General features: G+C 28.7%; 198 protein-coding genes, 21 tRNA genes, 3 pseudogenes and 3 riboswitches (2 of these 225 only partly in view). Of the genes and pseudogenes, 39 read left to right on the top strand and 183 right to left on the bottom strand.

Translation table 11 applies throughout. The features are described 5' to 3' along the window. The 8 genes from CLSA_RS02180 to CLSA_RS02145 all read right to left on the bottom strand — a co-directional run. Positions 1-307: the 5' portion of a tyrosine-protein kinase family protein gene (locus CLSA_RS02180; RefSeq protein WP_022743768.1), read on the bottom strand. Its footprint begins 1,859 nt before the window's first position; only the first 307 of its 2,166 coding nucleotides appear in the window; it begins with the start codon at positions 305-307; the stop codon falls past the left edge of the window. Then, entirely contained in the window at positions 308-853 is a 546-nt protein-coding gene (locus tag CLSA_RS02175; RefSeq protein ID WP_022743767.1) for a hypothetical protein, read from the bottom strand. Between the two features lie 185 nt (positions 854-1,038). Then, positions 1,039-1,599: a restriction endonuclease subunit S gene (locus CLSA_RS02170; RefSeq protein ID WP_022743766.1), complete on the bottom strand. Its 561-nt coding sequence runs from the start codon at positions 1,597-1,599 to the stop codon at positions 1,039-1,041. A 48-nt stretch (positions 1,600-1,647) separates the two neighbouring features. Further along, on the bottom strand, positions 1,648-2,628 hold the full coding sequence (xerA, locus tag CLSA_RS02165) for a site-specific tyrosine recombinase/integron integrase (protein ID WP_022743765.1): 981 nt from the start codon (positions 2,626-2,628) through the stop codon (positions 1,648-1,650). A 75-nt stretch (positions 2,629-2,703) separates the two neighbouring features. After that, a complete protein-coding gene (locus tag CLSA_RS02160; RefSeq protein WP_022743764.1) occupies positions 2,704-3,906 on the bottom strand; it encodes a restriction endonuclease subunit S in 1,203 nt (400 codons plus the stop codon). A 1-nt stretch (position 3,907) separates the two neighbouring features. Continuing rightward, a complete protein-coding gene (locus CLSA_RS02155; RefSeq protein ID WP_022743763.1) occupies positions 3,908-5,464 on the bottom strand; it encodes a type I restriction-modification system subunit M in 1,557 nt (518 codons plus the stop codon). Between the two features lie 20 nt (positions 5,465-5,484). After that, positions 5,485-8,793 (bottom strand): type I restriction endonuclease subunit R, encoded by a 3,309-nt coding sequence (locus tag CLSA_RS02150; protein ID WP_022743762.1) that lies wholly within the window; start codon positions 8,791-8,793, stop codon positions 5,485-5,487. A 264-nt stretch (positions 8,794-9,057) separates the two neighbouring features. Continuing rightward, entirely contained in the window at positions 9,058-9,954 is an 897-nt protein-coding gene (locus CLSA_RS02145; protein WP_022743761.1) for an N-acetylmuramoyl-L-alanine amidase, read from the bottom strand. Positions 9,955-10,116: 162 nt separating this feature from the next. Here CLSA_RS02145 and CLSA_RS02140 point away from each other — a divergent pair, with 162 nt between their 5' ends. After that, positions 10,117-10,704 carry a sigma-70 family RNA polymerase sigma factor gene (locus CLSA_RS02140; RefSeq protein WP_022743760.1) on the top strand — a complete coding sequence of 196 codons (588 nt, stop codon included), beginning with the start codon at positions 10,117-10,119 and terminating at the stop codon, positions 10,702-10,704. A 92-nt stretch (positions 10,705-10,796) separates the two neighbouring features. On the opposite strand, the gene CLSA_RS02135 is transcribed toward CLSA_RS02140, so the two are convergent. Continuing rightward, positions 10,797-11,039, bottom strand: a complete 243-nt coding sequence (locus tag CLSA_RS02135; protein WP_022743759.1) for a hypothetical protein — start codon at positions 11,037-11,039, stop codon at positions 10,797-10,799. 340 nt (positions 11,040-11,379) lie between these two features. On the opposite strand from CLSA_RS02135, the gene CLSA_RS02130 reads away from it, so the two are divergent. From CLSA_RS02130 to CLSA_RS23695, 4 genes are all read left to right on the top strand, one after another. Then, positions 11,380-11,871 carry a hypothetical protein gene (locus tag CLSA_RS02130; protein WP_022743758.1) on the top strand — a complete coding sequence of 164 codons (492 nt, stop codon included), beginning with the start codon at positions 11,380-11,382 and terminating at the stop codon, positions 11,869-11,871. A 92-nt stretch (positions 11,872-11,963) separates the two neighbouring features. After that, positions 11,964-12,164 (top strand): YvrJ family protein, encoded by a 201-nt coding sequence (locus tag CLSA_RS02125; RefSeq protein ID WP_022743757.1) that lies wholly within the window; start codon positions 11,964-11,966, stop codon positions 12,162-12,164. A 136-nt stretch (positions 12,165-12,300) separates the two neighbouring features. Next, the gene (locus CLSA_RS02120) at positions 12,301-13,026 is read left to right on the top strand and encodes a transposase (protein ID WP_022743756.1); all 726 of its coding nucleotides are present in this window, start codon (positions 12,301-12,303) and stop codon (positions 13,024-13,026) included. A gap of 6 nt (positions 13,027-13,032) precedes the next feature. After that, positions 13,033-13,239 carry a transposase gene (locus tag CLSA_RS23695; RefSeq protein WP_257788120.1) on the top strand — a complete coding sequence of 69 codons (207 nt, stop codon included), beginning with the start codon at positions 13,033-13,035 and terminating at the stop codon, positions 13,237-13,239. A gap of 111 nt (positions 13,240-13,350) precedes the next feature. On the opposite strand, the gene CLSA_RS02115 is transcribed toward CLSA_RS23695, so the two are convergent. The 3 genes from CLSA_RS02115 to CLSA_RS23335 all read right to left on the bottom strand — a co-directional run bounded on the left by CLSA_RS02115 (position 13,351) and on the right by CLSA_RS23335 (position 16,247). Continuing rightward, positions 13,351-13,965: a hypothetical protein gene (locus CLSA_RS02115; RefSeq protein ID WP_022743754.1), complete on the bottom strand. Its 615-nt coding sequence runs from the start codon at positions 13,963-13,965 to the stop codon at positions 13,351-13,353. A gap of 1,605 nt (positions 13,966-15,570) precedes the next feature. Further along, positions 15,571-15,960 carry a hypothetical protein gene (locus CLSA_RS02110; RefSeq protein WP_041716430.1) on the bottom strand — a complete coding sequence of 130 codons (390 nt, stop codon included), beginning with the start codon at positions 15,958-15,960 and terminating at the stop codon, positions 15,571-15,573. 122 nt (positions 15,961-16,082) lie between these two features. Then, positions 16,083-16,247 carry a hypothetical protein gene (locus tag CLSA_RS23335; protein WP_022743752.1) on the bottom strand — a complete coding sequence of 55 codons (165 nt, stop codon included), beginning with the start codon at positions 16,245-16,247 and terminating at the stop codon, positions 16,083-16,085. A gap of 161 nt (positions 16,248-16,408) precedes the next feature. On the opposite strand from CLSA_RS23335, the gene CLSA_RS02105 reads away from it, so the two are divergent. Then, positions 16,409-16,591, top strand: coding sequence for a hypothetical protein (locus CLSA_RS02105; protein ID WP_022743751.1), 183 nt, complete (start codon positions 16,409-16,411; stop codon positions 16,589-16,591). Continuing rightward, positions 16,582-16,821, top strand: a complete 240-nt coding sequence (locus CLSA_RS02100) for a hypothetical protein (RefSeq protein WP_041716020.1) — start codon at positions 16,582-16,584, stop codon at positions 16,819-16,821. Before CLSA_RS02105 ends, CLSA_RS02100 begins: the two co-directional genes overlap by 10 nt. A 602-nt stretch (positions 16,822-17,423) precedes the next feature. On the opposite strand, the gene CLSA_RS21905 is transcribed toward CLSA_RS02100, so the two are convergent. Then, on the bottom strand, positions 17,424-18,332 hold the full coding sequence (locus CLSA_RS21905) for a hypothetical protein (RefSeq protein ID WP_022743749.1): 909 nt from the start codon (positions 18,330-18,332) through the stop codon (positions 17,424-17,426). A 1,019-nt stretch (positions 18,333-19,351) separates the two neighbouring features. After that, on the bottom strand, positions 19,352-20,206 hold the full coding sequence (locus tag CLSA_RS02090) for a zinc metalloprotease HtpX (RefSeq protein WP_022743748.1): 855 nt from the start codon (positions 20,204-20,206) through the stop codon (positions 19,352-19,354). Positions 20,207-20,875: 669 nt separating this feature from the next. On the opposite strand from CLSA_RS02090, the gene CLSA_RS02085 reads away from it, so the two are divergent. Further along, positions 20,876-21,700: a TerC/Alx family metal homeostasis membrane protein gene (locus tag CLSA_RS02085; RefSeq protein WP_022743747.1), complete on the top strand. Its 825-nt coding sequence runs from the start codon at positions 20,876-20,878 to the stop codon at positions 21,698-21,700. Positions 21,701-21,901: 201 nt separating this feature from the next. Here CLSA_RS02085 and CLSA_RS02080 read toward each other — a convergent pair whose 3' ends face one another. The 4 genes from CLSA_RS02080 to CLSA_RS02065 form a co-directional block, all read right to left on the bottom strand. Further along, a complete protein-coding gene (locus CLSA_RS02080; RefSeq protein ID WP_022743746.1) occupies positions 21,902-22,843 on the bottom strand; it encodes a glycoside hydrolase family 25 protein in 942 nt (313 codons plus the stop codon). Between the two features lie 462 nt (positions 22,844-23,305). Continuing rightward, complete coding sequence (locus CLSA_RS22330; RefSeq protein ID WP_257788119.1) at positions 23,306-23,626, bottom strand: DedA family protein; 321 nt, start codon at positions 23,624-23,626, stop codon at positions 23,306-23,308. Positions 23,627-23,908: 282 nt separating this feature from the next. Further along, entirely contained in the window at positions 23,909-25,042 is a 1,134-nt protein-coding gene (locus CLSA_RS02070) for a bifunctional lysylphosphatidylglycerol flippase/synthetase MprF (protein WP_022743743.1), read from the bottom strand. A 284-nt stretch (positions 25,043-25,326) separates the two neighbouring features. After that, complete coding sequence (locus CLSA_RS02065) at positions 25,327-26,400, bottom strand: galactose ABC transporter substrate-binding protein (protein ID WP_022743742.1); 1,074 nt, start codon at positions 26,398-26,400, stop codon at positions 25,327-25,329. Positions 26,401-26,626: 226 nt separating this feature from the next. Continuing rightward, a riboswitch (Fluoride riboswitch) is annotated at positions 26,627-26,691 on the bottom strand. Between the two features lie 394 nt (positions 26,692-27,085). On the opposite strand from CLSA_RS02065, the gene CLSA_RS02060 reads away from it, so the two are divergent. Both CLSA_RS02060 and CLSA_RS02055 read left to right on the top strand, forming a co-directional pair. Continuing rightward, positions 27,086-27,310: a DUF1659 domain-containing protein gene (locus CLSA_RS02060; RefSeq protein WP_022743741.1), complete on the top strand. Its 225-nt coding sequence runs from the start codon at positions 27,086-27,088 to the stop codon at positions 27,308-27,310. Positions 27,311-27,351: 41 nt separating this feature from the next. Then, entirely contained in the window at positions 27,352-27,570 is a 219-nt protein-coding gene (locus CLSA_RS02055) for a DUF2922 domain-containing protein (protein ID WP_022743740.1), read from the top strand. A gap of 79 nt (positions 27,571-27,649) precedes the next feature. Here CLSA_RS02055 and CLSA_RS02050 read toward each other — a convergent pair whose 3' ends face one another. The 6 genes from CLSA_RS02050 to CLSA_RS02025 all read right to left on the bottom strand — a co-directional run bounded on the left by CLSA_RS02050 (position 27,650) and on the right by CLSA_RS02025 (position 31,096). Continuing rightward, on the bottom strand, positions 27,650-28,405 hold the full coding sequence (locus CLSA_RS02050) for a phage antirepressor (RefSeq protein ID WP_022743739.1): 756 nt from the start codon (positions 28,403-28,405) through the stop codon (positions 27,650-27,652). A 33-nt stretch (positions 28,406-28,438) separates the two neighbouring features. Continuing rightward, positions 28,439-28,681 (bottom strand): AbrB/MazE/SpoVT family DNA-binding domain-containing protein, encoded by a 243-nt coding sequence (locus CLSA_RS02045; RefSeq protein WP_022743738.1) that lies wholly within the window; start codon positions 28,679-28,681, stop codon positions 28,439-28,441. 125 nt (positions 28,682-28,806) lie between these two features. Continuing rightward, on the bottom strand, positions 28,807-29,454 hold the full coding sequence (locus tag CLSA_RS23690) for an ATP-binding protein (protein ID WP_041716428.1): 648 nt from the start codon (positions 29,452-29,454) through the stop codon (positions 28,807-28,809). A gap of 28 nt (positions 29,455-29,482) precedes the next feature. Continuing rightward, positions 29,483-30,643, bottom strand: a complete 1,161-nt coding sequence (locus tag CLSA_RS02035) for a phage replisome organizer N-terminal domain-containing protein (protein ID WP_022743736.1) — start codon at positions 30,641-30,643, stop codon at positions 29,483-29,485. Positions 30,644-30,692: 49 nt separating this feature from the next. After that, positions 30,693-30,887, bottom strand: coding sequence for a helix-turn-helix domain-containing protein (locus tag CLSA_RS02030; RefSeq protein ID WP_041716018.1), 195 nt, complete (start codon positions 30,885-30,887; stop codon positions 30,693-30,695). Positions 30,888-30,904: 17 nt separating this feature from the next. After that, positions 30,905-31,096 (bottom strand): helix-turn-helix transcriptional regulator, encoded by a 192-nt coding sequence (locus CLSA_RS02025; RefSeq protein ID WP_022743734.1) that lies wholly within the window; start codon positions 31,094-31,096, stop codon positions 30,905-30,907. A gap of 220 nt (positions 31,097-31,316) precedes the next feature. On the opposite strand from CLSA_RS02025, the gene CLSA_RS02020 reads away from it, so the two are divergent. From CLSA_RS02020 to CLSA_RS02010, 3 genes are all read left to right on the top strand, one after another. Continuing rightward, positions 31,317-31,670, top strand: coding sequence for a helix-turn-helix domain-containing protein (locus CLSA_RS02020; RefSeq protein ID WP_022743733.1), 354 nt, complete (start codon positions 31,317-31,319; stop codon positions 31,668-31,670). A 95-nt stretch (positions 31,671-31,765) separates the two neighbouring features. Next, the gene (locus CLSA_RS02015) at positions 31,766-32,254 is read left to right on the top strand and encodes a hypothetical protein (protein ID WP_022743732.1); all 489 of its coding nucleotides are present in this window, start codon (positions 31,766-31,768) and stop codon (positions 32,252-32,254) included. Positions 32,255-32,525: 271 nt separating this feature from the next. Further along, a complete protein-coding gene (locus CLSA_RS02010; protein WP_022743731.1) occupies positions 32,526-33,725 on the top strand; it encodes a tyrosine-type recombinase/integrase in 1,200 nt (399 codons plus the stop codon). Positions 33,726-33,828: 103 nt separating this feature from the next. Here CLSA_RS02010 and CLSA_RS02005 read toward each other — a convergent pair. The 21 genes from CLSA_RS02005 to CLSA_RS01905 form a co-directional block, all read right to left on the bottom strand. Beyond that, positions 33,829-33,905: transfer RNA gene (locus tag CLSA_RS02005), tRNA-Arg, on the bottom strand. A gap of 49 nt (positions 33,906-33,954) precedes the next feature. Then, positions 33,955-34,028: transfer RNA gene (locus tag CLSA_RS02000), tRNA-Gly, on the bottom strand. Positions 34,029-34,056: 28 nt separating this feature from the next. Continuing rightward, a tRNA-Gly gene (locus CLSA_RS01995) sits at positions 34,057-34,131 on the bottom strand. Positions 34,132-34,134: 3 nt separating this feature from the next. After that, a tRNA-Leu gene (locus CLSA_RS01990) sits at positions 34,135-34,219 on the bottom strand. 11 nt (positions 34,220-34,230) lie between these two features. Beyond that, positions 34,231-34,306: transfer RNA gene (locus tag CLSA_RS01985), tRNA-Lys, on the bottom strand. A gap of 7 nt (positions 34,307-34,313) precedes the next feature. Next, a tRNA-Gln gene (locus CLSA_RS01980) sits at positions 34,314-34,388 on the bottom strand. A gap of 70 nt (positions 34,389-34,458) precedes the next feature. Further along, positions 34,459-34,534 (bottom strand) — tRNA-Lys (locus tag CLSA_RS01975). A gap of 27 nt (positions 34,535-34,561) precedes the next feature. After that, positions 34,562-34,635 (bottom strand) — tRNA-Gly (locus CLSA_RS01970). Positions 34,636-34,665: 30 nt separating this feature from the next. Then, a tRNA-Gly gene (locus CLSA_RS01965) sits at positions 34,666-34,740 on the bottom strand. 5 nt (positions 34,741-34,745) lie between these two features. Further along, positions 34,746-34,830, bottom strand: a tRNA-Leu gene (locus CLSA_RS01960). An 11-nt stretch (positions 34,831-34,841) separates the two neighbouring features. After that, positions 34,842-34,917, bottom strand: a tRNA-Lys gene (locus tag CLSA_RS01955). 3 nt (positions 34,918-34,920) lie between these two features. Continuing rightward, positions 34,921-34,995: transfer RNA gene (locus CLSA_RS01950), tRNA-Gln, on the bottom strand. A gap of 3 nt (positions 34,996-34,998) precedes the next feature. Further along, positions 34,999-35,074 (bottom strand) — tRNA-His (locus CLSA_RS01945). A gap of 6 nt (positions 35,075-35,080) precedes the next feature. Then, positions 35,081-35,157: transfer RNA gene (locus CLSA_RS01940), tRNA-Arg, on the bottom strand. Between the two features lie 34 nt (positions 35,158-35,191). After that, a tRNA-Gly gene (locus CLSA_RS01935) sits at positions 35,192-35,265 on the bottom strand. Positions 35,266-35,286: 21 nt separating this feature from the next. Beyond that, positions 35,287-35,362, bottom strand: a tRNA-Pro gene (locus CLSA_RS01930). Positions 35,363-35,369: 7 nt separating this feature from the next. Beyond that, positions 35,370-35,446 (bottom strand) — tRNA-Arg (locus CLSA_RS01925). A 177-nt stretch (positions 35,447-35,623) separates the two neighbouring features. Continuing rightward, positions 35,624-35,697, bottom strand: a tRNA-Gly gene (locus tag CLSA_RS01920). 28 nt (positions 35,698-35,725) lie between these two features. Then, a tRNA-Pro gene (locus CLSA_RS01915) sits at positions 35,726-35,801 on the bottom strand. Positions 35,802-36,615: 814 nt separating this feature from the next. After that, positions 36,616-37,095: a metallophosphoesterase gene (locus CLSA_RS01910; protein WP_022743730.1), complete on the bottom strand. Its 480-nt coding sequence runs from the start codon at positions 37,093-37,095 to the stop codon at positions 36,616-36,618. Between the two features lie 52 nt (positions 37,096-37,147). Next, on the bottom strand, positions 37,148-37,759 hold the full coding sequence (locus CLSA_RS01905) for an XTP/dITP diphosphatase (protein WP_022743729.1): 612 nt from the start codon (positions 37,757-37,759) through the stop codon (positions 37,148-37,150). A 369-nt stretch (positions 37,760-38,128) separates the two neighbouring features. Here CLSA_RS01905 and CLSA_RS01900 point away from each other — a divergent pair, with 369 nt between their 5' ends. Next, entirely contained in the window at positions 38,129-39,904 is a 1,776-nt protein-coding gene (locus tag CLSA_RS01900; protein ID WP_022743728.1) for a hypothetical protein, read from the top strand. A 202-nt stretch (positions 39,905-40,106) separates the two neighbouring features. On the opposite strand, the gene CLSA_RS01895 is transcribed toward CLSA_RS01900, so the two are convergent. Then, on the bottom strand, positions 40,107-41,603 hold the full coding sequence (locus CLSA_RS01895) for an ABC transporter substrate-binding protein (RefSeq protein ID WP_022743727.1): 1,497 nt from the start codon (positions 41,601-41,603) through the stop codon (positions 40,107-40,109). 830 nt (positions 41,604-42,433) lie between these two features. On the opposite strand from CLSA_RS01895, the gene CLSA_RS01890 reads away from it, so the two are divergent. Further along, on the top strand, positions 42,434-42,751 hold the full coding sequence (locus tag CLSA_RS01890; protein WP_022743726.1) for a hypothetical protein: 318 nt from the start codon (positions 42,434-42,436) through the stop codon (positions 42,749-42,751). 294 nt (positions 42,752-43,045) lie between these two features. Here the strand turns inward: CLSA_RS01890 and gatB are convergent, their stop codons facing one another. The 23 genes from gatB to CLSA_RS01775 form a co-directional block, all read right to left on the bottom strand. Next, positions 43,046-44,476 carry an Asp-tRNA(Asn)/Glu-tRNA(Gln) amidotransferase subunit GatB gene (gene gatB / locus CLSA_RS01885; RefSeq protein ID WP_022743725.1) on the bottom strand — a complete coding sequence of 477 codons (1,431 nt, stop codon included), beginning with the start codon at positions 44,474-44,476 and terminating at the stop codon, positions 43,046-43,048. A gap of 19 nt (positions 44,477-44,495) precedes the next feature. After that, entirely contained in the window at positions 44,496-45,953 is a 1,458-nt protein-coding gene (gene gatA, locus CLSA_RS01880) for an Asp-tRNA(Asn)/Glu-tRNA(Gln) amidotransferase subunit GatA (protein WP_022743724.1), read from the bottom strand. A gap of 21 nt (positions 45,954-45,974) precedes the next feature. Then, complete coding sequence (gatC, locus tag CLSA_RS01875; protein ID WP_022743723.1) at positions 45,975-46,265, bottom strand: Asp-tRNA(Asn)/Glu-tRNA(Gln) amidotransferase subunit GatC; 291 nt, start codon at positions 46,263-46,265, stop codon at positions 45,975-45,977. A gap of 269 nt (positions 46,266-46,534) precedes the next feature. Continuing rightward, positions 46,535-46,807: a hypothetical protein gene (locus CLSA_RS01870; RefSeq protein ID WP_022743722.1), complete on the bottom strand. Its 273-nt coding sequence runs from the start codon at positions 46,805-46,807 to the stop codon at positions 46,535-46,537. A gap of 4 nt (positions 46,808-46,811) precedes the next feature. Beyond that, positions 46,812-48,803, bottom strand: a complete 1,992-nt coding sequence (gene ligA / locus CLSA_RS01865) for an NAD-dependent DNA ligase LigA (protein WP_022743721.1) — start codon at positions 48,801-48,803, stop codon at positions 46,812-46,814. Between the two features lie 22 nt (positions 48,804-48,825). Beyond that, positions 48,826-51,117, bottom strand: coding sequence for a DNA helicase PcrA (gene pcrA, locus CLSA_RS01860; protein WP_022743720.1), 2,292 nt, complete (start codon positions 51,115-51,117; stop codon positions 48,826-48,828). Between the two features lie 643 nt (positions 51,118-51,760). After that, positions 51,761-52,477 (bottom strand): pseudouridine synthase, encoded by a 717-nt coding sequence (locus tag CLSA_RS01855; RefSeq protein WP_022743719.1) that lies wholly within the window; start codon positions 52,475-52,477, stop codon positions 51,761-51,763. Between the two features lie 587 nt (positions 52,478-53,064). Next, a complete protein-coding gene (locus tag CLSA_RS01850; RefSeq protein ID WP_022743718.1) occupies positions 53,065-53,904 on the bottom strand; it encodes a lytic transglycosylase domain-containing protein in 840 nt (279 codons plus the stop codon). A gap of 54 nt (positions 53,905-53,958) precedes the next feature. Beyond that, on the bottom strand, positions 53,959-56,418 hold the full coding sequence (locus CLSA_RS01845; RefSeq protein WP_022743717.1) for a triple tyrosine motif-containing protein: 2,460 nt from the start codon (positions 56,416-56,418) through the stop codon (positions 53,959-53,961). A gap of 474 nt (positions 56,419-56,892) precedes the next feature. After that, a complete protein-coding gene (gene uhpT / locus CLSA_RS01840) occupies positions 56,893-58,314 on the bottom strand; it encodes a hexose-6-phosphate:phosphate antiporter (RefSeq protein WP_022743716.1) in 1,422 nt (473 codons plus the stop codon). A 277-nt stretch (positions 58,315-58,591) separates the two neighbouring features. Further along, positions 58,592-59,638, bottom strand: coding sequence for an ABC transporter substrate-binding protein (locus CLSA_RS01835; RefSeq protein WP_022743715.1), 1,047 nt, complete (start codon positions 59,636-59,638; stop codon positions 58,592-58,594). A 22-nt stretch (positions 59,639-59,660) separates the two neighbouring features. Continuing rightward, the gene (locus CLSA_RS01830; protein WP_022743714.1) at positions 59,661-60,497 is read right to left on the bottom strand and encodes a DUF3919 family protein; all 837 of its coding nucleotides are present in this window, start codon (positions 60,495-60,497) and stop codon (positions 59,661-59,663) included. Between the two features lie 91 nt (positions 60,498-60,588). After that, a complete protein-coding gene (locus tag CLSA_RS01825; protein WP_022743713.1) occupies positions 60,589-62,016 on the bottom strand; it encodes a sensor histidine kinase in 1,428 nt (475 codons plus the stop codon). 93 nt (positions 62,017-62,109) lie between these two features. After that, positions 62,110-62,790, bottom strand: coding sequence for a response regulator transcription factor (locus tag CLSA_RS01820; protein WP_022743712.1), 681 nt, complete (start codon positions 62,788-62,790; stop codon positions 62,110-62,112). A 234-nt stretch (positions 62,791-63,024) separates the two neighbouring features. Then, on the bottom strand, positions 63,025-63,465 hold the full coding sequence (locus tag CLSA_RS01815; RefSeq protein WP_022743711.1) for a YaiI/YqxD family protein: 441 nt from the start codon (positions 63,463-63,465) through the stop codon (positions 63,025-63,027). Positions 63,466-63,470: 5 nt separating this feature from the next. Continuing rightward, entirely contained in the window at positions 63,471-64,820 is a 1,350-nt protein-coding gene (locus tag CLSA_RS01810) for a glucose-6-phosphate isomerase (protein ID WP_022743710.1), read from the bottom strand. A 345-nt stretch (positions 64,821-65,165) separates the two neighbouring features. Further along, positions 65,166-65,663, bottom strand: coding sequence for a hypothetical protein (locus CLSA_RS21890; RefSeq protein WP_052334780.1), 498 nt, complete (start codon positions 65,661-65,663; stop codon positions 65,166-65,168). 279 nt (positions 65,664-65,942) lie between these two features. Beyond that, positions 65,943-67,484, bottom strand: a complete 1,542-nt coding sequence (gene guaA / locus CLSA_RS01800; RefSeq protein ID WP_022743708.1) for a glutamine-hydrolyzing GMP synthase — start codon at positions 67,482-67,484, stop codon at positions 65,943-65,945. A gap of 193 nt (positions 67,485-67,677) precedes the next feature. Continuing rightward, on the bottom strand, positions 67,678-69,135 hold the full coding sequence (guaB, locus tag CLSA_RS01795; protein WP_022743707.1) for an IMP dehydrogenase: 1,458 nt from the start codon (positions 69,133-69,135) through the stop codon (positions 67,678-67,680). 145 nt (positions 69,136-69,280) lie between these two features. Further along, positions 69,281-69,378, bottom strand: a riboswitch (purine riboswitch). 106 nt (positions 69,379-69,484) lie between these two features. Beyond that, entirely contained in the window at positions 69,485-69,898 is a 414-nt protein-coding gene (locus tag CLSA_RS01790) for a prepilin-type N-terminal cleavage/methylation domain-containing protein (RefSeq protein WP_022743706.1), read from the bottom strand. A gap of 257 nt (positions 69,899-70,155) precedes the next feature. Then, the gene (groL, locus tag CLSA_RS01785; RefSeq protein WP_022743705.1) at positions 70,156-71,784 is read right to left on the bottom strand and encodes a chaperonin GroEL; all 1,629 of its coding nucleotides are present in this window, start codon (positions 71,782-71,784) and stop codon (positions 70,156-70,158) included. A 48-nt stretch (positions 71,785-71,832) separates the two neighbouring features. Beyond that, the gene (groES, locus tag CLSA_RS01780; RefSeq protein ID WP_022743704.1) at positions 71,833-72,117 is read right to left on the bottom strand and encodes a co-chaperone GroES; all 285 of its coding nucleotides are present in this window, start codon (positions 72,115-72,117) and stop codon (positions 71,833-71,835) included. Positions 72,118-72,530: 413 nt separating this feature from the next. Continuing rightward, complete coding sequence (locus tag CLSA_RS01775; RefSeq protein WP_022743703.1) at positions 72,531-74,018, bottom strand: 4Fe-4S dicluster domain-containing protein; 1,488 nt, start codon at positions 74,016-74,018, stop codon at positions 72,531-72,533. A 169-nt stretch (positions 74,019-74,187) separates the two neighbouring features. Between CLSA_RS01775 and CLSA_RS01770 the strand changes: the two genes are divergently transcribed. Further along, the gene (locus tag CLSA_RS01770) at positions 74,188-74,484 is read left to right on the top strand and encodes an HNH endonuclease (RefSeq protein WP_022743702.1); all 297 of its coding nucleotides are present in this window, start codon (positions 74,188-74,190) and stop codon (positions 74,482-74,484) included. Between the two features lie 73 nt (positions 74,485-74,557). On the opposite strand, the gene CLSA_RS01765 is transcribed toward CLSA_RS01770, so the two are convergent. The 17 genes from CLSA_RS01765 to CLSA_RS01685 all read right to left on the bottom strand — a co-directional run bounded on the left by CLSA_RS01765 (position 74,558) and on the right by CLSA_RS01685 (position 93,791). Then, positions 74,558-75,493 carry a DNA-3-methyladenine glycosylase family protein gene (locus CLSA_RS01765; protein ID WP_022743701.1) on the bottom strand — a complete coding sequence of 312 codons (936 nt, stop codon included), beginning with the start codon at positions 75,491-75,493 and terminating at the stop codon, positions 74,558-74,560. A 311-nt stretch (positions 75,494-75,804) separates the two neighbouring features. Beyond that, positions 75,805-76,971, bottom strand: coding sequence for an NADPH-dependent butanol dehydrogenase (locus tag CLSA_RS01760; protein WP_022743700.1), 1,167 nt, complete (start codon positions 76,969-76,971; stop codon positions 75,805-75,807). Positions 76,972-77,336: 365 nt separating this feature from the next. Further along, on the bottom strand, positions 77,337-78,185 hold the full coding sequence (locus CLSA_RS01755; protein ID WP_022743699.1) for a 3-hydroxybutyryl-CoA dehydrogenase: 849 nt from the start codon (positions 78,183-78,185) through the stop codon (positions 77,337-77,339). A 182-nt stretch (positions 78,186-78,367) separates the two neighbouring features. Then, positions 78,368-79,375, bottom strand: coding sequence for an electron transfer flavoprotein subunit alpha/FixB family protein (locus CLSA_RS01750; RefSeq protein WP_022743698.1), 1,008 nt, complete (start codon positions 79,373-79,375; stop codon positions 78,368-78,370). 22 nt (positions 79,376-79,397) lie between these two features. After that, on the bottom strand, positions 79,398-80,177 hold the full coding sequence (locus tag CLSA_RS01745) for an electron transfer flavoprotein subunit beta/FixA family protein (RefSeq protein ID WP_022743697.1): 780 nt from the start codon (positions 80,175-80,177) through the stop codon (positions 79,398-79,400). Between the two features lie 13 nt (positions 80,178-80,190). Continuing rightward, positions 80,191-81,330, bottom strand: coding sequence for an acyl-CoA dehydrogenase (locus CLSA_RS01740; protein ID WP_022743696.1), 1,140 nt, complete (start codon positions 81,328-81,330; stop codon positions 80,191-80,193). A gap of 81 nt (positions 81,331-81,411) precedes the next feature. Next, entirely contained in the window at positions 81,412-82,197 is a 786-nt protein-coding gene (locus CLSA_RS01735; protein WP_022743695.1) for a short-chain-enoyl-CoA hydratase, read from the bottom strand. Between the two features lie 522 nt (positions 82,198-82,719). Next, entirely contained in the window at positions 82,720-83,355 is a 636-nt protein-coding gene (locus CLSA_RS01730; RefSeq protein WP_022743694.1) for a redox-sensing transcriptional repressor Rex, read from the bottom strand. Positions 83,356-83,642: 287 nt separating this feature from the next. Next, positions 83,643-84,215 (bottom strand): manganese efflux pump MntP, encoded by a 573-nt coding sequence (locus CLSA_RS01725; RefSeq protein WP_022743693.1) that lies wholly within the window; start codon positions 84,213-84,215, stop codon positions 83,643-83,645. A gap of 400 nt (positions 84,216-84,615) precedes the next feature. Continuing rightward, entirely contained in the window at positions 84,616-85,197 is a 582-nt protein-coding gene (locus CLSA_RS01720; RefSeq protein WP_022743692.1) for a zinc dependent phospholipase C family protein, read from the bottom strand. Positions 85,198-85,548: 351 nt separating this feature from the next. Next, the gene (locus tag CLSA_RS01715) at positions 85,549-86,619 is read right to left on the bottom strand and encodes a mannose-1-phosphate guanylyltransferase (protein ID WP_022743691.1); all 1,071 of its coding nucleotides are present in this window, start codon (positions 86,617-86,619) and stop codon (positions 85,549-85,551) included. A gap of 187 nt (positions 86,620-86,806) precedes the next feature. Then, positions 86,807-88,081 (bottom strand): YecA family protein, encoded by a 1,275-nt coding sequence (locus tag CLSA_RS01710; protein ID WP_022743690.1) that lies wholly within the window; start codon positions 88,079-88,081, stop codon positions 86,807-86,809. A gap of 170 nt (positions 88,082-88,251) precedes the next feature. Beyond that, a complete protein-coding gene (locus tag CLSA_RS01705) occupies positions 88,252-89,655 on the bottom strand; it encodes an FAD-binding oxidoreductase (protein WP_022743689.1) in 1,404 nt (467 codons plus the stop codon). Between the two features lie 3 nt (positions 89,656-89,658). After that, positions 89,659-90,849 (bottom strand): electron transfer flavoprotein subunit alpha, encoded by a 1,191-nt coding sequence (locus CLSA_RS01700; RefSeq protein ID WP_022743688.1) that lies wholly within the window; start codon positions 90,847-90,849, stop codon positions 89,659-89,661. A 55-nt stretch (positions 90,850-90,904) separates the two neighbouring features. Then, positions 90,905-91,693 (bottom strand): electron transfer flavoprotein subunit beta/FixA family protein, encoded by a 789-nt coding sequence (locus tag CLSA_RS01695; RefSeq protein ID WP_022743687.1) that lies wholly within the window; start codon positions 91,691-91,693, stop codon positions 90,905-90,907. A gap of 471 nt (positions 91,694-92,164) precedes the next feature. After that, positions 92,165-92,857, bottom strand: coding sequence for a FadR/GntR family transcriptional regulator (locus CLSA_RS01690; protein ID WP_022743686.1), 693 nt, complete (start codon positions 92,855-92,857; stop codon positions 92,165-92,167). Positions 92,858-92,948: 91 nt separating this feature from the next. After that, positions 92,949-93,791 carry a patatin-like phospholipase family protein gene (locus CLSA_RS01685; RefSeq protein ID WP_022743685.1) on the bottom strand — a complete coding sequence of 281 codons (843 nt, stop codon included), beginning with the start codon at positions 93,789-93,791 and terminating at the stop codon, positions 92,949-92,951. A gap of 338 nt (positions 93,792-94,129) precedes the next feature. Here CLSA_RS01685 and CLSA_RS01680 point away from each other — a divergent pair, with 338 nt between their 5' ends. Continuing rightward, positions 94,130-96,793: a cation-translocating P-type ATPase gene (locus tag CLSA_RS01680; protein WP_022743684.1), complete on the top strand. Its 2,664-nt coding sequence runs from the start codon at positions 94,130-94,132 to the stop codon at positions 96,791-96,793. A gap of 369 nt (positions 96,794-97,162) precedes the next feature. On the opposite strand, the gene CLSA_RS01675 is transcribed toward CLSA_RS01680, so the two are convergent. The 10 genes from CLSA_RS01675 to CLSA_RS01630 all read right to left on the bottom strand — a co-directional run bounded on the left by CLSA_RS01675 (position 97,163) and on the right by CLSA_RS01630 (position 108,889). After that, positions 97,163-97,495: a hypothetical protein gene (locus CLSA_RS01675; protein ID WP_022743682.1), complete on the bottom strand. Its 333-nt coding sequence runs from the start codon at positions 97,493-97,495 to the stop codon at positions 97,163-97,165. A gap of 21 nt (positions 97,496-97,516) precedes the next feature. Then, positions 97,517-98,542: a hypothetical protein gene (locus CLSA_RS01670; RefSeq protein WP_041716014.1), complete on the bottom strand. Its 1,026-nt coding sequence runs from the start codon at positions 98,540-98,542 to the stop codon at positions 97,517-97,519. 189 nt (positions 98,543-98,731) lie between these two features. Further along, a complete protein-coding gene (locus tag CLSA_RS01665) occupies positions 98,732-99,403 on the bottom strand; it encodes a YiiX/YebB-like N1pC/P60 family cysteine hydrolase (RefSeq protein ID WP_022743680.1) in 672 nt (223 codons plus the stop codon). Between the two features lie 296 nt (positions 99,404-99,699). Beyond that, complete coding sequence (locus CLSA_RS01660) at positions 99,700-100,374, bottom strand: ABC transporter ATP-binding protein (RefSeq protein ID WP_022743679.1); 675 nt, start codon at positions 100,372-100,374, stop codon at positions 99,700-99,702. Continuing rightward, positions 100,371-101,600, bottom strand: a complete 1,230-nt coding sequence (locus CLSA_RS01655; RefSeq protein ID WP_022743678.1) for an FtsX-like permease family protein — start codon at positions 101,598-101,600, stop codon at positions 100,371-100,373. The genes CLSA_RS01660 and CLSA_RS01655 overlap by 4 nt, the downstream gene beginning before the upstream one ends. 5 nt (positions 101,601-101,605) lie before the next feature. Further along, entirely contained in the window at positions 101,606-102,694 is a 1,089-nt protein-coding gene (locus CLSA_RS01650) for an ABC transporter permease (protein WP_022743677.1), read from the bottom strand. Between the two features lie 66 nt (positions 102,695-102,760). Continuing rightward, positions 102,761-103,156: a hypothetical protein gene (locus tag CLSA_RS01645; RefSeq protein ID WP_022743676.1), complete on the bottom strand. Its 396-nt coding sequence runs from the start codon at positions 103,154-103,156 to the stop codon at positions 102,761-102,763. Positions 103,157-103,718: 562 nt separating this feature from the next. After that, the gene (locus CLSA_RS01640) at positions 103,719-104,477 is read right to left on the bottom strand and encodes a LytR/AlgR family response regulator transcription factor (protein ID WP_022743675.1); all 759 of its coding nucleotides are present in this window, start codon (positions 104,475-104,477) and stop codon (positions 103,719-103,721) included. 511 nt (positions 104,478-104,988) lie between these two features. Continuing rightward, complete coding sequence (gene adhE / locus CLSA_RS01635; RefSeq protein WP_022743674.1) at positions 104,989-107,604, bottom strand: bifunctional acetaldehyde-CoA/alcohol dehydrogenase; 2,616 nt, start codon at positions 107,602-107,604, stop codon at positions 104,989-104,991. A 172-nt stretch (positions 107,605-107,776) separates the two neighbouring features. Next, positions 107,777-108,889: an RNA-guided endonuclease InsQ/TnpB family protein gene (locus tag CLSA_RS01630; protein WP_022743673.1), complete on the bottom strand. Its 1,113-nt coding sequence runs from the start codon at positions 108,887-108,889 to the stop codon at positions 107,777-107,779. A 611-nt stretch (positions 108,890-109,500) separates the two neighbouring features. Here CLSA_RS01630 and hydE point away from each other — a divergent pair. Beyond that, positions 109,501-110,556, top strand: coding sequence for a [FeFe] hydrogenase H-cluster radical SAM maturase HydE (gene hydE, locus CLSA_RS01625; RefSeq protein WP_041716012.1), 1,056 nt, complete (start codon positions 109,501-109,503; stop codon positions 110,554-110,556). Between the two features lie 290 nt (positions 110,557-110,846). Here the strand turns inward: hydE and CLSA_RS01620 are convergent, their stop codons facing one another. Next, complete coding sequence (locus tag CLSA_RS01620) at positions 110,847-111,572, bottom strand: DUF3298 and DUF4163 domain-containing protein (RefSeq protein WP_022743671.1); 726 nt, start codon at positions 111,570-111,572, stop codon at positions 110,847-110,849. A gap of 325 nt (positions 111,573-111,897) precedes the next feature. On the opposite strand from CLSA_RS01620, the gene CLSA_RS01615 reads away from it, so the two are divergent. Next, positions 111,898-112,791, top strand: coding sequence for a polysaccharide deacetylase family protein (locus tag CLSA_RS01615; RefSeq protein ID WP_022743670.1), 894 nt, complete (start codon positions 111,898-111,900; stop codon positions 112,789-112,791). A 146-nt stretch (positions 112,792-112,937) separates the two neighbouring features. On the opposite strand, the gene CLSA_RS01610 is transcribed toward CLSA_RS01615, so the two are convergent. Next, a complete protein-coding gene (locus CLSA_RS01610; RefSeq protein WP_022743669.1) occupies positions 112,938-113,978 on the bottom strand; it encodes an anti-sigma-I factor RsgI family protein in 1,041 nt (346 codons plus the stop codon). Between the two features lie 562 nt (positions 113,979-114,540). On the opposite strand from CLSA_RS01610, the gene ispF reads away from it, so the two are divergent. Beyond that, the gene (gene ispF / locus CLSA_RS01605) at positions 114,541-115,020 is read left to right on the top strand and encodes a 2-C-methyl-D-erythritol 2,4-cyclodiphosphate synthase (RefSeq protein ID WP_022743668.1); all 480 of its coding nucleotides are present in this window, start codon (positions 114,541-114,543) and stop codon (positions 115,018-115,020) included. Between the two features lie 512 nt (positions 115,021-115,532). Here ispF and CLSA_RS01600 read toward each other — a convergent pair. After that, complete coding sequence (locus CLSA_RS01600) at positions 115,533-116,129, bottom strand: hypothetical protein (RefSeq protein ID WP_171770639.1); 597 nt, start codon at positions 116,127-116,129, stop codon at positions 115,533-115,535. Between the two features lie 449 nt (positions 116,130-116,578). On the opposite strand from CLSA_RS01600, the gene CLSA_RS01595 reads away from it, so the two are divergent. Then, a complete protein-coding gene (locus tag CLSA_RS01595) occupies positions 116,579-116,983 on the top strand; it encodes an HNH endonuclease (protein WP_041716010.1) in 405 nt (134 codons plus the stop codon). A gap of 138 nt (positions 116,984-117,121) precedes the next feature. Here CLSA_RS01595 and CLSA_RS01590 read toward each other — a convergent pair. Further along, positions 117,122-117,196: transfer RNA gene (locus CLSA_RS01590), tRNA-Gly, on the bottom strand. A gap of 7 nt (positions 117,197-117,203) precedes the next feature. Continuing rightward, a tRNA-Leu gene (locus CLSA_RS01585) sits at positions 117,204-117,288 on the bottom strand. Positions 117,289-118,120: 832 nt separating this feature from the next. Between CLSA_RS01585 and thrS the strand changes: the two genes are divergently transcribed. After that, a complete protein-coding gene (thrS, locus tag CLSA_RS01580; RefSeq protein WP_022743665.1) occupies positions 118,121-120,052 on the top strand; it encodes a threonine--tRNA ligase in 1,932 nt (643 codons plus the stop codon). 153 nt (positions 120,053-120,205) lie between these two features. Here thrS and CLSA_RS01575 read toward each other — a convergent pair whose 3' ends face one another. The 5 genes from CLSA_RS01575 to CLSA_RS01555 all read right to left on the bottom strand — a co-directional run bounded on the left by CLSA_RS01575 (position 120,206) and on the right by CLSA_RS01555 (position 126,424). Continuing rightward, complete coding sequence (locus CLSA_RS01575; protein ID WP_022743664.1) at positions 120,206-121,471, bottom strand: O-acetylhomoserine aminocarboxypropyltransferase/cysteine synthase family protein; 1,266 nt, start codon at positions 121,469-121,471, stop codon at positions 120,206-120,208. 149 nt (positions 121,472-121,620) lie between these two features. Beyond that, positions 121,621-124,248 (bottom strand): coiled-coil domain-containing protein, encoded by a 2,628-nt coding sequence (locus tag CLSA_RS01570; RefSeq protein WP_022743663.1) that lies wholly within the window; start codon positions 124,246-124,248, stop codon positions 121,621-121,623. A gap of 52 nt (positions 124,249-124,300) precedes the next feature. Next, positions 124,301-124,882 carry a 5-formyltetrahydrofolate cyclo-ligase gene (locus tag CLSA_RS01565; RefSeq protein ID WP_022743662.1) on the bottom strand — a complete coding sequence of 194 codons (582 nt, stop codon included), beginning with the start codon at positions 124,880-124,882 and terminating at the stop codon, positions 124,301-124,303. 12 nt (positions 124,883-124,894) lie between these two features. Then, on the bottom strand, positions 124,895-125,317 hold the full coding sequence (locus CLSA_RS01560; RefSeq protein ID WP_022743661.1) for a hypothetical protein: 423 nt from the start codon (positions 125,315-125,317) through the stop codon (positions 124,895-124,897). 339 nt (positions 125,318-125,656) lie between these two features. Further along, positions 125,657-126,424 carry a formate/nitrite transporter family protein gene (locus tag CLSA_RS01555; protein ID WP_022743660.1) on the bottom strand — a complete coding sequence of 256 codons (768 nt, stop codon included), beginning with the start codon at positions 126,422-126,424 and terminating at the stop codon, positions 125,657-125,659. Between the two features lie 311 nt (positions 126,425-126,735). Between CLSA_RS01555 and CLSA_RS01550 the strand changes: the two genes are divergently transcribed. Further along, positions 126,736-127,386, top strand: a complete 651-nt coding sequence (locus CLSA_RS01550) for a HutD family protein (protein WP_022743659.1) — start codon at positions 126,736-126,738, stop codon at positions 127,384-127,386. A 476-nt stretch (positions 127,387-127,862) separates the two neighbouring features. Here CLSA_RS01550 and CLSA_RS01545 read toward each other — a convergent pair whose 3' ends face one another. The 3 genes from CLSA_RS01545 to CLSA_RS01535 all read right to left on the bottom strand — a co-directional run bounded on the left by CLSA_RS01545 (position 127,863) and on the right by CLSA_RS01535 (position 134,235). Further along, positions 127,863-129,863, bottom strand: coding sequence for a methyl-accepting chemotaxis protein (locus CLSA_RS01545; RefSeq protein ID WP_022743658.1), 2,001 nt, complete (start codon positions 129,861-129,863; stop codon positions 127,863-127,865). A 380-nt stretch (positions 129,864-130,243) separates the two neighbouring features. Beyond that, entirely contained in the window at positions 130,244-132,250 is a 2,007-nt protein-coding gene (locus CLSA_RS01540; protein WP_022743657.1) for a methyl-accepting chemotaxis protein, read from the bottom strand. 269 nt (positions 132,251-132,519) lie between these two features. Then, positions 132,520-134,235, bottom strand: a complete 1,716-nt coding sequence (locus CLSA_RS01535; RefSeq protein WP_022743656.1) for a methyl-accepting chemotaxis protein — start codon at positions 134,233-134,235, stop codon at positions 132,520-132,522. A gap of 710 nt (positions 134,236-134,945) precedes the next feature. Between CLSA_RS01535 and CLSA_RS24515 the strand changes: the two are divergent. Then, positions 134,946-135,885 (top strand): annotated as a pseudogene (locus CLSA_RS24515) (transposase); the annotation flags it as partial. Between the two features lie 70 nt (positions 135,886-135,955). Then, positions 135,956-136,126, top strand: a complete 171-nt coding sequence (locus tag CLSA_RS22325) for a transposase domain-containing protein (protein WP_077393827.1) — start codon at positions 135,956-135,958, stop codon at positions 136,124-136,126. 172 nt (positions 136,127-136,298) lie between these two features. On the opposite strand, the gene CLSA_RS23025 is transcribed toward CLSA_RS22325, so the two are convergent. From CLSA_RS23025 to CLSA_RS23020, 15 genes are all read right to left on the bottom strand, one after another. Further along, positions 136,299-136,472 (bottom strand): glycine zipper domain-containing protein, encoded by a 174-nt coding sequence (locus tag CLSA_RS23025; protein WP_022743652.1) that lies wholly within the window; start codon positions 136,470-136,472, stop codon positions 136,299-136,301. Positions 136,473-136,581: 109 nt separating this feature from the next. Continuing rightward, positions 136,582-138,537 (bottom strand): AMP-binding protein, encoded by a 1,956-nt coding sequence (locus CLSA_RS01525; RefSeq protein WP_022743651.1) that lies wholly within the window; start codon positions 138,535-138,537, stop codon positions 136,582-136,584. Positions 138,538-138,572: 35 nt separating this feature from the next. After that, the gene (locus CLSA_RS01520; protein ID WP_022743650.1) at positions 138,573-139,808 is read right to left on the bottom strand and encodes a glycosyltransferase; all 1,236 of its coding nucleotides are present in this window, start codon (positions 139,806-139,808) and stop codon (positions 138,573-138,575) included. Then, complete coding sequence (locus tag CLSA_RS01515) at positions 139,805-140,218, bottom strand: hypothetical protein (protein WP_022743649.1); 414 nt, start codon at positions 140,216-140,218, stop codon at positions 139,805-139,807. Before CLSA_RS01515 ends, CLSA_RS01520 begins: the two co-directional genes overlap by 4 nt. 11 nt (positions 140,219-140,229) lie before the next feature. Then, positions 140,230-141,534 carry a B12-binding domain-containing radical SAM protein gene (locus CLSA_RS21885; protein ID WP_022743648.1) on the bottom strand — a complete coding sequence of 435 codons (1,305 nt, stop codon included), beginning with the start codon at positions 141,532-141,534 and terminating at the stop codon, positions 140,230-140,232. Between the two features lie 26 nt (positions 141,535-141,560). Further along, on the bottom strand, positions 141,561-142,322 hold the full coding sequence (locus tag CLSA_RS01505) for an SDR family NAD(P)-dependent oxidoreductase (RefSeq protein ID WP_022743647.1): 762 nt from the start codon (positions 142,320-142,322) through the stop codon (positions 141,561-141,563). Positions 142,323-142,331: 9 nt separating this feature from the next. Then, positions 142,332-143,573 carry an ABC transporter permease gene (locus tag CLSA_RS01500; protein WP_022743646.1) on the bottom strand — a complete coding sequence of 414 codons (1,242 nt, stop codon included), beginning with the start codon at positions 143,571-143,573 and terminating at the stop codon, positions 142,332-142,334. 19 nt (positions 143,574-143,592) lie between these two features. Then, complete coding sequence (locus CLSA_RS01495) at positions 143,593-144,474, bottom strand: ABC transporter ATP-binding protein (RefSeq protein ID WP_022743645.1); 882 nt, start codon at positions 144,472-144,474, stop codon at positions 143,593-143,595. A gap of 20 nt (positions 144,475-144,494) precedes the next feature. Then, positions 144,495-145,685, bottom strand: coding sequence for a site-2 protease family protein (locus CLSA_RS01490; protein ID WP_022743644.1), 1,191 nt, complete (start codon positions 145,683-145,685; stop codon positions 144,495-144,497). Between the two features lie 33 nt (positions 145,686-145,718). Continuing rightward, the gene (locus tag CLSA_RS01485) at positions 145,719-146,987 is read right to left on the bottom strand and encodes a class-III pyridoxal-phosphate-dependent aminotransferase (protein ID WP_041716007.1); all 1,269 of its coding nucleotides are present in this window, start codon (positions 146,985-146,987) and stop codon (positions 145,719-145,721) included. Positions 146,988-147,003: 16 nt separating this feature from the next. Then, a complete protein-coding gene (locus tag CLSA_RS01480; protein ID WP_022743642.1) occupies positions 147,004-149,214 on the bottom strand; it encodes a hypothetical protein in 2,211 nt (736 codons plus the stop codon). A gap of 43 nt (positions 149,215-149,257) precedes the next feature. Then, complete coding sequence (locus CLSA_RS01475; protein WP_022743641.1) at positions 149,258-150,058, bottom strand: methyltransferase domain-containing protein; 801 nt, start codon at positions 150,056-150,058, stop codon at positions 149,258-149,260. A 97-nt stretch (positions 150,059-150,155) separates the two neighbouring features. Further along, the gene (locus tag CLSA_RS24170) at positions 150,156-150,290 is read right to left on the bottom strand and encodes a hypothetical protein (RefSeq protein WP_022743640.1); all 135 of its coding nucleotides are present in this window, start codon (positions 150,288-150,290) and stop codon (positions 150,156-150,158) included. Positions 150,291-150,336: 46 nt separating this feature from the next. Next, positions 150,337-150,465: a hypothetical protein gene (locus CLSA_RS24165; protein WP_022743639.1), complete on the bottom strand. Its 129-nt coding sequence runs from the start codon at positions 150,463-150,465 to the stop codon at positions 150,337-150,339. Positions 150,466-150,535: 70 nt separating this feature from the next. Next, complete coding sequence (locus tag CLSA_RS23020) at positions 150,536-150,682, bottom strand: hypothetical protein (protein ID WP_022743638.1); 147 nt, start codon at positions 150,680-150,682, stop codon at positions 150,536-150,538. Between the two features lie 1,722 nt (positions 150,683-152,404). Between CLSA_RS23020 and CLSA_RS23680 the strand changes: the two genes are divergently transcribed. The 4 genes and pseudogenes from CLSA_RS23680 to CLSA_RS01460 all read left to right on the top strand — a co-directional run bounded on the left by CLSA_RS23680 (position 152,405) and on the right by CLSA_RS01460 (position 154,679). Beyond that, entirely contained in the window at positions 152,405-152,842 is a 438-nt protein-coding gene (locus CLSA_RS23680) for an IS66 family transposase (protein ID WP_236903341.1), read from the top strand. A 188-nt stretch (positions 152,843-153,030) separates the two neighbouring features. Beyond that, positions 153,031-153,216 (top strand): hypothetical protein, encoded by a 186-nt coding sequence (locus CLSA_RS22740; protein WP_022743635.1) that lies wholly within the window; start codon positions 153,031-153,033, stop codon positions 153,214-153,216. Between the two features lie 748 nt (positions 153,217-153,964). Then, a pseudogene (locus CLSA_RS22320) lies at positions 153,965-154,380 on the top strand (hypothetical protein); the annotation flags it as partial. 119 nt (positions 154,381-154,499) lie between these two features. After that, positions 154,500-154,679, top strand: coding sequence for a hypothetical protein (locus CLSA_RS01460; protein ID WP_022743633.1), 180 nt, complete (start codon positions 154,500-154,502; stop codon positions 154,677-154,679). A 119-nt stretch (positions 154,680-154,798) separates the two neighbouring features. Here CLSA_RS01460 and CLSA_RS01455 read toward each other — a convergent pair. Continuing rightward, positions 154,799-156,120 (bottom strand): IS3 family transposase gene (locus CLSA_RS01455; protein ID WP_418235954.1). Its coding sequence is split into 2 segments (ribosomal slippage): positions 154,799-155,739 and positions 155,739-156,120, totalling 1,323 coding nucleotides; the frame shifts between segments, so codons are not numbered across the junction. 463 nt (positions 156,121-156,583) lie between these two features. Here CLSA_RS01455 and CLSA_RS01445 point away from each other — a divergent pair. Continuing rightward, positions 156,584-156,967, top strand: a complete 384-nt coding sequence (locus CLSA_RS01445; protein WP_041716005.1) for a hypothetical protein — start codon at positions 156,584-156,586, stop codon at positions 156,965-156,967. Positions 156,968-157,305: 338 nt separating this feature from the next. Here CLSA_RS01445 and CLSA_RS01440 read toward each other — a convergent pair. The 3 genes and pseudogenes from CLSA_RS01440 to CLSA_RS01430 all read right to left on the bottom strand — a co-directional run bounded on the left by CLSA_RS01440 (position 157,306) and on the right by CLSA_RS01430 (position 162,855). Further along, positions 157,306-158,631 (bottom strand): annotated as a pseudogene (locus tag CLSA_RS01440) (IS3 family transposase). A gap of 237 nt (positions 158,632-158,868) precedes the next feature. Next, positions 158,869-160,695 carry a glutamine--fructose-6-phosphate transaminase (isomerizing) gene (gene glmS / locus CLSA_RS01435; RefSeq protein ID WP_022743628.1) on the bottom strand — a complete coding sequence of 609 codons (1,827 nt, stop codon included), beginning with the start codon at positions 160,693-160,695 and terminating at the stop codon, positions 158,869-158,871. Between the two features lie 813 nt (positions 160,696-161,508). Next, on the bottom strand, positions 161,509-162,855 hold the full coding sequence (locus CLSA_RS01430; RefSeq protein WP_022743627.1) for a TolC family protein: 1,347 nt from the start codon (positions 162,853-162,855) through the stop codon (positions 161,509-161,511). A 734-nt stretch (positions 162,856-163,589) separates the two neighbouring features. Here CLSA_RS01430 and CLSA_RS01425 point away from each other — a divergent pair. Next, positions 163,590-164,075, top strand: a complete 486-nt coding sequence (locus tag CLSA_RS01425) for a MarR family winged helix-turn-helix transcriptional regulator (protein WP_022743626.1) — start codon at positions 163,590-163,592, stop codon at positions 164,073-164,075. A gap of 356 nt (positions 164,076-164,431) precedes the next feature. Here CLSA_RS01425 and CLSA_RS01420 read toward each other — a convergent pair whose 3' ends face one another. From CLSA_RS01420 to CLSA_RS01400, 5 genes are all read right to left on the bottom strand, one after another. Beyond that, positions 164,432-165,568, bottom strand: coding sequence for a trans-sulfuration enzyme family protein (locus CLSA_RS01420; protein ID WP_022743625.1), 1,137 nt, complete (start codon positions 165,566-165,568; stop codon positions 164,432-164,434). Positions 165,569-165,694: 126 nt separating this feature from the next. Continuing rightward, positions 165,695-166,843 carry a trans-sulfuration enzyme family protein gene (locus tag CLSA_RS01415; protein ID WP_022743624.1) on the bottom strand — a complete coding sequence of 383 codons (1,149 nt, stop codon included), beginning with the start codon at positions 166,841-166,843 and terminating at the stop codon, positions 165,695-165,697. A 239-nt stretch (positions 166,844-167,082) separates the two neighbouring features. Next, positions 167,083-167,199, bottom strand: a riboswitch (SAM riboswitch). A gap of 322 nt (positions 167,200-167,521) precedes the next feature. Next, on the bottom strand, positions 167,522-168,793 hold the full coding sequence (locus CLSA_RS01410) for an ABC transporter permease (protein WP_022743623.1): 1,272 nt from the start codon (positions 168,791-168,793) through the stop codon (positions 167,522-167,524). Next, positions 168,784-169,521, bottom strand: a complete 738-nt coding sequence (locus CLSA_RS01405) for an ABC transporter ATP-binding protein (RefSeq protein WP_022743622.1) — start codon at positions 169,519-169,521, stop codon at positions 168,784-168,786. The genes CLSA_RS01410 and CLSA_RS01405 overlap by 10 nt, the downstream gene beginning before the upstream one ends. A 5-nt stretch (positions 169,522-169,526) precedes the next feature. Continuing rightward, complete coding sequence (locus tag CLSA_RS01400; RefSeq protein WP_022743621.1) at positions 169,527-170,966, bottom strand: HlyD family secretion protein; 1,440 nt, start codon at positions 170,964-170,966, stop codon at positions 169,527-169,529. Positions 170,967-171,831: 865 nt separating this feature from the next. Here CLSA_RS01400 and CLSA_RS01395 point away from each other — a divergent pair. The 3 genes from CLSA_RS01395 (at position 171,832) to CLSA_RS22315 (ending at position 174,999) form a co-directional block, all read left to right on the top strand. Continuing rightward, positions 171,832-174,042, top strand: coding sequence for a peptidase domain-containing ABC transporter (locus CLSA_RS01395; protein WP_041716002.1), 2,211 nt, complete (start codon positions 171,832-171,834; stop codon positions 174,040-174,042). Between the two features lie 26 nt (positions 174,043-174,068). Further along, positions 174,069-174,803, top strand: a complete 735-nt coding sequence (locus CLSA_RS01390; protein ID WP_022743619.1) for a beta-barrel domain-containing protein — start codon at positions 174,069-174,071, stop codon at positions 174,801-174,803. Positions 174,804-174,882: 79 nt separating this feature from the next. Continuing rightward, positions 174,883-174,999: a bacteriocin gene (locus tag CLSA_RS22315; RefSeq protein WP_022743618.1), complete on the top strand. Its 117-nt coding sequence runs from the start codon at positions 174,883-174,885 to the stop codon at positions 174,997-174,999. Positions 175,000-175,526: 527 nt separating this feature from the next. Here CLSA_RS22315 and CLSA_RS01385 read toward each other — a convergent pair. The 24 genes from CLSA_RS01385 to cdaA form a co-directional block, all read right to left on the bottom strand. Continuing rightward, positions 175,527-176,699, bottom strand: coding sequence for a CapA family protein (locus CLSA_RS01385; protein ID WP_022743617.1), 1,173 nt, complete (start codon positions 176,697-176,699; stop codon positions 175,527-175,529). Between the two features lie 188 nt (positions 176,700-176,887). After that, complete coding sequence (locus CLSA_RS01380; protein WP_022743616.1) at positions 176,888-177,139, bottom strand: GIY-YIG nuclease family protein; 252 nt, start codon at positions 177,137-177,139, stop codon at positions 176,888-176,890. 340 nt (positions 177,140-177,479) lie between these two features. Next, the gene (gene ilvC, locus CLSA_RS01375; RefSeq protein ID WP_022743615.1) at positions 177,480-178,484 is read right to left on the bottom strand and encodes a ketol-acid reductoisomerase; all 1,005 of its coding nucleotides are present in this window, start codon (positions 178,482-178,484) and stop codon (positions 177,480-177,482) included. 12 nt (positions 178,485-178,496) lie between these two features. After that, positions 178,497-180,170, bottom strand: a complete 1,674-nt coding sequence (gene ilvB, locus CLSA_RS01370; protein WP_022743614.1) for a biosynthetic-type acetolactate synthase large subunit — start codon at positions 180,168-180,170, stop codon at positions 178,497-178,499. Between the two features lie 33 nt (positions 180,171-180,203). After that, the gene (ilvD, locus tag CLSA_RS01365; protein ID WP_022743613.1) at positions 180,204-181,862 is read right to left on the bottom strand and encodes a dihydroxy-acid dehydratase; all 1,659 of its coding nucleotides are present in this window, start codon (positions 181,860-181,862) and stop codon (positions 180,204-180,206) included. 5 nt (positions 181,863-181,867) lie between these two features. Then, entirely contained in the window at positions 181,868-182,950 is a 1,083-nt protein-coding gene (gene leuB / locus CLSA_RS01360; protein ID WP_022743612.1) for a 3-isopropylmalate dehydrogenase, read from the bottom strand. A 177-nt stretch (positions 182,951-183,127) separates the two neighbouring features. Continuing rightward, positions 183,128-183,616, bottom strand: coding sequence for a 3-isopropylmalate dehydratase small subunit (gene leuD, locus CLSA_RS01355; protein ID WP_022743611.1), 489 nt, complete (start codon positions 183,614-183,616; stop codon positions 183,128-183,130). A gap of 12 nt (positions 183,617-183,628) precedes the next feature. After that, positions 183,629-184,894, bottom strand: a complete 1,266-nt coding sequence (leuC, locus tag CLSA_RS01350; RefSeq protein ID WP_472298008.1) for a 3-isopropylmalate dehydratase large subunit — start codon at positions 184,892-184,894, stop codon at positions 183,629-183,631. Between the two features lie 9 nt (positions 184,895-184,903). Beyond that, positions 184,904-186,499 carry a citramalate synthase gene (cimA, locus tag CLSA_RS01345; protein WP_022743609.1) on the bottom strand — a complete coding sequence of 532 codons (1,596 nt, stop codon included), beginning with the start codon at positions 186,497-186,499 and terminating at the stop codon, positions 184,904-184,906. 101 nt (positions 186,500-186,600) lie between these two features. Further along, on the bottom strand, positions 186,601-187,110 hold the full coding sequence (gene ilvN / locus CLSA_RS01340) for an acetolactate synthase small subunit (protein WP_022743608.1): 510 nt from the start codon (positions 187,108-187,110) through the stop codon (positions 186,601-186,603). A gap of 539 nt (positions 187,111-187,649) precedes the next feature. Beyond that, the gene (locus CLSA_RS01335) at positions 187,650-188,069 is read right to left on the bottom strand and encodes a hypothetical protein (protein WP_022743607.1); all 420 of its coding nucleotides are present in this window, start codon (positions 188,067-188,069) and stop codon (positions 187,650-187,652) included. A gap of 168 nt (positions 188,070-188,237) precedes the next feature. Next, positions 188,238-188,681: an Hsp20/alpha crystallin family protein gene (locus CLSA_RS01330; RefSeq protein WP_022743606.1), complete on the bottom strand. Its 444-nt coding sequence runs from the start codon at positions 188,679-188,681 to the stop codon at positions 188,238-188,240. 891 nt (positions 188,682-189,572) lie between these two features. Then, positions 189,573-190,919 carry a phosphoglucosamine mutase gene (gene glmM, locus CLSA_RS01320; protein WP_022743605.1) on the bottom strand — a complete coding sequence of 449 codons (1,347 nt, stop codon included), beginning with the start codon at positions 190,917-190,919 and terminating at the stop codon, positions 189,573-189,575. A 343-nt stretch (positions 190,920-191,262) separates the two neighbouring features. Continuing rightward, a complete protein-coding gene (locus CLSA_RS01315) occupies positions 191,263-191,574 on the bottom strand; it encodes a YerC/YecD family TrpR-related protein (RefSeq protein WP_022743604.1) in 312 nt (103 codons plus the stop codon). Positions 191,575-191,854: 280 nt separating this feature from the next. Next, entirely contained in the window at positions 191,855-192,688 is an 834-nt protein-coding gene (locus CLSA_RS01310) for an AIM24 family protein (RefSeq protein WP_022743603.1), read from the bottom strand. A gap of 437 nt (positions 192,689-193,125) precedes the next feature. Beyond that, on the bottom strand, positions 193,126-193,941 hold the full coding sequence (folK, locus tag CLSA_RS01305; RefSeq protein ID WP_022743602.1) for a 2-amino-4-hydroxy-6-hydroxymethyldihydropteridine diphosphokinase: 816 nt from the start codon (positions 193,939-193,941) through the stop codon (positions 193,126-193,128). A gap of 11 nt (positions 193,942-193,952) precedes the next feature. Beyond that, positions 193,953-194,762: a dihydropteroate synthase gene (folP, locus tag CLSA_RS01300; RefSeq protein WP_022743601.1), complete on the bottom strand. Its 810-nt coding sequence runs from the start codon at positions 194,760-194,762 to the stop codon at positions 193,953-193,955. A gap of 15 nt (positions 194,763-194,777) precedes the next feature. After that, positions 194,778-195,251, bottom strand: a complete 474-nt coding sequence (locus CLSA_RS01295; RefSeq protein ID WP_022743600.1) for an HD domain-containing protein — start codon at positions 195,249-195,251, stop codon at positions 194,778-194,780. Between the two features lie 694 nt (positions 195,252-195,945). After that, positions 195,946-197,013 carry a butyrate kinase gene (buk, locus tag CLSA_RS01290; RefSeq protein ID WP_022743599.1) on the bottom strand — a complete coding sequence of 356 codons (1,068 nt, stop codon included), beginning with the start codon at positions 197,011-197,013 and terminating at the stop codon, positions 195,946-195,948. Positions 197,014-197,040: 27 nt separating this feature from the next. Next, positions 197,041-197,949, bottom strand: coding sequence for a phosphate butyryltransferase (ptb, locus tag CLSA_RS01285; protein WP_022743598.1), 909 nt, complete (start codon positions 197,947-197,949; stop codon positions 197,041-197,043). Positions 197,950-198,344: 395 nt separating this feature from the next. Then, positions 198,345-199,949 (bottom strand): NAD(P)/FAD-dependent oxidoreductase, encoded by a 1,605-nt coding sequence (locus CLSA_RS01280; RefSeq protein ID WP_022743597.1) that lies wholly within the window; start codon positions 199,947-199,949, stop codon positions 198,345-198,347. Positions 199,950-200,395: 446 nt separating this feature from the next. Then, complete coding sequence (locus tag CLSA_RS01275) at positions 200,396-200,590, bottom strand: hypothetical protein (protein ID WP_022743596.1); 195 nt, start codon at positions 200,588-200,590, stop codon at positions 200,396-200,398. A 250-nt stretch (positions 200,591-200,840) separates the two neighbouring features. Continuing rightward, complete coding sequence (locus CLSA_RS01270; protein ID WP_022743595.1) at positions 200,841-202,076, bottom strand: CdaR family protein; 1,236 nt, start codon at positions 202,074-202,076, stop codon at positions 200,841-200,843. Continuing rightward, positions 202,049-202,900 (bottom strand): diadenylate cyclase CdaA, encoded by an 852-nt coding sequence (gene cdaA, locus CLSA_RS01265; protein WP_022743594.1) that lies wholly within the window; start codon positions 202,898-202,900, stop codon positions 202,049-202,051. Before cdaA ends, CLSA_RS01270 begins: the two co-directional genes overlap by 28 nt. On the opposite strand from cdaA, the gene CLSA_RS24505 reads away from it, so the two are divergent. From CLSA_RS24505 to CLSA_RS01255, 3 genes are all read left to right on the top strand, one after another. After that, on the top strand, positions 202,857-202,949 hold the full coding sequence (locus CLSA_RS24505) for a hypothetical protein (RefSeq protein ID WP_418235961.1): 93 nt from the start codon (positions 202,857-202,859) through the stop codon (positions 202,947-202,949). The genes cdaA and CLSA_RS24505 overlap by 44 nt on opposite strands. A 144-nt stretch (positions 202,950-203,093) precedes the next feature. After that, positions 203,094-204,062: a hypothetical protein gene (locus tag CLSA_RS01260; protein ID WP_022743593.1), complete on the top strand. Its 969-nt coding sequence runs from the start codon at positions 203,094-203,096 to the stop codon at positions 204,060-204,062. Between the two features lie 63 nt (positions 204,063-204,125). After that, positions 204,126-204,734 (top strand): cell wall hydrolase, encoded by a 609-nt coding sequence (locus CLSA_RS01255; RefSeq protein WP_022743592.1) that lies wholly within the window; start codon positions 204,126-204,128, stop codon positions 204,732-204,734. A gap of 231 nt (positions 204,735-204,965) precedes the next feature. On the opposite strand, the gene iadA is transcribed toward CLSA_RS01255, so the two are convergent. From iadA to CLSA_RS01215, 8 genes are all read right to left on the bottom strand, one after another. Then, the gene (gene iadA, locus CLSA_RS01250; protein WP_022743591.1) at positions 204,966-206,141 is read right to left on the bottom strand and encodes a beta-aspartyl-peptidase; all 1,176 of its coding nucleotides are present in this window, start codon (positions 206,139-206,141) and stop codon (positions 204,966-204,968) included. Between the two features lie 160 nt (positions 206,142-206,301). Continuing rightward, positions 206,302-207,549, bottom strand: a complete 1,248-nt coding sequence (locus CLSA_RS01245; RefSeq protein WP_022743590.1) for a tetratricopeptide repeat protein — start codon at positions 207,547-207,549, stop codon at positions 206,302-206,304. Positions 207,550-208,021: 472 nt separating this feature from the next. After that, positions 208,022-209,641: a phosphoenolpyruvate--protein phosphotransferase gene (gene ptsP, locus CLSA_RS01240; RefSeq protein ID WP_022743589.1), complete on the bottom strand. Its 1,620-nt coding sequence runs from the start codon at positions 209,639-209,641 to the stop codon at positions 208,022-208,024. A gap of 268 nt (positions 209,642-209,909) precedes the next feature. Continuing rightward, on the bottom strand, positions 209,910-210,944 hold the full coding sequence (locus tag CLSA_RS01235; RefSeq protein WP_022743588.1) for a ribonucleotide-diphosphate reductase subunit beta: 1,035 nt from the start codon (positions 210,942-210,944) through the stop codon (positions 209,910-209,912). A 203-nt stretch (positions 210,945-211,147) separates the two neighbouring features. Continuing rightward, a complete protein-coding gene (locus CLSA_RS01230) occupies positions 211,148-213,379 on the bottom strand; it encodes a ribonucleoside-diphosphate reductase subunit alpha (RefSeq protein ID WP_022743587.1) in 2,232 nt (743 codons plus the stop codon). 201 nt (positions 213,380-213,580) lie between these two features. Further along, on the bottom strand, positions 213,581-214,930 hold the full coding sequence (locus CLSA_RS01225) for a sensor histidine kinase (RefSeq protein WP_022743586.1): 1,350 nt from the start codon (positions 214,928-214,930) through the stop codon (positions 213,581-213,583). After that, positions 214,902-215,594: a response regulator transcription factor gene (locus CLSA_RS01220; protein WP_041715995.1), complete on the bottom strand. Its 693-nt coding sequence runs from the start codon at positions 215,592-215,594 to the stop codon at positions 214,902-214,904. Before CLSA_RS01220 ends, CLSA_RS01225 begins: the two co-directional genes overlap by 29 nt. A 79-nt stretch (positions 215,595-215,673) precedes the next feature. Continuing rightward, entirely contained in the window at positions 215,674-216,408 is a 735-nt protein-coding gene (locus CLSA_RS01215; RefSeq protein WP_022743584.1) for a tetratricopeptide repeat protein, read from the bottom strand. A 418-nt stretch (positions 216,409-216,826) separates the two neighbouring features. On the opposite strand from CLSA_RS01215, the gene CLSA_RS01210 reads away from it, so the two are divergent. Next, on the top strand, positions 216,827-217,690 hold the full coding sequence (locus tag CLSA_RS01210) for a YitT family protein (protein ID WP_022743583.1): 864 nt from the start codon (positions 216,827-216,829) through the stop codon (positions 217,688-217,690). Positions 217,691-218,212: 522 nt separating this feature from the next. On the opposite strand, the gene CLSA_RS01205 is transcribed toward CLSA_RS01210, so the two are convergent. Together CLSA_RS01205 and CLSA_RS01200 are read right to left on the bottom strand one after the other, a co-directional pair. Next, positions 218,213-218,770, bottom strand: coding sequence for a Fe-S-containing hydro-lyase (locus CLSA_RS01205; protein ID WP_022743582.1), 558 nt, complete (start codon positions 218,768-218,770; stop codon positions 218,213-218,215). A 295-nt stretch (positions 218,771-219,065) separates the two neighbouring features. Beyond that, entirely contained in the window at positions 219,066-219,908 is an 843-nt protein-coding gene (locus CLSA_RS01200) for a fumarate hydratase (protein ID WP_022743581.1), read from the bottom strand. 166 nt (positions 219,909-220,074) lie between these two features. Here CLSA_RS01200 and CLSA_RS01195 point away from each other — a divergent pair, with 166 nt between their 5' ends. After that, the gene (locus CLSA_RS01195) at positions 220,075-220,272 is read left to right on the top strand and encodes a hypothetical protein (RefSeq protein WP_041715993.1); all 198 of its coding nucleotides are present in this window, start codon (positions 220,075-220,077) and stop codon (positions 220,270-220,272) included. Positions 220,273-220,498: 226 nt separating this feature from the next. On the opposite strand, the gene cwlD is transcribed toward CLSA_RS01195, so the two are convergent. From cwlD to map, 16 genes are all read right to left on the bottom strand, one after another. After that, a complete protein-coding gene (gene cwlD, locus CLSA_RS01190; RefSeq protein WP_041715991.1) occupies positions 220,499-221,164 on the bottom strand; it encodes an N-acetylmuramoyl-L-alanine amidase CwlD in 666 nt (221 codons plus the stop codon). A 399-nt stretch (positions 221,165-221,563) separates the two neighbouring features. Further along, on the bottom strand, positions 221,564-221,956 hold the full coding sequence (gene rpsI, locus CLSA_RS01185) for a 30S ribosomal protein S9 (protein ID WP_022743579.1): 393 nt from the start codon (positions 221,954-221,956) through the stop codon (positions 221,564-221,566). Between the two features lie 26 nt (positions 221,957-221,982). Then, positions 221,983-222,417 (bottom strand): 50S ribosomal protein L13, encoded by a 435-nt coding sequence (gene rplM, locus CLSA_RS01180; RefSeq protein ID WP_022743578.1) that lies wholly within the window; start codon positions 222,415-222,417, stop codon positions 221,983-221,985. 159 nt (positions 222,418-222,576) lie between these two features. Next, a complete protein-coding gene (gene truA / locus CLSA_RS01175; RefSeq protein WP_022743577.1) occupies positions 222,577-223,311 on the bottom strand; it encodes a tRNA pseudouridine(38-40) synthase TruA in 735 nt (244 codons plus the stop codon). Positions 223,312-223,479: 168 nt separating this feature from the next. Then, on the bottom strand, positions 223,480-224,283 hold the full coding sequence (locus CLSA_RS01170; RefSeq protein WP_022743576.1) for an energy-coupling factor transporter transmembrane component T family protein: 804 nt from the start codon (positions 224,281-224,283) through the stop codon (positions 223,480-223,482). Positions 224,284-224,289: 6 nt separating this feature from the next. Further along, positions 224,290-225,159 (bottom strand): energy-coupling factor transporter ATPase, encoded by an 870-nt coding sequence (locus CLSA_RS01165; protein WP_022743575.1) that lies wholly within the window; start codon positions 225,157-225,159, stop codon positions 224,290-224,292. Next, positions 225,144-225,995 carry an energy-coupling factor transporter ATPase gene (locus tag CLSA_RS01160; protein ID WP_022743574.1) on the bottom strand — a complete coding sequence of 284 codons (852 nt, stop codon included), beginning with the start codon at positions 225,993-225,995 and terminating at the stop codon, positions 225,144-225,146. The genes CLSA_RS01165 and CLSA_RS01160 overlap by 16 nt, the downstream gene beginning before the upstream one ends. A gap of 374 nt (positions 225,996-226,369) precedes the next feature. Beyond that, entirely contained in the window at positions 226,370-226,711 is a 342-nt protein-coding gene (rplQ, locus tag CLSA_RS01155; protein ID WP_022743573.1) for a 50S ribosomal protein L17, read from the bottom strand. Positions 226,712-226,723: 12 nt separating this feature from the next. Beyond that, complete coding sequence (locus CLSA_RS01150; RefSeq protein ID WP_022743572.1) at positions 226,724-227,671, bottom strand: DNA-directed RNA polymerase subunit alpha; 948 nt, start codon at positions 227,669-227,671, stop codon at positions 226,724-226,726. A gap of 102 nt (positions 227,672-227,773) precedes the next feature. Beyond that, complete coding sequence (gene rpsD, locus CLSA_RS01145) at positions 227,774-228,394, bottom strand: 30S ribosomal protein S4 (protein WP_022743571.1); 621 nt, start codon at positions 228,392-228,394, stop codon at positions 227,774-227,776. 27 nt (positions 228,395-228,421) lie between these two features. Beyond that, on the bottom strand, positions 228,422-228,817 hold the full coding sequence (rpsK, locus tag CLSA_RS01140; protein WP_002582632.1) for a 30S ribosomal protein S11: 396 nt from the start codon (positions 228,815-228,817) through the stop codon (positions 228,422-228,424). A 15-nt stretch (positions 228,818-228,832) separates the two neighbouring features. Further along, positions 228,833-229,201, bottom strand: coding sequence for a 30S ribosomal protein S13 (gene rpsM / locus CLSA_RS01135; protein ID WP_022743570.1), 369 nt, complete (start codon positions 229,199-229,201; stop codon positions 228,833-228,835). Between the two features lie 209 nt (positions 229,202-229,410). Continuing rightward, a complete protein-coding gene (gene rpmJ / locus CLSA_RS01130; protein ID WP_003156543.1) occupies positions 229,411-229,524 on the bottom strand; it encodes a 50S ribosomal protein L36 in 114 nt (37 codons plus the stop codon). 55 nt (positions 229,525-229,579) lie between these two features. Next, on the bottom strand, positions 229,580-229,798 hold the full coding sequence (infA, locus tag CLSA_RS01125) for a translation initiation factor IF-1 (RefSeq protein ID WP_002582630.1): 219 nt from the start codon (positions 229,796-229,798) through the stop codon (positions 229,580-229,582). A gap of 7 nt (positions 229,799-229,805) precedes the next feature. Continuing rightward, positions 229,806-230,087 (bottom strand): RNA-binding protein, encoded by a 282-nt coding sequence (locus CLSA_RS01120; RefSeq protein ID WP_041716420.1) that lies wholly within the window; start codon positions 230,085-230,087, stop codon positions 229,806-229,808. A gap of 87 nt (positions 230,088-230,174) precedes the next feature. Further along, a protein-coding gene (gene map / locus CLSA_RS01115) for a type I methionyl aminopeptidase (RefSeq protein WP_022743568.1) crosses the window boundary here: on the bottom strand, positions 230,175-230,686 show its 3' portion. 238 nt of this gene lie beyond the right edge of the window; the window shows 512 of its 750 coding nt (coding positions 239-750); the start codon falls outside the window, past its right edge; its stop codon occupies positions 230,175-230,177.

Genomic DNA, 230,686 nt, shown 5'->3' with positions numbered 1-230,686 from the left:
TTGCTATGGTTGTTTTTCTTTTCTTAGGTTTTTCTATCCCGATAAATTCAGCCTCTTCTACAGTATAAACATTCAAAAAACCTAAATGTATTTTTTCATAATTCTCTAGATTTATATTGAATTCTTCTATCAAACTCTCAATCCGTTTTTGTATTTCATTTATGCTTTCATCTTTTTCTGAAACAATTGTAATGTCCACTCTATTTATATTAATTTTCTCTACGCTTATCCATTCTTTTTCTTTATCTTGTACAAACTGTTTTTCCAATATATTTTGAAGTTCTTGTCTTACGTCTATTTTACGCATCTAACTCACCTCTATATTCCTAGTATTAGCCATAAGCCATTTTAATAAACGCTTAAAGCTTTCATTCCATTTATCAAATAATTCATCTAAATTAGTAATTTGATTTGGTGATACATATCTTAAATCTATAAAACCATTCTTGCTTTCTATGCCTAATGGATATGTAACACTGTTTATTGCCTTCTTGATTTTATTATCATCTGTTAGTAAATTATTCAATATATCAATTTGTTTTATACCAGCTCCAATGTTATGCTGAGGATTGTCAGCACACTTATATGTAGGATACTCTCCTTTTGATAAATTTCCTTGACTCATTATATAGTTAAATTTTTCTAATGTATACCAAAACTTAGCACGTTCTTTTTCAGCACCTTTATTTCTTACTAATAAAAATTTTACATATGTTTCAATTACTACTCCGCCCCAATGCATTATTAGTATTTTAGGAATAGGATTTAAACTCTCTATCTGGCGATATTCTTTAAATCTAGCATTATATGCTGAATAAAAATCTTCTATATCTTCAAAACCTTTGTTATCCATTACGTACTCCTAATTTCTTCTCCATATAAATTATATTTCTATTATATCATATAAATGTAATTTTCTTCCTATAATGAATTTATTTTTATATTTTCCCAATTTGCTTACTATACTTTTAATTACTACTTGAATAATTTCCCTTTAAATACTATCTGAATTAATGAATTAAAGTTAATTTCCATTTCTTACAAACTGTTTTGCATCTCAAATTTCAATTTGTCGACTTGTTTAACGAAGTCTGCAAATTGATTTTGAAGTTCTATTGGAGGTATATAAACATCTATCTTTTTAAATTCTTCAGCATTTATATTAGCCATACCAACAATATTTTTAGCCATATTTAGTAACCTTGATTTAATATACTTCGAGTTCATATATGTAGAAATAAATTCTCCATTCGCCCTTTCATTTGGAATAGCTTTAACCAAATATCCTGCATAAGCCATAGGCTCCTCTTCTTTATAAACTGCTGTCTTTCCAACCAACTCTTTACTATTAGTTCTATTAAATAGAACTTCACCTTTATAAACTAAATATTTTTCTTGCTCTTTTTCATCTAGGTCAACATATTTCATACTACTAAAATCCCATTGACCATTATAAGTAATATTGTTCATACGTAAAACTTTAAACTCACCATTTTTCTCATCAGCTTTACTACCTGTTCCATATTGAGTTTTTATAACAATATCTGCTATCTTTCCTTTTTCCCATCCTTTTGGATTTAAAGCGGGATCGCCAAACATCTCGATAAATCTCGATTTGACTCTCCAATCTAAAGTTTATCCACCACACTATCCAATATACTTTCTATGTGAAATCTTAACATTATTCTGATTTACCATTGCATATTGCAATGTTGTATCTATTTTTTGATGTCCTAAAAGCCTTTGTACCTGCTCTATAGGCATCCCCTTATCAATAGCTCTTGTTGCTAATGTTCTTCTAAACTTATGTGGATGTACCTTATTAATCTTAAGTTTTCTTCCAAGTTTCCTCATCCTAATTTCAACGCCACTAATCTGCAATCTATTATATGGTTTTATCAAAGAAACAAATAATGCTTTATTATTATCTTTTCTACTATTCAGATAGTTTTGTAAATGAATTTTGGTTCTTGCATCAAAATAAACCTTGCGTTCCTTGTCACCTTTACCAAAAACAACACATTCTCTTTCATTAAAATCTATATCATGAATATTAAGTTTTACAAGCTCACCAACACGCATTCCTGTAGAATTTAATAAATCTATAATTGCTAAATCACGAAGTTCTTTACAGTTATCACGTAATATTTCTAAATTTTCATCACTATATGTTTCTTTTACTGCTTTACCAGTTTTAATTTTATGAATACGCCTTACTGGATTTTTCAATATATAGTTCTCATCTTCAAGCCATGAAAAAAAACTTGAAAGAATCCGTCTAATATTATCAAGATTTACTTTACTACATAAACTTTTCTTCTGATAATCAGCTAAATATTCTCGTAAATCCTCAGTTGTAATATATTTTATATTCTTCTCTATTATCTTTAACATATTTTCTATAGTTGATTTATAATATTTTATAGACTTCTCTGAACAACCTTCAACTTGCTTTGCACAAATAAATATGCTTAAATAATCCATTTCTTTTTCTGAATATAGTTTTTCTTTATTACTTTCTAATCTACCTAAACTATTTACTAGCACCTTATGTAGCTCTTCCATCTGAATATTGTTAAGTATATTCGATATTTCTTGTTCAATTTCATTAATTAGCTTTCCTACCATAATTCTCAACTCCTAATCTTTAATTTATTATGGTATATTGCCAATTACTTACCTTGTTATTCCATATCTGTTTATTTAATTGAACAATTCTCCTTTAAAAGCTCTTTGCATTAATGAATTGAAGTTATTCTCCATTTCCTCTAAACTCTTTTGCATTTCAAATTTCAATTTGTCGACTTGATTAATGAAGTCAGCAAATTGATTTTGGCGCTTCAAGTCTGGCATCAATATTTCTAAACCTTTAATCATTGATAGATTTAAATTTTTCTGCCTCACACCTCGTTGCTGGCTTTTATAAAAATCTTTTCCTATCTGAATACAATAATATACATAAATCGTATTTACTAACTTCTCATCTAATTTGGAATAAGCAATTGCTTGATTACAGCTGCATTCTATCATGTTAATTGTAGACTTTAGTGCTGCTGTATCATACATTCCTAATAGCAAACTTCCTTTTTCTATAATTTTTGCTGAAGACTCTTTTATTGCTAATTCTGTTATCATTTCAACGCTCTTAAAACAATACATATTATTTAATTCACCTGATGATAACCATGGAATATTTCCATTATAATACTCATTATTAGAACGTGAAGGTGTCCCTCCCGTCTTCCACTCTCCAACCTTTCCTAATTCAGCTTTAAGCAAATTCATTGGATTTCTAATCGGATCGCCAAACATCTCGATAAATCTCGATTTGACTAATTCATCTAATAGCTTAATAGATTCCATTCTCTTTTCTAAAGCCTTTTCAGACTTTTCTAAAACATTAATTATTTTCTTTTGAATCTCTAATGGTGGAATTATTATTTTAAGATTCTTTAAGTCATTTATTGAAAAGCTTGCTTGATTAACAGATTTTTTCGTTATCCTAGGTAATTGAATTTTAAACCTTTTAGTATTTAAAAAATAGTATGCATACTTTGATAAAATAATCTCATTATTAAATCTAATACATAATAAATTCATACCATGTATAATTTCTATATTACAATTTTCATAAATAGCTACCTTACCTAAATGTTTCTCACTATTTATATGAGACATTAGTATATCTCCTTGTTGCAATAGGTAATCTTTATATTTTCCTAGTTCTTCTATACCAGCATATCCAAATTTATTTATATCTATAAATGAATTAGATATTGTCTCTATTCTAGTAATTGGATATCCTCCATCTTCTCCTTGTTTTATATTTGCTCCATTTCTAATTATAGATGTTGCATTATCAAGTGTATCCATTTTCCAATCTTTTGGTAACTCAATATTCTTCATATTACTTCACCATTCCCCTTAACTCAGCTATATCCTCTAAAATTGACTTTTCTAACTCTTCAATCTTCCCCAATATAACCTCTGGCTTTTCATAAACAACTTCTTCATACTCAATTACCTTATACTTATTTATAGAAAGATCATAATCATTACCCACTATTTCTTCTTTATCAACCCAGAACCACTTATCTTCTTTACCTGGTTCTAAAGTATTATCCTTTTTTATAGCTCTCCATTTTTCAATTATATCTGAAATATCTCCATCATTATCAAGTTTGTTTCTCTTATCATCTAGTGAATATCCATCACTTTGCATATCATAGAACCATACTTTATTTGTTTCTCCACCCTTAGTAAACATAAGAATAGCTGTCGATACTCCTGCATATGGCTTAAATACTCCTGAAGGCATTGATATTATACCTTCTAATGCATTTTCTTCTACTAAAGTCTTTCTTATTTCCTTATGTGCTTTTGTTGAGCCAAATAAAACTCCATCTGGTACTATAACTGCACATCTTCCACCTAAATCTAATATTCTATTTATAAGTTTCATATATAGTAATTCTGTTTTTGTAGTTTTGGCTCCTTTAGATAATGTAGGATTTATGTCACCTTCATCTATGCTTCCTTTAAATGGAGGATTTGCCAATACTAAAGTGTATTTATTTTCTTCTTCATACATTTTTGACATAGTATCCATTTGTCTAACATTAGGATTATCTATACTATGTAACATTAAGTTCATTGAAGCTATTCTTACCATTGATGGATCAAAATCAAATCCATAGAACATACTTGTTCTAAAATGCTCCCATTCTTCATTACTCATCATGTCTCCAATCCTATTATGAAGATTTCCTTCTTCATCTGTAAATACACTTTCTGGTCTTGTGTATTTTTCCAAAACATATTCTAAGCAGTTAATTGGAAATCCTGCTGTACCACAAGCTGGATCACATATTATATCATCACTTGATGGATCCATTAATTCAACCATCATTCTTATTATGTGTCTAGGTGTTCTAAACTGACCATTTACCCCTGATGTTGCAAGTTTAGATAATAGGTATTCATATAAATCTCCTTTAGTATCTGAATCATCCATATTTATTCCATCAATAAGTCTAACAGATTCTTGAAGTAAAGATGGCTTTGGCACCATAAATACTGCATCCTTCATTTCAGCTGTAAAGCTAGATGCTTCTCCTCCCATTGCTTTTATAAATGGAAATACCTTTTGAGATACTACATCAAACATTTTTTCAACATCTAAATGCTTAAACTGACTCCACTTTAATAATTCTAAGTTAAAACTAGATTCCTCTGAATCCTTATTTTCAGCTTTCTGCTTTTCACTTAACTCTAAGAAAAGGGATTTATATGGTTTTCCCATTCTATTTGCTCTTTTTTCCTTAGCATTATCTATATCATCTAATCTCTTTATAAATAAAAGATATGATATTTGTTCTATTACAGTTAAAGGATTAGAAATCCCCCCTGACCAAAAGTTATTCCATAGTTTATCAATTTTACTTTTTATATCTGTACTTAACATTTCTTTAGTTCCCTTCTTAATTAAGATGTATATGTTGCTTTAAATGGTGCTATCAAATCAAAAACTTCATCCGCCATTCTTCCAAATATTCCATCTACCCCATTTGGATTAAATGAAGTATATGGTGCTGCAAATAAAGCTGCAAATGATATTCCTTTATTCTTTGCAATATCGTTCTTTATTATTTCTAAAGTCTTAATTTGAGTAGCATTCATCTTATTATGATGGTTTTGAATAAATACTTCAAACCTTTTATTTAATTCCTCTTCATCTACTCCAACAAATTTTCTAATAATACCAACTATATCCTCTTTATCGATATCAGTTTTGCTTGATAATTCATCTACGCTATAAACAAAATCTTCTCCAAATATTGAATAGATATTTTCAATTTCAGCTTCAGTAAGTTTTTCACCTTTTCTAATTTTATAAATTACTATCTGATTGTTTAATCTATCTTCAATGGCTCCTTTTACTCTTTTATCATAAGGCTCCATATTTGCTCCATAAAGAACTGAACCTGCACTTATTTCTTTTATTACTCCACCAGTATCCTTAATATCGAATACTACAAAATGGCTAGCTATTGTCCCTTTATGTTTCATTAGGTTTCTTAAATCTAATCTAATTTGCTCTAATCTTTCAAAGCTTAATTCTTCCCATCCTGAAGGCTGTAACAATGATTTAACTAATTCTCTTTTTTCATCAAACCAATTTAAATTTAATTTAAGCTTGGACAGCTTCTCCATTACACCATTAATCTCTCTAACTAATGCGTCCTTATCATCTATAACATTATAATAAAGAATTCTATAAATTGAATTATCAAAAGTTAAAGCATCTGAATTATCCTTTGCTTCAATCCACTGAATTAATGGAGCTATTTCTAGTTTTATTTTTTTAATAAAATCTTCACTTAAGTGATTCCAATATTCCTCTTTTTTAACTTGCTCAATTTTCTTTCTGTTCTTCTTAATTTCAATACTTTTCTCTGGCAGTTCATTTATATCTGCTTTAAGCTTTTCTGCAAAGTCTTTATATATAACTTCTTCCTTTGCTTTCTTATATTCTTCTAACAGCTTGCACATCAATTCAAATCTAACCTGCAAAGATGTTTTTTGTGGTTTTGGCACAAATCCTTTTGGATTCATATCAAAAAACTCAAAGTTTTTATAACAATCAAATATAACAAATTCATTTTTATCTTTTGCGTCACCAAATAAATTATCACATCTTCTTGTTCCTCTTCCTATCATCTGCCAGAACTTAACTTTAGAATAAATAGGCTTAGCAAATACTAAGTTAACTATCTCAGGCACGTCTATTCCTGTATCTAATAAATCAACTGAAATAGCTATTCTAGGAAAATCTTCATCCTTAAATTTTTGAATAAGGATTGCTTTTTCTGTAATATCAGAATAAATTACATCTGAAAGTTTTCCTTTATATTGTGGATACATATTATTAAATAAAGAGTTTAAAAAATCTGCATGCTTTTTATTTTTAGCAAATATAATTGTTTTTCCTATATGGTCACCTACTTTTATACCATTATCCATTAAACTTTTTAATATAAATCTATTTGTATCTTTATTGGTTATCTTTTGCTCCAAATCATTTTTATTATAGTCTATATCTTCACCATCATATCCTTCTTCATCAACTTTCTGCCTTTGATCTTCTGTCATTTCATTATACTTTATACCTTTTCTTAAAAAGTTAGTGCTGGCATCAAAGACTCTTGGTTCAATAAGATATGGTGGTACATGCTCCCATGCTTTATCAATTGGGAAATTAAAAGTAGGATCTTCATCATCACAATTAAATAAATCAAAGGTATTTCTTTCAATAAAATCAATTGGTGTCGCAGTAAGCCCTATAATATGTGCATCAAAATATTCTAAAATATCTCTATAAACCTTATATACACTTCTATGAGATTCATCACAAATTATTAAATCAAAAAATCCCACACTGAATTTACTATAATAATTAATCATAGTTTGATATGTTGCAAAATATAAAGTAGCTTGCCTATTATCAGAATTTTTGCCTGTAAATCTACAAGCTAATTGCTCAGGCATAAAAGTTTTAAAACTATTCTTGTCCTCTTTAGCTTGCTTAACCAATTCATCTCTATCAGCTAAAAATAAAACCCTCTTAGCAAAATTTGCTTCCATTAATCCTTTAGTTAAAGCAATAACAGTTCTCGTTTTACCTGTACCAGTAGCCATTACAAGAAGAGCTTTTCTGTATCCATTAGAATATTTCTCATATACTCTTTTAATGCCTTCAATTTGATATGGTCTACCTGCTATGTTTTTATCTATCTCAATCTTATTTAAATCCTTCATATATTTATGTTTAAAAAACAATTCATCTAAATCTTCTAATGTATAGAATCCCCATATTTGCCTTGGTTCACTATACTTATCATCCCACATATATATTTCATATCCATTTGTATAGAATACAATAGGACGCACCTTATAATCTCTTTCAATTGTATTTGCATACTCAACAGCCTGCTGACGACCTATAATAGGATCAACAGATGTTTTCTTTGCTTCTACTACTGCAATAGGATTTCCCTTTTTATCAAATAACACATAATCAGCATAACCTTTTTTCCCTGATTCCTTGTGATTTTCTAAAGGAAATTCAAGCTTTACCAATTCCTTATTATTAATATCCCAACCTGCATCATTAAGCATTATATCTATAAGCTTCTTTCTAGTTTCTGCTTCATTAAGATCTAATGTTTCTTCTACTTCTTTTTGCACAACCTTGTCCGCTTCAGTTTCAATAGCTACTTTTCTTTCTTCCTTAACTGAACTTACTTCTTTAGTATGTGCTTCCTTAATATCTTCTTTTTCCTTAGAATAATCTTCAATATTATACACAGGTGCTTTAACTGTAGATACTTTAGGAATCTTGTACGTTAAAGGCTTAATTGATGTATCCTTAGTTACTTTTATATAAAACCATGCAGATATCCTATACATAGCTATTAAACATTCTTTAGCTGATTCCTTATTTTCATAAATACCATGATTTGCCTTATTTCCATAACGTCTTACTATATCAAACAAATCAGGAATAGCTTGATTTATATTTATATTCCTTAAAAGCTTTATTTTGTCATCTTGAGTTGCAAATCTATCAGCTTCAACTTTATATGCTGCTAATACATAATCAATTATTTGCTCTCCAAACATACGCATCTTAAGCATTGACGCATTATTATCTGTATGATAATAATTTTCTGCTTGTTTACCTAGCTTAGCTAATTTCATCCATTTTTTATTTAAGAAATCAAAGTTAGACATTATTTTCCCCCCTACATTCTAATAATTTATCTACATTTTATACCTCATTCAAAACTATATATATTTGTTCTTATTTTCACATTAATTTCTAAATAATATCTATACTTAAAATAATATCATAAATATTGTTCATTTCTACAATATAATGTAATTTTATATATAATTAAAGGTAGCAGCACTCACTTCCTTATGCTCACTACCCTCATAATTCATTTATATTGTTCTTATACAATTATAATTTTACCATTAATGATATAAATCAAATCACTTAACCAAAGCCCCACTTTCATCAACCTTCCACCCATCAGGAGTAACACAATCACAATACATCTTTCCATTCTCATCAAAAGCATAACACCCACTATCAATACATTTCCGCAAAGGCTTGTCCTTGCTCCCTCTAACCATCTTGCATTCATCATCTAAGTAATACCAAGCCTTATCATTTTCATCATAATACCAGGAATCTTGCAAAGCATATCCATTATCATCGAAGATATACCAATCCCCATCAATTTCCTTCCATCCGTTAGCTGATGTATAATAATATTTGTTTATAGGATCAGTTGTATACCACCATCCAACATCATTATGATTCCACCCAATTTTCCATTCCCCATCACTAGAACCATCAGCTCCAACTAACCCACTAACAATAGCTTTTGCAATTACTTCTGGATTATAAACTTCTGCATCATAACTATCAGCAAATAAACATTCAACTAGTATTGCAGGCATTACAGTTTTACTGAGAACAATGAAATTTCTTGTTTTCACACCCCTGTTAGGTAAATTCAAAGCACTTGATAATTCATTACATACTTTCACAGCATATTGATTAGCTACTTCTGATTTTCCAAATACTAATACTTCTGGACCAGTTCCTTCTCCTGCATTAATATGAATCTCCACATAAAGTTTTATATCTTTTGTTTCTGCTATCTCATTTGCTTGATTCGACCTAATAAAACAATCCTCACAGTTATAGCTGTTGCTCTTATCAATTCTAAGTAAATTAACTCCATATCCTTTCTCCTGCAAATACTCTGCTACTAAATCTCCAATCTGCCTAGTGCATTCACTTTCATCCAACCTATCAATAACTCCACATCCAATATTACCACTCGCAGTATGACCTACAGCTATTATAAAATTACTCATTTTACACCTCTCCTCTACAATCTTTAATTTTTTTATATTTACATCTAAGTTATATGTTTTTTAACCATATATACTATATGTAAAGGTTAATTTAACTTCAACCACAATATATGTAAATTTATTAGTGTAATTCACAACTCTTCATTGAAGAAGGAGGTTTATATGGATTTTAATTATATTGAAGATTTAGTTACCAAATGTAAAAATAATGATGAATCAGCAAAAGAAAAATTAGCAGCAGAATTTAGGCCTCTAATCTACAATATTTCTAAAAGAACTTTCATTGATGGATATAAACAACATGACATTATCCAGGAATGTTACCATTCACTTTTTAAATCTGTTCATATGTACAATTTAGAGAAGCATAGATTTGTTGCTTATGCCACCAATGCAATTAAAAATAATATGAGTGATTTAATCAAAAGAATTAAAACCAGAAGATCTACTGAAGGTAATGATGCTCTAAGTCTACATGATAATTTTGAAAAAGACATTCCTTCACATGAAATTTCACCTGAAGTTTCATTATGTGAAATGTGTGATTATGAAGATTTAAGACTGGCTCTAAAAAATTTAAATGAAGAAGAAAAAGAGCTTATAGATTTTGTATTCTTTAGGAATAATACAGTTCTACATTATGCTCATTTAAAAAACATGTGCTATTCTACTGCCATTGTAAAAAAGAAAAATATTCTCAAAAAACTCCTTAATAATATTTCTATTTACTATAAAACATCAAACGCTTAACAGCTCCAAGGTTACCTTGGAGCTGTTATTTTTATTATAAAAACTTGAATAAATGACTTGTATTTTAACTAGATCTATATATAAGTATTACATTATTCAAAGCTAAAATTATTGATAACCTCTGTAGTCTTATCAACATAACTATCAACAACTTCATCAATTCCATCACAAATATATTTCAAGCTACATCCTACACATTTATCTAATATCCCATCGTCAAGTAAAGAACACCTAAGCTCATCATTAAAAGTAGAATTTCTAATAGCAAGAGCTATCTGCTTTTTATCAAAGATTTCTCCTTCTTCTGATTTAATTTTAATTTCATCCTTAACCATATTACAACACACTCCATAATTTATTTGTAGCTTCAAAAAATCTATCTGCTACTATTATGGATATATGTTTTATTATCTAAAATAACATTAGAATAAACACTATTTTTTATACTAGCATCCTTTCATCCCTCATTCTTCAAGCATATTCTTAAGAATATATATTCTTCTATGGTAATATTCTAAAAAATAAATATGTTAAAGAATATTACCATATTAGAATATTCTCCATTTTTACATATATCATAAGTGAGAGTCCAACTCTTGTATTTAGTTAATCGAACTTACTAAACTAACAAATGTGAGTCGAGTTTCCTATAAAATTTAGTAAAGGAGAATACTTATGGTTAAGAGAAAACAAAATGAACCACCACAAAATGATTTTGCTCCTAGTGAAAATGAAGAAATACTTGGCTTTACATCTGAATCAACTATACCTGGTCAATGTATTTCATCTTTTTCATTTGATGATGATACAACAGCAGAAAATATTAATGTAACTAATACTAAAAATAATTCATCTTTAGAATCCAATAATGCTACTTCCAGCATTTCATCTAATAATAAAACAGACTCTACAAATGACAATAATGTATCTAATGCTAAAATCCTTACAGATAACAGAAAAACTTCTATAGTAAATGGCATGATTCCACCTATTGATGGCGAATCACTAGATACTAAAAGGACATATATGCTTAGAGCTTCTACTGTTAGAAAAATCAATGAACTTAAGAGTATACATCCTGAGTTAAATACTTATGTTAGCACTATTGTAGATTTAGCTATAGCTCACTATTATAATTACATAGTCAATGAAGGTGGAAAACAATAATCATTCTGCAGTTATTATTTATAATAATTTTTATTACCCACAATAAAATTGTTTATGTATATTCATATATCCATTAAGAGGAGGTGGATGTAATGGAAGTGACTGATTTAATTAATCTTGTAGCTAACAATGGTTTCGCTATAGCTGTTGCTGCATATTTGCTAATACGCTTAGAAAAACAAATTGCTAACTTATCTTTATCGATTAATAAATTAAATACCATAATATCAGCTAAACTTGGAGTAGCTATTGATACTGATAGCTCTAATGATGATTCTCATAAGATAGCTTGAGAAAAAGGCGATAAACATTTTATTTTAAATTAGGTTGTTGAATAAACAAAATTTGTAAAAAACAAATAAGTCATTCCTTTGTGATATAATAATTTCGCGAAAAACCTAAAAATATCACATAAGGAATGACTCAAATATGATTATATCATTAAATATTAAAAGTGAAAATGACCACTATAAAATTTTTAAAGCTGTTAAAATTGCATTTGCTAAATTAAATTCAAATAGTCAAAGTACTAAAGGCCGACCACGCAAGTATTCAGATGAACAAATAGTTGCATGTATATTATATGGCGTTAAAAGTAGTATTTTCAGTTTAAGAGAACTTGAATACCGTATAAAGCAAGACTTTGTGTTTCAATCTATAATTCAACTTAATCAAGTGCCAGATTATTCTACATTATCATTAAGAACTAAAATTTTAGAGAAGCATATATATTATGGTATTTATGCTATGTTTGTTGAACTTATCAATCCTGAAACTAGACTGTGTGCAATAGATGGCACTGCTTTAAGAAGTTCAAAATACGATAGCGAAGCTAAATCCGGTAAGGGTACACGTCTTGGATACTATAAAGGTTATAAATTACACTGCATTGCAGCTGTTAGTGATATTATAATTCCTTTGGTTTTTGATTTAACAACAGCTAATGTTTATGACAATCAAGTCTCAGATTTACTATATGAGGCTAAAATTTATAATCCATTTTTAATACTTGCAGATGCAGCATATGATTCAGTTGAGTGGTTTGAAATTGCTTCTAGCTTAGAATTTAATTTGTTAACTGATATAAATATGCGTAAGGCTAAAAGTACTGAGTCATTTGCTGATAAACGATATGAAAATGCTTTATTTCTTTAATCTCCTATTGGATTAAAATTATATAAAAACAGATTGAAAATAGAGCAATTATTCTCTGTATTAAAGGGATTATATAACTTAGAAAACCCAAGGCTTTATGGGCAAGCCCGATACGAACGTCATATAAAATGGGTCTTATTAGCGTACTTAATAGATGAATTTAATAAAAAACAGCAAGGAATAAAAACTAGAAAATATCCTTGGAATCTATAATTTCTAAGAATATTTTGTTGAATAACTATTTGTAAAAAATAGTTATTCAACAACCTATTAAATGTTTATCGCCTTTAAAATTAAGAACATGATGTAGTGATTTTATTTATTTTAGCCTACCTGTTGTAACTTATTCATCCACCAATCTTTATCAAAATATATTGGTCTAACTGGAATCATAACGATATATTCACTGTTCGCTTCTATAATTTGAGATGTTCCTGTATATACTAAATCTATATATAAATTAAATGGTTTAACTTTCCTTTGAACTTTATTTTCAAATTCACCAATATATTGATAGATTTTTTCATCGCCGAATCCTTCAAAATATGAAAGAGCATTTCTGCCTCCGCCAATCATTTCCCACCATTCTATAAAAGGTTTCCATGCATTTTTACAACATTCTCTCAATTCATAATATTGGAAGTCAGAGAAATTAGGTAGATTAAACATATTATACTTATAATCAAATTTTTGTTTTAAAATAACTTTTTCTCCTCTATCTTTAACAATAGTATTAAACCATTCACTCCATTGATTTTTTAACAACGGTAATTGTTTAGTCAATTTATCATTAAAATGTTTTGAAGGCCATAGTCTATTTCTTCCTTTTATATTATCAACATCTATTAATCCATATAAACAACCAGTAAAAAGAATAAAATTTAATGATATATCACTAGACACTACTATTCTCCAAGATTCAATTCCTTCTTTATGCATACTATAATTCTCCTTGACTATATTAATTCGTGATAATTTACTATTCAGCATTATTTTGCAAATACATTATAACATTTTTTACAAATATTCCATATGCAATTTCATCATTGATATCCAACAATGATATGTTAAAAATGAAGCTATTAATACTCTTCAAGCCAAACTATATCTACGATTTAAAGGCTTTCTAAAATGTAAATCTCAATTCTTCGCAGATTATATCTTCTGCTTGAAGTAATTAATATCCTTTGATTAACACTCGCTTCACTCGAACTTTAATGTTTTCTGCTACCACTTAACTCTAAATTTACTTCTAAACTCAATGACCAGAAAGAAACAATATGCAACATCTTAAGGCTTTGCTTAAGCTATTGCATTGCTACTTTCTTCTGTTGTTATTTTAAAGTGCAGCTAGTGACTTAAAGGCTTTGCCTTAAAGTCAAAGGAAGTAATAGACAAGCTTATGATTTTATTTAAAATCTTTAGATATAAGTATGTTGATATTCTATACACTAAACTTAAAGTATCTACAATAAAGCTTTTCTATTACCCTAATTAGATGGCCTGCGGCAGCAAGGAATAAATATATAAGGAACACCACGTGCTCCTTGTGGCTCAGCCACTCCATTAGTTTTTATTATTTAATTTCATATAGTATATCTAGATATTTATATATTTTAATAACTATGTTTTTATATTAGAGAATATATAGTAGTTATTATATCTATTCCTATATACGCATTTTCTAAAGGACAAGTTCTTCTATCAAATAATTATTTGGGCACATAATCCACCACCCAAAAATGAACAGGTCATTAGCTAGAGCTTCTAAGTGCCTAAAAGTCTCCTCCACACTCGGAGCCTTTTATTCACTAAGAATCTCTATGCATTAGACTAATCCATTGTTTGGGTACCCGGTGGTGTGCAATCATTGTGATATTATAATTTATCTGTATACTTTTTACTATCTTCTATACGTTGGTTCTTTCTTCAATAATCTAAAACAAAAGTATGTTGCCCAGACAAGCTGGAATGGATGGGGGGCTTGTACTCGCCACCACCAATACATATTTAAAGTTAAGAAAGGTGGTGGCGGTTCCATTTTGTACAGGCTTTATTCTTTCTATAATTAAAGTATCATCTATCATTACAGCTTTAATGTTCAATAACTAAAAATAATAAATAATATTACAGTGAAATTATTTTTAGTTACTCAGCATTAAAGCTTATAGATACTGACATCAATATTATACTAATAGAAAAGCCAGTACAAAAACGCCCCCACTATGCAGCACCTTTATAAATACTTTTAACTAGTTTTTTCATACATTATGGTATATTTATTTAAAAATATAGTAAAGACACGCTTTGCTTTTGATCTTGACTATATTTTTAAATAAATATGTATGGCCACTATGAAAACTCCATGTCTTAGTGTGCTGCCTAGTAGGACATGCTATGTTAAAGTTTATCTGAGTATGTTGGTATGTGGCTTGTCCTTTTTATATTCCTGGCGCTAGAGCTTGTCTATTGTTTAAAGCTACTGCAAGTCTTGTCTATATTGTACTATTTATTTGTGGAGGAAATTTCTTTCCCCCTATGTACTCAAAATGGCAACTCATCACCTGATATTTTTTCTAGTATATTTTGATGCTGCATACTTATCATATTATTATATTGCTCTTGCCATGTTTCTTCATATTGATCATTACGTTCCTGCTCCCAATCAACAAAATAACTATTATCAATATCACTTCTAAGTAGTTTCCAAAACTTATAATCCTTATCATCAATACTATAAAGCCCTTTTCTTCCTATACTTTCTTTGAAACTTAATTTTAATCCATAAAGACTTAAACTGGCACCATCAAACTCAATAATTATTGAACCGTCCTTTAATCTATAAGCCTTTTCAGAAAACCTAAACTCTTCAAGCTCACTCAAATATTTGTACTCTGCAATTAATGTTTTTGACTCATATTTTCTCTTATCCACTTTTAAAACCACACTTTCTTTTTACTATTTCCTCCCCTATTCATAGTCTGCCCATTTATAGAAATTTAATACATTTTTCTGTACAAAAAAGTACCTTTATTAGGTACCTTAAATTAAACATTTTATTCTCCTATACACATTTTCATAAATGCCCTTATTGTTTTGCTTACATCTTTTCCGTTTCTATAACAATACTCTTCAAACTTATTGTATAATACCATATCACATTCTAAATGAACTTGCTTAGTTGCTGGTTTTTTAATTTTTATTTTCTTCTTTTCCTCCATAAATTTTCCACTCCTTCCTAGTAAAATATTCTATCCATCAATTAATTTTCTTATACACTTTTTGTACAAAATTTTTTTCAAATTTGTACAAGCGATATAGAATATTTGTTCGCATAATTGGCAATAATTATAATATCAAAGTAAGAAAGGATTTTACATATATGAGACACTTTTCATTTACTAAATATATTACAGTTAAGGAAGGATTTAATTCATTAACTCACTATAAGAAATGGCTAGAAATTATATCAGAAAAATCTAAAGAAAATGCACAAAAAACTGATTTATTTTACCACGAAAAATATGAACATTGGCAAAAATACCTACAAACTGAATGGGATTAGAGGACTTTTCCTCTGTCTCAATAATGAAAACATATATGAAAGGATTAGTTACAATGACATTTACAACCTGGCTAAAAAAAGAAGAAGGATTTACATCAAAAGCACAATATGATTACCTTTTAAATACATTGCCATATGAAGCAAGAAGAAAAGTAATCCTTTATTATAAAGAGAAATACAAATATTTTCTTGCCAGCAAACCAAAACAACTTGAACTTAAACTGAAATAATCCAGAAGAGATCCACCTCTTCTGGATTACTTTAAATACTTAATTACATTAATAAGAGAAAAATTAATAACACTAAACTCTTATATTAGTCTAAACCAAAGCCAAAACTTAAAGCATTGAAAACCTACAAATTCAACTAATAAAATCATAAGACAAGCCAATGTTGTTTTTGGGGCAAATACTTAAGCTCCATAGAAAATAAATATTGTAAAGGGGTGAACGTGTGACCCCCTTTACAATATTTATTTTCTATTGGTATAATTGCTCTCCCCAAAAACATTCTTTTAGATAAGCTCTATATATTAAATACAACATTAGGTATCTACTTATTTCACTAATACTATATCTTGTAATTATTTATTAATAGAGCTTGTGTAAAATTTCATTATTGGTATTACCCCTACCTTAAATATAGTATTTTCTAAAAATAAAAAAGAATGATCTACTAGGGTGTAGTAAATCATTCTAAATACGGGTTAATAATTATTTAAGGGGATAAATAATATTTCAACTACTTTATAAATATATATTATCCCTTTATTATGTCAGTAATATGACAAATTATAATTTACTTTATATACACTTAATAGTAGAATTGAGAATTAAATTAATTTTAATTCATCTAATATTTTTCTCTTATAATCTTCATTGGTAAATTCATTATAATAAATATATATTACTTTATAACCCTTGTTTTCTGCCCATCTTTTTTTATAATCATCTTTTCTTTTTTGATATTCAAAATTTTCTATTGTTCCATGAAAATATTCAGTAAATTGTAAGTGTTGCTCACCTTGAATTTCAATTAAAATCCTCGCACCTATAATTTCTATATCATAAGGTAGTTGTCTTTTAGTTATAGGATTAAAACATTTTAGAGTGTTAAATTGAGTGAGTAATTTAATATTTTGTTCCTTTAAGAAAGTTTCTACTAAAACTTCTCCACTAGATTTACTTGATATGCACCCATGCCCTTTATGCAAATTTCTAAACTTACATATTTGTTCTTCGCCACATGCTTTACAAATATAATGCACTGTAGGATTTGATTTATCGCCACTTAAAGTTAGCAACTCTCTTGTTGGATATTTAATCATCGCATGTAATATATATGGTGGTATATCACACTCCCACTTTTTATACTCTTTTCCTTTGTACTCATTACTTCTATAATGCTCTTTCAGCGTTAATAATTTGGCTATAGATATCTTTAAATCTTTCGATTGTTTATTGCATTTCGCACATAATTGAGTTCTGCAATTATGTGGTTTTTCACATAAAGTACAAACTTTCTTTTTGACACTATCTGGCTTGTAACTATTCTTACAAAAGGGGCATATAAAACTCTTTAAGGATTTAACACCCAAAGTTTGAGGTTTCCCACACTTGCATATTATTTTTAATTGGTCGCTCTCACTAAACTTTTGTTTATAATCAATTCTTGTGTTTAAATTCCATTTTCGCTCTTTTATGATATCTTCTATTTCATTTCTTAGCATATATTTAGGCATAATTTTCTCCCATCTACTTATATACACTATATAATCTACAGATTGTGCATTTTATAATTAATTTTGTTTAACAGGGCACCGTCAATGTACAAGCTTTTCTGCCTGTCCTTTTTAGTGATGCGTGTTATTGAAGTGAAAGAAATCGCATCATTAAAAATAATTTCCTTGTAATATAAATTTTATTATTTTTAATGATTGGATTTCTTGAACGGAAATAACGCCATCACTCAAAAGGACTAGCAGATAAGCTTGTATATTGTGGACCTGCCCTCACCTTCCAATAAAACTTATTCTACACTTGTGAGAGCAAGTCCAAGGTGTCCTTCTACTTATGCGTATGCATCAATACGCACACCTTGCAGACTATTAGTATTATCTCTATTTCAGCCATAATACTTCCTATACTTCATGTATCTCTATTCTATAAGCAGTACTTGCTACAACTACATCCATACATTCTATTATCTTGCTACCAAAACTCTCTCTAACCCAAAGAAGGCATGTATCATTTCGGGAAATAACGTTTTCCGAAGTGTGCAAGCTCCTTGTGGGCTTGTATCATTTACGGAATAACGCCTTATTTCCAGAAGTGTACTTGCCTTCCTCTTGAGGTAGTTTATGAAATAAACACCTCAAGTTATAAACTTGTTTTACTTTATGAAATAAAGTTAGACATGTTAAGCGCTCCAGCGGGTACCCAAATAAAGAACTAGTCTAATGCATAATGACTCTTAATATATAAGAGGTTGAAGCTTGTCTGAAAACTCCTATATGCTTAGAGCTATATGCTGATGACCTGTCTCTTTTTTGGTTGATGAATTAAGCGCCATGAAAAATAGTACGCCATTTAAAATTACTGTATATACACATAAAAATAGTAATTATAAGTATCTATTATAGTTACTTAATTAAAAAATATATTCTAATTACATATATAAAAGAATACTATAATAATCGTTGATATACCCACTTTCATCCTATTTTTATTTTTTTGAATGTGCCTCAAAATTAAAATAAAACTACAAATTTGAAGCCTGAAGTCTACGAACTCTATCCTCTATAGATGGATGAGTACTAAATAAGTTCATTAATTTCTTAGCATTTAAAGGATTCACTATAAAAAGATGACTTGCTGCAGGATTTACGTCCATTGGAATCACTCTTGAAGCCTGATCTAACTTCAGTAAAGCATTTGCCAGACCTCTGCTATGTCCTGCAATTCTTGCTCCTGTACTATCTGCAAGATATTCTCTAGATCGTGATACTGCCATCTGTACCAACATGGCTGCAATAGGTCCTAAAATGATTAATGGCAAAGAAGTTAAGAAGCCTGGACCTTCTTCTTCATCGTTGTTACCAAAGCCAAACATTAATGCCCATTGTGCCCAATCAGCCATCATTGTAATTACTCCAGCCATTACAGCTGCAATAGTGCTTATAAGTACATCTCTATTCTTAATATGTGCCAGTTCATGAGCAATAACACCTTCTAGTTCTTCACAATTCAGTATATTCAGTAAGCCCTGTGTAACAGCAACTGCTGAATGCTCAGGATCACGTCCTGTTGCAAAAGCATTAGGCTGCGTAGAAGGCGTCATATAAAGTCTCGGCATTGGCATTCCAGCATTGGCTGTCAGTTTTTCCACCATAGCATAAATTTCAATATTATCGTGTTTTGATAATGGCTGTGCTCCTGCCATAGAAAGAGCAATTTTATCACTAAACCAATAACTCCCTCCATTCATAACCAATGCTAATATTAAAGCCATCATCATTCCTGATTGACCTCCAATACCTCTGCCTATTAATACTACTAATATCGTCAAGACACTCATCAAAAGCAAAGTTTTAATTTGATTTCCTAGACCACGCATTTTGTTTTCCTCCTTTTACTTAATTACTAAAATATTTTGATAATTTTTCTCAAATTAGAAATTTATGTAACAAAAAGACTCTATAGTTAGAACACTTTCTAACTATAGAGTCTCACTAAGCATTTTTTGCTTTCAAAGCCGGGATTTCTCCGTAATGACGACTTTGAATCCTGTTGTAATTAACAGGCAGTTACTCCCCCTATAAATGAGATTATCACTGTCTTTTTAATATTGTTATTAATAATATTACTATTAAATAAAAAACTTGTCAACATTATAAATATTTCATTGTGATAAACTCTGATTGATTTATTCTTACAGACTTGTTATATTATTTCAAACAAATATTTTTTAACTAATTTTTATTTTTGCTTACATAGTTCTTTTTATTATATATGTTGCAAAATGATTTATTCATGGATTTAGTGAGATAGTGCTTAATTTTTAATGTATATTTCAATTTTCAATATATATATATTAAATATCTTTTATAATTTTCTGTAACTTTATTATACAAATAAAGTTAACTAAATTTTTTAATTGCTTTTTAAAGTTATTATAATTCATATACAAAAAATCAAAATTTATATTGTTTTTGTATGAAACTTCGAATATATTCAAACAATATATACAGCTTAAATACAAATTTATCTGGAGGGAGTTATAGAAATGTCTACTAGAAAACATTTATTCAAGTTTTTATTAATTACATTTATAGCTACTATATTTAATTTGGCTATATGGTATTACATGGGTTCTGAAAGAGCTTTAGAATTTCTCGGAGGATATATTATTGAACTAAGTCTTAGTGTCGATAATCTTTTTCTCTTTTTATTAATTTTCTCTAGCTTTGGAATTACTGCTAAACATCAAAAAAGAGTTTTAACTTATGGAATTTTTGGTGCTATTATTCTAAGATTTATATTTGTTATATTAGGAATTGCAATTATAAATGCATTTAAATGGATTCTATATATATTTGGTATACTTCTTATTATAAGCGGTGTGAAAATGATGATTAACAAAGAAGATGATGTATCATTTGAAAACAGTAAATTAATTAGACTTCTAAAAAAAATGATACCTGTAACTAAAGAACTTCATGACGAAAAGTTTTTTATAAGAATAAACAATGTTCTTCATGCAACACCATTATTTGCCTTATTATTTTTAATTGAAGGGTCAGATTTACTTTTTGCAATAGATTCAATACCTGCTATATTTGCGATAACAACTAATGCTTTCATTGTATACACATCAAATATTTTTGCAATATTAGGCCTTAGAAATTTATATTTTCTTTTAGAAAAACTCCACAATACTTTTGAATATGTTAAATATGGAGTAGGTGTAATACTTATTTTTACTGGTATCAAGCTTGGAATTTCTTTTAAATATCATATATCCATAGGACTTTCCATTTCTATTATTATACTAATCCTTGTAATAAGTGTAATAACCTCTATAATAATTAGTAGAAAAATCAAAAAGTAAATTATTCAATAATAGTATACTTTTATGTTTTCTTCTAATACTATTAGTGATGAATTCCTACACTTTTATATATAAAAAGATAACAAATTAATTATATAAGTTATATATTTATTAATTTGCTATCCTTTTTCTTTATTTGAAAATTAATGCACAAGTCAAGCATATTATTGTTAAAGTTGAAAATATGATATAAATTTCACTTTACACATTTACTTTTGAACGTATTTTTGATGTTTCTCCATCATAATCAAAAGCCTCAATTGAAACTACTACAGGTAAGTTTTTATAAACTTTTATTTTGCTAGAAGGTATTGTATATGTTGTGGCTTTTTCATCCACTGTACCAACCCATTCCCCATTCGCAAATAGATTATAACCTAATAAATCTATATCACTATTTCTATTCCATGAAACTTTTATGTTTCTACCTTCAAATCTTGCTTGTAACCCCTTAACAACATCTGGTTGAGTTAATAAATCAATATTATCTGGTCCCCAGTTAGCATCAAGAGGATTTCCAACGCCTTGTACAACTTGATCTTCTGCATACTGCCATACTCTCCACCTAGTCCATCCTCCTGCATTAGGTGGAAAATCTGGATTAACAGGTATTTTTGTATACATTGCAATCCATAATGGCATATTTTTCAAAGGATATCCACGTCCAGGTATAAAGAAATTATTATACAGTTCTATGAAATTTACTCCTGTATAAAGCATGAGCCTACGTCTAGTTTTTGATTCAAATCTTTTTCTAAATCTATCAATCCAATTGATTAATGTATTTGTAGAAATAGATCGATCTGTAGGTGCTTCAATATCTAGCACTGGAAATAAATCACCATAGTCTTTATTACCAAACCCCTGTTGAAGTATGCTTATAAAGTCATCACATTGTCTATCCGCATCTGTCAAATCATATGATGGTAATCCAAAATGATATGCACCTACTGGTATTCCAAAACTTCTACTAGTCCTTGCATACTCCAAAAACCTTCTATCAACTCTAAACCTACCGGTTGCAGATCCTGAAGATCTTAAATATAAAAAATCTATTGTTGTTGCTAATACATTAAATTGGACATTTTGACTATACTCATTTATGTCTATTCCAAAAAGACTTTTGGGATTCTTGTCTTGCATATTTCCTCCAAAATAAAAATACTTCTCTAATATAAATATTAATTTATATAAAAAAATGTGCCTATAGTATAATTATTTTTGATAAATCTAAATCAAACTTGTAACATATGTTAAACTAATACTTTCATGTTATTTCAAAATATAAAAGTGTAAAAAGAACTATATTTTAAACAAGCTTGAATCAATGCTTGAACAAAATTAAAAAGAAGAACCACATTTTTGCTTTGTGGTTCCTCTTTTTGTGTAAAGTTGTAATGTGGTTCAGGCGTAATACATTTAAAAACTAGTATGAGCATAGAATAAATTCACACACACTTGCTTAATATGGATATTGCTAAGTTTACTAAAACTGTTTTAAATACTATCATTTTAAAAAGTAAACTTAAAGATTCGATTCAATTTAATCTATTTACAAATAATTTATTTCACTTTACAGTAATACCATGTTCGCTGGTGTCTCTACTATTTAGTCTTTTTTTTCATATGTGGTATTAAAACTGGTAAAATAGAAAGTAAAACTACACCTATTAACACTAAACTAAAATTATCTTTAACTATTGGAATATTACCAAAAAAATATCCACCACCAACATATACTAGTATCCATGGTACAGATCCAATTATATCTAGTACTATAAATTTAGAGTATTCCATTCTTGCCATTCCTGCAACCAACGGAACAAATGTCCGAACTAAAGGTATAAGTCTAGAAAGTATAACTGCTTTATTTCCATTTTTATTGTAAAATCCTTGAGATTTTATTATATACTTTTTACTTAAAATACACTCTTTTTCACAATTTAAAATTCTATTTCCAACTTTAAGTCCGAATTAGATAGCTTACGGAATCACCTATAATCGAGGCAAAGACAATAGCAAACGTTACAGTAAAAATGTTAGTTATTCCGGCTGAAGATAAACTTCCTAATACAAATAGTAAAGATTCTTCAGGAAGAATCAAGGCCATAAAAAATCCTGTTTCTAAAAAAATCATTATAAATAAAAATATATAGAACCATACTCCAAGCATGTTTACAATTTCAAATATATTCTTGTCCAAATTCGTTATAATATTAATAAATTCAAATAAATAGTCCATATTAAATTTTCTCTCTTAAAATTATACTCAATGGTACTAATTTTTTCCCATAGTCCTTCTAATACACTCTTTAGTATGTTGTTTGCATTTTTGGCCTTTATAATAACATAACCTATTTTTATTAGGGAGATGCTTTTGTCATAAGCTATATATCTTACAGCCCAGTTAGTAGGAGAAAATTTTTTCTTATAATCATATAATTTTTTAAATTCATAATCACATTTTACATTGTTATATATGTAATCCATACATTTTTCAAGCGAAGTAGCTTTTTCATGTTTTGAATCTATTCCAACAAGAGGAGCAATTCCAAGGCTTACAGCTTCTACTCCTTCTTCTTTCATTTTCATAGCAGATGTAATAATTGCATGTTCCATAGCACCAGGAACAGAGTCAAGCCTTCTTCTCATTACATCCAAAAAATAGCCTTTCCCCTCATTATAAGGTGAAAACATAAGAATAGCTTGAATATCACCACATTCATCTAAAGAAATAAAGTATCTTCTATCTATTGGGTTCTTAAGGTGCATTTCTCCAACAGAGAAGGACAATTGTCCTTTTTTAGACTTAAACCACTGAGCTGATACTTCATCAATTTTACTTTCTAAAACCATATCTCTACTATTTCTAGGTGTATATTCTATTAACTTTAATCCTGCATTTTCTGCTCGTTTAACTTTTTGACGTAATTTTAAGGTTTTTTTACCTATCATTTCATAAGAATTTAATTCTATTACTGCTTCTTCACCATATTTAGAAACAATAAAATTTAAGTTTTCAAGAATGTCTCTTGTTTCTTTTGTTATTGAAGAAAAACAAGGTTTAATTTTCATGTTTTTGCAATGTTTCATAAATTCAAGAATAAATTCTCTTTTTTTATTACTAAGACATATAGGGTCGCCTATACAAAGAGCTACCTTTTTTACTACTACATATGCAATAAAGCCTTCTATTTTATCAGATATGAAAATTTTTCTATCCTTTTCAAATGATAGATAGTTTAATGAATCTTTTCCGTACATCTTAATTAAATATTCTAGATAACTGTTATCATTATCAAAACCTTTTAATTCAACTCTCTTATTGTATAAATATTCCATATGTTAAATCACCTCGTAAGAATCTTATGTCTTACTTATATATCGAAGGGAATTTTTCTATCTTAATAAATAGATCTGATGTTAATATTGGAAATGAGGCTGATTCTATGGAAAAAGTGATACATAATTCCTAATATATGTAGGTTTAATTTCAAAATATATTAATATAAGACTCTATTTTAAGTGAATTAAATTAGTACCAGGTTCCTGATACTAATTGCCATCCTGTCTTCATGCCTCCATCTGCTTATAAATAATAGTTCTTTCCAATAATATATATATTTTTATTTATCAATAGTTTCATCAGTAAACATATTTCTGTAAAAATAATGAGTTTGAGGAAGACGAATAGAAACTCGTGTATCGTCCAGTGTATATTTTGTACCTTCAACAGGATTTTTTCCTTCAATCATATTCATCCCAGTCGTATACAAAGCTTCTGCATAAGCCCTTGGTTCTTGATAAACTGATCCTAACATATATCCTTTTTCTATGAATTCTTTAACCATTGGAAGTACATCTACCCCAACAATTGGAATTGTTTTTGAAATGTCCCCATTATTATATCCATGTTCTTGCAATGCCTTAACAGCACCAATAGCCATTGTATCATCATTTGCTATTATAATTTCAATTTGATCTTTGTATTTTTCAAATAATTCTTTCATAGCATTATAAGCTAAGTCCTCACGCCAATCAGCAATTTTTAATGCTACTTCTTGTGTTTTAATTCCAGCTTTTTCAATTGTTGAGATAGAATATTTCGTTCTTTCTATTGCTTCTGTATTGTCACCTTCACCTTGTAACATAACATATTGCATTATGTTATCCTCATTTTTATCAATATCTTCTTTACTGGTATTCCATGCATCAATAAGCATTTTCCCTTGAAGCGCACCTGCTTGTGTTCCATCTTTTCCTATATAGAGAGCTTTACCATAAGATGCAATAGGCACTGGTGTAACTGGTTCCCTATTAAATAAAATTACTGGAACATTATGTTCTTTAATCCTATTGATAACTATCCTCGCATCTCCTCTATTAACTATATTCAATAATACGAGATCTACACCTTCATCTAATGCTTTTTCAATTTGTCCATTTTGTGTAGCTTCATCCGACTTAGCATCATAAAAAGTGTATTCGACTCTATCTGGATTTTCTTTTTGAATATCCTTTAAGTTTTCCCCAATTGCTGAAATAAGATCATCAGTAAAATCTAATAAAAATACAGCTACTTTTGCTGGTTTTGTTTCTGCCAAAATATTATTAGCAGTTACTATGCCACTTGTCATTAATATACAACTAATAAAAAATGTAATTATACTAAAAAATAGTATTCGTTTTAATGTTTTCATTTTATCCTCCATATTTACTACTAAACAACTTGTATTATACTTTATATATGAATTATTATGCGTTAATTCATACAAACTTATGTAAGAGAAAGTCAACGACTATGACTATAAAATATATGCTATATTGTTAAACCTCAAGTAATTTATTCTTACATTTAATACGTGACTTTAATCACTGATTAACATACATTATAAAAAAACAAAATGATTTCTACTATAATTTTTATTTATAGTAGAAATCATTAATCTTCTAAGAGATGTTTAAAGGCAAACTTCATCACCTATGAAAATTACTTTTTATGTCATCACCAACATATTTGCCACTTAATGTAAGCAAGACTTATATTTTAATATTTTTCAAGCTTTAACTACTGTTCTTAATTAGTATTTACTATGAATCTGCATATATAAGTGAATCTAAGCAAAAATTTTAACTTATTAATACTAATGTACTTCTATTTACATAAACATGGATATTTCATAATTAAAAATTCTAAAGCTCTAATACAATATATAGAGTTCTGTACAAATGATTTTATACTATATATTGATTTAATATAACAAATCAATTAATTATGAAATTCCCTAAAATATTAATTAGTACAATTTTTTTATTAATATCAATGTTACTCTTAATAAAAAGACATATATCCTCTATGAAAACAAATTAAAGGAGGGAAAACACATGGCTGTTACTAAATCAATTGAAACTGCTTCATTAAGTATTGAAGTTCAAAGTGGTACTGATAAAGCTGGTCTTCCAGTTTACACTAAAAAAACTTTTTCTAGTGTAAAAACAGATGCTGCTGCTCAAAATGTCTATGATGTTGCTGAAGCAATCAAAGGTGTTATGGAAGCTAAAACTAGAGATTATTTTATTAATGAATCTTCTAGTTTAGTAAATGCTTAGTTAAGATCATAATCAAATTTTTAGGATTGGAGGTAATTTAAATGGAATATACTTTAGCTATGACTTTTTTAACTGATGCTGGTTTAAAGACTACTTTAAGTATTAGTGGTGTTAAATCTGCTCTTACAAAAGATGAAGTAAATGCACTTATGGACACTGTTATATCTAAAAATATTTTTGAAACTAATTCCGGTGACTTAGTTAAGAAATCCGGTGCTCAATTAACTCAAAGACAAGTTACTAAATTTGATGTAGCTTAGCTTTAAGTAAAAAATGGAGGTTTGTCCTTATCAAAAGGATAAATCTCCATTTTTTATATCTATTATAATAGTAGTTAATTTACTGCTCTCTAATCTTTCTCAATATAAAATCTATACCCTTTTGAAATACCATTGTTTTTATATTAATTTTGGTTTGACCATTGGATACAGTATATTTTTGCTCCAACACTCTAAAAAAACCACTGTCTACAAATTGCTGATATGGAATATTGTTTTTGTCTAAGACTTTTTTAGCTCTTAATAATGAAAATAATCTATTTCTTCCCATTCCCTTAATACCAAGAACCTTTGCAACATGACCCATTTCAATAGAGTCTTTAGATCCTGCAACATCATCGTAAAATTGTACTTTTGATTCTAGTAACTTTATTTTCTTTTCAATTTTTAATTTCGCTTCTCTTTCTTCTTTTAACTTTGTAACTGTAGCAATAAGTAAATCAGGATTATTTAACAATTCATCTGTTGCGTACATTCCTGTTTTTCTTATGCTAGGTAATACCTCATCAAAAATCCATGATTCAAATTTTTCTGCTCCTGGTAATTCTGATTTTGACACCAAGCGATATATATCACTTTCTGGAATTACACTCATTTCTACATTTTGAATAGCATCCGTTCCATCTTTTCTCTTTCCAGTAACTACCCCTACTCCGTGTTTCACGGACCCTCTGCAATGCCTTGAAATTGCATCATTTGGCTTTTTATATCCTAATGCTTTAGCAATATCAATTCCCACTGCATAATCTTTATTATTAACTTTTACCCATCTTATTTCGCCAAAACGCTCATCTTTAAAAATTCTCAAATCACCCATTTGACCAATCTCCTTTTCAGATTTTATTTTAAATTAATCTTCTTTCAAAGCTTGTTTGCATTTTCTACAAACAAGTACTTTATTAAATTCAACAATCTCTTTATCACTTCCACAAAAAATACAGCCCTTACTATATTTCCTCATAACTATATCATTGTTAACTTTAACTATTTCAATTGGATCTCCTTCATTGATGCCCATTACTTTTCTCATTTCCTTTGGTATTACAACTCTTCCTAATGGATCAACATTTCTTATAATTCCTGATGTTTTCATTTTAACAACTTCCTCTCATATATTAATTTATTTAATAGATAAGAAATTCTTATATTGATTAAAGTTGCCGTGTTTTACGCCATCCTTAAAATATGTTGAATTTCAAATGCTCAAATATTTTATCTTCATTTAAGTCTATAATTATTTCTAGCATCCTTCTCAATTTCCACAACATAATCTTTAGCCATTTCATACACTCGTGATCCTACTCCTTCATCAAATGATAGTAATCTATCTATAGAAAATTCACTACTGACTATAATAGGCAGAAAATTTAAGTATCTATAGTTAATGATTTCAAACAGAATATTTATATCACTGTCATTTATCTTTCCCTTGAAAAGATCATCAATTAGTAGGACCTCACATGTTTGATACTTTGCAATTACTTTGCTATAGTATTCTTGATCAATCATATTTTGTTTTATCTTTGTGATAACATCTCTATAAGGCATGTACACCACTTTAATTCTTTGTTTTAAGAAATTTAATGCAATTGCAATGCTGCAGTGAGTTTTTCCACTACCCACTTGTCCGCAAAGCAAAATACTATTACGTCTATCATTTCTAATCTCATCAAAATTAGTACAATAAGCTGCAGCAGTATCCTTTATCCTACATGACGCTTGATTCCAAACTTCAAAATTAGAAAAAGTATGTTTGCTTTGCTCCACATTGATTCCAGAATACGTCCACTCATCTTTAAGCTTTTCAATTTCTCTACACTCACAGCTTAAAGCTAATGGCTGCCTATTCTCTTGAGGAACAAGTATCCATCCTGTATCACGGCATTTATCACACTTATATGAGGTTTGCCTCTGCCCTCTTTCGTTCAGCTTCTGTAAGTTTTCGTGGTTCCTTTGGCTTGAATCCTGCAAATTTCTTTTTATCTGCTGAGTTATTCTTTCCAAAGCTTCTAATCCCATTTTTATTTACCTCCATATCATCTCTTGGATACCCTTCTCTTCTCCAATTTTTCAGTATGCCATCAATGTAAATCATATTAGGTTTATTAGCCTTTAACGCAATATCTATAGCCATCTTTACATATTGCTTACCATGCATTGAAATAGCTAGCTTAAGTGCACCTAAATTAAGTACATTAGGTATTCCAGTCATTGCTTCAGAGTATTTAACCAATTCAATACATTTAGTGTTGATATCCTCTAAATTTTTATTATATTCAGTATTTGAATCTTTAGATTGAGAAACAGAGGATTTTACTATTTCTGATTCTTCCAGATTTAAATCACTTTTTTCATGATAAAAATCTATATTCTCTCTCTCTTTCTTATTCTCATTCTTAATCTCTTTCTTATTCTTAGTCTCTTTCTTATTCTGTTCCGTTACAGTAACGTTACATAAATCTTCTGTAACATCACAAGAATTTTGCATTACATTACATAAATTTTGTGTAGCATTGCAGTTATTTTCACCTAACTTTTCACTTAAATTATTTTCATCATTTTTAAAAACATTTGAGCCTTTCACAGAATTATCTGAAGTAATTTGTTCATCACTTTGAATTTGGTTTGTATTTTCTCCATATTCTTCAGCTGCAACTTTAAGTTGTCTTTTCTTTTCCCTATACTTCTCAACTCTTTTTCTATTTTGTTCCTTAACTTTCTCCATACCCTCTATATTTTGATGCTTTTCCCAATTTGTAATTTTGATAAGATTACTCTCATCAATTTCTATCATTCCAAAATCTTTTAGTATTTTTAAAGCAAGCCTAATAGATAATAAAGGCCTGCAAAATATTGTAGATAGCATTTCATCTGTATATGGGATATTTTCACTTAGAAATATAAAACCATTACTATTTGTTTTTCCTGCTTGTACAAGTAATCTTATCCACACATAATGGATTGTATCTCGCTCTGGCATTGCATCTATTAATCGAATTTTTTCATCTTCAAATATACTTATAGTTAACTTTATCCATTTAAGATCTCCCATCATTTTCACGCTCCTACAAATAAAATTTTCTAAATCTATAATTAAAGTTTTATTATCTTTTATGTTCACATTGTTTATCTATCCAGATTTGCAACTTTTCTTTGTTTATAAAAATTCTTTTTCCAATCTTAAAGCAAGGAAAATCTCTTCTTCTTAATAAATTGTCATACATCATACTCCTACTGCATCCAAGAATTTGAATACATTCTACTGGTGTTATTACCATTTTGGTTACATGTTCCTCCATACGCCTCATCACCTCATTTAATTAATTTTAAATACATACTCGACTTTTTCATCCAAAGCATTTGCAATAGCCCTCATCTTTTCTAGACTTGGATTACTTCTTTTTCCTTTTGCTAAAAGATATACATACTGTGCCGATATACTTGCAGATTTTGCTATATCATTGTAACTTAGAGCTTTTCTTTTTCTTAGTTTATCAATTTTATTCATATGACATCTCCTTCCAAAAATTAACTTGTTGTTTATATTATATTGAACTTAAAGTTAATTAGAAAGTTGTGTATGAACTTAAAGTTTAATGTATTATGATAAAATTTACATTTTTTCTTCTATTTCCTAATATTATCTCATTTTTTGGAAGTTTATTGTTGCCAAATATTAACTGTAAGTTTATAATAAATATAAACAATTAGTTCAAGAGGTGTTTAATGTGTTATCTGATAATATTAAGAGATTAATGACTGTTAAGAATATTACATCTAAAAAATTAGCTGAAATGGTTGGTGTAAGCCCTACTCATATTAGCTATATATTAAATAATAAAAGAGAACCAAGCATGGAATTATTAAATAAAATAGCAACTGCTCTTGGAGTATCAATTGATGAAGTATTTCAAACTAAATCTTTAAATGAGCCAAGCTCTTCATCAAAAAATACTTCACATGATGAAAAGAAAAAACAAATTAGTACTGTTGCTGCACATTTAGAAGAAAAAAATTTAACTCCACAAAAACTAAAATTACTCAATGACTATATTGATATTTTGTTTAATGATGAATTCTAATTCTTAAAATCTTAATTTATACTCAAATAATTCAAAAACTACTTTACTTACTTGAATTAAATATGATTATTTTTTACTAATTTAGGGGTGACAAAATGACTTATGAGAATTTACTAATTGAAGCAGAAGAAAAAGGCATCAAGGTTAAAGAAAAAAATATGTATGTGAATTTAAAAGGAGCTTACAAAGATAATAAAATTTTAATAAATCTTAAAGTATCTACTAATGTAGAAAAGAAGTGCATTCTTAGCGAAGAAATTGGGCATCATGAAACTTCCTATGGAAATATTATTGATGATAATAAAATTGTTAATAAAAAACAAGAAGTTAGAGCTCGTAGATGGGGATATGAGCGTACTGTTAAAATACCTGATTTAATTAAAGCTTATGAATATGGGGCAGTTAGTAGATTTGAAATTGCACAATATTTAGAAGTTACAGAAGAACATCTAATAAATGCCATAACTAATTATAAAAAACGTTATGGCTATTTTGTCGAGACTGAAAACCATTACTTATATTTCGAACCATATTTTAAAGTTGAAAAGAAAGATAATTTATTCAATAATTTGATTAGTATGTAGTTAATCAAATTATTGAATTTACAATGTTATTATTAATAGCATAGATTTAAGCAATTATAGCAAAAATCTATCCTTGCAAATTTATATCAAGATAATAATCTTATATTTTCCACAAAGTTAAGTATCTATTAATTTTGTAATAAACTACAATTAATTGCACATACTAACTCCGCATGTTTGAGCATGACAAATAACCACGCTACTGTAATATTGAAATTTAAATATTATTCTCAAATATGTTTATATATAAACTATAAAAGGAGTAAAAATAATGGCAAAGACAATATACAAAAAGAAAGTTAAAAATGGAAAAGAATACTACTTCTATAGGTTACGACATAAAAATTTAACCACACCAAGAGATTTATATGCATTAAGTGTTAAAGAACTTGATGAAAAAATAAAAGCTATTCTAACTGATCTTGATTTTAATATTACTAATACAAAAGAATCTTTTGAAGCCTTTTTCAGAGATTGGCTTTTTGATGTACGTTTTCTAACTCTAAAGCCATCTACAAAAGAACGATATGAAGGTGTTTATCGAAATTATATAAAAAATAGCCCTCTATCAAATATTAAAATTAAAGATATAACATTATCAGATATACAAACTTACTATAATAAATTAGTCAAAAGTGGTCACTCTGTAAATTGCTTAAAAATGATTAACAAATTAATAGCTCCATGTATTAGATATGCTTATAATAATAGCATGATAATTAAAGATTTCACAGGAGCCATTGTTCTTCCTAAAGAAACTGAAGAAACTAAATTAAATAAAGCTAGCAAAGTTCAACCATTTAGCTTAGATGAACAAAGAAGATTTGTAAAAGCAATTAAAAATCATGAATTAGAAATGTTATTTATTACTGCTCTAAATAGTGGTTTAAGACAAGGTGAATTACTTGCACTTACCTGGAGTGACATTGATTTTGATAGACATTATATTGATGTTAATAAAACCGCTAAATATGTGGCTAATGTCTCTTCTAATGGACGTGAACATTCAAAGATTATAATACAAACACCAAAAACAATTAAAGGTAACAGGAAAGTTTCTATACCTCCTACACTAACACAACAACTTAAAATATATAGATTTAAACAATTAGAACAAAAATCTCTCCTATTAAATCTATATCAAGATAATAATCTTGTATTTTGCACAAAGTTTGGTAAATATTTAGATAGCGGAAATATTAGAAAAAGATTTAATAAAATAATTGACTCTATTAATGATAATGAAAAAGATGAATATAAAAAAATCTCTCCAAGAAAATTTCATGATCTAAGACATACATATGCTACAAGACTTTTTGAACTTGGTGAAAAACCTAAGACAGTACAAGAATTATTAGGCCATAGTGATATATCAGTTACTCTTGGAACCTATACTCATGTATTAGAAAGTATGAAAATAATAGCAGCTTCAAAACTAAATGATTTATATATATCAATGCAGACTGATTAATGCCTGTATTTTTTATAACGATTTTATAAGGGGCAAAAAAGGGGGCAAAAGCAAAATACCAACACTTTAGTAAAATTTTAAAGTGTTGGTATTACTAGTTTTATGGTGCACTTAGTGAGATTCGAACTCACGACTTCTGGATTCGAAGTCCAACGCTCTATCCAACTGAACTATAAGTGCATATCTACTTTTGTATAAATAAAAAAACAACTGAATTCAGTTGTTTTAGTGGAGCGGGTGATGAGAATCGAACTCACGTAACTAGCTTGGAAGGCTAGGGCTCTACCATTGAGCTACACCCGCATATAATTGTCTAAATATTAATTAAAATTGGAGCGGAAAACGGGATTCGAACCCGCAGCCTCCACCTTGGCAAGGTGGCACTCTACCGTTGAGTCATTTCCGCAATTGGTGCAGATGAAGGGAGTCGAACCCCCACACCGTAAGGCGCTAGATCCTAAGTCTAGTGCGTCTGCCAATTCCGCCACATCTGCATTTATTAAATTGGTGGCTTACCCGGGAATCGAACCCGGGACACCATGATTAAAAGTCATGTGCTCTACCGACTGAGCTAGTAAACCAGGTAAATGGCTGGGATGGCAGGATTCGAACCTACGCATAATGGAGTCAAAGTCCATTGCCTTACCGCTTGGCGACATCCCATTGTATGGAATTAACCAGGCAGTCCATTCCATATACCTCTAGTATTTATACTAGAAACATATTTACCATTTGGTGCGTCATCAGGGATTCGAACCCTGGACACCCTGATTAAGAGTCAGGTGCTCTACCAACTGAGCTAATCACGCATATTGTTTAAGTAAATATTGTTTTAATGGAGCGGGTGATGAGAATCGAACTCACGTAACTAGCTTGGAAGGCTAGGGCTCTACCATTGAGCTACACCCGCATATAGTTTGTCTAATATATTGATTAAAATTGGAGCGGAAAACGGGATTCGAACCCGCAGCCTCCACCTTGGCAAGGTGGCACTCTACCGTTGAGTCATTTCCGCATCATTGGTGCAGATGAAGGGAGTCGAACCCCCACACCGTAAGGCGCTAGATCCTAAGTCTAGTGCGTCTGCCAATTCCGCCACATCTGCATTTATTAAATTGGTGGCTTACCCGGGAATCGAACCCGGGACACCATGATTAAAAGTCATGTGCTCTACCGACTGAGCTAGTAAACCGAATGGCTGGGATGGCAGGATTCGAACCTACGCATAATGGAGTCAAAGTCCATTGCCTTACCGCTTGGCGACATCCCAAGATGGGGTGAACGATGGGACTCGAACCCACGACAACCAGTGCCACAAACTGGCGCTCTACCAACTGAACTACGTTCACCATCAATGGTGCGTTTTAAGGGATTCGAACCCCCGGCCCACGCCTTAGAAGGGCGTTGCTCTATCCAGCTGAGCTAAAAACGCATATTATTTATTATGTTACAAACTTATCGTTTGTTGGAGCGGGTGATGAGAATCGAACTCACGTAACTAGCTTGGAAGGCTAGGGCTCTACCATTGAGCTACACCCGCATATATTAATTTTATTTTGAATGGTCGGGGTGACAGGGATTGAACCTGCGACCTCATCGTCCCAAACGACGCGCGCTCCCAGCTGCGCCACACCCCGATTCAAATGGTGCGTTTTAAGGGATTCGAACCCCTGGCCCACGCCTTAGAAGGGCGTTGCTCTATCCAGCTGAGCTAAAAACGCATATTTTACTTTTTGAAGACCTTTATTATTATAAAGTATCTTTGGTGTTTTGTCAACATTTTTTGTTAACTTCTTGTTCAACAGAACGTATTTTATTTTAACTCGTTCAAGTTGTTTTGTCAAGACTTTTTTTGATTTTTTTAAACTCTTTTGTTTAATTATCAAAAAAATCTTTGATGGAGCGGGTGATGAGAATCGAACTCACGTAACTAGCTTGGAAGGCTAGGGCTCTACCATTGAGCTACACCCGCATGTTAAGAATATAATCTAAAAGATTATTGGTCGGGGTGACAGGGATTGAACCTGCGACCTCATCGTCCCAAACGACGCGCGCTCCCAGCTGCGCCACACCCCGAAGATGTTTCTTAACTTGCCGCTTATCTCTCAGCGACAATGATTATTCTACAATATCAAATCTATTTCGTCAATACTTTTTTCTAATTTTTTTTATATTTATTTAAAAACCTAGCAATAATCAGCATTTATGCACTTTATAATACCAACTAATTTGAAAGAAATTTTCTTAAAATATAGGCTTTGTTATATTTGATATAGATAAACCAATAACAAAATAAGCTTACACTTTGAAATGTATTGTAGAATTAAAAACAAATGGTACTCTATTATAGACTGTTACAAAAAAAATAAAAGAATACCTTTTAATTCTGTTAATTATCGCATAAGTTTAAGAATTGATTTTAATATCTATATAGCGTTCCTCTTTCAGAATTTAATATATCAAAAACAGAGAAATTGAATACATGTTTGTGTAATACGCCTTTGAAAATAAGATGTTTAGGTTCTTAATGTGAGCTTGTTTTATTCACTCTGCTTGTCACAAAAGTGAGAAGCGAAATTTTATATTTCGTTATTCGAACTTTCTCTGTGAGCTTTTATATTGGAACATACCGAAATGGGGCAAACTCACATTTAGAACTTTTCAGCAAAATTTTCATAGTCCTACTGAACAAATATGTATCTAATTTCAGCTAGGATTCACATAAGCTCTATTCTCATTGCATAACCCTATATATAATTCCTCGTTGAAATTCAAACCTATGAACTAAGAAATCACTGATATTTCTGAATTTGTAGCAATTTATATGTCTTCCTATCAATGTGGAATCCCATATTAGTTTTCTGCTCTTAAGCTATATCATCTGAAACTATTACTCTTTAATTTCTCTTAAATATGTATCGATATCACCATTATCATCAATATCTATAATACCAATATACCTGCCTTTTAATCTTGGTAAAGATACGCTACCAGGGTTCATTAATATAACTCCTTCTCCTTTTTCAATCAACTGTTGATGAGTATGTCCAAATAAAACAACATCTGCCCCTAGCTCTCTTCCCTTGTAATATATATTATTTATTGAACTTTTTACTCCATATAAATCTCCATGAGTATAGAATATTTTTTTACCGCAGACTTCTATAATGCCCTCCTTAGGGTACTTTGATGAATAATCGCAGTTACCTGCAACTGCGTATACTTTTCCATTAAAATTTCTTTCTAAAATCTCTACATCCTCAATATTATCACCTAAATGTATTAATATATCCGCATCCTTTATTGCTTCTTTAGCTAAATTAATGAATTTATTCATTCTATGAGTATCACTTACAACTGCAATTAACATAATATCCTCTCTTTCTCTGACAAAATTAATTTTATGTATTTTTTAAAATGTTCTATATTAAATTAGATATTATTTTTTTTAATTCTTTCAAAGCCACCCCTCTATGACTAACTTCATTTTTTTCTTGTGCTGTTAATTCTCCAAAAGTTTTATTCAAAGGTTCATAGAAAAATAATGGATCATATCCAAATCCACCTTCACCATGTAATTCTTCTATAATATAACCTTTTACTTCACCTTTAACTGCATAATACTTCCCTTGATCTGTAAACATTGCTAACTGGCAAGTGAATTTAGCGCCTCTTTTCTCTTTTGGTATTCCTGATAATTCTACCAAAAGCTTTTTATTATTTCTTGCATCATCTCCATGCTGTCCAGCATATCTAGCAGAATATACACCTGGAGCTCCATCTAAATAATCTACTGAAAGTCCAGAATCATCTGATAAAACTATAAAATTTTCATCTCCTCTTTTTAATAAAAACTCATAAATTTCTCTTGATTTCTTTTTTGCATTTTCTTCAAAAGTCTCTCCATCTTCCACCACTTCTATATCAATATCTTCATCTGCTAAAGATTTAACCTCTATTGGCATTTCTTTTAAAATCTCTTTCATCTCTGAAATTTTTTTCTTATTATTGCTAGCTAAAATTAATTTTTTCATTATTTATTTCTCCTAACTTAGTTTAAAATTTATTTATGCACATAAAAATAAATAACCAATCCAATTTACTATAGATATTTTTTATTAGGCAAGTATATAAATTTTTCTTATAGTGAACTTCTTATTTTTTAAATGCACTTAAGGTACAATCATCAAAATTAACAATTACGAAATATTCTATCATATCATTCATAACTCGATTTTTCTTAGTTTTATTTGTTTATTTTTTATATCATGTTCATTAAATTATTAAATTTAATTTACCCTTTTCACTATAAAAAATCTCCTCATTATTTATATTTTATGCACTTTTCATCTGACCTCTTCATATTAATGAATAAGACGAGAATTTTATGAGAGGTGTATACATTGAGATATATAGGACCATTTTTTAGGATGAATAGTCTTTCTCACAAAGAGATTAGTGGTCAACTTTTTTACTTATCAAAAGAATCAATAAAAACGATAGTATTAAACTCTAAATGTGGTCTTTTGGCACAAGTTAGAGCTTCAAAAAAGCCTTCTATAAATGATATTAGCATACTAAATAATTTTTCTCCACTTTTATGCTTATACAAAAAAGCTTCACCGATGTTCATTCATAGTAAAACTAGTCACGGATTCGATGAATCAAGTTTTAAGAAAGAAATTAACCCTTCTACTAACGCTTTCATGACACTTTGCTTACTTGAATTAAGTGAATACTATTCACATTACGATGAGGGAGAAAGAAATGTAGTATCTCTTGAAAAACCATTTAAATATCTTGCCAAAGAGCAACTTCAATTTTATTCAGAAAATTTAAGAAATGATGAAGGACTATTTGTTGATAAAAAAAATATATCTGACGGAAATTCAAAAGGCTTTTCTTTAATTGATAAAGATAGTAAATTTAAATTTTCAGATCAAGCATTTATGATGGATGTTTATTTCTTATATGCGCACTATAATAAATTTGATCAGAACAGTGATGAATATATTAAATTCTCCTATGAAATTTTAGATATGTTTAAGAATTATAAATCTGCATTATATGATTTATCTTTTAGCGAAAGCACACAAATCTTTTTTGCATTGAATCTATTTTATAGATATTCTCATAACAAAGATGCCAAAAATCTCATCTTAGATTTAGGTGACTTTTTAATTTCTAAATTTCAAGAAAAAGATCATTATTTAGATTCAATAGATGATTGTGCATTATTCTGCATTTGCTTAATGGAAGCTTATAAACATACTGATATAATTTCTTTTAAGGATTCTTCTAAGGAGATTGCTGAAAAATTAATTAGTTTATATGATTCTGACAAAAATATATTTATAAAACCTTCTGATAAAAAAGAAATTAAATATTCCTGTGTAGAAATAAATAACTATTTGCTTTGCTTAATAATGTACTCTTTACAGGAAGATAAGACAACTGAATTAAGACCTATTATTTCTGGGTTATATAGAAAACTTTTCGTAAATAATGGACTTCTAACAAGCTGGCCAGAAGCTCCTACTTTAGATGAAGTAGAACGATATAAAAAATTAAGTCTTCGTTCTGATGATATGCTTGATGAAACATATTTTAGAATGCCTGTATTGCCTACTCCTAAAAGTACTGGATTAGCACCAATATTTATAAAGAATTTGGTTTATTCTAAAAAAAAGGATTCATTAAGCCCAAGCAAAAATTCTTTTGATAGCAACAAAAATATGTTTAATTTTCTTTTAATTATTCATCTTTTTAAAGACAGTGTTGAAGAAGTTATGAATTTTACATGTTCTAACTTATCAAAAGAGCATAATGATACAGAAATTATTGAAGATACTAAAATTGAAGATAATTTATCTCCTGAGCCAAATGAACTTCCTAATTTAGATAACTCAGCAAACATCGTATCCAATTCATCATTATCCAGTACATCAATAAATACTATATCCCCCCAAAAAAATTTATGTGATAAACCTAAAATTTCTGTCTCTAATTTAGAATCTAAATCAGATTCTAGTTGTGATTTAGAAAAAAATACAAAATCAAATTCAAATAATTTAAAAGAATCATGCAAAACTGTTTCTAATAATAAAACAACTAACATTCCTAAGAAAAAATTCAAAAAAAATAAAGCTCAGCACCCATCTAAAAAGAAGAAAAAATAAAGTCGTATGGTAAATTACCAAAAGTAAGGGTACTCTTTTGCTCGATTACTACGCAAAAGAGTACCCTTACTTTCTACTACTAAATATATTTAAAATAACCCCAAATAAGGTTATAGTGAATTTAAAAAGCTACAACCTTATATCTAACATTTTATATTTTAAAGATATCATTACACTCTAAAGTTATATTCAAATACAAATTTTATTTAATCGTCGTAAAATCTATATTGCCATTTCCATCTAGATTAAGCTGAGATACTTTGCTTGAAATAGCTATATTTTCGTTATAAAAAACCAATGGCAGTATATCATAATCATTAAATAAACTTTCTTCTAATTCTCCATAACTATCGTTTTTTTTGTCATCTCCTGCCTTTTTTAATAGCTTAACTTGATCACCTGTTAAATAACTTTGAAATGATGAATAAAATGTTGCTTTGTTTAATATATCGGCATCATTATTTATCAATACCATATCATATCTATTTCTTAGCTCATCATCCTTAAATTCTGATTCTTTTACAAGACTATACTTAATAGTTATATTAGTATTATTTTTAAACCAATCCTGAATAATTCTACACATACTTCTGTTTTTATCATTGTCTTCACCTAGTATTGTTAATATATCAGGCTTTTTCCAAGTTCCAATTTTATTACTACTAACTTTTCTAGCCTGCACCTTGGTTAGGTTTTCCTTATCCTCTCTAAAATAACTTCCTTCTGCCAATTCAAAAGTTTTATTATTAGTATTCTTATATGATGCAACAGCCTTACATACATCATTATATATCTCTCTTCTTGCTTGAACAGGAAGATTTTCTTTATTACTAATATATAGATATGTTGCATCAATTTTAGGTTCTGTTATTAATTTACCTTCCTCATCCAATTTACTAAGCTCAGTTTCAGGAGGATCTATAACAATGTCTCTTTGGTTAACTTCATAACATGCCATTGATAATTCTACATTTTCATCTTTAAGTATATTTATATTCGATATAATATCATCTGAACTATTTTGATTTTTCTTTAACACCATACTGTCATCATTAATAGAATCAATACTAAAGTCTCCTGAATAAATCAATTTTTTATAATTATTTTTCATGTTTCCCCACATTATCAAGTACTTTCTAACTCTATATTGTGGTTTAGTTAATTCACTTAAAAAATTATTATTTTTTGTATTTAATCTAATTATCACAGCATCATTTGTAGCACTTATAGCAACACCTTTTTCAAATGTTGTTTTCCCTGCTTTAAAATCTTTCGCTCCATATACATCAAGTAATGCTTTAATATTTTCTTCATCTTCTTCTTTTAATAATTCTTTAAAAAATTCAACTATATCATTAGGAGTTATTTTGCTCCCATCACTCCAAAATACATCATCTCTAATTTTAAATTCATATTGTATTCCTTCAGAATCCTCTTTAATATCACTAGCCAAAGAAGGCACTATTTTATTCTGTGCATTTTTACTAACTAATCCTTTACTTAATGCACATATAATATCTTCTTGTCGCTTAGATAAATTTGTTACACTTCTCAAATCAGTTGAAATATCATCAACACCATAAATTAGTGATTGCTCAGAGTTAATATCAGATGCCTTACTAGTATCTTTGCCTATAAAACTAAAACAAAATATGACTGTAAGAAGCAACATAACTATAAGAAAAATATATCTTTTCATAATTACACCTTTCGCTATAATTTCTGTTATAATTATTAACAAAAATTACTATTTATAAACATTAGTAACATAAAAATAAACAATAAGTCCAAAATACCATAACTTTTTTGCATCAGCCACTGAAGCAAAGTATCATCATAGCAATCTATCATGGTCTTTTACCGATGATCAGATAAACGAAATAAATCTATGATTTGGTTTCTTGAACTTATTTAACTCATTTATGAGCTAGCCCTTATATAAAAATAATTCAGTGTGAATCGCCTACTTAATTAGCACATTTGAGTGGAGCTTCCCCCTATGGGAAATAACCCGATATGTAGATTTATTATTTTGTGATTGTGCCTCAGTATTTAATTTTTAATTAATAAAATTTAAAATTCTTGAGCATAATTTGTTAATGAAAGTAATTAATATTTAGGTAAGCTATGAATAATACTAATAGCTCAATTGCTATCAAATCAATTAAGGCACATGAAAGAAAATAACAAGTCCAAAATGCCATGATTATTTTGCATCAGGCAAGGAAGTGGATTTGTCTCATAGCGGGCTATTAGAGAAATCCGCTGATGAGCAGATAAGCGAAAGTCCAAATCTATGATTTGGTTTCTTCAACTTAGTTAACTCATTTATGATTTAACCTCATATAAAAATGATTTGGTGTAAATCGCTTACTCAGTGAGCGCATGCGAATCGAGCTTCCTCTCACGCAAAATAGGCTTGACAGATGGACTTGTTATTTTTTTGAATGTGCCTAATATTTAAACAAACTACAATCATATATTTTTTCTTATGCTATAATGTAGTTATCTTTTAAGGAGGTTTTATAGATGAATTTTTTAATTGGTGCATTTCTAATAGTCGGAATATTATTTATGTGCACATTTATGTTTATAGGAATATGGAGCTTTATAGTACATATTAAAAACTATCGTCAAATACGTTACCAAAATTATATATTAGAAAAAATGCATCAGAAGCTTTCATCAATTTCTGATAATATTTCTAACTGCGATGATACAAATAATGATTATGCTTATTTAACTGGTGAAGAAGATATCTTGGATATTAATGATCATGAAAACAGAGATAACAAAGTTACTGACTTTAAGCACATGAAAGAAAATAACGACTCCAATCTGTCATAAATATTTTTCATCAGACAAGAAGATATATTTGTCTCATAGCAGATATATTAAATCAATCTGCCTATGAGCAAATAAGTGTCTAAATCTATGATTGATGACGGTCGCTTACTCAGACAGCACGCTGTGAGTGGTATGCTGGTGGAGCTTTCTCTCATTGAAAACAGGCTGGTAAATGAACTTGTATTTTTTTAATTGCACCGTCTTAATAGGAAAGAAATTTTCAAATAAAAAGAGAGCTATCTAAAATTAAATTCTTAAAAATTGATTTTAGATAGCTCTTTTATATATTATTAATTATCTCTTAGCTACTTCTTGTTCAACTAACTGATTAACTATACCAGGGTTTGCTTGACCTTTTGTTGCCTTCATTACTTGGCCTACAGCAAATCCAAGAATTCTTGTTTTTCCACTCTTATATTGTTCAATAACTTGTGGATTTTCATCAAGAACTTTATTAACTATTTCAAGAATAGCACCTTCATCATTATTTTGCTTTAAACCTTTTTCTTCTATGATTGCCTTAGGTAATTTCCCGCTTTCAAACATAGCTTCTAGAACTTGTTTTCCTATTGCTGATGAAATAGTTCCATCTTTAATTACTTCTATTAATTCCGCTATACCATTTGGAGCAAACTTAAGATCTTCAACCCATGTACCTTCAACATTCATAAGTCTTGATAAGTCTCCCATTATCCAGTTTGAAGCTGCTTTTGGATCCTTTGAAAGCTTAGCTGCTTCATCGAAGAACTCAGCCATGCTATCTGTTAAAGTTAAAACATGAGCATCGTATTTAGGTAATTCATATTCTTTAATAAATCTAGCTTCTTTTTCATGTGGTAATTCTGGAATTGTCTTTCTAACATTTTCAATCCATTCATCAGAAATATTAAGTGTAACTAAATCACCTTCTGGGAAATATCTATAGTCATTTGCTTCTTCTTTGCTTCTCATAACTGTAGTTTCATTGTTAGTTTCATCCCATCTTCTAGTTTCAACAGTCAATTTTTCTCCAGCAGTTACAGCTTTAACTTGTCTTTCAAATTCATAGTGTAAAGCTTTTTCTACTGCTTTAAATGAATTCATATTCTTAATTTCTGATCTTATACCAAAAGGTTCTGTTCCTTTTTCTCTTATTGATATATTGGCATCACATCTTAAAGATCCCTCTTCCATCTTACAGTCAGATACTTTACATGAAGATAAGATACTCTTAAGCTTTGTAAGATATAATGTTGCTTCTTCAGAAGTTCTTATATCTGGCTTTGATACTACTTCTATTAAAGGTACTCCAGCTCTATTAAAGTCAACTAAAGTTCCTCTCTTAGTATGCAGTAACTTACCTGCATCTTCTTCTATATGAATTCTTTCGATTCCTATTCTCTTAATTTCTCCACTTTCAAGCTCAATATCAATATATCCATTTCTGCATAATGGTAATTCATCTTGAGTTATTTGATAATTCTTAGGACAATCTGGGTAGAAATAATTTTTTCTATCCATTCTTCCTACTTTAGTTATTTCACAGTTTAATGCTAAACCCGCTTTAATTCCAAGTTCAACTACTTGTTTGTTTAATTGTGGTAGGGATCCTGGTAGTCCTAAACATATTGGACAAACGTGAGTATTTGCTTTTCCTCCGAATTCAGTTGTACAACCACAATATATTTTTGTTTTAGTTAAAAGCTCTGCATGAACCTCTAATCCTATGACTGATTCAAATTCCATTTGTTTTCACTCCTTCTCCCTATAAATTTGGATGCATTTCATGCCAGTTAGTTGATTTTTCATAACTGTATGCTAAGTTGAATAATGTATCTTCTTTGAAATAATTACCCATAATTTGCATTCCTACTGGAAGACCATTAGCTATTCCACAAGGAAGTGAAATTGCTGGAATACCAGCTATATTAACAGGTACAGTATAAATATCTCCTAAATACATTTCTAATGCATTATTAGTTTTTTCTCCAATTTTATAAGCTAGAGTTGGTGCTGTTGGTGATATTATTGCATCGAAATTTTTAAATATTTCATCAAATTCACCTTTTATAAGATTTCTAACTTTTAATGCTTTTTTGTAGTATGCATCATAATATCCTGCTGATAATGCATATGTACCAAGCATAATTCTCTTCTTAACTTCTTTACCGAATCCTTCGTTCTTTGACTTGTAGTATAAATCTGTTGCATCTTCTGCATTTGCAGATCTATGACCATATCTTACTCCATCAAATCTAGCTAGGTTAGATGATGCTTCAGCACAAGCTACTAAATAATAAGCTGAAATAGCGTAATCAGCTAATGGAAGTGATACTTCTTTAATTTGTGCACCATTTGCTTCAAATACTTTTAAAGCATCATATACAGCTTTTTTAACATTTTCATCTAATCCATCTTTAAAAAATTCAGTAGGAATTGCAATTTTCTTACCTTTAATATCTTCTTTTAATGAATCTAAATAATTAGGCACTTCTATATCAACTGTAGTAAAATCTCTGTGATCCACTCCTGATATTGCTTGAGTTAATAAAGCACAGTCCTTAACATCTCTTCCTAAAGTACCAACTTGATCTAATGTAGAACCATAAGCTACTACACCACTTCTAGAAACTCTTCCATATGTAGGCTTAAGTCCAACTATACCGCAAAATGATGCTGGTTGTCTTACAGAACCACCAGTATCTGTTCCAAGTGCTAATGGAATTTCCTTAGCAGCAACAGCAGCTGCTGATCCACCTGATGATCCGCCTGGAACTCTATCTAAATCCCATGGATTTCTAGTTATCTTAAATGCTGAATTTTCAGTTGATGAACCCATTGCAAATTCATCCATGTTTAATTTTCCAAGGATTACTCCACCTTGTGATTTTACATTTTCAGAAACTGTTGCATCGTAAGGTGATATGTATCCTTGTAAAATCTTAGATGCACATGTATTTTGCATATTCTTAACACTTATGTTATCTTTAATTCCTAGAGGTACTCCCCCTAATATTCCAAGTTCTTCACCTTTGCTTAACTTTTCATCTAATGCTTTTGCATCCTTTAATGCTTCTTCTTTTGCTACATATAAAAATGCATCAACTTTTGAATCTACATTTTCAACTTTATCTAAATGAGCCTTTGTTACTTCTTCAACAGAAGCTTCTTTTTTAGCTATTATATCTTTTAATTCATGAGCTTTGTAATTTGAAAACTCCATTAATTTACCCTCCAATCTCCACTATTCTCTTATAATAGTTGGAACTAAAACATATTCTTCTAATGTTTTAGGTGCATTTTTCATTACATCTTCAAGTTTCATTGAAGGTGTAACTACATCTTCTCTAAATTTATTTTCGATATAATAAGGATTTACTATTATATCTTCTTTTTCAGTATCTAATTCTCCTAGCTTTTCAACATAAGCTAAGATTTGATTTAAATCTTCTGCTAAACCTTCTTTTTCGTCTTCTTCGAAACTTAATCTTGCAAGCTCAGCAACATATTCAACATCTTTTTTAGTAACAGACATGTTCAAATCCTCCTTTTTTTCTAGCTATAGCTATTTAAAACGCATTCGGCATATAAAAAATAATAAATCAAACTATAATAATCAACTCATTATAGCCTTAATATACTCCAAAACTGCGAATATTTAACTAATATTTTAAAATGCTCTTTGCACCTTAAATTAACACATTAAATTTTATCATAAAATTCACTTTTTTACTATTTCACCACATTAAAGATTGTTTCTAAATATATTGTTAATATCTACTCATATTTTCAAAACATACTCATTTATTTTATTAAGTTTACCATAAAATATAATAATGAAATTGCTATAGCGAAACTAAAAGCTGAATACAATATTCGTCTTTTACCAGTTTCATTAATAAGAAATCTTATAGCTAAAATTGTCATGGTAATGCAGACTCCAAGCTGTATAGGTAAGTATGAATTAAAAATTTGACCAACATAATAAAATTGATACGTTGTTAAGAAAGTGCAAATTATTAAAACACTAGTCACACTTGCTGAAACAAATCCAAGCAAATTTATTAATCTTTTCACACTACTACCCCCTTAATATTTCTTCAAACTCCTCTTCTGAAAGAACTTTAACTCCTAGTTCCTGTGCTTTAGTTAATTTTGAACCAGCAGCTTCTCCAGCTATAACATAATCTGTTTTCTTACTGACGCTGCCAGATACTTTAGCACCCAAACTTTCTAATTTTTCTTTTATCTCTGTTCTAGAATAATTCTTTAAGGAACCAGTTGCAACAACTGTTTTTCCTTCAAAAGGACTTTCAACTACTTCTTTTTCAGTAAATTTAGGACTAACACCTAAATCAAGCAATTCATCGATTGTAGCTATTACCTTTTCTTCTTTAAAAAATGCCATTACATCTTGTGCTACTACATCTCCAACATCCTGCACTCCAACAAGCTCTTCAAACGTTGCATTCTTTAACCCTTCTAAAGATTTAAATCTATTTACTAAATCCTTAGCTGTTTTTACTCCCACATTAGGAATTCCAAGTGCATATACAAATGCATGTAATTCACAATCCTTACTTTTTTCAATAGATTCTAAAAGATTTTGTGCTTTTTTAGGTCCAAACTTCTCTAAGCCAACTAATTCCTCTTCTTTTAGTTTATATAAATCAGAAATAGATTTAATATTTAACTTTTCAAATAATTGTTCTGCTGTTTTCTCTGAGAATCCCGCTATATTCATAGCTTCTCTGCAAGCATAGTGAACAATACTTTTAACCATTTGTGGTTTACAAGATAAAGTATTATCACAAAAGTAATGAGCTCCTTCTAAAACAATTTTACTTCCGCAGGATGGGCAAACTGTAGGTGGTGTAATTTCCTCAGTGCCTTCTAACGTTTCTTGTACAACACCCATTATTTCAGGTATAACATCATTGCTTCTTCTAACGAAAACATCTGCACCTATTCTAACACCTTTTCTTTTGATATCATCCATATTATTTAATGTTGCTCTTTTAACAGTAACTCCTGCAAGTTCCACTGGTTCTAAAATTGCTGTTGGTCCAACTCTTCCACTTCTACCTACGTTCCATTCAACATCTAAAAGCTTAGTAGTTGTTTCTTGAGCCTCAAATTTATAGGCAATTGCCCATTTGGGAAATTTAACAGTATATCCAAGTAATTCTCTTGTTCTTATATCATCAATAGCAATTACCAATCCATCTATATCATAATTTAAATCAAATCTTATATCTCTTATATAATTTATTTCATTCTGTATTTCATCTATTGATGTACATACTTTAATATAATCATCAACTGGAAGGCCTTTTTCTTTTATAAACGCCATCATTTCAATATAATTTTTAAATTGACTTCCTTCTTTATAACCTACATCATAAAAAAAGGCTGATAAATTTCTTCTTGCTGTTTCTTTTACATTAAGATTTCTTAAAGCACCTGCTGCTCCATTTCTTAGATTCTTCAATGGTGTTTGAGCAGTTTCATTATATTTTTCAAAAGCTTCTTGAGTCATTACAGCTTCACCATGCACTTCAAGAATATCATGACTATCAATTTTAAGAGGAATGGATTTTATTGTTTTCACTTGTGCTGTTACTTCCTCTCCAATTGCACCAGTTCCACGTGTTGCTGCTATTTCAAGTATACCTTCTTCATTATATGTTAAGTTTATTGTTAAACCATCAAACTTCTTAGTTAAAACATACTTTAAGTCAGGAATGTCTTCTCCCTTGCTTCTCATTTCTTCAACAAACTTTACATTTCTGTTATGCCAATCAATAATTTCTTGTAAAGTTTGTGCTTTATCTAAACTCCAAAGCCTTGCTTTATGAGTATACTTTGTGAATCCATCTAAAACTACATCACCAACCCTAAGAGTTGGTGAATATGGAAGAACATATCCTGCTTCTTTTTCTAAATCTTGAAGTTCATAATATTCTTTATCATACTCCGCATCTGTTACAGATGGATTATCTAAAGAATAATATTCATATGAATACCTATTTAATCTTTCCACAAGCTCTTTTATTCTTTCAATTTTATCCACACCATTATCTCCTTATTAAATTTTATACCATCTTAAGTTTAGCAAATGATAATAGCAATATTTTTACACCTTGCTTATCAAAAGCAATAGTAAGTTTTTTATCATTACCAGAATCTTGTATTGACACGATAGTTCCTGTTCCAAACTTTTCATGTATAACTTTTCGTCCCAAAGTTGCTTCATTAGTACTTAGATATCCGTCACTGCTAGAATTTAATGTAGACGAATGCGCTATACCACTTCCTACATTAAAACTTCCTCTGCTTAAATTTAATCCACTACTTGCAACTGTAGCATTTCCCCTAAGATTATTTCTTAGACTATGCGGATTATTATACGAACTTTTTTGAGCAAAGCCTTCTCTACTCTTAATATTTGCCTTATCATTAGCAACATATTCCTTTAATGATGGTTTTATTTCATTAATAAAATCCGATTGTGGATATGCAACTGTTTTACCAAAAACCCTTCTAACTTCAGCTGATGTCATAAATAGTGTTTCTTTTGCTCTTGTTATACCAACGTAGCATAGTCTTCTTGATTCTTCCATTTCAGATTCTTTTTCAAATGATGCAGTTCCTGGGAAAATTCCATTTTCCATACCAACCATGAATACTACTGGAAATTCTAACCCTTTTGCACTGTGAACAGTCATTAGAACTACCATATCATCCTCTTCTTCAATCTTATCAGTATCCTGAACTAAAGATACTTTTTCTAAATATGCAGCTAAAGATTTATCTTCGCTACTCTTTTCAAAATCAACAGCATCTGATACTAATTCTTTTAAATTTTCAATTCTGCTCTTATCTTCGATTTCATTGGACTTTTTTAACACTTCCATATAACCAGTATCTTCTAAAATAGTTTCAATTAAAACTGATACGGGTACTGTTTCACTAAGTACCATAAAATTATCCATCAATTGAACAAAAGGCTCAATACTAGAAACATTTCTAGGTGTTAATGTAGAAATAGATCTAACCTCTGATAAAGCATCCCACATATTCAGCTCAAAATCTGTAGCGAATTCTTGAATTTTGTTAACAGTTGCATCACCAATGCTTCTCTTAGGAACGTTTATAATTCTTCTGATACTAACATCATCTTGTAGATTAACAATGACTTTTAAGTATGCTAATATATCTTTTATTTCTTTTCTATCATAGAATCTTGTACCCCCTACAATTTTATATGGAATACCCTTTCTTCTAAAACTCTCTTCAAAGATTCTTGATTGAGCATTTGTTCTATATAATACAGCAAAATCACTATAATGCTTTTCTTGCTCTTTTTTTATATCGACAATTTGCTTTCCAACAAAATCTCCTTCATCACCATCCGAATACGCTCTATATATCTTAATTTTACTTCCTTCTTCTTGTTCCGTTCTTAATACTTTGCTCTTTCTATTTGCATTATTAACAATTACAACATTAGCTGCATTTAATATATTTGCTTTAGATCTATAATTCTGTTCAAGTTTTATTACCTTAGCACCTGGATAGTCTTTTTCAAAATCAAGAATATTTTGAATATCCGCACCTCTCCATTGATAGATACATTGATCATCATCTCCTACAACACAAATATTCTTATATCTATCTGCAAGTAATCTAACTAATTCATATTGAACAGCATTTGTATCTTGATACTCATCAACCATAATATATTGAAATTTGTTTTGATAAAATTCTAAAACTTCTGGATTACTTTTAAAGAGTTCAACTGTTTTAAATATCAAATCATCAAAATCTAAGGCATTGTTTTCTTTAAGCCTTTTTTGATACATTTCATATACATCTGCGATTTTATTTTCTCTAAAATTACTCTCATTTTCTAGCTTAAAACTTCTAGCAGTTTGCATTCTATCTTTAGCTTTACTTATTTTACCCATTATTTCTTGCTCTGTTATATCTTTTTCATTAATGCTAATAGATTTCATGCATTCCTTCACTAAAGTTTTTTGATCCGATGTATCATATATTGTAAAATTGCTTTTATATCCTATTTTGTCTATTTCTCTTCTTAAAATTCTTACACAAGTTGAATGGAAAGTAGAAATCCACATATTTTCAGCTTTTTCACCGATAAGCGCCTTAACTCTGTCTTTCATTTCCTTGGCTGCTTTATTGGTAAAAGTTATAGCTAATATTTTGTATGGTGCAATACCTAAGTCTTCAATCATGTACGCCATTCTATGAGTTAAGACTCTAGTTTTACCAGATCCCGCTCCCGCTAAAATTAATACTTGACCATCAACTGTAGTTGCTCCTTCATATTGTTCTTTATTAAGTAATGATTTTAAATCCATGTACTTATCCTCCTTTGCCAATCCTTAAACATTATACCATATGTAATAATATTTAAAGTATCACTCACCTTAAAATATCAAACTAATTGCTTGATAAATATTACATATTCTTTTCATTAATTGTCTATAAAATACTATACAAACAAATATTTTATCATTTATTGCTTTTTAGTTCATATATAAATATCCTTTACTATTTTTTACAATAAAATTCAAGTTAACAACTTCATTTTCTATATGTGGAATTAATTCAAAAATCTTAAAAAAAAGTAAATACTGAATCAAATATTTCATAATATAATTTTTATGAAATATTTGATTCAGTATTTATGTATTCTTTAATATTCATTAACTTTTTCGCTTTACCAATTATAATTTGTGCATTTATACTTATATTCTTAAATTTAAACGCAAAGTAAACTTTTTCATATCAAGCAATAAAAAAAAACGCAACCCTTGGGGCTAGGTTGCGCTTTAGCAATAAGCAATAAGCAATAAATAAAAAGGGGGCTATATATTCCTTTTATTTATCCTTGCAAGAATATTATAGGATATTCTTATGGATAATGCAAGGGATTTATTAAAAATTCTTATTTTTTTTATCAAAAATGAATGTTTTTATTGCATTATAATTTAATATTCGTTAATAACTCTTTAAAAGGCTTAATTCATCGTCAGTTAATTCTCTATATTCGCCTTCTTCTAATTCAGTATCTAATAAAAGACCTCCAAATTCCTCTCTTTTGAGATATGTAACTTTCTTATTTACCGCTTCAAACATTCTCTTTACTTGATGGAACTTTCCTTCTTGTATTGTAATCTTAACTTCTGACTCATCATCACTACTAGATAGAATTTCAAGTTTTGCTTCTAAACATTTGTATCCATCATCTAATGCAACTCCATTTTTAAATGCTATTACATCTTTTTCGTCAACTTTCTTATCGATTTTAGCATAATAAACCTTATCAACATGCCACTTAGGTGATATTAATCTGTGATTAAGTTCACCATCATTGGTCAATAATAGCAATCCTACAGTATCTTTATCTAATCTGCCAACTGGAAATGGCTCAAATGCTTGGTGATCAATTTCCAATAAATCAACTACAGTTTCATCTCTATTATCATGAGTTGCTGATATAACTCCAGCTGGTTTATTCATCATTAAATATATGTATTTTCTATATAGTATTTCTTCCCCATTAATTTTTATGCTTGATTTCTCTGGATCAACAGCCATTCCATTATCTTTAGCAATCACCCCATCAACTTCTATTAATCCTTTTTTCACAAATGATTTAACATCTTTTCTACTTCCATAACCTAAATTAGAGATTATTTTATCTAATCTTTCCATATGCTGCACTCCTCTTCTTAAGCTTTTATAGTGTATATTTATTCTAATTATATCATCTATATAAAGTTTCTCATTAATATTAAAACTTATTAACTTTAAAAATCACTACTATTCATAAAATTTACATGATGTATACATCTTTTTATTATTTTAAGCTTATACATTTAAAACCTATTTATATATGATAATTTCTAATAATATATAATTTAAATTCATATAAGGTATATTATCATTGTGTATAACCCTATATAATTATTAATACCTCTCTATACAAATATAGTATCTGATAATGCATGGTAAAGTAAACACATTTATTCTATAAAGCCCAATCAATAAGAAAATCTGCTTCTCCGACTATGTTTTTCTACCACTTTTAAAAATTATTCAAAGATTTGACTGCCTTATAATCTCTTAAAGAATAAAAAAGTTGTTCCGTTTCTGCTTGTCCTTAGTTTCCTTAATGAACATGCAGAAATGGAACAACTTCTACTATTAGAAATCCACAGCCAAATTATATAGCAATCCAATAAAATAGCCACCTTTTCTTCGGTTTACTATAACATAATTCTAAACATCAAATTGTTGGCCTATATTCCGTTATTATAATATCCCATTACTTTTGATACATAATTTTGAGTTTCCTTTGGCATTTTATATAAATCATCCTTAGATGAAACTCCTCTTCTTTGCATGGTTCCAGGTCCACCATTATATGCCATAAGAGCCATCTCAGTATTTCCATTATATTGATCTAAATATTCCTTAAATAATTTAGTTCCGCCATTAACATTTTGATTTATATCATATGCATCTGTAATTCCAGTATGCGAAAAGTTTTCTGGCATAATTTGCATAAGTCCAGCAGCTCCACAACCAGACGTATCCTTAGGATTAAAGTCTGATTCTTGCTTAATTATAGCTAATATTAAGTTTTCATCAACACCATATTTTTTAGACGCTGCGCTTACAACATTACGTATTTTTTGCATATCAGTACTACCTGTACTTGATGATACAGACACAGACTTCGAAGCCGCCTTATTAGGAATAACATATCCATTAGTTAAAACCATAGGTAACTTCTCTAAGTTTTGTCCTGTTGGACATTGTTGTACCACTTTTGCCACATTATTATTTTGAGCATTTATAGTATCTATAAATCCACTTTTACTTGCACTATTTTTATAAGTACTTACTGTTGCAGCAGAATCATTGCCAGTCTCTTTAGTATTATCGGTAACCGCTACATTTTTGTTACTTTTTTGTTTTGAATCCATTAAATTTTTCATCATTAATTCAAATGCATAATTTGTTTGTTCGCTAGCATCACTTGTTGAACTTGAATCATTTGTTACTTGCCCATTTCCCATCATTGACATTGCCATCATTTGTTCACTTGAAAGTTGGCCTAAACCATCTATCGCCATATCAAACTAACCTTCTTCCCAAATTCATCTTATAGTTGTATTTTCGAACTTTTTTTATATATCTTTAATCTCAAATGCTATTTCAGCATAATCTTCATAATTTACTTTTTTATAATAACTTTTTGCTAATGCTAAAACTTTATATTTTCCTGGTGTAAACGGAATAAAACTGTAGTAATGTTTTCTACTATATTCTTGAACCTTTTTCCATTCATTATTCTCCATTAAATAGAATTCATAGCATACCTCTTTTCCGCCTCTACTTATAGCTTCAATAGCAAACTCTTCATTTACTTTTCCTTCAGTTTTATTTGCTATTATCTTAGTATTTATTACAGGCGATGCTTCACTTACATATAAATTCACTTGCTTTTTAGAATCATACTCACCTGTACATTTTATATTTTTCGCATAAACTTCAATTGTATATTTACCTGCAATTTTAGGTATAAATCTTAATTTTTTATTCTTAGAAAAATCTGTTTGTTCAACTGAATGACCATTGATCTTTGTTTCATATTTAACTAAAATTTGTTGTGTATTTTGAATTATGCATTCAAACTCTACAGTTTCTCCAATCAAATGAGTTTCTTTATAAGGCATTATTATATAATCAATTTCCCCTGGCAAATACTCCATTGCTTTTAAATATACAAAAGTATTCGCATCATATGGATTTTCTGAATATTTATCTTTAATCATTATTTCTACTTCATATTCTCCGGCTTGTTCAGGAGTAAAATTAATCCAGTTGGATTTATTGTAATTTATAACTGCAATTTTTTTATTATTCTTTTTAACAATAAATGAATATTGAAGTCGTGTTCCCCCCTCAGCATTTACCATTATGTTAACTGGCTCTCCAGTTATAATTTTCTTTTCTTTATCTACTACTACATCTAAAATCTTTACTGGCTTTTTACTTCTTTTTTTAATAGTAAATGCAATTTTTTTAGCATCCTCATAATCTCCAGAATATTTTTCATCTTTAACATATAATATAATTTCATATTCACCAGGTTCAATAGTATTCCATTTAAATTCATTTTCTTTAACAAAACCTGTATCCTGCTTAATGGGTCCATTTACTTTGTATCTATATAGTAAATTATTTCCCCCTTTAACTTCGGATGTAAATCCAATTTGTGTTTCACTTGCTTGTGGAGAATTTAAATCTGCCACAAAACTATTAATTTTTATATTTCTATATGGTTTAACATTATACACCAATAAGGCTCTATCATCATATTCTTTGTTCGATAAAATTCTTTTTACAAGACATAATAACCTATATGTACCTTGTTGTTCTTCTTCATAACAAACAGTACTTTTAGTTGAATAATCCTGTATACAAATGCACTTTCCGTCTTTACATATTTTATAGAACTTGTACAAAAGTATAATTTTTTCTTTTGCAATTGATTCTTCATCAATCTTTGTTTCTACTAAAAATTTAAGATTTTGTCCAACTATTAGGTTCTTACTTAAACATTTAAAATTAGTTATTTCAACTTTATTACTTTCTTTAACATTTATATTAATTGTTCTGTAATCATCAAAACTATCAATTGATTCTATTCTTTTACACTGAATTAGAAATTCTTTTACTCCTGCCTGGTTTGCTGTATAGTTTAGTATATTATCCGCATCATAATCTCTAACTATATTCCATTCCTTATACCTTTTCATATAAAATCTATATAAACAAATATCATTTTCTATAGTTTTAACTTTTATAGAGCATTTTTCTCCAACTGCTATTTCATTTTTATCACAAATAACCCTATCTATTAATTTGTTTCTTTTTTTACTCACTTCATTTAATTTTCCTGATTGTATTTCAGTTGAACATTTTTGTTCAGATTGTTTACCCTGATTATCTTGAATTTCAATTTGTGATATATGTGATGTTTCTTCACTAATTTTTCTTGGACTCTCTTCACAAAGAGCAACTTCAGCATTTTGATTATCTTGTCCAATTAAAGCCATTTTTTCATCTTTACTAATCTCCGATGCTTCTAAAAAAACAACTTTTTCATCAACATTATTTACTATTTCTTTAAAATCTAATTCGGTGGCACTACAGTTTTCTTTATTACTATATATTGTATTTGATTCTATACCGTTAACAGTTGTATTATAATCTATTTTAGCATCCTCTTCATTTACCACTTTTCTAACAGATACTTCTTCATGCATAGTATTATTAATCTCTCCTTTAACTATAGAGTAATCTTCCTTTGCTAAATAATCTAAAGATTTTTTCCCGTTTTTTTCCCTGGCTTGTACCATAACTATATATTCTCCTTCACTTTTGGGATTCCATGTACACTTATTTTTTTCAGAAAACTCTTGTATAGTATTCCAAATTCCACCCTTGCCAACTATGAATTTATATTCTAAATTATCTATTTCACTATCTATTTTTCCTAATACATTTATCCTTGTACCAACACTTTGTGGTTTTTCTTTATCAAAAACGATCTCAACATACTTTAATTTAAGATCTTCCATCAATTCTAACCTCCTCTCTAATTCCTCTCCCTTTTACCCTTGTAATTATATTATACATTTGTACCATTTTTTGTAAATATCCCAGGTTAATTTTTCATATAAATTATATCATACTTATATAAGCAAGCTCATACAATAATTATACATTTTATCATTTTTTCCACAATATTCATTAATAGGTAATATTGATTTACCTTCTTTTTATCAATAATTTGATAAATAATAACTAAAAAATTGCACTAAAATAAGAAATAAATTATCTCCAAAATAAATAACATTACAATACATAATAGAGAATAAAAAATCACCTTTAAATAACTTATTTAAAGGTGAAACTAATAATTGAAAGAAATTTATGAGTTATAATATTAAATTAAGACACTCTATAAATTAAGTAATCCTCCCCTATTATTGCTAACTTATATTTTAAGGCTAAAGAAACTTTATTAGCTGAGTTTTTTATTACACTCAAAATTATACCGCTACTTCCTCTTCAACCTCAATTTGATTTCCTTTCTGACTTCTTATCTTTTTCTCTTCCGCATATGCGACTAGTAATAATAGAACAATTCCTATAATAAGTGCTGCATAAAATATCACAAATACATCATTCCATCCATGAAGTGTTCTACTTCCAATAGTTATACCTGATGATTTAGGATCTGCTATTTTTGCTAGTGCAACTTTAGCCGTAGAATCTCCAAATAAATATCCAAAAGTTCCACTCAATCCATTAGCAACTGCAATTGCTTTCTTTGGTGCAAATCCTACAAGAGATACCCCTATTAATAATTGAGGTCCAAATATTAACGCACCAAGAGCAAACAATGAAACATTTATCATAGTAACGTTTGTAGCATATCTATATCCCAATACTGCAAATCCTGTTAATATTAAGCATGATGCAGCAACTATAGCTCTTCTTCCTTTTAATAAGTCAGATATAAATCCCCAGCTAAGACTTCCTAAAAGAGCTCCCATCTCAAAATAAAATATTGTATTTACAGCATCACTCATTGCAAAATGTAATTGTTCCGTAACATATAATGGTGCCCAGTTATCTATTCCAATACGTACTATATATACAAAAACATTTGCTACGCATAAAACCCATATCCAAGGATTTTTTAAGACATACTTCCTAAATACTTCAGATTTACTCATATTATCTAATTCAGCAGTATTTTCAGCTCTAACTTCATTAAATATTTCTTCTGCTGAATTCCATCCTAGTTCCTCCGGTTCATCTTTCCCAATAAATAGTAAAATAAAACCAAAAATTAATGCTACTACTGCTGGGACTATAAACATTCCTGCTACCTTACCATGAAAAAACGTATTTGCTCCCCATAAAGCTAGCATCCCAGCTAATGCTCCCCCTATATTATGTGACATATTCCAAAAACCTAAATATCTTCCTCTTTTTTTAGTAGGTGTCCATCTAGAAATTGTTGAGTAAGCACTTGGTCCTCCTGGAGCTTGAAAAAATCCACTCAATCCCCAAAATATTAATATAGCTCCAACTGGCTTACTACCTGACATCAAAATAAATCCTATAATTAATACCATTGTTGCAGACATAATTAATAATGCAGATATTATACGTTTTGCATTTTTACCATCAATAAAATACCCTAAAACCGTTTTACCAAGCGCATAAGTTATTGAAAATGCGAAACCTATATATCCAAGTTCCGATGTGGTAAATCCCATTTCCTCTTTAAGTAAAGGTTGCCCTGCTTTAAGATTATTTCTAATAAAGTACATGCATGCATATACTGCAAATACAACTAAAAATGCTTTAGAAAATTCCTTAAGCCATCTCCTTCGTTGTTCTTCAATCGGGATAGATGCCTCCCTTTTGTTTATGTTAAAAAATTTAATTATATTGTTCATATTTATTCCTCCCCCTATAAGGACAATACAAGTATACACATGTATTCTTCCTAAAATAATAAAATAACGTAATTTAAGCTGAAGTAGGAATATAGATTATGCAAATAATAAAATTACTTAGGCACATGAAAATAAATAATAGACCAAATATGCGACGTATATTTAGTGTCAGACAAGAAAGTGAAATCAGCTCATAATGGATCTATTAGTTGATTTTACTGACGCAGTATGGCGCAAAATAGACAAGCATACTGGTCTATTATTTTTTGATTGTGCCTTAATTTAAATCATTCCACATATTAATTAACCATTCTCTATCATTGCTAGCTTTTGAAAAATTATAATCCTTATATATATCTAATTCATCAAGTTTTATCCCTCTTATTCCTTTTGTATCCTGCCTAGTTGACATTGCAAATGAAATATTATTTAATGTTTCCTCTACTTCCTTATCAGTGCAAAAATCTATAAAATACTTTCCAATATCTCCATTAGGTCCATTTTTAATCTTAGAAATTGCATCAATACTCCATCCACTATTTTTAGGTACATTGGTTACAACATTAAAACCCGAATCCTCAATCAAAAGCTGATCACTTAGAAAATTAATTCCTATTAAATACTCTCCTGTTGCAACCTTTTGCCCTGGAGTATATCCATTAGTTGTAAACTCTCCAACGTTTGCTTTCACTTTTTTGAAAAACTCTTTCACTTTATCCACACCCATACTTTGTGTAAGCGAAGCCAACATAGTATATGCAGTTCCTGATGTATTAGGATCTGAAATTACTATTTCTCCTTTATATATTGGATTCAACAAATCATCATATGTTTTAGGCATTTCTAATCCTTTACAAGAAAACTCTTTATCCCATCTATTTTTGTTAATAACAATAGATAATGGACTTGCTTCAAAACCAATCCAATACCCATCTTTATCCTTATATCTATCTGGGATGCTATAATAATTTTTAGATATATACTTTTCTGAGAGATTTTCTTTTTTCATTAAAACATGAACATCACAAGTTCCACCTATAAATATATCTGACTTAGGATTTTTTCTTTCTGATCTTATTCTTGCTAAAGATTCCTGCGTTGACATTTTCAAATATTCATATGTACACCCTGTTTTCTCTTTAAAAAGCTCTAAAATAGCACTTCCAATTTCATCTCTAGACGCAACATACACAACAATATGCCTTCCTTTTAAATCTGGATATCCATCCTTAAAAGTTACTCTTTCTATTCTTTTGCTACAAGCCGACATATTTAAGAATATAAATATTATTAATACAATCCAAACAATTTGTTTTATCTTCATTAATGTACTCCTTAATAAATATTTATAATTTATCTGCAAATATTTTTCTACATGCATCATTTAACTTACCCCTAAAATATATATGTCTTCCATTTTCGTCTCCCATATACTGAACGACAAAAAAATCATTATCATAAACATCAATATTTACTACATTGCAGCATTTAACTTTTGAAAGAGTACCTGTATCATTATCAAGATAAATTTTTATATGAGATAAAGCTTCTTTTTTATCTTTTAATAAGCTTATAATCTCTTTATTGTTTTCAATCTTTATTGAATTGCTTATTATATTTTTTATACTTTCTTTATCAGATTTATTTAATTCTTTAATTTGACTATTAGAATTAATAATGGTCATCTTATTATTATAATTCATAATTTTTACTATATTAGATGTTGAATATAGATATCCTAGCAATTTGTTTTTCAAACTGTTTATTAATGGTATTTTGTAACTATCATTATATACATTGTTATTTAAAGATAACTTATTACTTATTTCAAAGGTATCTTTCATTCCATTTAAGTAATAAATATTTCCATCAATTTCAATATCGCTGACTTCAGCATCACTATTTTCCTCAATAGAAGAATCCCTTGTAATTTCATTTATTGAATTCCATATTTTTTGTATAGAATTCTCATCTTCAAAAACATACTCCCCCCATCTTTCATTAGAAATTTCAATTTTTACAGGTATAGACATATTTATTTTCTTTACTACTTCATCTTTATCATTGATTATTGTAACTTTATCATATAAAAAACTATAATTCAGATTTATTATTATAACGCAAATAAGTAGCATAACAGTATATATGCCTATAATCTTAACTCTTAAATTGATTCTTTTCACTTCCTACTCCTCCTATATAATAAGGCTATAATTTCTCATAAATGTTTCACAAACGTTTCAAAATTGTAACATTTTAACGTTTTCATAACTTTCAATATGATTTTCTAAAAATAATTTTAACTGAAGTCCACTTCTTTTCCTCACTATATATTTCAATATCACCATTTTGTTTTTTCATTATTTCTTTGCATATACAAAGACCTAATCCATTCCCATTTTTACTTATAGAATTCACCTTTTTAACCCCATTGATTGGTTCAAAAAGCTTATCTAAATGATTTTTTTCAATCCCTATTCCATCGTCTATTATACTTAATATTACACAACTATCCTTTTCTTCCATCTTCACTATGATGCTAGTGCATTCACTATACTTTATTGCATTATCTAAAACATTTAAAATAACCTGCTTAGTTTTATCCTTATCTATAAATAAATTTGTATCAAATATCTCCTTAATTATCTCTATATCATACTTTTTTGCTCTTAACTGTATAACATTTAATGCTTCTTCTATTACTTCGCATAAATTATTTCCATTTCTATCAACATTAAATTCAGCTTTTCCTATTTTAGACAACTCAAGTAATTCCTCTACTAACTTTAAAAGCCTCCGCCCTTCTTTTTTTATATAAATTAAACTATCTTCTACATCTTTCTTATTTTCTAACCTAGGTATTAATTCTGAATATCCTATTATAGCTGTCAGTGGTGTTTTTAATTCATGAGTAACATTATCCAAGAAATTCTTCTGTTTTTGTTTTTCTTCCTTGAGACTTTCTATATAATTTTTTATACTTTCAGTTGTTAAATTGAACGTCTTCGCAAAGTCCTCTATTTCATCTCCACTTTCAATTTCTATCTTGTTATCATACTCACCCTTTGCAATCTTTTCAGATACAATCTTCAACTCTTTTATAGGCCCTGCTATTTTTTCTGAAAAGAGCCTACTTAATATCCATGATATGAAAACTGATAGACAAGCTATAATTCCCATGATTACAAACATATTATTTATGATCTCTTGTCCACTATGCAATGGATAGATATATCTTATGCACCCAAGCGTCACATTCTTAAAATATATGGGACTCGAAAATAACACATACATATTTCCATCAATCTTTTTTACAACGTATGCTTTGTTTCCATTTATGGAATCTGTTATATCCTCATTATAAAGATTAAGATTGTTCATAACAGAATCAGATAATATGTTTCCTGTTTTATCATAAATTTGTGTTCTAAAATTTAATTTATTTGCTAGATATGTATTAATAAGAGGTCCTTTATTAATAAAACTTGTTTCTGCATCTAAATCCTGATCTTTTTCTATATAGTTCTCTATATATAATTGAGTATTGTAGCTTTCTTTAGTTAAAAAATCTATACTACTTTTTATAACGTTACTATACAAATTATTTATTGTTATTATGTATATAAAAGTTATAACAGGAATTAAAATTCCCATATTCATAAGCATAATTTTATCTTTTATCTTTAAATTTACTTTTTTCACACAAGCACATCCTTAAAATGTTTTTATATATTTAATTTCTTAAAACTACATTTCCTAACAGTATGCACATGCCAAACATACAGTTTATTTATTTTATAGTTCCAGCTTATAACCTACTCCATAAATTGTTTTTAAGCTTTCTGAATATATTCCTAATTTTCTCCTTAACCTTTGTATCAAAATATCTACTGCTCTCGTATTACCTTCATACTCATATCCCCAGACTCTTTCTAAAAGTTTTTCTCTGGTGAAAACTTTATTACAATTTTCCATCATAAGTAATAAGGTATCAAATTCCTTATAAGTAGTAGCCACTTCTTGTCCATCTATCAGAATTTTTCTTTCATCTTTTAAAATTCTTATTCCCTTTATATTTATTTCATTATTATTTTCTCTTGCTTTATTATCTTTCTTCTTACTCCTCTTTGTTATTGCTTTTATTCTTAAAATAAGCTCTGCACTATTAAACGGTTTTGTTATATAATCATCCGCACCTAATTGAAGTCCTAAAAGTTTGTCATTCATTTGACTATTTGCAGTAAGCATTATCACGGGTATTTCATTATCTATTTTTTGAAATTTTTGAATAACTTCATGTCCACTTATATCTGGCAGCATAATATCTAATATTACTAATTCTGGCTTTTCCATCTTAAATTTATCCACTGCATCTATTCCCGTCATACTTATAACCACTTTATATCCTTCAAGCTCTAAATTCATTCTAATCAAGTTAACAATACTTTTTTCATCATCTACTACTAATATTTTCATAAAATCTCCACCTTTGTAAATATTAAATATACAGTTAAATTATACAATAAAAATTATTAGACAACATATTTCATCTCCAATTATGCCACAAAATTTTATACCATCCATATATATTACAATCTACATTTTTGCTAGCACCATTTAAGGCACATTTTAAAAAAACAAGCCCATCAGTTTGCAGCTCACTATTTTTTAACACACTTATCAACACAAAAAAAGAAGCCTAATCAGCTTCTAACAATCAAAATTTTCTATTAATTTTATTAAATTTCTTTCTAATCTTAAGTCATCTTCTTCTGTTCGCTTTTTAGGATTCGATGTTTTGCCTCCACCTCTTCTAATTTTTTGTGATATATGTCTTTCCCCTAGGAGTCTATCAATATTATCTTCCTTATATATAAATCCTTTTGGATTCATCACTTTAGCTTTTTTGGAAAGACAGATTGCAGCCACACCATAGTCTTGAGATATAACTATATCTCCTTTTTCTGTTTCATTCATAACATACATATCAACGCTTTGAAATCCACTATCTACAATTTTAACTTGCGAATAATCACTTTGAATAAAATGATTAATATCACAAAAAATCATAACTGGAATTTTACGATTTTTTGCTACTTTTTCAATAATGGAGATACCTGGGCAGGCATCTCCATCAATTATAACTTTCATTTAGATTAAAGTCTCTTTTCTAGAGCTTCTCTAACATCTTCATATCCTGGTTTTCCTAATAAAGCAAACATATTCTTCTTATATGCTTCAACTCCTGGTTGATTAAATGGATTTACTCCTAAAAGATATCCACTAATTCCACAAGCTTTTTCAAAGAAATAAACCATGTATCCAAAATAGTATGCTGAAATTTCTGGTACATTTACTACCATGTTTGGAACTCCACCATCATTGTGAGCTAATACAGTTCCTTGGAATGCCTTATTATTAACAAAATCCATAGTCTTTCCAGCTAAGAAATTTAATCCATCTAAATCTTGAGAATCTTTTTCTATAGTGATTTCATACTTTGGTTTTTCAATATTAACAACTGTTTCAAATAAAACTCTTCTTCCTTCTTGAACATATTGTCCCATTGAGTGAAGATCAGTAGTAAAATCAACTGCTGCTGGGAATAAACCCTTATTGTCTTTTCCTTCTGATTCTCCATATAATTGTTTCCACCATTCATTGAAATAGTGCAATGAAGGTTCGTAATTTACTAATAATTCAATTACTTTACCTTTATTATATAAAGCATTTCTAACTGCTGCATATTTATAAGCATCATTGTTATTAAGAGATGGATCTGAATATGCTTCTCTTGCATCAGCAGCTCCCTTCATCATATCATCAATGCTTATTCCTGCTGCAGCTATTGGTAATAATCCAACTGCTGTTAATACTGAGAATCTTCCCCCAACATCATCTGGAACTACAAAAGTTTCATATCCTTCTGCATTAGCTAATGTCTTTAAAGCACCCTTAGCTTTATCAGTTGTAGCATATATTCTCTTTCTTGCTTCATCTATACCATATTTATTTTCTAAATATGATCTTAAAATTCTAAATGCAATTGCAGGTTCTGTAGTAGTACCTGATTTAGAAATTACATTTAAACTTATATCTTTACCTTCAATAGCTTGTAATAATTCTGACATATATGTTGAACTTATATTATTACCTACATAGAATATCTTTGGTGCTTTTCTCTTGTCACCTTCTAAAGCATTATGGAAATTACTTGTTAGCATTTCTATTGCAGCTCTAGCACCAAGATATGATCCTCCTATTCCAATAACTATTAAAACATCTGAATCTGATTGAATTTTTTCTGCTGATTTTTTGATTCTTGCAAATTCATCTTTATCATAATTTACTGGTAGGTCAAGCCAACCTAAAAAGTCATTTCCTGCTCCTGTTCCATTGTGTAATTTATCATGAGCACTCTTAACCATGTCCTCCATGTAGTCAATTTCAGTTGTGTCTAAATAAGGTGCAACTTTTGATAAATCTAATGATATGCCTTTACTCATTTTTATTTCTACCTCCATATAACAATAAAAATATTTTCTATTATTCCATTATATCATAAATTATGCTAATCATATCTTAGCTTTACATATTTTTATTATTTACAATTAATAAAAATATTATTTACAATTAATAAAATAACAATTCACTCATATCTTATACTCGTACTTCAAATTAATTTATAAAATGAAAAAGAGGATATCGCAAAATATAAAATTAATACAATCTTATTGCTTGTCCTACACTATAATCCACCAATATATTGTATCTAAAATTTATTTTGAGACATCCCATTCAAAATAATTTTTCTGCTATAAAACTAAAATCATTTTATTTTAGTTTTTTCATTATCTATTTCTTTTAGAGCAGCATCTGCAGCAACATTTACAAAAACATCTACATCTTCGACAATGTCTTCTTTGGTTTTTAATATAGTTAATTACTTCCTCTCTAGCTTTTTCATATCCCTCTTTGTATCCTTTTTCATAGCCTTTTTCACAGCCTTCTTTGTATCCTTTTTTATATCCCTTTTCACAACCTTCTTTGTATCCTTTTTCGTATCCTTCTTTATATCCTTTTTCGTATCCCTTTTTATATCCTTTTTTATATCCTTCTTCAATGCCTTCCTCGTATCCTTCTTCAACGCCTTGTAAGAAGCATTCATCACATCCACAACTTCTATCTTTTGTAGAGTCATATTCATCACTAGAGCATGAATAAGAATCTGATTCATCATATTCATCTTCATCATATAAGCATTTATCTTCACTATATCCTTCTGAGTCATTTCTGTCATACATTTCAAATTCCTTTATAGCATCAGCATAATTCTTTTTATTGTTCATCTTTCTCTCTCCTTTGTAATTTCCCATAGGATTATTCCTACAGACACTTGTATATAATTTTTTTAATTCATTGCAAAATAGTTCTTTAATAAAATAACAATTATTTAAGAGCTATCTGATATTATATTATGCTGATTTATTATATTTGCTATTAATTGGAATACATTTAAAATAAAATTATAAAAAAGAAAACATCTGAAATGCCTATGATTCAAGGCTTTTCAGATGTTTGTTTATTTACATACATTCAAGATAATTTGTTATTTATTTTCATGTACTTTATTCAAATTCTATAGTAGCTGGTGGCTTTCCTGTGCAATCATACATTACACGATTTACACCTTTTACTTCATTTACAATTCTAGTTGTTACCTTTCCAAGCACTTCCCATGGAAGATCTGCTGATTCTGCAGTCATGAAATCACTTGTAGTTACAGCTCTAAGGGCAATTGCATAATCATATGTTCTTTCATCACCCATAACACCTACTGAACGCATATTAGTAAGAGCTGCAAAATATTGACCAATTTCTTTATCAATACCTGCTTTTGCAATTTCTTCACGATAAATTGCATCTGCTTCTTGAACTATTTTAACTTTTTCAGCAGTTACTTCTCCAATGATACGTATTCCAAGTCCTGGGCCTGGGAAAGGTTGTCTGAATACTAATTTTTCAGGTATGCCAAGTTCAAGTCCTGCCTTACGCACTTCATCCTTAAACAATAATCTAAGAGGTTCTATTATCTCTTTAAAATCAACACAATCAGGAAGACCTCCAACATTGTGATGTGATTTTATAACTGCTGATTTTCCAAGACCACTTTCAATTACATCTGGATAAATAGTTCCTTGTACAAGATAATCAACTGCTCCTATTTTCTTAGCTTCCTCTTCAAATACTCTTATAAACTCTTCACCAATAATTTTTCTCTTTTGTTCTGGCTCTTCTACTCCAGCTAACTTTTCATAAAATCTTTCTTGTGCATTTACACGAATGAAATTCAAATTGTATTGTCCATTAGGTCCAAATACTTCTTCAACTTCATCCCCTTCATTTTTACGAAGTAATCCATGATCAACAAATACACATGTTAATTGGTTTCCAACAGCCTTTGAAAGTAATACTGCTGCTACAGATGAATCAACTCCACCTGATAATGCACATAACACTTTACCATTTCCAACTTTTTCACGAACTTCTTCAATTGTCTTTTCAACAAATGAATCCATTTTCCAATCTCCAGTACAACCACAAACATTATATACAAAGTTTGAAAGCATCTTTGTACCTTCTTGTGTATGCATAACTTCTGGATGGAATTGGACTGCATATAAATTTTTATCTTCACATTCCATAGCTGCAACTGGACATACTGGAGTATTACCTATTATTTTAAATCCTTCTGGTGCCTTTTCTATGTAATCAGTATGACTCATCCAACAAATTGTTGAAGGTGACACTCCTTCAAAAAGTTTAGATTGTACATTTACATCAACTTTTGTTTTTCCATATTCACTTACAGGTGCTGTTGCAACTTTCCCTCCAAGCATATGAGACATAAGTTGAGATCCATAACATATACCAAGAATAGGTACTCCTATTTCAAATATAGCTTTGTCACATAAAGGAGAATCTTCACCATATACACTATTTGGTCCACCTGTAAAGATAATTCCCTTTGGATTCATTTCTTTTATCTTATCAACACTTAAATTATAAGGATGAACTTCACAATATACATTACATTCTCGTACTCTTCTTGCTATTAATTGATTATATTGCCCACCAAAATCGACAACTAAAATTAACTCTCTCTTCATGCTTTCCTCCTAAAATTCTTTTTCTAATGTCTATTATTAACTAAATAGAACTTTTTATCAAGAAATTAAATTATTTTTGACTTAATTTCTTTATTTACATAGAATTTTCGATATTTCTTTCTAATCAAACTAAGTAATGCACAGTCCAGCAATGCTACCTCAATAAATTGTGAACTGTGCATCATAACTTTTATTATTGTCCTACACTATAGTTAGGAGCTTCCTTAGTAATATTAATATCATGTGGATGACTTTCTCTAAATCCTGCTGCTGTTTGAATCACGAATGTAGCAGTTTCATATAAAGTATCAAAATCCTTTGATCCTAAATATCCCATTCCAGATTTTATTCCACCTATTAATTGGAATATAGTATCTGTAACAGATCCTTTAAATGCTATTCTTCCTTCAACACCTTCTGGAACTAGTTTTTTATTACCTTCTTGGAAGTATCTATCCTTAGATCCACATTCCATAGCTGCTAAAGATCCCATTCCTCTATATACTTTGTAACTTCTTCCTTGATATATTTCCATTTCTCCTGGTGCTTCTTCACAACCTGCAAATAATGATCCCATCATTGCAACTGATGCTCCAGCAGCTAATGCTTTTACTACATCTCCTGAATATTTAAGTCCACCATCTGCAATTACAGGTATTCCATATTTTCTACCCATTTCTGCACAATCCATAACAGCTGTTAATTGTGGAACTCCAACTCCGGCTACTACTCTTGTAGTACAGATTGATCCTGGTCCTATACCAACTTTTACACAATCTGCTCCTGCTTTTATTAAGTCTTCTACGGCTTCTGCTGTAGCAACATTACCAGCTATAACTTGAAGGTCTGGATATACTTCTTTAATCTTCTTAACAGCTTCTAAAACACCTTGCGAATGACCATGAGCTGTATCAAGAACAATAACGTCAACTTGAGCTTTAACTAACGCATCAATTCTTTCCATCATATTTCCAGTAACTCCAACTCCAGCTCCACATAATAATCTACCTCTGCCATCCTTCGCTGCATTTGGGAACTTTTTCACTTTTTCAATATCTTTCATTGTGATTAAGCCTTTTAAATACCCTTCTTTATCAACTAGAGGTAATTTTTCAACTTTATGTTTCTTTAATATTTCTTTAGCTTCTTCAACTGTAGTATTCTCCGGCGCAGTAATTAAGTTTTCTTTTGTCATTACTTCTGAAATTTTTCTTTGGAAATTTGTTTCGAAAATTATATCTCTGTTAGTAATTATTCCTATTAATTTACCTTCTTTAGTAGTAATTGGAACACCTGAGATTCTATATTGAGACATTAAATTTTCAGCATCTTGAATAAGGTGATCTTGTGATAAGAATATAGGATCTGTAATAACTCCATTTTCTTGTCTTTTAACTCTATCAACTTCTTTAGCTTGTTGTTCAACAGTCATATTTTTATGTATAATTCCGATTCCGCCTTCTCTAGCCATTGCAATAGCCATTTTAGACTCAGTTACTGTATCCATTCCAGCACTCATTAAAGGTATGTTTAATGCTATTTTTTTAGTCAAATGTGTTTTTACACTTACTTCTCTTGGTAATATATTTGATTTATTAGGTACTAATAACACGTCATCAAAAGTATATGCTTGTTTAATTATTTTTGCCATTTTAATTCCTCCCAGTTTTGAAACATTTATTTCGTTTTATTTTAATTTTGATTGTTTTCCTGCAAATTTTATTATATTTTTTTGTACAAAAAAAGCACATTAACCTTCTAAGTGATATTAATATGCTAATAAAATTCGAAATTTAGCTTATATTAATATCACCCATAGTCGGAAATTTAAGGTCTCCGGTAGATACTCCTTGCCATATTCAAGGTATATACGAGTTTTTAAATGTGCTATGTTTTTGAATTAAAACTATTATAATGTATGTACAATACAAAGTCAATGAATTTGAAATTAAAATTGCATTTTTATCTTACATTCTAACTTTTAATCCTTTACTTGGACTTTACTTAATCTTCTTTGGATCTAAAATATCATTATCGCCAGAAATATCAAATTCGGCACCATCTAGAATGTCATAACAATTTTGCAAACTAGTTTCTCTAGTATTTAAATTTTTTAATTCAGACTCATCTACATACTTTTTTACTCCTTCATTGCTTATAGCAGTCTGAACAGTTGTACTTTTGCTTAATGGTGTACTAGCTTTTAAATTATATGATTCAACTGCCATTACAACCTTTCTACTCTGATCTACTACTTTCACTTTTTTAGCTTCTTTTATATAACCGTTAACTCTAGGTAAAATTGCAGCTGCAAGAATTCCTATAATAGCTATTACTGCTATTACTTCAATTAATGTAAATCCACCTTTTTTTCTATTTTTATATGGCTCTCTTTTATTATCTTTAACTTTCATTTTTAGCAAATAATTAACTTTATAAATTCAAATCACCTCTAAATTCAATATTTTATTTAGAATTATTCCTTTATTTATACTTTTTATTCAACTTAAACAAATTTATTTTTTTAATAAATAATAAAATATAAATCCAATATCTTAATTAGTAAAAATGAACATAAAAAAGCTAGAAGATAAACACTAACAATACGTGTTTGTCTTCTAGCTTATCTATTTAATATTATCTGCTAATATTACTTGCTAAATGCTCTATTTTAGTACATTCCATCCATGCCCATTCCTGGAGCCCCTGCTGGCATTCCAGATTCCTTTGCAGGAATATCAACAACTGCTGCTTCAGTTGTTAAGAATGTTGATGATACTGATGCAGCATTTTGAAGTGCTGATCTTGTAACCTTAGTTGGATCAACTATTCCACCCTTTATCATGTTAATATATTCACCATGTAAAGCATCATATCCAACTCCTGCTTCACTATTCTTAACTTTTTCTATTATTACTGATCCTTCAACTCCTGCATTAGTTGCAATTTGTCTAACCGGTTCTTCTAATGCTTTAACGATTATATTAATACCAATTTGAGTATCTGGAACATCTGAAGTTAATTTTGCAACTTCATTAATAACATTAACATATGCAGTTCCACCACCAGCAACTATACCTTCTTCAACAGCTGCTTTTGTTGCATTAAGAGCATCTTCAATTCTAAGTTTCTTTTCTTTTAATTCAGTTTCAGTTGCTGCACCAACTTTGATTACTGCAACTCCACCAGCAAGTTTTGCTAATCTTTCTTGTAATTTTTCTTTATCAAATTCTGAAGTTGTTTCTTCAACTTGAGCTTTAATTTGGTTAACTCTTTCTTTAATTTGTGCTGATTCACCCTTACCATTAACTATAACTGTATTTTCTTTAGTTACTTTAACGCTATCAGCTGTACCCAACATATCTATAGTAACTTCTTTTAAATCTCTTCCTAGTTCTTCTGCTATAACAGTACCACCAGTTAATATAGCTATATCTTGTAACATTTCTTTTCTTCTATCGCCAAAACCTGGAGCCTTTACAGCAACACAAGTAAATGTTCCTCTTAATTTATTAACTACTAATGTAGCCATTGCTTCTCCTTCAATGTCTTCAGCAATTATTAATAGCTTCTTACCTGCTTGAACTATTTGTTCAAGTACTGGTAATATTTCTTGAATATTTGTAATCTTTTTATCAGTAATTAAAATGTATGGATTTTCTAAAATAGCTTCCATTTTTTCTGTATCAGTAGCCATGTAAGGTGATACATATCCTCTGTCAAATTGCATACCTTCAACAACATCTAATTCAGTTCCCATTGATTTAGATTCTTCTATAGTTATAACGCCTTCATTACCTACTTTTTCCATAGCGTCTGCTATCAACTTACCTACTTCTTCATCTGCAGCTGAGATTGCAGCAACTCTAGCTATATCTTCTTTTCCTTCTATGTTTTTAGAAATCTTCTTAATTTCTTCAACTGCCTTATCTACAGCCATCCTAATACCAGTTCTAATTAATATTGGATTAGCTCCAGCAGTTACATTTTTTAACCCTTCTCTTATAATTGCTTGAGCAAGTAAAGTAGCTGTTGTAGTACCGTCTCCAGCTACATCATTAGTTTTTGTTGCAACTTCTTTAACTAATTGAGCTCCCATGTTTTCATATGGATCTTCTAATTCTATTTCTCTTGCAATAGACACTCCATCATTTGTGATTAATGGTGCCCCAAATTTCTTATCTAATACAACATTTCTACCTTTAGGTCCTAAAGTAACCTTAACTGTATCTGCTAATTTATCTACGCCAATTTGCATATTTCTTCTTGCGTCTTCTCCGAATTTTAACATCTTAGCCATTTATAATACACTCTCCTTTAATAACTTAATTTTATTCTCACTAAATTCCTATTCAACTACTGCTAATATATCTTCTTGTTTTAATATTGTATACTCTTCTCCATCTACCTTAACTTCTGTTCCTGCATATTTAGAGTATAAAACTTTATCTCCAATTTTAACTTCCATTTGTACTCTAGCTCCATCTACAACAGCTCCTGGGCCTACAGCTACAACCTCTGCTTCTTGTGGTCTTTCCTTAGCAGTACCTGTTAAGACTATTCCACTTTTAGTCTTTTCCTCTGCCTCTAATTTTTTAATTACAACTCTGTCACCAAGTGGTTTAATATTCATGAAAAACCCTCCTTAAAATGTATATATTATAATTTATTATTTTTTAGCTTCCTGTTAGCACTCATTACTGTCGAGTGCTGATACAATTATAATATCCTTTATACCCATATAATTCAAACATTACTTCTAATATTATATCCTCTTTTTAAGCAAATATTAGACTTTATTGAAAAATACATTCATTTTACTCATTTTTTCTTTAATTTTCTATTAATCTTTAAATAACAAAAAAGAGAATTTTGCCAAATATAAAATATAGCCTTTCAAAAACACTTTTTTAATATATTTGCAAAATCTCTTCCTTATTATAATTAATCTATTAAATTAGTTAGCAATATAAAAACAATGTATTTATCCATTAATTTTATAATATATATTGAATAAACTCTTTTTTAATTATTCAATATATATAATTATCTTTCTAAATTTATGTTTTTATACTCTTCTAGCGCTTTATTAGATAATACAGATTTCATTGATGATTGTGCATTATTTTTTGTAAACGGCATTTTAGCTTTCATTAGCGGTGCAATTTTAGCCGTTCCATTTATACAACCGCCTTCACACATCATACCCTCAATAAAATTTCCTTGTAATTTTTTAGCTTTAGCCATTGTCATAGTTTTCTTAATTTCTGCTCCACCTGAAACCTTAACTGGTTTGAATTCTATTTCAGCACCTTTATCTTGTATATAATTCTCTATAGCAGCAGTTAATCCACCACCCATACCAAATCCTCTACCAAATATCGAAGCATCATCTACCATTATATCTTCACAAGTTGCAGGATTAACTTCAAACGCTTCAAACAAAGCTAATAGCTCTTCAAATGTTAGTACATAGTCAATTGAATCTTTAATTGAATCTATTAGAATCTCACTTTTCTTAGCAGTGCATGGCCCTATAAACACTACCTTTGCACCATTATCTTTAGACTTTATATATCTTCCAGCAGCAACCATAGGTGAAACAGTTCCTGAAATTCTCTCAGCTTGATCTGGCATTATCTTTTGAATATAGCTTAAAAATCCTGGGCAGCATGAATTAGTCATGTATGGATCTCCATTTTCCATTCTTTCTATAAATTCATTACTTTCATGCACAGTAACAGCATCAGCTCCACAAGCAGCCTCTACCATATCTGTAAACCCTAATGACTTAATTGCATTTTTAACTTGTCCATAAGTTGTTTTTGGTCCAAATTCTCCAGTTATTGCTGGTGCAACTACAGCATAAATTTTTTCCTTACTAACTAGATTATTTATAACTTTAACTAATGAACTTTTATCTTCTATAGCTCCAAATGGACATGCTGCCATACAAGCTCCGCAATTAACACATTTATCTTCTGTAATTTCAGCACTTAAGTCTTTAGAATTAAAATTTAACGCTCCTGTTGGGCATGAACGCTTACAAGGTCTCATATCTTCAGCAATTGCATCGTAAGGACATGCTTTTTTACACATACCGCATTCTCTGCACTTACTTGGATCAATAAATGCTCGTCCATTAACATAACTAATTGCTCCAAAATTACATGTACTTTGACATTTATGTGCAATACAGTTTCTACAAGCATCTGTAACTTCAAATTTTTTTGTTGGGCACCTATCACATGCTGCTTTTATAACATATAATATTTGTTGTTGTTCTGATATATCTATTAAATCTTTTCCTTCTTTTCCATTTGGAAGATACCCAGCTGCAAGTTTTGCTCTTTCCAATACTACATCTCTTTCCTGAGTTACAGTATCTCTATATGTAGGCGATTCCCCAGATATCATATTATAAGGAATTTTTTCTATTTCTTCCTTAGTCACTTTATTTTCTTTTGCAAGTACTGCAACCCGTGTAAGAACTTCATGTTTAAGTTTTAAAAGTTGATTTTCAAATTTGAACATACACACACCCTCCTAATAAGCGCTTTCCTATTATAATCCAATTATACCATATTATTGTTAAAAATATAACAATTTTCCTATAATTTAAATCTTCTGAATTATTTTGCTTTTTATAATTAATTTGTTATAATTAAATTATAAAAGCTTGTGAAATTAAGAGGAGGATTTTATGGCACAAAACCATATCTGTGAATTGTGTAATAGAAATGTTTCTATTATAACTGAACATCACTTAATTCCCTTAGAAAAAGGCGGAAAACACTTTAAGATAGCATATCTTTGTACTACCTGTCATACACAAATACATGCTTTATTTACAAATCGTGAACTTGCATCACGTTACAATTCATTAAATAGTTTAAAGAATGATATTCGTATTATAAAGTTTCTTAAGTTTATAAAAGATATACCAGGTGATTCTTATATATCTATAAAAAAATCAAAACATGTGAGAAAAAGTAGCTAAAATATAATATATTATAATATAATAAAGAAAAACTAGTTCATTAAAGCATATTTAATAGACTAGTTTTTCTTTACTACTCTTCATCAATTTTGATTTTATTTTCTCTTGCATAGTAGAAAAGATATTGTTGTGCAAAACCAGATAACTTTCCAAACTTATTTCTAGCAAAAATCCTAATCTTGTTTAGTGATGCATCCTGTGCTCCATAAAAATGAATCATAGCACGTTTAACCCATACATCTACAGGAAATGCTGAATATTTTTCCATAGAAAACAACATAACACAGTCAGCAACTTTGGCTCCTACTCCCTTAAATTCCTGAAGTGCTTTATGGCAATCATCGTCATTCAAGCTTTTTATATAATCTAAATCATATTTTTTAAGTTCTTCTCTTTTTTGTAAACTTTCTTGATTCATCGCTTGTTTGCTACTATATACATTAGCAATTGTATCTATAATATATTTACTTCTAAAAGAAGCACCTGTTTCTTGTATCTCTTCTAATGTTGCATTCTTTATCTGTTCTATTGTAGGAAATGCATAATATGTTTTACCCTTATATAAAATTTCAGTTCCCCATTTTGTTGAAATTTTATTTATAGTTTTCATTATTGATGGAATACTATTTCTAGCTGAAATTATAAAGCTAATTAATATCTCAAATGGATCTTGATTTAATATTCTGATCCCAGTTCCAAATTCTATGCTTTTTCTAAGCAAATCATCTTTAGAAAGTTCATTTTTTATATAAGAATAATCTCTGTGCAAATCAAAATACTTTATCCATATATCCCGTACGTCACTTTCATTGGAATTATATATAAGTATGTTTTCACCATCTTCAATAAGTTCTATCACTCTTTCAAATGCAACAACAATATAATTTGTATCGCTTATTTTTTCAAATCTAAAACATTGACCACATTCAAAGATCTGCTTTAACTTAAAATTTTTAATACTTTCTATTAATATGTACTCATTACACTCTCTTATAGATTTATAATCCATACTGCAACTCCTTTTCATTTTACAATGTATATTCATCAAATAATTCATAATATCAAATACTTATGTATTATCCCCTATTTTCCAAAATATAATTATATATATTTGGCTTTCATTATATCCTTACGGAAAATAATTCTTTCCTAATATATTATATCACTATATTTTTCCTATTCAAGAATCTCTTATATTTATTTTTTGGTTAATAGAAAATATTTTTATTAAACTGCAGAATTAATTGGTACATAACAAAAAAGGTTCAGCAATAATATACTGAACCTATATAATAGTTTTATTTTGAAGAATGCACTTTATTAAAAATCAACTTCTGTACCATAATATACGCATTCAAAAATCTTTTTCATTTCATCTTTATTTAATTGTCTTGGATTTGATCCAGTACAAGCATCTCCAATAGCTCTTTCTGAAATCAAATCAACCTTATTCTTAAATTCTTGTTCATGAATACCATATTCTTTTAATGTTGTTGGTATTTGCATCTTCTTATTTAATTCTTTAACTAAGTTTATTAATGAATCAACTAATTCCTCATTTGTATTTCCTGCTAATGAAATTTGTTTTGCTATTTTAGCATATCTTTCTAATGAAGTTTTTGAATTAAACTTAATTACATATGGTAAATAGATTGCATTCGCACATCCATGAGGGATATGGAATACAGCCCCTGTTTTATGCGCCATACTATGACATATTCCTAATAGTGCATTAGAGAAAGCCATTCCAGCTAAACATTGAGCATAATGCATTTGTTCTCTAGCTTCTTTATCGCCTTCATATGATTTAAATAAATGTTCATTAATCATTTCAATCGCTTGCATAGCTAGTGGATCAGTAAATGGTGAATGTAATGTTGCTACATAAGCTTCAATTGCATGAGTTAATGCATCCATTCCTGTATGGGCAGTTAACTTAGGTGGCATTGTTTCAGCTAATTCTGAATCTACTACAGCTACATCTGGAGTTATATTAAAATCAGCTAAAGGATATTTTATTTCAGTCTTATAATCTGTAATTACAGAAAATGCTGTTACTTCTGTTGCTGTACCACTTGTTGATGGAATCGCTAGGAACTTAGCCTTATTTCTTAATTCTGGTACTGTAAACGGATCTTTAATGTCATCAAAAGTTTTTTCTGGGTGTTCATAAAAAATCCACATTGCTTTTGCAGCATCAATTGGTGATCCACCACCCATAGCTATAATCCAATCTGGTTCAAATTGTCTCATTAACTCAGCGCCCTTGAACACTGTTTCAACTGATGGGTCTGGTTCAACTCCTTCTATTAATTTTACTTCTATTCCAGCTTCCTTTAAGTATCCTAACACCTTATCGACAAATCCAAATCTTTTCATCGAACCGCCACCAAGTACTAGCATTGCCTTTTTACCTTTAAGATTTTTTAGTTGTTCTAGTGATCCTTTTCCATAATAAATATCTCTTGGTAATGTAAATCTCATCATAAATCTATACCTCCTAAAAATATACTTTTCTTCATATATTATATATTTCTACAAATAACTTTATTTTCCTTCTTATTTTTGTAAATAAAACTACATTTTAATATTTTTAGATTTTATACCTTACTTAATAGACAAAAAACTCTCAAAGTTATCAAACCTTGAGAGTCCCAGTAATTCATATTTAAACTTAGACACACTCAATAAAATAATAAATTATTATATTTGTCTATTTTATCCAATACTTCGCTAACAATTTCACCTAATAGAACTTCTACTATTAGTGAAATCATTCTCTTACACTGATAAAATATGTCTAATATCTTTTGTTTATTATTTTCTCACATGTACCTTAAGCAATCATATAATTATTTTGAATAATCATAGAATCCTTTTCCTGATTTTCTTCCAAGCCATCCAGCTCTAACATATTTTCTTAAAATGCTGCTAGCTCTGTACTTGCTGTCTCCTGTTTCATTAAATAAAACATCCATGATAGCTAGACAAACATCTAATCCAATAAGATCTCCTAAAGCTAAAGGTCCCATTGGGTGATTAGCACCATATTTCATAGCTGCATCGATATCTTCAACTGAAGCAATTCCTTCTTGATAAATGAATGTAGCTTCATTAATCATTGGGATTAAGATTCTGTTTACAACAAATCCTGGAGCTTCTGCAACTTCTACTGGTTCTTTTCCGATTGCTACTGACAATTGTTTAACAGCATCAAAAGTTTCTTGTGAAGTAGCTATTCCCCTTATAATTTCAACAAGCTTCATTACTGGAGCTGGGTTAAAGAAATGCATTCCGATAACTTTATCAGGTCTCTTTGTTGCTGAAGCAACTTCTGTTATTGATAATGATGAAGTGTTTGAAGCTAAAATAGTTGATTCTTTACAAATGCCATCTAATTCAGCAAAAATTTCTTTTTTAATTTTCATATTTTCAATTGCAGCTTCAACTACTAAATCGCAATCAGCAGCTAATTTCATATCAGTTGTTCCTGAAATTCTAGAAAGTATTGCTTCCTTATCTTCTTCAGTCATTTTTCCCTTAGCAACTTGCTTAGTTAATCCTTTGTTGATTCCAGCAATTCCTCTTTCAACAAATTCATCTTTAATATCTCTTACGATTACTTCATAACCTTTTTGTGCGAATGCTTGAACAATACCAGCACCCATAGTTCCTGCTCCAAGTACAAAAATCTTTTCCATAGATAAATCCTCCTCAAAATCATTTCTTTATAGATATCCTTAGTTAAAATAGCATTACTTTAACTAAGGATTAAACAATCAACTTGTTAAAAAATTATTAATCTTGTTAATTAATTATTTATATTGTTATATTATTAACTTTTTCTTTTCAAATAGAAAATAATATATTATTAAAACTGAAATTATTCAGCACTTATTATTTCTTTAGCTTGAGCAATTAATTCAGGTAAAACATTCTTAACGTCTCCAACTATACCATAGTCTGCAACTTTCATTATTGGTGCAGTTTCATCTTTATTTATAGCTATGATCATATCAGAATCTTGCATACCAGCAACGTGTTGGATAGCTCCTGAAATACCACAAGCTATATATATTGATGGTTTAACAGTTTTACCAGTTTGACCAACTTGGTAAGCATTTTCTATCCATCCTTTTTCAACAGCAGCTCTTGAACCTGCAACAGTTCCACCTAAAACTTTTGCTAATTCTCCTAGTAATTCGAAGTTTTCTTTAGAACCTACTCCTCTACCACCAGCTACTATAATCTTAGCTTCTGAGATATCTACGATATCCTTTTTGCTCTTAATGATTTCTAAAACTTTAGTTCTAAGATCATTATTAGTTAACTTAACTTCAACTTTTTCTACTTTACAGTTAGCTCCATCAGTGTTAACTTTTTCGAAAACTCCTGGTCTTACTGTAGCCATTTGTGGTCTGTGTTCTGGACAAGCGATTGTTGCCATTAAGTTACCACCAAATGCTGGTCTTGTAGCTAATAAATCACCATTTTCAACTTCAACATCGATTGATGTACAGTCAGCTGTAAGTCCAGTATTTAATCTAGCTGCAACTCTAGGACCTAAATCTCTACCTATGAAAGTAGCTCCAACAAATAATATTCCTGGCTTTCTTTCATTTGCTAAATCACAAATAACTTTTGTATATGCATCAGTAGTATAGTGTTGTAAGTCTTTATTATCTGCAACCAAAACTTCATCTGCACCATGTTCTGCTAATGTCTTTGATAATCCTTCTACATTGCTTCCTAGTAATAAAGCTGTTAACTTTACTCCTAATTTATCAGCAACTCTTCTACCTTCTCCAAGTAGTTCTAAAGATACTTTTTGTAATTCGCCTTCTCTTTGTTCAGCAAAGACCCAAACGCCTTTGTAATCTGCTATATTCATAATAAATTACCCTCCTATTATCTTAGATGTAGTGTTTTTCTTTTAATTTTCCGAAAACATAACTAACTGATTCTTTAGCTGATTCTTTTACAAGTTCTCCTGCGCCCTTAACTTCTTTAGTCATTGACTTCTTAACCTTTGTAGGTGAACCTTTAAGTCCTAATTCAGCTTTATCTACATCTATATCATCTGCAGTCATAACCTTGATTTGATCATCGTTAGTTGTGAATATATTCCCAACATTCATGTATCTTGGTTTGTTTAATTCTTCGATTGCAGTTAATAGACATGGAGTTTTAACTTCTACAACTTGATGTCCATCTTCTAATGCTCTATTTACTATTAATGAACTTCCTTCTACTTTAACATCTTGAACATAAGTTACTTGAGGAATATTTAAATGTTCAGCTATTTCTGGTCCTACTTGTGCAGTATCTCCATCGATTGCTTGTCTTCCTGCAAATACTATATCATAATCTAATGTTTTTATTACTCCAGCTAATGCCTTTGAAGTAGCTAAAGTATCTGCTCCTCCAAGTGCTCTATCTGTTAAAAGGATAGCTTCATCAGCTCCCATACAAAGTGCTTCTCTTAAAGTCGCTTTAGCCATTGGAAGACCCATGCTAATAACTGTAACTTTTGCACCCATAGTCTCTTTTAATTGTAATGCTCCTTCTAATGCATGCTTATCCTCTGGATTCATAATTGATGGAACACCATCTCTAATTAATGTACCAGTCTTAGGATCTATTTTTACTGCTGTAGTATCTGGAACCTGTTTTACACAAACTACTATATTCATTATAAAATCCTCCCTATCTTAAAATGCTTCCTGCGATAACCATCTTTTGAACTTCTGAAGTTCCTTCATAGATTTCAGTTATCTTAGCATCTCTCATCATTCTTTCTACTGGGTATTCCTTAGTGTAACCATATCCACCAAAGATTTGTACTGCCTTAGTTGTAACTTCCATTGCAACGTCTGCTGCAAACAACTTAGCTCTAGCCGCATCAACTGAATAAGGTTGACCTGCTTGTTTCTTACATGCTGCTTTATATACTAAATGCTTAGCAGCTTCTATCTTAACGTCCATTTCAGCAATATACCATTGTAATCCTTGGAATGCTGAAAGTGGTTTTCCGAATTGTTTTCTTTCTTTCATATAGTTAACTGCTTCTTCAAAAGCTCCTTCTGCAATACCTAAAGCTTGAGCAGCTATACCAATTCTTCCTCCATCAAGAGTCTTCATTGCTATACCAAATCCTTTACCTTCTTTACCAAGTAAGTTTTCTTTTGGCACTATACAGTTTTCCATAACTAATTCAGTAGTTGAAGATGCTCTGATACCCATCTTGTTTTCTAATTTTCCTACTGAGAATCCTGGGAATGATTTTTCTACTACAAATGCAGAAATACCTCTAGTTCCTTGGCTCTTATCAGTCATAGCAAAAATTATGAAAGTTTCAGCAACTCCACCATTTGTTATGAATATTTTTGAACCATTTAATACATAATGATCTCCTTCTAATGTTGCTGTTGTTTGTTGTCCAGCAGCATCTGTACCAGCACCTGGTTCAGTTAAACCAAAAGCACCAATTTTCTTCCCGCTACAAAGATCTGCTAAATATTTTTCTTTTTGAGCTGGAGTACCATGTTCATTAATTACTGATGCACATAATGATGTATGTGCTGAAAGTATAACACCTGTAGTACCACACACTTTTGATAATTCTTCTACAGCTATTATATAAGAAAGAACATCTCCGCCAGCTCCTCCTACTTCTTTAGAAAATGGAATACCCATCATTCCTAATTCAGCCATTTTTTTAACATTTTCCATTGGAAATTGTTCTGTTTCGTCGATTTCAGCAGCTATTGGTTTAACTTCATTTACTGCAAATTCTCTAACCATTTGTTGTACTAATTCTTGTTCTCTAGTTAACTTAAAATTCATTAAATTACCCTCCTTGTTAATTAAACCTATTGATAAACAAAACTATATAAATCCCTAATAGATTTTTAAACTTAATTTAAATTATTTATTTTGGAAATTCTTTTCTGTTCTTCTTTCTAAGAATGCAGTCATTCCTTCAGTTTGATCTTCTGTTGCAAAACACTTACCAAAGTCTTCTGCTTCTATTAAAATTGCTGCATCTATATCAACTTGCATACCTCTGTTGATAGCATCCTTACAATACTTAACTGCCTTTGGAGCATTAGCCATAATCTTATTAGCCATTGCTTTTGCTTCATCCATTAAGTTTTCTAATGGAACTATCTTATTTACTAAACCTATTCTATAAGCTTCTTCAGCTTTAATAATATCGCAAGTATAAATCATTTCCTTAGCTTTACCAAGACCAACTATTCTAGCTAATCTTTGAGTTCCACCAAATCCAGGAGTTATTCCAAGACCAGCTTCTGGTTGACCAAACTTAGCCTTTTCTGAAGCTATTCTTATATCACATGACATAGCAAGTTCACATCCACCACCAAGAGCGAATCCTGATATAGCTGCTATAACTGGCTTATCCAATTTTTCTAATCTTCTGAATACATTATTTCCTAATATTCCGAATTCTTTACCTTGTTGTTCATTAAGATCTTTCATTTCTGAAATATCTGCTCCTGCAACAAAAGATTTTTCTCCAGCACCTGTTAAGATAACAGAATATACATTGCTGTCTTTTTCTAGATCTTCTATAACAGTATCTAAATCTTTTAATGTTTCTGAATTTAATGCATTTAAAGCCTTTGGTCTATTGATTGTAACAATAGCTAAATGTCCTTCTTTTTCAAGAATCACATTTTTTAATTCCATATTAAGATCCTCCCTTAAACTTGCTTATTTATTTTTTTAATTTTCTTACTATTTCAAACATTTTTTAATTCATTTGTTAATATTATAACAAATGAATCTAAAAATAATGAAGCATCTTGCTTCAATTAAAATTATAATACTTACTTTAATTATTTGCAATAAAATATTGTGCATTATTATAATATTTTACCTAAATTTTATACTAATTTAAGTAATTCATTTAATTTTAAACATTTAAAAAGCAATCTTAAATCATTTTATTTCTTATTCGTAACAATAAAGCATATTGCTATAACAGAACATATTTATCTATATCTTTAAAAGAGATAATAATAACTAAATTATCTTATCTTAAATCTTTTTCATAAATATTATTTAAAATAGGTGATAATATATTATTTAAAATAATATATTATCACCTATTTATATGCAAATATAATATATGCATAATCTAATCTGTATATGCATACCACAATACGTTAAATTTTAACAGTATTTTTAAAATTATTGTTAAAATATTCTCTAAGAATCACTTTCATTTAATAAATAAATTAAAGTCAATAAGCTTTCACTTAAATGTACATTTTCCACTTTAACATTTTGTGGAACTATTAAATCAACAGGAGCAAAGTTCCAAATTGCTCTTACTCCACCCTTAATTAATTCATCTGCAACATTTTGGGCATTCTTTCTAGGTACACAAATTATGCCTATATCAATCTTTTGTGATTGTAAAGTTGCTTCCATTTCATCGATATCTTTTATCTCTACATCTCTAATTTTCATACCAATCAACTTAGGATTTGCATCAAATATACATGTTATTTTAAAACCTAAATTTTCAAATCTAGAGTAATTTGAAACTGCTTGACCTATGTTTCCTGCTCCTACTAAAGCTGCTTCATAACCTCTATCTAGCCCTAATATTGTACTAATTTGGCTATACAGTTCTTTTACATTGTATCCATATCCTTGTTGACCAAAATCACCAAAGCAATTTAAATCTTGACGAATTTGAGATGCAGTGAATCCTATTTTCTCACCTAATTCCTTAGATGAAATCCTATCTACATCATTGCTCATAAGTTCACCAAGATATCTGTAATATTTCGGCAATCTTTTAATAACTGCCATAGATATATTTTTGTTTTTCTCCATTCTACTTCTCCTTATTACAATTAGTATTTTTTTTAACAATCTCATAATTATTATATAAATTTATTTCTGTATGATTCTCAAATTTCAATAATTTTATTTTAGCATAAAATTTATAAATTATTAAATTAATAAATATTTACTTTATTGGTCCCCATTAGTTTAATTTCTAATGCAAAATAAAATCTTATAAATATAAATTTTGTTTAGAAACAATATAAATTAACCTTAAATTGTTATACATTATGATTCTATCATATTTTTATGTACGTATGTCAAACTTATTCAAATTATTTAGCGAATAAACCTAAATGTTCGACTAAAATTTCAAGTCCTATGAATATTAAAATTGCTCCACCAACAATGCTAGACTTATTTGTTAATTTATTTCCCAATACTTTACCAATATATACAGCTATTATACTTAAAATAAATGTAACTACTCCTATTATTGTAATAGACTTTATTATATTTATTCCTAAAAACGCAAAAGTAACTCCAACTGCTAATGCATCAATACTTGTAGCTATAGCTAAAAGTAAAAACTTTTTATTAGAATGTACATCTTCAAATTCATTATCCTCTTCTCCTTTTAGACCGTCAAATATCATTTTTCCACCAATTACCGTAAGTAAAACAAAAGCAATCCAATGATCTACACTTTGTATATATTTAGTAAATTTAACTCCTAATATCCATCCTATTAGTGGCATTAATGCTTGAAATCCTCCAAAGTACATACCAGCTTTTAAAGCTATCTTACTTCTATCATCTTTGGATATTTTAAATCCTGTAGTTAAAGATACTGCAAAAGCATCCATAGATAACCCAATAGCTGTTAATATAAGTGATAAAACAGACATCCTTCTCATCCTCATTTCATTCTTTTATATAATCTAAATTTGTATTATTTTAAACATATTTTTTTAGTATACTTATTGTTTTTTTTGATGTCAACTTCTTTTAAAGTATTCGTAATTTTAGAATAAATATTCTCTGTCCAATTATTATCTACTATTCATTTATCTTACATTTAACTGATTATTTTATATAATTAACGCATATACTATAAAATATACTTAATATCTAACTAAGAAAAGGTACCCCCAATTCTGAAAACTTAAACAATTCCTTTCAATAAATTATTACTTACTCGTAAATTACTAATTATTGAAACATAAAAAAACTCGCCTTGAACTAAAAGACGAGTTTTCTGTATTAAGGCATAATCAAAAAATAACAAGTCAATATGCCTAATAAAAATCAAATTGCTCTATTCACTTTATTTTCATTAGAAAATACATTATCTAAAATCATATTTAACACACTATCGCAAATATAATACGAAAAAGTTAAATCATTTTTATAATCAAGCATTCCATCATACTGTTTTTGTAACTGAATTATAAATTCTTTTATATTCTGTGGCTTAACATTTGTATTTATAATACCAATCGGCTTGAATTTCTTAGTTAACTTTGCTAGCCTTTGTTCATACATCATGTGATGCTTCACTGCACTAGTACTCTTGAACTCCCATCTATAATAATGTGGTGCACAAAAATAATCACATAAGAAGTGACAAATCACACCAAGTTCCTCACTAAATCTTCCAATAGTAATTTTGTAATAAACGTCTTCTAATGTCAATGATGATAAATATATTATTTTATCAACTACCATATCTATACTTTCATTAAAATAATGTTTCATAAAAGTATATTTAGGAACACAATCTGGTTTTATATTTCCCCATATAAATCTCTTATTGTTAATTAAATAAATACTCTTTGTATTAGCATATTTTATAATATTCTCACCCATAATTCTGTGAGTATTCATCATCAAAGCGTGACCACATCCTCTACACTTATTTTTCTAAACTCTCATATAAAACAATACTCTTAATTTTAAATATTATTTTTTATGCTCTGCTCTAATAATAATACTGCACGCTCATTTTTACAACACACTTATCTTGTATTTAATAATAATTTAAAAATTTTAATTAACCTTTAATATATTATCAAATAACAATTTTCCATTAATAATATTAAGTTCCACTTCATCTGATATTTATACACAAACAAAAAGATATGAGATTAATTATTAAAAATTAATTTCATATCAATCATCAATTTTTTAAATAACAAAATATCAATATACCTTAATAGTTATATTGATATTTTCGTTATATCATAAAAACTTACTATATTCATTTTCTTCACTAAGCTTATTTAATAAATGCTTAATTTCTTGATCTTTATTTTTATCCATTACGAGTATTACGTCGCCAGCATCAACCACTACTAGATCCTTTATCCCAAATCCAATTATTAAATTCTTATTTCCAAATATTGAGCAATTCTCACATTCATCAATATAAACATTTTTTGATATATTATTATTATTTGAATAATTGCCAAGCAATCTACTTAATGCTCCAAAACTACCCATATCATCCCAGCTAAAATCACATTTTATAACATATGCTTTTCTAGTCTTTTGCATAACTCCAAAATCAATAGATATTCCATCTATAAGTTCATATTGTTCCTTTATGACTTCTTCTTCATTTTCTTCACCTAAGCTTTTATATATCTCCATTAATGGTTTGTATAATTTAGGAAGATATTTTTCTATTTCTCTTAAAATAACATCCGCTCTAAATATAAACATTCCAGAATTCCATAAATACGTTCCCTTTAATATAAAATCTTTCGCAACCTCTAAGTTAGGTTTTTCGGTAAAACGAGCTACTCGATAAGTTGGTATATTGCCACTAGATCTTTCACCCATTTCAATATAACCATATCCAGTTTCAGGTCTTGTGGGTTCAATTCCTAAAGTAACAATACACCTTCTTCTATTTGCTATCTCAATTCCTTGAGATAAGGTGTCTATATAATTTTTCTCACCTTGAATATAATGATCTGATGGTAATACAACCATAACTGCATTAGCATCTTGTTTTAATAGCTTTATTGCAGATAATCCTATACAAGTAGCAGTTTCTTTATTAGCAGGTTCTACAAAAACTTTATCGTCTTTAATTCCCTGTAGTTCTTCTTTAATTTTATCTCTATAGTCCATATTAGTCACAACATAAATATTATTTTTATCTATTAGTGGTGTTATCCTCTCAACTGTATTCACCAAAAAGCTTTTATCGTTAATTATCTTTAAAAATTGTTTTGGTTGATCGGCTCTTGATAGAGGATATAGCCTACTGCCTTTACCTCCAGCTAAAATAAGCCCGTATATCACGTATTTTCAACTCCATGTAATGATTTAATTCATTATATGTTGAAATATCTTTATTGGTGAAAAATCAATTTAATCATATAAAAGGAAATAATAAATCAAGAATATAAAACAAAAATCATACTATTCTATTATTTCCTTGTTCTATCCTCAACTATTAAATAAATCAATATGTATAAATATATTTTAATTAAGCCATTGGAATAACATTACCATTTCTTCCGCAACATTTCTTATACTTCTTTCCACTTCCACATATGCATAAATCATTTCTGCCTATAGGCTTATTCTGTTTTGAACTTATCTCACTTGCTTTCATATCATTAATTGAAGCACCTTTGTATTTCCAAAGTCCAAGTTTATTTACAAATTTAGTCATCATGCCAGCTGCTACAAATCTAACTTGTTCATTTTCTATATTTATTAATTCTAGCATTTGATCAACAGCTTTCTTTGGTTCATTATCTTGAATATCCAAAGCTAAATCTTCCATCATCGCTATTGTCATGTCTTTATCTACACTAAACATACTAGTAAATTCTTTATAAAATGATTTTCCTGCCTTGGTGTTGTACACCCAATTTTCTTCCGACATATTTAATAATTCTTCTTTTGATATATGTACATATTCCAAATCTTTGTTTGCATTTATTTCATCAACAAACCCTTCATAATCTTCTATTTGATTATTTACAAACAATTTTCCTTCTTCTCTGTACTCATTATAATAATATGCTGCTTCTCTAAGTAAATCTTCTAATTGTAATTTTTCTATATTTTGATATCTAGCTAATATTTTTTTACTAGCCTCAATTTCTAAAATACCATATGCTTGATTCATTCCTCTATAAATGTTTATTATTTCACCATTATTTTTTAATAGACGTCTATATTCAATATTATTCTTCTCTTTAACTAAATCTTGAACTAATTTAGGCATTAAAAATAACGATTCTTCATCTTTTACTGTTGGAAAAAGAAATCCTTGTTGAATAAAATATGCACTCTTATTTGCCTCTTCTTCGTCAATATCATCAAAGTTTTTTATACCTTCATTATCAACATAACTCTTTAAAATTTTATATCTTTCCTCTTCAAATAAATAAAGTCTTTGTTCTATTAAAGCTTTATATTCTGAATTTAATTTTTCTATTAATTTTCCTTTAGCTAAATTGGAAATTTTATTAGCACCAAGATTTCTAGCTATATTATATATTTCATCTTTAGATAAACAATTTAATAATTCATTTATATCAAAAGAATATACTCTTTTGCTTAACTTTTTCTCCATCTTCTCTGCAAACTTATCCATACCATCTTGTATATCATTACACTTTTCACACAGCCAAATATTATTATCTGTATTAAAACAAATTGCATCCTCGCCACAAATTCCACATTGATGCGTTTCTTTCTTATCAAATTCAATCACTTTCGATGTTAATTCTTTATCCTGCTCTTTCAATGCTACATGTCTCCTTTTTCATTTAAAATACACTTACAAATAAAAAGCCCTGGACCTAGACGGTTACCAGAGCATAATCTCTTACTTTTCCTTTTATTTTATAATATTAATTTATAATTGTAAACAAAAACTTAGCTTTATGGATAAATAAGATATTTAAAAATATAATTCTATTCACATACTTTTCCTGGATTCAATATATTTTTAGGATCGAAGGCTAATTTTATTCTTTCCATTATATCAATACATTCATTTGGAAGTGATTGCTTTAAATATCCCTTCTTAGCAAACCCTATACCATGTTCTCCAGAAACTTGACCTTGTAATTCTTTAGCCTTGTCATACATAATTTGCATAACTTCACTTAACTTTGTATGCCATGATTCTTCATCTAATTCATCTCTCAATATATATACATGTAGATTTCCATCTCCAGCATGGCCAAAACTCTTTATTCTTATATTTGATTTACATTCAAGTTCATGAGTAAAAGTTACAAAATCTCCAATTTTATTTCTTGGTACAACAACATCAACCTCATCCATTTCAGTTGTTAATGCTTTAATAGCTTCAAGGAAACATCCTCTTGCTGACCAGATTGACTCTTGTCTTTCTTCTGTATCAGAAATAAATACATCTAATGCTCCACATTCCAAACAAATATTAGCAACATTCTCATAATCCTTCTCGATCTCCTCTATAGAATTCCCATCAAAAGTTAATAGAAGATATGCATCTGAAGATTTATCAGGGAAGCTCTTTCCTAAAAATTCTTCTGCAGCTAATATTGCTTCTCTTTGCATAAACTCAATTGCTGTTGGTATTGATTTAGATTTTATTATTTTTGGTACAGTTTCTATTGCTCTTTCAAGGCTTTCAAATGGAATAAGTAGACTCACTGCTTTTTTAGGAAGTGGAAGCAATCTTAAAATTGCCTTTGTCACTATTCCTAAAGTTCCTTCAGAACCAATAATTAAATCTTTTAATGAATATCCAGAACTATTTTTAACTACTTTTCCGCCTAAGTTTACTACCTCTCCATTTGGGAGTACTACTTCTAATCCCCTTACATAATCCCTAGTCACTCCATATTTTACAGCTCTCATTCCACCTGCATTAGTGTTTATATTACCACCAATTGTTGCTGATTTTTCACCTGGATCTGGTGGATAGAATAAATCAAATTGCTCAACATATTTGCCTATTTCCATTAGCAATACGCCTGACTCCAATGTTAAAGTAAGATTTTCCTCATCTAATTCTAATATTTTATTCATTTTGCTAAGATCTATAACTATTCCGCCCTTAAGTGGAACTGCTGCTCCAACCAGTCCTGTCCCTGATCCCCTTGGAGTTACAGGAATATTATTTTCATAAGCATATTTCATTACACTTGAAACTTCTTCTGTACTAATAGCTTGAACTACTACATCAGGCATTTGTCTTATTCCACCTAATTCATCATGGCTATAATCCTCATTTATTCCATCTTTAAAAAAAACTCTTTCTCTATCATTTCCTGTAACTGATAATATATATTCATAGTCCTTTAATTCAACTTCTTTGTAATCCATAATCTATGCCTCCTTAGCCATTTTTATTTTTTCTATAAGTTGTGGAATTACTTCATATATATCACCAACAACTCCATAATGAGCAGCTTCAAATATTGGTGCTTTTTCATCAGTATTTATAGCAAATATATAATCTGAATTATTCATTCCTGCAGTAAATTGAACTGCTCCAGATATTCCACAAGTTATAATAAGTCTTGGCCTTACGGTTCTTCCACTCAACCCTATTTGTCGTTTCGCATCAACCCAGCCTGCTTCAATTAATGGTCTAGTACATGCAAATTCTGCTCCCAAAACTTTTGCTAATTGTTTCACTAATTCTAAATCTTTTTCTGATTTAATGCCTCTTCCTGCTGCTACAATTACTTCTGCATCACTTATTCCAACCTCTGTATCTTTTTTCTTTATATTAAGAGCTGTGATACCTGATCTTAATTTTCCTTTTTCTATTTTGCAGTTAACTATCTCGCCTGTAACTTTTTCGCTTCTTTTTGGTGCTGTCATAACTTTATATCTGACTGTTGCTAGTTGCGGTCTTGAATTTGGGGTAACTATTTGAGCCATTATATTACCTCCAAATGCCGGTCTAATTTGAACTAAATCTGTATTTTCTTTTATATCTAATATTGTACAATCGGCTGTAAGTCCAGTTTTAAATCTTGCAGCTATTCTTGGTGCAAGCGACCTGCCTATAGTTGTTGCCCCTACTAATATGGCTGTTGGCTTAACATTGTTTATAAAATCTCCAAATGCTGCTGTATATGGTTCTATTCTAAAATACTTTAGTTCATCATCATCATATACAAACACCTTATCTACGCCATAATGCAGTATTTCTTCAGCTTTAGAAGCAATATTACTTCCAATAAATACGGCATAAACTTGTTGATTTATCTTACTTGCTAATTCTTTTGCCTTACCTATAAGCTCATAAGTGACAGGATGAATTTCACCATTTACATGATCAACATAAACTCCAATTCCATTCCAAAGACTTTTATCTATTTTCTTAATTTCCTCTTCTATATATTCAACTGCACCCTTAGGTCCTTTTTTAACACAAAGCCTACACATCTTACATGCTCCACTTATTTCAACTATACCATTATGATTTTCAAGAGCACCAAAAGGACATATTTTTATTAACTCTTCAATATTTGATATCTTTTCTTGATTTACAACTAACTTTGCCATATTTTCTTCCTCCTTTTTAATTTTCATAGGACCAACGCATTAATTATCTAAATACCTAAATAAATTTTAATTCCTTTAATTTTTTCTCTATTCTTCCACTTAATTCACCTGAACTACCTGTCCACATTTCTCTATCATTATTAACTTCTGGTGGAAATATTCTTTCTACCTGAGTAGGTGAACCATTAAGTCCATAATGTTTTTCATCATTATCATCAAAATCATTAAGACTTAATATTTTAATATCTCTATCTTTTGTTGATAATTTCTTTTTATAAGAAGGTAATCTTGGTTCAAATATTCCCTTATCAACAGTAATTAAACATGGATATGCTATTTTTACTGTCTCAATACTTTCAGGCATGTCCATTTCAACCGTAATTGATGAATCTCCTACTTCAACTATACTTTTAACATTAGCTACATGAGGTATGTTTAACCACTCTGCCATTTCAGATCCAACTTGAGCAGTGTCTCCATCTGTAGTTTGTTTTCCACAAATTATAAGTTCAAAATCTCCCATCTTCTTTACACCTTGCGCTATTGTATATGATGTCGCTAAAACATCTGCTCCTCCGAACTTTCTATCTGATAATAATGTGCCTTCATCAGCACCCATTGTATATGCTTCTTTAATTACACTTAATGCTTGGTTAGGACCCATACTTAAAACCTTAACATTACCACCTTTGCTCTCCCTAATCTTAAATGCTGTTTCTAATGCGTATAAATCATATGGATTCATTTTAGAATCTATTCCATCTCTCTTTAACACTCCTGTAACTGGGTCAACCTCTACTTTAGAAGTTCCTGGTACCTGTTTAATGCAAACTAAAATATTCATTATATCTTCCTCCTAAAATTGTATTTTTTAATACCAATATTGCTCTGCAAAAAATAATATTTAACCCTGCTAAAACAATTTAGAATAATCAAACTTTTAAAATTGAAAAAATACAAGATAAAAAATAATAACTACACTTTTATCTCATTACTCGGATAACATGTCATACCAATTGCAAATTGGTATGACCACTTACAAGATTAATTATAATACCCAAAATATCCCTTGTAAACAATTGTTATTTTTTTATCAAGCAACGTTTGTATAAGTTTTTCATTGTAAATCATTATATTTACTATATTTATTATTAAATTATTTAATATAATTAATTTCAAAAAAATTTAAATTAAAAATTTTAAGACATAACTTGTTAATACATTGTTTAAAAGATAACAAAAAAATACTGGTAAACAACTATTTAAATTGTATAGTTGCTTACCAGTATTTTAATTTATAAAGACAGATTTATTTTTAATATCCGTAGGCTTTTCTGATTAAATCAAAATGCTCTTTCATAGCACTTGAAACTTTCAATTCATCTCTACATTTTAAAGCTCTGACTAAATTTTCATGTATATCTAACAAATTCTCCCTAGTATTTCCTTCATGTAAAATTTGCATTCTAGATTTCTTAATGAACTCGTCCATAAGTTGTGATATGACTTCAACAACATTTATTAGCAATACATTCCTTGATGTCTTTGCAAGTAAATAGTGAAACTTAATATCCAATTCAAGACTTTCTTCTTCACTTTCTGCAACATACATTCTGTCTAATATTGCAGTTAAAAGCTCAAGCTCATTGTCTTCTATATTTTTAGCTGATAGTTTAGCGCATTGTAATTCTAATGTTTCTCTTAAATCATACATCTCTTTAGGTGAACTCTCTTGTAACATAAACATAATTGAAAGAGGTTCAAATAAGGAATTGTTAAAATTAGTTCTTATATAATTTCCTGCTCCTTGTCTACTTTCAACTAGGCCTATTACTTCAAGTGCTCTTAATGCTTCTCTAACAGATGTACGTGAAACACCAAGTGACTCTGCCATTTCTCTTTCTGATGGTAATTTATCACCTTTTTTTATCTCACCGTTTTTTATCTTATTTTTAATTTCCTCTATAACTTGATCATAAACTTTTGGTGTCTTAATATTCGTCAACATATTTACTTATCCCTTCTACTTACCTTACTAAATTTAATTCTATTATACTCAATAAATTATTTTTAATATATATTTCATAATCATGTAATGCTTACTTCAAGTAATAAAGAATTTTATCTTTATCTCTTATAACTAAATCATATCCATTTTGATATATTGCCTTTAACTTATTTTTGTTTCTTTCAAATCTTCCTATATCCATTTTTATAGTTGGTCTTATAATAATTGCCTTTTTATTTTCCTCTAACTCCTTACAATAATCAAGCTGCTTATTATATTGAATATATCTATTTTTAAGCACATTAGCTAACTTTGGATATTTATTTTTATAAAACTTATATGTGAATTTATTAGCTTTTGATTGTTTCTTTCTATATCCTTCATTTCTTGTTAAAACAATTATGTTTTTATCATTACCATCTTCTATTGATTTTTTAATTGGAATTGCATCTAATAGACCTCCATCTGCATAATAACTATTCTTTATTTTAGCAAATGGAAATAACATTGGTATTGCACAAGTTGCTCTTAAAATAGAATTCTTATCATCCAATTCATCTTTATCAAAATATTCCGATTCTCCAGTTTCAATATTAAGAGCTCCCACAAGCATCTTTCCATCATAATTTGAAAAAGTCTTATAATCAAAAATGCAATATTTATTAGGAATTTCATCAAACACAAAATCTAAATCCATAATTGCCTTTGATTTTATCAAATTACCATATCCAACATATCTTTTATGATTAATAAATCTCTCCATTATTTCTAAATTTCTTCCTTTTTGCTTAGATATATATGAATAAGCATTAGTAGCCCCAGCCGATACCCCTATTACATACTTTATTTCTGCTTTTATATCTAGCAATGCATCTAATACACCAGCTGTAAATAATCCTCTAAATGCTCCTCCTTCTAATACTAATCCAGTCATAATTACAACCCACCTTTAATTTATTCTTGTATTATATCTAATTACTATATTTAAATATATTTTATCATAAATAAAATATATTTAATTTAAAAATATACATCCAATTCATTGACTTCTTTCTTTTTTTATACTATATTTAATACAAATACTTGTTTTATATTAAAGGGGAGTAGTTATAAATATAACATCAACAACCGCGTTTACTATTTGTATTCTGGTGTTATATACCCAAGTGGTAACGAGACTTTTAATATAACTTCAAAAATTTGAAGTTATATTAAAGGTCTTTTTTTATTATTTATTTTCACGTACCTTATAACACGAAAGGATGGATTAATATGAAAAATTTCTTTTCTAAAAATATCAAAGATTCACTAAAAGAATTTGATGTAACTACTAATGGACTGACGAATAAAAAAGCACGTGAGTTACTAGAATCAGTTGGAGAGAACGTTTTAAATGAAAGAAAGAAAAAGAGTACACTTTCTGTATTTATTGATCAGTTTAAAGATTTGTTAGTAATTATCTTAATTATTGCTGCTGTTATTTCTATGGCAACTGGTAATATCGAAAGTACTATAGTAATTTTGGCTGTTATAACTATTAACTCTATTTTAGGTACTGTCCAATATATTAAAGCTGAACAATCTTTAGCTAGCTTAAAATCATTAACCTCGCCTAATGCAAAAGTTATCCGTGAAGGAATTAAAGTTGAAATTCCTTCAAAATCTGTTGTTCCTGGAGATATTTTAATATTAGAAGCTGGTGATTTAGTTGTAGCTGATGGTAGAATTTTAGAAAACTTCTCTCTTAAGGTTAATGAAAGTTCATTAACTGGTGAATCTGAAAGTGTTGATAAAATTTCTTATGTAATTGATAAAGACGAAGTTGCTTTAGGTGATCAGAAGAACATGGTTTTTTCTAGTTCACTAGTTACATACGGCAGAGCTACTGTCCTTGTAACTAATACTGGTATGAATACAGAGCTTGGCAAGATAGCTACCCTAATGGAAGAAACTCAGGAAAAAAGTACACCTCTTCAAGCTTCCTTAGATGCTTTTTCTAAGAAATTAGCTCTTGCAATCATTGGAATCTGTATTCTTGTATTTGGATTAAGCTTATATAGAGGGACAAACGTTCTTGATTCCTTAATGTTTGCTGTTGCTCTCGCTGTTGCTGCAATTCCAGAAGCTCTTAGTTCTATAGTTACAATTGTACTAGCTATTGGAACTCAATCTATGGCAAAAGAAAATGCAATTATAAAAAAACTTAAAGCTGTTGAAGGATTAGGCTGTGTATCTGTTATTTGTTCTGATAAAACTGGTACATTAACTCAAAACAAAATGACTGTCAAAAAAATTTTTGTTGATAATAAATTAGTTAATGCTAATGAAATTGATTTAAAAAATCCTATAGCACATTTTCTTTTAACCAGTTCTATACTTTGTAATGATTCAACTTCTATAGATGGAAATGAAATTGGGGATCCCACTGAAGTTGCTTTAGTGAACTTAGGTCATGATTATTCAATAAGTGAAATTGATTGTAGAAAAAATCATTCTAGATTAAGTGAAATTCCTTTTGATTCTGATAGAAAACTTATGAGTACTCTTCATAAAATAGACGGGAAATCTACAATGATAACCAAAGGTGCTCTTGATGTATTATTAGACAGAGTAACTTCGATAAAAACTATACATGGATTAAAAAGATTTACTAATGAAGATAAAACTCATATAAATAATATTAACAAAAAACTTTCCTCTCAAGGATTAAGAGTTTTGGCTTTTGCTTACAAAGAACTTAATGAAAATAAAAATATTGATTTAGAAGATGAAAATGGCTTTACTTTCCTAGGATTAATTTCAATGATTGATCCCCCAAGAGAAGAATCTAAATCAGCCGTTACAGATTGTTTAAAAGCGTCTATTAAACCAGTTATGATTACTGGTGATCATAAGATTACAGCTTCTGCTATTGCTAAAGAAATCGGAATATTACAAGAAGATGATTTAGCTGTTGAAGGATTAGAACTTGATAAAATGTCTGATAATGAACTTTTTTCTAAATTAGAACATATTTCGGTTTATGCCCGAGTATCCCCAGAACACAAAATAAGAATAGTCAAAGCATGGCAAAACAAGGGGAAAATCGTTGCTATGACTGGTGATGGTGTTAATGATGCTCCAGCTTTAAAACAAGCTGATATTGGAATTGCAATGGGAATAACAGGAACAGAAGTATCAAAAGATGCCGCATCAATGATTTTAACAGATGATAATTTTGCTACTATTGTTAAATCTGTTACTAACGGAAGAAATATATATGCTAATATAAAAAATTCAATAAAATTCTTACTTTCAGGTAATATGTCTGGAATACTGGCAGTACTTTATTCATCATTGTTTGCTTTACCAGTTCCATTTGCTGCAGTACATCTATTATTTATTAACCTTTTAACAGATAGTCTACCTGCAATTGCAATAGGAATGGAAAAATCTAAAAAAGATGTCTTGAGAGATAAGCCTAGAGATGCTAATGAATCCATATTGTCACAAGATTTCATAAAAGATGTTTGCATTCAAGGTTTACTTATAGGTATATTTACTATGATTTCATATCACATAGGACTTACTAAGGGTTCTGACGGACTAGCTATGACTATGGCATTTAGTACATTATGTTTAGCAAGACTGTTCCATGGATTTAATTGCCGTGGTAGAAAATCAATATTCTCACTTGGAGTATTCAATAATACATTCAGTTGGATTGCTTTTATAGTAGGTGTTATTCTTGTGAATGCAGTCTTACTTATACCTGGACTTCAAGGCTTATTTGAAATAACTCCACTTGCTACTAGCGAATTATTATCAGTTCATTTATTTGCTTTTCTTCCAACTTTAATAATACAAATATTTAAGGTTATTAGAGATATTGTAGAAAGTAAAAAAGAAAAAATTGAAATAGAAAATGATAATGAATCAAAAGTTCAAGCTGCTTAAAATATTATATCTTAATAAAGGAATGATTAAATACTCAAAATGTGCTTTGCATAAAGAAATAGAACATATAGTTACACAATTATATGTTCTATTTGTCATTTTTTATCCGTTTTAATGCTTTTATAATACCTTCTTCTATGCTTTCTTTTGCAACCCTAAGTACTTCTTTTATTTATCCAATCCAATTCATTGATCTTCAATAAATGCCAATATATTCCACACAGATTATCTATTAACATAATTGCATTTACAAATTCTTTATAGTTCATATGCTTTTGATTTTTGAAAATAATAAAAATAACTGGATATTCTACCTTAAGTTCCAATTAATTCTTTCCATCAGTTGAATCTTAAAACTTTATATTAGATTTATTTTTTCCATTTTCTTTTAACAGTATTTATTGTCTTTGATAAGAAAAATGTTATTATACCTAATGACGAGTAAATTATTATAGGTACAATCATGCTACCCACTTTATACCATTCATTAATAGGCACTATGATTGATAGTGACAATAATAGAAATCCAATTAACATATTTTTTATTGATCCAAAAGAAATAATAGTTTGAGCAATAAACATAATAGGAAATAAAATATAAATTCCTATTAAAATCCATTTACTATATGGAAAATGAGAATCTATAAATATATATGTATATGTCAATATACTTGGTGCTATGATTGTAAGTATTTTCTTCATAAATTATAACTCCTTTAATTATTATTGTAGTATAAATATATCTCTTGGAGTTGTATTTCTTATTGGACCAACTGAAAAATTATTTATATTATTAAGCTTATCAATATCAAAGACGTCGACTAAACCTATTTGATTATTTTTATTGATGTCTACGCTTAAAGAATATAGCTGATTTTTATCTAAACAACCACTCAAAATTATTTTATTATTTAGCTTAATATTTTTTATAATATTTAAATCTTTCCTATTTAATTTCAATATATTACCATCTAAAAATAAGTAAAAAATATATTTATCATTATACAGAATCTTTTTAGTATCCATTATACCATCTTTAATATACTCTTTATATTCAATTTTATTTAAAGTAGATTTTTTCACATCATAATATAATAAATAATCTACTTTGCTATCTACGCCAATAAAAAGTTTACCATCAATTAATGAAGTATCATATATTCGCATGTTTTTCATTAATTTAATTTGATCTTTTATTTTAAAATCATTTTTATCTATAATAAACAGAAATGTATCTCCTTCTTTATTTTGATCAAATTTATAACCTAATATATATACATTTTCATCATCAAAATCACCAGACAAAAGCAATGATTCTTTTATATCTAACGACTTTTTCTGAGAATCTGAACTTATAAAATTAATTCTATTATATTCTAGGGATACATTATATAGAATTAATTCTTCATTGTTCTTACACCTTATGTAATTCCCTCCAAAATCAGTTTCCGATGATTTAACAATTCCATCTTTATCAACTTCAAATAATTTATTATCTGATAACGTTGGCAACAATACTGTATCTTTCTTATTACAACTTGTTACTATATCCCTTGCAGGTATTTGTATATTCTTTTTTATAGTGAAATTCCTATCTAAATATACAATTTCACTATCTTCTTCAATGGAATCAGAATATATAAGGCATATGTTTTTTAATTCTCTATTATGTAATAATACAAAACTTAAACTCAATATCATTATTATAATTACAGATAAAAGGAAATATATTTTTTTATTCTTATACATCATTTATCTCCCCATATTAATTTTAACCTTAAATAAACCACATTATAGGTTAAAATAAAATTACGTCAATATTAATATTGATACATAATCAATTCATACTATTAAGTGGTTTGTTTTTTAAGAAACTTATATATAGAATCACAAGTGTCTAAAAAATCTATATTTGTGATTCATATTATAATGAATTAGCTAATAATTAGTTCTCCAATTAATATCAATCTTATCGGTAACTAAATCAGTTGGTAAAACAGCATTTCCGCCATCCTTATCTAAATCAATACCTTGTTCTATATATGCTCTCCAGACAAGCTGTGAACAATAAAATTTATCTGTTTTCCATTTATTTAAGAAATTATAATTATAATCACTTCCTATTTTACTAATTGCATAATCTACAGCTTGTCTAGGATTAGAGTTCTTTACTGTAGCACATAAAGCTTTACTATATCTAGTTTTCCAATCATTTGTATATCTGCGAACCCCTGCTGAAGTCATACTTTCTATTGTAAGATCAGGATTCAAATCAACCATTCCAGCATGTCCAGTAATAGGTCCAGTTCCAAAAACAGTTGCTGGAGTTACAAGTATATCACCATAACTTCCAACACTATTTGGTGCAGCTTCCGAGTCAAAACTATTAATGGTATTTATTCTTCTTGATTGTTTTGAGGCTTTTGTAACTTTAAGCTTATCCCAGTTTTTGATTAATTCATCTGAATCATGCTTACTTTTATCTATAAGTTGCTTCATTTGAGCATTAGTATCTTCTTTTGAAGTATTTTCTTTGGCAAATGCAGTTGATGATATACTAATCATGGTTAAAAGTGTAAAAAGAGTATATCTAATAAAAATTTTTTTCATTTATTATTCCCCCATAATTTGTTTTTTGATAGTGCAACTAACTTTAGTTTCTTAGAATATTTCATTTCCGCAGATTAGCTCCCTCATTGTAAAAACTTATCTATCTTTAAAATAATTATTTATTTTTTTACCTTCAGTTTTAGCAACTGCTTAAACTTTAAATAAAATACATATAAGATAAATTGTTTTAATCCTACACCTACCACAAAAACTGTTAAAAGTATTTCATTTACTTGATCTTTAAAATCAACATTATGCTAAAATATATCGTAAGAATAAAACATTTAAATTACGTTTCAATTATTATCCCAACATCCATCTTTCATCTTTAGAATTCTATCACAAAAACTTGCTACAAGATTATCATGTGTTACAACAATTATTGTCTTATTATACTTTTTATTCAATTCTTTTAATACTTCCATAATTTTAATACTATTTATTTCATCTAATGCACCTGTTGGTTCATCTGCTAATATAATTTCACTTTCTTGAGTAAGAGCTCTTGCAATTGAAACTCTTTGTTGCTGTCCACCTGACAGTTCTCTTATATTTTTATTTTTAAAATTTTCAATCTCTAATTCTTTTAAATATTTTTTTGCTTTATTTACTCTTTCTTTATATGAAATCCCCCTAAATTTAAGAGGTAATATTATATTTTCTAATACGCTAAGATCTTTTATCAAAGCAAAATTTTGAAATATAAATGAAACCTTTTTGTTTCTAATTTCTGATAAATTATTGAGTTTTTTAAAGTTTACTTGAGTTCCATCTATATAAGATTCTCCTTGCGTTGGAGCATCTATGCATCCTAATATATTAAGTAATGTGCTTTTACCGCAACCTGATGGTCCCATAATAGCTACAACTTCACCCGAATTAACTTTTAGACTTATTCCATTAAGAGCTATAACTTTACTATTATCTTTTCCATAAATTTTATATATATTTCTCACATCTAATATGCTCATTCTACAAACCCTCCTATCATCTCTTTTGGAGTCAATTTATTTATTTGACTAAATCCTACTAACATTATTAATATAATTAATAATAACAATATTCCTATCGAAATATTTAAATTAAATAATATATTCTCATTAATAAAAAAGACATAAACGCTTTTGCAGTTCTTCAAATAAAATAAACTTCCACCTATAATTCCAAGAATTATGCTTATAAAAAATTCAGCAGAAAAAGTTTTGAATATATTTAGTTTACTAACTCCAAAAGAATATAAAATTCCAATTCTGGACCTATCTTCATTTATTTTATAATTAATTGTAGTAATTATTGATGTGGATGCAATAATAGTAATTATAATTATTCTAAATATTTCATAATATTTTTTTGTTTTTAATTCGTCTAAAAATTTATTTAAATCGTCCTCAAAATTTGAAATCACTATATCTTTTGATATACTTTCTATGGCAGGGTTTAGATTCTTTGAACCAATTTGCTTATCTCCATTAAAAAATATTGTTATAGGTTCATGCCCAAAATTATCAAAGAATTTTTCTTCGCTCAATGGGATAACGAATGATGTATTTAACAAAAATGAACTATCTACACTGCTTGTATAATCAAAAGCTAATGTATCCTTCTTAAAAATACCTATGATTTTATATGTTATATTATTCGATACATAACTATCACCAATATGAACTTTTTCGCCTATTTCGTTTCCAACAATTACAGGTATATAATTATCACTTCGAGTCCAATCATCTTCATAAATTTCTCCAATTATATTTTTCTTATAATTTTCTATCATTCCATAATTAAATCCAATTGGATTATCTGGTGAATTAAGTTCATCCATTTCTGTAAAGTTTCCAAATAATTCTTTAGGCGTGAAACCAAAAGTTTCGATTGGAAATCTTTCATTCATATCTCTTTGAATAAATCCATATGTATAGTTACTGTTTTTTATCACTTTTAGAGTTTCTTTTATATAATTTATATAGGTATCGTGATCTTCATCTGAATTATCATTATTAATCATTTTATAAAATGTCATGATTTCTGAATTATCAATAGAAATTGCTCTATTGTATCTTTTTCTATATGAATTATCAAAGTTGATTAATGAAACTAAAGAAGCTGTATAAAATATCCATAGAGCTATTTCTATGATAATTAATATACTAACAATACCATTTCTTCTTATATCAAAAAAGATAAATTTATTTCTCATATTAACTACCTTATTTCCTTCATTATTTTAAAGTTAATCACATTAAATAGAACCACTATAGAAACAACTATAGATATTAATAATATTAGAATTGAAGTTAACGCAATGTTTTCAATGTTAATCACTGAATATTCAGACATAAATGATTGTCTCATAAAATTTATTGTGAAATTTGATAATATTAGTCCTCCAATAATACCAATAGAAGCTACTTTTATAAACTTTAGAAATATTTCTTTAAATATATCTTTATTTTTACCGCCGAGGACTTTCATAATAGCAACTTTTTGTCGCATAGATTTAGCAGAAAAATATGAGAATAAAAGTAAATTTGTTATTCCAATAATTACTTGATATAAACTATTTTTAAGTTCATAAACATTTCTAAACAAATATTTTACAATTGGAATCTTTTGAATATCAGTTTCTATAATATTAATATTACTATCATTTTCTTTAATATTCGTATTATCTGTACAATTTTCCCAGAAATCAACTTTAGCCATTGGCTTATCTATAAAATAAAATGATTTTATTGGAATTATACTACTATATTTAAATACCTCTGTATTTCCTAGAATTCCAATTACTTTATAATATTCATCAAATACCTTTATATAATTTTTACCATTCTTTTCTTCAATTAATCTTTCTAACCCAAAACCTATAACTGCAACTTTTTCATTACTGTTTAACTCTTCTTCAGTTAAGTATCTTCCTTTAATTATATTCTGACTCCTTATATCAATTCCAGCAGAACATGGCCATATCTGATTAATGTAATAATGATTGCCAACCTCTATTTGAGTTTCAAGTGGCGATAAAATAATTTTTTTATATCCAATGCCTTGAATCTCACTTATTATTTCTGATAAATTCATATTCTTTACGTCTTTTTTTCGAATATTATTATCTTCACTTTTATTTTCATTTATTAAATTTACATTTAAAGTTTTATAATTTTTATTAAATTCATTCATTTCTACAACTTTATTGTATTTTGAATATGCATTGCTTATAGTTAAACTAAATGCAAAGGCAGAAACTAAAAAACCAATTATTAAAAATATATCTATCTTTGTATATTTACTCATATTTTACTCCATATAGTATTAGTAAAGCATAAAGCTTTACTAATACTATTATTTTATTAAATTTTATTAAAGATCTGATACTTGAATATATAACCATTCATATGGATCTGGTGATGGAGTAGTTGTATGACCGCTTCCCCAAGCATCAGGTTTTCTAGCTGAGCTTTTAATATATGCTGTTGGATACCCAGTAGCGTCACGATCACTACCCTCAATAGTTTGTCCATCTGCTGTTGCATATATTTTTACTCTAACTTTTTTTCCATTCTCATCAACATTATATGTTTTAGCTTGAGCTACATTTGGTTTATTGTTATTAACTAAATATAAAGAACCTTGAATCTCCGTCTTTGAACTCTGCATATACCATTCACCAGTGTCACCATGTGCATATGCAAATGCTGCAGTAGTTGGAAGTAGTACAGCAACCCCTAAAAGAGCTGATAATAATATTTTTTTCATTTTTACAATCTCCTATCTATTCATCATTCTGACGTAAACTTATCAAATCTATGTAAACTATTTTTTATTAATTTAAATTCTTATTAAAACTGTCAAATAAATTAATTATAAAGTGAACATGATTTATTGTTAACGCTATCTAATTACTATTACATATTTACATTGTGGCCACATGTAATTACATATTTACACAATCCTCAACTTAAGTAAATACCTAGATGACTAAACGTAGAAAATCGTTGATTAAACGTAAATAACCCATATTTCGTCTTTATTTCCGTCAAATATGCTTTTTATCATCAAAAATAAATATTTAGTCGATGTTAAATTCATGAAGTAAAATAATTACAACTGCATTTGTTTGGATATTAATACCTAAAAAAATAGCTGAAATAACCTTCAACACACTTAAAAAACCCATTTAAAGTTTCCATCTAAAACTCTAAATAGGTCGTTTTTAGAGATAAAATTATATTAGCATATATGTTGGTATTTCTGTTAGTTAAGACTGTCCATAAGTCAACTATATTAAACATATCCAAAACATTTATAATAAAATCATTTAACATATTATCAATTTTTCTCTTCTAAACTCAGATATAATAATATCTTTAAATTTATCTCCCAAAAAAGCTGTTCTATCATATTCATCGAAATATATCATGCTTAATTTTCCATCTAATCTTTCTATTTTACATATATAATTTATATTTACAACAAAACCTCTGTGACTTTGAATTATATAGTCACAATTAATTAATTTCATGATTTTCTTCAAGCTCATTCTATTAGCAATATAAATACCATTAGTAGTATTTACTTCACAATTATTACCTTTAACCTCTATAAAAATAATATCTTTTGTTTTTATTTTTAAATAACTTCCTTTTTTTAAAGTTATAATAATTTCATCTTCTTTCAAATTATTATTCTTATTATTTAAATTATTAGTTTCATTTAATATAATCTTACTTATCATATCTTGTACCACTTTATAATCATACGGCTTTATTATGTAATCATAACAATGTGTTCGTTTAAAAGCTTCTGTTATATAATTCACATTAGTTGTTAAAAAAATCATTTGTCTAAATTCATATTTAAGAATACTTCTAATCTTAATTGCAAGATCTAATCCCGAAGATTCTTTTAAATGAATGTCTATTAAAAACATATTAATATCATTATTTTTAATTATATCTAAAGCTGTGCTTTCACTATCAGCCTCATAAATCTTTACAGATTCATTTATTGAAATAATAAGTTTTTTTAAAACACGTCTTTGTAAAGGTTCATCCTCCACTAAAATAATAGAATACAAAAGTATCACGCTCCAATCTGTATATCTCTTATCAGTATGTTCTTCCTTTTTATACTATATGAAACAACATTATACAATATAATTGTATAATATACAAATTTATTATATTATTTTAGTAAGAGTATAATTTTAGTATGTAAAACGAACATTTAGGAATGGATACAATCAGAAAAGTATCTGCTAACTTTTATTTAACTCAATCATTATTTTAGCGTTCTTAATATATTTCTAAATTCTTATAGTATACTAAGAACGTCTAATTTCACCAATTAATCTTTAGATAAAGAGTTAGTCTGTGCTCTCTTCATTCTGAAAATTTAATATATTATATTTTCAGAAAGTTTACACAGACTATTTCACACTCTCTAGTTAATATCTTTTAAATTTTCATTCAGTACCCTCTATACCCTTATGTGTAATTTGTTTAAATCTAATTATATATAAAAGCTGTTATTTAGACATATTATTTTTCACTTCTTCTACTTTTGTCTCTTCCTTCTCTGCCTGACTTTTATTCGTCATCTCCACTATTTGCTACATTTCCGCCATTAAATGCTTTTATATACATTTCTTTAATTTCACTCATTAATGGGTATCTTGGATTAGCTCCTGTGCATTGATCATCAAATGCCTGCTCTACCATTTCATCTATTGTTGAATAGAATTTCTCCTCTGAAACTCCAAATTCTTTTATACTATTAGGTATTCCTACTTTTTGTTTTAATTCATCAATTGCTTTTATTAAAAGTTCAATTTTTTCTTCTTCTGTTTTTCCTCCCAAATGTAAATAATCTGCTATTCTAGCATATCTCCATCCTGCATTTGGATATTTATATTGTGGGAATGCTGCTTGTTTTCTAGGAGCATCTGTTGCATTAAATCTAATTACTTCATCTATTAACAATGCATTTGCTACACCATGAGGTACATGATGAAATGCACCTAATTTATGTGCCATTGAATGGCATATTCCTAAAAATGCATTTGCAAATGCCATTCCTGCTACGGAAGACGCATGAGCCATTTTTTCTCTAGCCTTAACATTTGTAGTTCCTTCATTATAAGCCTCTGGCAAATATTTAAATGTTAATCTTATAGCTTCCAATGCTAATCCATTAGTATATTCTGATGCTAATACTGAAACATAAGCTTCAATTGCATGAACTAAAGCATCTATTCCAGAAGCAGCAGTTAATCCTTTTGGCATGCTCATCATAAGTTCTGCATCTATTATTGCCATATTAGGAGTTAATGCATAATCTGCTAATGGATATTTTATTCCTGTATTTTCATCAGTGATTACTGCAAATGGTGTTACTTCTGAACCTGTTCCTGCTGATGTTGGTATTGCAACCATCATTGCTTTCTCTCCCATTGTTGGGAACTTATATACTCTCTTTCTTATATCCATAAATCTCATAGCTAAATCTTCAAATTTAACATCTGGATGCTCATACATTACCCACATAATTTTAGCTGCATCCATAGGTGAACCTCCTCCAACCGATATAATTACATCTGGATTAAAGTTATTCATTTCTTCTGCACCTTTTTTAGCTGCCTTTAATGTTGGGTCAGGCTCTACATCTGAAAATATTTTATATTCTATATTGTTTTTACTTAATATATCTGTAATTTTATGAGTATATCCTAAATCGAATAGCACTCTATCTGTTACTATAAATGCTCTTTTCTTATGCATAGCATTTAGTTCCTCTAACGCTACTGGAAGACAACCATATTTAAAATAAATTTTATCTGGAATTCTAAACCAAAGCATATTTTCTCTCCTCTCAGCAATCCTTTTAACATTTATTAAATGCTTAGGTCCTACATTTTCTGATATTGAGTTTCCACCCCAAGATCCACATCCAAGTGTTAATGATGGTGCTAACTTGAAGTTATATATATCTCCTATTGCACCTTGAGATGCAGGCATATTTACCAATGTTCTAGCAGTTTTCATTGCTGTTCCAAATTGTTTTATTCTATCTAGTGATTTTATTTGATCTGTGTAAAGTATTGATGTATGACCAAATCCACCTAATTCTATTAATCTTGCTGCTATCTTTAATGCTTCATCAAAAGTTTTAACTTTATACATACCTAAGATTGGTGACAATTTTTCATGTGAAAATGGTTCTTCAAGTTCAGGTGATTCGATTTCTCCAATTAATACCTTTACAGCTTCATCTACATCAACCCCTGCAAGTTTTGCTATTTTATGAGCTGATTGACCTACTATGTCTGCATTTAAAGCTCCATTTGAATTTAATATTACACGTCTAACCTTATCTACTTCATCGCCTTTAAGAATATATGCACCTCTTGCATTTAACTCCCATTTAACTTCTTCATATACTGATTCCATTACTACTAAACTTTGTTCTGATGCACAAATTACTCCATTATCAAAAGTTTTTGAAAGTAAAATAGAATTTACAGCCATCTTTATATGAGCTGTATCATCAATTATTGCTGGGGTATTTCCAGCACCAACTCCAATTGCTGGTTTTCCTGAAGAGTATGCAGCTCTAACCATTCCTGGTCCGCCTGTAGCTAGTATAATATCTGATTGTGCCATAACATTTGTTGATAGTTCAATTGAAGGTTCATCTATCCACCCTATTATACCTTTTGGTGCTCCAGCTTTTTCTGCTGCTTCTAATACTATTTTAGCTGCTTGTATTGTTGAATTTTTTGCTCTTGGATGGGGACTTATAATTATTGCATTTCTTGTTTTTAAAGCAATTAATGTTTTAAATATTGCTGTTGATGTTGGATTTGTTGTTGGTACTATTGCTGCTATTACTCCTATTGGTTCAGCAATATGAGTTATTCCAAACATTTCATCTCTTTCAATTACACCACATGTTTTAGTATCTTTATATTGATTATATATATATTCGGCGGCGAAATGATTTTTTATAACCTTATCTTCTACTATACCCATACCACTTTCTTCTACAGCCATTTTAGCAAGAGTTATTCTTGCATTATTAGCTGCCATAGCTGCCTCCCTAAATATATTATCTACTTGTTCTTGGGTAAACTTTGAATATTCCTTTTGTGCCCTTCTTAATTCTTGTATTCTATTGGTTAGTTCTTCTGCATTTGTAACTCTCATTTCTTTACCGTTGCCAAAAACCTATAAAACTTTATAAAGTTTGTTTAATTCCCCGTTCAATGTGTCCGATTTTGTAATTCTAAAAACATACTACTTTCGTTTTATATAACACTCCAAGGGCTTAACTTCGGATACAACGAATCCTACACTTCAAACATAACTGTTTAAGTAATCATGCTGAATATCTACTTAAATTAATTGAAGCATTAAAATCTCTATCAATTACAGCTCCACATTCTTCACAGATATAAGTTCTTTCTGATAGTGATAATTTAGCTTTTACATGACCACACTCACTACAGATCTTTGATGATGGATACCATTTGTCAGCTTCAACAAATTCAATTCCATAAAATTCACATTTATATTGAAGTTGTCTTTTAAACTCATACAATCCTTGTTTAGCTATAGCTTTAGATAAATGTTTATTCTTCATCATACCTTTAATATTAAGTGTCTCCATAACTACTCTTGACGGCTTGGTTTTCACTATCTTAGTAGTTGCTTGGTGTAAATGATTGTTCCGAATATTAGATAACTTTCTATGAAGCAATCTAATTTGCTTTTCAAGTTTTATAATGTTGCTTGTTTTGACAAACATCCTCCCTTCTTTATTTAACTCATATTTTGTTGATATTTTACGTTGCAACCTACGTAATCTTTTTTCTAATTTCTTAACTAAACTTGTTTTATTAATATTTTTAAAAATCATTCTATTGGAGCATATAGCAAGGTCTTTAATTCCAACGTCTATACCTATGCTCTCGTCTGTTAATTTCACTACTGGTTGTTCTTTTTCTATGCCTATAGATATATACCAATATTTTCCATCAAAACTCACTCTTGGATTAGCATAGTTAACACTCATTGGTATTTGTTCTGATGTTTTAACCCAACCTACTTTTTCAATTAAAACCATATTACGCTTAACTTTTAATTTTACATTATCGTTGTAAAATGATGGCTTGGTTTTTCTTTTGCTTTTAAATCTTGGCTTATCTGAATAACCTTTAAAAAATCTTTTATAAGCCAAACATCCATCTTTTATAGCCTGTTTTGCAACATTGTTAGAAACTTCATTAAGCCATGATAAATTATTTTTTTTAAGTATGGTAATTTCTTTTCTTAAATTATTATCGCAAATAAACTTGCCACCATTTTTATAATTCTCCTCTTGTCTTGCAAGTGTCCAATTATAAATAAATCTTACAGTTCCAGCCGATTGCCATAATTTTTGCTCTTGTTCTATACTTGGAATAATTCTAACTTTCTTCGCCAGTATCATCCTTTAACAACTCCTTAATCATCTTTTTGTTTATCTAAATTAACTCCACAATATCCCATTACTTTTCCTTTTTATTGTTCTTCTCCTCTAAGTCCTAAAAAATGATTAAGTTGTTCTTAAGGATAATATCTATAACCACTTTCTGTTGTATGGTGTGGTTTAAAACATTATCTTTATCCCGCTACCTTAATGTTTAAGTTGTTTTTCCTATCAATTCGAAAAATCATCCAATTGAATAGTATTTCATAAAATCACCTCTTGAAATATATTACAATGACAATATTATAAAAAATCAAGATAGTTTTATAAACTTTTATTAACTGTTAACTCACCTCCAAAATTCATTTTAAGAGTTTTAACAAAAGTATTTCTTTATTTTGTAATAATTATTATAAAAAAATCTATAAATAGTTTGCCCCAAAATTCTTTAACAATACTTTGTCTATTCATTCAAACATATAAAAATTTAATTTTATTTATTGCACTTTTCTAGAATATTTTATAGAGTATACTTATTAAGGCACAATCAAAAAAAATAATAGACCAGTATGCTCGTCTATTTTGATCTATTATTTTCTCTCATGTGCCTAATTTTTAATTTAGGAGGAACTATGAATAAAGTTATTGAAAAAGCTAAAATTACTCATGATTTAAATGAAATTGAAATACTTGAATTGCTAAAAAATGATGATATAAATGAAGAACTTTTCAAAGCAGCTGATGAAGTTCGTGAAAAATACTTAGGTAACTATGTTCATCTAAGAGGATTAATCGAATTTACAAACATATGTAAAAGAAACTGTATGTATTGTGGTTTAAGAAGAGATAATAAAAATTTAAAAAGATATAGATTAAGTGAAGAAGAAATTTTAGATTTTGCCAAAAAAGCTGTCAGCTATGGATATAGAACTCTTGTACTTCAAGGTGGAGAAGATGACTACTTTACGAAGGAAAGAATGATTAAGATCATAAAAGAAATAAAGAAATTAGATGTGGCTTTAACTTTAAGTTTAGGCGAAAAAACTTATGATGAATATAAAGCTTTTAAAGAAGCTGGCGCTGATAGATATTTGATTCGTATTGAAACTACAGATAAAAAACTTTATGAAGATATGGATCCAAATATGAGCTTTGAAGAAAGATTAAAGTGTTTAGAAAACTTAGGCGAATTAGGATATGAAGTTGGTAGTGGCATTCTAGTTGGACTTCCTAGTCAAACCTTAGAATCTATTGCAAAGGATATATTATTCTTTAAAAAGATAAATGCAGATATGATAGGTATAGGACCGTTTATACCAAATGAAGATACACCGTTACATGATGCTGAAGGTGGAAACCTTACTTTAGCTCTAAAAGTTATGGCTTTAACACGTTTAATTCTTCCAGATATAAATATTCCTGCAACAACTGCAATGGAGTCATTAACTCCAAATGGCAGAGTGATTGCACTACAAAGTGGTGCCAATGTTGTAATGCCAAATGTTACAGAAGGTGAATATAGAAAATTATATGCTTTATACCCAGGTAAGATATGCACAGGGGATACTCCTGCTCACTGTCGAGGTTGCATAACTGGAAAGGTAACTGGAATAGGTAGAATAATTTCCGATGGGTATGGATTTAGAGGAAATCAAAATAATAATGCACATGATGGTATTAATAAATAATTTAAAGTTATGAAATAACAAGAGAAAAGTAATACATAACTTATCACCTATATAAATTTTAAATCACACACATATATAAAATAGTCATTAAAAAATGAATTGCTGACATTGCTAAATTAGGAATTGTTCAAATATTGATTATTCTAAAAAATATTTTTAGAATAATCAATATTTGCTACAACTTCTAATTTAGTAAATCCAAATAAACTTTTCATAGTTCGACCAAACATATATATGTCATATTTCGGTTGGTATTACTAAAACTTAGTACTCGATAATACTTATAAATTTTAGTATATAAAATTTTTTCCAAAAGTGCTTAATGGAATTTTAAATTCTGGTATTCCCTTCACATAAGGTGCTATTTCATATAATTGATAATAAATAACTAAATTATCATCGTCTATATAAAAAGATTGATTTTCACCAATCCCCTTAAATTCACTTCCTGAATCAAAATAATCCTGTGGATTTTTTTTAATTTGTTCTCTTATTTCATTATTTATAATATCAGCATAATTATATCCTGAAGCAAATAAATCCTTTAAATTGAGAAGTTCTTCTTTATTTTTATCTATTGTATATGAAGTTCTACTAGTCAATCCATGTGCTCCTCCTAAATATTCATAATAATCATCATAAAAACTAACAAATGAATTTTTGTCACTTGTTATATTATAAGTTGAATAAACTTCATAAGGAAATCTAGGCTTTTCTTGTACATTTATATCGAAATATTGTTTTGATATTTCTTCTGCTTCATTTGCCTTGGGCAAAATATTCTTATTAATTATACTATTTATTAAATTTATCTTTTTTTCATCATTTCCTCCTATTAATTGAGGTATTTTTATGTCCTCTTTTAGATAATCTAGGTCTTTTCGTATAGACTTTTCCACAATTCTAAATTCACTTGAACTCTGTAATTCACTATTTATTAACAATTGTTGTGGATAAGCTGTAGATAACATTAAACTTATCCCCAATGCACCGATTACATTCACTATATAGCCCATATTTTCTTCTCCTTGGCTTATACTTTTTTATAAAATTTTCATCATATATCCACAAAACTTTTTTGTAAAATTATGTATGTTAACATATTTATAACATCTTATCCACAGGGGGATGTTGATAATGTTAATAAGTTGTACTCTTTTTATATTATGCTACACTTTTTAAATCTTATTCTAAAATAATACATGAATTCTTAACACAGATATTATTTTAGAATAAATGATTATCAATTATGTGATTGCTCATTTATTTTATTTAATTTTGGATATAATTATAAAAGAATACAATATTAAATTACGATATAAGAAGGGTTGTAACAATAATATGTTAAAAAAATATAACTTTAAAAATAAAAGTCTTCTCATCTTTATAGCTACTTTTTTAGTTTGTGTATTAAGTGGATATTCTATATATAAAAATATTCTTCCAAAAGTAGAATCTAAAAATATTAGTAAAGCTTTAGATGAATATGAATCTGGAAATGATTCTAAAATAAATAATTCAAATATTGAAAAAAAAAGAACTTTTGACGAGTCAACCTTAACTAATGATAATAGAGGTGTTCCAGTATTATATTATCATTCAGTTAGAGATTCTAATCATAATGAAGTTACAATATCTCCTCAAAAGCTTAAAAATGAACTTAAATATTTAAAAGATCAAGGATATGTAACTTTAACTCTAAGCGAACTTAGTGATTATTTATTAAATAATTCTCCTATTCCTGAAAAAAGTATAGTTATTACATTTGATGATGGATATATGGATAATTATCAAAACGCTTTCCCTATCTTGAAAGAACTTGATATGAAAGCTACTATTTTTTGCATAACCTCTGACCTAGACGGAGAATATTATTTATCTAAAGATGCTATAAAAGAAATGTCTGATTACGGAGTAGATATTCAAAGTCATACTGTTAATCATTCCGAACTTAACAAATTAAGTTATGATGAACAATTAAAACAATTAAAAGAATCAAAAAAAACACTAGAATCAATAACAGGCAAGTCTGTATTTTCAATTGCTTATCCTTATGGAAAATACAATAAAGATAGCATTAAAGCTGCAAAAGCTGCTGGATATAGCCTAGCATTCACCACTGATAGAGGACTTGCCGATAGAGATGATTCTCCTCTTGAACTTAATCGAATTTATATTAATTCCAATTATACTATGGCTACATTCAAACAAATTTTATCAACCACCAAAAAATAACAAGTCCATTTGTCAGCCTATTTATCATCATGCTACGTGGATAAATTGACCTAATAGACCTACTATGAGAGCAATTTATCTTCTTGCCTGATGAAAAATATCCTTAACAATTTTGGACTTGTTATTTATTTTCATGTTTCTTAAATTTATTTTTTACTTTCAGCTTTTTCTTCCTGTTCAAAACCTTGAGGCAATCTTTGTTGATTTCCTCCATTGTTTATAAGTATTGGTACATTCTTATCTTCTAAAAATTTATTCGTTTTAGAAAGTTCACCATACTTCACTTGTTTTCCATTTATCGTTATTATACTTTTTTTACTTAAATCTATCATTTGATTATCAAATGCATAATCAAATATTTCTGACATAGCATCATCAATATTTTTATTTAAAACATCAGTGCTTTCAAGAAGAGTCTTTCCCTTTTCTGTAGGTGAATATGCATATATTACTTTATCAAACCTATTTACATGAAGTTTAATATTAGAATTAATTTGTATAACAACTATAGTTTCTATTTTTCTATACTGAGCAACTATAGCACAACATAAAAATACTAGAATAATTAAAGCAATTGATATATGTATTTTATAATCTCGTATACCTTTTTTTTGTTTCCCATCCGCCAATTCTCCAATTCTTGGTCTGCGAATAGTTTTTAACTTCAAAAACTCTCCCTTGGAATTTAATACATATACTGATTTCTTAAATGATGCTACTACTATACCTCTATGGATTTCATCTATTTTTTTATTCGGAAGATTAATTACTTCTCTATTATCTTCTTTTAACTTTATTCTAAAATAATCCTGTATCAATTTATATTGCTTATTAGAGAATATTATATAATATGCTAAAATATAATCTCTCATTTTTTGTAAATAGTTAGATTTTATATTAATAGCTCTGCTCAATCTAGTTATAGGCAAATCCTTTTTACTTTTTACAGATTTCTCTAAATCATCTATACCATTTATATAATATGCTATATTTAATGCTACATTTCTATCAGATTCCTTCAATGGAAAATTAACCAAATCCCTCAGTAAAATATTATAAGAATCTAACTCCTGTAAAAACAAAGTCAATTGTTTACTTCTATTAGCTATCATTGATTCTCCTACAAGTGACATAGCTGGAATCGATGTAAATACATACTTATTTCTATTAAATTTCGTAGTTTCCATATCCCCAACACCTCTTATAAAATCTAAAAACTATACAATCAAAATTAACATTCTTTCATAATATATTATTATAGCATAGAAATTTGCTTGTCCGTAAAACTTTATATAATTAGTGTTAATTTAAGGCATATGAAATAAAATAAAAAATTCAAAATGCAATTATATTTTACATTAAATAATGATATATATTTGGTATAGGGAACTATTAAATTAATATGCCTACCAAGTATGATAAAAAATAGCTTGGCATATTGAATGGCTATTTTTTCAATATGTCTAAATTAATATTTTTTGGGGGATAGTATATGAAAAGGAAAATTATATACGTAGACTTTATCAATAAACGAAAAATAACTTTTGCCAACTATCTTTTAAATAAGCTTTTTCATTTTTTCTCTAATAAGTTTAAATTTAAATCCAAATCTTCATCAAATATCTATTCAGATAAAAAGAAACGTCTTTTTAGTTAAAACTCATAAATTTGATTATATTTCTTTTCATATAATACTGTTATTATGTTAAAATATATAAAATATAATAACATTTAAACGGAGTGATATGTATGAGAGTTGGATTAGGATATGATGTTCATAAATTGGTCGACAATAGAAAATTAATTTTAGGTGGCGTTGAAATACCATATGAGAAGGGATTGCTTGGACATTCAGATGCAGATGTTCTACTTCACGCTATAATGGATTCTTTATTAGGCGCATGCGCTCTTGGAGATATTGGCAAACACTTTCCTGATACGGATGATAGATTCAAAGGTATCTCTAGTATTAAACTGCTTAAGGAAACAAATATGCTAATTAATAAAAAAGGATATAAAGTAAATAATATTGATGCTACAATAATAGCCCAAAAGCCAAAAATGCTACCTCATATTGAAAAAATGAGGGAAAACATAGCAAAGTCTCTCAATATAAATATTGATCAAATCAATATTAAAGCAACTACTGAAGAAGGTCTTGGATTTACTGGTGAAATGCTTGGAATCTCATCTCAAAGCATAGCTTCTGTTGAAAACATCAATATTTAATAAATACTGAATTTACTGAAAAAAATTTAAATATAAAATAACATTTTATAGATATCAAAATCAAGACTTAGACTTATGTAATAACTAACCGAAATAAGGAGAATTCTTTAGCTCGGTTGCTAGATAATTTAGCTGTGGATTTCTAACAGCAGAAGTTGTCCCATTCTTGCATGCTCCTTAAACAAGTTGATGACAAGCGATAATAGAACAACTTCTGATGAAGAAATCCTACAACTAAATTATCAACGCAACGCTACGCAAAAGAATTCCCCTTATTTCTAGTATGGAAATACATTCTAATATTATAAGTTTAATTCTCAACGAGTAACCCTATATGTAAATTTATCATGTAATAGAAATGGTACTCTTTTGTATTAGTTACTAAATGTAACTACACAAAAGAGTACCATTTTTTTGATTTAGAATACATTTCAAAGTTATAATTGTGTTTTTTGATTATACCAGTAAAATTTAAATAACTAATCAATATAATTTGTTATTTATTAAATTTTCTAAAATACTTCACTTAATTTTTTTAATAAAATATTTCTAAATATTTTACCATTATCAGTATCTTTTATAGCTGTACTACAAACATTTTTCCACTCATCTATTGTCATTCCTATTTTATCCTGTAATTCCTCTTCTGTACTCGTAAAAAGAGAAGAGGAAATTACCAAATCACCAAGTTCTTCTGGTGTTTTGAAAACCTTTATATATAAAAATCCATTTTTGTCTCCAATCCATCTTTTATTAAAAGCAGAAATAAATTTTTTTAATTCTATTTTAACTTTTTTTGATGGCATATTCCAAAGGTGATTCAAAAGTCTATATTCATATCTCATACTAGCTGCTGCGTCTTTAGATATTTTATTCTTACGTTCTCCTTCGGAAATAATTTTTTCAACAGTAACATATGGAATCTTAGTTACTAATGTTTCTCTACCATAAATCCATTTATAAAATGCTTCTTGTAAAAATGAATATTGAATATATCCAAGTAAACTTCTCACATTAGGAAAGTATCCCCATATACTATTTATTCCAGTTTTCTTACTAAATATAAGAGTATGGAAATAGATACTATTTTCATTAGGTAATTCTTGCATAAATATATGCCCTCTTATTGTTTTGTTTGCATCAATAACTTTTTCCCAATAATCAAAAGAATTATAGTTTTCCACCATTTTAATCACCTTCCTAATATATATTTTATACTATATATTAACAATATCTTTTATATACTATAATATATAGTATGTTATACTAAATTTTAAAATTCCATAAAACATTTATGTTTACAAAATAATCTTCTATATAATATATTACCCACTTTACTGTATTTTATTACCATATAGTATTTTTTTTATAATAAATATAAAAATTGATATTTACCAAAACTTAACTTATAATATTAAATTAAGTTCTATATTTTTTCTAAATTTTTCATTTAGAAAAAATATAAAATTATTGATATAATTTTAGTTATAATGACTCTTTTTATTTTAAATATCTTATGGCTGAAATCTATAAGATGAATTCTGAGGAGGATGATTTATTGGCTTTATGTGAAATATGCAACGCCCCTGCTGACATACATCATATCATTCATAGAAGTGAAGGTGGCCTTGATATACAATTAAATTACAAATATTTATGCCCATATCATCATAGAGGAAAATATGGTCCTCATCATTGTAAAGAGGTTGATCTTAGGTACAAGCTAGATCTTCAAAACAAACTTTTTGATATTCTAAAAAAAGATTACTATTCTTTTAAAGAATTAGCATTACAATTAAATATACCAAAAAATACACTTAAAAGAATAACTAAAAATTTAAAACTTTATAAAGAAGGTTATAAAAAATCTGATGTAATCTTTAAAATTATGGGCGAAAAATTTTATTCTGAAGAAATGATTGTTAATTTGACTTTAGATAAACTTATCAAAAATATGGATTAAAGCTTTCAAGTATATAATTTTTTAATATGCCTTAGTTATTGAGCTTTATTAAATTAGTACTTTAAATCCACAAATTTAAAAGGACCTCCAATTATAAGGGAAGTCCTTCTTTAATTTATTTCTATATTAATTTGATTTTGGAGCGAAAGACGGGATTCGAACCCGCAACGTTCACCTTGGGAAGGTGACACTCTACCGTTGAGTCACTTCCGCATAAAATTGGTGCAGATGAAGGGAGTCGAACCCTTACACCGAAAGGCGCTAGATCCTAAGTCTAGTGCGTCTGCCAATTCCGCCACATCTGCATAGCAATATTATAACTCTTTTTTAGTAACTAAATCAATATATTTTTTGAATTTTTTTACATAATTGTTTTAATATCCTTATCAGATCTATATTCTATTGATTATTAGATTTATATATAAGTTCTCATTAATAAAATTCATAATTAGTACGATTACTAATTTAATATTTATAAAAGTAGAAATTTAGGTTTGATGAACAATCTTTTTAGAACTTATATATTGATCACATGAAAGAAAATTATAACCGAATATAGCAAAAAACATGCACACATACTGGTTATGTTTTTTTGATTGTGTCTTATTTCCATAGTAGTAAACTTATTATATACACTTGTCATATATTGTAAATATATATAATAAGTTTTTAATATTTTTTCTAATATCTTGTTGACAGAAAAAATTCAAGTGATTATAATAAAAAATAATATAAGCTAACACGTTGATGAGGACAGTAAGCTAAAATCTTATTTGCAGAGAGAGAATATATTGGTGTGATTATTCTTAAATAAATTTAGACTGAAAACCACCTCTGAGTGGCCTTAATAAAGCCCGTTATTATCACGTTACGATAATTTTAAGTGACCTATATTAGAATTAAGTATTAGTTTAATTTCTATACTTTAATTGTATTTTAATTATAATATTTATTTCATTTAGGTAATTAGAGTGGAACCACGGATTTTACTTCGTCTCTATATTTTTAGAGATGGAGTTTTTTATTTGCAATTTTTAAAATTCAAATGTAATTTTAGGTCTTATATCATAATTCTAAACATCTAACGACTATAAAACTATGATAATTATACTTTTTATATTGAGAGGAGATTTAAAAATGATAAAAATAACTTTAAAAGATGGTTCGGTTAAAGAATTCGAATCTGGATTATCTGTTTATGACATTGCTAAATCAATCAGTGAAGGTTTAGCTAGAAATGCTTGTTGTGGAATTGTTAATGGTACAGTTTGTGATCTTAGAAAAGAAATTAATGAGGATGTTGAATTAAGCATATGCACATTCGATTCTCAAGAAGGTAAAGATGCATTAAGACACAGCATCTCACATGTATTAGCTTATGCTGTAAAAAGATTATTCCCTGAAACAAAATTAGCTATAGGACCTTCTATTGCTAATGGATTCTACTACGATTTTGATAGAGATGCTGCTTTTACTTCTGCTAACTTAGAAAAACTTGAAGCTGAAATGCAAAAGATAATTAAAGAAAATCCTTCTATAGAAAGATTTGAACTTCCAAGAAATGAAGCTTTAGAATTAATGAAAGATGAACCATACAAAGTAGAATTAATAAATGATCTACCTGAAAATGAAATAATTTCATTCTATAAAATGGGTGAATTTACTGATTTATGTGCCGGTCCTCACCTTATTTCATTAAAACCAGTTAAAGCAATCAAACTTACTAGAAGTGCTGGTGCTTACTGGAAAGGTGACGAAAAGAATAAAATGCTTACTAGAATCTATGGTACTGCTTTCTTAAAGAAATCAGATTTAGAAGCTTTCCTAGAAGCTTTAGAAGAAGCTAAAAAAAGAGATCATAATAAACTTGGTAGAGAATTAAAACTATTCACAACTGACGAAAATGTAGGTCAAGGACTTCCTTTACTAATGCCAAAAGGAGCTAAGATAGTTCAAACTCTTCAAAGATGGGTTGAAGATGAAGAAGAAAAAAGAGGATACCTTTTAACTAAAACTCCATTAATGGCCAAAAGTGATTTATATAAGATTTCTGGTCACTGGGATCATTATAAAGATGGTATGTTTGTATTAGGTGATGAGGAAAAGGACGATGAAGTATTTGCTTTAAGACCAATGACTTGCCCATTCCAATACACTATATACAATGCTGAACAACACAGTTACAGAGATCTTCCACTAAGATATGGTGAAACTTCTACTCTATTCAGAAATGAATCTTCTGGAGAAATGCACGGTCTTATAAGAGTTAGACAATTCACTTTAGCTGATGGACATTTAATTGTTACTCCTGAACAATTAGAAGACGAATTTAAAGGTGTTATTGAATTAATTCAATATATAATGAATACTTTAGGAATTTCTGAAAAAATAACTTATAGATTTTCTAAATGGGATCCAAACAATACTGAGAAATATATTAACGATCCTGATGCTTGGAACAAAACTCAAGATACAATGAGAAATATTTTAAATCACTTAAAGATTGATTATGTTGAAGCTGATGATGAAGCTGCTTTCTATGGTCCAAAGCTTGATTTACAATTTAGAAACGTTCATGGCAAAGAAGATACATTATTTACAGTTCAAATTGACTTTGCTTTAGCTGAAAGATTTGATATGAGCTATATAGATAAAAATGGAGAAAAAAAACGTCCATATATAATTCATAGATCATCAATTGGATGTTACGAAAGAACACTTGCAATGCTTATAGAAGAATATGCTGGTGCATTCCCTACTTGGCTTTCTCCAGTTCAAGCAAAAGTATTACCAATCTCGGATAAATACAACGATTATGCTGAATCAGTTACAAAAGCATTAAGAAATAAAGGCGTTAGAGTTGAAGCTGACTATAGAGCTGAAAAGATTGGTTACAAGATTAGAGAAGCAAGACTTGAAAGAACTCCTTACATCTTAGTTGTTGGTGAAAAGGAAGCTGCAAACAATGAAGTTTCTGTAAGAAGCAGAAAAAATGATGATGAAGGTGCTATTAAGTTAGATGCATTCATCCAAAGAATTGTAGCGGAAATAGCTAATAAAGAAAGATAATTAAAGTATATTAAAAAAGTTGTTATACAGCTAATAGATTAGCTCGTATAACAACTTTTTTCTTATAATAGTTCTATTATTATGACACTTTACTTACTTGCCTGATGAAAAATATTAATGACAGTTTTGGGCCTGTTATTTATTTTCATGTGCCTAAACTTGCTCCAATGCTTGTTTTATATCTTCTATAATATCATCAATATTTTCAAGCCCCACTGATATTCTTATAAGTCCTGGTGTTATTCCTGCTGCTACAAGCTGTTCATCTGTAAGCTGACGATGAGTTGAACTTGCTGGATGAAGTACAGATGTGCGAATATCTGCAACATGAACTACATTTTCTATTAATTTTAAGCTATTCATAAATCTGATAGCATCATCACGATCACCTTTTATTGAAAATGAAATTACTCCACTACATCCATTTGGCAAATACTTCTTTGCTAAATCGTTATATTTATTGCATTTAATTGTTGGATAGTTTACAAATTCCACCTTACCATTTGAATTTAAAAACTCTGCTACTGCTTCTGCATTTCTACAATGTTTTTCAATTCTAACAGGTAAACTTTCAAGTCCTAAATTCAAAAGAAATGCTGCATTTGCAGATGGATATGCTCCAATATCTCTCATCAATTGAACTCTTGCTTTTGTGATATATACTGCATTTCCAAATTTTTCAGTATATACAATTCCATGATAGGATGCATCTGGTTCTGTAAACTCTGGAAATTTTCCATTCGTCCAATCAAACTTTCCACTATCTACGATTACACCACCAATTTGAACCGCGTGTCCATCCATGTATTTACTTGTTGAATGAATAACTATATCTGCTCCAAATTCTATAGGCCTACAAAGAATTGGAGTTGCAAATGTATTATCTATAATAAGCGGAACATTATTTTTGTGTGCAATATTTGCAAACTTTTCAATATCGAATATAGCAATCGCAGGATTAGCAATAGTTTCTCCAAAAACAACCTTAGTATTTTCTTTAAATGCTTTTTGTATTTCTTCTTCAGATGCTTCAGCATCAACAAATGTACACTCTATTCCAAACTTTTTAAGTGTTACTGCAAAAAGATTAATTGTTCCTCCATATATAGTAGAAACACTTACTATGTGATCTCCTGCACTAAGAATATTTAATATACTTATTAATGCAGCTGCTTGACCTGATGTTGTACAAAGAGCAGCTACGCCACCTTCCAATGCTGCTATTTTTTCTTCAACTGCTGCAACTGTTGGATTAGATATACGTGAATACATATGTCCAGAAGATGTTAAATCAAATAATTTTCCGATTTCATCTGCATTATCATATCTATATGTAATACTTTGATATATTGGTAATGCTACCGGATCCCCATTTTGAGGCTTATAGCCTTCATGTAAGCATTTTGTTTCAATTTTCATATATAGCCCTCCTAAAATTGTAAATATAATAAACTTTAATTTCATATTAAATTATTAATACGTTAATTGTTTATATTAATTATATACAATTTAATAAATAAACTCCAATATTTTTAAACATTCGTAATCATAGGTAGATAATTTTGTACTTAATAATATCCTTCTTCCATATCAACATATATATCCTTTATAATATTAAGCTGATTATCAAGTTCATCAATTTTATTTTTCAATTCGTTAATTGACACAATCTTTTCATCTAAACTATGTTTTTCTTCATCTAATATGTTCTTTGCTTTACTGATCTCTTTTTTTAATTTTTCAAAAACTTGATACTCTTCTTGAAAATGCGGACTATTTTTTGCTTCAAGTATCAACATTTTTTCTGCTTCAACAATTTCAGATTCACTACGAATTTTATCACTATGCGATTTCCACAATTCTGGTGACAATACACTTTTAAATGTTCCTAACTTGCTTTTCGCTTCACTAATACGATTTTCTGCTTCTAGCTTTTTATCAATCAACTCAATATATTTTGCATATGATGATAAAAGTGTACCCTTATTTGAATTTAAAACAATACTTTTAAATTTTTCGTTATAATTATTATACATATAATTTAATTCATTATAATTTCCAACGGCCTTATTATACTTAATTTCTAAATCGCATCTTTCTTTCGATAATAACTTAACAACATGTTCTTTGTCTTGCTTCTCAATAAAAATATCATTATATTTTTGTTGTTTGTGTTTCCAAAGTTCAACCATTTTATCATATCTTATTAAATCAACTTTTTTATCTTTAGAATTAAATTCCACAATTAATATTTCCATCACTATAAGAGCTAATAATTTTTCATCTTGTTTTTTATTTAAAATTGGACCTTCGCTAGACATAAATACAAGCATAAGAAATGGTCCATTTAAAAATCTTAATAGTGAAAGCTCATTATTTACTAACGATGATGAATATGATTTTACTATTAATTGAGAAAATTTAAAAATAATATTGCAAATCTTATAATATAATTCAATTCCTGCAAAATCTATTATAATCTCTAAAAATGCAAATGGTTCTTTTTTTATTGCTGCTTTGAGTATGTCATCTGGAGCACTTTTAACATCAATCTTATTATGAATTATTTCTGTTGCACATGAATTCAACATCCTAATAACATTAAAGATATCATCAATAAGCTCTTCGTGTATCTGTATATTACTGTATCTATTCTTTAAATTTCGCATTACCTTTTCTAAATAATACATAACTATTGATTCCAGCTTATTATATCCAGTCCTAAATTCTTTTTCAGTAGTTAAAATTCCATATGATTTTTCAATCATTCTATCCAATGTATTAATGAATTTTCTTTTATTGTACATTGAACCAAATCGAACATCCCCAACTTTTATCAATTTATAGTATAAAAATAATCTTATATTATCATCACTTATATTTTTCAATGATTCTAATCTTTCATTTAAAGAATCATTAAAGCTTTGTTCATTTACCTTTTTTAATAGCAATTCTTTAGATTTATCTACCTGAGTTTTTTTATTATTTACTATCATTGAATATATAATTCTAAGCTGCTTGCCATCTAGATTTAAAAATCCCCTATAAAATTCTTCAAATTTAATTTCCTTCTTAATCTTCTCACTTAATATCTCTTTAAATATTTTTATCTTTCTTTTAAGATCATCTATGTTTCTATTATATATAGCAATAACTTCATTAAACTTTCTATCCTCAAATTCAACTTCCATTTTTACACTTGTTTTTTGAAATTGTAACTCTGTTTTAAGTTTATCATCATATGAAAATTCTATTGTTTCTATAATATCTTGATATGTATTACTTTTATTTAATGAGCTTTCATATAACTTTCTAATTTGCTCTAATTGCCCATCTATAATATCTACTTGTTTTGCTATTTCTCTATCCTGTTCTTCTAAACTTTTAATCAAATTTCTTACTTCTTGATTTTCTAACTCTGCTCTAAGGAGTTGATCTTCTTTAATAATTAGCAATTCATTATTGTCATAACATTCTTTTTTTAATTGATTAAAACCCTTTATATACATTTCATAGTTTTCATCTAAATTAACTAACTCAATATTATATCTATTTATTTTACTAACTAATATTTTTTCCATACTCTCCAAGTTTACTTTTTCTTCTCTTGTCGCTATTATAATATTAGTTAATTCTCTTATACTCTTCGATTGATTTCCTAGCTCAATCACCTTAATTCTTAAATCATCAATCTTATTTTTTCTTAATAAAATTTCTTTTCTAAGCTTTTTAAGTTCTATTCTATCATATTCAATAGTAGTGGGAGCAGTAAACGTTAAATCTTTAATCTTAATCATAGATTGTGGTTCAGTTTCTTTAAGATAGCAACACAGAATATTATGTGTAATTTCTAACAGTTGTATTGGAGACTTAATGATTCTATTACGTATATTATTATTAACTACTGGTTCATTTCCATTAAATCGTATTATGTCAATTTTATTATAAATTTCTTGTGGAAATAAAAAATCAAAATTAAACTTAATATTTTGAATCAAAGTATTCATACAAATATTAGTATCTATATTTTTTTCTTTTGCTATAAATCTTAGTAAATCCTCAACCACTCTTCTTATAATTATCTTGCTTATTCTAGGGAACCTTTCTACTGCACATTCAGCCTTTACTAACTCATCATAGTACTTTTTAAACTTAGTTTCTCTTAAATAACTAAAATTGCTCTCTATATATTTCATAATTACCACCTTTATCTTAAGCTCTATGAATTATTTTGAACAGTTCTAATTATTAAATAACTCTTTTCTCAGTAAAAATACAATCAACAGGCACATCATCTTTGTCCATAGGGACTTTATTTATTACCTGAAAATCATACGCCATTGCTAACTTTGTTATTTTCTTTAAGCTTTTCTCATTAATTCTCTTAAAATATCTATCGTAAAATCCTGCTCCATATCCCATTCTTCCATGACTTTCATCAAATGCTACTCCTGGAACAATGATTAAATCTAACTCATTTGGATCAATCGCTGACTCTTCTATTGAAGGTTCTAAAATTCCATATGAACTCTTAGTTAAATTATCCAAAGTTGTAACTTCGACTGCATCCATAAGTTTTGTTTTAAATTCAGTTCGCGGAACATAAATTTTCTTACCTGCTTTTAGCGAATTGTTTATTATATTTCTAGTATTAATTTCCGAATCATAAGAAATATAAATAAATATATTTTTCGCATTTTTATAATAACTGCTTTCATATAATTTTTCTTCTATTATTTCATCCATCTTTTCTTTTTCTTTTTTATCTATATCCTTACGTCTATCTAAAACTTCTTTTCTTAGCAACTTTTTATCTTTTAAAAACTCCATAATAATCTCCCCCTATAATTTAAATTTCCCAAATGATATGGTTGGCTTTTTAAACGCCACTTCCTTTTTTATGTCATAAGTTTCTTTATCTATTGTAATTCTATAAATATCTGGACAGCCCTCTTCTCTCCATTTTTTCATATACTTAGGTGTAGCCTCAATCTCCGTATAATAATTTTCATCATAATAATCAGAAAACTCTAAATAAGATAACAAACTTTTATTATCTAAATTAAATTTAGTCTTATCCACATTATTACATATAGGAATGAAGAATCTTAAAGGTACTTCGTAATTAAATCTAGTATTTCCTTTAATGACTTTCCCCTCCATAAGAGCTCGCTTCAATAAAATATTATTTCTATCAATTTCTGCAACTTTCAATTTGAATATTATTTTTCCACTTTTATTTTTCTCTAACTTAATTTTAATCATTTACTCACCATCTATATAAATTATATATTAATAGTTCTTATATAATATTTTTTTAAATTAATATAGTTTTCTTATGTATCTTATATTTTACTATCACTATATAAATTAATTATATCTTTCTATTTGATTAGGGTAAACAATAACTCAATAAAATTAATAACTATCTATGTTACAAAAAATAATTTGTATGAGAATGAATAACAGTAATTTAACCTAAAATTAAAAGCAGTATATACATATAAAAATAGGATATATCATCTCTCACTCAATAATATATCCTGTAATCCAATAATTTTATAATGTGAATGTATCTAACTTCTAATATTTTAACGAATATTCCTAATTATTATCATCAACACTTATTAATACAGATGTTAATCCTAGCAATACCCCTCCACCTATAATGTTTCCTAACGTTACCCATAATAAATTTCTTAAAATTAATAATATTGGCAAACCTCCTAATGCAAAATATGCTATAGAAAATACGCCCATATTAGCTACACTATGCTCAAATCCAGCAATTATAAAAGCAAATACGCAGAAGAACATCATTACTAATTTTCCGCCTTCACTTTGCATCTTTATACCTGTTAAATATCCTAAACAAACAACAAAATTACATAAGATTCCTCTTAATATCAATTGATAAATTGGCAGTTCTAATTTTGTATGTGCGATTGGCTCAATATAATGTTGAATCACTGCAAATGATGCTCCACTTTTTATAAACAAATATGATAATATAATTGAACCTATACAGTTTCCTATATAGCTATAAATCCAAACCTTAAGTGCCATTTTAAATGTAATTTTTTTCTCATACATTGCTACGCACATAATTAAATTATTTCCAGTAAATAATTCTCCACTTAAAAAAACAATTAACGCTAAAGCAAATGAAAATGTCCCTGCTACCAATATTTTCGAGAACTCAGGAAAATTAGGATAAAGTATTGCTCCTGTTGTATATGAAAGTATTATTGCAACAATTACATAAAATCCAGTCACAATAGCTCTGCCAATATATTTCGCTGTTTTTTCACTTGCATGCTTATATTTTTTTTCTGCTAATTTACTAAGTGTATAAATATCATTACTATACATTTTTTCCTCCTTAGTTTGAATACTTATTACAATCAAACCATCTTTCTTAGTTAAAAAATCCCATAAAAATTCAGCTATAAAATTACAATTAATATAACTTCTTTAATATAGATTTCTCTAATAAGTGTTTTTCTATTCGCAATAAATTCTTATTTATCCCTTAATTTACATTCATTAATATAATCATTTATTTTATAAAATATATTTGATTTTCATTACATTTCATAAAAAATTAATTTCTAAATATAACTTGATTCTTTTTTGTAGTAAGATATATTAAAACAATATTTTTTATATGGAGGAATAATGATTTGAGCTATAGTGTACAATTAATAAAAAAAGAAGATTACACTCCAACATTTTGGTCTGGCGGTATGGCAACAGAAATAATAACCTATCCTTTAGGGTCAACTTATGCCGAAAAAAATTTTTTATGGAGGCTTGGCTTTGCTAGGATAGATATACCAGAATCTACATTTACCAATTTACCCAATGTATCAAGACATCTTATGGTTACTGAAGGAAGAGTAATACTTACACATGAAAATAAATATTCAAAAACGCTTGTGCCATTTGAACAAGACAGCTTTCTAGGTGATTGGAATACTGCAACTAAGGGAACTTGTTCTGTTTTTAATTTAATGACAAAAAGAAATTATAATGGAGAGTTAACTCATATAAGTATAAAACCTGAAAATGATTTTAATTTTAAGTATAACCTTTCTAATGATAAAAATCTTGTAGCTATTTGTTTCTATCCCTTAAATGGAATTTTTGAAACTAATATAGATGATGAGAACTTTAAAATTTGTACTGGTGATTTACTTTGTATTAATTATTATGATTGTATAAATACTAATGCTGTCGATGCTTATACAACTTCTGATTTTGAACACAAATTCAACCTTTTCAATTCATATAAAGAAACTGTTGAAGTAATAGTTAGTATAATTTATAAATAACATACTTTATAGATATCCAAACTATAGATCATGTGGTGAATAACCGAAATAGAGGTAATGCATTTGTTTCGGCTACTGAAAATTTTGATAGATGCTTCTAAGACTGCAAGTTGTACCCGCAATGCTTGCTTCACAGACATGCTGTGAACAAGCATATACGGAACAACTTACAATCTAAGAAGCATAGCTATCAAAATTTTTTGAGGTAACACTACACAAATGTATCACCTCTCTTTCTACTTTTGGACATAAATTCAAAGCATAAGTGTGATTTATAAATCAGATATCTATAAAAGATATAAATTAATACCTGTAGCTTAGATAATTTTTTATTTCTAATCTACAGGTATTAATTTTATATAATAAAGCCACATATCAGGCAGAAATAATATACATGCTTTTTTCTTTTAGAATTTATTCTTTTCTAGAGAAATGTTAACTTTAATTATTTTTTAATTTTTGTTTATAATCATACTTTACTCAACCCTAAATTTATTTATTTCCGACTCTAACTTTTCTGCTAATAATTGAAGACTATCTGCATACTTTGTAAATTTGTCCATAGCTGCAGTTATTTCTTCTGTTGAAGCAGTAACTTCTTCTGATGCGGATGCAGTCTCCTCGGATATTGAAGAAATATTTTCAATTTCCATTAATGTACTTTGCTTCTTTTCATTTATGTCAACAATAGATAACTTTACCTCTTCAACCTTATCAATCATTATTGAAATTGAATCAAGAATTTCGCTAAATATTATTTGAGTTTGTCCCACTGCTAAATCTTGTTCATTTACTACATTTTCAGTAGATTTGATAGCCTTTACTGCTGTATCCGACTTTTCTTGTATATTTGCTATAATTAACTTTATTTCCTCAGTTGAATTCTTAGATTGTTCTGCAAGTTTTCCTATCTCTTCTGCTACAACAGCAAATCCTTTTCCTGCCTCACCAGCACGTGCAGATTCTATACTTGCGTTTAATGATAAAAGACCTGTTTGTTCTGTTATTTCAGCAATAGTCTCAGATATTGTATTAATTTTTTTAGTGCTTTCATTCATATCTTGAACTATTTCATTAACCTCATTGGTTGCTATTTTAGTTTTGTTGGATTTTTCTATTAACGTATCTATCATAGATAATCCTTTAGAACCTAAATCCTTAGTGTTATTAGAAAGCTTATCCATTTCATTAGAATTTACACTGATTTTATCTAACCTATCTGATAATTCATTCATTTCTGATGCACCATTTTGAGCATTTTGAGATTGATTTGTTGCACCTTCAGAAACTTCTTCAATTGCCTTTGCCACTTCTCCTATAGAAGCAGTTACTTCTTCTGACATACTTGCAAGATTCGATGAAGTTTCCAATACTTCTTTAGATGATTTTGTGACACTATTCATAAGTTCTGATATATTTTGAATCATGGAATTAAACGAATCAGCTAAATCCATAAATTCATCATTTGTAGATGCTGATATAGATACAGTTAAATCTCCCTCTGAAGCTTTTGCAAATACAGCCTTTAATTTTTTTAGATTATTAGCTATTCCCTTACTTAATATTAGAGACATAAAGATTGAAATTACTGCCATAACTAATATTATGATTAATGTTGTAAATAATATTGATCTTGTATCCTTAGATATTTCTTGCTCATTCAATGTAGTTATTACTTTCCATCCAGTGGTACTATTGGTTTGATATGCAGCAAACTTAGTAATATTATTATAAGTATAGTTTACAAATCCATTATTTGATGATTTTACATCATTCCAAATTGATAATTTAGAAGCTTCATTTGTTCCAAGTAGCTCTTTTTGAGGATGCGCTATGATATTACCTTCTAAATCAGAAACAAATGCATATCCTGAATCTCCTATTTTCTTTGAACTTATTTTTTCTGTCAATGTCTCCAACGAAACATTCATTGCACAAACGCCAATTACTTTGCCATCTCTCTCCACTGTCCTTGCTACAGATACAACATTTTTACCTGTTTGTGCATCTTTAAATGGTAGTGTTATTATTACTTTACCTTTGTTGTCCAAAGCTTGTTTATACCAAGTTCTTTCTCTAGGATCAAATCCATCAGGCATTTTATTATTAGGATATATCTGAAACCCACCATCAGCCGTTCCAAAATATGCACTAAATATATCATTATCAATTTCTTTTGCATTCTGTAACACTCCTGGTATAAACGAAGCATTAATACTGTTATCACTGTTAACAACATCGTAATTAGTTGCTAACATTGTAACCATATTTTCAAATCCATAAAAATAATTATCTATTCCGTTATTTACTTCCGAAAGTGTTTGTTGACTTGTGACTGCTAGTTTTTGACTTAGTATTGATTTTGATTGTAAATAAGAACCATAACCTAAAATAATTAATGGAATTATACAAATTCCTACCAGGCTGATAATCAATTTACTTCGAATATTATTAAACTTCATTTTTTTTAATTGCATTATACTCCCTCTTTCTAAATAGTACTAGTTTCTTGTCATACCAATACAACAAACTTATTGTAAATTCTACATATTAACTATATTATCGCACAAAACTAAAGCTCCTTTATATGCAAACGTACAGCAAACTCTAATCATTTGTATTTGTATTGATTTTAATTATAATTATGTTTAATATACATAAAAAAAATAAAGGAATTTAGGTTTTTGATTCCTACATTCCTTCATATTATTGCCTATATACTGATTGACTTTTAATTGAGAACAATAAACCAACAATAATTCAATATATTAACTAACATATTCTCTGCAAAGCTGTATCAGTAGGATATCCTTCCTTACCTAAAACACACACATCACATTTTTCTTTACTATTTTGTTTAATGTTCGTTGATTTTAAATTTATCTATTTCTGATCCTAATCTTTCTGCTAATACTTGAAGACCATCCGCATACTCTACAAATTTATCCATAGCTGCAGTTATTTCTTCAGTTGAAGCAGTAACTTCTTCCGATGCAGATGCAGTCTCCTCAGATATTGAAGATATATTTTCAATTTCTATTAATGTACTTTGCTTCTTTTCATTTATATCAACAATAGATAACTTTACCTCTTCAACCTTATCAATCATTATTGAAATTGAATCAAGAATTTCGCTAAATATTATTTGAGTTTGTCCAACTGCTAAATCTTGTTCATTTACTACACTTTCAGTAGATTTGATAGCCTTTACTGCTGTATTCGACTTTTCTTGTATACTTGTTATAATTAACTTTATTTCCTCAGTTGAATTCTTAGATTGTTCTGCAAGTTTTCTTATCTCTTCTGCTACAACTGCAAACCCTTTTCCTGCTTCACCAGCACGTGCAGATTCTATACTTGCATTTAATGATAGAAGACCTGTTTGTTCTGTTATCTCAGCAATAGTCTCAGATATTGTATTAATTTTTTTAGTGCTTTCATTCATATCTTGAACTATTTCATTAACCTCATTGGTTGCTATTTTAGTTTTGTTTGATTTTTCTATCAACATATCTATCATGGATAATCCTTTAGAACCTAAATCCTTAGTGTTATTAGAAAGTTCATCCATTTCATTGGAATTTACATTCATTTTATCTAACCTATCTGATAATTCATTCATTTCTGATGCACCGCTCTGAGCATTTTGAGATTGATTTGTTGCACCTTCTGAAACTTCTTCAATTGCCTTTGCCACTTCTCCTATGGAAGCAGTTACTTCTTGTGACATACCTGCAAGATTTGATGAGGTTTCTAACACTTCTTTAGATGATTTTGTAACACTATCCATAAGTTCTGACATATTTTCAATCATAGAATTAAACGAATTAGCTAAATCCATAAATTCATCATTTGTCGACGCAGATATAGATACAGTTAAATCTCCCTCTGAAGCTTTTGCAAATACATCCTTTAATTTTTTTATATTATTAGCTATTCCCTTACTTAATATTAGAGACATTAATATTGATATCAAACCCATCACCAATATTATAAATAAAGTTGTTTGTAATATCGACTTTGTATCATTAGATAATTCACTTTCGTCTAATGTAGCGACTAACTTCCATCCTGTTAATTCATTTGTTTGGTACACTCCAAACTTTTTCACTCCATTTAATTCATAATTAATAAATCCACTATCTTCTGATTTTACTTTATCCCAAATGCTTAACTTATCTGATACATCTGTATTAATACTCTCTTTTTCAGGATGAGCTAAAATATTTCCAGATAAATCAGAAACAAAAACATAACCCGAATTACCAATCTTCTTTGCAGCTATTCTTTCTGCAAGTGTAGATAATTCACAATCTAATCCTAAAACTCCAATTACTTGTCCATCCTTTTCTACTGTTTGTGCAATTCCTACAACATTTTTTCCAGTTGAAGCATCTTGATATACTGGTGTTATTATAACTTGACCCTTATGTTCTAATGCCTGCTTATACCATACTCTTGTAGTTGCATCATATCCACTAGGCATTGGGTTGTCAGGATATGTATAAAATTTTCCTGATGCTGTTCCATAATATATATCCATAACATCCTTATCACTATCCTGCACGCTCTTTAATACATTCATTATAACTTCTGAGTTATTATCTCCTTCAATATTTATAATTGAAGGATTTTTTGAAATCATAGATACTGTATTTGTAAACCCATGAAAGTAATCTAATAACCCATAATTTATTTCTGAAAGTGTTTGCGTACTTGTAAGTGTTAGCTTATTATTAAGTATTGACTTTGATTGATTATATGAAATAAATCCAGCTATAATTAATGGTATTATACAGATTGCTACCAAACTAATAATTAGTTTACTACGAATAGTATTAAATTTTAATTTTGCTAATTTCATTCAAATGTTCCTCCTTAATATTATTTATTTTACAATGGTTATATTTTTCATTATTTAGTTAACTATCCACATTTTACATTTTATATATTTATTATTATATCGCACTCATTTTAAATAACTTTATATACATTATTGTATTTTCTTGATGAAATTTAAAAAAATCACATGAATTAATATAATTTTAATAAACAATCATTTCTTTCAAAAATAAAAAATGAATATAATTAATGATTATAAAATCATTAACTTCTTCATTTCTTATATCAAATTTATTGTATTTTAAAATTCAAAACCAGTTGTGTTAGTTTCTCAGCTGTTATTGCTTGTTGTTGAGCTACTACAGCAACTTGTTCAATAGCTTTATTTGTCTCTCCTATGCCAATTAAAATTTCTTCTGAATTATGTTTAGTATTTTTCACATTGCTTGAAATAGTTTGTACTACATTTGAAATTTCTTCTGTAGATGCATTTAACTGTTGACTCATCGATGCAATGTTTTGTGATAAATCACTTATAAATACAGCATCTTTTTCATATCTATCTCCTGTATCAACTAATAAGTCATAATTTTTTTTCACATTATTATCAATATAATTCAATATGTCTTTTGAATTACCTGCTAAATTATCAAAAGTAGCTTTAACATTTGAAATTACATTCTGAATATTCTTTACATACTCTGATGACTGCTCAGCTAATACCTTCACTTCATCTGCAACAACTGCAAATCCCTTTCCATTTTCCCCAGCCCTTGCCGCTTCAATTGCTGCATTTAATGCAAGTAAATTTGTTTGTTCTGCTATTGATGCAATAGATTTAGCAATTATTCCAATTTCACTAACTACTTTCCCTTGCTCAATTGCATTAACTATATTATTTTGTTTCTCCTCATATAATTTATCAGCAGCCCTTTTAGAATCAAATCCTTTCTCTTTTATATCTGTAGCTCTTTCCTTAATCTCTATTGATTGTTGGCTGCTTTCAGTTGAATTTGAAGCTAACTGTCCTATTCCTGAATTAACTTCGTCCATAGTTAAAGTTAATTCTTCAGTTATTGTATTTATTCCTAATACATTTTCAACTATATCTGCTGTATTTTTATCTATATTTTCAAAATTACTAGACATTTCTTCTAATGTAGCCGATAATTCTTCACTAGATGCTGTTACCCCTTGAGCTTGATCTATTATGTTTTCAATCAAGATTTTCATCTTTTCCTTTGCATGATTTAATGCATTAATAAGTTTTCCAAATTCATCATTATTTTTGCTTTCTATCGAATGTGTTAAATCCCCATTTCCTAGAGCCTCCGCAAATAGCAATCCTTTATTCACTGTCTTAGATATATATAATGATAAAACTAATCCAATAACAATTGCTAAAATAATACTAACTATCGAAGTTATATGCATTATATTAGTTGTCATCTTATAATTTATTAAATTGCTATCATTTGCTTCTTTTGCTAAGTCCTGATTTATAGAAATTAATTTACTAAGCTGTTCAAACATACTATCCCTAGCTTGAATAAGCTCTAGTCTTTTACTTATAACTTGTGAATATTCTTCTTTTTTAAGTAAATCTAAAAGTTCATCTCTTGATGTTCTATATTTATTTAAACAAGAAAGAAAATTATTAAAAGTTTCTTTTTCATCATCCGACATAGATCTTTTACTATACGAATCAATATATGTACTATTATTTGATTGAGTTGAATCAATTATCTTCATAGCTTCTTCAGTTTTAGTAACATTGCTATCTAAAATTGTGTTTTGAACTATTGATATTTCATCTAATAGATTTTCTTTTATTAAATGTACTTCATCGATTCCTTGAAAATTGTTAGAATATAATTCCTGAGAATTATTCTGAATATTTGTCATTCCATAGTGTCCAAAAAAGCCTGTTATTGCTACTAATAAAGCAATGCACATAAAACCTAATATCAACTTAATTTTAATAGATAAATCCCCTATAAATTTCATACTTACTCTCCTTATATAACCCTATTTTAATATTTGCAAAGTGTATTTAGTTTTTTATCAATTCGCTTTCCTATTAAACCAAATTTAACATATAAGTCTTAACATTACCTTAATCATCTGAAATTCTATTTTCAATAAAATATTAATTTTAAAATTAAAGTTAGCGATCACTTTTCATTATTTAATCATTTAATTTTAGTCTTCTAATAATGAAGTTATAAACTACAATTATAACTTTATTGAATCATTTTATTTATGATATTATATTTATAGTAACATTATTGAGCTAGGGGAATTTTTATGAATGAAAATAAAATTGTAAAAATCTTAATGTTTTCTTTAATAATTGCTTTCATAGGAAAGAACTTTTAGATGGATGTAAAGCTGAGTTAGCAGATAGCAAACGAGAACAAAAAACAGATTATAGTGAAAAACGACAAGCATTCATCCATAAGATAGATAGTAAAATTAATAGTATAGAATCTGTATTAAATATTAATGCTATTTCATTTTTAACATTAACTGGATATTTTATGCTTTTCTCTTCCAAAATCCATCAATTTTCATTTTAAAACTATAATAGTTTTAAAATGCCTGAATAATTTTACAATTGAATAAAATAAAAAAACATTTATGATAAATCCTCATTATAATTGAGTTTGCACACAACAATGACAACAAGGAGCTATACACAAATGTTTCAGAACACAATTATATCAAAATCAAGAAAATCTAGACAGCCAATATACTTTATTGTTAATGACATTATTTCTGAAAAGTCAAATCTCTCATCAAAAGCTAAGAATCCAATTGAAAAGTGTTCATTTCATAATTCTCACTTAAAAGGTAAGAATATATATGGTCATCAAATACTAGTTTCTTTACTATCGTGTGACGGATTAGTGTTCCCATATTCAATTGATATCTATGATAAAAAATTTATGAGTAAAATCAAATTAACTAAAAAGTTAATTGCAACACTTCCTAAGCCTGAAAATAAAAGCTATGTATTAGCTGACAGTTGATACAGTTGTAAAGATATTTTTAATGCTTCCGAAAAAGCTGGCTATAGTTATATTGGTGCTTTAAAAACTAATAGAGTTATTTTTCCACAAGGCCATGAAAAACTAGGAATAAAACTTCATAAGTTTGCTACGTTATTAAATATTGAAGACTTTTACCTTGTCACTGTCAAAGATAAGCAATACCATATTTACAATTATGTTGGCAACTTAAAAGATAGAAAAAACGTTTCTATTGTTTTAAGTTATCCTAAAGATGTTTTTCAAAAAGATGGAGCATTGAAAACTTTTATTTCCTTAGAGAAATCATTAGTATCGTTAGATATTTTAACTCAATATACCGACCGTTTGGCGATTGAACCATTTTTTAGAGATTGCAAAACTTACTTAGGACTAGATGGATATCAAGTAAGAGGTAAGAATTGAGAAAAATATTAATAGATGTCTAATAATACTGTTAGTAAATTATACTTATTGCACAATATACTGCAATGATTCTCATAACTTTAATACTGGATATAAAGTTGCTAAGAAAGATTTAGAAAAATCCAAAGTAATATATATTTACGAAGCTGCCGCAAGCGGTACGCCTATAGAAGAAATTTTTGGTTCATTAAAAATAGCCTAAAAATCTGTTTTTTATTCAACTGTAAAATTATTCAAGCAAAAATGCACTATTATAGATATTTATATAGTATATTATAAATACAATTGATGATGCTAAAGTTAGTGCTGTTATTTATAGTATTGCAGAGACAGCTAAATCAAATAATTTAAAACCCTACAATTATTTTGAATTGCTTCTTACTGAAATTCCGAAGCGCATGGAAGATACTAATCTTGATTTCCTTGAAGACATTCTTCCATAGTCGGAAAAGTTTCCACTTGAGTGCAAAAAATGAGCTATCGCTACGGATTTTGAATCTGCTAATGCGACAGCCCTAAAACTTGTTTTGGTATAAGTTTCTTTCATATGATTACTGTAAACTTTTGATAAACACAAGATATCTTCACTTAGTTATATAATAACTAACCTTCAAATTATTTTTTTCTCTTCTTCTCTTGATGCTCATCATAAAATAGTCCTAATGTAAAACCTATTAGCATATATATCCCGACATTATTAAATATAGTTCCAAAACATACACCTAAAAGCATGCCAATAGAAGCTCCAATTTTTGAATTATCATTTTGATGTTTAGGTGAATTATTCATATAATATCCTCCTCGTTTACAAATTCATGTATCTAAATATTAACAAATACACAAGATTTAGATCATTTGTACATGTAGGAATATAAGCGTCTGTTCATGCAATTTGAATTCATTTAAACTTCATTTTGGTGTCTACACGACCATAATAATACATATTTCCATCTAAATCCAAATAACCTACATCTCCTGTTTTATACATCTTTTTATTTCTATTAATAATATCTGTATCGAATCTACTATTAGTTAATTCTACATCTTGTAAATATCCTAAACTGATACCATCACCAGCTATCCATATATCGCCTATTTTCCCTGGACTAATTATTCTCTTATCTGAATCTAATAAATATACTCTCGTATTTCTTATCGGTTTTCCAATTGGAATTCTTTTCAACCCTTGTTCGATTCCTTCATTAATATGAAACATCATACTTTGAACCGTACATTCTGCCAAACCATACACATTTGTAACAGTAGTTGATGTACATTGCTGAAAAAAGCTATGTATAGTTGCTTTTTTCAATTCCTCCCCACTTGATATTAAATGTCTGGTGTAAATTGCAGTTTCTGGATGAATTCTAATATGTTTTGTAATAAGCGAAATCATTGAAGGGGTTATATCACAAACATCAACTTGGTTCAAATAAAAAATCAAGTGTTCTGGTCGTGACTTGACTGTTGTAGGGATAATATGCAATGTATGTCCATATAGCAAAGATGTATATATCTGTTGTATAGAAGAATTAACAGAGACTGAAGCACAAACCCCTACATCTAAATGTTCTTTCTTACAAGCATCAAACACTGATTCTTTCATAGATATTACTAAATTCACAACTGAATTTTTATTGATTATAGCACCTTTTCTTAGGCCTTCATAACCAGAAGTACATAAAATAAATACTTTATCACAAAAATGTTCTGGCAACTCAACCAGTTTTTCTTGCCTTTTTACTAACGCTGCAAAATCAATTATTCTATTTCTCAGCCCTATTTTTATGGCTAGTCCATTATTGCTTATTAATAGTTTTATATTAGCTTTTTCAACCATATATTCAATTGTTTTCTTCGAAAAATTTTCATCCAACATTAAATAATACCCACCAGCCTTTAATACACCAATAAAAGCTATGATTTGTTCAATTGAACGTGTGAACATAAGAGCAACACAATCACCATGCTTAAAATCTTCTTGAAGTATATTACTCGCAAAAGAATTAGACTTTTCATCTAATTCTTTAAAGGTGATTGATTGACCTTCATAACGTACAGCTATCCTATCGGGATACGATTCTACCACTTTTGAAAACATATCCTCGATGGTTTTCGATGTTTCTTTATATGAAAGTGTATATAAATATTCCATATTCTTCTGATTATTCAAATTACAAAACCTTGTTCCAGATTTGTAAACATAGCAATGACCATTGGTATGCATTGCAAATTTCATCCAATCTACTAATTGTTTCTCTTCAAATTTATAATTACATTTCAAAGCGAAATCCTGCAACAATTTTCCACAAACAATTAATATTCCAGTGCCAACATAGTTATTAAATATACTTAAAGGTTTCTCAATTGCGTCAATAATTTCACCTGTTTCAGTAATATTAACCGTATAGTTACTTTTTATTTCTTCCGTATCGTCAGAATATACAACAACAGGAGTAACTAATGATTTTTTCACTTTATGTTCTTTTATTACACTGTTAAAATCTAACTCTTCGAAATATTCATCACCCAAGTTAATAATAATATCCTCATTTGTATATTTTGTTAAATCTTTTACAGAATAAACAGCGTTTATTATCCCTGGATATTCTGAATTCTGTACGCAATATTCAATTGGAATGCTACAATAATTCGAACCAAAATATGCTGGTATTTCTTCTTCTTGCGTACGAATAACAATGTAAATTTTTTCCAACTCATTGCAGTGAGAAAGACGATATAACGTCCTCTCAAGCAAAGGTTTTCCTTGAAAAGGTAGCATGCATTTGCTACTGCAAGAATAAAACGATGCAAGCCGACTTCCTTTTCCTGCTGCTAATATAATTGCAATCATGTTATCACTTCCTATCCAATATCTTTGTATAAAATCTAGTAAATTTCCTTTAATAAATAATTAACTCCAAACTCATCCCAGCGCAATCTTAGCTTTTCAGCGATATAATTTACACCATCTCTATATTCATTAACATGCGCCATCATATAATTAACTTTTTCTTCAATCTCATTTTTATCTAGTGGATATTTTTCTATTAAAATGCCTGCATGTACCTTTTCTAATGCTTTTCCAACCTGATAATCATTGAAATTAACAGGGATCACAACCATAGGTGTCATATTCATTAGTGATTCCCTAACACCTGTAATCCCACCATGTGTAACAAATATAGAAGCATTCCCTAAACATTTAAGCTGGTCAGTGTAAAGATTAACTTTTACATTATCAGGACATACCTCTTCATTAATTATTGCTTGTGCAGCCTTGTTATTTCCAAGGCTTGCTATAATCTTAGCATCTATATTTCCAAGGCTCTTCAATGTTTTTAATAATGTTTGTACACCAAAAGTATCACTCATTGTTCCTCTTGAAACATATATGCTTCCATCCTTTTCACAGTTAGGAACTTTTGGCAAATTAAAACCAAGATAAATATTACTTGGATTAACAAGTTCTACCTCATTCTGAAGTTCAGGGCAGTGATAAGCAAAATAGTTTTTTTCTATATCATCTATTTCATATTGATAGAGTATTTTCTTGTAAAGCCTGTGCATCTTCCTATTCATTGTTATTATTTCATCTAAAGATGATGACTCCTTTACCTGATTAGCTACAATATTTGATATAAAACTTTTCCAGCTTTTACTTTTTATTAAACTCTCAGGTTCGCATGTATTACTGTTTAATTCCATGCATTTTACCTTCAGCTTTGACATTATCTTTTTCGTAAAGAAAGCATTATAATCATACATAATTGAATCTGGGTTAAATTCTTTTAACTTTTCATAGTAATCAATGTAAAAATGATTGGCTATGTCAGCCATTAAATACTCTCTTCTTCTTGATCTATCTTCATCATAATAGTAAGAGTAATATGCAACTGCTGCTTCCTCTGGAGTTAAGCTTAAGTCTGTATTGATTTTACAGGCATCTGTAATATATTGGGGATAAGGCTCAAATACTACATTATCACCAATCAAATATTTTTTAAGATATATTTCACTTCCAAATATAATAAGTTTAACTTTCCTTTTTAATAACTCTTGAAACAAAGGTATATTGGGAGCTGCATGTCCTGCATATGGAAATGTAAAGAAAACAATCTTCATATTGAATACACCTCCTCTACCTCATATTCTGGAATATAAATAATTGTTTCTTTAATACTGCTTGGTGAAATCCAATAACCTTCTGTATAATGAATTTCTGTTGAAATATCTTCTTTACTAATTCTCTCACCGCGGTACGAAATTCCTCCTTTTACACGTATTAATGAAATATTTTCTTCTGGAATCTCTAAATCTAATTCTGGAATTTCTTTTAAATCAGTTTCAATTTTAGTTTCTGATGTTCCATCCTGAAAATATATTTTTTTAATTCTATCTGCAGCAAAGTATAAACAAATATTAGATTTTGTACTTGGTTTAATGGCAACCCACTTTAAATCATCACTATATTCTTGTAATAACTGTCCTGAATACATTACCCCACTTTTACAAATTATTAATATATAATCCATCTTATGCCCTCCTAATTATATAGTTTCAGTGCACGGCTATTGAAACGCTTTAAGTCATCTATATTAAAATTCTTAGTTTGGATAACAGGACTTAACATATCTAATTCAGAAAATTTCTTTGCAGTCATTTCTATTCCCAGCTCTTCCATATGTTCATATTGATATGTTCCAGGGAAAGGCGTATTTAAACCATATGCTACCCCAACCTTGTTACCATACAATTCTCTAAGGTTTTCCATCATTCCGATAGTATCTTCCATTGTTTCAACCGTGTCGCAGTAATGTCCAAAAATAAAACTGGCCGCTACATCAATTCCTGTATTCACTGTCTTATCTATAATCTCATAAGCCTGTGAAAGAATCATGCTCTTTCCTATATTATTTAAGACTTCCTGATTTCCACTTTCTATTCCAAATTGAATTCTCTTGCATCCTGCTTCTTTAAGACCTTTTAACAAATAGCTATTTTTAAACATAGCATCTACTCTTGACTCACATCTCCAGCGGAATTTAATTGCAGACTTATCACATAATTCAACAAATTTTTCAAGGCGTTTATTAAATACTGTAAATGTATCATCACAGTAGAAAATCTGTTCATAACCTTTACACACGTCCTCTACATACAATGTTTCAAGAAAAACATTTTCAATTTCTCTAACACGGTACTTTCCTCCAGACATTTCAGGAGCTGCACAATAAATACATCTGCCGGGACATCCCCTGCTTGAATACATATTAGGTATAGTAGCTGTAAAATACTTTGGTATATAATCTCTGTTTATAATAGGAATCAAATCTATATTAGTAATAAATTTTCTTGACCGTCCATTACTATATTTTATCTCTTCATCCACATACACCAATCCCTGTATATCTCTAAAATGGATTAACCTCTCATTTGTTCTGATTGCCTCTGCAAGTTCTAATGCATTGTGTTCACCATCACCTATCAATATAAAATCTACAAATCTTTTTCTTTTACAATACTCTGTATCTAATGTTGGATGAGGCCCTCCCAACACTATAGGAATATTTTTAAACTTCTTCTTAAAAGCCTTACACATAATAAAAACATTGTCGACATTTTCTGTATATACCGAAAATGCAATGTAAATCGGATTTACTCTTTCAATTAATTCATAAATTTCACTAGTTTCATAATCACGTGCACTAAAATCTAAAACATGAACATGATATCCGTGCATCCTAAGTGTATTTGCAATTGATAAAACTCCTAAAGGTGGCATGTAACTCGATTCTGCCTGTTCTTGATTATCACAACTTGATCTAACAATAAAAACTATGCTCTTCATCTTTTTCGCCTTCCATTCTTCTCTAATTACAAAGAAGTATATCCGCCATCGACAACTAAATTATGCCCTGTTATCATTGAAGCTTTGTCGCTGCTTAAGAACATAATAGCATTGGATACATCCTCTGTTTCTGCATACTTATGTAATGGTATTTTATTTAACATATTTCTCCTTTCCCTAGCACTCATAAGAAAACTTTCATTATCTTCATTTAGTATATATGTAGGAGAAACAGCATTAACTCTGACTCCATATACTGACCATTCAGCTGTCAATGCTCTGACAAGTCCTAAGATACCTGTCTTGCTCGAACAATATGCTGTACGCATGACATTTCCTACTACTCCATGCTGGGAAGAAATAAATACAACATTTCCCTTTTGACTTATTAAGGATTTATATCCAATCTCCTTAGTTAGGAAAAAGCTTCCTTTGAGATTTACGTCTACAACGCAATCCCATATTTCTTCATCCATTTCATTAGCTTTTTTCATTATATTTATTCCAGCATTATTAATAAGTACATCTACCACTATTCCTTCATCAGCAATTTGGTTAACTACCTTAATAATTTCTTCTATGTTTCTAAAGTCTGCAATATATGTCTTAACCCTTGTCCTGCCTTCATATTCCTTCTCAATCTTTTTAAGATCTTTTTCATGTTCAGGTGAATCTATTAATAGTAAAGTTGCTGCACCTGATTGGCAGTAATCTTTAACTAACTGTTCTCCAAGATGTCCAGCTGCTCCGCTTACCAATATATTTTTTCCTTCAAAATTAATCTCCATAATATTCTCCTACGCAATATTTTTATTTCTCTTTTTTACTTGCGATGTTACTGATAAAAATTCTTTTAGATTGCCATAATAGGATATTCCTCTTGTAAATAAATGTGCTCCTAAAAAGGCAATCATACACTCAACTACAACTAATATACAGATTGAAACTGCGACTTCACCAGTCCCAGCATATCCACATGCATATCTTAAAAACATAACTGAAGGTGATGTTAATGGAATGTATGAAAATATTTTTAAAATTAAAGAATCCTGCTGTAATGCAATTATTCCAATAAAATATTGAATTAATCCAATCATTGCAATAGGAACTGATATACTGTTAATATCCTCTATCCTGCTGACAATGGAAACAAGAGATGTAGAAATAAACGAATATACAAAATAACCCAATAAAAGAAATACCATGTATAACAATAATGTTGAAAAATCAATACTGTTTAATTTTATTCCAATTGAACTGCTAATCTTATCAAAATTAAGATTAACAAAATTATTCATAATCCAAATACATACTCCAGTGATGCTAAGTTGAATAACTGGAATTAAAGCTGCTGATATATTGACTCCAAGATATAATGGAAGTGGTCTAATTGAAGTTGAGAATATCTCCATAACTCTATTTGTCTTTAAATAAGCAATTTCATTAACAGCTGAATTTGAATACAATATGATAAATAGAATCATAACTAAAAATAATATAAATGGTACTGCGACACTGCCTTCATTAAGGGATGTATTAGTATTCTTTATATTAATTGTTGTATTAATCTCTTTTAAAACTTCTGGTGATATTCCAGATTCTATAGAATTCTTTGTCTGAAGAATCTGCTTTGTAATATTTTGAAGAAGGCTTATATCGGTATAATTAATCTTACCTCTATCTATTACATTCATAGTAACTTGTCCATTCTCTTCTTCAAATACTGCAATTGAAATCTTTTCATCCTTTGCTTTTTTAACTAAGTCACTATCTGAATCTTCATTATTTAACATAGAAAAATCTAATTGTATATCTCCCATAGAATCATTCTGATAAACATCACTATCCCAGATGTCCCTAAGCTCTTTAGTATGATTTACTATATAAAGTTTCTCTTTTTTAGATTCATTTAAAAAGCCGTTCGTAATCAGTAGCATTATTACGGCTGCTGCGCACATTAATAATGTTATAATCATAAATCCTTTGCTACGTAAATGCTTACGTAAATAAAATATAAATACAGTACTAAACTCTTTCATATTATGTGCTCCCTCCCCTTTAATTCTTATCTCCAACCAACTCAACAAAAATTTCCTGAAGATTTAACTTTTTGCGTCCAATGGTTTCTACCTCAATAGAACTATTCATTATTTCATTCAGCTTTTTCTTAAATTCATCTGGACTATTTAATTTTATTCTATAACTTAATGGACCATATTCTTGAACATCCAGTCCTTTCAGATCTGATTTTGTAGAAAAATATAAATAATCAGAACTATATTTATTCTGCAAATCTATAATAGAACCTGAATAAACACATTTTCCTTTATTAATTATGCATATATCTTCACAAATTCCTTCTATCAATGCTAGTTGATGACTTGAAACTAATATACATTTTCCATTTTTCTTCAATTTCTTTATTAAATCAATGAAAAACTGCATATTTATTGGATCTAAACCACTAAACGGCTCATCTAATATTATAATGTCAGGGTTATGCACTAGTGCTGCAATCATCTGAACTTTCTGCTGATTTCCTTTTGACAAATTTTCTAGTTTTTTTGTTTTATATTGTGCTATATCAAATTTATTCATCCAATTGTCTATAGATTCTCTTGCATCTTTTTTGTTCATTCCTTTTAATCTTGCAAGCAGTTCAAGTTGAAAGTCTATTCTTTCTTTAACAAACAATCCTCTTTCTTCAGGCAGATACCCAATTTTCTTAAAATCAAGTTTCTGTTTTAACCCATTAACTAAAAACTCACCTTTATCTTCCTTAAGCAATCCTAATAGGCAGCGGATTGATGTTGTTTTTCCTGAACCATTTCTTCCGCATATCGCTGTTAATTTTCCACTTGAAAAGGAGAAATTCACATCATTAACCGCACAAAAATCTCCATAATATTTTACTAATCCATTTACCTCTACTTTATTCAAACGCTTATCCCCCTATATTATTACATCATCATTAGAATTCTTCTATAATCATTTTTAATAACCATATAATAATAATGTATTGTCTTAACGAAATCCGCTAAAATTACAATAGCAGCAGTTACAAAAATGCCTTTTGCTAAATAACCATTTAAATGAAACATGTTCTTTATATTGTAAAATGTATAAATCCAGAACACTTCATTAAAAAACAATACAATAATTCCGTATAATGAAAGTATTCTTCTTTTACCCACCTTCATATTAATCTTATTTAAATTCTTTCTTGAAAAGAATGTGGTATATGCTAATATTACTGATTTATCCATTAGATTATCTACTTTGCATAAAGCTGATAAAATCCAGTATCCATCTAATTTAACAAATGGAATTAAATTATATATACTGATAAAAATAATACCTATGGCTATATAATATAGTAAGATTGAAACAATATTAAAGTTAGACAAAATAATTGCAATAAGCAACATAATATTGCCAATAAATAAATTTGTTAATATACCTGCCGCTCCTACAATAGCTCTTTTTTTCCTATCCTTAATACTATAAACTCCTGAAACATCACAGTAAAAACAAGGTATACAATAATATAACACTATTCCCATATTAGTTACCTTTCCTCCATACTTGATACAGGTAACAGCATGTGCAAATTCATGCAAAATAATACTTGCAAATATTGTCAGCGCTATTAAAATTATGTTTCCAACAGTGAAGTGTAATATTGGTACATCAACACTTGATGAAGGATCAAAAGTTGATATAGCATATATGTAATATCCTACTACCCCCAACAAAGCTGAAATCCAGACTGCAAACCCTCCCTTAGAGAAAAACGTGGAATATATTGGATATATAACTTTAAGTACTTTTTCTATGTTAAATTTAACAATATGAATCTTTCTAATGCTTTCAACGGGAGCCCGTTTAACGTCTTTTATTTTGTCATTTAAAAAGCCCCACTCTTCAAATTTAGCTCTTATTTTAGTTTTAAATTCTTCGGGCATTTCTTTGACATCACTTAAATTTAGCTCTACTGCAAAACCACTTTCACCCAAAACAGATAATAAATAATATGTTTCATTTTTTCCAAGACGTACATATCTATTATTCACAGTATTTCTAATGAGATATATTTGTCCTATTGGTGATTTCTCATTTTCCTGCTCAATTTGTAAATGCTTTATCTGCATAACATCACCTCCATAACATAATTATATATACCTTTAATAAACAATATCTGGATAACGCTTTAATAGTGATACTATCTTATCTGCTGCTTTTTTCAAATCATCCTTAGTACTTGTGAATGGAGGAAAAAGACTTAATCCAAGATTGTAACCTGGATTAGAGAAAATATATACTAATAATCCTCTCTTTCTGATTTTTGCCCAAACATCAAGAAGACGTTCTGCATCCAAATCTTTAGGAAATGAAATACCAATCATTAATCCCGTTCCTCTTACTGATATACTTTTATAAGACCCAAGTAACTGTTTTAAATAATTTACCATGTATTCACCTTTAGCAGCTACTTCATAGTCTTCATAATGTTCCATTAAATCAAGAACCGCATCTGCAGCTGCTATGGAGATTAAATTTCCACCTTGCGTTGAAAAATGTTCCAATGTAGCATCCTTTTCAATAAATGTTTCTACAACTCTGTTTGAAAAAGCTAATGCTCCAAGGGGAAGATATCCATTACTAATTCCTTTAGAAAGACAAATTAAATCTGGTTTAATTCCATATCTTTGAAATGCGAATGGTATTCCTGTTCTTCCAAAGCCTGTTGTAACCTCATCAACAACTAATAAAATGTCATTTGATGAACATAACTCTTGAATTCTCTTAAAGACTTTTTCAGGAATTGGAACTATTCCACCTGATCCGAAAATAGGTTCAATTATAATACCAGCCATATTTTCAGCATTTTTCTTAAAATGATTTTCAACTACCTCAATCCAAATATCTTCATCTTGTAAATCTTTAGGTAAATCAATCCACATAATATTATCTAATAATGGAAAGTAATCTTCTAATAATACCTGATCAATTCCACTGACACTCATAGCTCCATAAGTAGTTCCATGATAGGACAATGGGAAAGCTGATATTCCTTTTCTACTACTCTTTTTTATAGCCTGATACTTACGACATGTCTTAATAGCTGCTTCAATAGACTCTGAACCAGAGCATGTATATAATACCGCCCCTGTTCCTATTATTTTACAAAGTCTTACTGCATAATTATGTTGAATATCCGCTATATTGGTAACAAGATTACAAAATGGCAGCTTATTTAACTGTTTAATAATCTTTTCATTTATAGCTAGATTCGTATATCCAAAAGGCATATTCCAGATTCCACCGCAAAAATCAAGATACTTTTTTCCATCTGAATCATAAATATATTTATCCTCACCTGAGGTTATCAATCCAATATCATTACCTTCATCAAACTTTTGACTAACTCTTACCACCGGGTTTATGCTCATATTTATATCTCCTTTTTTACTTAACTTCCCTATATAAAACTCCAGCCTTTTTAAATGCATTAATTGCAAAGTCAAATATTCTTTCACTCTTTTCTATATCAATTTTTAACAACTTAGAAACTAATTCTGGAATTGATTCCGCCCTTACTCTTCTTAGTAACAACTCAACAATATATGCAAGCTCACTACTAACATTGTAATATTTGTTTGTTGCTGGTGACCATATCAAACATTTTCCGTTAATTGTTAAAAGTGAAGTGAATTTAGGCAAATATGGTGCTACTTCTCCCTTTATTTCTGATGGAATATAATTATACATATATTCATTTGAAATAATAACGTAATCAGGAATTATGTCTGTATAATTTCCATTTGTTTCTTTTAACCTAAAGTATATAAAAGGAATCATTGTATAATCTAAGACATATGATTTCTTCTTCATAATTTCACAATACATTCCATCCATGAATTCAGGTAATTCTGTACATTTGCTGCACCATGAACTCATAGAACAGTCATAACAACCTTTTTCATGAATTTTCTTTTCTCTTTTTATCATGCAATTATGTTCAATCTCAAATAAGGAGTCACTTACTTTTGAAATTGGTTCTGTCTGCATATCGCATGTACGGATATTTCCTCCACTGTCAATTTTGATTCTTGGTATCTTGGATACAGAACATTGTGAGGAAAATCCGAACCTACAACTATTTTCTAAATATCCATAAGCTAATGTAAGATCAGTTAATTTATGTGAATCTTTATATTTTTCTGCATCTTCCAACAATAATTTAAAATCTTCTTCATCAACTAATTTAAATATATATACTACTTTTTCTTTATTTTTCAATTCTTCTTTAATATGGCTTAAGTTCCTTTTACCTTCTTTATATGATATTTCATATATTTTAGTATCACTTACATATGATAATGTATTATTATATAAACTATGATCACTAACCTGAATAAAGTTGCTTAAGTTTACATTTGACTTAGAAAATGAATCCGAAACATTATTGAAACTTTTACTATCAACATTAGCAATGCCCTTTTCATCAAATAACCACTTTTCATCTCCAATATCTAGTTTCTTATCTTTTACATACACAGAAGAATTTACGCTCATGATTTCATTTATAAAATCATTATTGTTTTTATTCATAAACTCATCTGAAACTTCAAGATGATGTACATATCCATCTAGTTTGTCTCCGCCATAAATACCAATTTTGCTGTTCAGGAAACCTCTATAGAAAGGTAAATACCTTAATCTTGTATTCTCTAAAACTATTGAAGTAGTTTCAGGACTCAAGGCTTTATTATCCACCTCACCAATTGGGAAAATATCAATCGATTCTGAATGTATTATTGAAATAAATTTACTTTTCTCTTTAAGCCATGATGCCGGAAAATATATTCCTTCAATTTTCTGATCCTGAATCAAAGCCAAAAGGCTATTAACCTTATTTTCATCCAACGCAGTTTCAAATTTTAATGAATACTTACATTGAGGCATAGATCTAGACATTTTAATAACTTCATCAAAATTACTTTCATGTACTGGTAAAAGAAATTTCAAAAAAGATATATTAACGTTTTTTAATTTATCAATAACATTCTCCAAGTATTCTTTATCTTCTATAAATTGACCAATAAAAGGAATAACTTTATCTTCTGATTCAGCTAATCCAGAATATGCTTTAACTAACTCATTAATATCTTTTTTTATAGCATCAATCTGTCTTAATTCCCTGGTACTTCTTCCAATCCAAATACCATATTTGCTAATATCTCTAGTAAGTAATATACCACTAGCATATGGAGATACTGAAAAAAAATCAGAATTTGTATTATCAACCTCACCCTTTAATACTTCAATTAATTTCTTTTCAGAATTTATATTAATAATATCTTTATCTTCAACATCCATCGTATCCCCTAATATGTAAATTTCAACGTCTTCTAATTCCTTAATACATGATATTAGTACCTTCATTATTCCCTTACATTCTTCATGTACAACAAAAACTAAAATCTCATCTGATAAAGACAATATGTCATCACACATATCACTTATCGATGGAAGAGACTCGTCAACATATATCATTGAATCAATTTCATTTTCTTTTAAGTACGCTCTAATGCAAGCTGTTTCTACAGTTTGTCCAGCTTTAAAAAAACCATTTTCATCTTTTATCAATTCAATAAAACAAATATTTTTATTCATCGTATTTCCCCGCTATCTATAACTTTTTTTACATATAAAGCAATTATTTTTTCACCATTTTACAAAAGTAAGTATTCGAATTCGGAATATTATTCATTTCACATGATCCAAAATTACTTCTTTCTACAGCGCTTTTAATATCCTCAATCCCGAATATCCTATACTCTGTATAACTTAACAAAACTTTTTCTTCAGATCCTGGAATTACCCTCAAAAAGTTAACAAAAGCTCTTTCTTCCTGATGATTTACGATTCTTTGAACACAAACTAGAGATAATTTCTTTTCTTTATCAGGTAAGTCAACTACAGCCATCGGTTCAGGAGCATCATTTTCATTTTTATTAATCGGAATGTTTTCAAAATCAAAAAATAGACAACCGCCCTCGTTTAATAATTCATACATTTTATTAAAAAACTCAGCAAAGTCATCTTCTACTAATCTAATACTTGTAGCCCCAATAATAATAAGATTAAATTTTTCGTTTAATTCCAGCTTAGTCATGTCCTCTGATACTATTGTCAGATTTTTTTTTAATCTTGCATATTTCTTGCTCTTAGTTAACTGAGCTTCTAAATTTGATAACATATCATCAGATAAATCTACAGCCGTAATTTTTAAACCTAATTTTAAAAGCGGCAAAGTCAGCCTTCCACTTCCACTACATAATTCAAGAATAGGTCCCCCAAACATTAATGCTTGTTGCATAACAAAACTAACATCATTATTGTCTACAGATAACTGGTCATAAAGGTCTGCCGCTTCTTTATAGTATAGTGGATACTCATTAATTAACTCCGGACAACTATCCTTTATTTTTTTAAATATACCATAATATCTATTCATAATTACTCCTCTTTTAAATATTGTAATAGTCCATACTACTTAATATAAAATCAAGAATCATATGGACTATTATTTATTACAACAAAATATTAATTTATTATGTTGCTAAGGCAACGGCAACAGACGTTCCGCCAATAATCCAAGGTGCTGCTGCTGCTGCAAAATCTGAAAGATCACTTAATTCTTCAGCTTTTTCTAATTCTTCAAAATACATATCTTTTATTTCCTCCATCTTTTTCACCTCCTTCATAAACTATCGAGTTTATTTCTTTTAAATTTTATGTTGCTATAGCAACATAAACAACGATACCACCAGCTACACCTATTGAACCTGCAGCAACATACTCCCAAAAAAGATCTTCTTGAAGTTCTAGTTCCTCAAAAACTAATTCATCACTTTTCTCCATCTCACAGCCCTCCTTCCCTTTTAAGAAAACATTTTACCTTCTGTAAATTTCATCAATAATTCCAGTTCCATTATGTTGCTATGCCAACATAAATAATTATGCCGACAGCGTATCCTAGGCCTAATGCAGCACCTACACCTGCAGCATCTAATTCATCTGTATTTTCTAATTCTTCAAAATACAGGTCTTTTTCATACATGTCTTTTAACGCTTCCATCTTTTTCACCTCCAATTCTCAAAATATTTGTAATCAAAAAGCAGAAATTTATCCACTTGAATTACCACATACTGATATTTATTGTTTAAATGAAATTTTGTATAACAACTCTAAATCACTAAAACTTTTAAAATTAATTGTAAGCTATGTTCCATATATTTTAAAAATAGTTGTATCAAATTAACATAATCGATTTTAGCATTATCAAATAATTGATTTTTTCTTCCTTAAAAGCCCATTTCGTCGGGCGTATTATTAGCTATTACATGAATAACTTTCTGTTCTTACCAGAACTTAATTTTCTAGGAGCACCAGTGCTTTCTTCACTAAAACCCTCTAATCTTTAGGACTTATATTTTTTTAATACAGTTGTCAACAGCATGTCCTTAAATTCTTCCATCTCTGCAATTCTTTTATTTTTAAAACCTTGAAAATACATTAAAACTACATAGAATAGTTTGTACACTCTTATATTTTTAGTTTTTTATTGCTGTCTCTATTTCTAATATTGCCTTTTTATTATCTTCACTTGTATTTTTCCTTAAACTTATCATTTAAATAACCTCTAAAAATAAATCTAGATTTATTTTGTACAGACATATCAAAGCAAAATAGCGCAATACTTTACAATATAAGCTTTTTATTTTTTCAATCACATTTCCCTTTATCTCATTTATTGTAAAATAATACTTTTAAGTAACTGTTCAACTCATATTTAACTATATACTAGCATAATCTGACATTAATTGAATAGAATTTGCACCAAACGTACAAAACCTGGTATAAACAGAATTTTTTATTAATATTGTAATTATTGATGCATTAAGTAATTTTAATATAAGTACTATCATTAATTTCTAAATAACTTTTCTATTATAATTAGTTTTTGGTATTATAAACACATCTTGTATAAATTAATGATAGGTGGTGATTTTCGTGAGCGAAGGCAAAATCACTGAAATCTATAATAAAAGAATATCTAAGGCTATAGGTTTTATTAAATAATTATTCAATAAAATAAAAGAACAAAGTGCAAATATAGATCAGCTTTCTAAGGAAAATAAAGCTTTAAATGAGCGTGTAAAATCGTTAGAAAGTCAAGTCAATAAAAATAGTAATAAACCACCATTGTAGATGCTTTCAAAAAGAAAACTAAAAGTTTAAGAATTAAATCTGGTAAAACTTCAAGGGGGCAGAAAGGTCATGAAGGTAAAACTCTTCAACTTAGTGATAATCCAGATGAAAGAATAATATATACAGTATATAAATGTGATATTTGTGGAGAATCCTTACAAGATGTATCTCCAGAAAGACATACTATTCGCCAAGTTATGGATATACCAGAGATAAAAGTTAAAGTTATTGAGCATAGAGCAGAAGTAAAAAATGTTCAAAATGTAAAAGAAGAAATATCGGTAAATTTCCTAATGGAATAACTAATAGTGTTCAATATGGATATAAAGTAATAGCTGTATCAGTTTATTTAACACAATATCAGCTGACTCCATATAAAAGGGGTTCAGAATTAATTTTTGATATGTTTCGTATTAGTTTAGTCAAGAAACAATGATTAATTTTAATTAATACTGCCATGAGAACTAAAAAAACGTTGAGGGCAATATAAAAAACTCAATAATTAATTCTCAAGGTGCTGTTCATTTTGATGAAACTGCAATATCTATAGATAAAAAACGTCAATAGCTCCACCTAGCTTCCAATGATATATATACATATTATGAAGCACATCAAAAACGTGGTAAAGAAGCAGTTGACGATATAAATATTATATCTAATTTTACCGGAACAGCAGTCGGCGACTGCTGGAAGACCTATCACCAATATTCTAATTGTAATGATGCTTTATGTAGCGCTCATATTTTAAGAGAGTTAAATGGCATATCTGAGTTAGAAAATCAAAAATTGTCACATTCAATGAAAAATTTATTGCTAGAAATAAAAAAAGAATCAGATTTATCTTGGAATACAGGTAACTCTTTAACCATAGATAAAATTGAATCTTTTAAAAAAAGATATGCTAAAATACTAGCAAATGGCTTCAAAGAAGATTATATCGCAAATAGCGAGTCATACTCCAAAAAGAAATCTAAAAAAAGTACTAGTCTTAATCTGACTGATAGATTAAGTGGATATAACGATTAGATACTTACCTTTATATTAGTTAATTTTATTCCCCTATTTGTCATATCTAAAATTATACTTACTAAAAATTAAATTACTACAGCTGAATAGTTACGTTAATTATACGTTTTCCACCTTATATACTAATTAATACTTTTAATAACTTTGTATAAATTTTAATCACAGATTTCTATTTAAATATTTCAAATATGGACATACTAAAATATCAAATCATTAAAGAACTTAAACCGTACCCTGAAAAAAGACATAAAAATGATAATCCATATAGAACTAGAGATTTGCAGACTGATTCAAAACTTTCAATTTTAATTAACCAATCTAAATTATTATGTGATATTTCTTTAAAAGCTGAAGAAATTGTTACTTCAACATAAGAATTTCAACTTTTAAAAATACTTATCTTAAATCAAGTTGTAGCAGATGCTTCAAATAATTTGGTGCGTAAAGATTCAAAAAATATATTTTCAACTAGCTTACAAAATTCAACTGTCAAAAATGAAACATACAGGAAAAAGTCCAAAATCTTATACAACTAAATTCGACCCAAGTATGTGAAAAACGTTCTTTGAATTCACAGTGTCCAAAGAAAATATTCAAAGAAGTTTAATACCATAAGATTTAGTAAAAAAGCTTATAATACATCTACTCAAAGAGAAAAAATTAATGATAAATAGACGAGCAGACATAGAAATTATTCCTTGTGTTTTGGTAAGAATGTATAAAATTGATACTATACCGATTCGGTGATTATTGTACTCAAAATTATGAGCTGGATTTAAAATTGCAGCCTACAACTTCAAAAAATTATAAAAACTATTTCTTAAAGGTAGTATAGATTATTTGTTCAACCCAATTGTGTTTATATTTACTGTGATAATTAACTATTTCAAATTCTACTTTTTAGAATTTGAAATAGTGTTACCACGCTAAATCACAATATTTCATAGTTTTTGTTATTTAATCATATTATAAATAATGCATTTTTACTAAATTATTTATGTATAATATCACATGTGAACTAATGAATAACTGAATTATACAACAAGCAATTTTACAAATGTAAAAAAGAATCCGAATACACTGTATATAAATAATAAAATATTTATTAGATATTATATATGAAAATCTTGTAAGAAAACTTTTACGGAGTTTAATAATTCTGCAATCTATAAAAGTAAGAAAACATTGGATAAATGGCTTAAATATGCTAAGTGAATGGTTAATGTCTCCTCTATTAAAAAAAGTGCTAAAATTATAGAAATTAGCATAGCAACAAGTTTCTTTTTATACGATTATATCATATTTAGCATACTAATCCTTTCCATAGCAATTTAAAAAAATGAATGAATAGATTTAATGGTGCTGCAACAAAATATATCAGCAATTATATTAAGTGGTTCAAATTGCTTCAAATATTTGATACAGATAAAGAGAGAATAAAGATTAAAAACTTTATGGTTCAAATCAATGTAACACATTCATATATCAAAATAAAAGATTTAAAAAATAGAGATTCAATGTATATATATCAGGTGTGATATTCTGTAAATTATGTTATAATAAGTGCTATTCAAGACTATAATCTAATGAACAATAGTAAATTATTATGTATAATATACATCGTAATCTATATTATACAAGATAGGAGGTTAAATTAATGGATAAAAAAAATAATGATATTGAATATAAAGTTTTCTATATGTTAATAGGAATGTCGTCAGGAATGCTTTTAGGGAAAGCATTGGGGAATTTAAATATTGGTATGAGCTTAGGTATGTTAGTAGGAACAATTATTGATTTGTTAATATACTCTACTAAAAAGAAAACCAAAAAGTGATTAGTAATATTCATATATTGAGCATTATAGGTGGACAATTCCATCTATAATTTTTTAGGCTATATTTCAACATTATATTAAATAAAATGGTCCCTATGTCAAGGACATTTTGAAAAAGGCTAGGCAGCTAAAAGCTGGTCCCGATATTGAACAGGAGCCAGCTTTTTAAGTCCCCATTGGTATCTGTAATTATTATAGTAATCCATATAATTATTAATTGTTGATTCTAATTCGTAAAATGTTGTACAAATTTTTAAGTCTATTTCATCTTTCATATGTCCAAAAAATGATTCCTGCGGGGCGTTGTCCCAACAGTTTCCGCGTCTAGACATGGATTGTCCAATTTTATATTTCTTAAGAAGTTTTTGAAATCTAGGACTAGTGTAATGAACGCCTTGATCTGAATGAATAAAAACATCTTTATCAAGTAATTTTTTATGATTCCTCATCAGCTTTTTAACAGTTTCAGTAGCTATATCTAATGTAAGACTTTCTGAAAGATGATACGAGAGAATTTCATTTGTAGAAGCATCTTTAATAGTAGATAAATAGGCTCTATTAGATGCTCCATATGTTAAATAAGTTATATCAGTTAATAATACCTTACCGACCAAACCTTGTTTGAATTCCCTGTTCAAAGTATTAGGTAGAACTGTATGTTCTTTAGTAGCTTTCATCATTCTACGATAAGGGTTTGCCTTTCTAATTGGACACACAATATTATATTTTCTCATAATTCTTTGTATACACTTTCGATTTATTACTCTATTAAATTCATGTTCTAAAACCATTTTTATAGAGCGTGATCCTTTCTTGTAGCCTCTATGATTAAATGCTTTAAGAATTATATGCTTTAATTCTAAATCCTTTTCATCTTTAGAATTACGCTTATTACTTGAATTTAAATAATTATAATATCCTGATCTAGAGACTTCAGCTATTTTGCATAAATGAGAAATTATATTTTTATAACTGTATTTTGAAATTATACTCTGTATGATCTTGAATATTGATGTTGAACTTAATTTATTATTTTTCACCTGCCTTTCTTGCAGCTCGATTTTTTTAATAGTTCTGCCTCCGCTTTCCAATAAGCAATTTCAGCATCTTTTTTAGCTATTATTTCATTCACGGTTAGTTCACGTTTTAGTGGACGACCACTATTTAATTTTCGAGAATCTCTCAATCCAAGCGCTCCTGATTCATTATAAATATTACGCCATCTTTTACTTGCGCACCAAATTCTATTATTTCCAATAACATCTGTATCAAATCCTGCATCCTGAAAAATATGAATAGGTAGTTTACCTTTGCTACGCTCAGCGATAAAAAGTATTTTAAATTCATCTGTATACGTGATTGCTTTATTTGTGACGTTTTTTATATATTTATTCTTTGATAACAATTCAATTTCTTTATTAGTAAATAGTTTTTTACTCATTAGTTCACATCCTGACTGAATTTATACTTGATTTTATTGTACAAAAAAAGAACCTATAAAAATAGTCTTTTTTAAGTGTCTATTTCATAGGTTCCATTTTAAAAACATAGCCAATTTATTAAATTTTATTCAAAGATATTTTGCTAATTTTTATATTACAAGAATTTGTAATATATTTATACTTAAGTATAATTGTGCAACATATATTAGCATTTTACGTCAGCATTCAATACTATGGCTATTTAATAAGTCGATTCTTAAAATGATTAATATAATAACTATCATTAAAAATTTATAATAGAAATACTTGAAGGCATTAAATTAATGTAATATTTGTTCCTGCCGATGGAATTTCTGAGACCCAAAGTGTTAAAGTTGCTATTGTTCTATCTTAACTTATAAATATTTGAAATTAATGAAAATATATGATATTATGTACAAAAAAGATATTGCGAGGTTTATTATGGAAAATTCACAATCACAAAAATTAGGCGCTGGAATAATAATAATATCAATTATTTATATTATACTTTGTATAGCGAGTATATTTGGAACAGTAGTATTATTGACACAAAAAGCTTCACTTACTAAACAAGGCATTACACTACCACTAACAAATGCTCAAATGACCATAAGCTTAATATTACAACTACTACTGCTTATAGCAATTATTCTTATTTTATTTAAGAAATCCATAGGTGTATATTCTTATTTTTTACTTATTATTCTTGATTTAATTAATACAATTATGGATAGTGGTTTTAAATGGACAATCATTTTATCATTAATACTTCCAATATTAATGGCAATCTGCATAAATAGAAAAAGGAAACCTTTTAACTTGTAGTATAAATAAGCAAGTTATTTTTGGAATATTTATAATTTGAATTTAGTATACTTTTAATAAATCAATACCTAAATGTGTTCTTGAGAGCTTAAACTGTCAAGAATTAATTATTACATTCTAATAAGATTCTTCCTTAGTAATAGTCTTCATCTCTTGCAAGATAGTGTCTGCGTTGAATACCATTAATTTTACCGTTTCTACTTTCCATGACTACATTGGTATGCTTGCAATAGTAATAATTATTATTTCTTGTCTCCAGTTTTCAATGATAATTAAAGCATAGTTCTACCTCAGGTATATTTAAAATGATTCCTATGTCAAGGACATTTTGAAAAAGACTAGGTAGCTAAAAGCTGGTCCCGATATTGAACAGGGACCGGCTTTTTAATTTCCCATTGATACCTGTAATAATTATTATAGTAATCCATATAATTATTAATTGTTGATTCTAATTCATAAAATGTTGTACAAATTTTTAAGTCTATTTAATCTTTCATATGTCCAAAAATGATTCCTGCGGTGCGTTGTCCCAACAGTTTCCACGTCTAGACATGGATTGCCCAATTTTATATTTCTTAAGAAGTTTTTGAAATCTATGACTAGCATAATGAACACCTTGATCTGAATGAATAAAAACGTCTTTATCAAGTAATTTTTTATGATTCCTCATCAGCTTTTTAACAGTTTCAGTAGCTATATCTAATGTAAGACTTTCTGAAAGATGATACGAGAGAATTTCATTTGTAGAAGCATCTTTAATCGTAGATAAATAGGCTCTATTAGTTGCTCCATATGTTAAATAAGTTATATCAGTTAATAATACCTTACCGACCAAACCTTGTTTGAATTCTCTGTTCAAAGTATTAGGTAGAACTGTATGTTCTTTAATAGCTTTCATCATTCTACGATAAGGGTTTGCCTTTCTAATTGGACACACAATATTATATTTTCTCATAATTCTTTGTATACACTTGCGATTTATTACTCTATTAAATTCATGTTCTAGAACCATTTTTATAGAGAGTGATCCTTTCTTGTAGCCTCTATGATTATATGCTTTAAAAATTATATGCTTTAATTCTAAATCCTTTTCATCTTTAGAATTATGCTTATTACTTGAATTTAAATAATTATAATATCCTGATCTAGAGACTTTAGCTATTTTGCATAAATGAGAAATTATATTTTTATAACTGTATTTTGAAATTATACTCTGTATGATCTTGAATATTGATGTTGAACTTAATTTATTATTTTTCACCTGCCTTTCTTGCAGCTCGATTTTTTTTAATAGTTCTGCCTCCGCTTTCCAATAAGCAATTTCAGCATCTTTTTTAACTATTATTTCATTCACGGTTAGTTCACGTTTTAGTGAACTAACACTATTTAATTTTCGAGAATCTCTCAATCCAGGCTCTCCTGATTCATTATAAACATTGCGCCATCTTTTACTTGCGCACCAAATTCTATTATTTCCAAATAACATCTGTATCAAATCCTGCATCCTGAAAAATATAAATAGGTAGTTTACCTTTGCTACGCTCAGCGATAAAAAGTATTTTAAATTCATCTGTATACGTGATTGCTTTATTTGTGACGTTTTATATATATTTATTCTTTGATAACAATTCAATTTCTTCATTAGTAAATAGTTTTTTACTCATTAGTTCACATCCTGACTGAATTTATACTTGATTTTATTGTACAAAAAAAGAACCTATAAAAATAGTCTTTTTTAAGTGTCTATTTCATAGGTTCCATTTTATAAAATGTCTAGCCTTGTATGACTTATTATTAATATTTCTATAATGCTATTCATTATTATATAGCATTACCAACTTTTTAAGTTTTAATCAAACTTTGTTATAAATCTACAAAAATCCTTCTTACAATTAATTTTATTATTCTACAGTAACAGATTTAGCTAAGTTTCTTGGCTTATCAATATCGCAGCCTTTAGCTTTAGCTACATAGTATGAGAATAATTGAAGCACTGCAACTCCAAGTACTGGTGCAAATATATCTATAGTTCTTGGGATATATATAACATTATCTAAAACTTCTTCTAATCCCTTAGTTCCTTCATAACAAACGCCAATAACTTCTGCACCTCTAGCTTTAATTTCAACAATATTACTTACCATTTTTTCTCTTAAAGCTTCTTGAGTTAATAAAGTTACAACTTTTGTTCCTTCTTCAATTAATGCTATAGGACCATGTTTTAATTCTCCACCAGCATATGCTTCAGCATGGATGTATGATATTTCTTTTAATTTAAGTGAACCTTCTAATGCTAATGCATAATCTAATCCTCTACCTAAATAGAACATATCATTTTCATCATATACTTTTTCAGCTATAGCTTTTATTAATTCTTTATCTTCTAAAACTAGCTCTACCTTTTCTGGTAAATCTAATAATTCTTCTTTTAATTTATCTAATCTATCGCTCTTTAATTTACCTAATAATTCAGCAAATTTCATAGCTATCATATACATTCCAATAATTTGAGTTGTATATGCTTTAGTTGAAGCAACCGAAATTTCTGGACCAGCAAGTGTATATAATACATGATCTGCTTCTCTTGAAACTGAACTTCCTACTACATTAGTTAATGCAATAACTGTAGCTCCTATATTTTTAGAATTTCTAAGTGCTGCTAAAGTATCAGCTGTTTCTCCTGATTGACTTACAACTATAACTAAAGATTTTTCTGTAACTAATGGATTTCTATATCTGAATTCTGATGCAATATCAACTTCAACTGGGATTTTTGCAAGAGATTCAATTAAGTTTTTACCTACAAGTCCAGCATGATAAGCTGTACCACAAGCTACTATAAATACTCTGTCGGTATTTTCTAAATCTTCCTTTGTTATTTTTAAATCATCTAATACAATGTCATGATCCATTGAAATTCTTCCAGCCATAGTATCTCTTATAGCTCTTGGTTGTTCATGAATTTCTTTTAACATGAAATCTTCAAATCCACCTTTTTCAGCTGCATCTTCACTCCATGTTACATGGTATATTTCTTTTTGAACTTCTTTTCCATCTTCACTATAAAGCTTAACTCCATCTTTTGAAAGTACAGCAATTTCATGATCCTCTAAAAGATATACATCTCTTGTATAGCTTAATACTGCTGGAATATCAGATGCTATAAATGACTCATCCTTTCCAAGTCCAACTATTAATGGACATTCTTTTCTAACAGCTATTAATTTATCCGGTTCATCTTTGCAAACCACTCCTAAAGCATAGCTTCCTTCAAGTCTTTTAAGTGCTTTCTTAACAGCTTCAAATAAATCTCCCTTATAATAGTAATCAATTAAATTTGGAATAACTTCTGTATCAGTTTCTGATTTGAAAGTATATCCTTCTCCTTTTAACCATGTTCTAAGAGTTAAATAATTTTCTATTATACCATTTTGAACTACAGCAATTGTTTCTTTGCTGTTTAAATGTGGATGTGAATTTACATCTGATGGAGCTCCATGAGTTGCCCATCTAGTATGACCAATTCCGATATTTCCTTCAACAGGATTTTCATTTATATTATTAGCTAAATTAGCTAAACGTCCCTTAAATTTTCTAACTTCTATATTTCCTTCATTAAGAACAGCAACTCCGGCTGAATCATAGCCTCTATATTCTAATTTTGATAATCCATTAATTAAAAATGATGTTGCTCTTCCACTTCCTAAATATCCTACTATTCCGCACATATTATATCTTCCTTCCTTTTCTTTACATAATAAATTAAAATCTAATTTTTATCTAAGTTTAAATCTCTGTGCTAGCTAAATCTAAAAAAGAGCATAATTATCCTAGCACCCCTTAAAGCTTTAAACTTTAGAAGGCTTTAACACCTAACTGGATTTGTACTTTAAATCACTTTAAAGTTTTGCCAGTCGTTAACGGTAGTGCTTTCAGTATCTTAACAAAAATGATTGCATAAAGATACCTTTTACCGTGGGGCACCCGCCGAAGTTTCGATAACTCCCCAACCTCGTCAACTTAAGTGAGATTCCAAATCTATGATTTGGCTAATCGAACTTACTCAGTGAACGTATGTGAATTGAATTTCCTTAATAAGAAATCCACTTAGATTTAATCAATAAACTAATTATAAGATAGTTAATTTTCATCTCATCTATAATTTATCAAATTAAATTTCACTTATAAAAATACAACCACTAAGTTTTATTTAACAATTTAAATTTATAATTTAAATTACCACTTAAGTTCTGGCGCTTTTAGTTCTTTCATCTAAAATTTATATTCTTTATACTACCACACCTTTCCATATGGATTTCACACCCTTGCGTATATTTTATCATATAAAAAAATTTTGTCTATAATATATAATATTACTTTTCACTTAAATTTGTACATTTTTTTATTTAATTCACATAAAAAAATAAAAGAAAATTGAGAATCTAAAATGAAAATTTGATATCTTACTTTCATTTTATACTCCCAATTTTCAATATTTAAAAAGCATTCTATATTTTTACTTTAAATCATCTATATCTAATTTATTGATTGCTACTACCAGCAACTAACCATGGTTCTTGAATTTTATCTTTTAATATATTGTAGTTATTAATAAGAGTTCTTAAATTTGTATCAAGATCTTGAGCTTTTAACACAGTGTTATCATAATCTGATTTTGTTGTTAATCCTAAATCATATTGTAATTTTGCAAATTCAAGCTGTTTATTAGTTAACTTAATATTTTCTTGTACTTGGGCAATTTGATTTTCTAAATCAAGCACTTGTGAATATAATCCTTTTATTGCGTTTGTTAAAGTCTTCTTTGATTCATCTATCGTAACTCTACTGCTATCAACGCTATATTTTAAATCTAAGTAACCGCTATAATTGCTTAAATCAGACTCATAAGTACTCTCTGCACTTTTCCACTGAGATTCTGCGGAAATATTATTAATGACTTCTCCACTAGTAGTAGTTCCATCAGCATTTTTAATTTTAACAGCAGCTGTTGTTGTTATATCTGAATAGCTACTTTTATTAGGTTCTTTGAAATCATGTATTTGATCATCAACATCTGCATCATAATCACTAGCAGATTTTACATTTCCAACATTATCTTTAGCAAGATTAAACATCTTTTCATTGTATTTAAAATATTCATCTAATTTATCTGAAACATATTTATCAATAGTTCCATCTATTCTAAATGTCTTATAATCTAAACTATGATCAAAAGTATAATTATCTAAATTCAAATTTGTTAATACTTGAAAATAATCTTTTTTGTCTTTTAAAGTATTTTCCTTAGCTGTTACAGTATCTTTCAAAGTCTGAATTTGAAGTTGTGTTGATGTTACATCTGTATCTATTGTTAACCCCAATTGATTCTTTAATTTTAAATTATTCAATTTAGTAGTTTGTATTTCTATGTTCTTTTTTGCTTTATCTATTGCTACTTCAGTTGAAACAATGTCATTATATTGACTTGTAATATCATTTTTAATTTGATCTTTCATAAAATTTTGTTCTTGTTCTGTTTGATCTGCTGTTATATTAAGCTTATCATAAGGAAAGTCTATAACTTTCTTTGCATCATGATCAAGGTCCCCAGCAACATCCTTTTTTGCATCATTAATTTTTCTTTGAACTTTAATTTCATCTCTATATTTTTGTATTTCCTTAGTCTTTAATTTTAACTTATCACTATTTGCTATTGCTGCATCTACAGCTTGTTGTACAGTAAGTATATTCTTTTGTACACTTTGTGAGCTTGTGCTTACTGATGCTGTAGCTTGTCCTGTTTCACTTGCAAATACTGGTAGAGAATTTGCACTCATTACACTTATTCCAATAGCTATTGCTATTATCTTATTTATGTTCTTTCTCATTTTATTTCACCTCTTCGTAAATTTTGACTTACTTATGAAAATATATAATCTATTTAAAATCTATAAACTACTTTATTTAATTAAACTTTATATAATGTAATGTTATTTAATATTTGACTTTTTAATAATTTACACACATAACTCTAAACTAAAGTTTATCATATATATATTAACTAATTATAAACTAAATTGTTGTAAATTATCTAAAATATTAATTAAATTATAATACCCCAATATATTTCCAACAACAATTTCAACTAATTAATATTAATAATAATCAAAATATATTTTATTTTCCTTAAATGAAACTTAATTCTAAATTATATTTTGAAATATATTCAATATGTAAGAATTAATTTCCCAAATTATTAATATCATAGGATACTATTTCATAATATTGATTATATTTTTATAACTATTATAAGTCAATAACCTTTTATGTTGTTTTCAAATTAGGCATATGAAAGAAAATAACAATTCCAAAATGTCATGATTATTTTTCATCAGGTAAGAAAACATATTGATCTTCCAGTGGGATATTAGGTGAATATGCTGACATGAGCAATGAACCCAAATCTATGATTTGGTATGAATCGCTTACTCAACAAGCGCATGCGAGTCGAGCTTCCTATGATAAAAATAGGCTTAGCAGATGAATTGGTTATTTTTTTGATTATGCCTTATTAATAGTTTATAATTTACTCATATATTCTCTTAGGAAGGATTGTTTCAATATGGATAAAGATAATTTATTCAAAGTCGCAGATTCAATGGTAGACTTTTTATGTATTATTCAAAATAGTATAACTAATGTGCAGGACATAGCAAAAATTTTTCAATTAACATTTGATAATGAAAAAGAGCACTTTTCAGACCTTTCAATTCCACCTTCACATGCTAGAGTTGTTTTTTACCTTCTAAACTATAATTCATCTCCCATTTCTCAAATAGCATATAGTTTAGGAATATCAAAATCTAATATGACTCCAATTATAGATAATTTAATTAATTGTGGATTAGTTAATAGATACCCTGATTCTAACGACAGAAGAATTCTTAGAGTTGAACTAACTGAAAAAGCTTATGATTTATTAAATGCTTTTCGTAAAGCATTCTCATATTCGTTAGCTGAAAAAATATCATCTCTTTCTGATAACGAAGTTTCTACATTAGATAACTCTTTATCAAATGTTATAACTGTACTTAAAAAGCTTAAATAGGTGATTGTGAAAATGACTGTAGGATTTCTTCGGCAGAAGTTGTTCCATTCTTGCATGTCATTAACTTGCTTAAGGAACATGTATGAATATCCAATTTAAGAATTAGACTTATTTGTGGTTAATATATCTACTAGAAATGAGAAATATTTTTGTGTAGTAGGCCTTGAAAATGATCTGCTTAAGGTTCTAAATAGATGGTTGTTCCACTTTAGCCTGTCACACTGAACAGTGGGAACATGCTAAAGTGAATGCAACCATCTATTTAGAACCTTTCAGCGACATTTTCATAGTCCTACGTAACAAAAATATTTCTCATTTCGGTTAGTCACCACATAAATCTAAATCCAAAGCTTTATCTATTTTTCTATTGCTTCTTGGAATGAACCTAACAAGTCATCTATATCTTCTAATCCTACAGACACTCTTATTAATGTATCTGTAATTCCAAGTTGTTCTCTTTCTTCCTTTGGAATTGCTGCATGGCTCATTTTAGCTGGATATGAAACTATAGTTTCAACACTACCTAAGCTTACTGCTACAGCTACATTTTTTACATTGTTTAAAAATATTGTTGTTCTTTCTATATCTTTAAATTTAAATGATAAAACTGCACCTGCACCATATGCTTGCTCTAAGTGTAACTCTCTTCCTTCCATTGACTCAAGTCCAAGATAATAAACTTTTTCTACTTCATCTCTTCCTTCAAGCCACTCTGCTAATTTTTGTGCACTTTTTTGAAGTGCATCAAGTCTAACTTTTAAAGTTTTAATTCCTCTAATTAAAAGCCATGAATCTTGTGGTCCAAGAACAGCACCAAATGTATTTTGCACTTGATAAACCCTATCACTAAGTTCTTTAGTTTTAGTAACAACAAGTCCTGCTAATACATCACTATGCCCACCTAAAAATTTAGTTGCACTATGAACTACTATATCTGCTCCAAGTTCTAATGGTCTTTGAAGGTATGGAGACATAAAAGTGTTATCTACTATTGTTATTGCATTATGCTCATTAGCAATTCTACTAGCAGCTCTTAAATCCGTAACTTTTAATAATGGATTTGAAGGTGTTTCCAAATAAAGTCCTCTTGTATTTTCCTTAAAAGCGCTTCTTATCTCTTCAATATTTGATGCATCTACAAAAGTAAAATCAATATTAAATCTTGAAAATAATTTTGTTGCTGCTCTATATGTTCCACCATAAACATCACCACAAATTATAATGTGATCTCCAGCTGAAAATATCGATAATACTGATGCAATTGCTGCCATTCCTGATGCAAATGCAAAACCTCTTTCTCCGCCTTCAAGCTCTGCAATTAACTTTTCCAATACATCTCTAGTTGGATTTCCAGATCTTGAATAGTCATATTTTCCAAAGTTATCTATATCAAATTGATGAAAAGTTGATGTTTGATATATTGGAGTACTTACAGATCCTGTTGCTGGATCTATATCTCCGCTTGCATGTATTAATTTAGTTCCAAAATTCATATTTAACGCCCCATTCTTATTTTTATTTTATTTTGCTTATTAATCACCTGAAAGAAAATAATAAAACAAATATGCTAGTATACTAATTTATTATTTTTTTGATTGTCCCTTATTAAAACATAAAATTTATTTTCCTATTGCATTATCCAAATCATTTATCAAATCATCTACGTTTTCTATACCAACTGATAATCTAAGTAAATATTCATCAACACCTAATCTTTTCTTAATTTCTTCTGGAATTTCTGAATGTGTTTGAGTAATTGGATATGTTATTAATGTTTCAACTCCACCTAAACTTTCTGCAAATCTTATTACTTTTACATTATTAAGTATTTTTTCTATTAATGATTTATCTTTAACTCTAAACGATAATGTTGCTCCAAATCCAGTTGCTTGCTTCTTATTCAATTCATATCCATCAAAATTTTCTAATCCTACATAATATACTTTTTCAATTTTAGGATTGTTATCTAAAAATTTTGCTACCTTCAAAGTATTCTCTTGTGCTCTGTCTAATCTTATGTGTAACGTCTTAATTCCTCTTAAAACTAGCCATGAATCAAATGGAGATAATGTCGCTCCTGTTGACATATGAATTCTTCTCAATCTTTCTATTATATTATTATCATTTGCAACTATAAATCCTGCTAATAAATCATGATGGCCACCTAAAAATTTAGTTCCACTATGAATTACTATGTCAGCTCCAAGTTCTAATGGCCTTTGATAATATGGTGTTAAGAAAGTATTATCTACAACTAATAATAAATCATGCTCTTTAGCTATTTGAGCTACTGCTTTTATATCAGTTACTTTCATCATTGGATTTGAAGGAGTTTCTATAAACATTGCCTTTGTATTCTCATTTATAGCTTCTACTATACTTGTTGTATCGGTTGTATCTACAAATGTAGCTTCTAATCCAAATTCCTTATAAGTTTCACTAAATAATCTATAAGTTCCACCATATAAATCATCTGATAAAATAACATGATCACCAGCCTTAAATAAGTTTATACAGGCTGTAATTGCTGCTACTCCTGTTGAAAAACCTATCGCCTCATTTCCACCTTCTAAACTTGCTAATGTCTTTTCAGTTTCTTCTCTTGTTGGATTTTGAGCTCTTGAATAATCATACCCTGTACTATTATTTAATCCATTATGTCTAAATGTAGCAGATTGATATATAGGAAAACTTATTGCCCCTGTTCTTCTATCTCCACCTGATACTCCATTAACTGCAATTGTTTCAAACGATTTTTTTATTGTCATTTTTATGCCCCCTCTATTTACTTGATTCTTTAATTTTAGATATGTACCTAAATTGTTTTTTATTATTTGAATGTGCCTTATTTTATATTTAGTTTTATAGTTCCAAAGATAAAATTCAAACACTCAAAATTAATTGTAACTTTAAAAATTATATTAATTTTGCAAATAAAAAAGTCACTTCTCGAAATAAGAAGTGACAAAATAGTCATAATAATAAGTTTTAATGAAACTTAATTTTCCTCTCATTTCTCAGGATTTCTCCTGCAGGAATTAGCACCAACGAAAAAATTTAAATGAAGATTTTTTCAGGTTGCTGGGCTTCATAGGGCCGGTCCCTCCACCACTCTTAATAAGATTAACTTATCTAAATATTTAATTGTCACTATTAATTATACTTGATAAAACCTTTATGTCAACATTTTTTAGTAAATTTATCGACTTTCTATGTAATTAATTATAAGCAAAAAAATAATAGACCAAAGATACGGTGCATATTTATTGTCAGACAAGGAGATGAATTCAGCTCATAGTGGCTCTATTAGCTAAATTTACTGATGAAGCATGACGTAAAATATGGAAGCATACTGATCTATTATTTTTGATTGTGCCTTAGATTAATAAGAAATATTAACTTCATTTAAATTAATTATCTCTCCATATTTATTTGAATGTGCCTTATTATTCATATCTTAATGCTTCAATTGGATCAAGGCTGGCTGCTTTTTTAGCAGGGTAATACCCAAAGAATACTCCAATTGCCATTGAGAATGTAAAGCTTATTAAAATTATCGGAGCAGATACAGATACTGGTAACTTTAAGCATTTACATGTAATTGCCGCCATTCCAATTCCAAGTATCATTCCTATAATTCCACCAATTGTACATATTATAACTGATTCCGTTATAAACTGCATTTTTATATGAATACTCTTAGCCCCAAGAGCTTTTCTTGTTCCTATTTCTCTTGTTCTTTCTGTAACAGATACAAGCATTATGTTCATTACACCTATTCCACCTACAAGTAAAGCTATAGCTGCAATTACAGATACACCCAATGATATTGAATTAAGTATCGTTGTAAATGATTGTGCTTGATTTTTAAAGTTCCTAACTTCTAATGTCCAATTTTTATTATCCTTATATAATTTATCTGTATATTTTTTCATATCTTTCATAAGCTTTTCTGAATCAGTATTCGTATTAGGCTTAATCATGAAACTATAATAATTTTTATATTCTTCTCCTGCTTTTGCTGTCGTTATAGGAATATATAAATTAGTTTGTATATCTTTTTCTTTTGTAGCAGTTCCTCCCCCTTCAAGAAAAGAAGGGGGCTCATATTCATATACCCCTATAACAACATATGTTTCGATGTTACCTTCTATATAAACTTTAATTTCTTTACCTAAAGGATTATTCTTACCCTTAAACATATTATTAACAAGTTTATCCGAAACTACAGCAACTTTTTTCATTCCTTTAATATCCTTGTCAGAAATAAATCTTCCATTAATTAATTTGACACCATTAACATCCTTATATCCGTCATTTACTCCTGTAACAGCTATATTATTATATAAATATCCATCCTTTACTTTTCCATTTCCCGAATCTGTCTCTATACTTATACTGCTAATTCTATCCGAAAATGTTTGCTGAATTGAATTTATTTGATCCAAAGAAATAAGATCTCTATCTTCTAGTGATTTACTTGATCTGCTTTCTCCTTGATCATTGTCTTCACTTTTTTCTTTTATCCGAACAGACATATTATTGCCACCTAATTTATCCAATTCGCTTGAAACTGTAGAAGTAATTGCATTTCCAATGGAAAAAATTGCTATGACAGATGATATTCCTATTATAATTCCAAGCATTGTCAATAGCGCACGCATTTTACTTGATTTTAAACCTGCTATTGCAAGTAATATATTCTCCTTTATAAACATATCTTTTCACCATTTGGAAATCTTCTTATATACTTATCATTATACTCTTCTGCTACTATCTTTCCATCCTTTAATGTTATAATTCTCTCTGTTTCTTCTGCAAGTTCATAGTTATGAGTTATAAGAACTATGGTCTTGCCTTCTACTTCATGTACCTTATGAAATAAATCCATAACAAGCCTCCCTGTTACTGAATCAAGTGCTCCAGTTGGTTCATCTGCAAGTATTATACTTGGATCATTGGCAAGCGCCCTGGCAATTGCTACCCTTTGCTTCTGTCCTCCTGACAATTCATTTGGCTGGTGTTTCATTCTATCTTTCATTCCAACTAGTTCTAAAAGTTGCTCTGCCCGTTCCTTTCTCTCATGTCTATTCATTCCATAGTACAGCATTGGCAATTCAACATTCTTCAAAGCTGAACTTCTTGGTATTAAATTATATGTTTGAAATACAAAACCTATTTTCTTATTTCTTACTTCTGACAATCCATTATCTGTTTGTTCATTAACATCTGTACCACCTAAAATATATGTTCCAGAAGTTGGTCTATCCAGAGCTCCTATTATATTCATCAAAGTACTTTTACCAGAACCAGATGTTCCAACTATTGATACAAATTCACCTTTTTTTACTGTTATATCTATATTCTTAAGTATATTCAACTCATTAGGAGTCCCAATATAAAAACTTTTAACAATATTCTTCATTTCTATTACATTTTCACTCAAAGAACTCACCCTTCTTTTATTTGGATTTTATCTCCAACTTTATATGTTGAAGGATCATCAATTACGAATATTCCATCAGAAATTCCTTCACCTGAAATTTCAATATTGAAATCAGACTCAAGTCCTGTATTTATTGGTAATTCCTTAATTATATACTCATTTGGTTTTTGACCATCTTTTTCTGCTACATATATACTTTTATTATCTCCATCTCCAACTATATTCTCTGATGACACTGAATAAATGTCTGATTTTTCACTTGTAATAATATTTACTCTTGCACTCATTCCTACTCTCATATTTTCGTTCTTGTCATTAATTTTAACCTTAGCTTCAAATCCTGAATCTGAACTTGTATCCTGAGATTGAGGTTGCATGCCACTGCCTGACTTACCCTGACTTTGAGGCATAACTTCCTTTCCTGCAACTGGATTAATACTCGTTACTTCTCCAGAAATAATCTCCTCTCCAGTTGCATCTGTTTTTATTTCAGTTCTTTGCCCTAACTTAACATTTGGTATATCAACTTCTTTAATTGGTACAGTTACTTCCATATTGTCCAAGTCCTCAATTTGAAATAAAACTCCACTACCTGGATTTCCTACAACAGCATTTACATTTGTAATAGTACCATCGGTAGTAGCTTTAATTGTACAATTGTCTAATTGTTGTTTTAATTTTTCAATTCCAATACGCTTACTTTTATCACTGCCTTTTGCTTGTGCTGTATCATAACTACTTTTAGCTGTATTTAATGCTTGGTCAGATTTAGCTTTAGAATCTTCTAATGATACTTTTGCTTTTTCATAATCTGAACTTGCAGTCTCAAAATCTATTTTAGTTTTATCTAAATCGCTCTCTGTAATTGCTCCTGCACTAAACAGTGTTTTATTCTTTTCATATATTTTATTTTTATCATCAAGATTAATCTTTGCTACTCTTAAAGCTTCCTCAGCATTTTTTATTTCCGAATTCACGCTTTCATCATGTAATCGTAATGCATCATCATATGCCTTTTTTGTAGAATCAATATCGGCTCTAATACTAGCATCATCTGCGTCAGCAGCTGCTGTTTGTTGTTCAAGATCTTTTTCCAATCCTGATGAATCTAATATCGCTAAAACATCTCCTGCCTTAACTTTGTCTCCCTCTTTTACATTAACTTCTTTAATCACATTATCTACTGTACTATATATATTAGTAGACTCTTCACTTTTTATTTTGCCCAAAACACTTACCTTATTTACAATTTCTCCTTTTGACAAAGTCGTGCATTTAGCACTTGGTAATGGCTTAGGCATAATTACTTTACCTATTATAAAAGCTATAATTACTATAAATGCAATAATTAAAAGCATCACTTTTTCCTTTAATTTCCTTTTTGGTTTTAAAGTATTAGAACTTATACCTTTAGGTTTTAATTTTTTGATATTCAATTTTAGCATTCTAAAATTTACCCCCATTTTTCATAACTTTTTTAATCTATGAATAATATAAATAACCAAAATATTTTTGATATTTTTTAGCTTCTTCTTAACCTTCCTCCTATTTCAACCATTATTTAATCCATAGATTACACAAAATAAGTTTATTATGTAATTAAGTATAACATTCTTAATTTAATATAAGTGTAAAAGAACATTAAATTTTTCTTAAACACTTGGAGTTATTAAGGCGTAATTAAAAACTAAAAAGTTTATCTATAATATTATCTATAATTTCAGAGATAAATCTCCACAATTATCTTTTAGTAATTTAAATCCTTTCTTATTTCAATTAGTTATTTATATATTAAGTATAGTATCTTTTATCAAATCATAATCTATATATAAAGTTAGCTGACATAAAAATATATACACTATCCCTTGTAAAAATTCAATAATATTAGCATAAAAAGTATATCATTCGTAATAAAAAGAAATATTTTAATTAATAATAGAAATATGTAGTATATTTGCTTTTAATATATATTTTTTTAAGTTTAGATAAATGGAGATTTTCCTTGGAAGATCTCCATTTAATTATAAATATTTTATAACTATTCAGTCATAAAATTCATCTTCTGCACTTACATAATATATATAATATGTAAATATATATTCATCTAAACGTAAAGAATTATACATTAAACGAAATTTTAGTTAATATTTGTATTATTTTGGCTGATAATTCCGTTTATAGCTAATAATTTACTTTTTAAGCAATTATTATTGAATTGTAACATAATATAGTGTATATATTTTTATTAGTTAGTTTATGTAAATAATTTATTTCCATTTAACTAATTTCATTTTCATTATAAAAGGAGGAATAAAAACGTTCAGTTTAATAAAAAAATATTATTGCATTAAACAACATGATATGAAAGATTGTGGTGTTGCTTGTTTAGCAACTATTTCAAAACAGTATGGATTAAAAATTCCTATATCTCGAATAAGAGAGATTTCTGGAACTGATTTACAAGGTACTTCCGCATATGGAATTGTAAAAGCAGCTGAAATCTTAGGCTTCTCCGCTAAAGGGGTAAAAGTATCTAAACCAGAAGATATATTTGAAGAATTCCCAAAACCTTCAATAGCTCATGTTATTATTAATGACACTTTAATGCATTATGTTGTTATACATAGGGTTTCTAAAAATGAAATTCTAATTGCAGATCCTGGGAATGGCATTATTAAATATACACCTGAGGAGTTTTTTAAAATTTGGACTGGAGTTTTAATTCTAATGGTTCCAACACCTTCATTTAAAAAGGGTGATGAAACTAAAGGACTATTTGAGAGATTCTGGGGATTAATTAGAGTTCAAAAGAATCTTCTAGCAAATGTTTTTATATCATCCATATTGATAACACTTCTAGGAATTATAGGATCATTTTATTTTAAATTTTTAATAGATGATATACTTCCAAGTAACTTACATGGAAGCTTAATCACAGTATCTATAGCAATGATTGTATTAGCTATATTTAAAACTATAACTGAGTTTTTTAGAAGTTTATTACTTTTATATATGTCTCAAAATATAGATATTCCATTACTATTAGGATATTATAACCATGTTATTAACTTACCAATGAATTTTTTTGGTACAAGACGAGTAGGTGAGATTATTTCAAGGTTTACTGATGCTGGAAAAATAAGAGATGCAATTTCATCTGCAACATTGACTATTATGATTGATCTTTTAATGGCCATTGCTGGTGGAATAATTTTATATATGCAAAGTGCAAAATTATTTATAACCTGTTTAATACCTATATTCATATACTTTATTTTAGTATTTCTATTTAAAAAGCCATTAGAAAAAGTAAATAGAAATGTTATGCAAGATGATTCTATGTTGATATCATATTTAGTTGAATCTATAGAAGGAATAGAAACAATAAAAGCTTTCAACGGAGAAAGAAAGGTAAACTTAGAAACTGAAAAGAAATTCATAAAATTTATTAAAAGTTTATTTAAATACGGATATACAAACAATCTTCAAGGGTCATTTAAGAATGCGGTTAAATGTATTTTTAGTATATGCATTTTATGGCTTGGAGGAACTCTTATTTTAAAAAATGAAATAACAATTGGTGAATTAATAAGCTTTAATGCGTTACTTGCATACTTTATTGAACCAATAGAGAGAATAATAAATTTACAGCCACAATTACAAAGCGCACTAGTAGCAAGTGATAGATTAGGTGAAATATTAGATTTGGAACTCGAAAAAGCAAAAAATGAAGATAAAAAAATTAATCCACAATCATTACTTGGAGAGATACAATTCAAAAATGTTGATTTTAAATATGGTACAAGACAATTAGTTCTAAAAGATATAACTCTAGATGTAAAAGCTGGAGAAAAAATAGCTTTAGTAGGAGAAAGCGGTTCAGGAAAGACTACCATTGCAAAGCTTTTAATGGGATTTTATGAAATTGAGAAAGGTGAAATTTTATTAAATAATTATAATATAAAGGATATAAATAAAGAATCATTAAGAGATAAGATTAGCTATATATCTCAAGAATCATTTTTCTTTTCAGGAACAATAATGGAAAACTTACAATTTGCTAATTACTCTGCAAATTATGAAGAAATTATAGCTGCTTGTAAAAAAGCCCAAATACATGAATATATAAATAGCTTACCACTAAGATATGGAACTCTTTTAGAAGAGAAAGGAAGCAATCTTTCAGGTGGACAAAGGCAAAGATTAGCAATTGCTAGAGCATTATTAAAGAAACCTGAAATATTAATAATGGATGAGGCAACATCTAATTTGGATTCTATAACAGAAAAAGCAATACAAAATACTCTGGAAGAATGCACCAACAATATAACAACTATAATAATCGCTCATAGATTAAGTACAATTATGAAATGTAACAAAATATATGTTATTGATAAAGGTCAAGTAATTGAACAGGGTAAACATAAAGAATTATTAAATAATTATGGATACTATTATAACTTATGGACTGGACAGTCAATCGAAAACTTAGATGAAATAGCAGCAACAATTAATAATTAATAAAAAACATAAGGGGATATGTGTTAATGAAATATAAAATTGAAGAGTTAAAAGACATAACAGATTCAATAGAGATAATGCAAAACCATCCAAATTCTTTTTCAAAATATATGTTTTATATAATTGGATTATTATTAATTTTAGCAACAACATGGTCCATATTTGCTCAAAAATATATAGTTATTACTGCAACTGGAGAAATTCGCCCTAAAGGTGAAATATGTGATATTTATACTAGAACTAATGGAACCATAATAAATACAAATATAAAAGATGGACAGCTTGTTAAAGAAGGAGATATATTGATAAGTTTTGACAATAACACTATTATTAAAGCTCAATGTGATGGAATTATTAGCTTAATTCAAGATATTAATGTAGGTGATTTCATTCAAAATGGAATAGAAATTGCAAAAATTATTCCTTCTAATCAAACACAAAAAAAAGTCAATCTTTATATTAATAATGAAGATATTCTTAATATAAAGCAAGGACAAGATGTAAGCTTAGAAATATTATCACTTCCTCAAACTGAATATGGAGCTATAAAAACTACATTAGAAAATATAAGTAATGATGCAAAATCAAACAATGGAAATAATTATTATACTGCAACATGTTCATTAGATACAATTAACATAAAAGATATAAAAGGAAATAGTTTAGATATAAAAAATGGAATGATGGTCAAAGCTAGGATAATAAATAGACAAGTTTCTTATTTTAAATATTTTTTAGAAAAAATCAACATATTAAATTAATTTGATAATGCGATAAATAGACACATAAAAAATCTATTTGTGTTTATTATATATATTATAAAATAAAGGAGTTTTTAAAATGAAAGATTTAGATGAAAAAGAATTACAAAAAATTAATGGTGGGATCATTATGGATCCAGGAGATATGAGATTTCCATTTCCTCATAGACGTAATCCATGGGATCCCGTAAACTAACAAATTATCATATAGTAAAATTTTTAAATGGAGCATCTAAAACTAATTAAAATCATGTCTAGAACAATGCTCATTTTCATTTAAAAGAAAATTATTACACAAAAAAGTAGTAGGTAGTTTTATATAAAAACAAAACTATCTACTACTTTTTTCATAATAAATTTGTACTTAGTGTTTTCTCAACAAATCCTAAGTATAAATTTATGTTATTCCTTTTATATACATACTTTCCAGTATACGCTTTGCTTTATTAACATGATAAGGATTTACCAAACATAAACTTATGCCTTTATTTTTCAAATACTAACTGATATTATTTATTATGTAAATATTTGTGTATTATGGTCTTTATCGGCATATAACCATAATTTTACAAAGATAGTTTGTTTTTTCTAGGTATTGCTAAAGGCTTTTCGCAAGTAAAAGTCAAACTTGTGGTATTCTTAAATACAATAAAAAGTCTCTTATAATAATTTCCAATTATTATAACCCACATAAACTTAAATCTTTTATATGTATATTATCTTCTATTGTATATAAAAGAAGTCATCTTTTATGTTTCCATTTAAACTTGGTGATAACTCATTTAATGTTTTTAATATATTATTTTTATCTTCATCAGTTGCTGGCGTTGGAATATAATCATTTGTATCACTTCTAGACGAAATCATTGTAGGAATTACCTTATACTCAAAATTTTCTATTTTATTACCTTCAATGTCAACCTTAAGTTGTAGTATAACTGTTCTTTTATCACTTGGATTTGAATTTCCTCCAAAACAGAAATTCCCCAAAGAATAAGCTATTAATTTACCATTATAGTTTTCCATACTTTGAAGTACATGAGGATGCGACCCTATGACACAATCCGCACCATTATCAATGGCAAACCTTGCAATGCTTTGTTGATTATAATCTGGTTCATAATCATTTTCCATTCCCCAATGAAAATATGGAATTACAACATCTGCTCCTTGTTTTTTCAATTCGCTTATATCATTTATTATGGCATTTCTAAAATTATCACTATTATTCCAACCTGTATAACCTAAAAATCCAAATTTAACTCCTTTTATCTGTTTTAAAATCTTATACCCTTCTCCACATATATCTATATTATTTTGCTGCAACGTACCTATAGTATCTTGTACTCCCTGAGTTCCATAATCATAGATGTGATTATTAGCTATTGTTACACCTTCAATTGAAGCATTATTAAGAATATTTACATATTCTTTAGGACCTTTAAAATTATAAACCACGTTTCCTTCTTTTTGTGCTTTAATATCTGAATCTGTCAATGTTGTCTCAAGGTTAACTAATGTATAATCATCTTGCCCAAAAATACTTGATACATTTTGCATAAAATAAGAATAATCACTTCCATTATTAATAAATGCAGCTGGCAAACTACTATCATATGCAAATTTATCATCTGTTCCTAAAGTAAAATCTCCTGCAAAAGAGATTAATATTTCTTTTCTAACTGGTTCTTTTATTTCTTCCTCTGCTTTATTCTCAACTTTCGCTGGATTTTCAATTTCTTGAGCAACATTTTTTTCTTCTTTAACAGAAAACACTCTATTGATAAAAATAAACATACTAATAATTATTACACCAATAAACATAATAGCCAAAAATATTTTTCCTAAATTGTTCTTATACCTATTTCGCCTTTTTCTTGATGCCCTTTTTCGCATGCATATCTCCCTTCTATCTCTCTTCACTTAATCATTAAGTGAATACTGCATTAGTAAAAATTAATTGTTAATCTGGTGCAATTTTCTCATAACTTCCACTATAGAAACGTTTTTATAAAAGTATTTTTCCCTTATACATTATTTTTATTAGGTACATGAAAGAAAATAACAATTGCAAAATTCCGTGATTATTTTTTTGAGTGTGCCTCAACTAATAATATTTTTTGTTTTTTACTAAATTGCTTAATCTCATATTCTCTCTTCATAGCTAATTTTTTATCTTCAAATTCTTCATGATATATTAATTTTACCGGACCTCTACCTCTTGTATATTTTGCTCCTATTCCTTTTGAATGCATATCAATTCTTTTTCCCAAATCATTTGTCCATCCTGTATAAAATGTTCCATCTGAGCATTCTACTATATATACATAATTCATTATTTACCTCTAATTACACATAATTATATTGACATCATCTATATCCTATCATAACATACTTTTTTAAAATTATAGATAAAGGATATGAAAGGATAGAAATAATTTATATTCCATATACTTTAAATATTATATCCTTGATAACTATTTTTCTAATAGGTCTTTTTATATGTATTAAAAAATACCGATATGTTGAATAAATATATACATTGAAGTAATTATCTATAAAAAAATACCAGAACAATGGAAGTCCTCCCATTATTCTAGTATTTTTATTTTGCAAACATATTAACAATAATTTTATTCTGCATTTGCTAATATTCTTACCTGAATGGAATAAATATTAGTCTACTTTAGCTGTATCGATCCAGCTCATCATTCCTCTTAATTCCTTACCAACTTTTTCAATTGGATGTTCAGCTTCCATTCTTCTTCTTGCATTAAATCCTGGTCTATTAGTTTGGTTTTCTAATAACCAGTTCTTAGCGAATGTACCATCTTGAATTTCAGTAAGAACTTTTTTCATTTCTTTCTTAGTTTCATCTGTGATGATTCTCTTACCAATTTGATAATCTCCATATTCAGCAGTATCTGAAATTGAATATCTCATCATGCTTAATCCACCTTGATATAATAAATCAACGATTAATTTCATTTCATGCATACATTCAAAATAAGCATTTTCTGGAGCATATCCTGCTTCTACTAAAGTTTCAAATCCAGCTTTGATAAGTTCTGAAACTCCACCACAAAGAACTGCTTGTTCTCCGAATAAATCTGTTTCTGTTTCATCTTTGAAAGTAGTTTCAAGAACCCCTGCTCTTGCTCCCCCAATTCCATTTGCATAAGCTAAAGCGTATTGTTTTGCTTTTCCAGATGCATCTTGATATACAGCTATTAAGCATGGTACTCCAGCACCTTCAGTATATGTTCTTCTTACTAAATGTCCTGGTCCCTTAGGTGCAACCATGAATACATCTACAAATGCAGGTGGAGTTATTTGTCCAAAGTGAATATTAAATCCATGAGCAAATACTAATGCATTTCCTTCTTCTAAATTTGGTGCTATTTGTTCATTATAAATTTTAGCTTGTTTTTCATCTGGTAATAAGATCATTATGATATCTGCTGCTTTTGCTGCTTCTGCAACTGTTGCAACTTTAAGTCCTGCTTCTTCTGCTTTTTCCCAAGACTTACTTCCATTATATAATCCTACAACTACATCTATTCCACTTTCATGAAGATTTAATGCATGTGCATGACCTTGGCTACCATAACCTATTACGGCAACTTTCTTTCCTTTTAATAAATTTAAATCTGTGTCTTTTTCATAATACATTTTTGGCATGTGTATAACCCCCTAGTTATTTTTAATATCTTCTTCATTTATTATTTCATTAATTGGTGCACCAGGTGCAACCATAGGAAAAACTTTTTTATCATTATTTATTAAATAATCTATAAGAACTGGACCCTGTGAATCCAGAGCTTTTTCTAATACTTCATCTATTTCTTCTGGCTTTGTTATTCTAAACGCCTTTCCACCAAACGCTTCTGCAAGTTTAACATAATCTGTTGGTCTATCTAACGTTGTTTCAGAATACCTTTGCTCATAAAAAAGACTTTGCCATTGCCTAACCATCCCTAAGCAATTGTTATTCATTACTATTTGAATTATTGGAAGGTTATTCTTAACAGCTGTAACAAATTCATTACAGTTCATTCCAAAGCTTCCATCTCCAGCAATATTAAATACTCTTCTATCTTTTCTACCTGTTTGAGCTCCAATGGCTGCTCCTAGGCCATATCCCATTGTTCCAAGCCCACCTGAAGTTATAAATGTTCTTTCATTTCTAAACTTAAAATGTTGAGCTGCCCACATTTGATGTTGGCCAACCTCAGTAGATATTACAAAACTTCCATCATTTAATGAATTTAATTTATCAAATAATAATTCCGGTGTTGTAGTATCATTTATTAATACTTTTTTGTTTTCTTTTAAATTATTAATTTTTCCAAGCCATTCATCATTATTTTTTCTACTGATTAATGGTAATAATTTATCTAGTACTATCTTTAAATCTCCAACAATGCTAGAATCAACTTTCACATTTTTATTAATTTCAGCACAATCTACATCAATTTGTAATATCCTTGCATTTTTAATGTGATTTTGATGACTTATAACTCTATCACTAAATCTAGCACCAAGAGTAATTAATAAATCACACTTTGTTGCTGCAATATTTGATGCTTTTGTTCCATGCATTCCTATCATTCCTGTATATAATTCATGATCATTTGGAAATGCTGCCATACACATAAGAGATGTTGAAACAGGTGCATTTATCTTTTCTGCAAAATCAATTAACTCTTGCGTTGCTCCTGATATTCCTATTCCTCCGCCTGCATATATAAATGGTCTTTCACTTTGATTTATTAACTCTATAGCTTTTTGCAAAGATTTTTCAGTTATATATTTTGAACTTCTTGTTATTTCCTTTGGAATTAGCTTAGTATACTCTGCTTTATTGGCAGTTACATCCTTAGGAATATCAATTAGTACTGGTCCTGGTCTTCCTTCTTGTGCTATATAAAATGCATCCTTTATTATATTTTGCAAATCATTAACATCTCTAACAATATAGTTATGCTTAGTTATAGGCATTGTAATCCCAGTTATATCAACTTCTTGAAAGCTGTCTTTTCCTAATAATGATGTCGCTACATTACCTGTAATTGCTACCATTGGAACTGAATCCATATATGCTGTAGCAATACCCGTCACCAAATTTGTAGCTCCTGGTCCTGATGTTGCTAAGCATACACCAACCTTTCCAGTAGCTCTTGCATAACCATCTGCTGCATGAGCTGCCCCTTGTTCATGGCAAGTTAAAACATGATGAATTTTATCTTTATATTTATATAGTTCATCATATATATTAAGTACAGCTCCCCCTGGATATCCAAATATCGTTTCTACATTTTCATCTAGCAACGACTTTATTAATATCTCTGCCCCTGTTAATAACATTTTATTCACTCCTTTGCTCTTATAAAATTGTTATTATTTAAGTATTGCTCCTTCGCTTGCAGAACTTACCAACTTAGCATACCTAGCTAAATATCCTTCTTTAACCTTTGGTTCAAGAGGTTTAAAGTTCTTTCTTCTCTCTTCTATTTCTTCATCACTTAATTTAACATCAAGCTTTGCATTATTAATATCTATTGATATAATATCCCCATCTTTTAAAAGTCCAATCATTCCACCATCTGCTGCTTCTGGAGAAACGTGCCCAATTGATGCTCCTCTTGTAGCTCCACTAAATCTTCCGTCTGTAATTAATGCTACTGATTTATCTAGCCCCATTCCAGCAACTGCTGCTGTAGCCTGAAGCATTTCTCTCATACCCGGACCACCTTTTGGTCCTTCATATCTAATAACTATTACATCTCCAGATTGTATTCTTTTATTAAAGATAGCTTCGTTAGCTTCTTCTTCTGAATTAAATACCTTAGCTGGACCTTCATGTTTTAACATTTCTGGTAAAACCGCTGCTCTTTTTACAACTGCACCATCTGGAGCTAAATTCCCTCTTAAGACTGCTATACCACCATTTTCACTAAATGGATTGTCTATAGATCTAACTACTTCATGTTCAGTATCTTCAATCCCTTTAATATTTTCTCCTTGAGTTTTTCCTGTAACTGTAATGCAATCTAAATCTAATAAATCTTTCTTCGATAATTCAGTCATTACAGCTGCTACACCACCAACTTCATATAATTGCTCTATGTGAACATCTGATGCTGGTGCTAATTTACAAAGATCTGGAGTTGTTGCTGATAATTCATTTATAATATCTAAATTCATATCAATTTTTGCTTCATTTGCAATAGCAGTTATATGAAGTACACTATTTGTAGAACATCCAAGTGCCATATCTAATTTTAATGCATTTTGTATACTTCTTTCAGTAACTATATCTCTTGGCTTAATATCTTTATTGAACATATCCATTACAGCCATACCTGCTTTTTTAGCAAGTCTTATTCTTTCTGAAAATACAGCTGGAATAGTACCATTTCCCGGCAATGCTAATCCTAAAACTTCACATAAACAGTTCATTGAATTTGCAGTAAACATTCCTGAACATGAACCGCAAGTTGGACATGCGCAGTTTTCTAAATCGCATAACTCTTTTTCTGTCATTTTTCCATCTTCATAAGACCCAACAGCTTCAAACATAGTTGAAAGTGAAACTGCTTTTTTATTAAATTTTCCAGCAAGCATTGGTCCACCACTTACAACAACTGATGGGACATTTACTCTCAACGCTGCCATAACCATTCCTGGAACAATCTTATCGCAGTTTGGAACAAATACTAATGCATCTAAAGCATGAGCTTTAGCCATACATTCAATCGAATCTGCAATAAGCTCTCTTGTTACTAATGAATATCTCATTCCCTCATGTCCCATTGCTATTCCATCACAAACTCCAATTGCAGGAAATACAAGTGGTGTTCCACCAGACATTAATACTCCCTTTTTTACACCTTCAACTATCTTATCTAAGTTAATGTGTCCCGGAATAATATCATTTTGAGCTGAAACTATTCCAATTAATGGCTTTGCTATCTCTTCTTCTGTTAATCCACCTGATTTAAGCAATGATCTTTGAGCTGCTTTACCAGGCCCTTTCTTTATTGCATCACTTTTCATAAATTCTACTTCCCTTCCTTAATTTTTTTACAAACTAAATCTCCCATTTCAACTGTTCCAACTTTTGTCTTTCCTTCTGTCATTATATCTCCAGTTCTATATCCGTCTTCAAGAACATTTAATACAGCATTTTCAATAATCTTTGCTTCTTTTTCTAATGAAAAACTATGTCTAAGCATCATAGCTGTAGAAAGTATAGTTGCTAATGGATTTGCAATTCCCATTCCTGCTATATCTGGTGCACTTCCATGGATTGGTTCGTATACTCCAAGTGTTCCATCACCTAAAGACGCTGAAGGTAACATTCCTATTGAACCTGTAACCATACTAGCTTCATCTGATAAAATATCTCCAAACATATTTGAAGTTACAATTACATCAAATTGAGTTGGATCTTTAACTAATTGCATTGCTGTATTATCAACATATAAATGATTTACTTCAACTTCTGGATAATCCTTAGCCATTTCATTAACTATACTTCTCCAAAGTTTTGAACTATCTAATATGTTAGCTTTATCAACACTTGTAAGTTTTTTATTTCTCTTCATTGCTGTTTCAAATGCAATTTTAGCTATTCTTCTAATTTCATTTACATTATATCTTTCAGTATCATAAGCACTCTTAACACCATCAATTACTTCAGTACCTCTTTCTCCAAAGTAAATACCTCCTGTTAATTCTCTTACTATACAAATATCAATTCCGTTCTTAACAATTTCATCTTTAAGTGGTGACTCATTTTTTAATGGTGCATATAATACTGCTGGTCTTAAATTACAATAAAGCTTCAACCCATTTCTAAGTCCTAATAAACCTTGTTCTGGCCTTACTTTTGAATCAGGATCATCCCATTTAGGACCACCAACAGCACCAAGTAGAACTGCATCACTTTTTTTGCACACATCCAAAGTTGCTTCTGGAAGTGGTGTACCTTCTTTATCTATAGCACATCCACCCATCAATACATATTCATATTCGAATTTGTGATTAAATTTTTCTCCTACAGTATTTAATACTTTTATTGCCTCAGTAACTATATCTGGACCTATTCCATCGCCTTCTATTACTGCTATATTATATTTCATTATAAAAACGCCCCCCGTATATTCAGTTATCAGTGAATAATTAACAATTAAAGTTGAAATTATTTCGTAATTTCTTTAAAGATAGATTTATCACAAAAATTCTTTTACAATTTTTTTATAATAATTGTTAACTATTGATTGCTACATTCATATTTATTCTTTATTACTTATTAATCATTATTTGTTATTTCTTATGTATCCAATTAATCCATCGTTATCAATAATTTTTTGCATGAATTCTGGAAATGGTTCGCCTTGATACTCTTGATTTTTAGTTAAGTTTTTAATAATACCCGTTGAAAAATCTACTTCTAATTCATCTCCAGCATCTATACCTTTTACAGCTTCATCACATTCTAAAATTGGTAATCCAATGTTTATTGAATTTCTATAAAATATTCTTGCAAAAGTTGATGCGATAACACAGCTGACACCTGCTGTTTTTATTGCTAATGGAGCATGTTCTCTTGATGAACCGCAACCAAAATTTTTATTTGCAACAATTATATCCCCTTGTTTTACTTTATTAACGAACTCTTTATCTATATCTTCCATACAGTGCATTGCAAGTTCCTTAGGATCTGATGTGTTTAAATATCTTGCTGGAATTATTACATCTGTATCTACATTATCTCCATATTTGAATACTCTACCTTTTACGCTCATTGCTTAATCCCCCTATACTAATTCTGGATCAGTGATTTTTCCTGTTATTGCTGATGCTGCTGCAACTGCTGGACTTGCAAGATACACTTCAGATTCAACATGACCCATTCTTCCTACAAAGTTTCTATTTGTTGTTGACAATGCTCTTTCACCTTTTGCTAAAATCCCCATATGTCCACCTAAACATGGCCCACAAGTTGGTGTTGAAAATACTGCACCTGCTTCCACTAAATCTTTAGCTATTCCTTCTTCTAATGATTGTAGATAAATCTTTTGAGTACCTGGGATAACTATACATCTGATTCCCTTTTTAACTTTTTTACCTTTAAGAATATCTCTAGCTACTCTTAAATCTGAAATTCTACCATTAGTACATGATCCAATTACTACTTGATCAATCTCAACTTCCCCAACATTATCAATTGTTCTTGTGTTATCAGGTAAATGTGGGAATGACACTGTTGGTCTTAATGTACTTAAGTCAATTTCATATGTTTCTTCATATTCAGCATCTTCATCTGCTTCGTAAGCTTTCCACTCTCTTGTTGCATGTTCCTTTAAATATTCAATGGTTTTATCATCAACTGGAAAAATTCCATTCTTTCCACCTGCTTCAATAGCCATATTTGCCATCGTAAATCTATCATCCATTGAAAGATATTGTAGTCCCTCTCCTACAAATTCCATGGATTTATATAATGCCCCATCAACACCAATCATTCCAATTATGTGTAGAATTATATCTTTTCCACTTACCCATTTAGCAGGCTTGTTCTTAAGAACAAATTTTAAAGCTGCTGGTACCTTAAACCAAGCTTTTCCTGTAGCCATTCCAGCTGCCATGTCAGTTGATCCAATACCTGTTGAGAAAGCACCAAGTGCTCCATACGTACAAGTATGTGAGTCTGCACCTATAATTGCATCTCCTGCAACTGCCAATCCTTTTTCCGGAATTAGGCAATGCTCAATTCCCATTTCACCTACTTCAAAGAAATTTTCAATTCCCATTTTATTTGAAAATTCTCTTACATATTTAACTTGCTCTGCTGCTTTAATATCCTTGTTTGGAGTAAAGTGATCTGGAACAATTGCAATTTGACTTTTACTAAAGACTTTATCCGTTCCAAATTTTTTAAATTCATTTACAGCTACTGGAGTTGTAATATCATTTCCCAATACTAAATCAAGATTAGCCTCTATTAATTGCCCTGCTTTTACATTTTCTAATCCTGCATGTGCTGCTAGTATTTTTTGAGTCATTGTCATTCCCATTTTAATGTGCCCCCCTTAAAAATATGCTTTCACTTTTTTCTCTATATCTTTTATTAATTTATATTCTATTGAGTCAACCAAAGCTATCCAACTTGCTTGAATTACATCTCGAGATACCCCCACTGTACTCCACTTTTCTATCCCATCAGTAGATTCAATTAAAACTCTTACTTTTGCTTCTGTTGCACTTTCTGAATCTAAAACCCTAACTTTATAGTCTACAAGTCTTGCTTTTTTTAATTCTGGATAAAATACCTCAAGTGCCTTTCTTATTGCTTTATCTAGTGCATTTACCGGACCTTCCCCTTCCGCTGCTGTCATTTCATTTTGCCCATCAACGGTTATATTTATTACCGCTGTTGAACTAAATTTCTCTAAGCCATAAGGTTGTTCTCCTATAATCTTAAAATGGTTTAATTTAAAGAAAGGTTTATATTTTCCAATTATTTTTCTTATAACCAATTCAACAGTGCCTTCGGCTCCTTCAAATTGATATCCCTCATATTCTAATTCTTTTAGCCTGTCTGTAATTTTTTGAACTGAGTTATCATCTTTAGATATGCTTGGAAATATTTTTTTTATTTCTTGAAATATTGTACTTTTACCGCTTACTTCTGAAACTAAGAATCTTCTTTTATTGCCTACTAATTCAGGTTTGATATGTTCATACGACTTTGGTGATTTTGTTACCGCATCTATATGCATACCACCTTTATGTGCAAAAGATGAATTTCCTACAAAAGGACTTTGATCTTCTAAGGTAATATTACATATTTCTGCGATGTATCGAGATGTTTTTGTAAGATTTACTAATTCATTGTTATCTAAGATATCATATCCAAGCTTCAACTTCAGTATTGGTATTATTGCACTCAAATTAGCATTTCCACATCTTTCTCCTATACCAATAAAAGTACCCTGAACTTGTTTTGCCCCTGCTTCCACCGCCATAATTGAATTTGCTACTGCCATTCCCATATCATCATGACTATGTATTCCTATTTCTACTTGTATATTTTCTTTAACATTTTTAGTTATCTCATATATTTCTTGTGGTAGTGTTCCACCATTTGTATCACATAAAACAATTGTTTCAGCCCCTGCCTCTTGTGCTACATTTAATGTTTTCATTGCATAATCTTTATTCGATTTGTATCCATCATAAAAGTGTTCTGCATCAAATATTACTCTTTTACCATCCTTACACAAATATTCAATTGTATCTTTTATCATTTGAATATTTTCATCTAATGTTGTCTTTATGATATCTGTAACTTGAAACGTCCATGATTTTCCAAAGACTACTATTGTATCTGCCCCTGATAATAATAAATCTTTTAGGTTTTTATCTTCCTCTACCTTAATCTCAGGTCTTCTTGTTGATCCAAATGCAACTACATTTGCATTCTTTAGTTCAATATCTTTAAGCCTTTTAAAGAATTCCATATCTTTTGGATTTGATCCAGGATTACCAGCTTCAATATAATCAACCTTCATATCATCCAATGCTTTTACAATTTTAATTTTATCTTCTAAAGAAAATGAAATTCCATGGCCTTGAGCTCCATCTCTGAGCGTAGAATCAAATATTTTCACCTGATTCTTAGCCATATATTTTTCCCCCTTTTATTTTTGCCATTGCCTTATTGCTTTTAAAAAATCTATATTACTTAGCCCAATCAATTTATTGCCTTATTTGTTATTGCTTTATATTAATAATCTTTTAAAGAATTATTTATTGTCTTTTCCCCTCTTTGGAGTGCAGTAACCCCTGTTCGCACCAATTCTTCAATTCCATATTCCTTCATCAAATTTATCAGTGCTGATATTTTGCTTTCATCCCCAGTCAATTCAATTGTTAAAGTATCAGTTGATAAATCTATTATCTTACTTCTAAAAATCTTTACTGTCTCATTTATAGCAGCTCTATTTTCTGCGTTTGCTCTCACCTTGATCAAGACAAGCTCTCTATATACACATTCATCAACTTTAAAACTTACAACTCTAATCACATCTTCTAGCTTATCTAATTGTTTTTTTACCTGTTCCAAAACATCATCGTCACCCATAAGAGTAATAGTCATTCTTGAAATAGAATTATCCTCAGTACTGCCAACAGTTAAACTATCAATGTTGTATCCTCTTCTAGAAAACAAACCACTAACTCTACTTAGAACTCCTGATGAATTCTTAACTAAAACAGATAATATATATTTTCCCATTAACTAGCCCCCTTAAAAATGGTTAAAAAAATCCACCCTTAATGATATAAATCATAAGAAGTGGGATAAAATTCCGCCTTACAAATATCACTAGGTTCTAACAAACCCTTGCATATAACGGATGCACACCGAATATCTTTTACTCAAGAAATATTTTTTTCTCTTTCTGGACTTTGCTCAGGAGGGATAATTATAAAGCTAAAGTATCGATTCTCACCAACCATCGACTCTCTGCAACTTATCTACTAGATAACCTTCTCCATCTTCGCATTTAATTGCTTAAGGACCTATTAAGTTTTCCTGTTGAAGTAATTTTACTCCCGACTTTTATCAATGTCAACATTTTAGTAATATATTTTTCATTATTGTTTTTTATCTCATTTAAAATATATGTAAATTACTCTTTTAATAATAATATACCTATTTTTTTATCACTTTATCAACACGTCGGAATTTTATTTAATTATATAAACTTTTTAGATGATTATAATTAATAATTTAAATATAACCTTTTTTTAACATTGAAATAACATATTACTCTAACCTCTAACCTTATCTCCAAAATTCTCCATATATTCAACTTCCTGAATATGTGCTAAAAGTTCATCTAAACCGTAATCATATATATTAAAATCCATTTTTGCTTCTGATAATTTTGAAACTATTTCTGCCCTATCTTCTTCAAAAGTCATCTCTTCATTAATCATATTAATAAATTCTTCTGTTTTATATATTTCACATTTTCCTTCTTCAACACCTAATTGAGTGAATACATTTAATCTACATTCATCTCCACCTGTTTCAGTAGCATCATTATATCCATCTTTATGAAAAACATCATCTAATCTTCTTTCATAATAATTATTTATATATGCTTTTACTCCCTCTATATCATTAAATCCTTTACAGTTACCGTTTGGCATTACTAATAAATATTCGTTATAAGGTTCATTGCTCATATAATTACCTCCTTAATTGAATAATTTTATCACAGTCTTATTTTTCCCCATACTTTACTTAGGTTATTCTATGAAAAATTTTCTTATTAAAACAATAAAAATAGTTGATAAATAATTATTAAAAACTACTTATCAACTATTTTCTTTCATGTTCCTAAATATATTTAATTATTGAATTTCTATTCTATTAGAATTATCTATAACTTTATTAATTTTAGGCAATACTACATGTAATTCTCCATTTTCAAATTTTGCACTTATCGCATTTCTATCAACATTTCCTACATAAAAACTTCTTGAAAATTGACCATAAGATCTTTCTCTTCTTATATAGTTGTCCTTTTCTTCATTAATGATTTCATCTCTCTTAGCAGAAATAATCAAATTATTATCTCTATATTCAAGGTTAATATCTTCTTTTTTAACACCAGGTAATTCAGCATCTAGAATGTATTCGTTACTTGTTTCTTTTATATCTGCATTAAAACTTCCAACATTACTAACATTCATTGGTGAAAAGAAATCATCATTGAAAAAATCTGTTAGAAAATTATTAAATACACCTCCTTCATTCTTAACACTATTTGTTTTAAAAGGTATCAATCCAAACATACTAAAAACCTCCTTAAATATTGGCTTATGATTTATTTCTTTTTACAATATAAATTATAGTTTTAAGGTCAAAGAAAGTCAAAGTTAATATATTCTTTTAATTTTTCTTTTTTTAATTTATATTTTAATTATTATTAAATATCTAATTATAACTTGAATTATCTTTCTTTATCTAGCAAATTCAAACTTATTTATTTTTAGACTGTGACTTAAACATTTGAATTAAAATAATAATTTTTAAAATTTAAATTTAATTTCTAAAAAATATTTTTAAAAAAACTAAAAAATATTACTTAAAATTATAGATAAACCATCATATGCTTAACCCCAATCCAGCAACTACAGTAATATATGTTAAATATTGAGAAACATAAAATTATTTATGCTTGAAATACATTATTTATCAGTTATGTGGATTATAATGAGTTAACCCTATATCTATATATAAACAATTAATTACCTAAATTTATACTATGAAATATATTGTACACTAGAAATAAGAGAAATTCTTTTGCGTTGCGTTGATAATTGGGCTATAGGTATTTCTTCAGTAGAAGTTGTCTCATTCTTACTTATCCTTAACTTGTTTGAGGAGCATGCAGGAACGAGTACAACTTCTGCTGATAGAAATCCACATCCAGATTATCTAGCAACCAAGCTAAAGAATTCCTCTTATTTCGGTTATTCATCACATAATTTTAAATTCTGAGTTGTTTATTTATAGAATAAGTACATAAAAGAAAATAACAAGTCCAGAATGTCATGATTATTTTTCATCAGGCAAGGAAGCTAATTACCCTCATAGCGGTCTATTAGGGTAATCTGCTAACGCAGCATGATGAAAAATACTCTTGGCAGATGTACTTGTTATTTTTTTGAATGTGGCTTATATTAATTATATTTTTTTTCAATTAATGCAGCTAAACCATGAGCCATCTTATCTATTTCCTCTTGATTTTCGCCTTCAAGCATTACTCTAACTAATGGTTCTGTTCCTGAAGGTCTTATAAGAACTCTTCCAACCCCATTTAACGCGTCTTCTATTTTCTTTATTTCTTCTTGTATTTCTTCGTCTGATAGATATAAATCTTTTTTGCTGTTTGGCACTGTTGCATTAGCTAATACTTGTGGAAGATCTTTCATTATTGAGCATAACTCTGATAAAGTTTCTCCCTTTTTCTTAACTATTGTTGCTATTTGAAGTGCAGTAATTAAACCATCTCCAGTTGTATTATAATCTAAGAATATAATATGCCCAGATTGTTCTCCACCTAAAACATAATTATCCTTAATCATTTCTTCTAATACATATCTGTCTCCAACTGCAGTTTTAATAAGCTTTATTCCAAGTTTCTTACATGCAATATCTAAACCTAAATTACTCATTACAGTTACAACTAAAGTATCATCATGTAATTTTCCAAGTTCCTTCAAATAACTTCCACATAACATTAATGTGAAATCTCCACTTATTAAAGTTCCTTTTTCATCAATTGCTAAACATCTATCTGCATCTCCATCAAATGCAAATCCCATATCACATCCCTTTTTAACTACATATTCCATTAGTTCTTCTGGATGTGTTGATCCACATTTTTCATTTATATTTGTTCCATCTGGGTTATCATTAATTACAAATACCTCTGCTCCTAACTCTCTAAAAGCCTTTACTGAAGACTTGTAAGACGCACCATTTGCACAATCTAATGCTATCTTCATTCCTTTTAGTGAACATGGTGCTGTACTTTTAGCAAATTCAATATAATCATCTAAAGCTGATATTTCTATTGTTTCCCTACCTATATTTATACCCGTTGGACTTGGTACTCCTTCAAAATCGCTTTCTATGACTCTTTGAATTTCATCCTCTAATTCATCTGAAAGTTTGTATCCTTTGTCGTTAAAGAATTTAATTCCATTATACTCTACTGGATTATGAGATGCAGAAATCATAACACCTGCATCGGCTGCATACTTTCTTGTCAAATATGCAACTGCAGGTGTAGGTACTACCCCTAGTACTACTGCCTCTGCTCCTACTGATAGTATTCCTGATATTAATGCGGATTCTAACATATCACCTGATATTCTTGTATCCTTAGCAACTAGTATCTTAGGCTTGTGAGCTCCTTCTGTTAGTACATATGCACCTGCTCTTCCAAGATCATATGCCATTCTTGCTGTTAATTCCGTATTTGCAACTCCTCTAACTCCATCAGTTCCAAACATTCTACCCATAATTTTACCTCACTTTTTCATTGTGTTGAGCACCTTTAAAAAAACTACCATATAAAAACATACTACTTCTTAATTAAAAAATTATTTTACAATAACTTTGATTCGCTCACTCTATCTGCTGAATCTAGTGAGTAGTTAATTTTTGGATGCTTTATAATCATTCTATTATTATCATATCTTAAAGTGTCCATTAAAAATAACACATATTTTAACTTTTACATGTGTTTTACCTTAAATAGTATAATATTTTTCATGAGAATTTACAATCTCTTCTTTTTACTAAAAATTCTACTATTAATACCATTTATCGCAATAATGCTTGTTTATTTATTGGATAATATTCTTATTCATCTATGTTCTCATCTTTAATTTTCTCTAATATGAGATTATATCCATCACTTCCGTAATTTAAACATCTATTAACTCTACTAATAGTTGCTGTACTAGCCCCTGTTATTTCTGCTATTTCTGAATAAGTTTTTTTATTTTTAAGTAGCTTTGCTACATGTAATCTTTGTGCTAATGCTTTAACTTCGTTTATCGTAGCTACATCTTCAAAAAACTTATAACATTCATCTAAATCTTCAAGTTCTAATATTGCTTTAAAGAATAAATCTAATTCCTTACTTTTAATTTTTGATTCTAAAGAACTCACCTTACCACCTCTTTATTTTTGCGAATGTATAATAAATAATTTATCTCTATAATTATACCCATGTATAAGTCCCTTTACAACTTTAATATATCAAAGTAACAAGGCAAAATCAAAAAACAAATCATAAATCAATATAATTGTTTGTTTTATACCACAGTTCTTCAATAAATTATACCAATAACTCCACTATAATCACAATTTAATTTCCCATCTGACCTGAAATAAGCATCGCATTTTAGATTTATTATTTTCTAATTTTGCCCGAATATAAACATTTTCGCTATATTTCTTCATCATTTGTATCCTGTAATTTTGTTGAATTAGTAACTCTACTCATATGTAAATCTTTATATATACTTTTAGTAGGCATAAGCCAAACTTCTCCTGACCCCCTATATACATTAACCAAACCTTCTCCATTAGTCAAAGAATCAACAATAGACTTTGACGATTTTTCTACTGAAAATTCAATATTGCCAGTCCTTAGAATTACAAAATTCCCGTCAACTTTTAATGTATCATTAATAAGTACACACTTAAATATTTCACTTTCTGGAACTGGAATCTTAATCACAACAATTCCACTGCCTTCTAATCTGGTCTGACAAAGCCCTTCATTTCCTAATACTGCAGATGAAATATTCTTTTGCATAGTTACGTCAATTTCTATACCTTCTTCACATGCAAAAAACATTCCATCATCAATAATTATTTCATCATCTTCTAATTCTATTAATGCAAAATGTCCGAAAGACGGTTCTAGAAATATTTCTCCAGTGCCTTTGTAAATTGGTTTAAATACAGTTTCTCCTGTCAATTTACTCGATATTAGTTTCTTACCTAATTCTAATACCCCTCCTAATTTATTCTTTATTTCTATATCACCTTTCATATAACTCAAAGCACCTGTTTCTAATCTCACTGCACTATTCTCAAGAATTATCCTTACTTGCTTCAACTTTATTCCGTTTTTTCTAATGATATTTAGTCCAAAAGCAGTCTCAACATCTGTAGCTCCATCTAAGCTTTCATATTCTAAAATTTGAAATTTAGAATCATATTCCATCTGAGCTAGCATATTTAATTTATTTGTAAAATTTAATGAACTTCTCATAATACCACTCCTTGCATGCCCTGAAATCAATCAAAGCATAAAATAACAAAACCAAATATAACTTAGTTTTCCAAATTTGTATTTTACTCTATACTATATGAATCTCGTCAATTATTTTCAAAAATATACCTATAATTTAATTAAATCAACATATGTTGTCAGAAGGAATTATTAACTTCTGAATATAACATGTATAACATAACATTGTGCAATAAAAGTACATAAAAAAATGATACTAAATCCTAATTACTACTAAATAACACATTAAATAAGGCATATTAGAAAATTAACAAGCATTATTGTAATCTATTTTTCTTTATACCATGTTAGTAAAATCAATCACAACCTATAAATTAATTTTACTTACTTATCTGATATCAAAATATAAATTACAAATACAACTTATTATTTTTAATATACCTTATACTATCTTAATTCTATTTTTGAATTTCCTCTAATAATGTAAACACTCTCTTGTTTAATATAGGATGTAGAAGATATGGTGCTATTTCATTTAATGGTTTTAAAACAAATTCCCTTTCATGCATTCTTGGATGCGGCAATATTATTTTTTCATCATTTGAAATCAAATCATCATACATCAGTATATCCAAATCAATGGTTCTAGGTCCCCATTTTATTAATCGTTCTCTCTTAAGTTCCAATTCAATTTTAAGTAACAAATCCATAAGTTCTTCTGGTTCTAGTGTTGTTTCAATTTCTACAACCCCATTTACGAATTCTTCTTGATCTAAATATCCCCATGGTTCTGTCACAATGAACGTGGATTTCTTTGTTATTATTATATTCTTTTGCTCTGATATTTTATGTATTGCATCATTTAGATTTTTTTCCTTGTTCCCTATATTTGATCCTAGCCCTATATATGCCTTATGTCTTTTTCTTTCTATCATTATTTCTACAGTATCTAAGTGTTTTTTTACAGGTGCCCATGGTTTTTTAAGAAACACTTTCACTCCATTTATTATCTTATACTCATTTAAAATAAAATCTGCTAAATTTAAAGCTGCTGTTTCTATAAGATCATAGCTTTCCTTTAAAAATTCATTTTCTACCTTTTCGCATAACTCTCCATAATGAACTGATTTTGTTAAATCTCCAGTTCTTGCTGCAAATTTCAAATCTAAATCTAATTCTAAGGATATTATAAATTTTTGACCTAATCTCTTCTCTTCTTCAAAAACTCCATGGTATCCAAATAATTCTAAATCTTTTATATACATCTTATCCAAAACTCATCCACCTATCTTCTTACAATTGCATCAGTCATCTTTGCTGCTCTTGCATTTTCTAATACATCATGAACTCTGACAAAATCACAAGCATCCTTCATTATTCCAATAACAGTTGTAGCTATAGTTCCTTCTACTCTTTCCTCTACTGGTAAATCTAGAGTAAGACCAATCATTGATTTTCTTGATGTTCCAAGTAGTATTGGATATCCTAGTTCTTTAAATTTCTCTAAGTTATTCATAGTTTCTAAATTCTGCTCATAAGTTTTACCAAATCCTATACCCGGATCTAGTATTATATTTTCATCCTTTACTCCAGCTTCTTTAGCAATTTTTATACATTCCCTTAAATCATCCAATACATCTTCCATCAAATCTTTATATTCTTTATTCTCTCTATTATGCATTAAACAACAAGGTACATTGTATTTTGCTGCAACCTTTGCCATGTCCTTATCTTTTTTAAATCCCCATATATCATTAATAAGATCAGCACCTGATTCTAATGCTTTTTCAGCTACTCTAGCTTTATATGTATCTATCGATACGCAAATATCAAAATTTTCTTTTATAGCTTTTATTATTGGTACGACTCTTTCTATCTCTTCCTCATCACTTATTAATGTATAACCTGGCCTAGTTGACTCTCCCCCTACATCTATTATATCTGCTCCATCCTCTATCATCTTTCTCACATGTTCTATAGCAATATCCACTGTATTAAATTTTCCCCCATCTGAAAATGAATCTGGAGTAAAATTCAATATCGCCATAATATATGTTCTTTCACCAATTTTAAATTCTTTATTGCCTATTTTCATTATATATAAAGCCTCCTAATAATATATTTTGAAGTTCTTCTTCTCATTGCTCCACTTGCATTCATCTATAGCATTACAAGAAATACATAATCTAGATAATTTATCTGCTCTATATATAAGTAATGAAAATCCATCACTTAATTTATTCCTATGACCTAGTACTCCCTGTTCTATCAACTCAATTTCTTCTTCATTAAAATTATAATTTTCTAAAATTTCTTTTGCAATTTCCCAAGACGCTATTTCATGTGGTGTTCCATTTTCATATTGAAATGACTTTCCTATATCATGCAAAATTGCAGTGGTATATATAATTTCTTTTTTAAATCCTAAATTTTCTTCTAAATTTATCTCTTGAGCAATCCTCGCAACATCTAAAAAATGTTCAAGATTATGTCTACAAAATCTTCTATTCTCTTCAAATTTTTTATTTCTTTTCAAATAATCTATGTATTTTTCATCATTCAAAATATAATTAAATCTTTCCATAACTTACCCCAATTAATTTTATTATTTTTTGCTCTGTATATTTGTACAACATATATGTATTAATAACTTCATTTGAATATATATTTACTATAAGTTTAAAAACATAATATATCAATCTTTTATTTATCTATTTTGAGGTATTATATATTTTATAACATGTAAATTCAAGTTATTTTTATACATAAATATTTTGCAACTTAAACTTATTTTGCAACTTACCGAACTCAAATACATTTTTGTTTCACAGAACTATGAAAATTCGTTGGAACTTTATAAACGAGGCTTTATCCCATTCCTGCATTTTTCCTAATCAAATTAAAGAATGAAAATACATTTCATCAACAAATTTCACAACTCATTTTTAGCAGAAACCTCTATTATTGTAATGTCTATATAGTTTAATGACGTTGTCTAATTAACAATTTTAAATACAAAAAAGCTGTCTTAAAATATAAAAATTAATTAAATATACTGCTTGTTCTATTTTTAAAACATGCAGTATATTTTAACCAAAATTTATTTTAAGACAGCTAATTAATCATATTCAAAACAATAAAAATCAATATGCTTCTTTTATTTTATGCAATTTTGTACGTGTAAAATCATCTAATAAATTCCTATATTTTAATTCATTATCTAATATAAAGCAGATAATACATCTTTAATTGGTCATTTTTTATATAACATATATATTCTAATATACTTTAGCTTCTTCTTCTCCATCAAGAACTCTTATAGCACCTTGAGCTAAAGCTAATAATTCATCTTCTCCTGGATATACTGTAACTGGAGCTATCCATTCAACATTTGATTTTAAATCTGGAACTAATGTTGGTGAATATGCAATTCCACCAGTAAGTATTATTTGATCAACCTTACCATTTAATGCAGCTGACATTTCTCCAATTGCTTTTGTTATTTGATAAAGGAATGCTTTATAAATTTTTTCACATTCTTTATCTCCTGCTTCCATTTTGTCTATAGTTCCTTTAACATCATTTGTATTAAGGTATCCTACGAATCCGCCCTTACCTACAACTTTAGTGTATACTTCTGATTCACTATACTTTCCGCTGAAACACATCTTTATTAAATCTCCAGCAGGTACTGAACCAGCTCTTTCTGGTGAAAATGGACCATCTCCATCTAAAGCATTGTTCACATCTACAACTTTTCCATGATTATGAGCTCCAACTGAAACTCCTCCACCCATGTGAACAACAACAAGATTTAAATTTTCATATCCTTTTCCACTTTCCTTACCATATCTCTTAGCAACTGCCTTTTGATTTAAAGCATGGAATTTACTCTTTCTTGGAATATCTGGAGTTCCTGATAATCTAGCTACATCTGCTAATTCATCAGTAACAACTGGGTCTACTATAAATGAAGGTATTTTTAATTCATCTCCGATTGATCTTGCAAGGATTCCGCCAAGGTTTGAAGCATGTGGACCTTGAACCCCAACTTTTAAATCTTCAACCATAGCGTCATTAACAGCATAAGTTCCGCCTTCTACTGGTTTAAGCATTCCACCTCTACCAACAACTGCACTTAAAGTCTTTAAATCAAAATTCTTTTCTGAAAGAACTTTTAAAATAACATCTTTTCTGAATCCAAATTGATCATATATTGTATCATATCTCTTTATTTCTTCATTTGTATGTCTTAATGTTTCTTCAAACAATTCCTTCTCATTTTCATAAACACCAATCTTTGTTGATGTTGAGCCTGGATTAATTATTAATAATTTATATGACATAGTAAATCCCCCTTTAAATTCAATTAATTATTTATTTTTTGCTGCAACTAATGCTGCTAAAGCAATTGAATTAACTTTTGTTTCAAATGAGTCCGCTCTTGAAGTTAAGATAACTGGAGCTGATGTACCTACTAATATTCCACCATTTTTTGATTTTGCAAAATATGTTAAAGTCTTATACATTACATTTCCTGTTTCTATAGTTGGTAATAATAATATATCTGCCTTACCAGCAACTGGACCAGTAACACCTTTATGATGAGCTGCTTCTTCTGATATTGCATTATCTAAAGCAAATGGTCCATCAACTATACATCCTTTTAATTGTCCTCTATCAGACATTTTTCCTAATAATGCTGCATCAAGTGTTGATGGCATTCCTGGATTTACTACTTCAACTGGACATACTGATGCTACCTTTGGAACATCTATTCCACATGCATGTGCAACTGAAACCGCATTATTTATTATGCCTACTTTATCCTTTAATTCTGGATATGTATTAAATGCTACATCTGTTAAGAAGAATAATCTCTCCCATCCTTCTATTTCAAAAACAGCTACATGTGACATTAATTTTCCAGTTCTAAGTCCTACTTCTTTATTTAATACGCTTCTTAGAAATGTAGCTGTATCTACTAATCCTTTCATTAACATATCAGCGTGTCCACTTGATACTAATTTAACTGCTTCTAATGTAGCTTTCTTTGGATCTTTAACATCCATTATTTCATAATTTGATAAATCTAAATCTATTTTCTTTGCTATCTCTTGTATTTCTTTCTTATCACCGACTAATATTGCTTGAGCTATATTCATTTCTGAAGCTTTCTTTATCGCTTCTAATACAGGTTCATCTTGAGCTACTGCTACTGCAACTTTCTTTGTTGGAATTTCCTTTAATCTTGATAGTAAATCATCAAAACTTTTACTCATTTTATACACCTCTTATTTTAATTAGTAAATTTTATTTGTATTTATAATTAATTTTTAATTATCTTAATTACCTCACCTTGTTAAATTTATGTCAATCATGTGCAAAAAAATATTTCTTTCACATACTATTGTAACAAAAAATAGTTCAAAATGTCCATGATTTTACTAATTAAATTAAATTTTTACTGAGAAATTAATTTTTTTACATAAATTACATGTAAATATATTATAAGGCTGCCTCAAAAACATTTTATTTTTGCATATATTTTAACACCAATAAATGCAATTGTTTCAATTTCGAGACAACCTTTATTTAAATATAATGATTATTTAATATTAAGCAAATAAAAAATAACAATTCTAAAATACCATGATTACTTTCATCAAGCCATACCTTAATTTCTAGGTAAATCAAACTTTTTAATTATGTACTCTGCTACCTTTATTCCATCAACAGCTGCAGAAATTATTCCTCCTGCAAAACCTGCCCCTTCACCTGTTGGATATAATCCACTTACATTGGTACTTTCTAGGGTTTCATTTCTATGAATTCTAACTGGTGCTGATGTTCTAGTTTCTATTCCTGTTAAAACTGCATCATCATTTCCATATCCGTTTATCTTTTTATCAAAATTTACAATGCCTTCTTTAAGAGCTTCTATTACATAACTTGGTAAACATTCTTTTAATTCTCTAAATTCATATCCAGCTGTATAACTTGGAGTTACTTTTCCTAATTTCGTTGATGGTCTATCTTTCATGAAATCTCCAACTAGCTGTACTGGCGCTTTATAATTTCCTCCACCTAATTTAAATGCTAAACTTTCATAATGTCTTTGAAATTCCATCCCTCTAAGTGGTGATGTTCCTTCAAAATCTTCTGGTGAAACAGTTACAACTAATGCCGAATTAGCATTTTCTAAATTTCTTGCATGATAACTCATACCATTAGAAACAAGTCTTCCATCTTCTGAAGCAGCTGCAACAACAACTCCACCTGGACACATACAGAAAGAATATACTCCCCTTTTTAATCTTTCACTTTGATAAGTTAATCTATAATCAGCAGCATGTAACTTAGAATGATTATGATTTTCTCCATATTGGCTTATGTTTATTAATTCTTGAGGATGCTCAATTCTCACTCCTATAGCAAATGCCTTAGCTTCCATTGAAACCCCTTCTTCACATAGCATCTCATATGTATCTCTAGAACTGTGTCCTATTGCAAGAATCAATGCTTCACAATTACTTTTCTTTCCGTTAACAATTATGCTCTTTAATTTATCATTTTCAAATTCTATTTTTTCTAACTTAGAATTAAAATGCACTTCTCCGCCAAGACTTTTAATTTCTTCTCTTATATTTTTAACTACACCCTTTAAAAGATCAGTACCCACATGTGCCTTACTTTCATATTTGATTTCTTCCGGTGCTCCTGCTTTTACAAATTCATCTAATACAAATTTGCATCTAAGATCCTTAATTCTTGTAGTTAATTTTCCATCTGAAAATGTACCAGCTCCACCTTCTCCAAATTGAACATTTGATTCAAGATTTAACTTTCCTTCATTCCAGAACTTTTCCACAGACTTAGTTCTGTTATCAACATCTTCCCCGCGTTCATACACAACTGGTTTATATCCTTGCCTTGCTAAAGTTAACGCTGCAAAGATTCCAGCCGGACCAAACCCTATAACCACTGGTCTAGATTTTAATTCCTCATTTCCTTTAACTACTTGTTCTATTTCCTTAACCTCTTCAATTTTTACATCTTTATCATGCAATTTAGAAAGTATTTTCTTCTCATTATCACAAATTACATCTACACAATAATTAAATTTTATATCATTCTTCTTTCTTGCATCAGTACTTTTTTTTATAATTTCTATCTTATTAATATTATCTTTAGATACTTTTAATTTTTTACAAATCTTTTTCTCTAAAACTTCAAATTCATCGTCTATACTCAAATTTATATTATTTATTCTTATAGGCATTCTATTATCACCCTGTTCCCTTCAAAAACAATTTACTTTTAGCATATGAAATAAAATAATATGTCAAAGATTATATTTATATTCTATTCATAATTGAATTGCCCTTTTATTTGCACTATTCATCAATGGAATGATAAATATAGATTAATACAATGCATACTTACATAATAAATTGCACTTCTTTGAATATGTTTTATTTAATACTATTTCATTATACACAAATTTCAAATTTTTTATATTTAATTACGGTGCTTTCTTTAATTTAATTAATTACTTTTTATCCAACAAGAAAATCTGCTTGGTAGACTGTCTATTTCTGCGCTTTCTAAAAATCATCTACAGACTTACCCCCGTTATTAAAAAAAATTAGATATATGTATAAGTTATCTCCATTTGAATTTTTACAATTCTACTGAACACATACATCTAATTTACAGAACCACTCATTACTTATTCTTAACTAACACATAATATTTTCCGTATCTTTTTACAGGTTTTATTACTTCAAATCCATTAACAAATTCACCTATAACTTGATCCTTTGCAACTTCAATTAAAATTGTTTCTTTGTTTTTCTTTATCCTTTCTGTAGGTACTATTATTGATTTTCTGCCTATACTATTTCTATTTCGAGTTGGCATATATTATCATACTCCCATTAATATTATAAGTTCTTCCATTATTATATTAATAATTCTTATAAATGTGTCACTTGTAGTATAGATAGCTTAATTTAAAAGAGATTTATTCAAATTTATATTAATGAATAACTACTTAATATCATGATTAAAACTGAACTTCTAAACATATAAATAAAATGAACTTTTAAAATTTTTATAAAAAATGCATCAAAATAACATTTAATTCATTCTGATGCATTTTCAATTATTATTAAGTTTTCTTTTTAACTACTACTTTCACTGTTCCAACATTTGCCACCGATACATTATCTGTATTAACAATCGTCACATCAGGTGTATATTCAAAACTTCCTTCTTGAGTCACCTTTGATAAATCAATTACAGCATTTATATTACTTGCTGTAACATTGTCTAATACTTGTTGAGTACCCGTTAAAGTAACTGTTGCTGTTGCTGTTGAACTCTCTAAATTTAAAGTTTCACTTAAATTTTTATATTGTATCTTACAGTCTATATTCTTAGTTATGCTATCAACTGATTTTTCTTGTTTTTTCACCTTAAATTTAACCTTAATAGTACTATCTCCATCTAATAATGAAATTCCATCTGGAACTTTAAGTTTTGCATCTACTTCACTATCAGATTGCAATGAAGATATATCAACTGGTTCTGTATCTATTGCTTGTATATTATTTAAAATATCACTATTAGCACTTACTATGTTCACATAATTTTTACTTAATTCATATCCATCTAACGTAACTTCTGATTTCATAGTTCCTGTGGTTTTTAAATTAATTGGTACGCTTTTCCCGTTTGTTACCAAAATTGATAATTGAGCTGTTTTATTATCCGGTTCAACATCCGTCACTTCATTTCCATTAGAATCCAAAAATTTTATATCATATGTATTCTTCGTATTCTTGTCTACATTTTTTGCTTCTCCCATTAAAACGGCTTCATTAATCTTATCAACAGAACTCTTTCCACCAGTTACTGTTACTTTTTCAGGACTTATAAATTCTTGCTTTTCATATATATTTTCTTTATAATTAACTTTAACTTTTGATTTTATGGCAAAATCTTTCTTAACCAACTCTTCTAAATCAACCTTTACTCCTAAAAATCCACTATTTTTAACGCTGATATTTTCAGGATAACTAACTATCTGAACAGGTATTGTATTTTCACCACTTTTAAGGGCATAAGCTGACATATCTGCTACTACTTTAAAATCTTCCTTTTTAACTTTAATTACTTCACTTGATGGACCTTCCAATTTTAGATCAACAGTATATTGTTCCTTATTCACAATAGCGAACTTTGAACCTGTTAAATAGTCCTCATTTATTAATTCTACAGGAATATTTTTAATTTCATAAGTCCTAACTGGATTTTCAACATTTGAAATATATAGCCATAGTCCAAATGATAACAATAAACAAATAAGTTTAACTATTAACGTTGAGTCCTTAGTCTTAACCATGACTTCACCCTCTCTCCAGCCGTTTGTACTTTTTTCTTACTTCTACCTTCTATTATTCGTATCAATATCTTTGTTAATCTTTCTTTATCATATCCTCTTGTTATCTTTCCATTAATGGCCAAAGAAACTATTCCTGTTTCTTCTGATACAATTATAATTATGGCATCAGATACTTCTGATAACCCAATAGCTGCTCTATGTCTTGTTCCCAATTTCTTATTGATATTAGTATTACTTGTTAATGGTAGTACACAACCTGAAGCTAAAATTCTATTATTTCTTATTATTGTTGCTCCATCATGAAGTGGTGTGTTTACTACAAATATGTTTTCTAAAAGGTTCGAGGTTATGTTAGCATCTAATAAAGTCCCTGCACTAATTACTTCCTTAAGACCTGTTTTTTGTTCCATTACAATTAATGCTCCAGTTTTAGTTTCTGCTAAATTTTCAACTGCAGTTGTGATTTCATTAATTACTTTCTTTAAGCTCTCTCTATCATTCTGATAATGTACATCATCAAAAGCTGATCTACCTAAATGTTCCAATGCTCTTCTAATCTCAGGTTGAAAAATTATAATTATAGATAATACTCCAATAGTTAACGTTTTATTTAATATAAAATATAACATATCTAACTTTAATAAATAACTTATTGGAATTAAAACTATGAGTAATATTATTCCCTTTAATAATTGTTCTGCTCTAGTTTCTTTTATTAACATATAACCCTTATAAAATATGTATGATACCACTAAAATATCTGCTATAGACCATAATGAGATATTAGACAAACTTTTTACTAATATTGATAAAAGTTCATTCACTTTCGTCACCTCTTTCCCTCTCTTAAATTATACAACAAATATTTCCTAGTTAGGTATCAAGAGAATTATTATTTTATTACTTTTTAATTATTTTTATAATAAATTTTTATTACTATTAATATAAGTAATATTAAGTAAACATTACTATTAAATTTTATTTTATACGTAAAACTTAATCTGGGGGGTATTTGCTATGATAAAAATTCAAAAAAAACATATTAAATTTATAGTCCCAGCTCTTCTAGCCATAATTTTTATTGTAATAGCTATAACATTTACACTAGGAAGCAATGATATAAATAAATTATCCAAAATTTCTAAAGAAATAATTTCTATAAATTCATCTTTGCCAAATCCTAAAACTAATGATAATTTTGATTATGATAAAACATGCGATACATTGAAAAAAAATCTAACTTCTTTAAACAACATAAATTCTACATTTCAACAAATGAAATTTAAAAAATCTTCTTCCGAAGATATTAGGAGCTCCTTATCTAATTATATTAATTTAAATATATCTCTATACAATTCTGCCTTAGATATTTTGAATAACAAAAATGAAGATAACTTCAGTGATCTATATAAACAATTGATTAAATATGAAAATGATATTTCACAATCTACTGCTTCTTTATCTGATAAAGGACTCAATATATCATTTCCAAATAATGCTAATAACTTTTTTCATAGAATTAATAAGTACGTTAATGATATATATAAATCAAACAGAGAAAATGATATTACTAGCTCTCAAAAACTAGATTTTTCACTTTATTTAGATAATGTAGTTTCAAACTTTTCTAAATTAAAAGAAGATGTTCAACCTGCTTTACTTAAGATTAGAGAAGATAATAGGAATTTATCTATTTTACTTGATGATATAAATAATAAAAAATCTGATTTCAATAAAATAAAAAATGATTCTTGTTCTGTTTCTATACCTTCCGGTGCTCAAAATTCATATGAAGCCTTAGAAGATATGCTTAATTCTTATGAAGTGTATATAAACAGTTTACAAAAAAGTGTTGAAACCGAAATTAATGAACCAACTTCTACTGACATAGATTCTAATTATGATGATAGCTTTGACAAATATAAAAGTTTTCTATCTTATTTTGATTCATTTGAAAATGCTATAAATGATTATAAAAATAAGTAGTGTATATAATTACTTTCTTTGGTAATAATATTATTTGTTGCACTATACCGAAGGAGGTTTTTTATGAAAAAGACATGTAGTATTTTTGTAACTGCTTTAATACTATATCTTTCCGTTATTAATTTTAATCCAGCTTCTGCCCAGGCTTCAGAAGCTTGTAGTGAAACTAACAGTGTACCTTTAAATCAAGAAATTGATAAAAATTATTCAAAAGTGAATATAGAATATACATCACAATCTAATAATAAAGAAAATAATGAAGTTTTGGAAGTTTTTAGTCACGATACTCAACAATTGTATATAACGAGAGAAGATATAGAATTAATGGCAAAACTGGTCTCTGCCGAAAGCATTGGTGAACCATATAAAGGAAAGATAGCAGTGGCTTCTGTAGTGCTAAACCGTGCTATTAATCCAAATTTTCCAAATACTATTCGTGGAGTAATATTCCAAAAAAATGCATTTTCATGCGTTAAAAACGGAAACATAAATGCTGTCGCAAATCAAGATTGCTATAACGCAGTATATGATGCAATTAAAGGTGCTGACCCTACTAATGATGCTTTGTTTTTTTATAATCCAAGTATATCAACCTGTAATTGGATGAAACAAACACCAAAAGTTAATCAAACAACTATAGGGCATCACACATTTTTTAAAGTAAAAGCTTAATAAAAAATCACGAAAAAGAAGCTAACTTAAAATAACTATCATATTATTTTAAGTTAGCTTTTGATATAATTTGTATTTAATATATATTTAAACATTAAAATAAGAAAATATATATTACACAAATTCTACTTTATCAATTAAGTTAAATTTAGTTTCAATCTATCATTAAAATAATATTCCTCAATGAATATTATTGGGCAAACTTTATATTTTTATTCCCTAATGTGTATTTTATTCTTCAAAGGTTCCTTTAACAATTGCTTTTCCACCTTCAACCATCTTTCTTCCTTTTGCAAAAACAACATCTATATCTAAAGATTTTTCATCCACTATAACTAAATCTGCATCTTTGCCACATTCTATTCTTCCCTTTTGTTTAAGCTTTAATATATCTGATACATTTGAAGTAACAACTTTAATAGCATCTTCTATAGGAACTCCTCTATCCTTAATTGCAAATTTAACTTCTCTATACAATGTTGATACAGAACAAATTCCTAATCCATTCAAATGTCCTTCATCATCAAACTTTGGCATGCTGCCATTTCCATCAGAAGAAAATGTTATATTTTCTATAGGTAAATTTTTATCTATAAATTTTTTCAGTCCATCCCCTGCTCTTAGTTCGCCTTTCTCTAAATGTTCTAAGTCACAACTTGTTGTTAAGTCTATTAATCCACCTTTTTGAACATATTCCAATCCAGTATCAAATAAATCACCATTTCTATTTATATGTGTTGGCAACAATTGAGTTGATGGTATTTCAGTCTTATCTATCAAATCAAATAAATAATTTAGTCTTCTCATGCCTTCCCCTAAATGTACATTAACAATTCCAGCTTTACTTGATAGCAATCCTCCTACTCTAGTTTGAGCAACTAAATTAACAAAACTATCAAAGCTTGGTTGAGAACTTCTGTTATCTGAAAGTGCAATTTCTCCAACTCCTATTATTTCATCAATAAGCATCAAATCACTTTTAATGGAATCTGTAACTGTCCTTACTGGAACATCATAAGAACCAGTATAACAATATGATGATATACCTTCTTCTTTCAAAGCCTTAATTTTAGCTATTAATGACCTCATGTTTCTACATATCCCATCAGTTCCTATACATCCAATAACTGTAGTAATTCCTGCTTCTGTTAGTTTAGACATCTGCAATTCAGGCGTTCTAGTGTTATATCCACCTTCACCACCACCACCAATAACATGGACATGGCCATCTATAAACCCCGGAAATAATATTTTATTTTTTCCGTCAATAATCTCAATATTAATCAGATCACTTTGAAAATTCAATTTATCATAAATCCCCTCAATCTTTCCTCCAGCTAATAAAACATCCTTTATCCCAAGGTATTCAGGCGCATATACAGTACAGCCCTTAATTATTGAAATCATATTTCTACCTCTCTTTTTATCATGATTTAATTACAAACTAAAGTCACTCTAGTTCTAAAATTTAAAAGGTAACACTAATTATTAGAATTAAACTTAAAACTACACTAACTATATATTTAACTTAACCTGATAAATAAATAAATATAACTTAATTTGTATTTTAATTATTCATTATATCTTTAATTTGATTATTTACATAAACTGAATTTGGATATTTTGTTACTAATTCATTGGCATATTTTTTGCTTTCTTCTTTATTTTCAGAATTACTTAATAACGATAATTCATATAACACTCCTTCAATATATGCACCATTCGGATATTGATTATAATACTCTTTATATTGAGACAATGCGGATTTACTATCTGATTGATTAGATGCAGTGCTTGCTCTATAAAATATAATGTGTTCTTTTAAACTATTTCCTTCACAATATTTGTATGCTTTATCAAGTTGATTTTTAGCATTATCATAATTTTCTTGATTAAAGTACCATAACCCATATTCATAAAACTTGGATACACCATCACTTTTCAATAAATTAATAGCTTGCTTATATATTTCTTTATTATCATCACTTAGAGACTCTTCCTTAACATTATCTACTTCATCATAAATACCATCTAAGTCATTATTTTCTATTAATGCTTTCATTTTTTCTTTATCAAAAGTTTTTAAATTAGGTACATCTTTGTTATTCTGCTCAGACTTAATTTCTGATGATGATTCTATATTTTTTTCAATTTGAGGTTCATTGTTATTTTGATGCTCTTCTATCATTTTGTTTTTAATTTGTTTCTTTTCTATAATTAAATATGATGAAATCCCAATGCCAGCTATAATAAATAAAATAACTAATATAATAATAACCTTTTTAGAAGATTTTTTTGCTTCATAATATAAATTTGCTTCTTCTAATTCTTTCTTAACAACATTTGCTGTAATTGCATTTTCATCTAATTTTAAAGCCTTATCTATATACTCTTTTGCTTTTAAAAAATTCCCCTTTTTTTGATAGCATAAACCAAGACCTGTATTTACTTTAATACCATTAAAATCACTTTCTGAGCATGTTTTAAATAATTCTAATGCTTTATCGATTTTCAACTGCTTTAAAGCCTTTTCACCATCTTTATATAATTCCAATCTCTTTTTATCACCTTGAGCATTCCTTATGTAATTTTGAGCAATAACATTTTTATTAATATCTTTATTAATTGTCCATACAGTAATTGCTTCATTTAAATCGCCTTTTTCATACAATAAAAGTCCCTTCAAATTTAACATGTTTGAATTTTGAAGACTTTTAGATAATTCTAGTTCACATATTTCTAAAGCTTTATTTATTTTTCCTTTTTCAAAATAGTCTATAGCCTTATCATATATCTTTTTAGACTTTTTGTTCATATCACATCTCCTCATTATTGTCTTTAATTATTTAAAAATAATTATTTCGTATAATTAATTTATCTCCTATATACTTCATTAACATATTCACATAATACACTCACTGTAATGAAAATATACTTTTTATATTATTTACTAGCACCAAATATAAATACACCTTAATTATATTCTTTTATTTCAGCTGTCTCAAACAATGTTTTTTTATTTACAAGAAAATCTGCTTCGCAGACTATGTTTTTCTACTACTTTCAAAAGTTATTCACAGATTTGAATACCCTATAATTTTCTAAAGAATACAAAGTGGCTACGCCACACTCTCTCTTAATCATATTCTCATATGCCATCTCCATCTTAATCATTGATATAACTGGCTTTCAAAATCCAAAAATTCTATGCTTTCCTAGACATTAAAAAAGACTGTCTCAAATATTGAGACAGCCCTAGTTTTATATAAGAATTTTTATGTTAACTCTTATTCTTGTTCTAACATTATCTTTTTAGCATTTAAGATTGATGTAGCACTCATTGAGAACTCATCTAAACCATATTCAACTAATGTAGGAATAGCCGCTTCATCTCCAGCCATTTCTCCACACATTCCAACCCACTTACCATGTTTGTGAGCTCCATCTATAGTCATCTTAATTAATCTAAGTACTGCTGGATGCATTGGATTGTAAAGATATGAAACCTTTTCGCTCATTCTATCCGCAGCTAAAGTATATTGAATTAAATCGTTTGTTCCAATTGAGAAGAAATCAACATGCTTAGCTAATTCATCAGCGTAAACTGCTGCTGCTGGAATTTCAACCATGATACCCCACTGAATGCTATCTGAGAATTCTTTTCCTTCTGCTTTTAATTCAGCTTTACATTCTTCAACAACTTCTTTTGCTTGTTCAAATTCTTGTAATCCTGAAATCATTGGGAACATAACTGCAAGCTTTCCATAAATAGAAGCTCTTAATAATGCTCTTAATTGAACCTTAAATATTTCTTTTCTATCTAAGCAAAGTCTTATTGCTCTATATCCTAAGAATGGGTTCATTTCTTCTGGTAATGGTAAGTATGGAAGAGTCTTATCTCCACCAATATCTAAAGTTCTGATAACAACTTGCTTACCTTCCATTTTTTCAAGAACAAATTTGTAACTTTCAAATTGTTCATCTTCTGTTGGAGCACTTTCTCTATCCATGTATAGGAATTCTGTTCTGAATAATCCTACACCATCTCCACCATTTGCTAAAACGCCAAGAACATCTTCTGGCTTACCTATATTTCCACAAACTTCAATTCTTTTTCCTGATTTAGTTGTTGTTTTAACATCTATCAATTTTTTTAATTCTTCTTGTTCTGCTAGGAATTTTTCTTTTTTAGCTTTATATTCTGCTAACACTTCTTCTGAAGGATTAATAATTACGTTTCCTTCTATACCATCAACTATAATCATGTCTCCATTTTTAACAGATGTAGTTATATCTCCTAATCCTAGTACTGCTGGAATTTCTAAAGTTCTAGCCATAATAGCAGCATGTGAAGTTCTTCCACCAATATTAGTAATAAATCCTACAACTTTAGTTCTATCTAATCCTGCTGTATCAGATGGAGTTAAGTCATGAGCTACTACTATTGTATTATTTTCAGTAATTGCAAATGCATCTCCGCCTTTACCTGCAAAGTTTGATAATATTCTCTTAGATACATCTTTTATATCTGCAGCTCTTTCTCTCATGTATTCGTTATCCATAGATTCAAAGATAGCCACAAATGTGTTAGTTACGCTTTCAATTGCTTTTAAACCATTAACACTATTGTTTTCTATTTCAGTCATCATTGCTCCAGTAAATTCTGGATCATCTAATAGTGTGATATGAGCTTCAAAAACTTCAGCTTTTTCTGCTCCCATCTCTGCTGCTGCTTTAACTTTTATTGCTTCTAATTGTGTTTTAGAATCATCTAATGCTTTTTGCATTTTTTCTTTTTCTGCACCTATATCTGTGATTTTTGCGTCGCTTATAACTATTTCTTCATGCTCTTGTAAAAATACTTTTCCTATTGCATATCCTTTAGACGCAGCAATACCTTTTTTCATAATATGGAACTCCTCCCTGATTGTAAATTTTAATACAAATAAAATATTATTTTATTTATATTACTATATATATTTTGATGATTTTTTAAATTTGCGCTTAAATCAATTTTTATTATATCATATATTTTTAAAAATTTAACCAGAATAAAACGTTTTTTTTATTGATTTTTAACTCAATTTAGATAAATATGGCTTTTCTTCAATTAATACTTTAATCAAAATTAATTTGACAACTATATTTTATACATTTTTTATATTTACCATCTTTCTATAAATCATCAATTAAATTTGCTGCTTTTGCATACGCAGTAGATTTAGCTTCAAAAAAATCTGTCTTAACAGAATTAGCGTTTGACAAAGCATCAACCCAAGGAGCAGGATTTTTCTCATATCCTTCATATATTGGTTGTAAATTTATTTCTTTTAATCTCTTATTTCCTAAATATTTTATATAATCTTCTATTAACTTTTTATTTATACCTTGTATCTTGTCTCCAATAACATAATGTCCCCAAAATATTTCTTGTTCAACTCCAACCTTCATCATTTGTCTCAATTCATCCTTAACTTGTGCAGTAAATAATTCAGGATTTTCATTTTGAAGTTCCCTTATTATATTTCTAAAAAGCCAAAGGTGAGTATTTTCATCCCTGTTTATATATCTAATTTCTTGAGCAGAACCTGGCATCTTTCCATTTCTCTCTAAATTATAAAAGAACATAAAACCAGAATAAAAATATATTCCTTCTAAAATATAATTGGCAACAAGCGTTTTTAGTAAGTTATGTTCTGTTGGATTATTTATAAATTCATTATACAAATCTCCAATAAATTTATTTCTGTTTAGTAATACATCATCGTCTTTCCATTGATAAAGTATTTCATTTCTTTTTTCAGGAGAACATATACTATCAAGCATATAACTATAACTTTGTGAATGTACAGCCTCTTGGAAACTTTGAATAGTCAAGCAAAGATTAATTTCACTTGCTGTTATATAATTATTTACATTGCTCAAATTAGCTGTTTGAATAGAATCTAAAAATATTAAGAATGATAGTATTTTATCATATGCGATTCTTTCTTCATCTAATAATTTTTTATAATCTTTTAAATCTTGTGATAAATTAATTTCTTCTGGTATCCAGAAATTATTCATTCCTTGTCTATACCAATCAGAAACCCAATTATATTTCATATTATTAAAATCATTCAAATTAGTTGTATTTCCATTTATAAGTCTTTTTTTACTTACTTCTCTATCTCCAAATTCATTAAAAAGAGGTTTTTTATTTATGCTCATTCTTTTTACTCCTATCAAAAAATATAATATTTTACTTACTGTTTTAGGTGAATGAAAAAAATAATAGCTCTAAAACACATACCACATTTGGTGTAAATCACATCAGCAAATTTCACTCATAGTATTGGCTATGAGCGAATTTACTTATGCATTATTAAACAAAATAGGTACACATATTGGTATATTATTTTTTTGATTGTGCCTTAAGCTGAACAACTTTCACAATCACTTACTTCAAGTGACTTAGATCTAACATAGTAAATGGATTTAACACCACTTTTGCAAGCTTCTATATATAAATTCATTATCTGCCTCATAGTATAGTTGTTTGTTATATACAAATTAAAAGACTGACCTTGATCAATATGTCTTTGACGAATTCCATTCATTTTAACAGACCAAGTTTGCTCTATATTATAAGCTGAATTATAGTACCAATAATTATCTTCACATAAATTAGGTGCAGTTTTAGGAATTATACTTCCCTTCTTTTCTTCTAAATAGAACCTAGACATAATAGGATCAACTCCTTCTGAAGTTCCTGCAATTGTAGCTGTTGATCCATTTGGTGCTACTGCTATCAAATATCCATTTCTCATTCCAAATTTTCTAACTTCTGATTTTAATTTATTCCATTTTTCATCTTTATAATCCCTTAGCTCAAAATAATCTCCATTTTGCCAGTCAGATCCTTCAAATAATTCATAAGCACCCTTTTCCTTCGCAATTTTCATACTAGCTTTTATTGAATAATAATTTATTTTTTCATAAACTTTATCGACAAAAACCTTATGCTTTTCTTCAGTCCAATGTATTCTATTATTAGCAAGCATATGATGATATCCACTAGTTCCAAGACCTATTCCTCTGTACTTCTTGTTAGTAACTTCAGCAAACGGAACAGAATAATAGTTTAAATCAATAACATTATCCATAGCTCTAATCTGTGTTTCAACCACATACTCTATTTCTTCATCACTACATACATCCACATTTCCAAGAACAATTGATGAAAGATTACATACAACAAAGTCTCCTGGTATTATTTTATTTATTACTGTACATCCATCATGATCATTTACAATTTCATGATTTTTTATTTTCATCGGACTCATATTTTGCATTATTTCAGTGCATAAATTTGAAGAGTATATAATTCCATTGTGTTTATTAGGATTCATCTTGTTCGCAATGTCTCTGTAAAAAGCAAATGGTGCTCCTGTTTCAGCTGCGCTTTTTACAATCAGCCTTACAATATCTTTTACTGACATTACTCTCTTTTCTATTCTCTCATCACTTACACATTCATAATACTTTTCTTCCCACTCTTCTCCATAAAAATCTTCTAAACTATAACCTTTTACAGACTTAATTTCATGAGGACACATCATATACCAATTAGAATCTATATCATTTTCTGCAAGTCTCCAAAATAAATTTGGATAACAAATTCCCGGAAATACATCATGTGCTTTTTTTCGGTCATCTCCATTATTAGTCCTTATTTGAAGAAATTCCGGAATATCTCTATGCCATGCATCAAGCCATACTGCAACAGATCCATTTCTAACTCCTAATTGATCAACTGCTATAGCGGTATCATTAAATAACTTAACCCAAGGAATTATTCCGCCTGAAGCTCCTTTAAATCCCCTTATAGGTGATCCTAGTGCTCTCACTTTACCCATATATATTCCCATTCCACCACCAAACTTTGAAACCTCTGCAAAGTTATCTAATGATTTATAAATACCTTGTAAACTATCTTCCACTGTATCTATAAAACATGAACTCAATTGATAAAACGGCTTTCTTGCATTAGACATAGTTGGCGTTGCCATAGTTGCCTTTAATGAACTTAATACATCATAAAATCTTTTAGCCCAATAAACTCTATTAACTTTATCTTCTGGAATTGCAAGATGCATTGCTATACCCATAAACATTTGTTGTGGAAGTTCCACAGCTTTTCTATTATAATCCTGAACTAAATATCTTTTTGCTAAAAGACTTATTCCACTGTAATTAAATAAGAAATCCCTCTCAGGTTTTATTTCATTTTCTAATTGTAAAATATCTTCTTTTGAATAATTATTTAAAATGTACTCTCCATAAAGACCTCTTTCAGTTAAATCTTTTATAAACTCATAATAATTCTTATATAAATTTTCATTTTCATGTAACCTTCTAATATTTCTAATTTCATCATAAAGCTCATAAATATACTGTCTCGCAGCTACATATTGCCAATTAGGTTCTAACTCTGTAGTTAATTCTAATGAAACCTGAATTAATGACTTTCTTATTTCATTATCATCCATTCCCTCTCTAATTATGTGCTCCAGAGCAGCTAATAGTTTTTCTTCTGTATAAATACCTTCCTCATCTTTAATTCCTAAAACAGCATCTTTACATAATTTATTCAAAATTGACATCTTATATCTCCTCACTATATATTGTGTTTATATCAATGCATAACATTTTCCGCATACAACATATTGAATATTATATTTATAAACCTAGCAATTGTAAAACTTCAAAATTTATAATTATCCAAATAAAAAGTAGTTAATCTTTCATTTTCTTCTGATTAACTACCTAAATGATAAAATTTATTTATTAATAATTTTTATTCTTTACACAATCGGTAATAATAAATATATCTTAAACATATCTCCTTCTGTTTTTATATTAATCTCCCCGCCATGAAGCTCAACTATACTTTTAGTTATAGCCAATCCTAATCCTGAGCCTTCAACTTTGGAATTTCTAGATTTATCTCCTCTTACAAATCTTTCAAATATCTCTTCTTCATCAAAATCCATTTCATAATTAGCAACATTCTTAACAGCAATTTTTACGAATCTATCTTTTAACTCAATATCAATATAAACTCTAGTATTATTTAATGAATATTTTAATGCATTAATTATTATATTTTCTAAAGCTCTCGACATCATTTTACCATCAAGATTCATATATATAGCATCTTCTTCTGTTGTTACTTTAAATGATATGTTCTTCTCTTCATATAATGTACTATATTCTCCTATGCCCTGATGAATTAATGATAATATGTCTATTAATTCTCTGTTTAATTTAATTTTCCCACTATTAATCTTAGACATTTCAAATAGATCTTCTATCAAAAACTTTAATTTCGATGATTTTTTTTCTAGTATTGATAAATACTCTATTCTTTCCTCATCTGTTATATCTTCACTTTTCAGTATATTTACATAATTTATTATAGAAGTTAATGGAGTTTTCAAATCATGTGAGACATTTGATATTAGCTCAGTCTTTAATTTTTCATTTTGTACTCCCTCTTCTAATATTTCCTTGTATCCGGCTTTTATTAAGTTAATGTTATGCGCTAATTGTCTTATTGCTTTTGATCCATCTAATTTAATATCTTCCTGCAAATTACCTTCATTAACTTTTCTAAGTACATCATTAACAACAATTATATCTAACGTCTTTTTTATTCCATATATCATACTTAAAAACAATAATATAATCATAAAAACAGTACCTTTAAAAGGATATGTTTGAAAAAACCTAACAAAGATGTTATTTTCATATCCTCCCGTAGCCAGAAAATATAAATATGTAATTAAGACGATCAAAGCTAGTGTTATAGATGCTACTAATGTATTTCTTGTCTCCTTATAACGGAATCCATTTTTTAATACAAAAATAACATTCTTAATCGTATTTGATTTAATTTTTGGAGATTTCGGATTTGCTTTAATCACCAAAACAATTTTCATAATATAAGTTAAACATATAGTGCATAATACAGTTAGCTCTATTGCGTTCTCCCTAATCTCTTGAATCGCTAATTGATGTTGTACCTTATTAGCTTGAGCATAATCTCCTAGAGTTGAAAATACCATCAACGTTATCAATACTATTATCAATATATCAATTAAATAAATACTATTAAAATAAGTTTTAATCATCCTTCTCAATCTTGTACCCAATGCCCCACACCACCTTAATATATTCAGGTTCTTTTGTGTTAATTTCAATCTTTTCTCTTATTCTTCTAATATGAACAGTAACCGTATTTTCACTCTTGTAAAATACTTCTTCCCATACTTTTTCATATATCTCCTTTATAGAAAATACTTTTCCTAAGTTTGATGCTAATAAATAAAGAATTTTATATTCTGTTGCAGTTACCTTAACATCTTCTCCTCTTAAAGTAATTTTTTTAGCAACAGTATCTATTACTAAATCTTTAACTTTAATTACATCCTTACCTTCCTCAACACTTAATGGCTTTTCATACCTTCTTAATTGAGATTTAACTCTTGCAACTAATTCTAAATGATTAAAAGGTTTAGTTATATAATCATCTGCCCCAACATTTAATCCTAAAATTTTATCTGAATCTTCTCCCTTTGCTGATAACATAATTATAGGCAAATTTTGCTTTTCCCTAATTTTTAAGCATGTTCTTATTCCATCAAGTCTAGGCATCATTACATCCAATATAATTAGATGTATTTTTTGTTCTTCAAGAATATCTAAAGCCTCTATTCCATCCCCTGCTTTAAATACTTTTAAATTTTCTCCTCTTAAATATATTTCAATTGCATCTCTTATTTCTTTTTCATCATCAACTACTAACACATTAAACATATTCATCCCTCCAAACCCCTTGCTTAATATTGTGAATAAGCTTTATTTATAATTTTTATTCAATGTATAATCACTATTTTTAATTATATACAGCACTTTGAAACTCCTTCGAATTTCTAACAGGTTCAAAATCCTGTTCTTCCTTTGCTGTCTCCTTAACACTTTTATCAATTTGTATTGCTTTATTTAAGTATTTCATTGTGTTAACTACATCACCACGTCTTCCATAAATAGATGATATCCCATAATAAGTCCAAACATAATCTTCAATCTCTAGATCTTTATTATACCACTCTAAAGCTTTATCCATATCTCCGTATAACTCATATGTAAGTGCCTTATTAAATCTAGCATATCCATAGTTAGAATTAATTTCTAATGCCTTATCTATATCCTTCATTCCACCTTCATAATCGCCACTATATGCTTTAGAAATGCCTCTTATATTATATCCATTAGCACTACTCGGGAAGTCCCTTATAAGTTCATTGGCTGTATTAATGGCATTGTCGTATTGCTTTGAAAAAAACAATGTATATGCTTCATTATACAACTCATTTTCTCTTGATGAATCATTTTTTTCTTTCTGGTCACTTTTATCCCCTTCATTGCTTTTATTTTCAGTACTAATTTCATTACTATTCAAGGGTTCTATTATTGATTGCTTCTCATTACTTTTAGATTGATCTTGTATTTTTTTATTGGTTAAATTCATTCTTGCTTCGTAAAATAATATACCTATTGCTATTATCATGAAAATAATTAATATTATTTTCTTATGTTTTTCATTTCCTGGTAACTTAATTCTAATCATATCTATTCTCCTATTCCATATATAACTTAATTATAATCTAAAATTAATAATAAATGGTCTCCAAAACTTAATACAGTCATTATTGTACATTGAAATATGCTTAGATCTATTTATATTTATTATATTTGATATTTTCTAATATAACCAATTTAAAGTATAATTTATATTTACATTAGTTATTTTAATATACATAAATTAAATTTTGTAATTTGATTAAATATTAATTTCATATTTTTTTATTGATTATTCCATTAATATTCCAACAAAACATCTCTATGCTTATACTTTTTCAAGACATAGTACTTATTAATATTATAAATATTTTTTAATTTACATTCTATTTTACATTATATCTTGATTTTTTATTTATAAAATGCATTAATATATAATGAAATTATAACTTTAAAGGAGTATATAAATGAATACGTACTACAAATTCAAAGCTGAAATTGTTGATATTTTAGTTATTTTTCTCGGCTGTTTAATAGCATCTTTAGGGGTAAATCTTTTCTTATCCCATGCAAAACTTTTAAGTGGTGGTGCTACTGGTATAGGATTGCTTTTACAATATACTGTTGGTATCCCTGCCGGTATAGCAGTATTATTAGTTAACATTCCATTACTTGCAATAAGTTACAGAAAACTTAACAGATCATTTACTATTTATACAACAATAGGTATGCTCTCTCTCTCAATTTCCCTCATGATAACTAAGCCATTGGCAAACTTAGTAAACCTAGATAATTTAGATTTACTTCTCTATTGTATATATGGTGGAGTTTTATGTGGAATTGGATATGGACTTGTATTCTTAAAAAATGGATCTACTGGTGGAACTGATATTATAACTATGCTGATTAGAAAAAAATATTCAACATTTAACATAGGCAGCTTAGGTTTTTCTCTTAACATAATAATTATACTAATTGGAGCGTATATATCAGGAATTCCTGAAGCACTATATACATTTATTTCATTATTCATTCAGAGTACAGTCTTAGATAGAATGTTAAAAGGATTTAGCAGTAAAAAGCTTCTTCTAATACTAACTGATAAAGAAGAAGATGTTATTAATTATGTAATTAAGGATCTTCACAGAGGAATTACCTCTTTATTTGCTGAAGGTGAATACACACATGATCGCAAAAAGATGTTATATTGTATTGTAACAACTAGACAAATGATTGAACTAAAAAATACTATTCATAAAATAGATGCAAAAGCTTTTATAACTATAGTTGATATATCTGAAGTTCGTGGAAAAGGCTTTATAAACATATAAAATTATAGATAACCAATTTAAGAACTATACTTATACTTTAAAATATATACTATATCAGAAAGGATAGGTACTCTTTTGTGAAGTGTTACATTAGAGAATATGTTGCAGGCATTTCTTCATCAAAAGTTGTTCCATTTTTGCTTGTCACGAGCTTGTCTCGGGAGCATGCTGAAATGGTGCAACTTCTGATGCTAGAAAGCCTCAACTTATTCTCAGTAACCTGAACAGCAGAATACCTGTCATTTCGGTAAATTATCGCATAAGTCCAAGTTTACATTTTATTATCTATATCAACATATAAAAATAATAAATTTATATTTTTGTTTATATTTATAATTTACACACTGAACTAATATTTCCTTATAATAGAATGTAATTCTTTGATTAAATTGTAAAACCTATAAACTTTCAATTTTTTTAAAATATTGAATAAATAAAAAATAGAGCTAGTTTTATTCAAAGCTCATTTTTTATTTATTAATATCTTTAAGTTACTTATATACGATATCTTTAAATTAACTTTTACTTAATTGAATCTAAATATTCTTTTTGTCCTAATTCATAAAGATTATCTCCTTTAGAATCTATGATTACAACCAAAGGCATATCTTTAACTTCCATTTTTCTTATTGCTTCAGCACCCAAATCCTCATATGCTATTATTTCAGACTTAACAATACTCTTACCTATTAAAGCAGCTGCGCCTCCAATTGCTCCAAAATAAACTGCCTTATTTTTTTTAATAGATTCTATTACTTCTGTATTTCTCGCACCCTTTCCAATCATTCCTTTTAACCCCAAATCCATTAACTTTGGGGCATAAGCATCCATTCTATAACTAGTTGTAGGTCCCGCTGATCCTATTACCTTTCCTGGTTTTGCTGGTGATGGTCCAACATAATATATAATTTCATCTTTTATATTTAACGGTAATTCTTTTCCTTCATCTAGTAATTCTATTAGTCTTTTATGTGCTGCATCTCTAGCCGAGTAAATCGTTCCACTTAAAAGAATACTATCTCCTGCCCTTAAGTTTGATATTCTATCTTCTGTAAGAGGTGTATGTAACTTTATCTCCATTTATTATTCCCCCAATACTATAACTTCTTATTTGTTTTTGTTAAATATCATAAATTACATTCAAATTTCTATAATCTATTTATCTAAATTTATAATTATAACTTTCTAATATCTATTATCTTTTTCCAAGCATACTATATATTTCTCAAAAATAATTTACACCAAAATGAATAATAGTGATTTAATTTTACTGAAAATTTAAATTACAATATATATATGTTGCAATATGATTTATTCATTGATTTAGTGATACCGTACCTAGTCTTAATGCAGATTTCAATTTTAAACATATATATTATATTATAGTCTCTTTATGTCTAGTTGCATGACAATTTATATTTACTGCAACAGGTAATCCTGCAATATGAGTTGGATAAGTTTCTATATTTAATCCTAAAGCAGTAGTCTTTCCCCCAAAACCTTGTGGTCCGATTCCTAATTCATTTATTTTATCTAATAATTCTATTTCTAGTTCCTTATAAAAATCATTATTATTTCTTATATTTATAGGTCTAAGTAATGCCTTTTTAGCCAAATACGCAGCTTTATCAAATGTTCCACCTATTCCAACACCTATTACCATCGGAGGGCAAGGATTAGGTCCAGCAGCTTTAACTGTCTCCAATATAAACTTCTTAACACCTTCTAATCCATCTGATGGCTTAAGCATACCTATTTTACTCATATTTTCAGATCCAAATCCTTTTGGTGCTAATGTTATTTTAATTTTATCTCCATCCACAATATTATAATAAATTATAGCTGGTGTATTATCCTTTGTATTAATTCTTTTAATTGGATCTCCTACAACTGATTTTCTTAAAAATCCTTCCTCATATCCTCTACGTACACCTTCGTTAATAGCATCCTCAATTCTTCCTCCAACTAAATGAACGTCTTGTCCTATTTCAACAAATACACAAGCCATTCCTGTATCTTGACACATAGGCATCTGCTCATTACTAGCAATTTCAGAATTGATTATTATTTTTTCTAAAACATCTTCTGCCAAATTCCAAGTTTCTTCTTTTTTACATTTTTGTAATGCTTGTTTAATGTCTTTTCCCAAAAAATAATTAGCCTCGATAGATAAATTTTTTACTGCCTCTGTAATAAGCTCAACATTAACTTCTCTCATTTTATCAATTCCTTTACTATTTTTTATTTATTTTTATATTTTATCCCTCGCATCTAATAATCTATATTCTATATATTAAAAATTTATCCTTTAGATTTTTCATATTTCTCCTATTTTTCTACTATAATTAATAATAAGCAGTTTTCATATTAAGAGGTATATAATTATGGATGATAAAAAATTAAATAAAATTGCTAATCTTATAATTCATATTTTAATTCTTTGCTTAATTGGCTTAATAATATATAATATGTTTTTACTAATAAATAGAAATTCTTATTCTACAGATTCACCTAAAAATAGTATAAAAGTTGGTCCAATTTCTGAAGAAGAGAGATATACTATATCAAACACTAATATATAGGCAAATCTTATTACACTTTTTAATATTCTATTCAACATACTATTTATGATTTAATTATTTAAACTTTACACTTATATATAAATAGCTGTCTCAAAATTAAGGTTAAAAGTCAATCATCACTTTTTAAGTTTAATTTTTGAAACAGCTCGTTTTCTATATCAGATCATATCATTTAATATAAACTTAACCATTCTTATTATATTGCATTATTATTTTGTAAAGATGCTTAATTGCTAGCATTATTAAAATATCTGTCAACACCAAATATAATTGAATCTACTATCTTATCTTGATGTTCATCACTCTTTAATTTTTGTTCCTCTTCATAATTGGATAGAAAACCACACTCTACTAAAACACACGCACCATCATAACCATCTCTTAATATTCTGTATTGTTCCTTAGCTGCTTTAGGAATTCTCTTATTATTATCATCTATTTTTTCTTTCAATGAATTTTGAATATGCTCAGCTAAAACTTTACTCTTATCATTTGATGAATACCATACTTGTGCTCCAAAACATTTAGGACTTGGAAACATATTTTGGTGTATTGAAATAAAAACATCACATTTTTTATCTTTTTTCATTTTACACCGTGCATTTAAATCATTAACTTTCTTTTTATCTAACTCTGAATCATCTTCTCGTGTCATATAAACAGCATATCCACTATCTTCTAATTTATTTTTTAACTTTGTAGCTATTGCTAAATTTATATCCTTTTCTATTGTTCCATTTTTTGATCTTGCACCACCATCTATTCCTCCATGTCCAGCATCTATTAGTATTATATGTTTTTCATTATTTTCATCATTTGCACTAACTCTCATTGGAATTACAAAAACTAAGAAAATTATACAAATCAATGCTAGTACTCTTTTTATATTCATGTAACTAACTCCTCCCATTATATCAGATTCCATTAGATATTATGTGTTATATGAGTTTTATTATTCAAATTCATCAAATAATGTCACATATATAATTTTACATTTACAATTAAGCATATGGATTGTTATAGACATGCACTATCATGTTATATTTACATTACATAAGATTAACTCTCATTGTAAAATTTCATATTTCCCAGGAAAAATAAAATGATTCTTAAAAACTCTATAAATCTTTAAGAATCTTCTTATATTTATTAAAATCGTAACCTAACTGATAAAAGAAAATCTACTTAGTAGTTTCTTCTACTTTGAAAAATTATTCGCAGATTTTGCTTTATTATAATTTTTTACACAAAAAAAGAGAGAAAATAATTTTCTCCCTTTTTGCTGCACAAACTATCTCTTTGAGAATTGAGAAGCTTTTCTTGCCTTTTTAAGACCGTATTTCTTTCTTTCCTTCATTCTTGAATCTCTAGTTAAGAATCCAGCCTTTTTTAATTCTGATTTTAAAGCTTCATCTGATTTAACTAATGCTCTAGCTATACCATGTCTGATAGCTCCTGCTTGACCTGTAAATCCACCACCGTGAACATTTACTAAAACGTCAAACTTATCTTTAGTTTCAGTTAAAACTAATGGTTGGTTTACGATAACTCTTAATGTTTCTAAACCAAAAAAGTTTTCTATTTCTCTTTTATTTACAACAACCTTACCATTTCCTGGTACAAGTCTTACTCTTGCAACTGATTTCTTTCTTCTTCCAGTTCCCATGTATTGAACTTTTGCCATTTCTTATTCCTCCTCCCGAGATCGTATTAGTATCTTAATTCTAGTACTTCTGGTTTTTGAGCTGCATGATTATGTTCAGCACCTCTATATACGTTTAATTTCTTTAACATTTGTCTTCCTAATACACCATTTGGAAGCATTCTTCTTACAGCTTCTTCAAAAGCGAATTCAGGTTTCTTATCTAATACTACTCTATATGGAGTTTCTTTTAATCCGCCTGGGTAAAGACTATGCTTTCTCATTAATTTTTGGTCTAACTTCTTACCAGTTAAAACTACTTGTTCTGCGTTAATTACGATAACGAAGTCTCCGCAGTCAACATTAGGTGTAAATATTGGCTTATTTTTACCTCTTAAAATTGAAGCAACTTGGCTAGCAACTCTACCTAGTGGCTTACCAGCAGCATCAACAACATACCATTTTCTTTCGATTTCACTTGCTTTAGCAATGTATGATTTCATCTGTTTCCCTCCCTGAACTTACATTAATTCTTTACTTAATTTAAAGTAAAAATCCTTTATGTCAAGACCCGGGGCTAGTGGATCTTATATACATAAATGTTTTAACAAACAAACTTATTATAATACACGCTTACGGGCGTGTCAACATATTTTTGGCATTTAATAAAAAACTTTTTCTAATATTAAGCCATTTGGTGGAACACACATACCAGCTCTTTTTCTATTACCTTCTGCTATTATACTTTTTATATCTTCAGGTTTTAGTTTTCCATTCCCCACCTTAATTAATGTTCCTACTATTATTCTTACCATATTATACAAAAAGCCATCAGCAGTTATAAATATTTTTATATTATTCCCTTTTTGTTCTATATATAATTGCATAACATTTCTCACAGTCGTCTTTATAGAACTTCCTGGAGACATGAATGCTTTAAAATCATGAATTCCAATAAAATATTTACATGCCTCTTTCATTGCATCTACATCTAGATTATATTTACAATGATAAAGGTATTGATGACCTAAAGATAATCTCTCATATCTATTTACAATTGTATATGAATAAGTTTTTCCTTTTGATGAATATCTAGCATGAAATTCATCATCAACCTCTTCTGATTTAATAATAGAAACATCTTCTGGTAATCTGGTATTCAGTGCTTCTCTAAATTTATCACCCGGTATCGTACTATTAGTAAAAAAGTTAGCAACCATTTCTCTAGCATGAACTCCAGCATCAGTTCTAGAGCTGCCATTTATCAAAATATTCTCTCCCGTTGCCTTAAAGATTGCAGTTTCAATTGTCTTTTGAACTGTTCTTCCTTTTGGTTGCCTTTGCCATCCACAAAAATTACTTCCATCAAATTCAATTATCAACTTTATATTTCTCATATATGTCCTCTTAATCAAAATGAAGGCAGCTATGATATATCCTATTAGGAAATAACCTAGCACACCTCCTATTTAAATATTTTTTATTTTGTAAATTCATATGCTATGAATTAAGTTAAAATTGGTTAATAGCTAAATCAGCATTTACAAATTTATTGAAACAATACATTATAGTATAAATCTAACTACTATGCACCATAAAACTAATAAAATAAATACTCCAAATGCAATTATATCTCTAGACGTGAATTTTAATACTTTCATTCGAGTTCTTCCAGCTCCGCCTCTGTACCCCCTAGCTTCCATAGCCATTGCCAATTCATCAGCTCTTCTAAATGAACTAATAAATAATGGTACTAGTAATGGTATTAACGATTTTGCCTTCTTCATTAGTCCACCCGAATCAAAATCTGCACCTCTAGCTTTTTGTGCTTTCATTATTTTATCAGTCTCATCTATTAATGTTGGTATAAATCTTAAAGCTATTGTCATCATCATTGCCAATTCGTGAGCCATTTCTTTTCCTATAGGTTTAAGCAGTTTCTCAATTCCATCTGTTAATTCAATAGGTGATGTGGTCAATGTTAAGAGTGATGTTCCTATTATTAACAAGATTAATCTTGCAGCCATAAAACCAGCAATTCTAAGCCCTTCTGGATACACTTTTAAGACACCTATACTAAATAATTCAGTACCTTCTGCACCTCTTGTCATAAAAATATTTAAAACTGCAGTTAATATTACTAGTAAAACAATTGGCTTTAGTCCATTAAATATAAATCTAACTGGAATTTTGGCTATAGCTATTATCGCAAGCAAAAATGCTACAATAAAAGTATATCCAACAAACTTATTTACTATAAATAAGCATGCAATAAAAAATATAGATATCAAAATTTTAGTTCTAGGATCTAGTTTATGAATAAAAGATTCACCTGGTAGATACTGCCCTATTGTAATCTCTTTTAGCATAATTACCTATTCCCCCTTTACACTTTTTGCTTTTAGAATAGATAAGAGTTCTTTCTTAGCCTCTTCTATAGTGAATATCTCATCTGAAATATTAAATCCTTTTTGTCTCAATGCTCTAACTAGATATGTTACTTGTGGCACTCCAAGACCTATTTGCTCTAATAAATCAACTTCCTTAAATACCTTTGCTGGAGTTCCCTGTAATGCTACTTTTCCATGATTCATTACAATTATTCTCTCTGCAATATTCGCAACATCTTCCATACTATGACTAACTATGATTATAGTCATGTTGTAATCCTTATGTAACTTACTTATTTGATTTAATATATCATCTCTACCTTTAGGATCCAATCCCGCTGTTGGCTCATCTAATATTAATGTTGTTGGCTGCATAGCTACAACACCAGCAATTGCAACTCTTCTCTTTTGCCCTCCACTTAAATCAAATGGTGACTTATCTTTATAGGTTTCATAATCTAAACCTACCATCTCCATAGATTTAACTACTCTATTATGAATTTCATCTTCAGAAAGGCCTAAATTTCTAGGTCCAAATGCTATATCTTTAGCTATAGTTTCTTCAAAAAGTTGATATTCTGGATATTGAAATACTAAACCAACTTTCTTTCTTACATATGCTAATTTAACCTTCTTATCTGTAATATCTATCCCGTCTACAATTATTTTTCCACTAGTAGCTTCCAACAATCCATTAAAATGTTGAATTAATGTTGACTTTCCTGAACCAGTGTGTCCAATTAATGCTACAAATTCTCCATCCTTTATATCTAAAGACACATTATCTAAAGCAACTTTTTCAAATGGACTTTTAGGCATATATATATGTGTTAAATTTTCTATTTTAATCGACATAACTCATTCACCATCTCATCTACATTTAATATTTTTTCATCTATCTGTATTCCCGCTTTTTTTAATTCGTAAGCCAGTTCAGTAACTTGTGGTACATCCAATCCTATTTGTTTCATTCTGTCTACTTGAGGGAAAATTTCTCTTGGTATTCCTTCCATCATAATCTTCCCGCCATCCATTACTATAATTCTATCTGCTTGTGCTGCTTCATCCATATAATGTGTTATCAACACTATAGTAATTCCATACTTTTTGTTAAGATCTTTTATATTATTTAAAACTTCTTTTCTACCAGATGGATCTAACATAGCTGTTGGCTCATCAAAAATTATACATTGTGGCTTAATTGCAAGAATTCCAGCAATCGCTATTCTTTGTTTTTGACCACCAGATAAAAGGTGAGGTGCATGTCTTTTGTATTCGCTCATTCCAACCTTCTCTAAACTTTCATCAACTCTGCGGCGTATTTCTGATGGCTCAATACCTAAATTTTCTGGACCAAATGCTACATCTTCTTCAACTATAGTAGCAACTAATTGATTATCAGGATTTTGAAAGACCATTCCTGCTTTAGATCTAATCTCCCATACTTTTTCTGGATCTTTAGTATCAATACCATCAACTAACACTGTTCCTTCACTTGGTACTACCAATGCATTCATATGCTTGGCAATTGTTGATTTACCAGACCCATTATGACCTAATACAACTAGAAATTCTCCTTTTTTTACTTTTAGGTTAACATTCTTTACTGCATATTTTTCTTCAGTGACTCCCTCAGTATTCTTTACATATTTAAAAGATACATTTTGGCACTCTATCATCGTGTCACTCATTGCCTAACCTCCATGATGTTTATATTCTTAATATATTATACAGATGTCTTATACGCTTATTTTATGCATATAAAAAAATAAATCTCAATGATGTTTACTCTGTAGCAATTAATTTATAATATTCTTCAATAATGAAAATATCAGCAATTATTTTACTTGCATAGCTAAAAATACATATTACATCATCGATTCATTGTTTTCTTTTACATTCTTACTGTATATACAATTTAATTATTAGTTTTATTATATACTAAAATTGCATATATTCAATAAAAAGCTGATTATTTTTATCAATTTAAATAAAAAACATATCTATAATATATTAATTTTATACACAAAAAAGGGATTAAGTTTAAACCTAATCCCTCCAAATATTATACTAATTCAAGTATTACTATTTCAGCTCCGTCCCCTCTTCTAGGACCTTTTTTAATGATTCTTGTATATCCGCCGTTTCTTTCAGCGTACTTTGGAGCTACATCGTCAAATAAATTCTTAACAACTAATTCTTCTTGAACATAAGATAATACTTGTCTTCTAGCATGAAGATCTCCTCTTTTTCCAAGAGTAATCATTTTTTCAGCTATTGATCTAGTTTCTTTAGCTCTTGTTTCAGTTGTTTCTATTTTACCATGTTTTAATAGACTTGTAACAAGATTTCTTAGCATAGCTTTTCTTTGATCTGTAGGAAGACCTAATTTACGATAACCTGCCATGGATTTACCTCCTTACTCCTCGCTTAGTTTTAGGCATAAACCTAATTCTTTAAGCTTTCTTTCAACTTCTTCTAAAGATTTCTTTCCTAGATTTCTTACTTTCATCATATCATCCATAGATCTAGTAGCAAGTTCTTGAACTGTATTAATTCCGGCTCTCTTTAAGCAGTTATATGATCTAACTGATAAATCAAGTTCTTCAACAGTCATTTCTAGGACTTTTTCTTTCTTATCTTCTTCTTTTTCTACCATTACTTCAATATCATTAGTATTATCTGTTAATGACATGAATAATTTAAAGTGTTCGATAAGTATTTTTGCTGATAAACTAATAGCCTCATCAATTTTGATAGTACCATCAGTCCAAATTTCTAAAGTTAATTTATCATAATCAGTAATTTGACCAACTCTAGTGTTGTCAACAGTAAAATTAACTCTTTTTACTGGTGTATAGATAGAATCAACTGCTATTGATGAAATTGGTAATTCATCACTCTTATTTTTATTTTGAGTAACATAACCTCTTCCTTTATTAACTGTTAATTCCATATAAAGTCTTCCATCGCTGTCCAAAGTCGCTATATGTAAATCCTTATTAACAACTTCAACATCTCCATCAGTCTTTATATCTGCTCCAGTAACTTCACCTGGTCCTTTAGCATCAATATAAATAACCTTTGGACCTTCACCATTCATTTTTAAAGCTAATGATTTAATGTTAAGAATTAATTCTGTAACATCTTCTTTAACTCCTTGTACGGTAGAAAACTCATGAAGTACTCCATCAATTTTGACAGAAGTTGGTGCAACACCTGGAAGAGATGATAATAATATTCTTCTTAAAGCATTACCTAAAGTAATACCATATCCTCTTTCTAGTGGCTCAACAACGTACTTACCATAAGTACCATCTTCATTAGCTTCCACACATTCTATTATTGGCTTTTCGATTTCTAACATTGACAAACCCTCCCTATATTATAAATGGCAACCTTATTATGAGGGCAACTGATTCTATATTTGCATATATTGTGATAAATTTCTCTAACAAATATAAATATATTATTTACTGTATAACTCAACAATAAGTGTTTCGTTAACAGGCACATCTATATCTTCTCTTGATGGCTCTGCAACTACTTTTCCTTCATAGTTATCAACATTAGCTTCTAACCACTTTGGTAAAGTTTTAGGGTTTTCTGCAAAAGTCTTAAACTTTTCACTTGATCTGCTCTTTTCACATACAGTAATTACATCATTAACTGAAACATTATATGAACAAATGTCAACCTTTTTGCCATTTACTAAGAAATGTCCATGAGTAACTAATTGTCTAGCTTCATTTCTTGATGCACCGTAACCTAATCTATAAACTACGTTATCAAGTCTCATTTCTAATAATCTAAGTAAGTTTTCACCTGTTATGCCTTTAATATGCTCAGCTTTTTCATAATATGTTCTAAATTGGCCTTCTAATACGCCATATATTCTTCTTGCTTTTTGCTTTTCTCTTAATTGAACTCCATAATTTGAAACTTTCTTCCTGCTTGATCCATGTTGTCCTGGTGCATAGCTTCTTCTAACGAAAGCACATTTATCTGTAAAACATCTATCACCTTTAAGGAAAAGTTTCATACCTTCTCTTCTACATAATCTGCATGTAGCGCCAGTATATCTTGCCATTAAATTACACCTCCTATTACAATTATATTAGACTCTTCTTCTCTTTGGTGGTCTACAACCATTATGTGGTATTGGAGTAACATCTTTAATTAAAGTTACTTCTAATCCTGCTGCTTGTAAGGATCTTATAGCTGCTTCTCTTCCTGAACCAGGTCCTTTAACATAAACCTCTATACTTTTTAAGCCATGTTCCATTGCTGCTTTAGCTGCAGTTTCTGCTGCCATTTGAGCTGCGAATGGTGTGCTCTTTCTTGATCCTCTAAAGCCTAGTGCTCCTGCACTTGACCATGATAAAGCATTTCCTACTGCGTCTGTTAAAGTAACTATTGAATTATTAAAAGTTGACTTAATGTGTGCAGCACCATGCTCAACATTTTTTCTTTCTTTTCTTCTTCTAGTCTTCTTGACTTTTTGAGCTGCCATTATCTTCCCTCCTTACTATTTCTTCTTATTTGCTATTGTCTTCTTAGGACCTTTTCTAGTTCTAGCATTAGTCTTAGTCTTTTGTCCTCTTACTGGAAGACCTCTTCTATGTCTAATTCCTCTATATGATCCTATTTCTACTAATCTCTTAATGTTTAAAGCAACATCTCTTCTTAAGTCACCTTCAACCATTAAATTTTTGTTGATATAAGTTCTGATTTCATTAACTTCTTCTTCTGATAAATCTTTAACTCTTGCATCTGGATTAATTCCTGTAACAGATAAGATTTTTTGTGAAGTTGCTAAACCTATTCCGTAGATATAAGTTAAACCTATTTCAACTCTCTTTTCTCTTGGTAGGTCAATACCTGATATTCTTGCCATTAAAATTTACACCTCCTGATAATTGAAATGTATAAAAGTTGATTTTTATATTTATAATAAAATTTTAGGTCAATAGATAGTATCTATCGTCAGCCGCCCTAAAATTTATTGTTGATTAATTAAACGACTATATAATCATATTTGACTTTTGCTGAAATGTCAATATTATTTACATTTATTTTAATGTAAATAATATTGTGAATTGATCATTAGCCTTGTTTTTGCTTGTGCTTAGGATTTTCACAGATTACCATGACTTTTCCTTTTCTTCTTATTACTTTGCACTTTTCACAAATAGGCTTAACTGATGGTCTTACTTTCATAGCTAACCCTCCTCATATTACTTTTGTGGTAGGCTTTACCTTAAGCTTTTCTACCTTATTTAGCTCTCCATGTAATTCTACCTCTTGTTAAATCATAAGGAGAAAGTTCTACTGTAACTTTATCTCCTGGTAAAATTCTTATGAAGTTCATTCTTAATTTACCTGATATATGTGCTAAAATCTTATGACCACTTTCAAGTTCAACTTGAAACATAGCATTAGGTAAAGATTCTAGAACTGTACCTTGCATTTCTATAACATCATCTTTTGACATAAGGTAATCAACCCTCCTTAACAATGCCTCTAAACTTTAGGAATTTTTTTATCTTTAAATCAGTACTCTTATTGCATGATTGTATCGATGATAGTATATCATCATCTATATCTTCTAAAATAATTAAGTGTTTAATCTTTTTCTTCTTAGGCATATCAATTAACTTTGTATTCCCATTCGCTAGTAATACATAATTATTATCTATCTGCCTAACAACAACATATAAATGATTTATATCTCTTCCTGCTTTTGAAAGTACTACTTTTCCAATCAAGTCATTGTTTTGCAAATTTTTCACCTCTATGATCACCTTAGTATAAATTAACACTACCACAATGGTATTATGCAAATTTATAACTAAGCAACACTCTTTTTTCTACTTAATCAGTGTTAATATTTCAGGTTCATCTGACAAAATTGCAACTGTATTTTCATAATGTGCTGATAAGCAAGAATCTGCTGTTACAACTGTCCATCTATCCTTTAAAGTTTTAACTTTATGTGTACCTGCATTAACCATAGGTTCTATTGCTAATACCATACCATTAACTAGTTTTGGACCTTTACCAGACTTACCGAAATTAGGCACATTAGGATCTTCGTGAACATTTCGTCCAATCCCATGACCAACAAAATCTCTTACAACTGAGAAACCTGCCGCTTCTACGTAGCTTTGTATCTCATGTGATATATCAGTTAATTTATTTCCCTCTTTAGCAAATTTTATACCTCGAAAGAAACTCTCTTTTGTTACATCAATTAATTTTTGAGCTTCACTTGAAATCTTTCCAACCGGAAAGGTTCTTGCAGCATCTCCATGAAATCCATTTATACATGCGCCACAGTCAATACTAACTATGTCTCCATCTTTTAGAACATATGCTCCTG

This window comes from Clostridium saccharobutylicum DSM 13864, assembly GCF_000473995.1.
GTDB lineage: Bacteria > Bacillota > Clostridia > Clostridiales > Clostridiaceae > Clostridium > Clostridium saccharobutylicum.
The sequence above is the reverse complement of the archived record's forward strand: the minus strand, read 5'-3'. Positions and strand labels throughout refer to the sequence as shown.

What these genes read in the sequence shown, in the direction of transcription:
- CLSA_RS02175 (WP_022743767.1), bottom strand. Translation starts at nt 853, where the DNA reads ATGGATAACAAAGGTTTTGAAGATATAGAAGATTTTTATTCAGCATAT.
- CLSA_RS02170 (WP_022743766.1), bottom strand. Translation starts at nt 1,599, where the DNA reads ATGTTTGGCGATCCCGCTTTAAATCCAAAAGGATGGGAAAAAGGAAAG.
- xerA (WP_022743765.1), bottom strand. Translation starts at nt 2,628, where the DNA reads ATGGTAGGAAAGCTAATTAATGAAATTGAACAAGAAATATCGAATATA.
- CLSA_RS02160 (WP_022743764.1), bottom strand. Translation starts at nt 3,906, where the DNA reads ATGAAGAATATTGAGTTACCAAAAGATTGGAAAATGGATACACTTGAT.
- CLSA_RS02155 (WP_022743763.1), bottom strand. Translation starts at nt 5,464, where the DNA reads ATGTTAAGTACAGATATAAAAAGTAAAATTGATAAACTATGGAATAAC.
- CLSA_RS02150 (WP_022743762.1), bottom strand. Translation starts at nt 8,793, where the DNA reads ATGTCTAACTTTGATTTCTTAAATAAAAAATGGATGAAATTAGCTAAG.
- CLSA_RS02145 (WP_022743761.1), bottom strand. Translation starts at nt 9,954, where the DNA reads ATGAGTAATTTTATAATAGCTGTAGGTCATACTGCGAGTGGTAATATT.
- CLSA_RS02140 (WP_022743760.1), top strand. Translation starts at nt 10,117, where the DNA reads ATGGATTTTAATTATATTGAAGATTTAGTTACCAAATGTAAAAATAAT.
- CLSA_RS02135 (WP_022743759.1), bottom strand. Translation starts at nt 11,039, where the DNA reads ATGGTTAAGGATGAAATTAAAATTAAATCAGAAGAAGGAGAAATCTTT.
- CLSA_RS02130 (WP_022743758.1), top strand. Translation starts at nt 11,380, where the DNA reads ATGGTTAAGAGAAAACAAAATGAACCACCACAAAATGATTTTGCTCCT.
- CLSA_RS02125 (WP_022743757.1), top strand. Translation starts at nt 11,964, where the DNA reads ATGGAAGTGACTGATTTAATTAATCTTGTAGCTAACAATGGTTTCGCT.
- CLSA_RS02120 (WP_022743756.1), top strand. Translation starts at nt 12,301, where the DNA reads ATGATTATATCATTAAATATTAAAAGTGAAAATGACCACTATAAAATT.
- CLSA_RS02115 (WP_022743754.1), bottom strand. Translation starts at nt 13,965, where the DNA reads ATGCATAAAGAAGGAATTGAATCTTGGAGAATAGTAGTGTCTAGTGAT.
- CLSA_RS23335 (WP_022743752.1), bottom strand. Translation starts at nt 16,247, where the DNA reads ATGGAGGAAAAGAAGAAAATAAAAATTAAAAAACCAGCAACTAAGCAA.
- CLSA_RS02105 (WP_022743751.1), top strand. Translation starts at nt 16,409, where the DNA reads ATGAGACACTTTTCATTTACTAAATATATTACAGTTAAGGAAGGATTT.
- CLSA_RS02100 (WP_041716020.1), top strand. Translation starts at nt 16,582, where the DNA reads ATGGGATTAGAGGACTTTTCCTCTGTCTCAATAATGAAAACATATATG.
- CLSA_RS21905 (WP_022743749.1), bottom strand. Translation starts at nt 18,332, where the DNA reads ATGCCTAAATATATGCTAAGAAATGAAATAGAAGATATCATAAAAGAG.
- CLSA_RS02090 (WP_022743748.1), bottom strand. Translation starts at nt 20,206, where the DNA reads ATGCGTGGTCTAGGAAATCAAATTAAAACTTTGCTTTTGATGAGTGTC.
- CLSA_RS02085 (WP_022743747.1), top strand. Translation starts at nt 20,876, where the DNA reads ATGTCTACTAGAAAACATTTATTCAAGTTTTTATTAATTACATTTATA.
- CLSA_RS02080 (WP_022743746.1), bottom strand. Translation starts at nt 22,843, where the DNA reads ATGCAAGACAAGAATCCCAAAAGTCTTTTTGGAATAGACATAAATGAG.
- CLSA_RS02070 (WP_022743743.1), bottom strand. Translation starts at nt 25,042, where the DNA reads ATGGAATATTTATACAATAAGAGAGTTGAATTAAAAGGTTTTGATAAT.
- CLSA_RS02065 (WP_022743742.1), bottom strand. Translation starts at nt 26,400, where the DNA reads ATGAAAACATTAAAACGAATACTATTTTTTAGTATAATTACATTTTTT.
- CLSA_RS02060 (WP_022743741.1), top strand. Translation starts at nt 27,086, where the DNA reads ATGGCTGTTACTAAATCAATTGAAACTGCTTCATTAAGTATTGAAGTT.
- CLSA_RS02055 (WP_022743740.1), top strand. Translation starts at nt 27,352, where the DNA reads ATGGAATATACTTTAGCTATGACTTTTTTAACTGATGCTGGTTTAAAG.
- CLSA_RS02050 (WP_022743739.1), bottom strand. Translation starts at nt 28,405, where the DNA reads ATGGGTGATTTGAGAATTTTTAAAGATGAGCGTTTTGGCGAAATAAGA.
- CLSA_RS02045 (WP_022743738.1), bottom strand. Translation starts at nt 28,681, where the DNA reads ATGAAAACATCAGGAATTATAAGAAATGTTGATCCATTAGGAAGAGTT.
- CLSA_RS02035 (WP_022743736.1), bottom strand. Translation starts at nt 30,643, where the DNA reads ATGATGGGAGATCTTAAATGGATAAAGTTAACTATAAGTATATTTGAA.
- CLSA_RS02030 (WP_041716018.1), bottom strand. Translation starts at nt 30,887, where the DNA reads ATGGAGGAACATGTAACCAAAATGGTAATAACACCAGTAGAATGTATT.
- CLSA_RS02025 (WP_022743734.1), bottom strand. Translation starts at nt 31,096, where the DNA reads ATGAATAAAATTGATAAACTAAGAAAAAGAAAAGCTCTAAGTTACAAT.
- CLSA_RS02015 (WP_022743732.1), top strand. Translation starts at nt 31,766, where the DNA reads ATGACTTATGAGAATTTACTAATTGAAGCAGAAGAAAAAGGCATCAAG.
- CLSA_RS02010 (WP_022743731.1), top strand. Translation starts at nt 32,526, where the DNA reads ATGGCAAAGACAATATACAAAAAGAAAGTTAAAAATGGAAAAGAATAC.
- CLSA_RS01910 (WP_022743730.1), bottom strand. Translation starts at nt 37,095, where the DNA reads ATGTTAATTGCAGTTGTAAGTGATACTCATAGAATGAATAAATTCATT.
- CLSA_RS01905 (WP_022743729.1), bottom strand. Translation starts at nt 37,759, where the DNA reads ATGAAAAAATTAATTTTAGCTAGCAATAATAAGAAAAAAATTTCAGAG.
- CLSA_RS01895 (WP_022743727.1), bottom strand. Translation starts at nt 41,603, where the DNA reads ATGAAAAGATATATTTTTCTTATAGTTATGTTGCTTCTTACAGTCATA.
- CLSA_RS01890 (WP_022743726.1), top strand. Translation starts at nt 42,434, where the DNA reads ATGAATTTTTTAATTGGTGCATTTCTAATAGTCGGAATATTATTTATG.
- gatB (WP_022743725.1), bottom strand. Translation starts at nt 44,476, where the DNA reads ATGGAATTTGAATCAGTCATAGGATTAGAGGTTCATGCAGAGCTTTTA.
- gatA (WP_022743724.1), bottom strand. Translation starts at nt 45,953, where the DNA reads ATGGAGTTTTCAAATTACAAAGCTCATGAATTAAAAGATATAATAGCT.
- gatC (WP_022743723.1), bottom strand. Translation starts at nt 46,265, where the DNA reads ATGTCTGTTACTAAAAAAGATGTTGAATATGTTGCTGAGCTTGCAAGA.
- pcrA (WP_022743720.1), bottom strand. Translation starts at nt 51,117, where the DNA reads ATGGATTTAAAATCATTACTTAATAAAGAACAATATGAAGGAGCAACT.
- CLSA_RS01855 (WP_022743719.1), bottom strand. Translation starts at nt 52,477, where the DNA reads ATGGAAAGATTAGATAAAATAATCTCTAATTTAGGTTATGGAAGTAGA.
- CLSA_RS01850 (WP_022743718.1), bottom strand. Translation starts at nt 53,904, where the DNA reads ATGGCGATAGATGGTTTAGGCCAACTTTCAAGTGAACAAATGATGGCA.
- CLSA_RS01845 (WP_022743717.1), bottom strand. Translation starts at nt 56,418, where the DNA reads ATGGAAGATCTTAAATTAAAGTATGTTGAGATCGTTTTTGATAAAGAA.
- uhpT (WP_022743716.1), bottom strand. Translation starts at nt 58,314, where the DNA reads ATGAACAATATAATTAAATTTTTTAACATAAACAAAAGGGAGGCATCT.
- CLSA_RS01835 (WP_022743715.1), bottom strand. Translation starts at nt 59,638, where the DNA reads ATGAAGATAAAACAAATTGTTTGGATTGTATTAATAATATTTATATTC.
- CLSA_RS01820 (WP_022743712.1), bottom strand. Translation starts at nt 62,790, where the DNA reads ATGAAAATATTAGTAGTAGATGATGAAAAAAGTATTGTTAACTTGATT.
- CLSA_RS01815 (WP_022743711.1), bottom strand. Translation starts at nt 63,465, where the DNA reads ATGAAAGTTATAATTGATGGAGATGCCTGCCCAGGTATCTCCATTATT.
- CLSA_RS01810 (WP_022743710.1), bottom strand. Translation starts at nt 64,820, where the DNA reads ATGAGTAAAGGCATATCATTAGATTTATCAAAAGTTGCACCTTATTTA.
- CLSA_RS21890 (WP_052334780.1), bottom strand. Translation starts at nt 65,663, where the DNA reads ATGAACAATAAAAAGAATTATGCTGATGCTATAAAGGAATTTGAAATG.
- guaA (WP_022743708.1), bottom strand. Translation starts at nt 67,484, where the DNA reads ATGAAGAGAGAGTTAATTTTAGTTGTCGATTTTGGTGGGCAATATAAT.
- guaB (WP_022743707.1), bottom strand. Translation starts at nt 69,135, where the DNA reads ATGGCAAAAATAATTAAACAAGCATATACTTTTGATGACGTGTTATTA.
- CLSA_RS01790 (WP_022743706.1), bottom strand. Translation starts at nt 69,898, where the DNA reads ATGAAAGTTAAAGATAATAAAAGAGAGCCATATAAAAATAGAAAAAAA.
- groL (WP_022743705.1), bottom strand. Translation starts at nt 71,784, where the DNA reads ATGGCTAAGATGTTAAAATTCGGAGAAGACGCAAGAAGAAATATGCAA.
- groES (WP_022743704.1), bottom strand. Translation starts at nt 72,117, where the DNA reads ATGAATATTAAACCACTTGGTGACAGAGTTGTAATTAAAAAATTAGAG.
- CLSA_RS01775 (WP_022743703.1), bottom strand. Translation starts at nt 74,018, where the DNA reads ATGTTCAAATTTGAAAATCAACTTTTAAAACTTAAACATGAAGTTCTT.
- CLSA_RS01770 (WP_022743702.1), top strand. Translation starts at nt 74,188, where the DNA reads ATGGCACAAAACCATATCTGTGAATTGTGTAATAGAAATGTTTCTATT.
- CLSA_RS01765 (WP_022743701.1), bottom strand. Translation starts at nt 75,493, where the DNA reads ATGGATTATAAATCTATAAGAGAGTGTAATGAGTACATATTAATAGAA.
- CLSA_RS01760 (WP_022743700.1), bottom strand. Translation starts at nt 76,971, where the DNA reads ATGATGAGATTTACATTACCAAGAGATATTTATTATGGAAAAGGATCA.
- CLSA_RS01755 (WP_022743699.1), bottom strand. Translation starts at nt 78,185, where the DNA reads ATGGAAAAGATTTTTGTACTTGGAGCAGGAACTATGGGTGCTGGTATT.
- CLSA_RS01750 (WP_022743698.1), bottom strand. Translation starts at nt 79,375, where the DNA reads ATGAATATAGCAGATTACAAAGGCGTTTGGGTCTTTGCTGAACAAAGA.
- CLSA_RS01745 (WP_022743697.1), bottom strand. Translation starts at nt 80,177, where the DNA reads ATGAATATAGTAGTTTGTGTAAAACAGGTTCCAGATACTACAGCAGTA.
- CLSA_RS01740 (WP_022743696.1), bottom strand. Translation starts at nt 81,330, where the DNA reads ATGAATTTTAAGTTAACTAGAGAACAAGAATTAGTACAACAAATGGTT.
- CLSA_RS01735 (WP_022743695.1), bottom strand. Translation starts at nt 82,197, where the DNA reads ATGGAATTAAAAAATGTGATTCTTGAAAAAGAAGGACATTTAGCTATT.
- CLSA_RS01730 (WP_022743694.1), bottom strand. Translation starts at nt 83,355, where the DNA reads ATGGAGAAAAACAAAAATATATCTATGGCAGTTATTAAAAGATTGCCG.
- CLSA_RS01725 (WP_022743693.1), bottom strand. Translation starts at nt 84,215, where the DNA reads ATGTCTGTTTTATCACTTATATTAACAGCTATTGGGTTATCTATGGAT.
- CLSA_RS01720 (WP_022743692.1), bottom strand. Translation starts at nt 85,197, where the DNA reads ATGATGAATACTCACAGAATTATGGGTGAGAATATTATAAAATATGCT.
- CLSA_RS01705 (WP_022743689.1), bottom strand. Translation starts at nt 89,655, where the DNA reads ATGGATTACAAAGAAGTTGAATTAAAGGACTATGAATATATATTATCA.
- CLSA_RS01700 (WP_022743688.1), bottom strand. Translation starts at nt 90,849, where the DNA reads ATGGCAAAGTTAGTTGTAAATCAAGAAAAGATATCAAATATTGAAGAG.
- CLSA_RS01695 (WP_022743687.1), bottom strand. Translation starts at nt 91,693, where the DNA reads ATGAATATTTTAGTTTGCATTAAACAGGTACCAGGAACTTCTAAAGTA.
- CLSA_RS01690 (WP_022743686.1), bottom strand. Translation starts at nt 92,857, where the DNA reads ATGTTGACGAATATTAAGACACCAAAAGTTTATGATCAAGTTATAGAG.
- CLSA_RS01685 (WP_022743685.1), bottom strand. Translation starts at nt 93,791, where the DNA reads ATGACTGGATTAGTATTAGAAGGAGGAGCATTTAGAGGATTATTTACA.
- CLSA_RS01680 (WP_022743684.1), top strand. Translation starts at nt 94,130, where the DNA reads ATGAAAAATTTCTTTTCTAAAAATATCAAAGATTCACTAAAAGAATTT.
- CLSA_RS01675 (WP_022743682.1), bottom strand. Translation starts at nt 97,495, where the DNA reads ATGAAGAAAATACTTACAATCATAGCACCAAGTATATTGACATATACA.
- CLSA_RS01670 (WP_041716014.1), bottom strand. Translation starts at nt 98,542, where the DNA reads ATGTATAAGAATAAAAAAATATATTTCCTTTTATCTGTAATTATAATA.
- CLSA_RS01665 (WP_022743680.1), bottom strand. Translation starts at nt 99,403, where the DNA reads ATGAAAAAAATTTTTATTAGATATACTCTTTTTACACTTTTAACCATG.
- CLSA_RS01660 (WP_022743679.1), bottom strand. Translation starts at nt 100,374, where the DNA reads ATGAGCATATTAGATGTGAGAAATATATATAAAATTTATGGAAAAGAT.
- CLSA_RS01655 (WP_022743678.1), bottom strand. Translation starts at nt 101,600, where the DNA reads ATGAGAAATAAATTTATCTTTTTTGATATAAGAAGAAATGGTATTGTT.
- CLSA_RS01650 (WP_022743677.1), bottom strand. Translation starts at nt 102,694, where the DNA reads ATGAGTAAATATACAAAGATAGATATATTTTTAATAATTGGTTTTTTA.
- CLSA_RS01645 (WP_022743676.1), bottom strand. Translation starts at nt 103,156, where the DNA reads ATGAAAAAAATATTATTATCAGCTCTTTTAGGGGTTGCTGTACTACTT.
- adhE (WP_022743674.1), bottom strand. Translation starts at nt 107,604, where the DNA reads ATGAGAGTTACAAATGCAGAAGAACTAACCAATAGAATACAAGAATTA.
- CLSA_RS01630 (WP_022743673.1), bottom strand. Translation starts at nt 108,889, where the DNA reads ATGATACTGGCGAAGAAAGTTAGAATTATTCCAAGTATAGAACAAGAG.
- hydE (WP_041716012.1), top strand. Translation starts at nt 109,501, where the DNA reads ATGAATAAAGTTATTGAAAAAGCTAAAATTACTCATGATTTAAATGAA.
- CLSA_RS01620 (WP_022743671.1), bottom strand. Translation starts at nt 111,572, where the DNA reads ATGGGCTATATAGTGAATGTAATCGGTGCATTGGGGATAAGTTTAATG.
- CLSA_RS01615 (WP_022743670.1), top strand. Translation starts at nt 111,898, where the DNA reads ATGTTAAAAAAATATAACTTTAAAAATAAAAGTCTTCTCATCTTTATA.
- CLSA_RS01610 (WP_022743669.1), bottom strand. Translation starts at nt 113,978, where the DNA reads ATGGAAACTACGAAATTTAATAGAAATAAGTATGTATTTACATCGATT.
- ispF (WP_022743668.1), top strand. Translation starts at nt 114,541, where the DNA reads ATGAGAGTTGGATTAGGATATGATGTTCATAAATTGGTCGACAATAGA.
- CLSA_RS01600 (WP_171770639.1), bottom strand. Translation starts at nt 116,129, where the DNA reads ATGCAAGAATTACCTAATGAAAATAGTATCTATTTCCATACTCTTATA.
- thrS (WP_022743665.1), top strand. Translation starts at nt 118,121, where the DNA reads ATGATAAAAATAACTTTAAAAGATGGTTCGGTTAAAGAATTCGAATCT.
- CLSA_RS01575 (WP_022743664.1), bottom strand. Translation starts at nt 121,471, where the DNA reads ATGAAAATTGAAACAAAATGCTTACATGAAGGCTATAAGCCTCAAAAT.
- CLSA_RS01570 (WP_022743663.1), bottom strand. Translation starts at nt 124,248, where the DNA reads ATGAAATATATAGAGAGCAATTTTAGTTATTTAAGAGAAACTAAGTTT.
- CLSA_RS01565 (WP_022743662.1), bottom strand. Translation starts at nt 124,882, where the DNA reads ATGGAGTTTTTAAAAGATAAAAAGTTGCTAAGAAAAGAAGTTTTAGAT.
- CLSA_RS01560 (WP_022743661.1), bottom strand. Translation starts at nt 125,317, where the DNA reads ATGATTAAAATTAAGTTAGAGAAAAATAAAAGTGGAAAAATAATATTC.
- CLSA_RS01555 (WP_022743660.1), bottom strand. Translation starts at nt 126,424, where the DNA reads ATGTATAGTAATGATATTTATACACTTAGTAAATTAGCAGAAAAAAAA.
- CLSA_RS01545 (WP_022743658.1), bottom strand. Translation starts at nt 129,863, where the DNA reads ATGCAATTAAAAAAAATGAAGTTTAATAATATTCGAAGTAAATTGATT.
- CLSA_RS01540 (WP_022743657.1), bottom strand. Translation starts at nt 132,250, where the DNA reads ATGAAATTAGCAAAATTAAAATTTAATACTATTCGTAGTAAACTAATT.
- CLSA_RS01535 (WP_022743656.1), bottom strand. Translation starts at nt 134,235, where the DNA reads ATGAAATTTATAGGGGATTTATCTATTAAAATTAAGTTGATATTAGGT.
- CLSA_RS23025 (WP_022743652.1), bottom strand. Translation starts at nt 136,472, where the DNA reads ATGAATAATTCACCTAAACATCAAAATGATAATTCAAAAATTGGAGCT.
- CLSA_RS01525 (WP_022743651.1), bottom strand. Translation starts at nt 138,537, where the DNA reads ATGATTGCAATTATATTAGCAGCAGGAAAAGGAAGTCGGCTTGCATCG.
- CLSA_RS01520 (WP_022743650.1), bottom strand. Translation starts at nt 139,808, where the DNA reads ATGAAGATTGTTTTCTTTACATTTCCATATGCAGGACATGCAGCTCCC.
- CLSA_RS01515 (WP_022743649.1), bottom strand. Translation starts at nt 140,218, where the DNA reads ATGGATTATATATTAATAATTTGTAAAAGTGGGGTAATGTATTCAGGA.
- CLSA_RS21885 (WP_022743648.1), bottom strand. Translation starts at nt 141,534, where the DNA reads ATGAAGAGCATAGTTTTTATTGTTAGATCAAGTTGTGATAATCAAGAA.
- CLSA_RS01505 (WP_022743647.1), bottom strand. Translation starts at nt 142,322, where the DNA reads ATGGAGATTAATTTTGAAGGAAAAAATATATTGGTAAGCGGAGCAGCT.
- CLSA_RS01500 (WP_022743646.1), bottom strand. Translation starts at nt 143,573, where the DNA reads ATGAAAGAGTTTAGTACTGTATTTATATTTTATTTACGTAAGCATTTA.
- CLSA_RS01490 (WP_022743644.1), bottom strand. Translation starts at nt 145,685, where the DNA reads ATGCAGATAAAGCATTTACAAATTGAGCAGGAAAATGAGAAATCACCA.
- CLSA_RS01485 (WP_041716007.1), bottom strand. Translation starts at nt 146,987, where the DNA reads ATGAGCATAAACCCGGTGGTAAGAGTTAGTCAAAAGTTTGATGAAGGT.
- CLSA_RS01480 (WP_022743642.1), bottom strand. Translation starts at nt 149,214, where the DNA reads ATGAATAAAAATATTTGTTTTATTGAATTGATAAAAGATGAAAATGGT.
- CLSA_RS01475 (WP_022743641.1), bottom strand. Translation starts at nt 150,058, where the DNA reads ATGAATAGATATTATGGTATATTTAAAAAAATAAAGGATAGTTGTCCG.
- CLSA_RS24170 (WP_022743640.1), bottom strand. Translation starts at nt 150,290, where the DNA reads ATGGAGGAAATAAAAGATATGTATTTTGAAGAATTAGAAAAAGCTGAA.
- CLSA_RS24165 (WP_022743639.1), bottom strand. Translation starts at nt 150,465, where the DNA reads ATGGAGAAAAGTGATGAATTAGTTTTTGAGGAACTAGAACTTCAAGAA.
- CLSA_RS23020 (WP_022743638.1), bottom strand. Translation starts at nt 150,682, where the DNA reads ATGGAAGCGTTAAAAGACATGTATGAAAAAGACCTGTATTTTGAAGAA.
- CLSA_RS22740 (WP_022743635.1), top strand. Translation starts at nt 153,031, where the DNA reads ATGGACATACTAAAATATCAAATCATTAAAGAACTTAAACCGTACCCT.
- CLSA_RS01460 (WP_022743633.1), top strand. Translation starts at nt 154,500, where the DNA reads ATGGATAAAAAAAATAATGATATTGAATATAAAGTTTTCTATATGTTA.
- CLSA_RS01445 (WP_041716005.1), top strand. Translation starts at nt 156,584, where the DNA reads ATGGAAAATTCACAATCACAAAAATTAGGCGCTGGAATAATAATAATA.
- glmS (WP_022743628.1), bottom strand. Translation starts at nt 160,695, where the DNA reads ATGTGCGGAATAGTAGGATATTTAGGAAGTGGAAGAGCAACATCATTT.
- CLSA_RS01430 (WP_022743627.1), bottom strand. Translation starts at nt 162,855, where the DNA reads ATGAGAAAGAACATAAATAAGATAATAGCAATAGCTATTGGAATAAGT.
- CLSA_RS01425 (WP_022743626.1), top strand. Translation starts at nt 163,590, where the DNA reads ATGGATAAAGATAATTTATTCAAAGTCGCAGATTCAATGGTAGACTTT.
- CLSA_RS01420 (WP_022743625.1), bottom strand. Translation starts at nt 165,568, where the DNA reads ATGAATTTTGGAACTAAATTAATACATGCAAGCGGAGATATAGATCCA.
- CLSA_RS01415 (WP_022743624.1), bottom strand. Translation starts at nt 166,843, where the DNA reads ATGACAATAAAAAAATCGTTTGAAACAATTGCAGTTAATGGAGTATCA.
- CLSA_RS01410 (WP_022743623.1), bottom strand. Translation starts at nt 168,793, where the DNA reads ATGTTTATAAAGGAGAATATATTACTTGCAATAGCAGGTTTAAAATCA.
- CLSA_RS01400 (WP_022743621.1), bottom strand. Translation starts at nt 170,966, where the DNA reads ATGCTAAAATTGAATATCAAAAAATTAAAACCTAAAGGTATAAGTTCT.
- CLSA_RS01390 (WP_022743619.1), top strand. Translation starts at nt 174,069, where the DNA reads ATGAAATATAAAATTGAAGAGTTAAAAGACATAACAGATTCAATAGAG.
- CLSA_RS22315 (WP_022743618.1), top strand. Translation starts at nt 174,883, where the DNA reads ATGAAAGATTTAGATGAAAAAGAATTACAAAAAATTAATGGTGGGATC.
- CLSA_RS01385 (WP_022743617.1), bottom strand. Translation starts at nt 176,699, where the DNA reads ATGCGAAAAAGGGCATCAAGAAAAAGGCGAAATAGGTATAAGAACAAT.
- CLSA_RS01380 (WP_022743616.1), bottom strand. Translation starts at nt 177,139, where the DNA reads ATGAATTATGTATATATAGTAGAATGCTCAGATGGAACATTTTATACA.
- ilvC (WP_022743615.1), bottom strand. Translation starts at nt 178,484, where the DNA reads ATGCCAAAAATGTATTATGAAAAAGACACAGATTTAAATTTATTAAAA.
- ilvB (WP_022743614.1), bottom strand. Translation starts at nt 180,170, where the DNA reads ATGTTATTAACAGGGGCAGAGATATTAATAAAGTCGTTGCTAGATGAA.
- ilvD (WP_022743613.1), bottom strand. Translation starts at nt 181,862, where the DNA reads ATGAAAAGTGATGCAATAAAGAAAGGGCCTGGTAAAGCAGCTCAAAGA.
- leuB (WP_022743612.1), bottom strand. Translation starts at nt 182,950, where the DNA reads ATGAAATATAATATAGCAGTAATAGAAGGCGATGGAATAGGTCCAGAT.
- leuD (WP_022743611.1), bottom strand. Translation starts at nt 183,616, where the DNA reads ATGAGCGTAAAAGGTAGAGTATTCAAATATGGAGATAATGTAGATACA.
- cimA (WP_022743609.1), bottom strand. Translation starts at nt 186,499, where the DNA reads ATGGCTAAGAATCAGGTGAAAATATTTGATTCTACGCTCAGAGATGGA.
- ilvN (WP_022743608.1), bottom strand. Translation starts at nt 187,110, where the DNA reads ATGGGAAAATATATATTATCTGTTTTAGTTAAGAATTCATCAGGAGTT.
- CLSA_RS01335 (WP_022743607.1), bottom strand. Translation starts at nt 188,069, where the DNA reads ATGAGCAATGAACCTTATAACGAATATTTATTAGTAATGCCAAACGGT.
- CLSA_RS01330 (WP_022743606.1), bottom strand. Translation starts at nt 188,681, where the DNA reads ATGTTTGGATTGATACCTTTTAAAACAAATAGTGTTAAGAATGAAGGA.
- glmM (WP_022743605.1), bottom strand. Translation starts at nt 190,919, where the DNA reads ATGGGTAGAATGTTTGGAACTGATGGAGTTAGAGGAGTTGCAAATACG.
- CLSA_RS01310 (WP_022743603.1), bottom strand. Translation starts at nt 192,688, where the DNA reads ATGAGAAGTTCATTAAATTTTACAAATAAATTAAATATGCTAGCTCAG.
- folP (WP_022743601.1), bottom strand. Translation starts at nt 194,762, where the DNA reads ATGAAAATAGGCAATAAAGAATTTAAAATTGGTGAAAGAACATATATT.
- CLSA_RS01295 (WP_022743600.1), bottom strand. Translation starts at nt 195,251, where the DNA reads ATGGAAAGATTTAATTATATTTTGAATGATGAAAAATACATAGATTAT.
- buk (WP_022743599.1), bottom strand. Translation starts at nt 197,013, where the DNA reads ATGTCATATAAATTATTAATAATTAATCCAGGCTCAACATCAACAAAG.
- ptb (WP_022743598.1), bottom strand. Translation starts at nt 197,949, where the DNA reads ATGAGTAAAAGTTTTGATGATTTACTATCAAGATTAAAGGAAATTCCA.
- CLSA_RS01280 (WP_022743597.1), bottom strand. Translation starts at nt 199,949, where the DNA reads ATGCCTATAAGAATAAATAATATAAATTTGAGTATAGACGATGAATTT.
- CLSA_RS01275 (WP_022743596.1), bottom strand. Translation starts at nt 200,590, where the DNA reads ATGCCAACTCGAAATAGAAATAGTATAGGCAGAAAATCAATAATAGTA.
- CLSA_RS01270 (WP_022743595.1), bottom strand. Translation starts at nt 202,076, where the DNA reads ATGGTTAAGACTAAGGACTCAACGTTAATAGTTAAACTTATTTGTTTA.
- CLSA_RS01260 (WP_022743593.1), top strand. Translation starts at nt 203,094, where the DNA reads ATGATAAAAATTCAAAAAAAACATATTAAATTTATAGTCCCAGCTCTT.
- CLSA_RS01255 (WP_022743592.1), top strand. Translation starts at nt 204,126, where the DNA reads ATGAAAAAGACATGTAGTATTTTTGTAACTGCTTTAATACTATATCTT.
- iadA (WP_022743591.1), bottom strand. Translation starts at nt 206,141, where the DNA reads ATGATTTCAATAATTAAGGGCTGTACTGTATATGCGCCTGAATACCTT.
- CLSA_RS01245 (WP_022743590.1), bottom strand. Translation starts at nt 207,549, where the DNA reads ATGAACAAAAAGTCTAAAAAGATATATGATAAGGCTATAGACTATTTT.
- ptsP (WP_022743589.1), bottom strand. Translation starts at nt 209,641, where the DNA reads ATGAAAAAAGGTATTGCTGCGTCTAAAGGATATGCAATAGGAAAAGTA.
- CLSA_RS01235 (WP_022743588.1), bottom strand. Translation starts at nt 210,944, where the DNA reads ATGAGCATAAATAAAAAACCTCTTTTTAATGAATTTGGAGATAGAGAA.
- CLSA_RS01230 (WP_022743587.1), bottom strand. Translation starts at nt 213,379, where the DNA reads ATGTCAATTTTGAATAAATTATGTAAAGATGCTGTTTTAGGAATTAAA.
- CLSA_RS01220 (WP_041715995.1), bottom strand. Translation starts at nt 215,594, where the DNA reads ATGTTTAATGTGTTAGTAGTTGATGATGAAAAAGAAATAAGAGATGCA.
- CLSA_RS01215 (WP_022743584.1), bottom strand. Translation starts at nt 216,408, where the DNA reads ATGATTAGAATTAAGTTACCAGGAAATGAAAAACATAAGAAAATAATA.
- CLSA_RS01210 (WP_022743583.1), top strand. Translation starts at nt 216,827, where the DNA reads ATGAATACGTACTACAAATTCAAAGCTGAAATTGTTGATATTTTAGTT.
- CLSA_RS01205 (WP_022743582.1), bottom strand. Translation starts at nt 218,770, where the DNA reads ATGGAGATAAAGTTACATACACCTCTTACAGAAGATAGAATATCAAAC.
- CLSA_RS01200 (WP_022743581.1), bottom strand. Translation starts at nt 219,908, where the DNA reads ATGAGAGAAGTTAATGTTGAGCTTATTACAGAGGCAGTAAAAAATTTA.
- CLSA_RS01195 (WP_041715993.1), top strand. Translation starts at nt 220,075, where the DNA reads ATGGATGATAAAAAATTAAATAAAATTGCTAATCTTATAATTCATATT.
- cwlD (WP_041715991.1), bottom strand. Translation starts at nt 221,164, where the DNA reads ATGAATATAAAAAGAGTACTAGCATTGATTTGTATAATTTTCTTAGTT.
- rpsI (WP_022743579.1), bottom strand. Translation starts at nt 221,956, where the DNA reads ATGGCAAAAGTTCAATACATGGGAACTGGAAGAAGAAAGAAATCAGTT.
- rplM (WP_022743578.1), bottom strand. Translation starts at nt 222,417, where the DNA reads ATGAAATCATACATTGCTAAAGCAAGTGAAATCGAAAGAAAATGGTAT.
- truA (WP_022743577.1), bottom strand. Translation starts at nt 223,311, where the DNA reads ATGAGAAATATAAAGTTGATAATTGAATTTGATGGAAGTAATTTTTGT.
- CLSA_RS01170 (WP_022743576.1), bottom strand. Translation starts at nt 224,283, where the DNA reads ATGCTAAAAGAGATTACAATAGGGCAGTATCTACCAGGTGAATCTTTT.
- CLSA_RS01165 (WP_022743575.1), bottom strand. Translation starts at nt 225,159, where the DNA reads ATGTCGATTAAAATAGAAAATTTAACACATATATATATGCCTAAAAGT.
- CLSA_RS01160 (WP_022743574.1), bottom strand. Translation starts at nt 225,995, where the DNA reads ATGAGTGACACGATGATAGAGTGCCAAAATGTATCTTTTAAATATGTA.
- rplQ (WP_022743573.1), bottom strand. Translation starts at nt 226,711, where the DNA reads ATGGCAGGTTATCGTAAATTAGGTCTTCCTACAGATCAAAGAAAAGCT.
- CLSA_RS01150 (WP_022743572.1), bottom strand. Translation starts at nt 227,671, where the DNA reads ATGTTAGAAATCGAAAAGCCAATAATAGAATGTGTGGAAGCTAATGAA.
- rpsD (WP_022743571.1), bottom strand. Translation starts at nt 228,394, where the DNA reads ATGGCAAGATATACTGGCGCTACATGCAGATTATGTAGAAGAGAAGGT.
- rpsK (WP_002582632.1), bottom strand. Translation starts at nt 228,817, where the DNA reads ATGGCAGCTCAAAAAGTCAAGAAGACTAGAAGAAGAAAAGAAAGAAAA.
- rpsM (WP_022743570.1), bottom strand. Translation starts at nt 229,201, where the DNA reads ATGGCAAGAATATCAGGTATTGACCTACCAAGAGAAAAGAGAGTTGAA.
- rpmJ (WP_003156543.1), bottom strand. Translation starts at nt 229,524, where the DNA reads ATGAAAGTAAGACCATCAGTTAAGCCTATTTGTGAAAAGTGCAAAGTA.
- infA (WP_002582630.1), bottom strand. Translation starts at nt 229,798, where the DNA reads ATGTCAAAAGATGATGTTATAGAAATGCAAGGTACAGTTCTAGAATCT.